This is a genomic window from Enterobacter sp. RHBSTW-00994, assembly GCF_013782625.1.
Taxonomy (GTDB): domain Bacteria; phylum Pseudomonadota; class Gammaproteobacteria; order Enterobacterales; family Enterobacteriaceae; genus Enterobacter.
The window spans coordinates 2,177,362-2,408,047 of record NZ_CP056199.1; the positions used below are offsets into that span (position 1 = coordinate 2,177,362).

Genomic DNA, 230,686 nt, shown 5'->3' on the forward strand with positions numbered 1-230,686 from the left:
TGGTCACCGCGCGCAACATTTCGGCTGATTTGCAGGGCAATTACCCCTGGAGCGATGAAAATCCGCTGCTGTTGACCAATGTCAGCGTTGATGCGCTTGGCGGCAAAATCACCATGCAGCAATTGCGGATGCCACAGCACGATCCCGCGCTCTTGCGGGTTCAGAATATCTCGACCAGCGAACTTATCAGCGCAGTAAATCCGAAACAGTTTGCGATGTCAGGCCCGGTCAGCGGTGCACTGCCATTCTGGCTGGATAACGAAAAATGGATCATCAAAGATGGCTGGTTAACCAACCCTGGCCCCATGACGCTGCGTATCGACAAAGATACGGCGGATGCGGTGGTAAAAGACAATATGGTGGCCGGAGCCGCAATTAACTGGCTTCGTTACATGGAAATTTCTCGCTCGTGGACGAAAATCAATTTAGATAATCTGGGTGTATTAACCATGCAAGCCACGATAAGAGGAACCAGCCGTGTAGAGGGGAAAAGCAGTACTGTGCATCTTAATTACACCCATGAAGAAAACGTATTTACCCTCTGGCGCAGCCTGCGTTTTGGGGACAATTTGCAAACATGGTTTGAGCAACACGCGGCGATACCTGATTCCCGCAGTTCGACAGGCAAGGAAAGTGAGGAACAACAATGAAAAAGCTGGCTGGTGCGCTCACCGCAGGCGTCGTGGTATTGCTGACGGGCTGTACGCCGCGCATTGAAGTCGCGGCCCCAAAAGAGCCGATTACGATCAATATGAATGTGAAAATCGAGCACGAAATTCATATTAAAGTCGATAAGGATGTTGAAACCTTGCTTAAATCACGCAGCGATCTGTTCTGAGGATGTCATGAAACGCACACTCGCTCTCATTTTACTGGCTCTGGGGATGAACGTTCAGGCTGCGGCATTGACCTTAAATGATGCCCGCGCACAGGGGCGCGTTGGGGAAACCCTGAGCGGCTATATTGCGCCGTTACGCCAGGATGCGGAAACGTTGGCACTGGTGAATCAAATCAACTCTGCGAGAACAGAAAATTACCAAAAACTGGCCGACAGCAATAACCTGCCGGTAGATGAAGTGGCGAAAATGGCGGGGCAGAAATTGGTTTCCCGCGCGCAGCCAGGAGAATATGTGAAAGGGATCAACGGCAAATGGTTGCGGAAATAGCTACCGGGAACGCTTGCGATACTCTCCCGGTGACATACCAAAGCGGTGCTTAAACGCGGTTGAAAAATGGCTATGGTCGGCAAACCCCCAGCTGTAACCAATTCCCGCCAGTTTTTCGTCGTCGCGGGTGGTGCGTAACTCCTGCGCGCACCGGTCAAGACGCCGATTTTTAATGTACTGAGCCACAACCAGTCCTTTCTCAGCAAACATGCGATACAGGCTACGTACCGACATCCCGCTTTCCGAGGCAATCCATTCCGGGCGCAATGCTTCAGACTGGATGTGGTCGTCAATCAGCGACAGCACATTCTGGAACTGACGTTCTTTGCGGGGTTGTGCAGATTCGCGTTGCTGAAAGGCTGGGCGTAGCAGACAAATCATCGCCTCCAGCGCGGCTTCACTTTCCCGCTCGCTCAACGCGGTATTTCCCATACTTTCTTGCAACAGACGATAACTCAGCTGCACAGTCGGCAAATTGCGGGACAGGGCCAATGCACAGCTCACTTCCTGAAAACGGCACTGCTGTTCGATGATCTGACGAGGTACAAGGAGTGAGATCTGCCGCGACTTGTCCTGCCAGGAAATAGAGCAGGGGCGCGAGGCATCGATCAGCGTAATATCACCAGTTTTAAGGACAGAACGCCGATCATCCTGCTCAATTTCAGCGCTCCCTTCAAGCTGAAATACGGTGTAGAACCAGGCATCGTTACTGGTTTTGATCTCCTCACGGGTACGATACAGGGTAACACTGCCAGTGGTAACGGTGCTTAATTTCAGGCTTCTGGCGTAGCTGGTTTCCAGTTCACCGATGAATTCGCCCGACAAGGGACGTGCCGCAAACCGGCCACAGACCTGGTTAATTTGCGCCAGCCATTGCTGATACTTTTCCTGCTCGCTTGCACACGCCATTGTTTATCTCGCTGCACCGTCAATGTTTTCGCATTGTTGCATTTGTGTTGCATTTTGTCAGACCTGTGAGGCTGACTATAGGAAAGAACACTCACCGGGAACAGAGCAATAAGCCGGAATTATCACGATTTGCGGAGCCTGTCACAGGTGGCAAAGCGAATGTCACACAGAGAAAAGCGAGTTCGGGAAAGGCCTCTTAGACTGCACTAACACCCTGCGAATAATAACGAAGGAGTACCCTATGTCCGAATCACAAATCGCAGTTCTTACCCGCGTGCAGCAGTTTTTAGACCGCCATCATGGCCTGTGGATCGAGGGTCGTCAGATGGTATCTGACAGTGAAAAGCGACTCGAGGTGTTCAACCCGGCAACCGGTGAGGTCATTGCATCGACGGCTGATGCCAGTGCTGAAGACGTTGATCGTGCGGTGATGTCAGGCTGGCGCGCCTTTGTTGCCCGACGCTGGGCCGGAAAATTACCGGCTGAGCGCGAACGGATTTTGCTGCATTTTGCCGATCTGGTTGAACAGCACAGTGAAGAGCTGGCGCAGCTTGAAACGCTGGAACAGGGGAAATCCATCAACATTTCCCGCGCGTTTGAAGTGGGCTGTACCCTGAACTGGATGCGTTACACTGCCGGCCTTACCACTAAAATTGCGGGTAAAACACTCGATCTTTCTATTCCGTTACCACAAGGGGCACGCTATCAGGCGTGGACGCGTAAAGAGCCGGTGGGCGTTGTTGCCGGGATTGTTCCGTGGAACTTTCCGTTGATGATTGGCATGTGGAAAGTGATGCCAGCCCTTGCCGCAGGTTGTTCTATCGTTATCAAACCGTCTGAAACCACTCCGCTGACGATGCTCCGCGTGGCTGAGCTGGCAAGCGAAGCCGGTATTCCTGACGGCGTGTTCAACGTTGTGACGGGCAGTGGCGCGGTGTGCGGCGCTGCGCTGACGTCACATTCGCATATTGCCAAAGTGAGCTTTACCGGATCTACGGCCACGGGTAAGCAGATTGCACGCGTCGCGGCAGACACGCTGACGGGCGTGACGCTGGAGTTAGGCGGCAAAAACCCGGCGATTGTGCTGAAGGATGCTGACCCGGCCTGGGTGATCGAAGGGTTAATGATGGGCAGTTTCCTGAACCAGGGGCAGGTATGTGCTGCCAGCTCGCGTGTTTATATTGAAGCACCGCTGTTTGATACCCTGGTGAGCGGGTTCGAACAGGCGGTGAAATCCCTGAGTATCGGCCCAGGTATGTCGCCGCAGGCCTTCATTAACCCTCTGGTTTCCCGCGCTCACTGCGATAAAGTTCAGACCTTCCTCGATGAGGCGAGATCGCACAATGCTGAACTGATTACCGGTAACCATGTACCTGACGGAAAAGGATACTATGTGTCGCCAACGCTGGTGGTTAACCCGGATGCGAATCTGCGACTGACGCGCGAAGAGGTATTCGGCCCGGTTGTTAACCTGGTACGGGTAACCGATGGCGAAGAGGCGTTACAACGGGCAAATGACACCGAATACGGCCTGACGGCCAGCGTCTGGACGCAAAATATCAGTAAGGCGCTGGACTATACCGACAGACTTCAGGCCGGAACCGTTTGGGTCAACAGCCATACCCTGATCGATGCGAATCTGCCGTTTGGCGGCATGAAGCAGTCCGGTACGGGCCGCGATTTTGGCCCCGACTGGCTGGATGGCTGGTGCGAAACCAAATCGGTCTGTGTGCGGTATTAGAGAAAGCAAACGGCAGCCCTCGGTTGCCGTTCGTTTCCGCGCCATCAAACCTTTAGTGGGACGCGCGATTGCGTCCTGCTTCTTTCGCCCGATAAAGCGCTGCATCGGCATGGGCAATAATCTCACTGGCAGTCAAACCGGCCGTCATGCCGGCAATCCCCATACTCACTGTCACATGATCGCTCGCGGTTGAAGCGACATGCGGAATGGCTTCCCGGCGCAGCCCGTCCTGAATCCGCTCCGCAACCCGTTCTGCGCTGTTTTCCGGGCAGTCGAAGAGGATCATGACAAACTCTTCGCCGCCATAGCGCGAAACCACATCGTCAGGTGTGCGCACTGACGCTTTCAGGATCTGTGCCACACGGGTCAAACAATCATCTCCCGCCTGATGTCCGTAGGTGTCGTTGTAGAGTTTGAAACAGTCGACATCCAGCATGATCACTGAAAACGCGGTGCGCTGCGTCACTGCATGTTCCAGCACGCTTTCCATCGCCCGTCGGTTTGCGGTTTCAGTTAAGGGGTCCAGATGTGCCAGTGCATCCAGACGTGAAATTAACAACTGATTTTGCTGGTTGCGCCGCCAGGCTTCTTCAAACCAGCGCAGCAGAATAAAACGACCAAATACCAGGATCAGCGTAAAGACGACCCAGACGACGGCAAAGCGAATGTTGATGCCCTGATTCAGCGCCACGCTGGCGATCGGCAGGGTAAACCAGAGCGGTGAAACAAAGGACAATAACCCCGCTGAATCAAAATAGAGTGCCGTCATCCCGGTCAACAACAGGATCACGCAAAGTGGCCAGGCGTGAGGAAGTTGCCAGTCAGTAATGAACCAGTAACAGGATATTGACCAGATCGAACTGCAGATGAACAAAACCAGGCTTATCCCTGCTATCTGTCGCCAGGCCATGATCATTATCGTGATAGACAGAATAATAATGCCCAGCATTGAGGCGTCGATCATTAACGTTGGATGTGGCCCGGTCTGGAAGGCGTTATCAATATTGTGGAATAGGTGGTTACGCAGCAGAACCATGAGCGCAAAACTCACATTCACAAAGGCCAGCCACGGAAGATTCATTGCCAGACCATGGGCAACCATCGCCCGACGTGTTAACCAGGTTGCAGGTTCAGGCGTCGAAGGGTATCTCTTTTCCATCGATACTAATTTCCCTCATCAAAGGGAACTGGGGGAGAGAAACATGGGCGGGGTCGCCACCCATGTTTCTCTGCGTTACGGTGTCACAATGTTGAACCAGAACTCGAATTTATCCATATAACCCAGCATGGCATCCAGTTTGCTGCCGTCGCCAGTAATTTTCACCTCGCCGTTATCCTGCGCTTGTTTTAGCGTGACTTCCTTCAGGATTATTTTATTCAGCGTATCGCGGTTCAGTGAAATGGTGGCATCGGCATCCTTCGCTTCACTGTTCTCGGTATGGTTAAGCACACCGTTTTCCAGTTCGAGCTTGTATTTGCCTCCGTCACTGCCGAGATCGATATTAAATACCGATTTGGCGTCAGCGGCTTTCTGCCCATTGATATGAACGGCAAGGTAGTCGAAGAACATTTCTGGCGTCATGGCTCGCACTGTATCCGGGCTGGCAGTGTTTGGCGTTGGGCCTTTCACCACGCCATTGCGCAGCTCCTGCGCACCTGTCAGGTAGAAGTTGCGCCACGGTCCGGATTCGGCCTGATAACCCAGTTGCTCCAGCGCATCGGCTTCCAGATTACGGGCGGCCTGATTGTTCGGATCGGCAAACACGACTTTGCTGACGACCTGTGCAACCCAGCGGTAGTTGCCCTGATCAAAGTCGGTTTTTGCTTTGCTCAGAATGGCATCAGCCCCTCCCATGTAGTCGACAAATTTCTTGGCCGCCTCTTCTGGTGGCAGCTCGTCGAGCGTTGCCGGGTTGCCATCAAACCAGCCAAGATAGAGCACGTAGGTCGCTTTCACATCATGGCTTACCGAACCGTAATAACCCCGGTTGGCCCAGGTATGCGCCAGCGAATCCGGTAGCGTGAAATTAGCGGCAATTTCGTCGCGGGTCTGGCCTTCATTCGCCATTCGCAGGGTCTGGTCGTTGATATAGCGGTAGAGATCGCGCTGACTTTTCAGCAGTTTTACGACGTTGTCATTACCCCAGGTTGGCCAGTGGTGTTGGGCCATCAGGATGTCGGCTTTATCGCTCCAGCGGACAATTGCTTCGTTAATGTATTTTGACCACGGCAGAGGCTCTCGAATTTTTGCCCCGCGCAGGGAGTAGGTGTTGTGCAGCGTGTGGGTGACATCTTCGGCGGATTCGATGAGTTTTTTCTCTTCGATAAACCACAACATTTCGGAGGGAGCTTCCGATCCAGGGGCTAGCATAAAATCATACGTCAGGCCGTCGATCGTCTCTTTCTGCCCATCCTTTTCAATGATATTGGTGGGGGCAATCAGGGTCACTGTACCGGCAGATGTCGTGGTTCCCAGGCCTGCGCCAACCTGTCCTTTGGCGTCAGGTTTCAGCAGGTTGCCGTACATATAGCTGGCGCGGCGGCTCATGACGTTACCGGCCATAATGTTTTCCGCCACTGCAGCCTCCATAAATCCGGAAGGGGCATACACTTTTACTTTACCGGATTTCACGTCAGCCTCATCCACAACACCACGCACGCCGCCATAGTGGTCAACATGGCTGTGGGTGTAGATAATCGCCACCACTGGTTTTTTACCACGGTTTTTAAAATAGAGATCCATCCCGACTTTAGCGGTCTCAGCTGAAACCAGTGGATCGACAACCGTAACGCCTTCTTTCCCTTCAATAATAGTCATATTTGATAAGTCAAGATTACGGATTTGATATACTCCATCCGTCACTTCAAACAGACCGCTAATATTAATCAGCTGAGATTGACGCCATAAACTTGGGTTAACGGTATCCGGTGATTTATCACCTTCTTTAATAAAAGAATATTGCTGTGGATCCCAGATGACATTTCCTTGTTCCCCTTTGATAATATCCTGGGGAAGTGGCGCAATAAATCCTTTATGGGCATTGGTAAAATCAGTGTTATCAGAAAAAGGCAGTTGATTATAAAGTGCATTATTGGCTTGTTGTGTTGCGGATGTCGCCTCTTTCGGGGCTTCAGCGGCATTAGCGGTACTGACCGAAATGAAAAATCCCGCCAGCGCGAGACTTCTGACAATCAAATTGACATTCATTCTAAAACCTCTCAGTGGATATACAGCGTCGTTTGTGTGAACTCTGTGGCCTGGTTAACTGAAAATGTTTCAAGGAATGAAAACGGGAAGCATGTCTAAATATAATCAGAGAACATCATTCAGCAAGGTGAGAAATAAAAATCAACCAATTGAATTAGAATAAAACTGGTCTACGCTCAATACACTATTGCAGGTAATACTTCGTAGACAGTTGTTAATTATCAGAGACGGTTTGTGCAAGATGAATAATGAAAGTAATAATTTTATAGAGAGGTAGGCTGTTTCGCTTTTGTCGCGTCAGGCGCGTTAGTGACTGCGTGAACGTTATCGTTTTTAAGGCGATAAAAAAGCCGGGCACAGGGCCCGGCCGGAGGGTTACTTGTCGTCTTTCTTCTTGCCAAGCGTAGGCGTCTCGTCAAAGAAGTTCCACGGTTTGAGCAGGGTATGTACCCATTCTGTTGGCATAATCGGCCACTCTTCCGCGCGGGCAACGTGGGTTGTCCCCGTCGTCATCCAGACCACATCATCCTGATTGTCTATCGATTCGTTATCTTTACTGTACTGGCCTAACCCGGTGTCATGCGTGGAACGGTTCGGGAACTTCCCTTCCGGGTACATCTCGTTCGGGTGGTAACGCGTGACCCACAGCTGTTTGTCCATAAAGCTCAGGCGATGGTAAATCCATTCGTCTGGTGCAAATTTCGCCCCAGTTGCCACCGGATGTGTACCGCCAGCATACGGGATGATCTGGTAGGAGACCGGGTTGCCCATGCGGTTTTCTTTACTGGTGTTGCTCAGCAGACGAATTGTACCTGGGTCGAATTTCTGGGCCGCCTGCTGCTCGGTATCGATATTGTACTGATTGATCTGCATGGTACTGGTGCGTGGGCCACCGGCGGTGTTTGGTGTTACCTCCGGGTCCATGGCAACCAGGGTATTGTTCGTGCCATCAACATCCATATCCAGACGGAAGTTATAGATGTGCTGGTGGGTAGTTCCCACGATGTTGTGATCAATCAGCGTGCCGTATTTGGTGTCGTCTTTGGCGCTCGGATCATGCATGGTTTTTGCCAGTACGCCTTTCACCGCTTCAATGCCCGTTGCGCCAGCATCAATGCCAATTGTACCGTTTTCGTGGAAGATCCAGTCAAAGATATAGTCATAGTTCCCGACGGTACTGACCCAGCGCACAACCAGTTCACGACGTTCGGTACTGACGTTTGGCTGTCCCATTTCCTGGTGTTTATACTCTGGCCCGGCGTAACGTTCGAAAATGGCGATAGCGCGTGGGATGGTCATTGGCGCCCCGGTGTAATCCGGAATGGTTTCATCCAGCATCACGGCGTTGGACGGAACATCTTTGCCCCGCACAAGCGAAGAGGTCAGCGTGCCCATACCGTAATCGCCAGAATCCAGATACGCCTTGAAATACCAGCCTACGTCCGGGTCGCCGTAAGGCACAATCATCCCGCCCAGCGATCCTTCATACATTACCTGGCGTTTTTTGCCGTTGTCGTTGTAGGTGACGGTAGAGATAATCGGGCCGACACGGGAGTCGAGGCTCAGATGGAAATCCCAGTTCTGCCAGTGCACCATGTCGCCGGTGATGGTGTAGTTTTTACCTTCCGGCTCGATAATTTCCAGCGGTTTTTTAACAGGCGCAACGCGGTCGCGTCCGTCATAAGGGCGTGCGGCCAGCGGTACGGGAACGACTGCACCTTCCTCAATCTTCTGGATTTTTTTCTGCTCAAGATCCACCACGGCGACCAGGTTTTCGATAGGGTGCGCCCAGTAGTTCCCGTCACCAACGTCCAGATAGCTCACGACTTTCAGTAGACGGTCATCCTGTTTCAGACCATCTTTGCCATCGAAATAGCCCACGGTCAGAGGCGTGGTGATCACCTTCTTCGGGTCGGTGACGCCGTGTTTTTTCAGCGCTTCAGCATATTCCGGGCTGTCATTAATGATCTGCTGGACGGTAGAGAAATCATCCAGCAGCACCATGCCGTGTGCATCTTTAACCGGCTCCCAGCGCAACACCTTTTTCTCTTTTAGATCCACCAGGCTCTCGATGACGTGCTTACCGTCCAGCATGATGACGTTGGCCTGACGAGGGGAGTCCACCGCCGTGCCCTTCAGCACAAAGTCCCAGACTTTGGCTTTTTCCGGCTCAGCAAGGGCAATCTGGGTGAAGCGGGTATTCGGTTTAAAATCCGCAGAGGCTTTGACGATCTCTACGGCTTGCTTAATTTCGTCGGCGGTCAGTGCGTTCAGCGGATGAGGACGCTTTTCAACCTGGAACGTCTGGTCGAGCCCAGACTGGAACACATCGTTGATGAAGGTATCGGAGATGAAGGCTTTTTTGTTTTTCATCACGACCGGCACTTGCAGCTTCAGTGTCTTACCGTTGACGATCGCGGTTTTCGCACCCGGTTTGACCTTCACAAACGCGCCGTCTTTGGCAATGGTAAACATCTGGGCATAGTCGTCCCACTGTACGTCCGCGCCAAAGTCCTGAAGCGTTTTGTCCATTGGAACCATATGCGCTTCACCGCCGTGGGCGAAAACAGGGGATTGCCAGGCGCAAAAAAGAGCAACTGCCATGGCCAGTGCCGTTTTACGGGCAGAAAAAGAAGAATGGCTTCCCATCATTGACCTCATTTGTTGTGTTTTTAGTGTGGTGACAGCCTTATCCTGGCAGGCACTGGCCAGAAGCGTTTGCCTGCATCTGCCAGGTTGTTTGTCAGTTTTGCCAGGTTAAAAAAAGAGCGGGGGTACATCACACCCCCGGAAAGTGCGTCGCGGTTTATTCGATGATGTCCGCGTGCTGGCGCGCGACCAGCGTCAAAATGGAGTAGAGGGCGACGGGGTGTTGGTGCTGGTTGGCGATCTCGACAGCCCACTCCACCACACCGGTCGGTTTTTCATCGGCAGTGCGTTGTTTCTTCAGCGTTTTGCGTTTACAGGTCAGGCGCACCTGAATGGTATCACCCGGTTTAACAGGCTCAATAAAACGCAGGTTCTCCATGCCGTAGTTCGCAATAACAGGCCCGACACCCGCATCCACGAACAGCCCTGCCGCCGCAGAAATCAGGAAGTAACCATGCACCACGCGCTCGCCAAAGAGGGATTCTGCCGCGCCAATTTTGTCCATATGCGCGTAAAAATGATCGCCACTCAGGCAGGCAAAATTGACGATATCGGTTTCCGTCAACGTACGGCGTGGAGTAAGCAGGCTATCGCCAGGCTGGAGTTCTTCGAAATATTTGCGGAAGGGGTGAACGCGATCTTCCTGCACCTCTGCGCCACGTACCCATTGCTTACCGATGGCAGCCAGCATTGTCGGGCTGCCCTGGATCGCAGTGCGTTGCAAATAGTGTTTCACCGCCCGCAATCCCCCCAACTCTTCGCCTCCGCCAGCGCGACCCGGGCCACCGTGAACCAGTTGCGGCAGTGGGGAACCATGCCCGGTAGATTCTATGGCTGACTCTGCATTGAGGATCTGAATACGACCGTGTGCGCGGGCTGCACCCGCAATGAACTGGCGAGCAATCGTGAGGCTCGCGGTAACCAGCGTACCAGCCAGGCTACCTTCACCTGCGCGAGCCAGGTGCATGGCATGATCTGCATTGCGATACGGCATCAGCGTGGCGACAGGCCCGAAGGCTTCTGTGGCATGAACCGCTGGTGTTTCATCGGGCTGTGGGCAGAACAACAGGGTTGGCGGGAAAAATGCCCCTGCAGCCTGCATATCCGCTTTTCCGCCCAGACGGATCTCACAACCCGCCGCGACCAACTGGTCGACCTTTTCCTGAACATCGCTGCGTTGCTCACTGCTGACCAGCGAGCCCATTTTCACTCCGTCTTGCGCCGGATCGCCCACAACCACGCTGCCAAGACGGGCAATCAGGGCCTGGCTCACGGCATCAATCTGCTGTTGCGGCACGATAATACGGCGGATAGCCGTACATTTTTGGCCCGCTTTGGCTGTCATCTCGCGCACAACTTCGCGGATAAAGAGGGCGAATTCGGGCTGCTCAGGCGTGACATCCTCGCCCAGTACGCAGCAGTTAAGTGAGTCGGCCTCCATGGTGAAAGGAATCGAACGGGCAACAATATTGGGATGAACCCGCAAAGACTGCCCGGTGCTGGCGGAGCCGGTAAAGGTCACGACATCCTGGAAGTCGAGGTGATTCAGGAGATCGCCTGCACCGCCGCAGATCAGGCTAATTGCGCCATTCGGAACCAGACCGCTTTCGACAATCGCTTTCACCATCGCCTGGGTGACCTGCGCAGTAGCGGTAGCCGGTTTGATAATGGCAGGCATCCCCGCAAGCCAGGTCGGGGCAAGTTTTTCCAGCATTCCCCAGCAGGGGAAGTTAAACGCATTGATGTGTACGGCGACGCCGGACTTTGCGGTCAGGACGTGGCGTGCGGCAAACCCCCCATCTTTCGACAGCGGGATCAGCTCATCTTCCGGCCAGAGTGTGTCGTCCGGTAACTCGCGGCTGCCCATACTGGCGTAGGCGAAAAGCGTGCCGATCCCACCTTCGATATCCACCCAACTGTCTGCCCGCGTCGCCCCCGTTTCTGCCGACAGGGCATAGAAATGCGCTTTCAGGCTGAGCAGATGTTTTGCCACCGCTTTCAGCATGGCGGCACGTTCGATAAAGGTCATCGCGCGAAGGGCTTCACTGCCGTGCTCAATGGCGTAACGGCGTGCGGCCGCCATGTCCAGGCCCTCGCTGGTCACGCTCCATAGCGCTTCGCCACTGATGGCGTGATGAATGTTGCGTTCACGGCCCCGGCCAGACTGCCAGACGCCGGATAAGAAGCTGGCTAACTGCTGCATCGCTTATCTCCAAGTGTTACGTAATTTCACTATAGATAGTTTGATCGCGAATCATAAAAATCAAGCGATGTTTTAATGATTTGTTAACGTTGTGATCTTGGGGGATGAAATTACCTCCCCGGGATACCTTCCGGAAAGCCAGTTAGCAAAAGCCTTGCGAGCGACATCACAAAATAAATAAACACTTCTTGGGGTTATATTTAACCTTTGTGTAACTTTTAAGAAAAGAAGTGATTCGCAATTTTGCATTAATCAGTAGTTTAACGAATCATAAAGGTGATGGTGTGAACCCGGAACAACGCTTTGAGCAATGCATAGCACAAGAGACGGCCATTGAGCCGCAGGACTGGATGCCTGACGCCTACCGCAAAACGCTGATTCGCCAGATTGGTCAGCATGCGCATTCGGAAATCGTCGGCATGCTCCCGGAAGGGAACTGGATCACGCGCGCACCGTCCTTGCGCCGCAAGGCCATTTTGCTGGCAAAAGTTCAGGATGAAGCCGGACACGGTTTGTATCTCTACAGTGCCGCAGAAACCCTGGGCTGTGCCCGCGAAGACATCTACCAAAAGATGCTCGATGGCAAGATGAAATACTCCTCCATCTTTAATTATCCGACGCTGAGCTGGGCCGATATCGGTGTGATTGGCTGGCTGGTGGACGGCGCGGCGATCGTCAACCAGGTTGCGCTGTGCCGTACCTCATACGGCCCTTATGCCCGCGCTATGGTGAAAATCTGTAAAGAAGAGAGTTTTCACCAGCGTCAGGGGTTTGAAGCCTGTATGGCGCTTGCGCAGGGCTGCGAATCTCAACGCCAGATGTTGCAGGATGCCATCAACCGCTTCTGGTGGCCGGCACTGATGATGTTCGGCCCGAACGATGACAACTCGCCGAACAGCGCCCGCAGCCTGGCCTGGAAAATCAAACGCTTTGGTAATGATGAACTGCGCCAGCGCTTCGTGGACAACACCGTCCCGCAGGTTGAGATGCTGGGCATGACTGTCCCGGATGCCGATCTGCATTTCGATGAACAGAGTGGGCATTATCGCTTCGGCGAAATTGACTGGCGTGAATTTGACGACGTGATCAACGGGCGAGGCATCTGTAATCACGAGCGCCTGGCCGCAAAACGAAAAGCCTGGGAAGACGGGGCGTGGGTGCGTGAAGCTGCACTGGCGCACGCAGAAAAACAACATGCCCGCAACGTGGCTTAAGGGGAAGCAAGATGAGCAATGTCTACTGGCCGTTATATGAAGTTTTCGTCCGATCCCGACAGGGTCTGTCTCATCGTCATGTGGGCAGTCTGCATGCCGCAGACGATCGCATGGCGCTGGAAAATGCGCGCGATGCCTACACCCGTCGTAGTGAAGGATGTTCGATTTGGGTGGTGAAAGCGAGTGAGATTGTGGCTTCACAGCCGGAAGAGAGCGGGGAGTTCTTTGACCCGGCGGAGAGCAAAATCTACCGCCATCCGACGTTCTACACCCTCCCTGATGGTATTGAGCACATGTGAGGCCTGGAATGAAAACAACAACTGCATATGCCCTGCGTCTGGGCGACAACGGTCTGGTTCTTTCTCAGCGTCTTGGCGCGTGGTGTGGTCATGCCCCTGAACTGGAAATTGATCTGGCGCTCGCCAACATCGGCCTCGATCTGCTGGGGCAGGCGCGTAATTTCCTCACCTACGCCGCTGAACTGGAAGGGACGGGAGATGAAGACACGCTGGCCTTTGGTCGTGATGAGCGCCAGTTCTGCAATCTCCTGCTGGTGGAACAACCCAATGGCAACTTCGCCGACACCCTGGTGCGTCAGTACTTTATGGATGCCTGGCATCTTGAATTGTATAGCCGCCTGACCCGAAGCCGCGATAGCCAACTGGCTGCGATTGCTGCCAAAGCCCTTAAAGAGGTGCGCTACCACCTGCGCTTTAGCCGTGGCTGGCTGGTACGCCTGGGCAACGGTACGGCTCTCTCAACGCAAAAAATGCAGCAGGCGGTGGATGCCTTGTGGCGTTTCACTGCCGAATTCTTCGATGTCGATGACATTGAACGGGCGCTGATTGAAGAGGGGATCGCCGTCGACCCGCGTGAACTGCGTTCGGGCTGGGAAACGGAAGTGTTTGCCGGTTTACAGGAAGCATCCCTGACTGTGCCAGATGAAGTGGCCTACCGCACTGGCGGCAAGAAAGGGCTACACACCGAACATCTGGGACCGATGCTGGCAGAGATGCAATATCTCCAGCGCATGTACCCAGGGCAGCAGTGGTAAGGGGGAGGTCGTCATGCAACGCGTTGTCGAGATAGCACCAGCGGAAATTCCGCAAATCTGGTCACTGTTAAGCCAGATCCCGGACCCGGAAGTGCCTGTCCTCACCATCACCGATCTGGGGATGGTGCGCAATGTGACCGCGCAGGGCGAAGGCTGGGTGATTGGCTTCACGCCAACCTATTCAGGCTGCCCGGCAACCGGGCATTTACTGGGTGCTATCCGTGACACGATGACGGCGCATGGTTTTACGCCTGTGCATATCGTGTTGCAGCTGGAGCCCGCCTGGACGACCGACTGGATGACCAATGAGGCCCGTGAGCGTCTGCGCGAATACGGTATCAGTCCGCCCGTCGGCCACAGCTGCCACGCGCATGTTCCGGCAGACGTGACCTGCCCACGGTGCGCGAGTGCCGACACCTCGCTTATCAGTGAATTTGGCTCGACGGCCTGCAAAGCGCTCTACCGCTGCAATACCTGCCGCGAGCCTTTCGATTATTTCAAATGTATTTGAGGTTGCCATGACAACGTTTCATTCCTTAACTGTGGCAAAAGTGGAACCCGAAACCCGCGATGCGGTGACCATTACTTTCGCTGTTCCACAGCCATTACAGGATGCGTACCGCTTTCGTCCCGGCCAGCACCTGACGCTCAAAGCGACGCTGGCCGGGGTCGAATTACGCCGTTGCTATTCCATCTGTAAAAGCGCGACGCCGGGTGAAATCAGCGTGGCGGTAAAGGCTATTGAGGGCGGGCGTTTTTCTCGCTATGCCCGCGATGAGATCAAACAAGGTATGGCGCTGGAGGTGATGGTCCCTCAGGGGCATTTTGGCTACCAGCCACAGGCTGAGCGGAAAGGTCACTATCTGGCGATTGCCGCGGGTTCAGGGATCACGCCGATGTTGGCGATCATCTCCTCCACGCTTGCCACTGAAACGGGCAGCCATTTCACCCTGATTTACGGCAACCGCAGCAGCCAGAGCATGATGTTCCGTCAGGCGCTGGCTGACCTGAAAGATAAATATCCGCAGCGTCTGCAACTGCTCTCTGTTTTCAGCCAGGAGCGCCTGGACAGCGATTTACTGCAAGGCCGTATTGATGGCGAAAAACTCCACGCCCTGGCAAAAACGTTGATCAATTTCCGTCAGTATGACGATGCCTTTATTTGTGGACCGTCATCAATGATGGACGATGCCGAAGCGGCGTTAAAAGCATTGGGAATGCCGGGAAAAGCCATCCATCTTGAGCGCTTCAATACACCAGGTTCTGCCGTTAAACGCAGCGTAAGCGTGCAGGCTCAGGGGCAAAAAGTCACCGTCCGTCAGGACGGCCGCGATCGCGAAATCACACTGACGGCAGAAGATGAAAGCATTCTCGATGCGGCGCTGCGCCAGGGGGCAGATCTTCCGTATGCCTGCAAAGGTGGAGTTTGTGCCACCTGCAAATGCAAAGTGGTGCGCGGGAAAGTGGATATGGTCACCAATTACAGCCTGGAGCCAGATGAACTGGCAGCAGGCTATGTGTTGAGCTGCCAGGCGCTGCCATTGACCGCTGATGTCGTCGTGGATTTTGATGCGAAGGGGATGGCATGAGTGAACTGATCATTACCCGTCATGGATGCGTGCTGCAACTCACGCTGAACCGCCCGGCAGCACGTAATGCCCTCAACAATGCGCTGTTAGCACAGATTGCTGACGCACTGGAGGCTGCCGCAGTCGACAGTAACATCTCCGTCTGTGTGATTTACGGCAATGCGCACTGCTTTGCGGCCGGTGCGGATCTGAATGAAATGGCGGAAAAAGATCTGCCTGCCACCCTAAATGACATCCGCCCGCAGTTGTGGGCCAGGATCAACGCCTTCACCAAACCGTTGATTGCAGCAGTGAATGGCTTTGCACTGGGGGCGGGTTGCGAACTTGCACTGCTGTGTGATGTGGTGATCGCCGGTGAAAACGCCCGCTTCGGCCTGCCTGAAATCACGCTGGGCATCATGCCCGGTGCAGGGGGAACACAAAGGCTGATCCGCTGCGTGGGGAAATCACTCGCCAGCAAAATGATATTAACGGGAGAGAGCATCACCGCTCAGCACGCGCAGGCCGTCGGGCTGGTCAGTGATGTGTTCCCGGCAATGCTCACACTGGAATACGCCCTTAAGCAGGCCGCCGTGATGGCGCGCCATTCGCCGCTGGCGCTTCAGGCGGCGAAACAGGCGCTGCGTCAGTCTCAGGAAGTGTCATTACAGGCCGGTCTGGCTCAGGAGAGACAGCTTTTTACGCTGCTCTCAGCAACGGACGATCGTCGTGAAGGCATTGAAGCCTTCTTACAAAAACGCACCCCCGACTTTAAAGGACGCTAATTGTGGAATTTATTCTGAGTCATGTAGAGCAAGGTGTAATGACCCTGACGCTGAATCGTCCGGAGCGTCTGAACAGCTTTAACGACGTGATGCACCAGCAGCTCGCTGACTGCCTGAAGCAGGCCGAGCGGGATGAGACCATCCGCTGCCTGTTGATTACCGGTGCGGGGCGTGGGTTCTGCGCCGGGCAAGATCTGAACGACCGTAACGTCGATCCGACCGGTCCGGCGCCCGACCTGGGGATGTCCGTTGAGACGTTTTACAACCCGCTGGTTCGCCGTCTGGCAAAGCTGCCGAAACCGGTGATTGCCGCGGTAAATGGTGTCGCGGCGGGGGCTGGCGCGACACTGGCGCTGGGCTGCGACATGGTGATTGCCGCCCGTTCAGCCAGCTTTGTGATGGCATTCAGTAAGCTTGGTCTGGTCCCGGATTGCGGCGGAACCTGGCTGCTGCCGCGTGTCGCTGGTCGTGCCCGGGCAATGGGGCTGGCGCTGCTGGGCGATAAGCTGAGTGCAGAACAGGCACAGTCCTGGGGAATGATCTGGCAGGTGGTGGACGATGAACAACTGGCGACCACGGCGCAGCAGATGGCGCTGCACATTGCCTCACAACCGACGTTTGGTCTGGGGTTGATCAAGCAGGCGATGCATGCTGCTGAAACGAACACCCTGGATGCGCAGCTCGATCTGGAGCGTGATTACCAGCGTCTTGCCGGACGCAGCGACGACTACCGTGAAGGTGTCAGCGCATTTATGGCGAAACGCACGCCGCACTTTACGGGGAAATAAGATGGTGATGAATATTCGCACTGTTGCCGTCATCGGAAGCGGCACGATGGGCGCCGGGATCGCGGAAGTCGCGGCAAGTCATGGTCATCAGGTCCTGATTTACGATATTGCAGGACAGGCGGTTTCACAGGCGATTGAGAGCATCGGTCAGCGTCTTGATTCCCGCGTTGCTCGAGGAAAACTGTCCGGTGAGGCCCGCGAACAGATTCTTGCACGGTTCATCCCCGTGACCGACATCGATGCGCTGGCGGCGGCGGACCTGGTGATTGAAGCCGCGTCTGAACGCCTCGACGTAAAAAAAGCGTTGTTCGCAAAACTGGCTGAGATTTGCCAGCCACAAACCGTACTGACCAGCAATACCTCGTCCATCTCCGTTACCGCGATTGCGGCGGATGTCCGTCACCCTGAACGCGTGGCCGGGCTGCACTTCTTCAACCCTGCGCCCGTGATGAAACTGGTGGAAGTGGTCAGCGGTCTGGCGACATCTCCCGAAGTGGCCGACGGGCTCTGTGAGCTGGCCGTGAACTGGGGAAAACAGCCTGTGCGCTGCCAGTCCACGCCGGGGTTTATCGTCAACCGCGTGGCGCGTCCATTCTATTCAGAAGCCTGGCGTGCGCTGGAGGAACAGGTGGCATCCCCGGAAGTGATCGATGCGGCGCTGCGGGACGGCGGAGGATTTCCGATGGGACCGCTGGAACTGACCGACATGATTGGTCAGGACGTTAACTTTGCGGTGACCTGCTCGGTGTTTAACGCGTTCTGGCAGGAACGCCGTTTTCTGCCCTCGCTGGTACAGCAGGAGCTGGTACTGGCGGGACGTCTGGGCAAAAAAAGCGGAAAGGGCGTGTATGACTGGGGCGGTGAAAAACCGGCAGTGCAGTGGCTTGACACCGTGAGTGACAGCTATAGCCCAATGTGCGTGCAGAAAAAACGTGACGGTGTCACTGAGGTCGACGATGTGCTGCTGGTCGAAACACAAGGGGAAACGGCGCAGTCGTTGGCGCGCAGTCTGCACAGCCCCGTGGTGGTGGTGGATCGTATGGACGGTGATGTTGCCGTGATTGCCGCAGCGGCCAGTAATCCTCATTCCGCGACGCAAAAAGCCATTTTTTATCTGCAACAACAGGGCCAACGAGTGGTGCAGATTGCCGATTATCCCGGCCTGCTGATCTGGCGCACAGTGGCGATGATTATCAATGAAGCGCTGGATGCCCTGCAAAAAGGGGTTGCCAGTGAGAAGGATATCGATACTGCGATGCGTCTTGGCGTGAACTATCCGTGTGGCCCCGTTGCCTGGGGTGAACGTCTGGGCTGGCAGCGTCTGCTCCTGCTGCTGGAAAACCTGCAACGTCATTACGGCGAAGAACGCTATCGCCCTTGTTCACTCTTGCGCCAGCGTGCGCTTCTGGAGAGTAGCTATGAGTCATAACGCCTGGCACAACGCCCGTGCCATGTACGAGCACGATGCCTGTGCGCAGGCTCTGGGGATCGACATTGTTGAAATGGATGAGGGGGTTGCGGTGGTGACGATGACCATCACCCCGCAGATGCTGAATGGCCATAAAACCTGCCACGGCGGGCAGCTTTTTTCGCTGGCGGACACGGCATTTGCTTACGCCTGTAACAGCCAGGGGCTGGCGGCTGTGGCATCGGCCTGTTCGATCGACTTTCTCCGTCCGGGATTTGCCGGGGACAGGCTTACCGCCACTGCGCGGGTTCTGCACCAGGGGAAACTGACCGGTGTCTACGACATTGAAATTCAGAATCAACAACACAAAACAGTCGCACTCTTTCGCGGGAAATCTCACCGCATTGGCGGCAGTGTGACAGGAGAAGCCTGATGCGTGACGCATTTATTTGTGACGGTGTTCGTACCCCGGTTGGTCGGTATGGGGGTGTTTTCTCAGGCATTCGCGCGGACGATCTCGGCGCTGTGCCGTTGCGTGCGCTGCTGGCACGTTACCCGCAACTGGATGCGGAGCGCATTGATGATCTCATCTTCGGCTGCGCTAACCAGGCAGGGGAAGACAACCGTAACGTGGCGCGTATGGCCTCCCTTCTGGCCGGGCTGCCGCAGTCGGTTTCCGGGACTACCATTAACCGCCTCTGTGGTTCAGGCCTGGATGCCATCGGTTTTGCGGCACGAACCATCAAAGCCGGTGAGGGTGATTTATTGATTGCTGGTGGCGTGGAGTCGATGTCCCGTGCGCCGTTTGTGATGGGAAAAGCCACGGCGGCCTTTCAGCGTCAGGCGGAGATCTTCGATACCACCATCGGCTGGCGATTTGTGAATCCGCTCATGCATCAGCAATGTGGTACTGACAGCATGCCGGAAACGGCAGAGAATGTAGCTGAATTGTTAAATATCAGTCGAGCGGATCAAGATGCTTTCGCACTGCGCAGCCAGCAGCGTACTGCCCAGGCGCAACAGAATGGCATTCTGGCGCAGGAAATTGTCCCGGTGAGCGTGACAGGGAAAAAGGGGGGAGTCACCGAGGTGTCTGTTGATGAACATCCGCGTGCCGACACCACGCTGGAACAACTTGCCTCGCTGAAGACACCTTTTCGCAAGAATGGCGTCGTGACGGCGGGTAATGCCTCCGGCGTAAACGATGGGGCAGCGGCGCTGATCATTGCCAGCGAACAGATGGCGCTTGCACAAGGGTTAGTGCCTCGCACGCGCATCGTGGCAATGGCGACGGCAGGCGTGGAACCGCGTCTGATGGGGTTAGGCCCCGTCCCCGCGACCCGTAAAGTGCTGGAGCGTGCCGGACTCAGTATTACCGATATGGATGTTATCGAGCTTAACGAGGCTTTTGCGTCGCAGGCGCTGGCTGTGTTGCGTCAACTGGGATTGCCGGACGATGGTGCACACGTCAACCCGAACGGCGGCGCGATTGCATTGGGACATCCACTGGGGATGAGCGGCGCAAGACTGGCGTTGGCAGCCAGTAACGAATTGCACCGACGAAACGGGCGCTATGCGCTGTGTACGATGTGTATCGGTGTGGGTCAGGGTATTGCCATGATCCTTGAGCGAGTTTGAGCGAAAAACAATGTGAGTACCCTACAATGACAACGACAACAACACAGCTTGACCCGATCGAAACCGCGTCCCTTGATGAACTGCAGGCCCTGCAAACCCAGCGCCTTAAGTGGACGCTGAAGCACGCCTACGACAATGTGCCGATGTACAAACGCAAGTTCGATGCAGCGGGCGTTCACCCTGATGATTTCAACGAGTTGGCAGATATTCGCAAATTCCCATGTACCACTAAACAGGACCTGCGCGATAACTACCCGTTCGATACCTTTGCCGTTCCGATGGAGAAGGTGGTGCGTATTCACGCCTCGTCCGGTACAACCGGGAAGCCGACCGTCGTGGGATATACCCAAAATGACATCGACACCTGGGCAAACATCGTCGCCCGGTCGCTGCGCGCTGCCGGCGGCAGTGCAAAAGACAAAATCCATGTGGCTTACGGGTACGGATTGTTTACCGGCGGGCTGGGCGCGCACTACGGCGCTGAACGTCTGGGGGCCACCGTGATCCCGATGTCCGGCGGCCAGACCGAGAAGCAGGCGCAACTGATCCGCGATTTTCAGCCTGATATGATCATGGTCACGCCGTCGTATTGCCTCAATTTGATTGAAGAGCTGGAGCGACAGATGGGCGGAGATGCCAGTAAATGCTCTCTGCGTGTCGGTGTGTTTGGGGCAGAGCCCTGGACACTGGCAATGCGCCGCGAAATCGAGAAGCGTCTGGGGATCACCGCGCTGGACATTTACGGGCTGTCAGAAGTGATGGGGCCAGGCGTGGCGATGGAGTGTATCGAAACCGCCGACGGCCCGACCATCTGGGAAGATCATTTCTATCCGGAAATCGTCAATCCGAAAGACGGAACTCCGCTGGACGATGGCGAGCAAGGGGAACTGCTCTTCACCACGCTCACCAAAGAAGCGTTACCGGTGATTCGTTACCGCACGCGTGACCTGACACGCCTGTTGCCAGGTACGGCGCGCACCATGCGCAGGATGGATCGCATCAGCGGACGCAGCGACGATATGCTGATCATCCGGGGGGTAAACGTCTTCCCGTCGCAGCTTGAGGAAGAGATCGTCAAGTTTGAACATCTTTCGCCCCATTATCAGCTGGAGGTAAACCGTCGCGGTCATCTTGATTCGCTTTCTGTCAAAGTGGAGCTGAAAGAGAGTAGTTTAACGTTGAGCCATGAGCAGCGCTGTCAGGTATGCCATGAGTTGCGCCACCGTATTAAATCGATGGTGGGGATTTCAACGGATGTCACCATCGTGAACTGCGGCAGTATTCCACGTTCAGAAGGTAAAGCCTGCCGCGTCTTTGATATGCGTAAAGCGATTGTGAATACCTGAGCCTGAATCTGGCCCTCTCTTTTTTGGGAGAGGGCCGGTAAAAATGGCTGTGCTATGATTCATTATCGACAATAAAGACAACAGAATGAATCACATGAATAAACTTGATGCCTTTATCCAGCATGCCGTGAGTTCTGTTCCCATTAGCGGAACATCGCTGATTTCGTCACTGTATGGTGATGCGCTTTCCCATCGTGGAGGCGAAATTTGGCTGGGGAGCCTGGCTGCGCTGTTTGAAGGAATGGGATTCGGTGAACGCTTTGTGCGTACCGCGTTGTTTCGCCTGAACAAAGAAGGTTGGCTGGACGTATCGCGGCTTGGGCGTCGCAGTTTTTACCGCCTGAGCGATAAAGGGTTGCGCCTGACGCGTCGTGCGGAGAACAAAATCTATCGCGCGGAACTGCCCGCCTGGGATGGCAAGTGGTTGCTGCTGCTGTCTGAAGGGCTGGATAAAGTCACGCTTGCCGATGTAAAAAAACAGCTGATCTGGCAGGGGTTTGGCACGCTTGCGCCAAGCCTGATGGCCTCGCCTTCGCAACATCTGGCGGATGTGCAATCTCTGCTGCATGAAGCGGGTGTGGCGGAAAACGTGATCTTTTTTGAAGCACATTCCCCGCTGGCGCTTTCCCGTGCGGCACTGCGTGCGCGGGTGGAAGAGTGCTGGCAACTCACCGAACAAAATACGATGTACGAAACCTTTATTGACTCCTTCCGGCCTCTGTTGCCGCTATTGAAGGAGGCCGAGCCGGAGGAACTTACGCCTGAGCGTTGCTTCCAGATCCAGCTGTTACTGATCCATTTTTATCGCCGTGTGGTGCTCAAAGACCCGCTGTTGCCGGAGGAGTTACTGCCTGCGCACTGGGCAGGACAGAGTGCCAGACAGCTGTGCATTAATATCTACCAACGCGTAGCCTCAGGCGCGCTGGCTTTTGTCAGTGAAAAAGGTGAAACCTCTGTGGGTGAATTGCCTGTGCCTGGGTCGCTCTTTTTTCAGCGCTTTGGTGGCCTGAATATCGCATAAGGAGAGGGTATGCCTGTTTATCAAATTGACGGTCTGACGCCGGTTGTCCCTGATGAGAGTTATGTCCATCCCACTGCCGTTTTGATTGGCGATGTGATTCTGGGCAAAGGGGTGTACATCGGCCCGAATGCTAGCCTGCGTGGCGATTTTGGCCGTATCGTGGTGAAAGATGGGGCGAACATCCAGGATAACTGTGTGATGCACGGGTTTCCTGAGCAGGATACCGTCGTGGAGGAAGACGGGCATATTGGTCACAGCGCCATTTTGCATGGCTGCATTATTCGCCGCAACGCGCTGGTTGGGATGAATGCGGTGGTGATGGATGGGGCGGTGATCGGAGAAAACAGCATTGTCGGGGCGGCGGCGTTTGTGAAAGCGAAGGCGGATATGCCCGCCAATCATCTGATTATCGGCAGTCCGGCGAAAGCCATCCGCGAACTGAGCGAGCAAGAACTCGTCTGGAAAAAACAGGGGACACGTGAATATCAGGTGCTGGTGGAACGCTGCAAAAAAACGATGCACCAGGTTGAGCCGTTGCGGGATGTTGAACCCGGACGTAAACGACTGGAATTTGATGAAAATTTACGCCCTAAATCGGCAGGGTAAAGGCTGTAGCGTAGCGTGTTACCCGTCAAAATTCGCCAGTTCAGGTCGCCCGATTAAGCGTGACACAAAATTCTGAACACAGCCTTACGTCGTCAATAAGAAGAGGCGCCAGAAGGCGCTTCCTGATATCACTTATTTTGGTATAAATCCCAGCGATTTCCGTAGAGATCCTCAAATACGACGACGGTTCCATACTCTTCCTCGCGCGGCGTTTCACAAAACTGAACGCCAGCCGTCTTCATGGCATTATAGTCACGCCAGAAATCGTCGGTCTGGAGGAAAAGAAAAACGCGCCCACCGCACTGATTACCAATAAACGCTTCCTGCGTGTCATTGGAGGCCCGTGCCAGCAGAAGATGGCAGTCGCTTTCCGGGTTCGGTGTCACGACAACCCAGCGTTTCCCAGGCTGGGGTGTGTCTTCGACCAGCTTAAAACCCAGTTTCTTGGTGTAGTATTCAATGGCGCGATCGTAATCATCAACAACGATGGCCACATGGCCCATGCATCTTTTTTGTGTTCTCAAAAGCCACTCCTTCCTTTGCAATGAAACCGGTATTTTGCGGCCAGACTATATCACCCGGATGTGCGTTTACGCAGGTATTCCTGTTTTGCGCAAGGGAACAATCGGGCGAGAGTGTGGTGATAAATGGATGTTCACGAAGGGGAAAACGGGAAGGAGAAAAAGAAAAACCCTCCCACCAGGCGGTGAGAGGGGGAAATCTTATGCAGCCACCAGGCTGTCGATTGCTGCTTTCGCGTCAGACTGTGCTTTGGTCGCGACTTCAGGTCCGTAAGCAATACCTTCTGCGAACACAAAGTTCACATCGGTGATACCGATGAAGCCCAGGAAAATGGTCAGATACGGTGCAACCAGGTCAGTTGCGGTATCTTTGTGAATACCGCCACGGCTGGTCAGAACCACCGCACGTTTACCTTTCACCAGGCCTTCTGGGCCGTTTTCGGTGTAACGGAAGGTTACGCCAGCACGTGCAACCAGGTCGAAGTAGTTCTTCAACTGAGTCGGGATGTTGAAGTTGTACATTGGGGCGTTGATCACGATAACGTCGTGAGCCTGCAGCTCAGCAATCAGTTCATCGGACAGCGCCAGCGCTTCCTGCTGACGCGGAGTCAGTGGGGCATCGCTCGGACGCAGGGCGCCAACCAGTTCGCCATCCAGCACAGGAATCGGGTTTGCGGCCAGATCACGGACGGTGATTTCATCAGCGCTATGCTGTTCACGCCACTGTTCAACGAAATAATCGGACAGCTGACCGGACTGAGAGTACCCTGCCAGAATACTGGATTTAAGAACTAATACTTTGCTCATGGGTGATTCCTATATTGTATTTGATTGAAGGGGGTTGCCCCGTTGCTTGTTGACACTCTATTCACAATCCTGCCGCAGGGATAGCGCAATATATCGAATCCTATGTTCGATTTTTTTGAATAAGGCGTAGAAAGCGCCGATGTGGTACTCTATCCCAATCATTAAAATGAGATTTTACCCGGCAGAGCACTGCCCGTTAACGCTATGACAGAACAACAAAAATTAACCTTCCCGATGCTCATGCAGCAGCTTGATACGCTGATGCTGCGCGATAAACAGCGTTTTGCCCGCCGTCTGCATGGTGTGAAGAAGGTTAAAAATCCTGATGCACAACAGGCCATTTACCAGGAGATGGCTAAAGAGATTGAACAAGCCGCAGGGAAAGTTTCGCTGCGCGAAGCGGCGCGTCCGGTGATTGACTACCCGGAAAACCTGCCCGTTAGCCAGAAAAAGCAGGAAATTCTGGAAGCGGTGCGCGATCACCAGGTGGTGATTGTGGCGGGGGAAACCGGGTCGGGAAAAACGACCCAGTTGCCGAAAATCTGTATGGAGCTGGGGCGCGGTATTAAAGGTCTGATCGGCCATACCCAACCGCGTCGCCTGGCGGCGCGTACCGTGGCAAACCGTATTGCCGAAGAGTTGAAGACGGAGCCGGGCGGTTGCATTGGCTACAAGGTGCGTTTCAGCGATCACGTCAGCGATAACACCATGGTCAAACTGATGACCGACGGTATTCTGCTGGCGGAAATTCAGCAGGACCGTCTGTTGATGCAGTATGACACTATCATCATCGATGAAGCGCATGAGCGCAGTCTGAACATTGATTTCCTCCTGGGTTATCTGCGTGAGTTGCTGCCGCGTCGCCCGGATCTCAAAATCATTATTACCTCGGCGACCATCGATCCTGAACGTTTCTCGCGCCACTTTAACAATGCGCCGATCATTGAAGTCTCTGGCCGTACCTATCCGGTTGAGGTGCGTTATCGTCCTGTCGTGGAAGAGGCGGAAGATACAGAACGCGACCAGTTGCAGGCGATCTTTGATGCGGTGGATGAACTGGGGCGCGAAAGTCCGGGCGATATCCTGATCTTCATGAGCGGTGAGCGGGAAATCCGTGACACCGCTGATGCGCTAAGCAAGCGCGACCTGCGCCATACCGAGATCCTGCCGCTTTATGCGCGCTTATCAAACAGTGAACAGAATCGGGTATTCCAGGCACATAACGGGCGTCGCATTGTGCTGGCCACTAACGTGGCGGAAACCTCGCTGACTGTACCGGGTATTAAATACGTTATCGACCCCGGTACGGCGCGTATCAGCCGCTACAGCTACCGCACTAAAGTACAGCGCCTGCCGATTGAGCCGGTTTCGCAGGCCTCGGCTAACCAGCGTAAAGGGCGCTGTGGCCGTGTGTCGGAAGGGATCTGTATTCGCCTTTATTCGGAAGATGATTTCCTGTCGCGTCCGGAATTTACCGACCCGGAAATTCTGCGTACCAACCTGGCATCGGTTATTTTGCAGATGACCGCGTTGGGCCTGGGCGATATTGCCGCGTTCCCGTTTGTTGAAGCGCCGGATAAACGCAATATCCAGGATGGCGTACGTCTGCTGGAAGAGTTAGGTGCAATCACCACTGATGAGCAGGCAACGGCGTATAAACTGACGCCGATGGGCCGTCAGCTCAGCCAGTTGCCGGTTGACCCACGTTTAGCGCGCATGGTGCTGGAGGCGCAAAAACACGGCTGTGTGCGTGAAGCGATGATTATCACGTCTGCACTTTCCATTCAGGACCCGCGTGAGCGCCCGATGGACAAACAGCAGGCATCTGACGAGAAACACCGTCGATTCCATGATAAAGAGTCCGATTTCCTCGCTTTCGTGAACCTGTGGAACTACCTGGGTGAGCAGCAAAAAGCGCTGTCGTCAAATCAGTTCCGCCGCCAGTGTCGTGTGGATTTCCTCAACTATTTGCGCGTCCGCGAATGGCAGGATATCTACACACAGCTGCGCCAGGTAGTGAAAGAACTGGGTATTCCGGTCAACAGTGAACCGGCAGAATACCGCGAGATCCATATCGCGTTGCTGACCGGATTGCTGTCGCATATCGGGATGAAAGATACCGATAAACAGGAATTTACCGGCGCACGTAACGCACGCTTCTCCATTTTCCCAGGTTCCGGCTTATTCAAGAAGCCACCGAAGTGGGCTATGGTGGCGGAACTGGTGGAAACCAGCCGTTTGTGGGGGCGTATCGCCGCGCGAATCGACCCGGAATGGGTGGAGCCGGTTGCTCAGCATCTGCTGAAACGCGCATACAGTGAACCACACTGGGAGCGCGCGCAGGGCGCGGTGATGGCGACCGAAAAAGTGACCGTTTACGGTCTGCCTGTGGTTGCAGCCCGTAAAGTGAACTACAGCCAGATCGACCCGGCGCTGTGCCGCGAGCTGTTTATTCGCCATGCGCTGGTGGAAGGTGACTGGCAGACGCGTCATGCCTTTTTCCGGGAAAACCTCAAACTGCGTGCTGAAGTGGAAGAGCTGGAGCACAAGTCACGTCGCCGCGATATCCTCGTGGACGACGAGGCGCTGTTTGAGTTTTACGATCAGCGTATCAGCCACGATGTGATTTCTGCTCGCCATTTCGACAACTGGTGGAAGAAAGCCAGTAAAGACGCGCCAGATCTGCTCAACTTTGAAAAGAGCATGCTGATTAAAGAAGGGGCGGAACAGGTCAGCAAGCTCGACTATCCGAACTTCTGGCATCAGGGCAACCTCAAACTGCGTTTGACCTACCAGTTTGAACCGGGCGCAGACGCGGACGGTGTGACGGTGCATATTCCTCTGCCGTTACTCAATCAGGTTGAGGAGAGTGGATTTGAGTGGCAGATCCCAGGGCTTCGCCGCGAATTGGTGATTGCGCTGATCAAGTCTTTGCCAAAACCGGTACGTCGTAATTTTGTGCCAGCACCTAACTATGCCGAGGCCTTTTTGGGCCGGGTGACGCCGCTGGAACTGCCATTGCTGGATGCGCTGGAGCGCGAACTGCGCCGAATGACAGGGGTAACGATTGACCGGGATTCCTGGCACTGGGATCAGGTTCCCGATCACCTGAAAATCACGTTCCGCGTCGTGGATGACAAAAACAAAAAGCTCCAGGAAGGACGCTCGCTGACTGAACTGAAAGAGGTGCTCAAAGGCAAAGTTCAGGAAACGCTGTCCTCCGTGGCGGACGATGGTATTGAACAGAGCGGGTTGCATATCTGGAGCTTTGGTCAGTTGCCGGAAAGCTACGAGCAGAAACGCGGTAACTACAAGGTGAAAGCCTGGCCTGCGCTGGTGGATGAGCGTGACAGCGTGGCGATCAAGCTATTCGATAACCAACAGGAACAGCAACAGATGATGTGGCGCGGCCTGCGCCGTTTACTGCTGCTGAACATTCCGTCGCCCATTAAGTACTTGCACGAGAAGTTACCGAACAAAGCCAAACTGGGGCTCTATTTTAACCCGTATGGCAAAGTGCTGGATCTGATTGATGACTGCATCTCCTGCGGTGTGGACAAACTGATCAACGAAGCCGGTGGCCCGGTCTGGACGGAAGATGCATTCGCCAGATTGCACGACAAGGTGCGCGCTGAACTCAACGATACCGTCGTTGAAATTGCCAAACAGGTGGAGCAGATCCTGACCGCGGTCTTTAATATCAATAAGCGTCTGAAAGGGCGGGTTGATATGACCATGGCGCTGGGATTATCCGATGTGAAAGCGCAAATGACGGGGCTGGTTTACCGTGGGTTTGTGACCGGCAATGGCTTTAAACGTCTGGGCGATACGCTGCGTTATCTCCACGCCATTGAAAAACGGCTGGAAAAAATGGCCATCGATCCCCACCGGGATCGTGCGCAGATGCTGAAAGTGGAAAGCGTCCAACAGGCCTGGCAGCAGTGGCTTAACAAACTGCCGCCAGCACGCCGTGAGGATGACGATGTGCAGGAGATCCGCTGGATGATTGAAGAGCTGCGCGTCAGTTTCTTTGCTCAGCAGTTGGGGACGCCATATCCGATTTCAGATAAGCGTATTTTGCAGGCAATGGAGCAGATTTCCGGTTAACGGCATTGATTCCCTCTCCCCCAAGGGGGAGGGAATCAGGCCACACCATTCTTCACCCGTTTACAATCGCCAGCGTAAACCCATCCCAGCCCTTAATCCCTACCTATGATTTTTGATCATTAATCAAATGTTAATGAGATCAGGAGGGAGGAAAGGGCGACCAGGCTCATTGGCCACCAGAGGATTAAAGCTCGCCGGGTTTGGCCTGTATGGCAGGGATGCGTTTCATCCGGCTGGCGAAGAAAATCGCGATCAGTGAAATTGTCACCGTGACTGCCAGATACCAGGCAACCGGAACCCAGTCTCCGTCATATTTTGCCAGCAATCCTGTGGCGATCAGTGGCGCAGTGCCCCCAGCCAGGGCTGCACCAAGCTGATAGCCCAGCGTGATGCCAGTGTAGCGAACGTTGGCGCTGAAGATTTCTGAGCAGAGGGTTCCCAGCACCGCGGTAACAGGCGCCCACAGCACACCGAAGGCAATCACCGTTGCGAGCACGATCGCCCAGGTTGTTCCGGTATTGAGCAACATAAACCACGGTACGATAAACAACCCCAGCACAAAGACGCTCACGGCATACATTTTCTGGCGGCCAACTTTATCGGACAACAGTCCCATGAGCGGGATCATGATAGTGGCCACCAGTGCGCCGAGGGTTACTGCCTCAAGTGCCTGTGATTTTTGGTATGTCAGTGTGGTCGTGGCATAGCTGACCACAAAGGTGGAGAAAATATAGAAGGGAGCGGTTTCCACGACCTTCAGTCCGGCGGCGATCAGCACTTCACGCCAGTGATACTTCAGCGTCTCACGCAGCGGTGCTTTGGCCACCTGGCCAGATTTTTTCACTTTCTTGAAATCGGGTGTTTCGTCGATGTCTTTGCGGATCCACAAACCAATCAGCACCAGCACCGAGCTTAACAGGAACGGAATACGCCAGCCCCAGGAAAGGAAATCTTCTTCGCTGAACAATGTCATTAGCGATACGATAAAGGTTGCCATCAGCATACCGATGGTTACACCCGCCTGTGGAATACTGCCAAAGAAGCCTTTTCGTTTTTCAGGGGCATATTCATACGCCAGAAGCAGTGCGCCACCCCATTCCCCACCAATTCCCATCCCCTGGATGATTCGCATCAGGATCAGCAGGGCTGGCGCCCACATCCCGATCATGTCATAGGTCGGGAGCAAGCCGATTGCCACGGTTGCACCCCCCATAAGCGAAAGGGTTAACACCAGCGTTTTTTTACGTCCAATACGGTCCCCGATGTGGGCGAAAAGTACCCCGCCAATGGGGCGGATGAAGAAGGTTAATGAGAAAGAGAGATACGAGAGAATCAACCCAATGACCGGGTCCACCATGGGAAAGAAGATCTTGTTAAACACCAGCGCCGCAGCTGTGCCATAGAGAAAATAGTCAAACCATTCAATGGAGCTGCCCGTCAGGCTGGCAATCAACACCTTTTTGTTTTTTCGTAATACCGTTGCCGTGCTTTCATGTTCTGTCATGATCCCTAACCTCGTCACGTAGAGAAGAAAAGAGGTGTCACCCGACGCGCTTCAGGTGCAACCTGGAGAAGTAAGTGTTGTTAAATTGTTAAGCAACTTAGAATTGGGTGTTAATTTTGGCAAGCGGAGAGGGGAGTAAACTGGTCAGATCACGGTGTATTTATCAGCAATTGGTGCTTTTATATTTGTGTTTAACGGTGTGATGTTTTGTTTGATTGAGCATTGTGAGAATAAAATGCAGGTGCAACCTGTCTGTTTTTGGATGTTTCTGGTTATTTCAGAAAAATGACACACGGCGCGATAACAGAGGGCCGCTTTGAGAGGACGCCGCTGTTTAATCAGGTGAAAACCGTTACCCTGAATGGAAATGAGAACAGGAGAATACAATGATTCAGGCAGGCTTTCCCTGCCTGCCAGAGGCTACGTTGGCAGCCGTCAACACAGTAGGTCGCTGGCTGGCGCAGGAGGATTTACGCAGCGAGACTTCCCAGGATATCGATGCCGTGATACTGGCGGGGAATGCGGTGATCCCGTCCATTGATGCTGCATGCCGGCTTGCTGCTGAGCATCAGGTTCCGCTACTGATTAGCGGCGGTATTGGCCATTCGACGACATTTTTATACGGTGCGATTGCCGCTCATCCGCGCTACCACACGCTTCCTGTAGCCGATCGGGCAGAAGCCAGCATCCTGGCTGACATCGCACGCCAGTTCTGGCACATCCCGCAAGATCGTGTCTGGGTGGAGGATCGCTCAACCAACTGCGGTGAAAATGCGCGCTTTAGCTGGCATATGATGCAAACGCATCAGTGGCGCGCTGAACGTGTGCTGGTGGTGCAGGATCCCACCATGCAACGGCGTACTATTGCGACGCTTGCCCGGGTTTGTCGCGATGAGCCTTCCTCACCACGCTGGGTGAGCCACCCAGGCGTCAGTCCGCAGTTGCAAAACGGCGAAAATAGCGTGGTGTTCAGCGGTGGAGGCGAGGGGTTGTGGAGCGTTGAACGCTATCTGTCGCTGGTACTGGGGGAACTTCCTCGTCTGTATGATGATGCAAGCGGCTATGGTCCGGCCGGGCGTGATTTTATCGTCCATGTTGATTTTCCCGCTGCGGTGAGCGCTGCATGGGAGGTATTACGTCACGATGTGATTCTGACCGAAGCCCTGACCCGGCGTGCTCTCAGTAAGTGATTGCCCGTTTGCGCTGGGTTTATCGCAAACGGGCATTTTATGTTGCCCGTTTGTAATTTTAAAAATCAGCTGATCCAGTTCTTTTATGAGATGTCTCACAAAAACGGTGTGACAGAACAGGAATAGCGCCCTGTGATTGTAATTTTTAACAATAATTTTACGTGTTAAGAACAGCATAATTACAGGAGCAGGTCATGACAGTACCCGTACAACATCCTATGTATATTGATGGACAGTTTGTCGCCTGGCAGGGGGATGCCTGGATTGATGTGATTAATCCGGCAACGGAGGCGGTCATTTCCCGCATCCCCGACGGGCGTGCCGACGATGCCCGTAAAGCGATTGACGCGGCTGAACGGGCACAGGCTGGCTGGGAAGCGCTTCCTGCCATTGAGCGAGCAAACTGGCTGCGTAAAATTTCTGCCGGGATCCGCGAACGTGCCAGCGAGATCAGCGCTTTAATTGTCGCGGAAGGTGGAAAAATCCAGCAACTGGCAGAGGTCGAAGTGGCTTTTACTGCCGACTATATTGACTACATGGCCGAGTGGGCGCGTCGCTATGAAGGTGAAATTATCCAGAGCGATCGACCAGGTGAAAACATTCTCGTCTTCAGGCGCGCTCTGGGAGTCACCACCGGGATCCTGCCGTGGAATTTCCCGTTTTTCCTGATTGCCCGAAAACTGGCGCCAGCCTTGCTGACCGGGAATACCATTGTTATTAAACCCAGCGAATTCACCCCGAACAATGCCATTGCGTTTGCCAAAATTGTCGACGAAATCGGCTTGCCAAAAGGGGTCTTTAACCTGGTGTTGGGGAGAGGCGAAACCGTGGGCCAGGAGCTGGCGGGTAACCCAAAAGTGGCGATGGTCAGCATGACGGGCAGCGTGGTGGCGGGTGAGAAGATCATGGCCGCCGCAGCAAAAAACATCACCAAAGTCGGTCTGGAATTAGGCGGAAAAGCGCCAGCCATCGTGATGGATGATGCCAATCTTGAGCTGGCCGTTAAAGCGATTGTCGATTCGCGGGTGATCAATACCGGGCAGGTGTGTAACTGTGCAGAACGGGTGTATGTCCAGAAAGGGATTTATGACCGCTTTGTGAACCGTCTGGGGGAGGCCATGAAAGCCGTACAGTTTGGCAACCCGGCAGAACGCAACGACATTGCCATGGGACCGCTGATTAATGCCGCTGCGCTGGCGCGCGTGGAGCAGAAAGTGGCTCGTGCGGTAGAGCAAGGGGCGAAAGTGGTGCTTGGCGGTAAGGCGGTTGAAGGTAAAGGGTTCTATTATCCGCCAACATTGCTGCTGGATGTCCGCCAGGAGATGGCGATCATGCATGAAGAAACTTTTGGTCCGGTGTTGCCCGTGGTGGTCTTTGACACGCTGGAAGAGGCACTGAAAATGGCAAACGACAGCGAGTATGGCCTGACCTCCTCTGTTTATACACAAGATCTGAATGTGGCGATGAAAGCCATTAAAGGGTTGAAGTTTGGCGAAACCTACATCAACCGCGAGAATTTTGAAGCCATGCAAGGATTCCATGCAGGCTGGCGTAAGTCGGGCATTGGTGGTGCTGACGGCAAGCATGGTTTGAATGAATATCTGCAAACGCAGGTTGTGTATTTACAGTCATAACGCGAGTTCCCCCTCCCGAAAAGAGAGGGGGACGTTGAACTAGAGTGCGGCGTATTTATCCAGCGTCCGCACCAGTTGAGTTACAAACCCGTATTCGTTGTCGTACCAGGCCACGGTTTTGACCAACTGGACTTCACCCGCCTCAGAGACTTCTGTCTGAGTGGCATCAAATACCGAGCCAAAATGTGAGCCGATGACATCGGAAGAGACGATTTCGTCGTCGGTGTATCCGAAGGATTCGTTATTCTCAGTAGCCTTTTTCAGTGCCTGGTGGATCTCTTCCACGGTGACTTTTTTATCCAGAATCGACACCAGTTCGGTGACCGAGCCCGTTTTCACCGGGACGCGCTGCGCATGGCCTTTCAACTTCCCGCTAAGCGCCGGAATAACCAGACCGATAGCTTTTGCCGCTCCGGTGGTATGCGGAATGATGTTTTCCGCTGCCGCACGTGAGGCGCGGAGATCCTTCCCGCGCGGGCCATCAACCAGCGCCTGTGTGCCGGTATAGGCGTGAATGGTGGTCATTGTGCCGACTTTAATGCCAAAAGCATCATTCAGAACTTTCGCCAGTGGCGCCAGACAGTTGGTGGTACAAGAGGCAACGGAAATGATGGTATCGCTGCTGGCGAGCGTATCGTCATTAACGTTAAAGACGATCGTTTTCATCTCGCCCGCCGGGGCAGAGATCAGCACTTTTTTAGCCCCCGCATCCAGATGTGCTCTGGACTTCTCTTCAGAGGTATAAAAACCGGTGCACTCCACGACGAGATCCACTCCGGCCGCCTTCCAGGGGATGTGTTTCGCCTCTTTCTCGGCATACACCGAGATGGACTTGCCATCCACAATCAGTGAGTCTTCCGTAAAATCAACGCTCCACGGAAACTCACCATAGTTCGAATCATGCCTGAGCAGGTATGCCAGTACTTTTGGAGAGGTAAGGTCATTGATCGCGACTACGGTATTGCTGTCCTGCGTTTCGAGAAGGCGACGAAGAACCAGACGTCCAATACGACCAAATCCGTTAATGCCAATTTTGCTCATGAGCGACTCCTGATGGTTTTATGAAGCGACAGTTTGAACTCATCCAGGCTTAGACCATGTCGGGCCGGGCGGCAATTGAAGATGCTTCATGCCTGAGGAAGTATTTGAAAAACCATACAGAAAAGTTAATGAATTTTTAAGGAAAGGTGGTTATGTTGGCGCTGTATTTGTCATTTATCAGGAAATCACATGCGTACTAAATATACAGGGCTGCAAATCGGCATTCACTGGCTGGTGTTTCTGTTAGTCATCGTGGCCTATTGTGCCATGGAGTTCAGAGGCTTCTTTCCACGTACCGCTCGCCCTCTGATTAACATGATTCATGTCTCCTGTGGCATCTCCATTCTGGTGTTAATGGTGGCGCGCTTGTTGGTACGACTGAAATTCCCCGCACCGCCGATTCAGCCTAAACCGAAGCCGATGATCACCGGTATGTCGCATCTGGGGCATTTGCTGGTCTACTTGCTGTTTATTGCGTTACCGCTGATTGGCCTGACTATGATGTTCTATCGGGGCAATGACTGGTACGCCTTCGGCCTTACCATGCCGCATGCTGCCGAAGCCAATTTTGATCGCGTTGATCTGTTAAAAGAGTGGCACTCTATTCTGGCGAATACAGGGTATTTCCTGATTGGCGTGCATGCGCTGGCGGCGCTGGCTCACCACTATTACTGGAAGGACAATACGCTGCTGCGCATGATGCCGAAGAAACGTCAGTAAACCTCATCGGCCATTGGGCATGTGAAACGAGAGTGTTGCCGTGAGAACAATGCGCAAAGTCGTGCTCGCCACCGGTATTGGTCATTTTGTTGAGTGGTTCGACTTTGGTCTTTACGGCACGCTTGCTGCGATGATTGGCATGCAATTTTTCCATGCAGAAAGCCAGGCCGTCGCGCTTCTCTCTTCGTTTGCCGTTTTTGGCGCAGGGTTCATTATGCGCCCGCTTGGTGGCCTCTGTTTTGGCTCTCGTGGGGATCGGGTCGGCAGAAAAAAAGTGCTGGTCACCGTCATTTTGCTCACCTCCGGTGCGACCTTTGTGATGGGGCTTCTTCCGACATACTCGCAACTGGGTGTCAGCGCCACGGTGTTACTGGTCATCACCCGGCTGGTGCAGGGATTTGCGGCCGGGGGCGAAAGTGCTGGCGCAACCACTTTTCTTGCTGAATATGCACCTTCCCGGCGTCGCGGCTATTTCACCAGTTGGATAGATAATTTTGGTTTTATGGCCTTTGTTGCCGGTTCTGGTCTGGTATTCCTGCTGACAGCAGGACTGGGCGAACAGGCAATGAATGCGTGGGGCTGGCGTATTCCCTTTCTGCTTGCCGGGCCGCTGGGGCTGGTTGGCCTGTATCTGCGAAAACACCTGGAAGACACTCCTGAATTTTTGGCAACGGTTAAAAATGGTCTGGCGGAGGCTTCGCCCGTCCGTACAGCAATGGTGCATTCAAGAGGGGCGCTCTTATTCTGTGTTGGTTTTGTGGTCATCAAAGCGGTGGGCCACTGGACGTTGCAAACCTTTATCCCCAACTACCTTACCAGCGAAATGCCGCACTCAACGCTGGATGCCTATGCGATCACTACGATTGGATTATTTGTGATTGCCGTTATCGTGCCGGTAATGGGGGCATTATCCGATCGCGTGGGGCGTAAACCTCTGATGCTGGCAGGGTGTGTGGGTTTCATCCTCTTTACAGGGCCCGCGATGATGCTGATGGCACGAGGCGATATGTTCTCTGCCGTTCTGGCCATGCTCATTCTTGGATTGTGTATTGCGGCGGTTGATGGGGCGAGTAATGCCGCAATGGCGGAGTTATTCCCGACACGCATCCGCGTTGGTGGCATGGCCATTGCCTACAATGTGACGGTGGCGGTGTGTGGCGGGATCACTCCCTGGTTCTCGGCCTGGTTGATGTCGATGACGGGTAATCCTTTTTCACCGGCCTGGGTGGTGATGGGCGCCGCCTTTGTGACCTTCCTGACGGTGCTGTGTGCCAGAGAGACGGCAGGGCAGCGGCTACCGCGTTAAGAGGGTGGCCTGCGGATAACCGCAGACCCTGCACATTCTTTATTGCAGATGAACCCGCTCTGCCGCCGTTAATCCCAGCGTCTGCGTTGTGCCTGTATCCGATGATTTTACTGCCGCTTCCAGTACGGCCATTACGGCTAATGCTTCCACAGGGTGGACAGGGTTGTCGATTTTACCGAGCAGTGCATCACGTACGTTGATGTAGTACTGACGCTGATCGCCCTTCGGCGTGTTCACGCGCTGCGGTTCGCCACTGGCGTCGAACAACACCATGCTGTCGCGGTCTTCTCCCCAGTGTTCAGTGCCCGGGATCACGCCTGCCAGTAACTGTGCTTCCTGCTGATCGATGCTGGCTTTCACCACGCTCGCCTTGTCTCCGTGAACGGTAAAGCGAGACACGCCGCCCGCAACCAGCATGCTGCAATGCAGAACAACTTTATGTTCCGGGTAGTTTAAAACCACATGCGCCCAGTCGTTTATTTCAGCGCCGTTGCGCAGGGTGGCAATATTGCCCTGCACGGACTGAGGCAGGCCAAACAGCTCCAGCGTCTGGTCTATCAGATGTGGCCCTAAATCAAACCATAAACCACTGCCCGGAACATTCTGCTCTCTCCAGCGCACACGCACTTCGGGGCGGAAGCGGTCAATATGCGACTCGAAATGTTTAACTTTACCGATAAGCCCTTGTTCAATGACCTGCTTAATGCCGAGAAAATCACTGTCCCAGCGGCGGTTGTGGAAGACGGAAAGCAGCAGCTGTTTTTCTTCCGCCAGAGCAATCAGATTACGCGCTTCCTGCATATCAAGCGTGAAGGGTTTATCAACCACTACATGCTTCCCCGAATGTAAGGCCAGTGTCGCCAACGGTGCATGGGTGGCATTAGGAGAAGCAATGACCACCAGATCAACATCAGGATGCTGTATGGCCTCTTCTGGCGAGGCGACAACGATAACGTCCGGGATATCTCGTTTAACTTTTTCTTCATCGCGGGAAGAGACTACCGCCAGCTTAAGTCCGTCAACGGACTGGATCAGCGGGGCATGGAAGGTTTTACCCACAAATCCATAACCGATCAGCGCAACATTTATTGTCTTACTGTTAACTTTGTTCATGATCCTCTCCACGTTATTTCGCATCAACAATTGTGACGTGCAATGCGCTATTGTCCCCAAGCTCGTCCCAGGGACAGTCTAAAAACAGTTGATGAATTTCAGATAACCCGGCGACCAGGTATGGCTCGCAGTGGTTCAGTTTCAGATGGTCGGCAACGATCCAGTGTTGCTGACTTGCGTCCAGCATCGCCCGTTTGACTTCGGCATCGGCTTCCTGGCTGGCGCTTAAACCCAGGGTGGCGTGAATGGCGCATGCTCCCAGAATGGCGATATCGGCCCGGTATCGGGACAACAGGGAGAGCGTTGCACTCCCGGCGAATAAACGTTGCCGCTGATCCCACTTACCGCCCAGGAGAATCAATTCGATATCACTGCGATCGCTAAAGTGGTGGGCAATATCGAGGGAGGGCGTGATGACCGTCAGCGGCCCCTGAAGAAAGGTCGCGACGGCCAGTACCGTGCTTCCGGCATCCAGAAACAGCGTAGAGCCTGGCGGAACGCTTTCTGCGACCCGCTTACCCAGGCGCTGTTTGGTGTGGGGGAGCAAGGTGTTTCTGCCCTGACGATGCATGGCGGAGAGATCGAGAGCGATTGCGCCCCCGTGGTTTTTCTGCGCCAGGCCTTGTTTTTCAAGATCGCTGAGATCGCGCCGGATGGTATCCGCAGAAACATGCAATGTCTCCACGAGGTCGCTAATGCTGGCTTGACCATTTTCACTAATAATATCAATAATATATTTTTGTCTGGCGGTCTTATGCATTATTTTCTGAACCCGCAAAATGTCGCAATAACTTGCATATTACAGCATTTGACGGAAAGAGGAACGCCATTTCCTGGGCAAGCGTTTTTGCGCTGAACTTTCATGTTTACAATGTTCACCAGGATCATATACCATACCCCACTATAGTATGTAGGAGAGCATATGCCACATTCACCCGCAGATAAAAAACGCATCCTTACCCGCGTCCGTCGCATTCGGGGGCAGGTTGATGCCCTCGAAAGGGCGCTGGAATCTGGCGAACCCTGTCTTGCCATCCTTCAGCAAATCGCCGCGGTACGCGGTGCTGCGAATGGCCTGATGGGCGAAATGGTTGAAATTCACCTCAAAGATGAGCTGGTCGCGGGGGAGACAACGCCGGATCAGCGAGCTGTTCGCATGGCAGAAGTCGGCCATTTGCTGCGCTCTTATCTAAAATAAACCCACAGACCTCACAACAAGGGAAGAGACATTATGAAATCTCGCGCAGCTGTCGCATTTGGCCCAGGCCAGCCACTGAAAATCGTTGAAATTGACGTTGCACCGCCAAAAAAAGGCGAAGTGCTGATCAAAATTACCCACACCGGCGTATGCCACACCGATGCATTTACCCTGTCTGGCGATGATCCTGAAGGTGTGTTCCCGGCCGTTCTGGGCCATGAAGGGGGCGGTATCGTAGTGGAAGTGGGCGAGGGTGTGACTAGCCTGAAAGCAGGCGATCACGTAATCCCGCTCTACACCGCTGAATGTGGCGAGTGTAAGTTCTGTAAATCCGGTAAAACCAACCTCTGCCAGGCGGTTCGCGCTACGCAGGGTAAAGGGCTGATGCCAGACGGAACCACGCGTTTCTCCTATAACGGCGAGCCGATTTACCACTACATGGGAACCAGTACCTTCAGCGAATACACCGTGTGTGCGGAAATCTCACTTGCAAAAGTGAACCCACAAGCGCCCCTGGACAAAGTGTGTTTGCTGGGTTGTGGCGTGACTACCGGTATTGGCGCCGTCCACAACACGGCTAAAGTGAAAGAAGGCGATACCGTTGCGGTATTCGGCCTTGGCGGGATTGGTCTTGCGGTTATCCAGGGCGCAGTACAGGCCAAAGCGGGTCGAATCATCGCGGTGGATACCAACCCTGAGAAGTTCACCCTGGCAGGCGAAATGGGTGCGACCGATTTTGTGAACCCGAAAGATTATGACAAACCCGTTCAGGATGTGATCGTTGAGCTGACGGATGGCGGCGTGGATTACAGTTTCGAATGCATTGGCAACGTTAACGTAATGCGATCGGCGCTGGAATGCTGCCATAAAGGCTGGGGCGAAAGCATTATCATCGGTGTAGCGGGGGCAGGACAGGAAATTCGCACTCGTCCATTCCAGTTGGTGACGGGGCGCGTATGGCGCGGTTCTGCGTTTGGTGGTGTGAAAGGGCGCACGCAGTTGCCGGGTATGGTTGAGGACGCAATGACCGGGAAAATTCAGCTCGATCCGTTCATTACGCACCGCCTGCCGCTGGATCAGATCAACGAAGCATTTGACCTGATGCACGAAGGGAAATCTATCCGTACGGTTATCCACTTCGGGGATCACTAATCCTCTCGCCAGCGGAGCCTTCCGCTGGCGTTTTTTACTTATTATTCAAAGTGTGACGTAGCTAGCGCTTTTCTCTGTAATCAAATTCCCTGCCGTGCCGATGACTCTTTTACAGGCGTGTTTTTACGCATCTTACCTATAAGAGAGTCGACGGTCATGGACAACACAACATCGATGCAGGCGCAGCAAAAGCTGAGCTTCTTGCATCATATCAGGCTGGTTCCGCTGTTTTCCTCCATTCTCGGTGGCATTATTCTTCTGTTTGCCTTGAGCTCCGCCCTTGCGGGATATTTCCTGTTAAAAGCGGATACCGATCAGCAGGATGTCACGTCAGAAATTCAGGTCCGTATGGGGCTATCGAATAGCTCCAACCATCTGCGGACCGCCCGAATCAACATGATCCACGCAGGTGCGGCGAGCCGTATTGCCGAAATGGATGCGATGAAGCAAAACATCAGCGAGGCGGAAACGCGCATTAAGCAATCGCAAGAGAGCTTTAACGCCTATTTGCACCGTTCGGTACGGACTCCAGCAGATGAAGCCCTGGATACCGATCTGAAAGCCAAATACGAAGCCTACATTGCCGGCCTGCAGCCAATGCTCAAATACGCTAAAAACGGCATGTTTGAGGCCATCATTAACCATGAAAATGAAACGGCGCGTCCTCTGGATGATGCCTACAACGGCGTGCTGTTAAAAGCGATTAAGATCCGTACTGACCGCGCCAACGAACTGACTGCCCTTGCACATACCCGTACACAGTTAGGATTGATGTTTATGGTGGGGGCATTCGCCCTGGCTCTGGTACTGACCGCCATGACATTCGTGGTGCTGCGCCGGACGGTTATCAACCCGTTACAACGCGCCGCGACTCGCATTGAGAACATCGCGAAGGGCGACCTGACGATGCCAGATGATGCAGCGGGGCGCAGTGAAATTGGTCGTCTGACGCGTGACCTGCAAACCATGCAGCACTCGCTGGTAGATACCGTAGGAACGGTGCGTCAGGGTGCAGAAGAGATTTATCGTGGGACGAGCGAGATCTCCGCGGGTAACACCGATCTCTCTTCCCGTACCGAGCAGCAGGCGGCAGCCATTGAGCAGACCGCTGCCAGTATGGAACAGTTGACGGCAACGGTGAAACAGAACGCCGATAACGCTCACCATGCCAGCAAGCTGGCGGAAGATGCTTCCGGCAAAGCCAGCCGCGGTGGTCAGATGGTTTCGGGTGTGGTCAAAACGATGGGCAACATCTCCAGTAGTTCGAAGAAAATCTCTGAAATTACCGCGGTGATTAACAGCATCGCTTTCCAGACGAACATTCTGGCCCTGAACGCTGCGGTAGAAGCTGCGCGTGCGGGTGAACAAGGCCGTGGTTTTGCGGTGGTGGCCAGCGAGGTCCGAACGCTTGCCAGTCGTAGTGCAAACGCGGCAAAAGAGATCGAAAGCCTGATCAATGAATCCGTATCGTTGATTGACCAGGGATCTGGTGAAGTAGTGGCGGCGGGCAATACCATGAGTGAGATTGTTGATGCCGTAAGACGTGTCACCGATATCATGCTGGAAATTGCAGCAGCCTCTGATGAGCAGAGTCGCGGTATTGTGCAGGTAAGCCAGGCGATATCTGAAATGGATAAAGTGACGCAGCAGAACGCCTCACTGGTCGAAGAGGCCTCGGCAGCAGCGGCGTCGCTGGAAGAACAAGGTGCACGTCTGACGGAAGCTGTAGGCGCATTCCGTTTAAACGGCGCGACGCAGAGCCGTGTGCCGCGTGCTCAGCCAACGGTAAAACCGACGGCGTTGCGCCCGGTATCGGCCAGCAGTGGCGATAACTGGGAAACCTTCTGATAAAAAAGGGGCCGCAAGGCCTGAAGGCTCCCCATAAATAAAGACAGGCATAGAAGGTTGTGATCTACTTAGTGTTCCACCAAAAAGTAAGGTCACTCCTCTATGCCTGCTTCACAAGTTTGCCATAAATTTTTCAGCCAGCCCCTGAACTCCATTCATCAGTACCGTAAAAACGCCCTGCTCGATATGACCGTGGCCCTGACACGTGGTGCTTCGCTTTCTCTTACCAGCATCGGCAGATACCTGCCAGGCCCCGCACGTGTTAAGCACAAGATTATCAGAGATGAAAAAAGCGAGCGCTATGGGCTGGGACTGCGGGCAAGTAAAAGTCGGGGAGAAAAAAGACTATCCGTGCTTTGCCTGGTTGCAGTTCTCTACAGCATCATCCTATGGCTGACGGGATATTACCTTGAAAGTAAGGGAATAAATCGATGGTTCCAGGCGAACAGTGAGAAATCACGCAGGGTGCTGTCGTATCTGACATTGAGTGAAAATGTCATCCGGCAGTCACCGGGGCTCCTGTCGGGGATGAACCCCGACAGGGTATATGCAGATATGGCAAGGGCCTATCGAAACATCATCATGGTGTATTGATGATGTTTCTGGGGATCCCTCAGGCCGCAAGGCCCCTTGTTGTTTCTGTTGTTACTGTTTGTCCGGCAGCGCATACGCGATGATGTAATCACCACGATCCGGCGACTGACGAGCACCGCCTGCGTTGATGATGATGTACTGTTTACCGGTTTTCGGTGAAACATAGGTCATCGGGCCGGACTGGCTACCCACAGGCAGGCGGTCTTTCCAGATCTCTTTACCTGTTGCGGTATCAAATGCGCGCAGGTAGAAGTCCTGAGTACCGGCAAAGAACAGCAGACCGGACTGGGTTGACAGTGACGCACCCAGTGTTGGCATCCCGATTGGGATAGGCATATGCATGCGGATCCCCAGTGGGCCGGTATCCTCAACGGTTCCAACCGGAACCTGCCAGACCAGTTTGCCGGTTTTCAGGTCAACGGCTGACATCGTACCAAACGGCGGTTTCTGACATGGAATGCCCAGCGGTGACAGGAAACGCTCACGCATTGCGCCAAATGGCGTACCGTCCATCGGGACGATACCCATCTCGATACCGCTGGCATTTTTGGCGACGTTTGCGCGTGGAACCATGTAGTTTGCCAGCCCCAGACGCATATCATTCACAAACATCAGGCTGTTATTAGGGTCAACAGAGACGCTGCCCCAGTTCATGCCGCCAAGGGATCCAGGGAACTGCAGCGAACGGTCAAGACCCGGAGGCGTAAAGACACCCTGATGACGCATCTCTTTAAACTGAATACGGCACAGCAGCAGGTCAACCGGCGTTGCGCCCCACATGTCTGATTCGGTCAGCGTCTGGTTGCCAATCATTGGCATGCCAACGGAGTAAGGCTGAGTAGGGGAATAACGTTCACCCTCGACGTTTCCGGCCGGAACCGGACGTTCTTCTACTTTCGCGACCGGTTTGCCCGTCTCACGGTTGAGCATGAAGATCATGCCCTGTTTACTGGTCTGCACCAGTACAGGCGTTGTACCGCCTTTACCGTCAGGCAGGTCGTACAGGAGTGGCTGTGAAGGCAGGTCAAAGTCCCACAGGTCGTGGTGGGTAGTCTGGAAATGCCAGCGTACCTGACCGGTCGTCGCATCCACGGCCACTATCGATGAACTGTATTTATCATCCAGCGCGGTACGTTCACCGGCCCAGAAGTCTGGTGTGGCGTTACCGGTTGGCAGATAGATCAGGTTCAGTCTGGCGTCATACGACATGGCAGACCAGACGTTCGGCGTCCCGCGCGTATAGGTCTGGCCTTCCGGCGGCAGACCGGTCAGGTTCGGATTACCGGGGTCCCACGCCCATGCCAGTTTCCCGGTGTGAACGTCATAAGCGCGTACCACTCCCGGCGGCTCACCTGTGGAGAAGTTGTCTGCAACGCGTCCACCGACCACCACCACGTTGCCCGCAACCAGCGGCGTTGAGGTTTGCTGATAATAACCTGGTTTGATTTCACCCATGCCGACGCTGAGATCGACAATACCGTGATCGCCAAAGTCTTCACAAACCTTGCCGGTGTCGGCATTGATGGCGATAAGACGGGCATCGGTGGTTGGCAGGAACAGGCGACGTGGACAGGCGGCAGGCTGCACAGTGGGTTGTGACGTTGTCACGCTGCTGTGATCTTCAAAATATCCAAGACCACGGCAACGCTGCCAGTTAGGGGCGGTGGCTTTAGAATCGTAACGCCATTTCTCTTTCCCGGAATCAACATCCAGCGCCAGCACTTTGCTGTATGGAGTACAGACATAGAGCGTGTCGCCAACCTGAAGCGGGGTGTTTTGATCTTCTGCGCCCGAACCGTTGCTCTGCGGAATATCTCCCGTATGGGCAACCCAGGCAACCTTCAGGTCGTTGATGTTCTGTTTGTTGATCTGATCAAGCGCGGCAAAGCGGTCACCGTGCGTGGTATTCCCCCAGTGCTCCCAGTTTTTTTGTTGCTCGCCAGGGGCGACAGGTTTAACCGGAACCGGCTCACTGGCGCTCACCAGAGTCTGGGGTTTAAACATCCAGCCCACGCTTACCAGCATCAGAACCGCAAGTACGGCCGCAAGGCCAAACGACGGGGCTTTGTTGACCGGTGCATTGCTGTTTGCTGCTCGCAGGAAAGGCCAGACGATGGTGCAGAGGAATGCCAGAACCGCGAAGGTGAAGAGGCGAGAGAAGAGTGGCCAGAAATCCCAGCCTGCATCGCCCACCGCCCAGAAAATCGAGGCGATAAAGGCGATGGCATACAGCACAATGCCGCTGATGCGGTTGGTGAGGATCAGGATGGCAGAAATCACCATCACCACACCCATTATCATGAAGTACCAACTTCCGCCGACGGTGGCGAGCTTAAGGCCCAACCCGCCAACAGCCAGACCGATGATTGTCATCAGCCCGACAAGGAGCCACTGCAGGATACGAGGTATCCCGCGCGGTGCGCTGCCAAATGCCATTTCTGTCTCCTTAAATACTCCCGTCTTTTCAGGTCTGTGCTGTGCGGCATCTGTACCAAATGGGTAATAAAAGACGAGGATATGATAGTTTCTTACGGTTATTACCGTGTTAATTGCGCTTTGAACCACTATCCAAATATTCAAATGAACCATTTGGTGAATTCGTGGCTATGATAAAACTGTTAAAATGTTTTACGCAATTGTTAATAAATGATTTCGCATTATTTGATCAGAAGAGGTAAAAAACCCGTCTTCAGACGGGTTCTGTCCGTGCGAATGAAGGGCGTGTCAGGCAGGCATGGATTTCCGTATCGCACTGAGCAGCGCTTGCGCGCCTGGCGATAATGGCGTGTCGACGCGGGTTAAAATACCGATGGGTTCACCCGCGCCAGGGATGGTGACCGGCAGGGCAACGAGTGTTCCGTGGCGCAGGTCGTCTTTAACCGCACCTGAGGGGACAAACCAGACGTAGTCAAAGTCCACTGTCAGTTGACGCGACAGTGATGCCGACAGGGTTTCAATGCAGCCACCTGGCAGCGTGCAGCCCTGAAGTTGTAGCAGGGCTTCGGCATTTTGCCGCGGCACTGTACCTTTTGGGGAAACCACAACGGGCCACTCCATGACCCGACTCAGGGTAACGGTATCCTGTAACAGGGGATGATTGGTGCGTACCACCAGCTTCAGTGATTCCAGGAAAAGGAGTTCATAGTTGAGGCCTGTCATCAACTCCGGGTCGGACATCCGACCAATCCCCAAATCAAGCTCACCTGATTTCAGCCCCGCGAGCAACATGGTGTTATTCATGGTCGCGACCTGGATCGTGGTGTGTTTTTGCTGTTTATGAAATTGACCAATGACGGCGGGAAGGATACCCATTGCGGCCGTCGGTAAGGCTCCCACACGAACAATCTCGTTGCTGTGTTCGTCTTTACGGTTCAGTGCCTGGCCTGCGGTATTGAGTGCATCCAGGACTTTTACCGCGTGGGTCAGGAACTGTTCGCCCACCAGCGTGAGTTGTGCGCCCAAACGTCCACGATCGAACAGGCGGGTTCCGGTAAGTTGTTCCAGCTCGTTCAGCGTTTTTGAGAGTGCAGGCTGACTCAGGTTAAGGGTTTCAGCCGCTCGCCCCAGCGTTCCCTGTTGAGCGACGGCTACAAATGTATGCAAATGGCGCAAGCGTATGCGCTGACTGAACAAACCATTTTTTTCCATAGGCGATGTTAAAAACAGAGCGGTGCGGGTGACAAGTTAAGTTGTTTAATTTTGATAACCTGATAGCAAAATATTTTTAACATTTGATCTGTTTGAGTTACAAGATTTTTTTCAACGGCAGGGATTTTTCTCTCTTCGGGCAATATCCTGCGCTTTTCCTGTAAAGCACAGGCTTTAACCACTCGCCTGTCCAGATCACAAATCGTAAATTCTTCCCGCCGACCAGAACGGCCTTTTCTACACTCCAGGTAATATTCACTGGAGGCATGACATCATGGCGAACACCATCACGGCTGATGATATTCGGGAACACTTTTCGCAGGCAATGTCGACGATGTACCAGCAGGAAGTTCCGCAGTACGGCACATTGCTGGAGCTGGTTGCGGACGTAAACCTGGCGGTTCTTGAACATAATCCGCTGTTACATGAACAGTTGGCGAACGCAGATGAACTGGCTCGCCTGAATGTCGAACGTCATGGCGCAATCCGTGTAGGAACTGCACAGGAGTTGTCCACGCTGCGACGGATGTTCGCCATTATGGGGATGTACCCGGTCAGCTATTATGACCTGTCCCAGGCGGGCGTGCCGGTTCACTCGACAGCGTTTCGTCCCATAGAGGATGGGGCGCTTTGTCGTAACCCGTTTCGCATTTTTACCTCGTTGTTGCGCCTGGAATTGATCGACAACGTGGTCCTGCGTAAACGGGCGGCAGAGATCTTATCCCGCCGAAATATCTTTACACCGCGCTGTCTGGCGTTAATCGACCTGTTCGAGTCAGAAGGACACTTTACTGACGCGCAGGCGCGTGAATTTGTCCAGGAAGCGCTTGAAACCTTCCGTTGGCATCGCCATGCCACGGTCGATCAGGAAACTTACCTCGCATTGCATAATGAACACCGGTTGATTGCCGATGTGGTGTGCTTCCCCGGCTGTCATATCAACCATCTCACGCCGCGCACGCTGGATATTGACCGGGCACAGGAGCTCATGCCTAAGTACGGTATCGAGCCGAAAATTCTGATTGAAGGGCCGCCGCGCCGTGATGTGCCGATCCTGCTTCGTCAGACCAGTTTTAAAGCTCTGGAAGAGCCAGTGCTGTTTTCGGGGGAACATTTGGGTACACACACGGCACGATTTGGTGAAATTGAGCAGCGTGGAGTGGCGTTGACGCCGAAAGGACGTGAACTGTACGACCGTTTGTTGGGACAAGCTGGAACGGGCAAAGACAACATGACGCACCAGTTGCACCTGCATGAAGTGTTTAGCACCTTCCCGGACAGTGAAATGTTCCTGCGTCGTCAGGGACTGGCCTATTTCCGCTATCGTCTGACGCCGGCAGGCGAAGCTCACCGCAAGGCATTTCGTCCCGGTGACGATCCACAACCGCTGATCGAGCGCGGATGGGTTGTGGCTCAGCCCATCACCTATGAAGATTTTCTGCCTGTCAGTGCGGCGGGGATTTTCCAGTCAAACCTGGGGAACGAAACGCAGTCGCGCAGCCACGGTAATGCCAGCCGGGAGGCGTTTGAAACGGCGCTGGGATGCCCGGTGTATGACGAGTTTGCGCTGTATGAAGAGGCGGAAGCGCGCAGTAAACAGCGTTGCGGTTTGCTCTGAAATCGTTACTCTGCACGGGTGTGATGGAAAAAGAAGGTTGTTATGCAAAATCCCTCCGCCCCTGTGGTTGCAACGCGCCAGGGCGCACTGATTGGTTTTACTGATAAGGATGTTCATGTGTGGTGCGGTATCCCTTATGCTGCACCGCCTGTCGGATCATTACGCTGGCGTGCTCCGCAGCCACCCGTTTCGTGGGAGGGTCTGCGTCAGGCGACGACGTTTTCGGCGTCAAGCTGGCAAAACAGCGAGTATTGCCAGGCGCTGGGAGGCGGCGATCCGGGGCAATTTTCCGAAGACTGCCTCTATCTTAACGTCTGGTCGCCGGCCACGCGTTCAACCCCGCTTCCGGTGATGGTCTGGCTGCATGGTGGTGGGTTCACCATCGGTGCAGGCGGGCTTCCCCCTTATAGCGGCCGGGCGCTGGCGCAGCGTGACGTCGTCGTTGTGACGATCAATTATCGGTTGGGTCATCTTGGCTTTTTTGCCCATCCGGCGCTTGAAGGGGAAGAAGAGCGTGTGGTGCATAATTTTGCACTGCTCGACCAACTCGCGGCGCTGAACTGGGTGCGCGACAATATCGCGGTATTTGGCGGTGACCCGCACAATATCACGCTGTTTGGCGAGTCGGCGGGGGCACGCAGCGTCTTGTCGTTGCTGGCATCGCCTCTGGCTGAAGGACTGTTCCATAAAGCGATTGTGCAAAGCGGTTATACCTTGCCGGATACCCCGCGCGAGCAGGCACTGGAGAAAGGCGTTGCACTGGCGGCGCATTTGGGTCTTGAAAATGCGACAGCAGATCAGCTACGGGCGCTTCCGCCAGAGGTTTTCTGGCCTCTGATTGCGCCGCACAATATCACCCCGACGCCGATTGCGGGCGACTGTGTATTGCCTGAGCCGATGCTCGATGTTTTCTTTGCCGCCCGTCAGCATCCCGTCCCGGTCATGATTGGCTCGAACAGCGATGAAGCCAGCGTTATGGCAGTATTTGGGATTGATCTGGCAGGACAAATTCAAAAATTACGCTGTGAACGCCGTTTTGGCCTGGGGCTGATTAAGCTACTGTATCCCGGTGTAAAAGGTGATGAAGAGCTTGGGCGGCAGGTTTGCCGGGATATGGCGTTTACCACGCTGGGCTATGTGGTCATGCAGGCTCAGCAACGTATAGGTGCGCCGTGCTGGCGTTACTGGTTTGATTATGTTGCTGAAGCCGAACATGCCACCTACATCAATGGTGCGTGGCACGGCAACGAAGTGCCTTATGTGTTTGATTCGCTGGGGAGCGTCGAACCGTCCCGGCAGTATGTTACTGCGCGTGATCTGCAGTTTTCTGCACAGGTTGCTGACTACTGGGTTAGCTTTGCCCGCCATGCCAGCCACATCCACGACGTCCTCCACGGGCCGACAAACTGGCCAGCCTGTCGTAAAAGGCGGGACGTGTTATTGCGTATAGGTGTGAATAAACATGCAGGATTCAGGCTTGAAAACCGCTTTATGCGCGCAAGAATGAGCCTCTTCAAGCGCGTCATGAAGCACCACGTTAGCCTCGACTGAGCAGACAAGCGCGAAAGGCGGCGAGCCCGTTATCTTTGCTGCCGGACTCGCGCAGTACCAGCCGGTAGCTTGCGTCTGTTCTGATACTGGTCGTGTAAGGCCGCGCCAGACGCCCAGCGCGGATATCTTCTTCCACCAGCGTTTCATCCGCTATCGCGATCCCCAACCCCTGGATCGCGGCAGTGATCGCCAGATCCATCGTATCGAAGTGTTGATTTTTGAGCATGGCTTGCGGCGAAAGGGCCTGTTTTGCCAGCCATAACGACCAGTCTGTTTTATCTCGCGTAGGGTGGAGAAAGGTGAGTGATGCCAGTTCTGAACCCAGTCTCGCCGGGCTCATCACCGGTGTTAGCGCCTCTTCAAACAGCAGATCGCCCGCACTCATGTGTGTCCCAAATACGATGGCTGCATCATAGGATTCTGTTTTGAAATTGACGTTGTGATCGGTTGTCGTGGTCAGCGCGATTTGCAGATCGGGTTGTTCCCGCTCTACCTGCAACAGGCGCGGGATCAGCCAGCGCATTGCGCAGGTAGGCGCCTTCAGCCGTACCACGGTTTGCTGGGAACGCGCCTGGTCAGCCACGGTCAGCAGATGTTCAAACGCGGATTGCAGTTCAGGAAGCAGGGCGCTGCCTTGTGGTGAAAGGCGCAAGCCGCGCGCATGGCGTTCAAACAGCGGAAAACCGAACCACTCTTCCAGTGTGGCAATTTTACGGCTCACGGCCCCCTGAGTCAGGCACAGCTCTTTTGCTGCATGGGTGAGGTTAAGGTGACGCGCGGTTTTTAAAAATGCGTCAATGGCATTGAGCGGGAAGGAGCGACGCGACATAAAACACCTCAGGTATGCGTTTTTCTCATGGCTATTATGACAACAATTCGTTTGTCGCCACAACCGACTTATTGTTTGAATAGTTATGCAATCACCACGAGAAAGGAATAACGATGACTTTGAGAACCCCGGTGCAAACCCGTTCAAAATTGCCTGATGTCGGTACAACAATTTTTACCGTCATTGGCCAGCTATCTGCACAGCATAACGCCATTAATCTTTCTCAGGGTGCACCCAATTTCTCTTGTGATCCGAAACTGATCGCCAGTGTGGCGCGGGCCATGGAAGCGGGGCATAACCAGTACGCAGCAATGACGGGGCTGCACCCGCTGAAAGAGCGCATCGCCGAAAAGATTGCATCGCTGTACGGCACAGAGTACGACCCTGGCAGCGAAGTGCTGGTCACCGCCAGCGCCAGCGAAGGCCTTTACTCTGCCATCAGCGGGTTAGTGCATGCTGGCGATGAGGTGATCTATTTTGAACCGTCTTTCGACAGCTACGCACCGATCGTGCGTCTCCAGGGGGCAACTCCGGTCGCCATTAAACTGACCGTCCCGGACTTCGCGGTGAACTGGGATGAAGTTCGGGCAGCAATCACGCCGCGTACGCGGATGATCATTGTGAATACGCCGCATAACCCCAGCGGACAGGTTTTCTCTGCCCAGGACCTCCAGCAACTGGCGGCGCTGACCCGCAATACCGATATCATTATTTTGTCTGACGAAGTCTACGAACACGTGGTTTTTGATGGTGAACCGCACCACGGAATGGCTACTCATCCGCAACTGGCGGAGCGTAGCGTCATTATTTCATCGTTTGGAAAAACCTATCACGTTACCGGATGGCGCGTAGGATACTGTGTTGCCCCGGCGGTATTGATGGAGGAGATCTGTAAGGTCCATCAGTTTTTGATGTTTTCTGCCGATACCCCTATGCAGTACGCCTTTGCGGAACACATGGCGGATCCGCAAACCTGGTTGTCGCTGGCGGCGTTTTATCAGCGTAAACGCGACCTGCTGCAGACCCTGCTGGCCGAGTCGCCGTTCCGGCTGCTGCCAAGCGCAGGTTCGTTCTTCCTGCTGGCCGATTACAGCCATTTCAGCGATGAACGCGATAGCGATATGGTGAAGCGGTTGATCACCGAATGCGGTGTTGCCACGATCCCGCTGTCAGCGTTTTATGCTGACGGTACAGATAATAAATTGATTCGTCTCTCTTTCGCGAAAGATGAGACTACGTTACGGGCAGGTGCTCAGGCCCTGTGTCGGGTTAAACCACGCTAAGGAGTTTTACATGAAATTACGCGCGTTAGTTGTTGGCCTGGGAGTGCTGTGTTCGTTCTCTTCGTTTGCCGCAACGGAGCTTCGCTACGGTCTGGAAGCGGAGTATCCACCGTTTGAAAGCCGTAATGCCTCGGGTGAACTGGAAGGATTTGATGTTGAACTGGGTAATGCTATTTGCAAAGCCGCTGCGCTGAAATGCAACTGGGTGGAAACCTCTTTCGATGCCTTGATCCCAGGGCTGGTGGCGAAGAAATTCGACGCCATTAACTCGGCAATGAACATTACTGAACAGCGCCGCAAGAGCATTGATTTTACCCAGCCGATTTACCGTATTCCGTCACAACTGGTGGGGAAAGCGGGAAGTGCGGTCGATGCGACGCCGGAAGGCCTGAAGGGTAAAACCATCGGTGTGTTGCAAGGGTCCATTCAGGAAACCTATGCGAAAGAGCACTGGGAAAAGCACGGTGTCACCGTGGTGTCTTATAAAGATCAGAACATGGCGTGGGGAGATTTGCTGAATGGCCGCATTGACGCCTCGCTGGTGATGTCTGCTGCCGGGCAGGCGGGTTTCCTTAGCAAGCCACAGGGTAAAGGGTTTGGTTTTATTGGCAAACCGGTGTCCGACGACACGATTCTGGGCAGTGGTATCGGCTTCGGGTTGCGTAAGGGGGATGAGGCCACCAAAAAGCAACTTGATGCCGCAATTGATAAAGTACGTGCCGATGGCACGATCGCCAAACTCGCTGATAAGTACTTCCCGGGTATCGATGTCAGCGTAAAATAAACCGCCTCGTTTTGCCCCGTCTGTCGATGTCCAGCCGGGGCATTTTTAATACACATCATTCTTCAGCCTGCCTCTGCGTTGGCTACGTCTGTTCACCCCATTCACCCCATTCACTTACTTCAGTAAGCTCCAGGGGATTCTCATACTCGCGGCCTTGATCCAGCATGAATGATTTTGCGTATTTACTCTTATTTACACCACTTTCAGGCCGTTCTGGTCGACAGAAAATATTTCTCACTTTGTTCATATAATCGCCTGCCAACAATTGGATTCTTAACCGTTTTTGTTTAGGCTGTGCGTTCTTTCTTGCCGTCATTTCGCCGACCGCGAAACTCATTCACACGACCATAAGGACGTTTTCTCAGGCATGAATCGCAGACGTTTTTTAAAAGGCTCGCTGGCTATGGCTGCCTTGAGCAGTACTTCCGGCCTGGCCACGCTGTTCTCCCGTGCAGCGAATGCTGCCGAGTCTGACATTGCTGATGGTCAGAGCCGTCGTTTTGACTTCTCCGTGCTGCAATCCATGGCGCATGATCTGGCGAAAACCCCGTGGGGCGGCGCTCCGCGCCCATTGCCGGAAACGCTGGCAACCATGACGCCTCAGGCGTACAACGCCATTCGCTACGACGAAAAACAGTCGCTGTGGAATAACATCGAAAACCGTCAGCTTGACGTGCAGTTCTTCCATATGGGAATGGGCTTCCGTCGCCGTGTGAGGATGTTCTCGCTTGATCCGGCAACATCTCAGGCTCGCGAGATCCATTTCCGTCCGGAACTCTTTAGCTATAACGATACGGGTGTTGACACGAAACAACTGGAAGGGCAAAGCGATCTCGGTTTTGCCGGTTTTCGGGCGTTTAAAGCGCCAGAACTGGCGCGTCGCGATATCGTCTCCTTCCTGGGCGCGAGTTACTTCCGCGCTGTTGATGATACGTATCAGTACGGGCTCTCCGCGCGGGGTCTGGCGGTCGATACCTTCACCGATACACCGGAAGAGTTCCCTGATTTCACCTCGTTCTGGTTTGAAACGGTTAAACCGGGTGATACCTCCTTCACGGTCTACACGTTGCTCGACAGCCCGAGTATCACCGGCGCGTATAAGTTCGTGATCCACTGCGAGAAGAGCCAGGTGATCATGGAGGTGGACAACCATCTCTTCGCCCGTAAAGACATCAAGCAACTCGGCATCGCGCCGATGACCAGCATGTTCAGCTGCGGCAATAACGAACGTCGTATGTGCGACACGATCCACCCGCAAATTCATGACTCAGACCGTCTGGCGATGTGGCGTGGTAATGGCGAGTGGATTTGCCGTCCGCTGAATAACCCGCAAAAGCTGCAATTCAATGCCTATATGGATAAGAATCCAAAAGGTTTTGGTCTGTTACAGCTTGATCGCGATTTCTCCCATTATCAGGACATTATGGGCTGGTATAACAAACGCCCAAGCCTGTGGGTTGAACCGCGTAATAACTGGGGCAAAGGTGCTGTTGGCCTGATGGAAATCCCGACGACGGGTGAAACGCTGGATAACGTGGTGTGCTTCTGGCAACCCGAGAAAGCGGTGGAAGCGGGTGATGAACTGGAGTTCAAATATCGCCTGTACTGGAGCGCGCAACCTCCTGTGCGTTCCCCCCTGGCGAACGTGTACGCCACCCGTACCGGTATGGGTGGTTTCCCGGAAGGCTGGGCACCTGGCGAAAACTACCCGAAAGTGTGGGCCCGGCGTTTTGCCATTGATTTCGTGGGGGGCGATCTGAAAGCCGCCGCGCCGAAAGGTATCGAGCCGGTGATTACGCTCTCCAGCGGTGAAGCGAAGCAGGTCGAAATTCTCTACGTTGAGCCGTTTGACGGTTATCGCATCCTGTTTGACTGGTATCCCACTTCTGACTCAACAGAGCCGGTGGATATGCGCATGTTCCTGCGCTGTCAGGGAGAGGCAATCAGTGAAACCTGGCTGTATCAGTACTTCCCGCCCGCGCCGGATAAACGCAATTACGTAGACGACCGCATTATGCGGTAATGTCGGGCAAGGACTGCATTATTCGTTACTGTCCTGTTCCTTCTCCCTTTGGGAGAAGGAACAGGGATGAGGAGGGACAATGACCGCAACGCAAGCCGAAACCATCGCGGTTACCGATCGCATCACACTCCGCGCGGTTGAAGAGCGCTACACCGCAGAACTGCACAATCTGGTTACGAAAAACAGAGCCTGGCTGCGAACCGCCTTCGACTGGGCGCAGTATGTTGGTACTGAAGATGACACCCGGCGTAATGTGCAGAGCAATCAAATGTTGCACCAGCGCGGGTACGCCAAAATGTACCTGATCTTTCAGGATGATGTGCTGGCTGGCGTGCTTTCGTTCAACGCCATCGAACCGACCAATAAAACCGGGTATATCGGTTACTGGCTGGATGAGGCGCATCAGGGGAAGGGCATCCTTTCACATGCGCTCCAGGCGTTTATGCGTTATTACGCAGAGCGAGGCGAAATTCGCCGTTTTGTCATTAAATGTCGGGTGGATAACGTCAGAAGTAATAAGGTGGCACTGCGCAACGGCTTTGTTCTGGAAGGTTGCCTGCGTGAGGCAGAGTTTCTCAACGGCCACTTTGACGATGTGAACTCGTACGCGAAGATCGTTTCGCTATAATGCCCCCAGCAGCGGGGTACGGGTAATGCGCTGATTGCCGTTGATCACCTTTTCACCGCGCAGGTGGATGTTTTCTCCGAAAGCCTCGATCACCACATCGTCGGTGATCTCAATCCGGTGTTCGATCAACACATCGCCACTGATACGCACTCGCCCCTGAATCACAACCCGGTCATCAATCAGAATCGGGCCACCTCTCAGCCATGCCTGACCGCTGATCAACACGTGGTGTTTAATGACACAGTTGCCTTCTATCACTGCATTCTCTGCAACCTGCGAACTGTAGCGCAGGGTGGGGATTGCATCGTCGTCAACCCCTGCAATCAAACGAGCGTTGCCATACACTTTGGCGCAGTCGCAGACCCAGACATTATTGAGATCGTTACCCTCAATCAGGGCGTGGTCGTACACTTCGGCACGGTGCTCAATAAAAGCAAAATTCACCACCGCATCACCATAGATCTGCGCCTGATGAACAACGCGAGACTGACTCACGGTCGCATTGCCGTAGATTTTCAGGATTTGCTCATGGTCAGCAGTCAGCCCTTTTGCCGCGATTACCACGCTGTGGTTCAGTATCCGGGCATTGCCGAAGATATGACATTCGCCACGGATCTCTGAATGTTGAACGGTGACGTTGTCACTTATTAGCGCGCTGTGGCTGATTTGTGCCGCCTCTATCAGGCTGTTACCCGTTATTTTGGCGTGATGGCTAATGACACAGGACTGGGTGATACGGGCGTTGTCCGCGATTCGGGCATGACCAAAAACCACGCTGTTTTCATCGTAAACCCAGCAGTTCCCGTTCTGGGAGAGGGAATGTTCGTCCTCAACCCAACCCCCTTTTGTCCCGCTGATGATGTCGTTAAAATCCGACATTGCGATAATTTGACGCAGAGTTGTCGTGGCTTGTTCCTCGCCGTTTTTCCAGTGCCACTGGCGGGTTTCATCGCTAAGCCGATACTTTGTCATCATCATCTCTCTGATAAGTGCCTTAACTAAACGTAGCAAACTTTGGCTTTTTCGAAGTACTGGCATACGCAGGGGAAACCCCTTAAAATGGCATTTAAAATACAGTTTAATATTTAAAATAAATGCATAAAGATAATCACACCCAACAGGCCCTCAACTTACCCTCCGGCTACTTTGGCATGGTGCTGGGGACAATGGGCATGGGCTTTGCCTGGCGCTATGCCGGCACGCTCTGGCCCGTGACTCGCTGGCCTGGCGACATTCTGGTTGCTCTGGCGGTGTGTATCTGGTGTTTACTGACGGTGGCATTCATCACCCGGGCTGTCCGTTTTCCTCACAGTGTACTGGCTGAAATGCGCCATCCGGTGATGAGCAGTTTTGTCAGCCTGTTTCCGGCAACCACAATGCTGGTGGCCATTGGTGTTGTTCCCTGGTTTCGGCCCCTTTCACTGGTCTTGTTCAGCATCGGCGTCGTGATACAACTCAGCTATTCTGCCTGGCAGAGTGCCGGGTTGTGGCGAGGGCAACACCCACAGGAGGCCACCACGCCGGGGTTATACTTACCTACCGTCGCGAATAATTTCATCAGCGCAATGGCTTGCGGCGCACTAGGGTTTCATGATGCGGGTCTGGTATTCCTGGGCGCGGGGATTTTCTCCTGGCTCAGCCTCGAACCGGTCATTTTGCAACGTCTGCGTAGCGCCGGAGAACTACCTTCACCTTTGCGCACATCGCTCGGCATTCAACTCGCGCCAGCTCTGGTGGCCTGTAGCGCCTGGTTCAGTGTGAATGGTGGTGAAGCCGATACCTTTGCCAAAATGCTGTTTGGCTATGGACTGTTACAGCTCCTGTTTATGCTGCGCCTGATGCCGTGGTATCTCTCACAGCCGTTTAATGCCTCTTTCTGGAGCTTCTCGTTCGGTGTCTCTGCGCTTGCGACCACTGGTTTGCATTTGGGGCAGGGCAGCCCAGCGGGTTTCTTCCATGCCATCGCCATTCCCCTGTTCATTTTCACGAATGGCATCATTGCGATGCTGTTAATACGTACTTTTATCTTGCTGATGCAGGGCAAACTTCTTGTTCGCACTGACAAAGCACGGCTTATGCTTCCTGAGGAAAAACAATGACTGTTGATGAAAACTATTTCACCGAGAAATATGGTCTGACGCGTACACACTCAGAGGTGTTGTACAGCGCAGGCATCGTTAAACCGGGTAAAACGCTCGATCTGGGCTGTGGAAATGGCCGTAACAGCCTGTATCTGGCGGCTAACGGCTACGATGTGACCGCGTGGGATAAAAACCCAATGAGCATCGACAATATTGAGCGTATTAAAGCGGCGGAAGGGATCACCAACCTGCACGCGGCGATCAACGATCTGAACACCCTGAGCTTTGACGGGGAATACGATTTTATTCTCTCCACCGTGGTGATGATGTTCCTGGACGCAAAAACGATCCCGGGTCTTATCGCCAATATGCAGCGTTGCACCACACCCGGTGGTTACAACCTGATTGTTGCCGCCATGGATACGCCAGATTATCCGTGTACGGTTGGCTTCCCGTTTGCCTTCAAAGCCGGTGAACTGAGCAACTACTATGAAGGCTGGGAACTGCTGAAATACAACGAAGAGGTCGGTGAGTTGCATCGCACCGACGAAAACGGTCATCGCATCAAGCTGCGCTTTGCCACGATGCTGGCACGTAAAGCGCGTTAACGCGCGGCCAGCAGACAGATTTGCAGGGCTGTATGGTAAGACGCCTCGAACGACGACAGCGGCAAAAACTCAAATTTCGAGTGGAAGTTATGAGCGCCCGTGAAGAAGTTCGGGGTAAGTAACCCTTTTGCCGATAATGCTGCGCCGTCCGTGCCACCCCGCATGGGTGTCGGTTTCGGCGTGATGCCCAGAGACGCCATAGCTTCAAACATCAGGTCAATGGCGCGGCGGTCTTCGCCGATGGCGTTACTGATATTGCTGTAAGTATCCTCAATGCGGTATTCCACGCTGGCCGTAGGGTGTTGTGCCGCAATGAGACCCGCCACATCGGCGATCTGCTGCTTACGGGCCGCAAAGTGAGTTTTATCAAAATCGCGGATGTTGGCTTTCAACACCGCCTCGTTTTGCCCGGCCTGAATACCGTTAAACCAGATATACCCTTCACGGCCTTCTGTGCATTCCGGTGTTTGCTGGCGATCGAAATGGCTGATGAAGTCGGTTGCCATTAGCAGGGGATTGACCAGTACGCCTTTGGCTGACATCGGGTGGGCTGTTACGCCGGTGAAGCGGATCTCGGCGGCGGCAGCGTTAAAGTTCTCATACACAATCTCCCCCAGCTCACAGCAGTCAATGGTCCAGGCAAAATCCACATCGAAACGCTTCAGATCCAGCGCTTTTGCCCCGTTAAGCCCAATCTCTTCATCGGGTACAAAGGCCACCACAATATCGCCATGTTGATGCCTGGCCGTCAGGTTTTCCAGCACGGTCATGACCACTGTAACCGCCGATTTATTATCTGCGCCTAATACACTGGTTCCATCGCTGAAAATAATCTCTTCATTGGGGTAAGCCAGTATTTCAGGGTGCTCATCAACGCGTAGCCAGATGTCTTGCTCTTTATTCAGGCAGAGGTCTTCACTGGTGAAAGTTAATATTTGCGGATGAATATCCGGTGATAAACCGACGTCGACGGTATCAATATGGGTAATAAAACCGATACGCGGTGCTCCGGCTACATTGCCTTTTTTCACGGCGGTGACAGTGGCGAATTCGTCAATCACAATCTCGTCTAAACCCAGACGGGTAAGCTCGTCAGCCAGTTCCCGCGCCATATCATGCTGGCCTGACGTGGAGGGCAGTGTTTTCACTTTGGGATCGCTCTGGCTGGTAATGGCAAGATAACGAAAAAAGCGTTGGGTTAATTGTCTGGAGAGTGCTGAAGCCATAGTGATTCCCTCTTTTTTTGTTTTATCAGGTGTTTGCAATATCACTTTAATGTTATTTATGAAATGGCAAAAGAATTAATTAGCCGTCGAATTAAAAAGACAGGAATAAAAGATGAAAAGCAAACTCACAGTTTTAACTCTGGCGATTGCGGCACTGACGGTCAGTTCCACCGTTGCGGCGAAAACGCTGGTGTATTGCTCCGAGGGATCACCGGAGAACTTTAATCCTCAGTTATATACCTCGGGAACCAGCGTCGATGCCAGCGCCGTGCCGGTTTACAATCGACTGGTTGATTTTAAACCCGGAACCACGGAGCTGGTTCCGAGCCTCGCTGAACGTTGGGATGTCAGCGACGATGGCAAGGTTTATACCTTCCACCTGCGAAAAGGGGTGAAGTTTCAGAGCAATAAAACCTTTACGCCAACACGAGACTTTAATGCTGATGATGTGATTTTCTCCTTCATGCGCCAGAAGGATGCGAATCACCCGTATCACAATGTCTCCAACGGCAGCTACTCCAACTTCGAAAGCCTGGAGTTTGGCACGCTGATCACCGCGATTGATAAAGTGGATGATCACACCGTGCGCTTCACGCTGGCGCACCCTGAAGCGCCATTTGTCGCCGATCTGGCATGGTATTTTGCCTCGATCCTCTCAGCTGAGTATGCCGACGCGATGCTCAAGGCCGGTACGCCAGAAAAAGTGGATATGGATCCGATTGGCACTGGCCCCTTCAGGCTGGCGCAATATCAAAAAGATTCACGCATCCTCTACACGGCTTTCCCGGATTACTGGCAGGGCAAGTCAAAACTCGACAGGCTGGTGTTTAGCATTACCCCTGATGCCGCCGTGCGTTACGCGAAGGTCGAAAAAAATGAGTGTCAGGTGATGCCGTTCCCTAATCCGGCCGATTTAACCCGTATGAAGGCTAACCCCGATATCAACCTGATGAGCAAATCCGGGCTGAATACCGGTTTCCTCGCGTTTAATACCCAAAAACCGCCGCTGGATAACGTTAAGGTGCGCCAGGCGCTGGCTATTGCCATCAACAAACCCGCAATTATTGATGCCGTGTTCCAGGGGACAGGAACCGCAGCGAAGAACCTGTTACCGCCCGGTGTCTGGAGCGCGAACAGCGAACTGAAAGATTATGAATACGATCCTGAGAAGGCGAAAGCGTTGCTGAAAGAGGCGGGGTTTGCTAACGGACTTAGCATTGATTTATGGGCTATGCCCGTTCAACGCCCCTATAACCCGAATGCCAAACGCATGGCGGAAATGATTCAGGCTGACTGGGCGAAAATTGGCGTGCAGACCAAAATCGTGACCTATGAGTGGGGTGAGTACCTGAAACGGGTGAAGAGCGGTGAGCATCAGGCGGCGCTGATGGGATGGACGACAGCAACAGGCGACCCCGATAACTTCTTCGGCCCACTGTTTACCTGTACTTCAGCCAATGGCGGTTCGAACTCGGCTAAATGGTGCTACAAACCTTTTGACAACATCATTGCAGAAGCAAAATCGATAACCGATCACGAAAAACGTGTCGCGCTTTATAAGCAGGCGCAGCAGATAATGCACGATCAAATGCCTGCCGTCATGATTGCCCATTCGACGATTTTTGAGCCAGTGCGAAAAGAAGTGACGGGCTATGAAATTGATCCCTTTGGGAAACACCTTTTCTGGCAGGTTGACATTAAAGAGTAACAAGGAACTGCCCGAATTGATTTCGGGCAGTGATTTATCAATTTGTGCTGCTAACCTCATTTTTTGCCACAACAAACCCGCCCACCTTTTGCTATAACTTCAAGTGCATACTTGCAAATAACATGGAATACCATCATGCGTACTCAAACTTTTTTTAAAGTTGCAGTGCTTTCTGGACTGTTGGCGTTGGCGGGCTGTGCTTCAAAAGTCACGTCACCCGAGCAGTATTCAGGTTTTTTAAAAGATTATTCTGGCTTGCAGCAAACCACTTCTGCGACAGGTAAACCGGTTCTGCGTTGGGTCGACCCGGCATACAGTGATGCGAAATATGACAATATTGTCTGGAATCCTATTACGTATTATCCAGCGCCTAAACCGACAACGCAGATTGGCCAAAAAACGCTTGATGAATTGCGGACGTATACGGACAACAAAATGAAAACGGCGATTGGCCAGCGTAAGCCTATTGTCGCAACACCAGGACCACGCAGTTTGATCTTCCGTGGTGCTATCACCGGTGTTAGCTCTAAACAGGAAGGGTTACAGTTCTACGAAGTTGTTCCTGTCGCACTGGTTCTGGCGGGTACGCAAATGGCAACCGGTCATCGCACTATGGATACCCACCTCTATTTTGAAGGTGAGTTGATTGATGCCGCGACAGGAAAACCGGTTATCAAAGTCGTCCGTAAAGGCGAAGGTAAAGAGCTGGCGAATGAAAATACGCCACTTGGCTTTGCTACGCTGAAACAGGTTGTTGATGATATGGCGACGGATGCCACCATGTTTGACGTGAAGAAGCCGGCGAAATAAGTCTCCAGGCCGGCCTGATGGAGTGCAGGCCGGCTTATTTTCAGGCAGTACGAAGCCGTCTGAACCAGGTTTCAGGTTTCGTAAACATCACCATATTCCCGCCCAGAATCAACAGCAAACCCACGATCCCATTGATGTGCCAGACATAACCTTCGTACACCGTTGAGATAGATAAAGCCACAAGCGGAAACAGTAAGGTGCTGTAAGCGGCTTTGCCCGCTCCAATGCGCCCGACCAGTGTGAAATATGCGCCAAACGCAATGACCGAGCCAAAGAGGGCAAGATAGAACAGCGCGCCAATATAACTCACCGTCCATTCCGGCATGAAGTTATCACCGCGGATCAGCGCAATGCCGCCCATCACCAGCGTGCCGTAGAGCATAGCCCACGCGTTGGTTGTCATTGTCTCCAGACCGTTGCGCTGATGGCGCATGCTGATCATATTTCCCAGTGAAAAGCCATATGTGCCAAGTGCGGACAGGCCAATCCCCGTGAGCAGTGACGCGCTCCAGCCACTCGCCAGCAAGTCATCCCAGAAGAGGGTGACGATACCAATCAACCCCAGAAAAGCCGCTGTCCAGAAGCGGGCAGGCGGGCGTTGCCCGAAGAAAATAAAGCTATTGATGGCGTTATACAGCACGGCCATGGAGAAAATGACGGACTCCAGCCCCGTATTGATGTGAGCGGCGGCGGTGTAAAAGCACCAGAAGTTAAAGCAGAAGACACAACAGCCCTGAAGCAGGCAAAAGAGGTGATCTTTGAGCGCAAGTTTGCGCAGGCGACGCAGCGCGATAAGCACAATCATCATGATGGCGCAGGCGACGGCAAAGCGCCAGAAAATAGAGACGGGAGCCGCGACAGGCCCTTGTTGCAGGAAAATTGCAATCCAGGTGGTTCCCCAGATAATCACCACCAGCCCATACAGTAATGCGTTCATGTGTCTCTCTTCTCACAGCCGAAAACGACATTGTGCTGGCAACGGCGATCGTATGCTGTCACCGTTTTGCGCCGGGCTTGCAAATTCTTGCGCTTTTTTCTGTCGCCGCTACTGGAATCAGGGCGCGACAGTTCATAGACTGGGGATCTGTTTAATCACGTGTTAACGGTTATGTCTCGCGCTTACGATACTTTTGAAACGCTACGCCAGCAGAACGCAGTGCTCCGGGAAACCGTTGCGCTCAATTCGGGTATCCAGTTGGCGGCGTGGTACAACAAGCACGACACCATTACGGTTAAAAGCGATCACCACACCCTGAGCCTTTACGTGGCTGACGGCTACGAGAGCTACCAAAAGACACCGGCTGGCTGGAAGAATGGCGGTGGTCCGGATCGTTTCTGCCTGATGCCTAAAGACAGCGAATCCACCTGGGATATTCGTGATGATCTGTCATTTGTCCATCTCTATTGCACCGATGACCATTTGCGGGATATTGGGGAAAAAATCTGGGATAAACGCCCACTGACGTTGACGCTGGATGAAAAAATCTTTGGCAGCGACCCTAAAATTACTGCGCTTTATCGTCAGTTTTTACTGGGTTGCGACTGGCAGCAGAAAGCCAACCAGCTCACTCTGAGCACGGCGTCCACACTGCTGCTGACGCATCTGTTGCAGAATTATACCAACGTGCAATGGAAGTTACCGGTGGTGACTGGCGGGTTGTCACCCTTTATTTTGCGTAATGTACTGGCCTTTATTGAAGAGAATCTCGCGCAGCCACTGACCCTGGCCGAGCTGGCAGCGCAGGCCGCACTGAGTGAGTACCATTTTGCCCGTATGTTCCGCCAGTCGATGCAGCAAGCCCCTCATCAGTATGTGATGCACCGGCGGATGGAAAAGGCAAAAGTGCTGGTGAAATACACCGAAAGCCCGCTCACGGATATTGCACTCGCGTGCGGGTTTAACTCTGCCAGCCATTTCAGCAACCGCTTTCGCAGCATGATGGGGATGACGCCTTCGCAGCTACGCGCGGCGAGCGCGTGAAAATACAGCGTAACAGACTCCGCCAAGTACCAGTCCCCAGAAGGCTGACCCCATTCCAAGAATTGTGACGCCGCTAGCCGTCATGAGGAAAGTGACAATTGCCGCATCACGTTCCGCTTCATTGTTCAGCGCCTGATATAAGCTTCCACTTATTGTTCCCAGCAACGCCAGCCCGGCCAGCGTCTGGATCCAGCTCAGTGGAAGAGCGGCCAGTAATCCGGTAATGGAGCCGCCAAACACGCCAGCCAGCAGATAAAAGACACCTGCTGCCGCTGCCGCCATCCAGCGTTTACTGGCATCAGGATGGGCATCCGGGCTTTGGCAAATGGCGGCGGTAATGGCAGCAATACAGATGGAATAGACCCCGAAAGGCGAAAACAGCAGTGCCAGCGCGCCGGTAAAAATAATCAACGGTGAAACGGCAAGCGGATAACCGGATGCTTTCATGGTGGCGAAGCCTGGGGCATTCTGCGACGCCATTGTGACGAGGAAGAAGGGCAATCCAACGCTGATCAGGCTGGAAACGGTAAATACGGGTGCGATAAATTGCGGCATGACGACGGATAAGGTGATCTTGTCCGTGACAACGTCACCGCCAGCCCAGGCGACAAAACCCCCAACCAACAGGGTCGCGACAATGGCGTAGCGTGGCGCAAGGGCTTTCGCTGCCAGCCACGCCGCCAGCATGCTACCACACAGCAAAACGTGGCCATTCAGGTGTGTAAAGGCCTGGAGACCAAAACGCAGCAACACGCCAGCCAGCATCGCGGCGGCAAGTGAATGAGGTATCAGCTTCATCAGGCGCGCAAAAAGCCCCGTCACTCCGCAGAGCAGAATCAGCGCATTGGCAAAAATAAAAATTCCAATGGTTTCGGCAAGCGTCACGCCCTGCAAACTGGTGGCAAGCAGGGCGGCGCCTGGTGTTGACCATGCGGTAAGTACCGGCGCTTTATACCACCAGGAGAGCGCAAGGGTGCTGACGCCCATCCCCAGCCCGAGAGCGGTCATCCAGCCTGCAATCTGGTGCGCATCCGCACCAGCAGCAGCAGCGGCTTGCCAGATGATGGCAGCAGAACTGGCATATCCCACCAGCACGGCGACAAACCCAGCCAGTACGGCAGGAAAGAGATGAGAGGAACTGCGCATAGGAACTCCGTTGTGCGTTATAACGTCCGGTGCAATGTAACACTGTGCGTTATAGCGTACAAGTGATAGACTTCGCCCTAACAGGAGAGGTTATGGATATTACTCAACATCTTGCATCTACACTGAAAACACTGCGACAGGCACGCGGGTGGAGCCTGTCAAAATTGTCTGAAGAGACCGGGGTATCGAAAGCGATGCTTGGGCAAATCGAGCGCAATGAATCTAGCCCGACGGTTTCTACGCTCTGGAAGATTGCCACCGGACTGAACGTGCCGTTTTCGGCATTTATCACACCCGGTGCAAGCCCGCAGGCGATCTTTGATCCGCAACAGCAAGCGATGGTGGTAAAACCGTTGTTCCCCTGGGATGACGCGCTCAAATACGACCATTTTTCCATTACGCTTGCACCCGGCACGTTGAGCGAGTCAACGCCGCACGAAGCGGGGGTGATCGAACATGTTGTGGTCATAAGCGGTGAACTGGAGATGAACATTGAAGGGGTCTGGCAGACGATTCAGGCTGATTCCGGCGTAAAATTTGCGGGCGATAAACCCCACGCTTATCGCAATAGTACGGCTCAGACCGTGCACTTCCACTCACTGATACATTATCCCCGCTGAAGGTACGCAAAACGGTTTCGCTGTCGCATACTTCTGACTACAATAGCCGCCATTTTGACCATAACGGATAACGACGACGTATGCGCCTGCAATCCCATCATCTCGAACTCTTAAGCCCGGCGCGTGACGCCTCCATCGCCCGTGAGGCTATCCTTCACGGCGCGGATGCCGTCTACATTGGCGGGCCTGGCTTTGGTGCTCGCCATAATGCCAGCAACAGCCTGAGCGATATCGCCGCTCTCGTGCCTTTTGCCCATCGCTATGGGGCGAAAGTGTTCGTGACGCTGAACACCATACTGCATGATGATGAACTGGAACCTGCGCAGCGACTGATTACCGATTTGTACCAGACCGGTGTTGATGCGCTGATCGTTCAGGATATGGGCGTGCTGGAGCTGGATATTCCCCCGATTGAACTGCACGCCAGCACTCAGTGTGATATCCGTACGGTCGAAAAAGCGAAATTTCTCTCCGATGTCGGCTTCTCCCAGATTGTGCTGGCCCGTGAACTGAACCTGAATCAGATCCGCGATATTCACCAGGCAACGGATGCGACTATCGAGTTCTTTATCCATGGCGCGTTGTGTGTGGCGTATTCCGGTCAGTGTAATATTTCACATGCGCAGACCGGTCGCAGTGCTAACCGGGGGGACTGCTCTCAGGCATGTCGCCTGCCGTATACCCTGAAAGACGATCAGGGCCGGGTGGTTGCCTTTGAAAAACACCTGTTGTCGATGAAAGATAATGATCAGACTGCCAACCTGGCTGCGCTGATTGACGCAGGCGTTCGTTCCTTCAAGATTGAAGGGCGCTACAAAGACATGAGCTACGTGAAGAACATCACCGCGCATTATCGTCAGATGCTGGATGCCATCATTGACGATCGTGGCGACCTGGCGCGTGCGTCAGCCGGACGTACCGAGCATTTCTTTATCCCGTCGACAGACAAAACGTTCCACCGTGGCAGCACCGATTACTTTGTTAATGCGCGTAAAGGGGATATCGGTGCGTTCGATTCGCCGAAATTTATCGGCTTACCGGTCGGTGAAGTGCTGAAAGTGGCGAAAGATCATCTGGATGTTCAGGTTACGGAGCCACTGGCAAATGGCGATGGTCTGAACGTGATGATCAAGCGTGAAGTGGTCGGATTCCGCGCGAATACGGTGGAAAAAACCGGTGAAAATCGCTACCGCGTCTGGCCAAATGAAATGCCTGCTGACTTATACAAAGCACGCCCCAATGCCGCCCTCAACCGCAACCTTGATCACAACTGGCAACAGGCATTACTAAAGACCTCCAGCGAGCGTCGTGTTGCCGTGGATATCGAACTGGGAGGCTGGAAGGAACAGCTAATCCTGACCATGACTAGTGAAGAGGGCGTCAGCGTAACGCATACCCTTGACGGTCAGTTCGACGTGGCTAATCATGCCGAAAAAGCACTGAACAGCCTGAAGGATGGCGTGGCGAAACTCGGTCAGACGATCTATTACGCGCGCAATATCGACGTCAATTTACCGGACGCGTTGTTTGTGCCGAATAGCCTCCTGAACCAGTTCCGTCGCGAAACGACGGAGAGGCTGGATGAGGCACGTCTGGCTCAGTATCCGCGTGGTAGCCGTAAGGCCGTTTCCGTACCTGCGCCGGTCTATCCCGATACGCATTTATCCTTCCTCGCAAACGTATACAACCATAAAGCGCGTGCGTTTTATCATCGCTATGGCGTGCAGTTGATTGATGCCGCTTATGAAGCACATGAAGAGAAGGGCGACGTGCCGGTAATGATCACCAAACACTGTCTGCGTTTCGCCTTTAATCTGTGTCCGAAACAGGCAAAAGGCAACATTAAGAGCTGGAAGGCAACGCCTATGCAGCTGGTGAATGGTGACGAGGTGTTGACGCTGAAATTTGACTGCCGGCCGTGTGAAATGCATGTGATTGGCAAGATGAAGAATCACATCTTTAAAATGCCACAACCGGGAAGTGTGGTGGCATCCGTCAGTCCGGAAGATCTGATGAAGACGCTGCCGAAACGTAAAGGCAGTTAATTAGCGAAAGTGAGTCTCGGGTTTGCGTGATTTCTGCCAGTGGTGGTGTTCGCGCAAACCGTCTGCTGAATCTTCGGCAACGCTGCGTAACTCATCGCTGTCGGCTTCATGACGAAGCTGGTGGTCGACATTCTTGACCCACAAAAATTCATGCCCTTTATGCCCCGCCATCAGTTGACCTGAGAATAATGCGCAGATCAACAACATGATTGAAAACCCTTTTTTAAACATTATCTCACCGCTGAATGATATTTCACGGCTATCATGAGGGTAATTTCATAGAGTTATTATTCAATAATTCAAATTAGCGCAAAGGGATTGTCAATTACTGTGGTGGCTAAAATAAAACAGGGGCGTTGTGCCCCTGCATTTTATCGGCGGTCGTCTTTCGGTGGCAGCGGTTTTTTACCCTCTTTTGGCGGCCGTTTACCGTCATTATGCTGCGGGCGTTTGCCATCATGTTGCGATTTATTATTGTGATGCTGAGTCTTATCGCCGTTCAGATGCTGCTGCGGTGCTTTGCCCTGATGCTGTGGTTGTTTGCCATCTCGTGGTGGTTGCTTTTCGTTATGCTGAATGGGGGGCTTCTCAGGCTGGACGGGCGGTTTGTTGTCTGCAAATACATGAGAAGAGAGCCCCAGCGCAATGACCGCGGTAAGTGTGGCAAATTTTTTCATGTCGATAATTCCTTTCTCGTTTATTTAACGGCGGTGATTTCAGCACCGAAAAATGGAGAAAATGTGGATGACCTGGGATATTCAGATTCGGCCTGGATTTGCAGCGGAAAGAGAGAAATATGCAGACTGAAATCGCGAAATTTCAGCATGGTTAAAACGTTTGTTTAGCCTTCATTGAATTTTCCAGTGTTAGGGTTACATCAGATCCAACCCGGCAGGGAATGTCGGGAACCCAGAGAAGAAATACAGATCTATCCATGCAAGCATTTACCGCCAGTTTCTGGCGGTTTTTTTTGCCTGTACTTCGGTGGTTAGCGGAATTAACGGAGAAATTGTTTACGATATTCTCCTGGGGAGATCGCATAAAGCTGACGGAAGTGGTGTCGCAATGTGGCTGATTGACCAAAGCCGGTCTGTTCCGCAATGCTATCGATGCTTAATCGACTATTTTCCAGGTAATCTTTTGCCCGTAACAGACGTTCATTGAGCAGCCAGCGTGAGGGAGTTGTTCCGGTTGCATCCTGAAAACGGCGCAGGAACGTGCGTTGACTCATCCCGACACGCCGCGCCAGCGAGTCAATACTGTGCTGAAGCGCAAGGTGCTGATGCAGAAAGTCGAACAGTTGTCCAATACGCTGGCTTTCCCGCAGTTGTGCCACTGGGCGGCTAAGCTGCTGTGTTTGCGAGCCATCCCGGTGCGGTGGGATCACCAGGCGACGCGCAACATGGTTGGCTGCTTCCATACCGTAGTCCCGACGGACCACATGCAGGCACAAATCAATCCCTGCCGCGCTACCCGCTGAAGTCAGAATGTCGCCTTCATCCTGATAGAGGACATCTTCCACGACGGTGACGGCCGGAAAACGCGTTTTGAGTTGCTCAAGGTAACGCCAGTGTGTGGTAGCTTTTCGCCCGTCGAGCAGGCCAGATGCGGCAAGAACGAAGACGCCGGAACAGATTGACATTATCTGGCAGCCCCGGGCACTGGCCTCCCTCAGTGCTTCACTCAGCGCAGCAGGAACAGGTGAATCCACGCCACGCCAGCCAGGGATCACCACCAAATCGGCCTCTTCAAGAAGGCTGAGATCACCGTCAGCAAGCATCCTGATCCCACCTGTTGCGCGAAGCTCACCGCGATCAACTCCGACAACAGCAAAACGATACCAGTCATCGCCCATCTCCGGGCGCGGCAGGCCGAAGATCTCAACGGCGACGCCAAACTCAAAGGTACAGAGTCCGTCATAGGCCAGGACGACCACGCGCGGGCGAAAAACCGGTCTTAACGTTGTCATCTTTTTGCTGTTTTCTGGCATGAGTGGATACATTCGCCGGATGAATTTTTGGATAGAGTAGTGTTAACACAAACGCCAAAGAGGAGGAAGGGTCATGAGTTATGTTACTGAATTTCCAACTGCTGAACCGCAGGAAGCCGTCGCACATTTTCTGCGTCGTCTGAGTGTTGAGACGGATTGCGCGGATGTGCATCATGCGCTGGCAAACCATGAGCAGGATTTCGTGTTGCTGCATGTCGTGGGTAAACCGGAACAGTTTGCACGCCGCCACCTTCCTGGGGCCATCCATCTGCCGTGGTCACAGATGACGGCTGAACGTATGGCGGAATGGCCAGTAGAGACGATTTTTGTGGTTTATTGTGCCGGTCCGCACTGCAACGGCGCGGACAGAGCGGCATTAAAGCTCGCGCGTCTGGGGTTGCCGGTCAAAATCATGATTGGTGGCATCACCGGCTGGGAGGACGAGAACCTGGCATTCGCCAGTGATATTTCATGATCCTCCTGCCGAACATGAATTTTTTTCAATACAGGTGAAATTTTCTCGTTTGTCGTGAAGCAGCAGATATGACATCTTTTTTGGACATTTAGACATCCAGAAGTCTAAAGGTTCAAATAATGAATTATCACTGTTGGCAATTATCGCCAGCAGACAAAGGAGATTTCCATGCAGCGACAACACGCCCCATACCGCGCCGATGTAGTCGGCAGTTTTTTACGTCCCGATGCCATCAAACAGGCCCGTCTGCAGTTTGCCAGCGGTGAGATTGATGCCGGGCAACTGCGTGCTGTTGAGGATGAGGCGATCCGTCATGTTGTCGAACAACAATGCGCCTGTGGGTTGCATGTGGTGACCGACGGTGAATTTCGTCGTGCATGGTGGCATTTCGATTTCTTTGATGGGTTGCAGGGTGTTGAACGCTACGATTCGCAGCAGGGCATCCAGTTCAATGGCGTGCAGACTAAAGCCCATGGCGTACGCGTAACGGGGAAACTGGGTTTTGGTGATCATCCAATGCTGGAGGATTTCCGTTACCTGAAAAGTATCAGCGGTAATGCGCAGCCGAAAATGACCATTCCAAGCCCGAGCGTGCTGCATTTCCGTGGCGGTCGTAAAGATATTGATGCCACGGTTTACCCGGATCTGGACGCCTATTTTGACGATCTGGCGACCACCTGGCGCGATGCAATTCAGGCGTTTTACGCGGCGGGCTGCCGTTACCTGCAACTGGATGACACCGTCTGGGCTTATCTTTGCTCCGACGATCAGCGCCGCCAAATCCGCGAGCGTGGCGATGATGCCGATGAACTGGCGCGCATTTATGCCCGCGTGTTGAACAAAGCGCTGGAAGGCAAACCGGACGATCTGACCATCGGCCTGCATGTTTGTCGCGGTAACTTCCGTTCAACCTGGATATCTGAAGGTGGCTATGAGCCTGTGGCAGAAATCCTGTTCGGTACGGTAAACGTGGATGCCTTCTTCCTGGAATATGACAATGACCGTAGCGGTGATTTTGCACCATTGCGTTTTGTCCGTCCGGGCAAACAGCAGGTAGTGCTGGGGCTTATCACTACCAAAAATGGCGAGCTGGAAAACCCACAGGGCGTGAAGGCGCGGCTGGAAGAGGCGGCAAAGTACGTGGCAAAAGATCAGATTTGCCTCAGCCCACAGTGTGGTTTTGCGTCCACCGAAGAGGGGAACGCCCTGAGCGAATCGCAACAGTGGGATAAAGTGCGTCTGGTGACGCAGATCGCCAGCGACGTCTGGTAATGCCTCTGGTACAACGCTGCATTATAAAAGTGCAGCGTTGTACCATCCTGAGTCGTTTTCTCCGAATTCTCTTTTCTCATCCCTGAAAATCCGCATCTTCCACCCTGGCATCTTTTTTGCTCTCCTCAAGCTGACGTTTTTATTTTCTGCGTCCATGCCGTAATGGACGTTTAGCGCAGCTTTCTTTTCAGGAGTGAAAATATGCACCGTCGTACCTTGTTAAAAGCTTTTGCACTGTCGGCCTCTGTGGTCGCCATGGGAATGAGTTTTGGCGTCCAGGCTGCCGATACCATCAAAGTTGGGATCATGCACTCGTTGTCCGGCACGATGGCCATTTCTGAAACGCCCTTGAAAGATGTCGCGCTGATGACGATCGATGAGATCAACGCCAAAGGCGGTGTGCTGGGTAAAAAGCTGGAACCGGTGGTGGTGGACCCGGCATCTAACTGGCCGTTATTTGCGGAAAAAGCCCGGCAACTCCTGAGCCAGGACAAGGTCGCGGTGGTGTTTGGCTGCTGGACGTCGGTTTCACGTAAATCGGTATTGCCGGTCTTTGAAGAGCTGAACGGGCTGCTGTTCTATCCGGTGCAATACGAAGGTGAAGAGATGTCTCCGAACGTCTTCTATACCGGTGCAGCACCGAACCAGCAGGCGATCCCGGCGGTAGAGTACCTGATGAGTGAAGATGGGGGCAGTGCGAAACGCTTCTTCCTGCTGGGAACCGATTACGTTTATCCGCGCACCACCAACAAGATCCTCCGGGCATTCCTCCACTCCAAAGGCGTTCAGGATAAAGATATCGAAGAGGTATATACCCCGTTCGGTCATAGCGACTATCAAACCATTGTCGCCAATATCAAAAAATTCTCTGCGGGTGGCAAAACGGCAGTCGTGTCGACTATTAACGGCGACTCCAACGTTCCATTCTACAAAGAGCTGGCGAACCAGGGGTTGAAGGCGACCGATGTTCCGGTCGTGGCATTCTCCGTGGGGGAAGAGGAGTTGCGCGGCATTGATACCAAACCGCTGGTGGGTAACCTCGCGGCGTGGAACTACTTCGAGTCCGTTGATAACCCGACTAACCAGGCCTTTGTGGCGGATTATAAAGCCTATGCCAAAGCCCATAAGCTGCCTAATGCCGATACCGTCGTGACCAACGACCCGATGGAAGCGACTTACGTGGGCATCCACATGTGGGCCCAGGCGGTGGAAAAAGCCGGGACGACGGACGTGGACAAAGTGCGCGCCGCGATGGCAGGGCAATCCTTTAAAGCGCCGTCCGGTTTTACGCTGACGATGGACGCAACCAATCATCATCTGCATAAGCCGGTCATGATCGGGGAAATCGAAGGCAACGGGCAGTTTAACGTGGTCTGGCAAACGGATAAGCCGGTGCGTGCTCAACCGTGGAGTCCCTACATTGCCGGGAACGATAAAAAGCCTGACCAGCCGATGAAAACCGCCAGCAATTAAGCTGATGCCATAAGGGAGAAAAGCCATGAACGCCATGCGCATTCTTGTCGCCATAGTGTGGCTTGCCGGACTGCTGCCAGGGATGGTGCAGGCAGCGGATGCCGATGTTTTTGTTGCCGCAAATCGCAGCCAGCAGGCTGCGATGCTGGAGCAGTGGGCAGCCGCGCCCGATCCGACGCGGCTGCCGTTGCTTCAGGCGCTGCAAAAGGAAAATCTGTACGTCGACAGTCAGAAGCATGCGTTTGCTCGCCACAACGACGCGATGATCGCCCTGGGGGAGTCGACGGCGGCTGAGGGGCAGACCAAAGCCGTTCGCCTGACGAACCGCCTGCGGGTGCTGGCCGCGACGGCGCTGGCAACGCATCAGCTTGTCAGTGACAACGTAACGGAAAGGCGAGTTGCCGCACGGCAACTTCAGCGTGATGCCCAGCCAGATATGCTCGATTTTCTGCAAAAACGCGTGAGCGGTGAGACGGATAGCGTGGCGCGTCAGGCGCTTATGCTGGCGCTTGCCAACCTGCAGTTAACCAGTCCGCAGGCGGATATTCGTCGTAAGGCTGTCGGGCTGCTGGGGCAGTCTGATGATCCGGATGTTCAGGCGAAACTCACACCGTTTACGCAGGCCCAGACCGAGCCGGATGCCACCGTTCGGGAGGCTGCCACAGAGAGCCTGCGTCACATCCAGCATCGCCTGATGTGGGGCGACATACTCGGACAAGCCTTTATGGGGCTTTCTCTTGGGTCGGTCTTACTTCTGGCTGCACTGGGGCTGGCGATCACCTATGGCCTGCTGGGTGTTATCAACATGGCTCACGGCGAAATGCTGATGTTGGGCGCATATGCCACCTGGATGGTTCAGCAAGGGATGGCGCAGTTTACCCCGCAGTGGCTGACGCTTTATCCGGTCGTCGCTTTGCCGGTTGCGTTTATGCTCACGGCATCCGTGGGAATGATACTTGAGCGGACGATCATCCGTCATTTGTATGGCCGACCGCTGGAAACCCTGCTCGCCACCTGGGGCATCAGCTTGATGATCATTCAGCTGGTGCGCATGACATTCGGTGCGCAAAACCTTGAGGTCGCCAACCCGGCCTGGCTCTCCGGCGGGGTGCAGGTTTTTGCCAACCTGACGCTGCCGTGGAATCGGATTGTGGTGCTGGGTTTTGTCCTGCTGGTGCTGTTCTTTACCTGGCTTATCCTGAATAAAACCCGTCTGGGTCTGAACGTGCGTGCCGTGACGCAAAACCGCAGTATGGCGGCCTGTTGCGGCGTACCGACTGGTCGCGTTGACATGATGGCATTTGGTCTTGGGTCAGGTATTGCAGGTCTGGGCGGTGTGGCACTTTCGCAGCTCGGTAACGTCGGGCCGGAGCTGGGCCAGGGCTATATCATCGACTCCTTCCTGGTGGTGGTGTTGGGGGGTGTTGGTCAACTGGCCGGCAGCGTCGCGGCGGCCTTTGGTCTGGGCATTTTCAACAAAATCCTTGAACCACAGATGGGCGCGGTGCTGGGTAAAATCCTGATTCTGGTGGCGATCATACTGTTTATTCAGAAACGTCCGCAGGGATTGTTTGCCCTGAAAGGGAGGGTTACAGACTAATGAGCCAGCCACTTACCTTAACGCTGGCGCGCAAAGCGCCACGGACGACGCAAATTGTCGGCTGTTTGCTGGTCGCACTCTTGCTGATTATGCCATTTTTCGCCTTATTGCCTGCCAGCCATCCGCTGGCCTTATCGACCTGGATGCTGACCTTAACCGGCAAAATTCTCTGTTATGCCATTGTGGCGGTCGCGCTTGATCTGGTGTGGGGGTATGCCGGGATGTTATCGCTGGGGCACGGTATTTTCTTCGCGCTTGGAGGGTATGCCATGGGGATGTACCTGATGCGCCAGGCGTCTGGTGAAGGGCTTCCCGCATTTATGTCATTTCTCTCCTGGAGTGAGCTGCCCTGGTTCTGGTGGGGAACGCAGCATTTTGCCTGGGCGCTGGTGCTGATTGTGATGGTTCCTGGTCTGCTGGCGCTGGTCTTCGGCTGGTTTGCATTCCGTTCAAGAATCAAAGGCGTCTATTTTTCGATCATGACCCAGGCGCTGACCTATGCAGGAATGTTGCTGTTCTTTCGCAATGAAACGGGCTTTGGCGGCAATAACGGCTTTACCGGTTTCACGACACTGCTGGGCTTTTCCGTCACCGCCACCTCAACGCGTATCGCGCTTTTTCTGGCGACCGTCGTGTTACTGCTCCTGGCTCTGGGGGTTGGGTTTGCGCTGGCAAAAAGCAAGTTTGGCCGGATTTTAACGGCCGTGCGCGATGCTGAAAACCGGCTGACATTTTGTGGCTACGACCCGCGCGGATTCAAGCTACTGGTATGGACGCTTTCCGCCGTGTTGTGCGGCCTGGCGGGGGCGCTGTATGTCCCGCAGGTTGGCATTATCAATCCCGGTGAAATGTCGCCCACTAACTCGATAGAAGCCGCCATCTGGGTGGCTTTGGGCGGGCGTGGCACACTGGTTGGTCCCGTTATTGGCGCGGCACTGGTAAACGGTGCGAAAAGTATTTTTACCGTTGCGATGCCGGAATACTGGCAACTGTTTCTGGGGCTGATTTTTATCGCCGTCACGCTGTTTTTACCGCGCGGCGTCTACGGACTGTTTCGTAAGGGAGAGAAATAATGCAGCCAGCCGAAGGATTGTTTACCCGTCAGTTGCCGGGTGATCGGTTTCGTGACCAGACCGATCCCGTGCTACAGCTTGAGGCGATAAACGTTAATTTCGATGGATTTCAGGCGCTGACGGATCTTTCTCTGAATATTGGTGTTGGCGAACTGCGCTGTGTGATTGGACCAAATGGTGCGGGCAAAACCACGCTGATGGACGTCATCACCGGCAAAACCCGGCCTCAGAGCGGGCGGGCGATTTATGATCAATCGGTTGATCTGACGGCCCTTGATTCTGCCGCCATCGCCCGCCAGGGCATCGGGCGGAAATTCCAGAAGCCGACGGTGTTTGAAGCGCTGACGGTATCAGAAAATCTTGAACTGGCGATGAAGAGTGACAAATCTGTCTGGGCAAGTTTGTGGGCAAAACTGAATAGCGAACAGATTGATCGCATCGATGAGATGCTGGTGCTGTTGCGTTTGAGCAGTGAACGGGACAGGCGCGCCGGGTTGCTCTCTCATGGACAAAAGCAGTTTCTTGAAATCGGAATGCTGCTGGTGCAGGACCCGCATCTGTTGCTCCTGGATGAACCCGCAGCAGGAATGACCGATGCCGAAACCGAGTACACGGCAGAGCTGTTTCGTACGCTGGCGGGAAAACATTCCCTGATGGTGGTGGAGCACGATATGGGCTTTGTGGAAACCATTGCCGATCATGTGACGGTCCTGCATCAGGGGCGGGTGCTGGCAGAAGGCTCGCTTCGCGACGTGCAGGCCAACGAGCAGGTAATAGACGTTTATCTGGGACGCTAAGGAGCCATGATGTTACAGGTTAACGAACTGAATCAGTATTACGGTGGGAGCCATATCCTGCGGGGTGTAAGTTTTGAGGCGGTGACTGGCGAAGTTACGTGTCTGCTGGGGCGTAATGGGGTTGGAAAAACCACGCTGCTTAAATGTCTGATGGGGTTGATCCCGGCACGTACCGGAGAGGTGATGTGGCAGGGGAAACCCATCACGCACAGTAAACCGCACCAGCGGGTGCAGTCGGGGGTGGCGTATGTGCCTCAGGGGCGCGAAATCTTCCCGCGCTTAACCGTTGAAGAGAACCTTCTGCTGGGGTTGTCCCGGTTTTCGGCGCGGGAAGCGAAAAACGTACCGGAGGAGATCTGGCAGCTGTTCCCCATTTTAAAAGAGATGAAGCATCGCCGAGGGGGCGATCTTTCCGGGGGGCAGCAGCAACAGCTGGCGATTGGACGTGCGCTGGCGAGTCGTCCTCAACTGCTTATTCTGGATGAACCCACGGAAGGCATTCAGCCTTCAGTAATCAAAGAGATTGGCCTGGTGATCCGTAAACTTGCTGACCGGGGCGATATGGCGATTCTGCTGGTGGAGCAGTTTTACGATTTTGCAGCAGAGCTGGCCGATAGCTACTTGCTCATGTCCCGAGGGACGATCATTCAGCGTGGCCGGGGTGAAAATATGGAGCAGGAAGGTGTGCGCGGACGGGTTGCGATCTAAAATGTTATAATATAACATTCTCGCTCTTATAAAACGGAGTGAGGGTTTTGTTTTGGCTGCACATATTGGGAAATTTGCAATGACTCTGGGGGCGCTGCTGGTCAGCGGCCAGCTGTTTGCCCATTCACACGGTCACCAGATGACCGAAGCGGAACAGAAAGCGGCGAACGGCGTGTTTGAAGATAAAGACGTTAAAGACCGGAAGCTGTCTGACTGGGACGGTGTCTGGCAGTCCGTTTATCCTTACTTAGTTGACGGTGCGCTGGACCCGGTGTTTAAGAAGAAAGCGGAAAAGGATAAAAGCAAATCCTTTGATGAGGTTAAAGCCTATTACCGCAAAGGGTATGCGACCGACGTGGAAACCATTGGTATTGAAAACAATGTCATGGAGTTCCACAAAGGCAAAGAGGTGAGCAGCTGTCATTACGATTACAGCGGCTACAAAATCCTGACCTATACCTCAGGGAAGAAAGGCGTTCGTTATTTGTTCGAATGTAAGGATTCCACCAGTAAAGCACCGAAGTTTGTCCAGTTCAGCGATCATATCATTGGGCCGAAAGCGTCCAGCCATTTCCATATCTTTATGGGCAACACATCCCATGAAGCGTTGTTAAAAGAGATGGATAACTGGCCGACGTACTACCCGAACGAGATGTACAAAGAGCAGGTTGTGGACGAGATGCTCCACCACTAATCCACGCATGCGGGGTGGTAACCGCGCCACCCCGCATGCCGTTCAGGCTGTTTTTACCTCTTCGCGCCACGCCTTCACGCTCATTCCGCGTAAAATCATCAGCCAGGCAATCACAATCGCCGCCATCATAATCACAAATAGCGACCAGTGCGGCAGATGGGTCAGAATGATACCGGTAATCATCGGGTTTGCCGCCGCACCCAGCCACCCCAGCGCTTGTGCGGAGAAGTAACTCGCTTTCATACCGGGAGGGGCGATGTTGTCGATCAACATGTATTCACCCGGAGCATAAATAATCTCCCCGAGCGTAAAGACCGCCGCCGCGACGCCCCAGTAAATGAGGTTACTGCCAGAGAACATAAACCCGCCCAGCCCAAGCACAAAGAACAGCGTGCCGATGGCCATCAACGGGCGAATATTACGGTCGGAAATTTTGCGGCCAATGATGTATTGAAGCGTCACCACAACTGCTGCGTTAACCGGAAGCACGACGGCCACCACGTTTTGCGCAAAATCACTGTCATCGTTGGCGACGAGAACATACTGGGAAATACAGGTTGCAAAAGAACCGCCTACGTATGACGCGAGCAGGCCAGAGAGTGTGTACCAGAACAGGGCGCGGTCGCGCAGTAACACCGAAGGCTGCCACGGCGTTGTCTCCTGAACCGTATCTGCTGCAATACTCTGCACATACCGCTGGATAAAGACCAGGGGCAGCGCGGCGCAAAATGCCGCCAGCCAGAATGGCAGTTGCAGGCTGTACATCACCAGTAACGTGCCAATCGGCGGCCCGACCGTCCAGCCGATATTTAAAAAACTGTAGTTGAGTGAAAAGACGCGCGCTTTTTCACTCGGTGTGAGCACGTCGGCAAACCAGGCCTTCAGTACGGTAGAAAAGACGGAATAAGCGCAGTTAATCAGGGAGAAAAACATCACCACCAGCGTGACGTTATCTACCAGCGGAATCGCTACAAACCCGGCAATAAAGGCCGCAATGGAGATCAACATGTAGCGTTTCTTATCGAACTTATCTGCCAGGATGCCAAAGCCCATGCTAAACACCACACCGATGGTCAGTGCGATGGTCAGTGCATAACCAATATTCTCAACGCTCATGTTGTAAACACGGGTGAGATAGATGGTCATAAACGGCAATGTCGCGCCACGACCAATGGTTAATAACAATGAGGATGCCAACAACGCTGCGGTTGAGCGCCTGAGAGATGTTTTCATATTCCTGTCCGACATGTGCTTATGATTTTTTGTTGTGTCTTATCAGGAGTAACACGCCATAAGGGGCTTGTATAGCACCTAATTTATCCGTAAGTGCTTCGCCTGACTGCCAGAATTAATGATCTTTTCCTTCGCGCTTTTTTTCGTTACCTTGAATCTGTTTACAAAAATTTAATAATCAGGGGCAGGGTATGACGCGTAAAGACGGGCTGCTGGCGTTGCTGGTGGTCGTGGTATGGGGGCTTAATTTCGTCGTAATCAAAGTCGGTTTACACAATATGCCGCCATTAATGCTGGCGGGGTTACGTTTTCTTCTGGTGGCCTTCCCGGCGCTGTTTTTTGTTGCCCGCCCTAAAATTCCATTTCGTCTGCTGTTGGGTTATGGCCTGACAATTAGCTTTGGCCAGTTTGCCTTTCTGTTTTGCGCGATTAAGTTTGGTATGCCTGCGGGGCTTGCTTCCCTGGTGTTACAGGCCCAGGCTTTCTTTACCATCATTCTCGGGGCGTTTTTCTTTGGTGAGCGTTTACAGGGCAAGCAACTGGCAGGGATCACGCTGGCGGTTTTTGGTGTGCTGGTGCTGGTAGAAGCAAGCCTGAACGGCCAGCATGTGGCGTTGCTCGGTTTTATGCTGACGCTGGCGGCGGGCCTGAGCTGGGCGTGCGGGAATATTTTCAACAAACTGATCATGCAGCATGAAGCGCGTCCTCCCGTCATGTCACTCGTGGTCTGGAGTGCACTGATCCCGATTGTACCGTTCATGGTAGCCTCTTTTGTGTTTGATGGCCCGACGTTGATGATCAACAGCCTGGTGAATATTGACCTGACCACCATTTTGTCGCTGATCTATCTGGCGTTTATCGCCACGATTGTGGGTTACGGTATCTGGGGCTCGCTGCTCGGGCGCTATGAAACCTGGCGCGTGGCCCCGCTGTCATTGCTGGTTCCGGTGGTGGGGATTGCCAGTGCGGCGTTACTGTTGGGAGAGCAGCTCAGTGCGTTGCAGTTGCTGGGGGCGGCGCTGATTATGGCCGGTCTGTACATTAACGTTTTTGGATTGCGCGTGCGTCGGGCGACGCAGGTGAGACATTAAGGCATAAAAAAGCCCCGCATCAGCGGGGCAAAAACGAATCAGAGGTCGTGCTGATTGTAATATGGCACGCCTAATTCGTCGGATTTGTCGCTGCCAGCACCCATATGATTGAAATCAAAAGGTGACTGGTCATGTGCAGAGGGCAGGATCATCGCATCACGATTGTTCTGCTGTGCTACACGGGGTGTTTGCTCCGCGAAGGTCTGGCCGGAGACCAGCACCAGCAAGGTGAGGGCGGCGGAGGCGATAACTTTCATGATTTCCTCGGTTACGTCTTTACAGGCGATGATTAGCTACAGTGTTTTAACGGATACAGGTATCGGGATTCACCCGGCATACTGGTGATGCGATACTTATGAGGCGGCACGTCAAAGTAGTTCTTAAACGTCCGCGTCAGAGTTTGTTGCGATTCAAACCCATAACGCTCCGCCAGATACAGGATCGGTTCATTGCTTTCTTTCAGCTTCTGGGCAATTTCTGTCAGCTTGCGGCTGCGAATGTATTGACCCAATGAATGCCCGGTCTCTTTTTTGAACATCCGTTGCAGGTGCCATTTTGAGTAACCTGAACGCTCTGACACTTTCTCAAGGGAGAGCGGCGATTCCAGGTTATCTTCGATCCAGTCCAAAATGCTATGAATAGTAATAGCGTCAGTATTGCGTCTGGACATCGTCATACCTCTTTCTGTTTACGGCAGGATTTTCTTAAGCAAGTGCTCAAGCGTTGCCACTTCATCCGCCGTTAAGTTTTTTGTTAGTTCCTGGTGCAGTGTTTGTCCTACTAACTGATGACATTGCTCACACATTGCTGCGCCGTCGCGGGTGAGTTTCACCAACACGCCACGTTTGTCATTCGGGTTAGGGCTTCGTTCTATCCATCCTTTGCAGACGAGACGATCCAGCATGCGGGTTAATGCACCCAGATCGACAGAGAGCACCTTTTTCAGCTCAACCGGTGTGATACACACTTCGCAGCGAATGGAGCACAGCACTTTGAACTGTGTCGCTGTGATATCAAGCGGTGACAAATAGTCATTGAGCAGGCGATCTTTTTTCTGGTTTACCATGTGAATAAGACGTCCCAGTGGAATAATTTCGTTAAAGAGATCACTGGTGCTTTTCACAATGGTTGCCCTGGCAAGTAGTTTAATCACGGCAGATATTATTGCTCAGGCAAGTATAAGTCAACTGAATGAATTGGCCGATGCCACGATTTGCTAAAACGTTTCATGAACTTTTCTTGAGTGCTTTCAAATCAGAAACATAACGAAGAGTTATCGTACGGAGTGTAAATAATCCTTACCTTGTGCTGATGGCTCAAACCTACAGTTTCCCCCTATAATTGCGAAGTTGATTATGGATAAGGACAGCGACGCACTATGTTGGATTTGATTAAAGCAATTGGTCTTGGGCTGGTGGTGTTACTGCCTTTGGCAAACCCGTTAACGACAGTGGCGTTATTTCTGGGGCTGGCGGGAAACATGAACAGCGCGGAGCGTAATCATCAGTCGATGATGGCTTCTGTGTACGTGTTCGCCATCATGATGGTCGCGTATTACGCTGGACAACTGGTCATGAATACCTTCGGGATCTCTATTCCCGGCTTGCGTATTGCGGGTGGGCTGATTGTGGCGTTTATCGGTTTCAGAATGTTGTTCCCGGCGCAAAAAGCACATGAGTCACCTGAGGCGAAAAGTAAATCAGAAGAGCTGGAAACAGAACCGAGCGCCAATATCGCTTTTGTACCATTAGCCATGCCAAGTACGGCGGGGCCGGGGACAATAGCGATGATTATCAGCTCGGCCTCCACGGTACGTGACGGGACGACATTCCCGGACTGGGTAGTGACCGTCGCGCCGCCCGTCATTTTTGCACTTATTGGCATTATTGTGTGGGGTTCGCTGCGCAGTTCAGGTGCAATTATGCGCTGGGTGGGCAAGGGCGGTATCGAGGCCATTTCCCGTTTGATGGGTTTCCTGCTGGTGTGTATGGGCGTGCAGTTTATTATTAATGGCGTGCTGGAAATTATTAAGACTTACCACTGAGTTTATTGCCGGGTGGCGCTTCGCTTACCCGGCCTGGAAGACGTACAGGCCCGTGCTAACAAAGCGCCGTCGGGCAAAAAATTCACCCGTGATGTGCCTGTTCTTCCAGTTTCACAGGCCATTTACGGAAGATAAGCACTGACCAGATAAGCGCGGCGAGTGCCGGGATCGCCCCCAGGTAGCCAATCGCTGACATCGAAATATGCAGGCTTATCTGATTCCCCACCAGCGCACCTGCGCCAATTCCCAGATTGAAAATCCCTGAAAACAGCGACATCGCCACATCCGTTGCATCTGGTGCAAGCGCAAGTACTTTTACCTGCATACCCAGCCCGATGATCATGATCGCCACGCCCCAGAATATACTCAGTACCGCCAGATGCATCTCACTCTCTGCAGCTGGCATGAGCAGAACCAGACATACCGTCAGCAACGCAATGGCACTGCTCACCAGAGCAGAGGCATGGTGATTGCCAAGCTTCCCGAACAACAGGCTGCCGATGATGCCTGCGCCGCCAAGAAGCAGCAACAGGAGAGTGGCAAAGCTGGCGCTGAATCCGGCGACCGTCTGAACAAAGGGTTCAATATAGCTGTAGGCGGTGTAGTGCGCGGTAACCACTACCACGGTAAGCAGATAAATGCTCATCAGGGCAGGACGGCGAAACAGCAGCGGCAGGCTTTTCAGCGAGCCGGAATGTTCGCTTGGCAGTTTCGGCAACAATTTAATCAGGCACAGAAGCGTGATTAATGCCCCGACACCGATAGCGAAGAAGGTCGTACGCCAGCCAAAATACTGCCCGACAACGCGGCCAATCGGCAAACCTAATACCATCGCCAGTGCTGTACCTGTCGCGATCAAGCTCAGCGCCTGGGCGCGTTTGCCGGCCGGCGCGAGACGAATAGCCAGCGAGGCAGTAATAGACCAGAACACAGCGTGCGCAAAAGCGATCCCGATACGGCTTATCACCAGAACGGTAAAGTTCCATGCCATGAACGACAGGACGTGGCTGGCAATAAACAACACAAACAGGCCAATCAGGAGTTTGCGCCGCTCCATCTTGCTGGTCAGTAACATAAACGGTAGCGACATCAGTGCCACCACCCATGCGTAGATGGTCAGCATGATGCCAACCTGAGCGGTTTCCATCTGGAAACTCGCAGCGATGTCAGACAGCAGTCCGACGGGAACGAATTCCGTGGTGTTGAAGATAAATGCGGCAATGGCAAGCGTGACCACACGTAGCCACGCGACCTTGCGGGAAACAGTGTTCGTTGTCATAGAGATATCTGGGGGTCGTTGTTTAAATGAGGAGAAGGCGATCTTAAAGCTTTAAACGGTTAAAACTCAATCATTATGTGATTTAGATCTCAAAATTTACCTTATGACAGCGGTAGCGGAGGATGTTGTTTTCATTGAATATAAAGAACAACACAGCAAAAACGAAAGGTAAGGCAATGCAGGAGATTGATTTTTATCTGGTTGATGCGTTTAGTGATGCTTCGTTTGGGGGGAATCCGGCGGCGGTATGCCCGCTCAAGGCATGGCTGCCGGATGAGACATTGCTCAGAATGGCACAGCAGCATAACCAGTCCGAAACGGCGTTTTTTGTCTGCCATAAAGGCGGGATTGAGCTTCGCTGGTTCACCACCTTAACGGAAGTTAATTTGTGTGGTCATGCCACTCTTGCGGCCGCATATGTGTTATTCAATGAACTGGGTTATCCTGATTCGCGGATCCATTTTGACACGGCCTCCGGCAGGCTTACCGTCAGCCGGGAGGGAGAATGGATGACGCTGAATTTTCCGGCGTGTCCGACACAAGCGCAAACACCGCCGCCTGAGCTGTTGTCAGCGCTTGGGATCGGCGAATATGTTGATGCACGCAAAGGTCGCGCCTGGGTTCTGGTGCTGGAAAACCGCCAGCAGGTTGAGGCTGTGACGCCGAATATCTCGGCAATGACACCGGGAGAACATAAGGTTGCGGTTACGGCACGTGGTGATGCGGAATATGATTTTGTCAGCCGCTTTTTCTCGCCGGGTGTCGGCGTTTGGGAAGATCCGGTGACCGGATCGTCGCACACCATGCTGATTCCCTACTGGAGTCACACGTTGGGTAAAACGCGGATGCTGGCGCGCCAGGTTTCATCCAGAGGGGGCGATCTCCGCTGTGAACTGAGCGGGGATCGCGTGCTCATGAGCGGTAAAGCCTCGCTCTATCTCAAAGGCACAGTATTTTTGCGCGAATGTTGAATCAAAACACAATAACAACCAGGGGTAAGGCTATGCAGGAAATTGATTTTTATCTGGTAGATGCGTTTAGTGACAGGGCGTTTGGTGGGAATGCCGCAGCGGTCTGCCCGCTTGAAGAATGGTTGCCGGATGAGACATTACTCAGGATGGCCCAGCAGCATAATCAGTCTGAGACGGCGTTTTTTGTGCGAACGGATGATGGATTCGAACTGCGCTGGTTCACGACACAATACGAAATCAACCTGTGCGGTCATGCAACGCTTGCCGCATCACACGTCATCTTTGAATATCTTGATTACCCACACACGGAAATCACTTTCTCCACACGTTTTGTCGGCAACCTGACGGTCAAACGCAACGGTGACTGGTTAACGCTGAATTTCCCGGCGTGGTCAGCGGAAGCGGTCGACAACCCACCTGCGTTGCTTTTCAGTGCGTTAGGCGTGAGTGAGGCAAAAGAGGTTCGTGTCGGACGGGATTATCTGGTGGTGCTGGAGAGTCAGCAGCAGGTTGAGTCGTTAACACCGGATATCGCCGCCATGATCCCACTGGGGAAAATGGTCTGTGTCACAGCTCCCGGTGAGCAGTACGATTTTGTCAGCCGTTTCTTCTGTCCTGGGGAAGGCGTACCGGAAGATCCCGTGACTGGCTCAGCGCACAGTATGTTGATTCCGTACTGGAGTGAAAAACTGGGGAAAACGCGGATGAATGCCCGCCAGGTTTCTGCCCGTGGCGGGGATCTGCGTTGTGAATTACAGGGCGACCGCGTACTGATTGGCGGTCAGGCAACGTTATACCTGAAAGGCAAAATTTTCCTGCGACCGGAGTGACATCAGGGTAAACGAGCGATATTGCTTTTAATCACCTCAACAGAATGGCGGAATTTGACCTGTTCATCTTCCGCCAGTTGCAGCTCAATAATCTGCTGAACACCACTTTGCGCCAGAACGGCCGGAACTCCCGTTGCAACCCCTTCCACACCGTATTCACCGTCCAGAATGCAGGAGATCGCCAGAGCACGATGGCTGCCGGTGAAGATATTGCGACAGATCTCGGCGATGGTTCCGGCAATACCGTATTCCGTACAGCCTTTGCGGTTATATATCTCAAAGCCTTGTTTACGTACACTTTCGGCCAGTTGTTCCCGGTCCAGGGCATGTCCTGTATGACGCTGGTACACTTCAGCAATGGGCGAACCGTACACCGATGAATGCGACCATACCGGGAACTGGGTGTCACCATGCTCACCCAGAATAAAGGCATCAATGCTTTGCGCGCCAATATCCAGAGCCTGCGCCAGCGTGCGGCGCAGGCGGGTTGTATCCAGCCAGACGCCCGTCCCGATGACCTGACTGCGCGGCAGCCCGGAGAGTTGCCATACCTGCCAGGTAATAATGTCGCACGGGTTAGTGGCAATCAGAAAAATGCCTTTAAAACCGTTCTCCATCATCTGCGGGACAATGCTTTTTACAATTCGCGCGGTGCTGTTCAGTTCATCCAGCCGTGTTTGCCCGGGCTTCAGTGCACCGCCCGAGACGGTAATGACAGCGATATCCACATCTGCACAGTCACGGGCTTCACGCGTTGAGATGGTCATCATGCCTGGCATATAGGCGGCGGCGTCACTCAGGTCCTGCGCATGGCCTTCGGCACGCTCACGGTTCAAATCGACCAGGATCAGCTCTTCACAAATGTTCTGGTTAAGCAGGGCATAGGCTGCTGATGCGCCAACGTTGCCAGCGCCAATGATCATCACTTTACGGGCTTTGGTGTTCATTTTGTTTCCATTCTGATTAAACGCGGACTTTGGACAAAAATACTGCCGGGGCAGGCGTCGTGCAACAGGCGAAAGGAAGCATAAGTTAATACTATGATGCACCCTTAAGTGGGCGAGGCTATGTTGAAATAAAAACGACAAGGAGCCTGCCATGTATTCCATTACCTCTGAATCTGCACACCATCCTGATATCCTGAACCTGATCGCGGCGCTCGATCGCTATCAGAGTGACCTCTATCCCGCTGAGAGCAATCATCTTATTGATTTGGCTGAGCTTGATGAGGCTTCGCTGATACTGATGATCATTCGCGACCACCACCTCACCGCGGTAGGGTGTGGCGCGGTGGTGCTGAATGGCGACGGCACGGGCGAAATGAAGCGTGTTTATATTGACCCGACGCACCGTGGGCAACATTTAGGTGAAAAACTACTTGCGGCCCTGGAAGATGAGGCTCTGAGCCGTCATTGCCATACAGTACGTCTGGAAACCGGGATCAAACAGCCTGCCGCTATTCGTCTGTATGAGCGGGGCGGCTACGCGTTACGCCCGGCATTTGCTCCCTATGTTGACGATCCGCTCAGCCTGTTTATGGAGAAGGCGCTGGTGGCTGACGTTCGTTTAGCTGTGCTATAAATGCCTCTAACTGACGGGTCAGTGCGCCGCGTCGCCATACCAGCCAGGTCGTGAGCCAGCGCCAGTTTTCTGCCAGTGGCCAGGCTTCCACCTGATGATGTCCCGGCATACTTTCCAGCATGGAACGCGGCATCAGCGCAATGCCTGCGCCAGCAATGACGCAGGCCAGCATGCCGTGATACGACTCCATCTCATGAATACGCCCAGGCGTTGCTCGGTCTGCATGGAACCAGCTCTCCAGATGCCTGCGATAGGAGCAGTTTGCACGAAACGCGTACACATCGCTTCCACTTACATCAGTTGCGCGAGATACCGTCGGGTGTCCCGCTGCGGCAACCAGCATCATCTCTTCCCGATAGACCGGCATACCTTCCAGCTCAGGGTGCGATAAAGGACCGTCGACAAAGGCCGCACTGAGCGTTCCTTCCAGCACGCCATCAATCATGGTTCCGGAAGGCCCCGTAGAGAGAGCAAACTGAATACGGGGATAACGCTGGTTGAACTGTGCCAGCGTTTCAGGAATGCGCACCGCGGCGGTACTTTCCAGCGCCCCAAGGGCAAACAGCCCCTGAGGCTCATCACCGGCAACGACCATTCTCGCCTCATCAACCAGGGCCAGTATCTGCTTGCTGTAGCGCAGGAAGTTGTGCCCGGCGGGGGATAAACGCAGACGCTGGTTCTCGCGAATAAATAATTCCACGCCAAGATCGGCTTCAAGCTGGCGGATGCGGGTGGTCAGATTCGACGGGACACGATGCACTTTCTGTGCCGCCTGGGTGATGCTGCCGGTTTGTGCGACGGCGTTAAACATTTCAAGCTGAGTTAAGTCCATAGCATTCTCGATTCGTGAATAAGGTGGTTAGTATTATTCATTTTTAAGAAATAGCAGAGTGGGTCACAATGAATCAACTGTTATCGCAAGGAGACCATCATGACTCATTCACCTGCTACACATGCACTGTCTGTGAACCCGGCCAATGGCGAGACGCTGGCCGCTTATCCGTGGGCAACCCAGGAACAGGTTGATCGTGCCATCGCCCTGGCGGATGCCGGTTTTCGTCAGTGGCGCGGGACGACTGTCGCGCACCGGGCACAGAAACTGCGTGACTTAGGCGCTGCGCTGCGTCATCGCGCTGAAGAGATGGCACAAATGATGTCCCGTGAAATGGGTAAACCCATCTTGCAGGCACGTGCTGAAGTGACGAAATCAGCCAGCCTGTGCGACTGGTATGCGGAACATGGCCCGGAGATGCTGAAGGCTGAATCCACCCAGGTCGACAATAATAAGGCAGTCATTGAGTATCGTCCGATGGGACCTGTTCTGGCCGTCATGCCGTGGAACTTCCCGCTGTGGCAAGTGCTGCGCGGGGCCGTTCCTATTCTGCTGGCCGGAAACAGCTATTTGCTCAAACATGCGCCAAACGTTCTGGGTTCGGCTTCGCTTATCGCGCAGATTTTTGCCGATGCTGATTTCCCTCAGGGGGTATTTGGCTGGGTGAATGCCACGAACGACGGTGTAAGCCAGGCGATTAACGATCGTCGTATTGCGGCCATTACCGTGACGGGCAGTGTGAGAGCGGGGGTGTCCATCGGTGCGCAGGCAGGAGCCGCATTGAAAAAATGCGTGCTGGAGCTGGGCGGCTCCGATCCCTTTATTGTACTGAATGATGCCGACCTGGATCTGGCTGTGAAAGCCGCTGTCACCGGACGTTATCAAAATACCGGACAGGTGTGTGCCGCAGCGAAACGCTTCATTGTCGAGGAGGGGATTGCCGACCGCTTTACGCAACGTTTCGTTGAGGCGGTAGCTGCCCTGAAGATGGGCGCTCCGGACCAGGAGGATAACTATGTCGGGCCGATGGCACGCTTTGATCTGCGAGATGAACTGCATCAACAAGTACAGGCAACGCTTGCGGAAGGTGCGACACTTCTGATCGGAGGCGAGAAGATCCCCGGGGAAGGCAATTACTATGCACCAACCGTACTGGCTAACGTGACTCCTGCCATGACGGCGTTCCGTCAGGAGCTGTTTGGTCCGGTCGCCGCTGTTAGCGTGGCAAAGGATGCGGAACATGCCCTGCAACTGGCGAATGACAGCGATTTTGGTCTGTCGGCTACGGTCTTTACTGCCAGCGACGCTCTGGCTGATCGGTTCTCCCGTGAGCTGGAGTGTGGCGGGGTGTTTATTAATGGCTACAGTGCCAGCGATGCCCGCGTTGCGTTTGGCGGCGTGAAGAAGAGCGGTTTTGGGCGAGAGCTTTCACACTTCGGTTTGCATGAATTCTGCAATGTGCAGACAGTATGGAAAGATCGCGTTTGATAAAACCAATGGCCTCCCGTGGAGGCCATTGGCGTACAACAGACTATATCCGTGTCAGTAGCAGCCAAAGAAATAACAGGTAAGTTGCCAGTGCGAACCCTGTTGTCTGTGCTTCAATGGATTGTGGGACTAAAGCTGTAATAATACAGGCAAGTAGCATCCATCCTCCCCAGGCGATGAGTGCAATCATTGCCCAAACAATGGGCGGGAACAGACCAATCAAAACCAGTAATATGACGCGAGAGCGGCTGAGTTTATTGTTTTGGCCTAATGCAACAGTCCCCTTATCGATAAAGCTGGCAATACACTCCCAAAGTGGCTCCTCAATAGCCGCACTATGGCCCCCGGGAATGTAAGTCACCTGGTGTGCATTTGATTGTGGGGACAGAGTAAACCCATCATGACCAGCGCTTCCGAGATCCTGAAACCCCATAAACTGAAAGAATTTTGGAAAACAAGCGACGACCCAATCTCTTGTGGCAACAAAATTGAGTACGGCTTTAACTCTGGGGGGGGAGCTATTCAGGTAGCGATCCCAGTTATAGTTTCGATGAACCACACTGCCCGCGAAGACGACATTTTCGAAAAAACAGCATGGATAAAGTTCAAGCGCTTTGGCCAGCATATAGGTACCGTTACTGTGCCCGACATAGCAAAATGTTGCATTAGGATATCTCGCTAACGCCTGCGTGTATTGGTCCATCAACCATTCAACTTTTTGCCGACGATACCAGGGGAAAAGGAAGGGCAACATAGGGAAATAGCCATAAGTGGATGTCTCAGTTGCCCATATATTGGGGCTGTTTTTGTTGCGTTGCTTAATATGACGGGCAATTTTTTGCGTCCAGTAACCTTTGTCTCTGATGCCGTGAATGACAAATGCGACCCGTGTGACCAACGGATTAGGGCTGGCAAAGGGATCATCCGCAGGGAGAATGCTGCTTTGTTTTAACTGTGGTATGGGATCCGTTAGCGCATCAATAAAAACATTTTTCCGGCCTGCCCCATATTGGGGGTCATCAAAATTCACGACATCAGCATGACCAGAATATGGAACATCCAGATAGATAAATTCACCGCCTGAGACCAGATCAATATTATCGTCCGGACCGACAATGTCATCACGTGACCCCAGCAACTGGATCGTTGTTGCATTGCCAGTTGGCGTCTGAGAAATCACGCTGTTGCGGCGCATTCTAATCCATTGAATACGCAGTTGGGTGATAAATTCTGCTCCCTGACGGATGGAGCAAATCGTGAAGGTTCGTCCTGTCACGGCTCTCATGGCATTGCCCAGCGCTATACCCAACAGCCATCCTGCTGCTCTGAAAAGGTGTAAATGATGGTTAATACGCCAGCCTCTGTTCATGCCTGCCATCAGAATTAACCGGGAGACGTTTGTTGCCCAAGGCCTGCTGGCAAGTCGTCCGTCGGATAAGTGCTCACCGCGGGCATGAAAAGGAGATTCAAAAGGTGCTTCAGCCGTTTCGCCGCATGCTACAACATAGATTTTCCGGGCCAGTAATGCACCAAAGCTGTGGCCAACAAAGACAATATTCGTGATGGGGTGTCCTGCATTATTAATTTCATTCTCAAGGGAGAGCAATACATCTGCCGCGATTTGGTTAGGATCGGCCGTTGAGCTAAGTTCCAGAGGCAAATCAGGAGAGTAGATTAATGCGTGCGGCCATTGTTTTTTGACGGCTTGTTTCAGGGATGAAAGTGACAATGCGTTTTTGGTATAAGCGTGAAGAAGAAGGACTAAGGTCCCATTCCCCTCTATTACAGGACTATCGTTCCTGGCAGACATATCTGACCCCCGGCACTATGTGAGTTAATGATCATATATAGCCGGAAGGCCTCTCTTTTCCATCATACCGGAGTCTTGAGTGCAGTTTTCTGTCTGGAATAGACCTGCGATGAGAAGGTCTTTGTCATTTTTCTGCAATGGTTCTGTCATTTTCATTTCGTAGACTCCCTTGCGTCTAACGCATTGTTACAGAAGAATATTATGAACCTAACGCAAATTTTCCGCCGTATTGCGCAGCGCCTCATTCCGCGTCAGTTTGGTCTGCTGGCAGGCATCTTTTGTATTATTGGGCTGTTCTCCGCACTGCAACTTTCCTCTTCAGTCCTGCTTACCGCCTCCTTACGGGAAGCCCAGCGTAATGAACAACATAATCAGCTCGCCTATCAGCAGCAGGGGAAACTGGATTTAGCGCGCGTTTCACTTCTGGCGGCGAGCGATCTGCTCAACCGCTCCGGTGTCTACTTCATGCAGGATAAAGAGACGGGTTCCGACGGGAGTTGGCACAGCCTGATGGATGAAGCGCAAAAGGCACTGGCGGTTTCTCAGCAGGCGTGGAATGCGTGGCTGGCACTTAACCCGCCAAAGGATGATGCTCTGGTCAATAGCTATCAGCTTTTTTACGGGGCCATTAAAGAGCAGGCGGAAGGTCTGGTCAAAACCAATTCGATTGATGCTTTTTTTGCTGTGCCGGCTCAGGCGTTTCAGACCGATTTCAACGACAACTATGCGCGCTTTCAGCAGATGAGTGAGCAACAGGCGATGCAGGGCAGACAATCCCTGATGGAACAACTCTCTGGGCTGCAAACGCTTTTTTTATTCGCGCCGCTGGTGTTGCTGGCCATTGCGGTTGCAGTCTGGTTTGGGATGGCAAAATGGGTGATTACGCCGCTTCGGAAACTGATTGCGCATATCGATCAACTTGCGGCAGGTGATTTGTCTGGACATCCTCCGGGCGTGATGCGATTTAACCGTGAAATGGGACAGCTTAGCGACAGCGTGATGACCATGCAGCAGGGGCTTCAGCAACTGGTTACCCAGGTGAGCGATGCGACCACCTCGATGGTCGATAATATCGGTTCGCTGGCGCAAGGGAACCAGAAGCTTTATCAACAGTCGGCTCGCCAGGCGAAAGAGCTTGATGATGTGACGGCCCATATCGCGGCCCTGGAAACGCACGTAGAAGGCAATACCGGTTATGCGAAACTCGCCAGTTCACGTGCAGATGAAGCGCGTCAGGCTGCGGCGGGTGGCGACATGATGATGTCGACCGTCAATGCCTCCATGCAGGCGATTGTGGATCGATCCTCTGAGATGCGCGGCATCGTCGCGATGATCGATAGCGTTGCGTTTCAGACCAATATTCTGGCCCTCAATGCAGCGATTGAAGCCGCGCATGCCGGCAATCAGGGACGCGGTTTTGCGGTGGTTGCCAGAGAAGTTGGGCTGCTGGCCCGAAAAAGCAGTCACTCAACGCAGACGATTCAGGAGCTGATTAACCACTCGTTGCAGGGCATTGAAGACGGGTCGAAAGCCGTGACTCGTCTTGAGGATAATCTGCAGCAGGTCACTGGACTGGTGGGGAATCTGAGCAGTTTGCTGAATGATATCTCGGCCGCCACCCTGAGCCAGGGGGAAAGTATTCATCAGATGACGCGTCAGCTTCAGGCGCTAAATCAGGTGTCACGACAAACGGATGCGCTGGTATCTGGCGCTTCACAGGCTTCCGATCGCCTGCATCTCGAGTCGGATCTATTGCTGCAGGCTGTTTCGCGTTTTCGCCTTCCGGCCTGACGTGACATATTCGCCTCTGTTATACTCGCAGCCCGATTTAGCCTGAGGGCAAGGAGTAACGAGTGGCTGCGGTCATCCATAATGAGATGCTGGACGAGATTCTGGCGCAGGTGCGTCCATTACTGGGACAAGGGAAGGTTGCGGATTATATTCCGGCTCTGGCGTCGGTCAGTGGCAACAAACTGGGTATCGCCATTTGTACGGTTGATGGGCAACGTTATCAGGCCGGAGATGCAACGGAGCGCTTCTCCATTCAGTCAATTTCAAAAGTACTGAGTCTGGTGGCGGCCATGCGCCAGTACCCGGAAGAGGAAATCTGGCAGCGTGTCGGGAAAGACCCGTCCGGCCAGCCGTTTAACTCTCTGCTACAGCTTGAGATTGAGCAGGGAAAACCACGCAATCCCTTTATCAACGCCGGAGCGCTGGTGGTGTGTGACATGCTGCAAAGCCGTCTTAGTGCGCCTCGCCAGAGGATGCTGGAAATTGTACGCCTGCTGTGTGGTGTTCAGGATATTGCCTATGATGCAGTGGTGGCGCGCTCTGAGTTTGAACACTCAGCCCGTAATGCGGCGATTGCCTGGCTGATGAAGTCCTTTGGCAATTTTCATAATGATGTGGCCACCGTCCTGCAAAACTATTTTCACTACTGTGCGCTGAAAATGAATTGTGTCGAACTGGCAAAGACATTTCTGTTTCTGGCCCATCAGGGTTATGCGCCGCATCTCTCCCAGGAAGTGGTTTCCCCGTTACAGGCTCGCCAGATCAACGCGCTTATGGCGACCAGCGGGATGTATCAGAATGCCGGGGAGTTTGCCTGGCGTGTCGGCCTCCCTGCAAAATCAGGTGTCGGCGGGGGTGTAGTGGCAATTGTGCCACATGAGATGGCGATTGCCGTCTGGAGTCCTGAACTGGACAATACCGGAAATTCGCTTGCGGGCGTCGCGGTACTAGAACAACTGACCCAACGTCTGGGGCGGTCTGTTTACTGATGTCCGGCTTCGATCTTTTATTCGCAAGGCTTGCACGTTCGACGTTTCGTTCACGTTTTCGCTTAGGGGCGAAAGAGCGGCAATATTGTTGGGACAAAGGGGCTGAGACTATCGATCAGCATGCCGCTGATTTCGTCGCCCAGCGCCTTGCGCCAGCGCATCCCGCAAACGACGGCAAACAGACGCCCATGCGCGGGCATCCCGTATTTATCGCTCAACACGCGACGGCAACCTGCTGTCGGGGGTGTCTGGAAAAATGGCACGGGCTCCCAAAAGACGTGCCGCTCAGTGCGCAACAGCAGCACTATATTGTCAGCGTTATCCATCACTGGCTGGTGCTCCAAATGAACGCCTAAAATTGACGAGTTATGATCCTGTCGTATATGTGTTATAGATGCATGTTAGATTATTCTTATTCATCCTGACGACCGCAAATAATTGCGATAAGCAATTATATGGATTGATATTTAATGCGTTCTTCTCTCTCTGCGTTCACACTTTTTCGACCAGAAAGCCCGCTGCGAAATGCTGCGGGGATATTTCTCCTGACCACGCTGTTTTATTTTATCGGTGCGGAGTTACGTCTGGTAGAAGCGTTATCCCTTTTCTGGCCCCTTAATGGTGTCATGGCGGGGGTATTTGCCCGCTACGCTTTCCTGAACCGCCTGCATTATTATGCTGTATCGTATGTGGCTATGCTCGTGTATGACGCGGTAACGACCAGTTGGGGAGTGGCGTCGCTTGTCATCAATCTGTCGAATATGGTGTTTATTATCACGGTGGCCTTGCTGGTACTGCGTGATAAGCAACTGATGAGGAAAACGCCCGATCCTATTAATGCGTTGCGGTTGTTTAACTACTGCCTGATTGCAGCGTTACTCTGTGCGCTATTGGGGGCGGTGGGTTCCGTAGGGATTGACAGTCAAACCTTCTGGCCACTTTTTGCAGACTGGTTCAGCGAACAGTTCTCGACAGGTGTGTTGATCCTGCCGTGTATGTTGACGGTGCGAATGCCTGAACGTATGAGACCGCTGGAGCCGCGTCTGGAGCATCTGTTCCCGGTTCTGGCATTGATTGTCTCTGTGATGGCATCGGTAGTGATTGGCGGAGCGGGGAGCCTGGCATTTCCATTGCCGGCGCTGATCTGGTGTGCAGTTCGCTACTCACTCCCCGTCACTTGCCTGCTGACGTTTGTCACGGGCGCGGTCGAGATTATTCTGGTAGCAAACTCGATTATTAATATTGCAGTTGCGGCACCGCTCTCGACTCCGATGATGTTCTCGGCTCGTCTGGGTATTGCGACGATGGCGATTTGTCCGGTGATGGTTTCCGTGAGTGTGGCGGCGATCAACTCGTTGATTCAACAAGTGTCGCTGCGGGCCGATTATGACTTCCTGACTCATGTCTATTCACGATCAGGGTTGTATGAGGCGCTCAAACGGGAAGAGACCCATCGACATACGCGCTTTCTGACGGTAATGCTGCTGGATATCGATTACTTCAAAAATATCAATGATAACTACGGGCATGAGTGTGGTGACAGAGTGTTGTCGAGCTTCGCCAGGCAGGTTCAGGAGGTTGTCGGAGAAGAAGGGCTGGTGGCGCGGATGGGCGGCGAAGAGTTTGCGGTAGTGGTGAATTCCGGCGATGCGCAAAAGGGCTTTGAACTGGCAGAACGTATAAGAATATCGATTGCAAATCATCCGTTTACCTGGCAACAGCAAACGCTATTTATCACGGTCAGTATTGGGTTGGGTAGTGGAAAGTCAGAGTCATGGCAACTGACAGACGTGTTTAATAAGCTGATGGCTGAAGCGGATGAGTATCTCTATCGTTCGAAAAAAGAGGGGCGAAACCGTACGCGCGCACGTTTGCCCGACAACCTGAAAATGGCCGAATCTCAGGACGGGGCATCCCAGGTGTAAACGTAACCACATTAGGCAGAATGCGGCGTGGATGTTATCACTTTGCTGATAAATCGCTTGCTACGTATTTTTAAGCTCAATAAGATACCGGGAGAAATATATCGGAATATTCGCAGCATGAACGGAACTGACAAACTCAGTAAAAAAACTCGCTTACCAGGAAGTCGGTTTGTCAAACGTATGTATCTGATGCGTATTCTCGGTACGTTGCTGGTCTTTTTCCCTGTACTTTCCGTTTTGATCGAACATCAACGTTCAGTCTGGCTAATGATTTTGCTGGCTATGAACGCTTTTGTCTGGCCTACGCTAGCCTGGCTACGCGCCCGTAACTCACCTTCACCTCTGATGGCCGAGCACCAAAACCTGGTGCTGGATGCTGGCGCGGGTGGTTTCTGGATCGCGATGATGGCGGTTAATCCGTTGGCGTCGGTCGTCATTGCCACTATTTTGCTTGCAGACAGGCTTTCCGCTGGTGGCGTTGCGTTGATGAAAAAAGCGGCTGCGGTGATGCTGGGCGTTTTCCTCGTGACCTGGCTGACGCAGGGCATGGCGGTTGATCTCTTTGTCTCGCAACGAACCATGTTTGCCACGTTACCGCTGATTGCCATTTATCTCATGGCCCTGAGTATTTTGACTGACAGTATTGCGCTGCGTCTGCGGATCAAAAGTCGGGAGCTGGAGCGGATCGCGATGATGGATCCTCTCCTGGATATCGCCAATCGACGGCTTCTTGAAAAGCGGATTGATCACGAGTTGAAAAAACTCCAGTTGTCGTGCCGTGAATCTGCATTGATGTTCATCGATATCGATAACTTCAAAGATGTTAACGACCGCTTCGGTCATAAAGTTGGCGACACAATGCTTGCTGCCGTGTCACAAATTTTGCATATCGCCACACGCCCCACGGATACACCTGCTCGTCTGGGTGGGGATGAGTTCGTTATTTTGCTCCCCAATACCACGCTTGATGAGGCTCATATTGTTGCAACGCGTATTATGGAGGCGGCTGCAGTGATGAAAGATGTTGCTCAGGAGGCCGTGCATTGTACGCTCAGTATCGGTATTGCATGTGCCACCCGCGACATGGCGAGCGTAACGGACTGGCTACAGGCTGCGGATAACGCACTGTACCGGGCCAAACGAGAGGGTAAAAACCGAATTTTCGCACACTGACAATACGGTTGTTTAGGCTACGCTTTTAAGAAAGCGAAGCGCCAGGAGATGTTATGAAAGCACCTGTAATTCCCGCTAATGAACCGGAACGTCTGCACTCTTTGCAAGAGTCCGGATTGCTTGAACTTGACACTTCTCCGGCATTTGATCGACTGACACGGCTTGCAAAACGTTTTTTTAACGTCCCGCTGGCGATGGTCAATATCATTGACGATCAACAGCTCATTGCTAAATCTGTAGATGGCGAGGCGGTGACGCCATATCCGCGTAATGTTTCGTTTTGCGGTTATACCATTTTGAGCACAACTGCGCTGGTGGTTGTCGATACGCTTCGGGATGCGCGTTTTGCGGATAACCCATTCGTCATCGGACAGCCAGGCTTCCGGTTTTATGCCGGATTTCCACTGCGATTACGTGACGGGGCAAGCGTTGGTACGTTATGCATTTTCGATTATGCCCCCCGCGAATTTACGGACACCGATCTGTCGGTACTGTGTGACCTTGGCGCGCTGGCAGAAGATGAGTTTGCGGCAGTGAGCGCAGCCACGACAGATGAACTAACGGGGTTGTTCAATCGCCGTGGGTTTAATCAGTTTGTCCGCTTTACTCTTTCTGTTGCCAGGCGGCGGGCAGAACCTCTCACTCTGGGGTGGATGGATCTGGATCATTTCAAGCAGATCAATGACCAGTATGGTCATGAAGAGGGGGATAAAGCACTTAAGGTGATGGCTGGTCTTTTGCGTGCATCTTTCCGTGAAGCCGATCTTCTGGTCCGCTTTGGTGGAGATGAATTTGCGGTGCTGTTCGCGGATACGGATGAGCAGGGGGCATGGATAGCGATGCACTATCTTACCGAGCAGGTGGCTCATTATAACGAACGGAAACTTCACCCCTGGACATTGCAATTTTCGTGGGGCGTCAGTGAGTTCGATCATAACCGTAATGACCAGCAACAGTGGCTGAAAAAAGCCGATGAGAACATGTTCACCATGAAGCAGCATCGTGGGCTTGTCCGGTGACATAACAAAAACCTATGCTTACCAGGATTGCGTTAAATAAATGTTAACTGCAAAGTGAGGGGATTCACTACAAGGAAACCGAATGAATACCCCACTGCACACCGAAACCCTCTCGCGGGAAGCAATTCTCACCCACATTGATGTGTTGGCCGATATCCTCGAAAACTGTGTGAACGGCGGCGCATCTGTCAGTTTTATGTCGCCGTTTACGCGCGAGAAAGCACGCGCTTTCTGGACTGGTATTGCGCAAAGCGTTGGTCGTAATGAGCGCACCGTCCTGGCCTGCATTGATAAGCACGACGGGATCATCGGCACGGTACAGCTGGTTACCGACCAGCCTGAAAATCAGCCGCATCGTGCCGATGTGGCTAAACTGTTGGTGCATGAGAAAGCACGCCGTAAAGGCGCCGCACTGACGTTGATGGCGTCACTTGAAACTCACGCCAGAGCGTGCGGGATTACGGTTCTGGTGCTCGATACCGCTACTGGTAGCGGCGCTGAGACGTTCTATCAGCGTGCCGGCTGGCAGAAAGTAGGGGAAATCCCTCGTTATGCGTTAATGCCAGACGGTGCGATGACAGCGACTTCAGTTTTCTATAAGTTTTTATAACTATTTTCACAATTGCATCATGAATTGATCAAAACAGGGGTCTTGGTCGAAAAGTTTTGGTAAGTTATCACACCAATCTTATCAGGCTGTATGACTAATCAAAAAAAGGACCCCATTGTGAACACACTCAACCGTCGTGATTTCCCCGGTGCTCTCTACCCAGAACGTATCATTCAGTTTGGTGAAGGCAACTTTTTGCGTGCTTTTATTGACTGGCAAATCGACCTGTTGAATGAAAACACCGATCTTAACTCTGGTGTGGTGATTGTTCGTCCTATTCAGAGCGATTTCCCGCCGTCACTGAGCACGCAGGATGGTCTCTACACCACCATCATTCGCGGCCTTAACGAGAAGGGCGAAGCGGTCAGCGATGCGCGTCTTATCCGTTCTGTTAACCGTGAAATCAGCGTTTACGGTCAATACGATGAGTTTCTGAAACTGGCGCATAATCCTGACATGCGTTTTGTTTTCTCCAATACCACGGAAGCGGGCATCAGTTACCATGCCGGCGATAAATTTGAGGACGCGCCAGCGGTGAGTTATCCCGCTAAACTGACGCGCCTTCTGTTCGAGCGTTTTAGCCACTTTAATGGTGCGGCGGATAAGGGTTGGGTCATTATTCCGTGCGAACTGATTGATTATAATGGTGATGCCCTGCGTGAGCTGGTGCTGCGCTATGCGCAGGAATGGGCACTGCCTGCGGCATTTACTCAGTGGCTGAATGATGCAAACAGCTTCTGTTCGACGCTGGTTGACCGTATTGTGACGGGCTATCCGCGTGATGAAGTGGCTGCACTGGAAACCGAGCTGGGCTACCACGATGGATTCCTTGATACCGCCGAACATTTCTATCTGTTTGTTATTCAGGGTCCTAAATCACTTGCCAGTGAGTTGCGTCTGGATAAATTCCCGCTGAACGTCCTGATTGTCGATGACATCAAACCGTACAAAGAGCGCAAAGTGGCGATCCTGAATGGCGCGCATACAGCACTGGTTCCGGTTGCATTCCAGGCAGGGCTGGACACCGTTGGCGAAGCGATGAACGACGCTGAAATTTGCGCGTTTGTTGAGAAAGCTATCTACCAGGAAATTATTCCTGTGCTGGATTTGCCGCGCGATGAGCTTGAATCCTTCGCCAGTGCGGTAACAGGGCGTTTCCGCAACCCGTATATCAAACATCAGCTGCTGTCGATTGCCCTCAACGGGATGACCAAATATCGCACGCGTATTCTTCCGCAACTGCTGGCAGGGCAGAAGACGAACGGTAAATTGCCTGCGCGTCTGACTTTTGCTCTGGCGGCATTGATTGCGTTCTATCGCGCAGAACGTAATGGCGAAAGCTATCCGGTTCAGGATGATGCTCACTGGCTTGAGCGTTTCCAGCAACTGTGGGCGAAACACCATGATAAACAGATCAGCACCAGTGAACTGGTGAAAGCAGTACTGGCTGTAAGCGAGCACTGGGAGCAAGATCTCACTCAGGTTAATGGATTGGTAGAACAAGTTACGCTTGATCTGGATGCGATTTTGCTTCAGGGCATGCGCGCAGCGGTTAAACCACTCTGCTAATTTTCCAGCCCGGCTTCGGCCGGGTTTTTATCGGTGATCTATTAGTTACAACATACTATCGCGCTCTGTTTTAAAAATACGGAGAAGCACCGTGCGCGTTTCGCTTTGCAGAACAGAAAATGCAATGTTCTATTAACATGCTTGCAACTGTGAAGGCGATCACGTTTAATAGTCACGCTCTTTATTTTCCTGAAGCTGACTATGATTGTTCGTCCTCAACAGCACTGGCTACGTCTGATTTTTGTCTGGCACGGCTCGGTTCTACCCAAAATCTATACCCGGTTGTTTCTTAACTTCCTGTTGTCAATCGCCGTTATCCTGATGCTGCCGTGGTACTCATCCCTCGGTATCAAACTGACCGTTGCGCCGTTCAGTATTCTCGGCGTTGCGATCGCCATTTTCCTTGGTTTCAGGAATAACGCCTGCTATTCGCGTTACGTTGAGGCGCGGCTTTTATGGGGGCAACTGATGATAGCGGCGCGGTCACTCTTTCGCGAGGTAAAAAACACATTACCGGACGACCCACATTTGGGGGAATTTGTTCGCCTGCAAATCGCTTTTGCCCATTGTCTGCGCATGGCACTGCGCCGTCAGCCGCAGGCTGAGCAGCTTTCACGTTACCTCTCCGCGCACAATCTCCGCCTGGCGATGGACTCTTGCTCTCCGTCGAACCGGATAGTGTTGATCATGGGTGAATGGCTGGCAGTAAGACGCCGGGAAGGGCAGTTATCTGACATTCTGTTCCATAGCCTCAATAACCGGCTAAACGATATGTCGGTCGTCCTTGCGGGCTGCGAGCGTATTGCCAGTACGCCCGTACCCTTTGCCTATACATTGATTCTTCACCGTACGGTGTATCTCTTCTGCATTATGTTGCCGTTTGCGTTAGTGGTCGATCTGCACTACATGACGCCGTTTGTGTCAGCGCTGATCTCTTATACCTTCATCTCGCTGGATACGCTGGCAGAAGAGCTGGAAGATCCCTTCGGTACAGAAGATAACGATTTGCCGCTGGATGCCATCTGTAACGCGATGGAGAGAGACCTGTTACAGATGAACGATGAAGAGGTATTGCCGGATCGCGTGTTACCAGACAAGCACTATCAACTGACGTGACGGGCATTCCATTCATCGCGGGTTATTTCCCACAGTTCTGAGTCCAGCAATCCGCTGACATATTCTTTCTTCTCTGTCCGGACAAGCCGCATGCCGCTACTGGCTGAAATGCGCTGGGAGCGGCTATTGAGTGCCGCTTTAGGGGCACGTAACACCGATTTATTTAGCGTATTAAACCAGAAATCCGTTGCGGCAATACTGGCTTCGCGCATGTAGCCCTGGCCTTGCCATTCCGGTGCTAACCAGAATCCACGGTTATTGTCCTCGACATCGTATAAACAGATCAGGCCCATCAGTTCATCCGGCGCTTCCCGACGGCGAATGGTCCAGAACCAGGCGATTCCTTTTTCCATATCCGGCAACGCTACATTGTTCACGTAGTGTTCTGCCCCGTTGTCCGGATAAGGCCAGGGAACGGTTGCCACCATATACCGGACAATTTCCCAGCGAGGATAGAGTTGTTGAATCTGCCTGGCATCTTCGGCAACCAGAGGGGTGAGTAACAGTCGCCCGGTTGTTAACGTCGGGATTGGCATCGCACAGATCTCCTTTTTTTGGCGTTATGCTTTTGTTTGTCTTCTGCTATTTTCATGATTACCACATACGCCGAAGATTGGCTGTAAGTTTTGACTACCAAAAATAGCAGAGGGTTTATGAGCGTAAGACTCGCCGTGCCGGAGGAAGCTGAAAGGCTTTGGCTGATTCGCAATTTAGCCATCCGGGCTGGGTGTCAAACCAGTTACGATGAGGCTGTTATTCGGCGCTGGACGCCCGAAAATATGCCAGAACACTACCGGAAAATGATACAAATCAACCCTTTTTATGTCGTCGAAGATGAAAACGGCGAGGCTGTGGCCACGGGATATCTGGATCTGGAAACCTGTTGTGTTGAAGCGGTGTTTACCCTGCCAGACGCAGCGGGAAAAGGGCTGGCAACGCAGATCCTCGATGCCATTAAGCAGGAGGCGAAAGCGAGAGGTATGACGCGGTTGACGCTCTCTTCGACACCCAATGCCCACTCTTTTTATCAAAAACATGGGTTTGTAACCTTAGGTGAAAATCGCTATCCCTCCAGGCTGGCAGAAGCTGAACTACGTTGTTTTGACATGGCAATAGACCTGTAGGATGAGGAAAATATGGCTGTAATCGTGAGAGAGTTATGTGCAGAAGATTACCTACAGTGGCGTCCATTATGGGATGGTTACACGCATTTTTATGAGTGTGAACTGGATGAATCTGTGACTGCATTTACGTGGGAAAGGGCGCTTAACCCTCATTCCTCGCTTTTTTGCCGTGTGGCGGAGAATGATGGAAAGGTTATAGGATTCGCCATGTGTCTGCTGCATGAAGGTACGTGGTCAACGGCCCCAATATGCTATCTGGAAGATCTCTTTGTGGATGAGAATTTCCGAGGGGCTGGGGCGGGGCATGCATTAATCGACGCGCTTCTGGCTGAAGGTAAGCGGGAAGGTTGGTCAAAACTGTACTGGGTTACGCGAGAAAATAACCCGGCTCGTAAGTTATATGACAAATTCGGCGAAGCCGACGATTACGTCCGTTATCGTATTTCACTCTGACACCCGGTATTTTCCTGTGCATGTATCGCAGTGTATTTGTACCTGAGATACATACACAGAAAAGTAGCCCTGATATTTTCGGCTGTCCATTTGCAATATACTGAAATAAGAACATTTATTATCTTGTTTCTGGTGTCTTTAACGTTTACGGTGGCACGGGTGAAGAGCGGAGGGCTTCTTATGCCAGTGATACTTCATATGCTGATGAATGGCGTAGTTACCGGTACACAGTATGCAGCTTACATATTTTTAGCCTCTCAACGTTAACAGTCCTGACCCTGGAAGGAGGCGCGTTCTTGCATGTCCTGCGGGTACATGATGAGCTTGAGCAGCCCCACAGAATATCATTCCCGAGATAGACAGCAATACTATAGAATGCGCCAGAGTAACTAAATTCTAATATCTTTTTTTGAGTTAAATTACGTTCGCAATATGTGCTTTTAAAAATTGAATTTGGTTACATGATAAATTAACGATTTGTGCGCTAATGATTTAAATGTTTTACTTGTTTTTACATCGATGATAACTATATTGCCCTGCAACTCTTTTTAGGGTTGTAAAAATAATAAGTGGCATATAACAGGGTATAAAAATGAAAATTAATCAACTGAGCATGTTGGTGAGTGCCGCATTGCTCTGCACAACCGCACACGCAGCAGAAATTTATAATAAAGATGGTAATAAACTTGATCTGTATGGTCTGGTTTCTGCCGAGCATTATTTTTCTGATAATGACAGTAGCGACTGGAATGGCGATCAGACCTATATGCGTCTTGGGTTCCGTGGTGAAACACAAATTAACGATAAAGTCACAGGTTACGGTCAATGGCAGATGCATATTAATGCCAATGGCGCGGAGTCTGAGAGCAATAACCCGCGCACTCGTTATGCTTTTGCCGGTCTGAAAGTGAGCGATTTTGGTTCTGTCGATTACGGGCGTAATAAAGGTGTGCTGTATGATTCCCTGGGCTATACGGATATGCAGCCAGAGTTCGACGGTATGACCTATGGCTCAGACCAGTTCATGTTTAGCCGTGCTAATGGCTTACTGACTTACCGAAATACCGATTTCTTCGGCGCCGTAGAAGGTCTTGATTTTGCCCTGCAATACCAGGGTAAAAATGATGGTGGTGGCGAACCCGGTGTGCGTGACGTTTTACGTCAAAATGGCGACGGTTTTGGCGCATCTGTCACCTATGATATTGGTGCGGGCTTCAGTGTTGCAGGTTCATTGATGAGCGCCGATCGCTCTAATGAGCAAAATAACACCGTTGGTATTATGGGGCAGGGTAAACGCGCAGAGGCATATTCTGGCGCAATTAAATATGATGCCAATAATATCTATCTGGCCGCGATGTTCACGCAGGCGTATAACGCTTCACGCTTTGGCTCTCATTCAAGTGATAGCGCCTACGGATATGCCAATAAGTCCCAAATCATGGAATTCTATGCCGGATACCAATTTGATTTCGGTCTGCAACCTTTTGTCGCGTATGACGTACTGAAAGGCAAAAACCTGGGCAAAGCCGCCACAGGAAATACCTATGGCGATGAAGATTTAATAAAATATGTCGACTTTGGTGCAACCTATAATTTCAACAAAAACATCAATGTGTTTGTTGATTATATGGTTAACCTCGTCGATGAGGATAAATTTACCCGCGAAGCGGGGATTAACACTGACGATGTTGTCGCCGTAGGCGTCGTTTATCAATTCTGATAATCGGCTCATGGCTCACGTTTCGCGACGATAAAAAGCCGTGGAAATGCCAGCAGTATCTGCCCGTTTTCCTGGAGCGGATACTGCTCTTCCAGTAACTGATGATACCGCTTCAGGAAGTTCTTCTGTTCACTCTCGTTCAGCTCCTGTAACCAGGGACGCAACCCCGTGGCACTGACCCAGTCAATAATCGCCTGATGTGAACGCATTTTGTGATAATAGGTGGTTCGCCAGATATCTACGTCACATCCGGCTTCAGTCAAAATATCGTAATAGGCATGTACGCCAGGCAACGGTTCACGTCCGCGATCGGGATAACCTTGTTCATACGCCACTTCCCGCATCGACACGTGCGTGGGCTCCAGCCAGTTATCGGGCATTTGAATGGCCAGCACACCGTTTAATTTGAGCTGAGAGACAAGATGAGGCAGAAGCTCATAGTGGTTCGGTATCCATTGCAGGGAGGCGTTGGCGTAAATGAGGCTCAGCGGCTGATGAGGCTTATATTGCTGAATATCGGCCTCAACGAAGTGGCAATCTGGCAACGCGTTGCGAGCCTCTTCCAGCATAGCGGGGGAATTATCCACCCCAGTAATCTGTGCCGACGGCCAACGGTGTCTTAACAGAGCCGTACTGTTCCCTGGCCCGCAACCGAGATCGGCAATGGAAGTGATGTTTTCGACAGAGACTCTGGCGAGCAGTTCAGCCGCGGGACGGGTACGCTCTGCCCCGAATTGCAGGTAAAGAGAAGGATTCCAGTCGGACATTGACACATCTCCAGTTTGGCTATTCCAGCAAGAATAGCACACGCCGATACCCGCATTGTGGCGGGTATCGAGGGTTCTGACGCTTATAAAATGCCTTTCAGTGCAACATGGTAAAGCAGCATGATGGTTTTCCCGTCGACGATCAGCCCTTTCGCGATGCCCTCTAGTGCCTCATTCAGTGAGAGTTCAAGCACTTCGATGTCTTCTCCCTCTGATTTTAACCCACCACCAGCGCTGGTTTTATCGTGTGGGTGATACTCCGCCAGATAAAAGAACAGCTTCTCGGTCACTGAGCCGGGGCTCATGTATGCCTCGAACACCTTTTCAACGCGGGACACCCGAAAACCGGTCTCTTCTTCCGCCTCGGCCTTGATTCGGCTTTCAGGATCCATGTTATCGAGCAATCCCGCAGCGGATTCAATAAGATAGCCATCATGCCCATTGATAAACACCGGGAAGCGGAACTGACGAGTGAGGATCACCGTTTTTTTGTCACGGTTATAGAGCAGGATCGTTGCACCATTCCCCCGGTCGTAGACTTCACGTTCTTGCCGCTGCCATTCGCCATCGCGACGCTGCTGATCAAAGGTGTATTTCTTCAGGACGTACCAGTTATCGGACAGCGTCTGGCTCTCGATAATGCGTATTTCTGCACGTTTTGATTGCACGATACTTTCTCCTTACGTAGAGTAAGTATCATAATCAGCAATATCGTGCATATTCAAGATAAAACGTGCATTAACAGGAAAAGAGAGATGCTTACCAGTCAGCGCAAGCAGTTAATCCTTGAAAAACTTGAAGCCGAAGGCCAGGTTCTTTCCGGCGCACTCAGTATCCAGTTTGACGTTTCCGAAGATACCATTCGTCGCGATTTACGCGAGCTGGCAACCGAAGGGCGTTTGCAGCGCGTGCATGGCGGTGCATTACCCGCCTCATCCGCTACCGCCCCCTTTTCTGAGCGCAAATCACTGAAAATAGAGGCTAAAAAAAGCGTGGCTCAGAGAGGGGCACAGCTGATCTCATCAGGTCAGGTCGTGATTATTGACGGCGGAACAACCACTTCAGAACTGATCACATTTTTACCACGCCACCTCGCCATTACCGTCATCACTCACAGTCCCGGCATCGCGCTGGGCCTGGTCGATCATCCCTCCATTGAGGTTATTTTAATTGGCGGTCGTCTGTATAAACATTCGATTGTGACGGTAGGTGCGGCGGCCATCGAAGGGATCAACACCGTCCATGCCGACCTGTTTTTCATGGGGGTTACCGGTATTCATCCTGAGGCGGGGCTTACCACTGGCGATTATGAAGAAGCGTGCATCAAACGTGCATTTTCCGGCAGAGCTGCAGAAACCATCGTGCTGGCCTCTCCAGAGAAAATTAACACAGCATCGTCATTTGTGATTGGTGACGTGTCGTTGGTTAATACCGTTGTCGTAGAAAATGGTACAGATGCTGACTGGATCAACGCGGTCAGCGAGAAGGGCGTTTCGGTTATCATGACCGCCGATCATGATAATGAATCACGTTGATCCCATCATGAATTCAAAACTAACCTGAGACTGTTATATAATGCGCGCCTCTTTTCACCTGGAACGTGAATCATCCATGTCGGCCCCTGACAATGAAAATTAACGCGCCGTTTTCTCTCCTTCCTGTTGTGATACTGACGGGGTGTAGCACCAGTACACTTTCACAAATGGAAATTCCGGAGCAAAACAATACCCCCATTGTGGTGGGGTACTATGGCCGTGGCATTGACCCGATGATCCAGCAATATATGCAGGACAAACAGGTGACAGGTCTTATCGTGGCCATTATTCAGCATAATGGGGCGGCTGAATTTCATTCCTACGGTATTACTGACGATAAACATCGTTATGCCATTACTCCTGATACTCTGTTCGCGCTAGGTTCGCTGAGTAAAGGCGTGACGGCTGAAATCACGACGATGCTGGTTAACGAGGGAAAATTCCGCTGGACGGATACGCTGGAAACGTTGTTGCCAGAATCGACAACACTCAGCCCGGATGCGAAGAAGATAACGTTACTGCAGTTGGTAACTCATACCTCTGGGTTACCTCGTCAGCCAATGGACTTGCTGACGCTGGAACATCTGGTCGGTTATTTCAGTACCGGCGAGAATTTTTACACCCAACTGGACAGCGATAATGTGCTGACTTACCTCAGTGACTTTACCGCCCCTGAACCCCGTGTCCCACAATATTCTAATCTCGGCTATGCCATCCTGGGTTATATTCTGCGACAACACACGGGCGAGTCCATCGAAAGCCTGGCTCAGCGCACGTTGTTTACACCTTTAATGATGCAAAACAGCAGCTATACCCCAATGCAGCTCAGGCGTTATTCTTATCGCGCGCTGGGCCATGCAGGCGATCAACCTAAGTTGATATCGCGCGGTGAACTGACGCCTGACTGGGTATTCCAGCAGAATATGGCGGGCGCGGCAAGCTTATACAGCAGCGCGCGAGATCTTGCGATATATGCCCGGGCGCATTTTTCCACCACAAGATCCCCAGAGCTTGATCGCGCGTTTAGGGATGTTACCCAAACCTATTTCTATCGCCAGAAAGAGGCCGCCAATATTGCGTGGGTAAGCGACTCATCTCCGGATCGCAAAATTACCTATCAGGTGGGCTATATTGGCGGATATTCCAGTTACATTGGCTTTGACCAAAAAAACCAAAATGCGGTAATCGTTCTACAAAATAGCTTTAACTGGAGTAATTATCTGGGCCAAACGATCCTGATGCATTTACCGCCGAAAGATTAAGGCCTTAATTCGCCATATTTATATACAGGATGGATCGCATGAGCACGGCGAATCGTATCAGCCCCTGCTTCAGAGAGACCGTAATGACGTATTTTCCCTTCTTTAATAAGGTCCTGGAGTGTGCCTGCCACCTCTTCAATGGGAACACAGGGATCGACGCGGTGCTGGTAAAACAGATCAATATAGTCCGTCTTTAGGCTCTTCAATGATGCTTCAGCCACCGCACGAATATTCTCTGGCCGGCTATCCAGGCCCGTAGTCACGCCATCTTCCAGTTTGAAGCCAAATTTAGTCGCAATAACGACCTTATCCCGGTAGGGCTGAAGGGCTTTGCCAACCAGTTTTTCATTTATATAGGGGCCGTAGGCCTGAGCAGTATCGAAAAATGTAATCCCACGATCAACCGCCGCATGCAGCACGTTTATACCGGTATTATCGTCAACCGCTTTCCCTGTACCGAAACTCAAATTCATGGCTCCCATCCCCAAAGCAGAGACGGTTAATCCACTGCGTCCTAACGTTCGATATTTCATATTGCACCTTTTTTAAATGAATATATTGCTTAACGTAAGGAGAGTGTAAGGGCTCTTATTGTTCCTGTATGTGGATTTGTTTTGCTTTCAGAATTCATGATTATGGAATAATTAACGCGAACACAAACGAGGCGATTTTCACCCCGCGTGTGCCTGATATTGCAGGTTAGACGTCGAGTTTACGACCGGTCAACCATTCCACCATGGCCGGATCGCGGTGAGAGAAAAATGCGCTGGTCGCCGTATCAATGGCTGTGATGTTGAGTATGTCATCCTGGCTAAGCTCAAAGTCGAGGATGTTGATATTCTCTTGCATCCGCGCTTTGCGTACCGATTTTGCCAGGGATACAATGCCGCGCTGGTAGAGCCAGCGCAGAATGACCTGTCCGACGCTTTTACCATATTGTTGGCCGATGGCGGTTAATACCGGGTGCTGGAAGAGGGCATTTTTCCCTTCGGCAAAAGGAGCCCACGCTTCAGGTTGAATGCCACGGCTCTTCATCCAGGACGCAGCATGTAACTGCTGGTTAAACGGATTGACTTCGATCTGGTTGACCGCTGGTATCACATGGTTATATGCCATGAGATCGGCGAGCCTGTCTGGATGAAAATTACTGACACCAATGGCCCGAATTTTACCAGCCTGGTGTAATTCTTCCATGGCCCGCCATGCGCCATGGACATCGCCATAAGGCTGATGAATCAGATACATGTCAACATAATCCATCTGCAGGCGGTTCAGCGAACGCTCAAATTGCGCCTTTGCCCCTTCGTAACAGGTGTCCTGTAACCAGAGTTTGGTGGTGACAAACAATTCATTACGCGCAATACCACTTTGTTTCAGCGCGTTCCCAACCTGAGTTTCATTCAGATAGGAGGCTGCCGTATCAATCAGGCGATAGCCCGTTTCGACCGCCTCGATAACCGCACGCTCGCATTCTGCGGTGTCTGTCATTTGAAAAACACCAAAGCCCAGCAGGGGCATTTCTACACCGTTGTTCAGTTTTACTGTGTGCATGACGTTATCCTTTAGCTGTTGTAGTGGAAAAGCATAACGCAGAACGATTTATTTGATTAGGGAGGGTAATTTTCTAGGGTTTATTAGCTGAGTTCATAAAAGTGGCGGCCACCTGTTAGAGCACCATACTGGAAAAATTGCCCCTCTTGTGCCATGCAACTTGCCAGTTTAGCCACATCAGGCCCGCCAACAGGATCAAAAACCACGTTAACCCCGTTATCTTGCGTGATTGCGTTCAGCTCTTGCGTCACATCTTGTTCGGTTGTGGCAATGACCGCTGCCGCACCTGCTTGCATTAACACTTTGTTTTTACGGCTGGTACGGGAAAGAGCGATGGGATGAGCCCCAACCATGTTGGCAATCTGTATTGCGGCAATTCCGACATATCCCCTAAAGGGGATAAATCAGTCTTTATCCGCTGAAAGGGATATTCCTGCTACACAGGTTGACAATATCCCCTTGCGGGGATAATACTTGCAATATCCCCGCAAGGGGATAAATTCCTGTGGAGATGAGCGCATGAAACCACCGATGATTTATAGCCCGGTTCAACTGGCAAACACGATGAAGCTGATTCGTCAAAAAAATAACTGGACTCAAAGCGAGTTGGCGAAAAAAATCGGGATCAAGCAAGCCACGATATCGAACTTTGAAAACTCGCCCGACAACACAACGCTGACCACTTTTTTTAAGATTTTACAGTCACTTGAAATGAAAATGGCGTTGTACGAAAGTGACGAGATGTCAACGCAATCTGAAAAAGATGAACAACAGGATCTGGACTGGTAATGCCTAAATTAGTGACGTGGATGAACAACGAACGGGTAGGCGAGCTGACCAAGTTGCCGAATGGGGCGCATACCTTTAAGTATGAAAAAGAGTGGCTGTTCAATCGCCATGCCAGGCCGTTGTCCTTATCATTGCCGTTACAGGTTGGCAATATCACCTCTGATGCTGTGTTTAATTTCTTTGATAACCTGCTGCCTGATAGCCCGATTGTTCGGGATCGTATCGTAAAGCGCTATCATGCCCGTTCTAAGCAACCCTTTGATTTATTGTCAGAAGTAGGGCGAGACAGTGTTGGTGCAGTGACATTATTGCCCCCTGATGAAACGGTAAGCACCCAGGAAATGACCTGGGAAACCTTGAGTGAGAAGAAACTTGAGCGTGTCCTGTCGGCATACCAATCTGATATTCCTCTCGGCATGATCGCTGAGGAGGATAACTTTCGTATTTCTGTTGCCGGAGCTCAGGAAAAAACAGCGCTTCTCAGGTCAGACGAAGGCTGGTGTATACCCACAGGAATTACACCGACAACGCACATTATCAAACTGCCTATCGGGGAAATTAAGCAGCCAAATGCAACACTGGATCTTAGTGATAGTGTTGATAATGAATACTTTTGCCTGTCGCTGGCCAAGGCGCTGGGTTTTGATGTCCCAAATGTGGAGATAATCAAGGCCGGTGCAATTCGGGCACTTGCCGTCGAACGTTTTGACAGGCGATGGAACACAACCCATTCAATGTTACTTCGGCTACCGCAAGAGGATATGTGCCAGACATTCGGACTTCCGTCATCAGTGAAATATGAGTCGGATGGTGGGCCGGGGATTTCTCATATCATGACGTTTTTACTCGGTTCCAGCGAAGCGCTTAAAGATCGCCACAATTTTATGAAATTCCAGGTGTTCCAGTGGTTACTTGGTGCTACAGACGGACATGCGAAGAATTTTTCTGTTTTTATTCAGGCTGGAGGGAGTTACAAGCTAACGCCATTTTATGACATCATTTCGGCGTTTCCCGTACTTGGCGGAGCTGGAATGCACATCAGCGATCTAAAACTGGCGATGAGTCTTAGCGCATCAAAAGGCCGAAAAACGGCTATCGACAAAATCTATCCGCGACATTTTTTGGCAACGGCAAAAGCACTGAAATTTCCTGAGCAGCAGATGCAGGAGATCATGCAGACGCTGGCTGAACATATTCCTCTGGCACTTGATACAGTCATCAGTTCGTTGCCCAACGATTTCTCAACGAAAGTGGTCACGTCAATCCGCTCAAATGTTCTGAGACTGCATGCTCGTCTGTGTAAGTAAAACATAGAGGAAGAGATGATGGAGATGCCAAAAAATGGCTTCAGAAGACTTTTAGCGACCAGCATAATCATAACCACAAAATACTGGATTGTTGCGTAGTCTACTTTGGTGCGCATAATGTATATTATGTTAAATGACATTGAATGTTAACTGACTTCATGAACCTGAATGGCTTACATAAAATCATAGGGTTACGTCCCCTCCACATCTTTCGTTTGCTGACATTATGTTAATGCGATATCAGAACCGCACCAGCCATAATGCAATCCATCCTTATTAACCTGTTCTGTCATCCCCGCCCTCAATATTTCCCATTCAGCATAAAACCTTGAGCAACGTCTCCAGCCATTGCGTAAACACGCGAACCTTCGGTGAGATATGGCGATGTGGATACAGTACGGATAATGTCCTGGCTGGAACAGGATTGTTCGGCAAGACCTCCACCAGACGTCCGGTTGCGATGTGTGGTCGTAAAAAGAAATCCATGCCCTGTAATAACCCTAGCCCCGCCAGACCCGCTGATACATAAACTTCTGAATTATCCAGCACCAGCTTGCCAGGAAGATGAATCTCTTCGATGCCTGATGAGGACTGAAATACCCACGGCATAATTTGACGGCTGCTGATGTTGAACCAGTTAACTCCCTGGTGATGCTGCAAGTCATCCAGCGTTTCAGGTGTACCGTACTCCGCCAGATATGCCGGGCTGGCGCAGGTCACCAGTCTGACGTTCATCATTTTCCTCGCAACATAATCACCGTCTTCCAGCGCTCCGACACGCAAGACACAGTCCAGACCATCGCGCAGCATATCTCTGCGGCGATCGGAACTGCTGAGGATAATCTCTACCCCCGGATACGACCGATAGAAATCCGGTAAATTGGGAACAACCAGTAAAGATGCGATAGCTACCGGCATGTCCACCCGTAGCTGGCCACATAATGCTCTGTCTGTGGAAAATGATCCCAGTAAATCATCCGTTTGTTCCAGCAAAGGCTTGCTGTTGCGGTAGAACTCCTCGCCTTCAGGCGTCAGATTAATACGCCGCGTCGTCCTGTGTAATAAGCGAACGCCACAATGCTGTTCCAGTTGTTGCAAGGCTTTTGTCACGGCTGGCCGATGGATCTGCAGATTTTCCGCTGCCTGGGAAAAACTGCCGGCTTCAACGATCTCAATAAAGATCCGCATTAACTCATAGATATTGATTTGTAGGGTTCGCATGTTGGCAGAGAAGAAAATCCAGCTAATATTGTTACGTTTATTGTAATAGTGATGAATCATATTGGCTATTTTTAAGAACAAAAAGGACGCTTAGACTGGTGTTATTCCGGGTAATAACCTGCCTGATCCTAAGGAAAATACACCATGCTAAATCACACTGTCCGCACGATCCTCGGTATAGAAAAAAACGTTATTCAGGGGCCGCTTTCATGGTTAACCGATGCTCGCCTGGTGGCAGCCGTCAGTAATGCCGGTGGGCTGGGTGTTCTGGGCCCCAATGCTGGGTTAACGGCCGAAACGGCGGTTTCAACGCCGGAAGAGACCGCTGAAAAAATGCGGGAAGAAATACGCAAAACTAAAAAACTCACCGAGAAACCTTTCGGCGTCAACCTGATCCCGGCGGTTGAAAATGATATCTGGACAGCACCAATCGTGCAGGTAATAAAAGAAGAAGGCGTACAGGCCGTGGTGTATACCGGTTATGGTAAAGGTACGATACTCCCTGCCCTGTTTGATGAACTGAAAGATTCGGGCATTAAGATCATCTACCGGGATATTAATCCGACGCCAGAGAATACCCGTCAGGCGGAAGCCGCAGGCGCAGATATTATTGTCGCTACCGGATTTGATGAAGGCGGCACATTGCCGGGTACAGCATTAGGTACATTCTCGATTGTTCCGCTGATTGCTGACGCCGTAAAAAATATCCCCGTTCTGGCTGCTGGCGGTATTACCGATCCTCGCACCGCCAGAGCAGCGCATGCACTCGGCGCTCAGGGGGTATTTGCCGGTTCGGTGTTTATCAGTACGATAGAAAGCCGCGTTCCGCAATCTGTGAAAGATAAAATCATTGCCGCAAATGGGCTGGATATGCGACTTTTCCGCACAATACCTGACTATTATCGTTCACTTCCGGGTAAGCTGGCCGAAACACTGGTGTCGATGGACAAGTCCGGGGCCAGTAATGAGGAGCTGGCAAAAGTCATGGGTGGAGTAAGTGGCCTGCGTATCGGTATGCTTGAAGGTAATACTGATGAAGGATATATCTCTCTTGGGACCGGCATTGGCAGTATTCATCAGATAAAAAGTGTTGCTGATGTGGTAAATGAGCTTAACGTTTAAGGCCCGTCCGAGAAACGGAAAGCCTGCGTCAGGCCGTCACGTATTGCAGGTTTTCCGCACCGGCCTCCCGTAAGTTTCGTCGCTTGAGTTGACAGAGGCAAAAAATTACCGTTTTCCCTGGCATTCTGGTCGCGTTACTGGTGCTGATCATGCGTAAGTACAGCCTTAATGATAATGCCATTGCCCAATCGCCCTGTCGCGATTGGGCAATATTCTTATGATTAACGTGCTGCTTGCGCACTCAACTGGAAGAAGCGCACTGAATCACGCAGTATTTCGCTTTGTTCCGTCATGGACTGTGCCGCGACGGCGGCTTGCTCCACTAATGCGGCGTTCTGTTGAGTCACCTGGTCCATCTGCTCGATTGCGACACTGATCTCTTTGATCCCCTGATGCTGTTCCGTCGAAGCGGTTGAAATATCCGCCACAATGTCCGTAACCTGATTAACCGAGGTGACGATCTCTTTCATTGCCCGACTGGCAGTATCAGCAAAACGCGAGCCATCAGTAATTTTCTCAACCGTGCCTTCAATAAGCGATTTGATCTGTTTGGCGGCATCGGCACTTTTTTGTGCCAGATTACGGACTTCACCAGCCACAACCGCGAAACCTTTACCCTGCTCTCCGGCGCGAGCTGCCTCAACAGCGGCATTAAGCGCCAGAATGTTGGTCTGGAAGGCAATCCCCTCAATCACCGAAATAATATCGACGATTTTCTGCGAGCTATCGGAAATCTCCTGCATCCGCGAAAGCATGTCGTGGACTTCTTTCCCGCCCTTCACCGCGGTTTGTGAGGTCAAACGCGCCAGTTCACTCGCTTTATGCGCGTTTTCAGCATTGCTTTTTACGTTCTCCGTAATCTGCTGCATGTTCGCTGAGGTTTGCACTAATGATGCCGCTTGTTCTTCGGTGCGTTGAGACAAGTCGCTGTTACCCTGTGCAATCTCGTTGGCTGCCAGCGAAATGGATTCACTGCCGTGGGTAATGCCGTTCATGATCTCCGCCAGTTTCGCGTTCATAAACTTGACGGTTGCCAGCAGGCTTTGGGTATCGCGCTCACGAATAGCCACCTCTGCGGCCAGATTACCGGCAGCAATCTCTTTCATGATCGATACCGCATAGGCGGGTTCTCCGCCCAGTTGGCGTGAAAGGTTGCGGGAAATAAGCAGGGCAATAACGCCGGTGGCAATCAGTGCCAACAGCAACAAACCGCTTAACAGGTATAACGCCTGAATATAACCAGACTGTGACTCTTCCCCTGCACTCTCACCATTGGCCACCTCCATGTCCACCAGCGTGGCCAGATCTTTCATCAATTGCGTACGGTATTTAGACGATACTGCACCGCTAATTTTGGAAGCTTCTTCGGTATTTCCGTTGTTTACGGCTTCAATCACTTTGGCATTCACATCCACAAAGTTTTTAAAGTTGTCGACAACGGTTGCAAAAAGGTCACGCATCTCCCTGGGCGCATCTGCAGACGTTTTCGCATATTGCTGCTGTGCATTGAGAAAAATGGCCTGGTTTTGCAACAGTTCCCCACGGTGTTTTTCACGTTCCTCTGGCGTTGGCGAAGAAATATACTGGATCTGTTGCAGACGCATTTCGGACAAAACACCACGCATTTCAAGTGAGTAGCGAATGTCTGGCATGCGGGTTTTCAGAAATTCATCAATATGGTGTTTGCTGCTATTGAGTTGGTAGATGGAAACACCGCCTAACAGCAACATCATGGCGATGAGGATGGAGAAGCCGATCAGCAATTTGGTCAGGACGGTGGTTTGTGCAAGTCTGTTCATCATTATCACTATATAAGGAATGGTTATAGTAATAACGGCAATAACTCGGAAAACATTGAGTTCCATTTATGATCTCAATCACAAGTTATCACTATCTTATGCCTACTTTTTTCGTCAGTTTTTCCATAAGCAAAATTACAGCAGGAAAAACGCATCCCATTGCCGCACTCCCCCGTTTCTTGTACCCTTTCAGGGCTACACCACCCCTGAATATGAGATAACCGGACGCCACATGACTGCACACATTTCTAAAGATCCTTTGCACGGCGTAACGCTTGAGATGCAAGTCAACGCGCTGGTTGCACGATATGGCTGGAGTGAGCTGGGCAAACTGATCAGTATCAACTGTTTTAAGAACGATCCAAGTGTCAAATCGAGTTTGAAATTTCTGCGTCGCACCCCATGGGCGCGTGCAGAAGTTGAAGCACTGTATCTTGATTCTCTCAGTGATGATGCCACCGAAGAACCGGATGTTCTCGCCTTTAACCCTTGGGCAAATAGTCGGATTACTAAGAGCTAAAACGTCAATGTCGCTACACGTAAAACGGACAGGTGCGCTTATTGGCTGCGCACTTTTACTTGTTAGTTGCTCCTCAAAACCACCCAAATCCCTTATCACTCCGCGTCCTCCAGCGGAGAAACCAACCCAACAGGCAAACGAGCCGATGCGTGGCATCTGGCTGGCAACGGTTTCCCGCCTGGATTGGCCGCCGGTGACCTCAATCAATGCCAGTAGCGCTGAAACACGAATTCGCCAGCAGAAACAGGCCCTGCAAGACAAGCTGGACAGGCTCAAAAGCCTGGGCATTAATACCGTGTTTTTCCAGGTCAAACCCGATGGCACGGCACTGTGGTCATCCAAAATACTGCCCTGGTCCGATATGTTAACGGGCAACATAGGTGAATATCCGGGTTATGACCCGCTGCAGTTTATGCTGGATGAAGCGCATAAACGCGGAATGAAAGTCCACGCCTGGCTGAATCCATATCGGGTTTCTGTAAACACGAAACCCTCCACCATTGCAGAGCTTAACCGGACGTCATCGCAACTCCCTTCCAGCGTATTTGTGCAACATCCTGACTGGATACGCACCGCTGGCGATCGTTTTGTTCTCGACCCTGGAATTCCGGCGGTACGCGACTGGATCACACAGGTTGTGACAGAAGTGGTGGCGCAATATGCGATTGATGGCGTGCAGTTTGATGATTACTTCTATGCCGAAACGCCGGGTTCAGCCCTGAATGACAGCCTGACATATAAACAGTACGGACAGGGATTTGTATCGAAAGCAGACTGGCGGCGGCATAACACCCAGCAGTTAATCGAGCAGGTTTCACGGGCCATCAAGCAGCAAAAACCACAGGTCGAGTTTGGTGTCAGCCCGGCAGGCGTATGGCGTAACCTCTCCTTCGACCCGGCCGGCTCTGACACACGCGGCGCAGCAGCATACGATGAATCCTATGCTGACACCCGTCGTTGGGTACAACAAGGATTGTTGGATTACATCGCCCCGCAGATCTACTGGCCTTTCTCCCGCAGTGCGGCCCGGTATGACGTGCTGGCAAAATGGTGGGCTGATGTGGTGAAACCAACACATACACGCCTCTACATCGGCGTGGCATTGTACAAAGTGGGTGAGCCATCGAAAAACGAGCCTGACTGGACGGTCAATGGCGGCGTACCGGAGCTGAAAAAACAGCTCGATTTAAACGATTCGCTGCCCAGCATTAGCGGCACGATCCTGTTCCGCGAGGATTACCTCAATCAGCCTCAGACGCAGGATGCGGTCAGTTATCTCAAAAGTCGCTGGGGAAGTTAACGTGTCAGGCAGAAACGCGTTGTTTCTGCCTGATGACATTGAGGCTTATGGTTTCGGACCAAACATCTCCTGCAATTGCTTTTCGTCAGGCATTCCAACGACCTGCTGAAGTTCGTTTTGGTTATTCATATAATAAATGGCCGGGGTGGCATTCGCCCCCAGTTCGTCCATTAACTTCTGGTGCTGCTGCAGAAGTGTAAAGGTCGACCGGGAGGCGTTTGTCTCACCCTGAGGCAATGTTTTCCCGCCAGAAAGCTCGTATTCTCGCCAGGCGCTTACCGGATCTTTCGCGTTCAATATTGCCGTGGCATTGCGTCCACTGTTGGGGTTCAGAAACGCCACCAGAAGCGTGTTTAACTGGACTTTACCTGCCTTCACCCACGGTTGAGCCTCAGACCAAAAGGTTTTGCAATAAGGGCAAAATGGATCGGCAAAAACAAACACTTTACGCGGTGCGGTATCCGCCCCTTCTTTCAGGGGATGTGTTGCATTCAATTGCTTCCACATCTCTCTGCCAAGAGGCACGTAGATCTCTTTTTTAAAATAGTCCTCGCTGAGGTTTTTACCTTTTTCATCATAAAGATAGCCTGAAACCACATGCTTTCCGTCTGGCAGCAGAAAAATGGTAACGCCCATGTCCTGATACTGACCAAGCCAGGTTGGCGCTCCGCCGGGAGCATTGATTTTTTTGATGATCTTAATCCCTTGCTGTTCACTGAAACGCTTCACCGCGTCAGGAACGGCCTCTGCCGCCATTGCCAGTCCGGGTATCATCAGCACAGACGCTAACAATATATTCTTCATCTATACCTCAACTTATTGTGTTTTTGCGTCACGAGTCGGTCAGGTCATCATAAACGTCCCGCAGTCGAGTTCGAAGGAAAAGCACTGCTTTATGTTTACGGGATAACAGTGCCTGTACGCTGACCCCGCTTTCCTCCGCCAGTGACTTCATGCTGTAACCCTGAAGTTCCGTTTTTTCGAAGACCTCCCGTTGCGTTTGCGGCAATTCTGACAGCGCCAGTCCCAACTCTTCCCACAACAGCATTTTCAGGTACTCTTCCTCTGGTGTTTGCGGCACGCCAAACAAGGTTTCAGCTAATTCATCTTCCGGGTCATGCCCTTCATCCTCTTCGGTGAAATATCCGGAAAGCGAAACTTCACGCTTCTTGCGCGAACGATCGGTCATCTCATTACGCGCCGCGCGAAACAGCCAGGCCGCGACATTCTCCACGGGCTGTTCCACGGTCATCAGTTGATATGTCACTTCCTGCAAGATATCGTCGGCGTCATCGCGTACGGAAGTTCGTCCGCGAATAAAGGCTTTCAGCCGGGAGCGGCAGGCATTAAGCGCCGACATCAGCAATGATTCCCCCACCATCCCGGCCTTCATTTCACTCACTCTGCTTCCGGCGCTTTCGGTGTACTGTCCTCACGCTTGTCATCACGATGACCGCGCCAATGACAATGTCCGTGACGACCAAACCCATCGCGCCGTTGCTGAATAAAGGCTTCACGCTGCTCGGGTGTCATTTGCATCCAGCGTTCATGCATCCGACGGTGCGCGCCAAACATCCCCGGACGGAAACCCAGTCCACCAAACAGAATGCGGCTCAGCACCAGAATGCCCAGCGCCTGCCAGAACCCGATGGCTTTAACCCCCAGAATGGCCGGTAACAACGCATTCCATAAGCTCATCACCAGAAGGCCGAGCACCACAAACAACACTGCGCCTATGACCAGCGCTTTCCCCATACGATGACGACCAAAACCCCGTCCATGACCACGCATATCAAAATCTCTCATTATATTTACCTCATTACAGTAACTGATTATGGCTTGTGATGAGGTAGACGAATGAGCGGGGGAAATATTGCTAAAAAAGTGACTTTATTTTTATGCAGGGGGACCACTCCCCCTGGAAGAAGGGTTAGGCGTGCGCGGGTAAACTAAAGCTCGAAATGCTCTGTGTCAGATGCTGCGCCTGCTCTTCAAGAGATGCAGCGGCAGCGGCAGACTCCTGAACCAGAGCGGCATTTTGCTGAGTTACCCCGTCCATCTCCGTAACGGCCTGACCCACCTGGCCAATCCCCCGACTTTGTTCTTCTGAGGCAACCGAGATCTGCTCCATCAACGTGTTCACTTTATTGACTGACGTGATAATGGAATCAATCACCTCTCCGGAGCGGTTTACCAGTTGAGCACCGTTTTTCACGCTGGTCACTGACTGGGCAATCAGGTTTTCGATATCCTTCGCCGCAACGGCGCTCTTCTGCGCCAGTGTACGTACTTCGCTTGCCACGACTGCAAATCCGCGCCCTTGCGTTCCGGCACGAGCAGCCTCAACGGCGGCGTTTAAGGCCAGAATATTGGTCTGGAAGGCGATACTGTTAATCACGCTGGTAATATCTTCAATACGCTTAGAGTTTGCGGCAATCGTATTCATGGTTTCAATCACCTCGCGGGTGACTGACTCTCCGGTATGGGCATTTTTCACCGCATCCTGAACCAGTCGGCTGGCCTGATGAACGTTGTCGGTATTATTCGCCACCGTAGCACTCAGCTCTTCCATGCTGGCCGCTGTTTGTGTCAACGCAGAGGCTTGTTGCTCTGTTCGTGACGCCAGATCGATATTCCCGGAGGCAATTTCCTGGGCGGCATAGGTCACCGTATGGCTGGCATCACGCACCTGTGAAATCGTTGAGAGCAGCGCCTGACGCATCTGCTCCATTGACCCCATCAGGTGGTCAATTTCGTTATTGGCACTTCCCTTCACCGGGACAGGGATGTTCAGCTTACCGGCAGCAATCTGACTGCAGTGCTCTTGGGCCAGATTTACCGGGGCAAATACCAGGCGCTTCATCAGCAGACTGACGGCGATAATCACCACCACAAACAGTAAAGCGAATGCGGCGATAATCGCGAGGCCAGAGACAAAATTACTGCTCGCATCTTCATTCAGGCTCCTGGCATATTTCTGGTGTACAGAGAGTACCTGGTCGAGCACAATTTCATATTGACGATCAAGCTGAGAGACAACCGGGATTAACGCGTTGAATTTTGCAGAGTCTTTCGCTTCTGCAGCATTGATTAAAGGTTCAAGACCCTGATCGCGGTAGTTTTTCCAGGCATCGGCGTAGGCATTAACCATTGGCGCTTCATCTGGAAGACGCGGCGAAGCGATAAACGCAGCAAACGCACTGTCTGCTTTGGTCAGCGCCGTTTTGACCGCCATCAGCTTCTCAGAGAGATCCGCTGAATCGCCCGCTTCCACCATCTTCACATACTCCATCGCTCTTACACGTAGCGTACGGCTATGGTTGATAGGGTCAATTATCGACAGGACAACCTGAATTTCTTTATTCACATTATCGAGCGAATTGTTGCTCTTGATGATTAACCCGACACTTGTGATCGTACTGGCAACAAAGAAAAACAGCAGTGTAAACAAAATAATCAGAGACGATTTTTTCAACGACATAGACACCTCAGGGATAAATATTCCTAAAGGTTATCGGCGTAATGGGACTATTATTTAATTAAAGTTACTACATTATTAAATAAAATTAACATGACATTAAAATAATTAATATCAATGGGTTAGGTGAAAGTGCCATAGTGTGAGTGGGATATTTAATGACTGTAGCTTATCTATTTGACGACTAACCATTTATGCTGTTTTTTAGGCTATCAATTAACCCCTGGCTGGGCAATTAATAAACAAAAGGCAGATTTACTCTGCCTTTTTATATCGCCGCTGCAACGTCGCATTCAATTTACGCTGTAATGGCTCCGGGGTTTCCCCTTCGATCAATTTACCAATCAGATCAAAGCAGTGCCATGCCAGTTGCCGGTTATCCTGGCGAACCGTATCAATAGGTATGGTCAGGGAATCATACAGATAGTGATCGTCAAAACTGGCCAGTCGCATCTCGCTTTGCAGCAGATTGTGCTGACCCATATAGCGCAGCACCCCTTCCAGTAATCCGCATGCTGCTGTGAACAGGGCTTTGGGAGGACGGCCTAACCGCGCGCACAGCTCAGCAAACATCTCATAGCCGGAACTTGGGTGATAATTACCGTGAATAATCCATTCCGGCCGTAACTCAACGTTTGCATCGTGCAAGCCTTGCTTAAACCCTTCAAGACGATCGCGTGTAGGGGAAAGACGCGGCTGACCACCAAGGAAATAGACTTCATCAGGATGTTCACGGGCAATCTCTGCCACCAGTTCAGCCGTTGGCCTGATGGAGTCCGTGATGACCAGAGGAAGGGAGCTGTCGTTCATGTGACGGTCAAACAGAACAACCGGCAGTTGTTCGCTCAGCTTTTGATAGTCGGTATCATTGAGCATACTGGATGCGACAATCAGACCATCAACCTGCCGCGCCACCATATTGTTGACCACCACCGTTTCCTGCCCCGGATTTTCATCACTACAGGAGATCAACAACTGAACACCCGCCTCACGGCACAAGGTCTCCAGTTCATGAGAAAAGACGGCAAAACCGTAGTTGGTGATTTCGGGAACGACCAGTCCGATGGTATGGCTGCGGTTATCACGCAAAGAACGTGCATGAATGCTCGGTTGATAGTGGTGCTCTTTCGCAATGGCCAGCACGCGTTCACGGGTGTCTTCCGCTACACGAAGCTCTTTACTGCGTCCGTTCAGGACCAGGCTGGCGGTGGCTTTTGATACCCCCGCCAGTTCTGCGATGTCTTTTATTGTGACGCGTTTTGTTTTTCTCACAACGACTTAGATCCGGCTGCCAAAACCTCTATTCTATCATGCAGCCGCGCAGCGACCAGTACCGTAATGTGATGTCGGACGCACCTTCGAAGTTCACCCGTGCAGGATGGTCAGGAAAATAGCGGCTGCTCATCACACCTTCGCCGTGGTTGATGAAAATTTCAACACTGGAACGGTCACACAGAACCTGTAAATGCTGGACATCACCTCGCCAGTAGCGTGTCAGCGTTTCTCCGTTTTGCAGACTGGCTCGCTCCAGACGCAGCCCGTCACGATCGACCGTTAACCGCAGCGTATGTGCAAAATCCACACTGACCGATGACGACGGCGTTAGCTCAAACTCCAGGCCTGTCGCATCCAGACCCGGAGCATCACACGCGTTGCCCTGCCAGCGTTGTTCCTCCTGACGCAGTTGCTCCAGTTCACGAATCGGGGTTTGCCATAATTTTCCGTCGCGATACCGCAGTTCGCGTGGACAGGTCATCTGGTGGATCCAGCCCTGCGTGCGAGTCGGCTGTAACATCTCTTCCCCGTCAGGAACGCCCATCCAGCCAATCAGAATTCGTCGCCCGTCGGCGGCCAGCGTGGTTTGCGGCGCATAGAACTCAAAGCCCGCGTCCAGCTCGTGCAGTGCGCCGTGATCAAACGTCGCACGATCATAGTCAAACGCTCCACTCATCCAGGTTGCCGGATAGGTATTGAGATAGCGATGTGCTTCGCGCGTCAGCCCTTGCGGACAGCAGATCAGAATGTGTGTGCCGTCGAGTGCAAACAGATCCGGACACTCCCACATATAGCCTGCATCGGAAAGGCCATTCACACCATGACCGGCTATCTCACCGCAGGCATGCCACGTGTTCAAATCCGGTGATTTAAAAAGCAGGACTTTGCCGCGTTTTTGCAGATCCTGTGCGCCCAGCACCATGAACCACTCGCCATTGTGCTGCCACACCTTTGGATCACGCACGTGCCCGGTATACCCTTCCGGCAGGGCCATTACGGGGCCACGTTTCTCAACGCTGCCATCCGCTTTTTGTACAGCCAGGCACTGCCAGGCCGTACGGCTACCGTCGTCAAACTTCACGTTGCCGGTGTAGCACAGAGTCAGTACGCCGTTGTTATCGACGGCGCTGCCGGAATAACATCCGCTGCGGTCGTACTCTTCATCCGGCATCAGCGCCATAGGCTCATGTTGCCAGTGTACCAGGTCGACAGAGCTCCAGTGACCCCAGCACTTATAACGGTGGTCACATCCCAGTGGGTTCCACTGGTAAAACAGATGGTAACGCCCGGCGAACCAGATAAAGCCGTTCGGATCGTTCATCAGCCCTGTGACAGGCGCGGGATGCCATTGTGGGTAATGGCTGTCAGCCAGTGCGCGTGGCTGGCCTTTCATTACGGCCTGCAATACAGCAGGCCAGCGTGAAGGTAATGTCATTATTCAGCGTCCGTTTTGTACTTCAGCAGAAGCGAGAGGATAAACGCCACCCCGAAGGCAATCACCATGCCGATAATATAATTCAGAAGTGAGCTTGCCTGTACAATTGCCATTCCAGGGATTGCCGTCAACCCGACAGCCGTCATGTAAACATGTACGGAAACAACCCATGCCCCGCCTGCTGCACCGCCAATCAGGGCTGCAATGAAAGGCTTCACAAAACGCAGGTTAATACCGAAAATCGCCGCCTCGGTGATCCCAAGCATTGCAGAAAATGCTGACGGTAAGGTAATGGCCTTTATTTTTGCGTCTTTGGTTTTGAACCACACGGCCAGACATGCCCCGCCCTGTGCAACGTTCGCCATCGCCCAGATAGGTAGCAGGAAGTTAACGCCAATGGCCGGGTTACCTAACAAACCTGCTTCAATCGCGTGGAAGCTGTGGTGAATGCCGGTAATCACAATCACCGAATATAAGCCGCCAAACAGCAGCCCGGCCAGCCAGCCCGCGTGTTCAATCAGCGTACTCAGAATGAATGAGATCCCGTCCCCTAACGCACGCCCTGCAGGGCCAATAATCAGTAAGGCAATAAAACCGGAAATAATGACCGTCAGGAACGGAGTCAAAATCAGGTCCAGTGCATCAGGAATAACGCGACGCAACTGTTTCTCGACAATGCTCATAAACCAGACGGCGAGCAGCACAGGGAACACCGTTCCCTGATAACCAATCATGGCGATGTCTAACCCAAAGAAGTTCATGGTGTGGAAACCGGAGGCCACACCCCAGGCGTTGGTCAGCGCCGGGTGAGTCAAAATACCGCCCAGGGTCGCCCCCAGATAAGGGTTACCGCCAAATTCACGGGCGGCGGTAAAACCAATCAGGATCGGCAGAATAATAAACGCGGCCGAGCTGCACATATCCAGCATGATGTAGAGCGCATTATCGGCATTGACCCAGCCGTAGGTTTTCACCATGCCCAGCAGGCCCATCAGTAAACCGGAGGCCACAATCGCCGGAATGATCGGAACAAAGATGTTCGACAGCAGACGCGCGATTCGCTGGAACGGATTCAGTTTACGCGCCGCCATATCGGCCGCTTCCGACTTACTGGATTCACTGATCCCTGCCGCCTGAATAAACGCGGCGTAGACTTTATTGACCACACCCGTACCGAAAATCACCTGCATCTGACCGGCGTTACGAAAACACCCTTTTACCCCTTCCACCTTGCCGATGGCCTGCTGATCGGCAAGCGCATCATCGACCAGTACCAGACGAAGACGCGTAGCACAGTGCGCAGCACTGGCGATGTTCTCTTTGCCACCGAGCAGCGGAATAAGCTCACGGGCGATATTATCAAAATCCATAGACACCTCTGCCTGACCTCATTTTTATGATGTAAGTAACGCCCCCGCAGTGCGGGAGCGTGAAGGGTTAAAACCAGGTTTCCATCTGTACCCCAAAGTTCCATTCCCCGCCGGCGTTGAAACCACTGCTGCCAAAGGCATCATCACTGGCGTAGTTATCCAGTTTGCTGCTCCAGTCCATCCAGGTTGCGAACAGGCGCAGTTCAGGACGGCTGAAGAAATCACCGATCTTGCCCGCTTTCAGCGTCGGGGCGAAGGTGAGTTTGTAGAAGCTACCATTTACGGCGTTACGGTCTTTATACCCTTCCGGGTTTAAATCCATGTACTGATAGCTTCCCTCAAAGGCCAGGGCAAAGTTCTGCGTGACCTCCTTAATCAGGCGTGTGTTAAGCGTGACCCACTCGTAACTGTCACCTTTCACATAACGATCTTTACTGCTTTGCGCCAGCACCGCCGGAGCGATGTGCCAGCCGCCGCCCAGCGGGGTCACACCGTAGCTGGCAAAGCGCCAGGTATCAGCATCCGATAACAGTGCCCCGTCGGAACCGATACTCTTAACTTCCGCCCCTAGCCCATGGCCGTACAGCAGAGCCGTTTTGGCGGAACCTTCACGCATGCCATAGAAGCTGTCGTTATGCAGGCCGACCAGAGCATGAACACCGTTGTTTGCCGCATCTGTTTTGATGAGGTCGCCGTTAGCATCTTTGCGGTCATCGTTATCTTTGGCGCGCAGTCCGCTCACCATCAACTGGAATGGCCCGGCGAAGTGGTTCATGCTCAGAATGTAGTTCTGAACGTTATTGTCGATCTGTTCTTCACTGCCGAAGTTGCGCCCATAAATCGAGAAGTTACTGCGCAGTGTGTCATTCCACTTCACGTCGTACACACCACCACCGGTCCCGGCCAGGAACACCACATCGGAATCCAGCCAGTGGATGTCGAAGTTATCACGGTCAAAACGTTTACCGGCCCAGAACGTACTGCCCTTCAACGCGCCGGTAAAATCGGGCAGATTGCCCAGCTCAGCAAACGCCTGGCGAATATTGAGGTCGCTGGTATCGGCGGACCAGTCGTTATACGTCTTTTGCCCGTCGGCCAGCATGGCTTTAAAGCGGGTCGTCGCGCCATTATCCAGCGTCTGTTTATGCTCAACATTGAGCTCAACGTAGGTGTCCGCTTCATTACCCAGACGCCCAATTGCGCCCCCTGTTTCACCGGCTGGTGTCAGGTATGGACCACTTTTACTGCTGGATGCGGCATCGTTCATCAGCAGACCGGAACGCGCATAGCCGTGGAACTCGAAACCACTGCTCTGGTCGGCTTTTTTCTCCAGCATGGCGGTTCGCTGCGCGACGTCCTGAGTTGTGGTCTGCGCTTTTTGTTGAGCGGCCACCAGCTGCTGTGTTTTTTGTTCTGCTACCGTCGCGCGCTTTTCTGCAACCTGGGCTCGCGTTTCAGCATCCTGAAGACGCTGCTCAAGCGCGGCAAGGCGTGTTTCGATGCTTGTCATATCCGTTTGGGCAAAAACAGAGGTACTACCGGCCAGCATGCCAATCATCACGGCAAGTCTGCGTTTTTTATACATTTTGTCGCATCCCTAAAAAGAAGTCATTGATAGTTGCTAAATTGCTAAACCGGTTTAGGTTGATGATACTAAACCCGCGAATTTTAGATGAGCAATGTTTTTTGCTAAACCGATTTAGTAATTGTGACCAGGGCGACAATTCAGGCCGCCAGAGCGCGGCCTGTGAAGGGAAAACTTACAGTTCGTGATGGTAAGGTAAGGCGGTCATCGCACCTTTTGCCGTGGTAGCCAGCGCTCCACAGCGTTGTGCTAAACCGATGAGGGAAGCGAGGTCCTGGGCCGCAGACAATCCGTTGCTGGCGAGTCCGTAGAGCAGTCCGGCAACAAATGCATCCCCCGCACCGGTTGTATCAACGCTCTCTACAGGTGTTGCCGGATAAAGCACGACATTTCCGTCATGCCAGGCAATCACCCCGTCTTTACCCTGTGTGACCAGGACCAGTCTGGCGGGACAATGCCGCATCAGCTCCACCAGCCCTTCTTCTACGGCCTGATAACCGCTGACAAAGTGAAGTTCCTCGACGGAAAGTTTCACCACGTCCGCTTTGCTCATCGCCTGTTCCAGGCACTGGCGCAGCGTATCGTTATCATTCCAGAGGTCGGGGCGAATGTTGGGGTCAAAACTGACATAGCCGCCCGCGCGTTTTACCGCATCCATCGCCTGAAACGTCGCGCTACGGCTGGGTTCTGCACTTAGGGCGATGGAGCAGACATGAAGCCATTCTCCCGCGTGAAACGCGGGAATATCGGCAGACGCCAGGAACAAATCGGCACTCGGGCGCACCATGAAGGTAAACGAACGCTCGCCCTGCTCGTCGAGGTCGACCACTACCGTTGACGTGCGATGAAGAGGATCGGGCCGCATCCACTTCACATCTACCTTTTCAGCCGCTAATGTCTTTTGCATAAATCGGCCAAAGGGATCGTCGCCAACCCTGCCGATGAACGCACTCTCCCCGCCAAGCCTTGCGATACCTACCGCGACATTTGCCGGTGCCCCTCCTGGGCATTGCAGTAATTTACCCTCTCCATCCGGTAACAAATCCACGACGGCATCGCCAAGTACCCAGACCTTTTTCATGTACACCTCTTAGCTAAACTATAATTAAACCGTTTTAGCTATTTAAGCACAGGCCAGACGAACGGGAAATATACGGGGTATAAATAGCGCGTTGAAACGAAGGGTGTCCCTGTTAACGCGTTACCTGTGGCCAGTGAATATCGCCAACGCCATTAAGCTGAGGACGGGAAAACAAAAAACCCTGAAAACGTCTAATACCGGCAGATTCCAGCCAGCACCACTCCTCTATCTTCTCAATACCTTCCGCCACCAGCGAGATTTCCATATCGGTACAACAACTCACGATAGATCGCACAATGGCCTGTTTGGGGCCACTCAAATGAATGTTACTGACGATCTCGCGGTCGATCTTGATCTTATCCGGCTGGAATTTGGTCAGGAGGGAAAGCCCGGCATAACCCGAACCAAAATCATCAATCGCAAGGCCTATTCCCTCTGCCCGCAGGTGTTTGATCGCACTGTTAAACTGATTAAACCCGGAAATCATCTCGTTTTCCGTCACCTCAATCACCACCTGCTCTGGCTGAAGACCGTGAAGCTTAATTTGATCAACCAGAAACTCCACCGCCCCCGGTACGTTAACCAAAGACATCGGCAGAAGATTCACCGCGATTTTGTGACCCCCAATACCGATTTTTTCGGCCAGCGCAAACGCATAGGCTTTGGTTTGCAAATCTATTTCGTACACTTTGTCCTGATCGATCGCCTGGAAAAATCGTTCCGGGCTACCGCCATCGTTGCCACGGATGAGTGCCTCAAGCGAGGTGATCTTCCCCTCTCCGGGTTCAACAATCGGTTGCAGCGCAAACTGGCAAGACTGATGCGCAATCACACCGTTAATGCACTCACCAAAGGGGGCGTTTTCCCGCGAGAGCGTCCATTTATCCGCATTGTACGTCGTGTCTGGTGGCGACGGATTTTTTTGGGTAATAAACGTCTGGATGAATTTAAACACCCGGTCATCAGAAGCCAGGTAACTTTCGAGTTTGCTGTAGCGCAAAACAGATTCAAGCACCGATTTCGGTGACTTAACCTGGAGATCAAACAGCAGCATACCGACGTTTTCAAAACGTCTGCGCGGGCCGTAGTCGCGCATCAGTTCAACCACGTCGCTGTGCCGTTTATCCTCACGGATTTTATGGAAAAGCTGAATGACGCTTTCTTCCGAGCCTTCCAGCACTTGCAAAATGTCATAGCCGTTAAAAAGCAAAATCCCGGTAATGTTCAGTTTTGCGTTCCGATGCCGGGCTTTCTCAACCAGAGAAGCCAGGTGGATAGATTTACAGGATGAATTCAACTGGCTTCGATAAATGAGTGTAGTCAGCACAAGAACTGTTCCTGAATTGGAGGGTGCACCTATAACGTATTGTTTAGCATAATTTACCATTGTCGACTAATGATATTATCGCTATAGAATATTTAAAGATTTTCCTCATTAAACATAAGTCAAATGAATGCGTTACGGTGCTTTTCTGTTCAGGGATATCGTCCCATTATGCTGATGGATCATCGAAAGCATATCGTCATAAAACGGATTTGATGTCACTCGCATCAGCGCATCTTTGCTAACAATTAATACTGAGGTTTCACCCCTGAGCGAAACCGTTCCAAGACTAACCCCGTAGCGGTTTTTCACCGCAGGGTGACTGCCGTACAAATCATCCTCAGGGGGGAATGGAACGGCGACATGCGAAAGCGAGTAGATCTCCTGTGGATACCGCGTGTCCAGAGAAGAAACCGTCTCCTGTTTGCTACCAGCCAGCGTGGTTTTCGCCACGGTGTTAAAGGTATTCGCTGAGGCATTGGTGATTATAGTGACAGTGTAACGACGCACTGCCGTTGGCAGCAATTCGGACACCGCAGTCCATGATGAGGGTTTGAACAGTGGACGAAAGCTGGCGGCCTGGTTGATATCAAACATTACCAGCTCACTGCCATTTTCAGGCAACTGATTAAAAAGTGACTCCACCACTGCGCGAGTACTTACCGTTGAATCCATCACCGATTGAAAAGCCAACACCGGAGGCAATCCTGTCAGCGTGTTATTACGTGCATCACGACTGAGCTGTTGCTGCAAAACTTGTGTCAGTAGCCAGGACTGCCGCGCGGCGTTAACCGGGAAGGAGTTGTATTTGTAAGGGTTATATTCAGGCGTGATGTTCAGCCAGGCTGCTTTGGCAAAGGCCGGTAACATGGCAGGTAAACCTGCCAGGCCAGCAAAACGGGCAAACGTCGTCACGCCGATCATCGGGGACAACAGCACCAGTTGCTGAGGCTTACGCAGCGCAGGGGTTTCCAGTGTATCGAGCGTATATTTCATTGCCAGCGCGCCGCCATTGGAATAACCCACCAGATGCAGTGGCACATCATTCCCGGCGAGTCGCGTCGCTTCCCGCACCGCAAGACGGGTCACCGCCAGCCACATTTCCCAGTCCACACGCGTCAGCGCGCCGGGCGCAGTCCCGTGACCCGGCAGGCGTGGCACGACGGTCACAAACCCACGGCGCTGATAATCAACGGCCAGATGTTTCATGCTGTAGGGGGAGTCCGTCAGGCCATGAAGCAGTACCACAGCCCCACGCGGTGTCCCTTCTGGCATCAGCACAAACGAACGATTGGTATCAGGCGTAAACCGCCCAGGCCAGACCAGGCTACCCCGGTAATAGCGGTTCAGAGGGGTACGATCATCTCCCGCTGTTTTGTTCGTTACCCTGGTCTGCAAATCGGCAAAAATTTTGCTTTCACGGGCGAGGTACTGCGCAAAGCTGGCTTTATCGATCTCCCGAACGGACATTTCATCCGCCGTCCAGGTGTGCCATAGATGCAGTTCAGGTCCCTGCTGCGAAAGATAAATTCGGACTGCGAGCAACACAACCAGCACAATACCCAGCACCAGCACGATTTTTTTTGTGAGGAGCACCAGCCGCACACTGACACGCCAGGGCAAGTTCGCCATGCCGATTTCCCTTCCTTTTCCATCATGTCTTTATCTTAACAAAAATGTGAAGGCACTGACGTATTCACCAAATACATCGTTACAGAGACCAACGTTGCACCAAAAGTGAACTACGCTGCACAAATGTTGATCATTGGTTAAGTAAATATTGCATTAACTTTGCAGCACAGGCGATTTACAGGCCCATGTGGACATGGCATGCGTCGTGCATTGTTAATCAGATAACAAATATCGGGCATTTGACAGACTGTTAACAGCGAGGCGGTATGACGACAAAACCAGAACTGCTGACCCGGATCGAGGCCACCTTTAGCCAGCTCACGCCCAGTGAAAAACGGGTTGCAAGCTGGATGCTGGCGCATGCTGCGCAAATTCCGTTTGAAACGGCGGAAAGCGTTGCTCTGGCCACAGGAACCAGCGGGATCACCGTAGGCCGATTCCTGCGTAAGCTCGGGTTTCGCAATCTGGACGATGCCAAAAACAGTCTGCGCGATCCTTATCAGCCCTGGGGAATGAACGAGCGCCTCGACTCCTGGCAGCAGCAACGCCCGCTGTCAGACAGGGTTCAGCACTCCCTCTCGCTGGAAGTCGATGCCATATCGCATGTGTACCAGTTGGCGCAAAGCGACGCGTTTAAGCTCGTGGTGCACCAGCTCACGCATGCTGACGCCGTGTTTGTGCTGGGCATTCAGTCCACGCGCGGGATCGCCAACGCCTTCTTCAGCCATCTGGAATATCTGCGTCCACGCGTCAGCTATTCCGAAGGGTTATCCGGGAGCTGGGTCGAGTCGCTGAACTCTGGTTTTTCACATCCCTATGTTGTGCTGACGGATACGCGTGCTTACTCCGCTATCGCGCGTCAGTACTGTCGGGTTGCCACCGACAAAGGGATCGCAATGGCGCTCATCACCGATATCTGGTGTCCGTGGGCGCGGGACTACCCCATTGATTTATTGCAGGTGAAAACGGATACCGGACATTTCTGGGATTCATTAGCCCCTGTGAGTTGTCTGTTTAACCTGCTGTTGTCGGGCGTGGTGGAGGCGCTGGGTAATGCACTTCCTGACCGCCTGGCGGCAAACCGGCAATTACAACAAGAGTTTGGTCAATTCGAACGCTAAGGAGCGGAGCTATGCCCGAAGAGTGTCAACTGGTTGATGTCGCGAAGACTTTTCCTGCGCTGCATATCGATCTGAAATACGCCACCGCCGACAACATTACCGGTCGGCCGATTTACCAGGAACACCTGTGTCTGCTTCACCCTGATGCCATCACTGCACTGACCAAAGCGATCGGCATCGCCACTTTGGCCGGACTCAAACTGGTGGTCTACGACGCCTATCGTCCGCAGCAGGCCCAGGCGCAATTGTGGCAGGCTTGTCCTGATCCGGAATATGTGGTGGATGTGGCGATTGGCTCCAACCACAGTCGGGGAACCGCCATCGATGTGACGCTGATGGATGAACACAACACCGTGCTGGATATGGGCGCGGGGTTTGACGAAATGCACGACCGTTCGCATCCGTATCACCCTTCTGTCCCCCCGCAGGCGCAGCGTCATCGCCTGTTGCTCAACGCCATTATGTTTGGCGGCGGCTTTGTCGGGATCAGCAGTGAATGGTGGCATTTTGAACTGCCTCAGGCGGCCAGTTATCCCCTGTTGGACGACCAATTTGCCTGTTTTTCGACAACACACACCGCCCTTTAATCCCGGAGCTCTGCCATGAAAACATCAAACGCATTTATGTCTCTGTTTCGTCCAGCCCTGATTGCCGCAGCGATGGGCCTGAGCCTTTCTGCTGCCCAGGCGGCAGTGCCAAAAGATATGCTGGTTATCGGGAAAGCGGCCGATCCGCAAACCCTCGATCCCGCCGTCACCATTGATAACAATGACTGGACCGTGACCTATCCGGCTTATCAGCGTCTGGTGCAGTACAAACCAGGAACCACTGAAGTGGAAGGTGATTTATCCACGGGCTGGAAAGCGTCAGACGATCAAAAAGAGTGGACCTTCACACTGAAGGATAACGCGATGTTTGCCGACGGGACGCCAGTGACCGCCGAAGCGGTAAAACTCTCCTTTGAGCGCTTGTTGAAAATTGCTCAGGGTCCTTCGGAAGCCTTCCCCAAAGATTTAAAAATTGATGCACTTGATGACCACACGGTGAAATTCACCCTGAGCCAGCCGTTTGCCCCGTTCCTCTATACGCTGGCTAACGACGGCGCCTCTATCATTAACCCGGCCGTACTGAAAGCGAATGCTGCGGATGATGCGCGCGGGTTCCTGGCACAAAACACGGCAGGTTCTGGGCCGTTCATGCTGAAAAGCTGGCAGAAAGGCCAGCAACTGGTCCTGGTGCCCAACCCACACTGGACAGGAGAAAAGCCACATTTCAAACGCGTCTCGGTGAAAATCATCGGCGAGAGCGCTTCACGTCGCCTGCAACTCTCCCGTGGCGATCTGGATATCGCGGATTCACTACCGGTGGATCAACTCACCGCACTCAAGCAGGAAGGTAACGTTACCGTTGCAGAATATCCGTCACTGCGCGTCACCTATCTGTATCTCAACAACAGCAAAGCGCCAATGAACCAGGTTGACTTGCGTCGCGCTGTCTCCTGGGCGACGGACTACCAGGGCATGGTGAAAGGGATCCTGAGCGGAAATGGCAAACAGATGCGCGGTCCGATTCCGGACGGCATGTGGGGCTTCGATGCCACGGCGATGCAATACAGCTTTGATGAAGCCAAAGCCAAAGACGCGCTCGCCAACGTGAAAGATAAACCGGCCAGCCTGACGTTCCTCTATTCCGACAACGACCCGAACTGGGAGCCTATCGCCCTTTCCACTCAGGCCAGCCTCGGCAAAATCGGGATCAGCGTCAAGCTGGAGAAGCTGGCTAACGCCACCATGCGCGACCGTGTAGGCAAAGGAGACTATGACATCGCGATTGGTAACTGGAGTCCGGACTTTGCCGACCCGTACATGTTCATGAACTACTGGTTTGAGTCAGACAAAAAAGGGCTGCCAGGCAACCGCTCTTATTATGAAAACAAAGAGGTGGATAGTCTGCTGCAAAGCGCCCTGAAAACCACAGACCAGGCCGAACGCACCAAAGACTACCAACAGGCGCAGAAGATTGTGATCGACGAAGCCGCCTACGTTTATCTGTTCCAGAAAAACTACCAACTGGCGATGAACAAAGAGGTTAAGGGTTTCGTCTTTAATCCGATGCTTGAGCAGGTGTTCAACATCTCGACGATGAGCAAGTAACTGACCGAGCCGGGGAGAAAGTGTATGACGTTCTGGAGCATTCTGCGCCAGCGCTTCTGGGGGTTAATCCTGGTGGTGGCAGGTGTTTGTATCATCACGTTTATTATTTCGCACATGATCCCCGGCGATCCGGCCCGTCTGCTGGCCGGTGACCGCGCCAGCGATGACATCGTGCAGAACATTCGCCAGCAGCTTGGGCTGGATCAGCCGCTCTATATCCAGTTTGGGCGCTATGTGGATGCCCTGGCACACGGCGATCTGGGGACATCTATCCGCACCGGTCGCCCGGTGGCGGAAGATTTGAAAGCGTTCTTTCCCGCAACCCTGGAACTGGCGTTTTGTTCTCTGCTCCTGGCGTTAGTGATCGGTGTACCGTTGGGGATTTTGTCTGCGGTTTATCGCAACCGCTGGCTGGATCACCTGGTGCGACTGATGGCGATGACTGGGATCTCGACACCAGCATTCTGGCTCGGGCTGGGGGTGATTGTGCTGTTTTACGGGCATCTGCAAATTCTGCCCGGTGGTGGCCGACTGGATGACTGGCTCGATCCGCCCGCACACGTCACCGGATTCTATCTGGTGGATGCGTTACTGGAAGGAAACGGTGAGGTCTTCTTTAATGCCCTGCAACACCTGATTTTGCCTGCCCTGACTCTGGCGTTTGTCCATTTAGGCATCGTGGCGCGTCAGGTCCGCTCTGCCATGCTGGAGCAGCTTAGCGAAGATTACATTCGTACCGCGCGGGCCAGTGGCTTGCCAGGTTGGTACATCATCCTGCGCTACGCCTTGCCCAACGCGATGATCCCGTCGATTACTGTGCTGGGTCTGGCGCTGGGGGATCTGCTTTATGGCGCAGTCCTGACCGAAACGGTTTTTGCCTGGCCGGGCATGGGTGCCTGGGTAGTGACCTCTATTCAGGCGCTCGATTTCCCTGCCGTGATGGGCTTCGCTGTTGTGGTGTCACTGGCCTATGTGCTGGTTAATCTGGTGGTTGATCTGCTCTATCTGTGGATTGACCCCCGTATCGGGCGCGGAGGTGCCGAATGATGTTAACGCAAGAAACGCCCGTCCCCGTGAAAACCAACAGGCCGCGCATCGACTGGGCAAAACTGTTCTGGCTACTGCGCAAAAGCCCGCTGACACTGGTGGGTGGAGTGATTATGTTCCTGATGCTGGCGCTGATGATCGCCTCGCCGTGGATTGTGCCACACGACCCAAACGCGCTGGATTTAACCGCCCGTTTGCAAGCACCGTCGGCTCAGCACTGGTTTGGCACGGATGAAGTGGGTCGCGATCTGTTCAGCCGTGTGCTGGTGGGGAGCCAGCAATCCATCGCCGCAGGCCTGGCGGTGGTGCTCATTGCCGGAGGCATCGGCTCGCTACTGGGCTGTTTGTCCGGCATCCTGGGTGGGCGCGGCGACGCCATCATTATGCGGATAATGGACATCATGCTCTCCATTCCGTCGCTGGTACTGACGATGGCACTGGCAGCCGCACTGGGCCCCAGTCTGTTTAACGCCATGCTCGCGATTGCCATTGTGCGCATTCCCTTTTACGTCCGTCTGGCTCGCGGGCAAACGCTGGTCGTGCGCCAGTTTACCTATGTACAGGCGGCCCGCACCTTTGGCGCATCACGCTGGCATTTGATCAGCTGGCATATTCTGCGCAATGCCCTGCCGCCGCTGATCGTTCAGGCATCACTGGATATTGGCAGCGCCATTCTGATGGCCGCCACACTCGGTTTTATCGGTTTAGGTGCACAGCAACCGACTGCTGAATGGGGCGCGATGGTCGCCGTCGGTCGTAACTATGTCCTTGACCAGTGGTGGTACTGCGCATTTCCAGGGGCGGCTATCCTGATTACCGCCGTCGGGTTCAATCTGTTTGGTGATGGCATCCGCGACCTGCTTGACCCGAAAGCAGGAGGAAAACAGTCATGAGCGATACGGTCTTATCGATTGAAGATTTACACCTGAGCTTCCCCTTCTATCGTGGAGAAGTCCACGCGCTGAATCGTGTGTCTCTGGAGATAAAACGCGGGGAGATTGTCGGCGTGGTTGGCGAGTCTGGCTCAGGAAAATCCGTTACTGCCATGCTGGCTATGCGCTTATTGCCTGAAGGGAGCTACCGTATTCATCGCGGCCGCGTGACGCTATTGGGCGATGACGTTCTGAACGCCACGGAGAAACAGCTCCGCCAGTGGCGAGGGGCGAAAGTCTCCATGATTTTCCAGGAACCCATGACGGCGCTAAACCCCACACGCCGGATCGGTAAACAGATGGTGGAGGTAATTCGTCAGCACCAGCCACTGACCCGGCGGGACGCACAGCAAAAAGCCATTTCGTTGTTGGAAGAGATGCAAATTCCGGATGCCCGGGAGGTGATGGAGCGCTACCCCTTCGAGCTTTCGGGGGGAATGCGCCAGCGAGTGATGATCGCCCTGGCGTTCTCCTGCGAGCCGGAGCTGATTATTGCCGATGAACCGACCACCGCACTGGACGTCACCGTCCAGTTGCAGGTTCTGCGTTTGCTTAAACACAAAGCGCGCGCCAGCGGAACCTCCGTGTTGTTTATCAGTCATGATATGGCGGTGGTGTCGCAACTGTGCGACCGCATGTATGTGATGTACGCGGGCAGCGTGATAGAAAGTGGAACAACGCAAACGCTCATCCACCATCCCGTGCATCCCTATTCGATTGGTCTGCTGCAGTGTGCGCCTGAAAACGGTGAACCGCGCGAGATGTTACCGGCTATTCCGGGGACAGTTCCCAATCTCACCCACCTGCCCCGGGGTTGTGCCTTCCGTGAGCGTTGTTTCGCGGCCAGCGCGCAATGTGACGAAACGCCCCGCTTAACAGCCCACGGCGCAGCAGGACAACAGGCCGCGTGCTGGTATCCGCAACTGGAGGATCGTCATGTCTGATATTCTGCTCGAACTGGACAGCGTGCATGTGAACTTTCCTGCCCGCAAAAACTGGTTAGGTCGTGTGACGGAGCAGGTTCACGCCCTTAACGGGATGGATCTGCATATCCACCGGGGTGAGACGCTGGGGATTGTCGGGGAGTCAGGTTGCGGAAAAAGCACTCTGGCACAGCTATTAATGGGGATGCTAAAGCCCAGTACCGGAAGCTGTCATCACGCTCACGGCACAGAGGGCATGCAGATGGTGTTTCAGGACCCGCTTTCATCACTCGATCCCCGCCTCCCGGTCTGGCGCATTATTACGGAACCGGTCTGGATCCAGAAACGCAGCCGGGAACATGAACGTCGCCAACTGGCCGAAACCCTGGCCTTACAGGTTGGGATCCGCCCCGAATACCTTGATCGGCTTCCCCATGCCTTTTCAGGCGGTCAACGTCAGCGTATTGCTATCGCCCGGGCATTATCGTCCAATCCGGATATTATCGTGCTGGATGAGCCCACCAGCGCGCTCGATATCTCAGTACAGGCGCAAATCCTCAATCTGCTGGTGACGCTCCAGCAGCAACGTAATCTCACCTATGTGCTGATTTCCCATAACGTCTCAGTGGTCAGACACATGAGCGACCGCGTGGCGGTGATGTATCTCGGGCAAATCGTTGAACTGGGCCGCGCCCAACAGGTGCTGGGCCAACCCCGGCATCCGTACACGCGCTTGCTTCTCGACTCTGTTCCTAAAACCGGCGAGCCGCTGGACGATGGTCTTGCCCTGCGCAAAACAGAGCTGCCGGGTAATCGCCACCTGCCTGCCGGATGTTACTTTCGCGAGCGTTGCCCGTTAGCCGATTCCGGGTGCGGGAAACCGCAGTCGTTGCAACAAACGGCTGACAACCGGGTGGTGCGTTGCTGGCGGGAGGTGGATTGATGCGTCGGGCGATCTGCCTTCTCCTGTTCCCGATAAGCGGGCTTGCCAGCCCGCTCGTCCCGCCGCCCGGATTTACCCGTGAGCTGCCACAGACGGTCAAAGGCAAATGTGTCACTCTACCCGCTCCTTTTACCGGTACGTTGCAGTTTCGCAGTAAATATGAAGGGTCAGGCCCGGCGCGTGCCACGCTCAATCCGCAGGCAGAAGCGGCATACCAGAGTGCGACGAAACCCATTGCCGATTTTGAACGTGGGATCATGACGATGGTCTGGCGCTATAAACAAAGCGGCGATCCGCGAACGCTGGCGTGTATTCTCGCAGGCTACTCCACCTGGGCCAATGCCGGCGCACTCCAGTCGACAGACACCAACCACACCGGGCGATCCATGCGCAAGTGGGCGCTGGCAACGCTTGCGACGGGCTGGCTTGAACTGAAATTTTTACCCGGACATCCCCTGGCAAACCATCACGCGTCGGCCGAAACAGAGCGCTGGCTCGGCCTGCTGGCTGACCAGGTCGTGACCGACTGGGATGGGCTTCCGCTGTCGAAAACCAATAATCACAGTTACTGGGCCGCATGGTCAGTGATGGCTACAAGTGCGGCGCTCAACCGTCGGGATTTATTCGACTGGTCCCTTAAAGAGTACCGTATTGCCGCCAGCCAGATTGATCCTGATGGATCGTTACCTAACGAGAAAAAACGGGGTTCCAGAGCGCTGGCATACCACCACTATGCGCTCGAGCCGCTGGTGATGATGGCCAGTTTTGCCCACGCGAACCGGGTTGACTTGATGCAAGAAAACGAGGGGGCGCTGGCGCGACTGGCGGGTTATGTCCTGAAACGGGATACGGCGGATGCCGAATGGCTGGAGCCGTATTGTTCGCTGACGCAGTGCGCTCGCCCCACCCTGGCGCGGCGAGATGCGCACCGGCCACTGAAAAATCGCCGTCTCGGCGGCGATTTAACGGTGTTGTATGGGCCTTAAATTTGCGCCATACCGCCATCCACAAACAGCTCGGTGGCATTAATAAAGCTGGCGGCATCAGACGCCAGAAACGCCACTGCTTTACCCACCTCTTCAGGCTTGCCGAGGCGGCCAAGAGGAACCTGCGCAGCAAGCGCATCGAACAATCCCTGACGATCCTCCAGGGCAACCAAATCGCCCAACCCCGGTGTTTTAATCGGCCCAGGGCTGACGACGTTTACCCGAATGCCCCGCCCCTGAAGATCCAGTGCCCACGAACGCGCAAAGTTCCTGACGGCAGCCTTACTCGCGCTGTAAACGCTAAAGCTTGCTGTTCCCTTAATCGAAACGGTGGAACCCGTAAGGATAATGGACGCCCCGGCCGCCAGAAGCGGCAGTGCTTTTTGCACAGTAAACAGCACACCGCGAACGTTAGTACCAAAAATCCGGTCAAACTGTTCTTCCGTGATCGCGCCGAGTGGCAGCATATCGCCCCCGCCAGCATTAGCGAACAGAATATCCAGCCGTCCTGTCTCTTTTGCGATCTGCGCGTATACCTGATCAAGATCTGACAGTTTTGAAGCATCCGCACGAATACCGGTCGCGGCAGACCCGATAGATTTGACGGCCGCATCCAGTTCCTCCTGACGACGCCCTGTGATGTAAACCTGTGCGCCCTGAGCCGCCAGCTCCTGAGCCGTCGCCAGACCAATGCCCGTACTGCCACCTGTAACCAGTGCGATTTTTCCTGAGAGAGATGCGTTCATGTTGTTCACCTTCTGTTAGGTAGATTGTGATGCCAGCAAAAGCATTTGAAGGGGCTTTCGCTTGCGTTGAACTTACTGTAGCGTTGGTCTGATTAATGAAAAATAGGCAAAAATGAAAATGACTATTCACACAGGGGAATAATCATTTCACTGAATCAGGAGCACAAGGTGGATCAGTTAATGGCAATGCGCGCGTTTGCCCGCGTCGTTGAAAGTGGCAGTTTTACCCGCGCGGCAGATTCGCTGAATATGCCGAATGCGACGCTCAGCAAGCTGGTTAAATCCCTCGAACAGCATCTCGGTGTTCGCCTCCTGCAGCGCACGACGCGGCGCGTGATGCCAACGCCTGAAGGACTGGAGTATTACGAGAAAGCCTCACGCGTGCTCATTGATATTGAAGACATTGATACCTCTTTTTCTGTCTCACAAACCACGCCCGGAGGGCGTTTGCGCATTGACGTTGGTGGCTCAACGGCGCGGGATGTGCTGATCCCTGCGCTGCCAGATTTCATTCGCCGTTATCCCGATATCAGGATTGATTTAGGCGTCGCTGACCGTCCGGTTGACTTGATCAGCGGCAATGTGGATTGCGTGATCCGTGGCGGCCCGATGGATGATTCATCTCTTATCGCCCGCCATATCGGGAATGCGGTGCTTATCACCTGCGCAACCCCGACATACCTGAAAACCTACGGCATACCTGCTTATCCTGAAGAACTGAAGAACGGGCACAAACTCATCAGTTATCTCTCACCGGTGACGGGCCGGGCCTTTCCGTTTCGTTTTACGCGCAACGGCGAAGTGCAAGAGATCAAGGCTGAGCACCATTTCGGGGTAAATGAGAGTAATGCCCACCTCGCGGCCGCCGTTGCGGGGCTGGGTATCGTGCAGACGTTTAGCTACTCGACGGGGGCATTACTGAAAGAGGGAGCCCTGGTGGAGATTTTGCAGAAATGGCGTCCCGCCGTTTACCCTTTTCATGTTGTTTACCCGCAAAACCGGCATGTCACGCACCGTCTGAGAGTATTCATTGACTGGCTTTCAGAGGTATTTCCTGAGGCCATTAAGGGGAATGCGCCTTAAACAGGCCCGGTCAGCACCACATCCTTAATGTGTTGTGCCGCTGGGGTTAACGTCCTGCGTTTTCCCCAGACCAGATACAGCTCGTTTACCGGAGGGTGCGCCTGAGGGGCAATCAAGTGCCCTTCCGCCAGCTCAGTATGACAATGATAATCTGGTAGCACCGTCCAGCCGTGGGCATTAAGCGCAAGCGTTTTAAGAATTCGCATATCAGGTACAGTGAGCGCCGCTTTTAAATCCGGTGCGGTGTTGAAAAGTGATAGCCAGAGCGCGCGCACCAGGGGTAAATCTTCATCGAAAGCCAGCAGCGGTGTGCGGCTTAATGTCTCCTGGGTGAGCGTCTCCAGATGCCTCATCAATGAAGGGGCATAGACCAGCAGCAATTTTTCGCTCAGTAAACGGGCATAGTGATAGCGGTGGGGGTCGGGAACGGAAGCCGTCACCGCAAGATCAACGGCTTCGTTATCCAGCAGGTCATAAATTCGGCGTTTCTCCCCTGTATGGAATCGCAGGCTGAAGCCATCCTGAATGAGCGGAGCAAGCCGTGGCGCCAGGCAGTAGTGAATAAAATCCGAAGGACCGACAATATGTACCGTTCCACCATTGACACCTCCCGGACGCAGCGTTGCCAGCTTCATTTCCAGACCATCGATATGCGGGGCAATCGAACGGGCAAGCTCATCTGCCGCTTCCGTCGCTGCAACCCCCCGCGCCTGCCGAACAAACAGAGGCTTGCCGGTCAGTGCTTCCAGTGACTGAATGTGCTGGGACGCCGCAGGCTGAGTCATGCCCAGACGTACCGCTGCCTTAGACATTGAACGCAGGCGGTACACTTCAAGAAACGTTCTTAAATGGGTCAGATGGCTCATCCCTTACTCCCGATGCTCTGTTCAGTTTGTCTGTACCGTGGTCTGGCGTTTTGTGCGGGTCTGCACGAACAGCAGTATAAGCCCCAGAATCGACAGTACAGCCCCCGCCAGCCCCGTATAGATTAAGCCTGCGTGGACGATAGTCAGGCTGCCGCTCACCGATCCTAATGCGATCCCGGAGTTGAACCCGGCAATATTCAGCCCCGCAGCGATACCCTGTGCATGGGGCGCTTTATCATGCGCCACATGAATTAATCGTGCCTGCAACGCAGGAACGGCGGCAAAGGTGAACATTCCCAGTAACGCGACCAATACGCCCATCATCAGCGGGTGACGGACAAAGATCCACATACCCAGGGTGACAACAATAATTCCGCCGATAAGCAGCACGCTGGCACGGTTTACCCCGAGTACGTCCGTCAGTTTTCCGCCCAGAACATTACCCACTGCCGCCGCAATCCCGTAGATAAACATGAAGATACCCACGCTTGCAACACTCAGGCCGGTGAGGGACGTGAGCAGAGGTGCAATGTACGTGTACGCGGTAAACGAACCGGCATAGGAGAGTACTGTCACCAGTGCAGCCCCCAGCAAAACAGGATTAAGCAAAGCCGACAGACTGCCTTTAACCGTCACGCTGGTGTTACCAGGAAGCGGATCTTTCATTCCTGGGATCAGCCCGATTACGCCCAACAGACCAAACACACCAAACACACCAATCAATGCCATCATTGGTCGCCAGTTCATCAGCCCGCCAAGCCAGGTTCCCGCCGGGACACCAAACGCCATCGCCAGGGTGAATCCACCGAAAACCACCGCCACCGCTCGCCCTGCTTTACCGGGACCGGCAAGGGCTGCGGCTGTACTGGAGGCAACCGCCAGGAATAAACCGTGCCCCAGACCGGCGACGAAACGGGCAACGATCATCAACTCAAGAGACGGTGCTAGTGCGGCCAGCACGCTACCGACGCTAAAGATAATCATGGTCAGGATCATAACCCGCTTGCGGGCCCATCCCGCGGTCAGTGCGGTAAGGACCGGAGCTGAAAATGTCGCCCCGAGCGCATACGCCGTGACGGTAGCCCCGACATGCTCCACGCTAAGGTGCAGATCGCGAGCAATCACATCGGTCAGTCCAATAGGAATAAATTCAGCCAGGCCTAACGCAAAGGCGCTGATGGTAAAGATATAGATAACAAAAGGCATCTCACGCTACTCAATAAGAATAAAAAGTAGCGCGAGTGTAGGAAGGTGAAGCCCAAAGGAAAAATGATGAAATCTTGGGCTGTCATAAATAATGTTATATCAGGCGTTCAACGTGCTCATGTCGATCACAAAGCGGTATTTCACGTCACTTTTAAGCATGCGCTCAAAGGCCGCGTTGATCTCATCCATCCGGATCACCTCGACATCTGCAGTAATGCCTTTTTCACCGCAGAAATCGAGCATCTCCTGGGTTTCGGCGATGCCGCCAATGCAGGAGCCCGCAACCGATTTACGGCCAAGGATCAGCGGCAATGTGCTCACTGGCGGGTTGTCCCCCAGATAGCCAACAAAGACCAGCGTACCGTCCAGCGTCAGTGTCGACATATACGGATTAATATCGTGAACATACGGTACGGTATCGATAATCAGGTTGAACTGATTAGCCACCGACTGCATCTGTTCGTCATCGGTGGAATAGACAATATGATCGGCCCCCAGACGGCGAGCATCCGCCTCTTTGCCTGGCGAGCGGGTAAAGAGCGTCACCTCCGCGCCCAGTCCGTGAGCCAGCTTAATGGCCATATGACCAAGTCCGCCCAGACCAATCACAGCCACTTTGCTGCCTTTGCCAATATTCCAGTGACGCAATGGCGACCAGGTGGTGATCCCGGCGCAGAGCAAAGGGGCGACACCTTTCAGATCGAGGGTTTGCGGAATATGCAGGACGAAGTCTTCACTGGCGACAATTGTCCGGGAATAACCGCCGTAAGTCCGCTGATGGTCAAAGCGATCATGGCCGTTATAGGTCTGGACATTGCCCTCTTCACAATACTGCTCCAGCCCCTGTTTGCAGGGCTCACATTCGCGGCACGAATCGACCATACAACCAATACCGGCCAGATCGCCGACGCTCAGTTTTGTGACACTGTCACCAACGGATTTCACGCGACCAATAATTTCATGACCCGGAACAACAGGATATTCACTGAATCCCCAGTCATTACGCGCCTGATGCAAATCGGAATGGCAGACGCCGCAATACAGGATTTCGATCACCACATCGTCGGGGCGGGGTTCGCGACGTTCAAAGGTGAACGGTGCGAGCGGCGCGGTGGGAGTTTTTGCTGCATAGCCCAGAACTTTCATCTCTTTACCTCACTAGTGGTCTCGCGCAAAAGGAACCGTCCAAAGCTACTGTACCCCTGGCGCGCTGACTATGGATAAAAGTGGAATAGCGTAATGAGCGTAGCTCATGAATTACCCCAGGCTACCGGCAATTTCATCAAGGAACAGGCGCAAGGCCGCGGGTTGATACTCTCTCGACTGATAAATGCCATAGATAGCAAGCGGTTTGGGTGTGAGCGATGACAACACGGGCACTAATGTCCCTTGTTCAAGTGCCGTTTGCGCCTCGCGTTCTGGCAGCATCGCAATACCGCAATGGCGAATAGCGGCCTCCATCAGCAGCGCGGAGATACTGGCGCTCAGGTTACCGCTAACGGCCACACTGACACCCTCGCCCTCCGGAGAGAGGAAATGCCACGACTGCCCGGCGAAAAAGCTGTAATGCAAACAGTTGTGCAGGGCTAAATCCTCAGGATGTTGAGGAACCCCCTTCTGCGCGAGATACTCTGGCGACGCGCACAACACCGAGCGACACTCCCCCAGACGGCGTGCAATCATACCGGGTTCCGGGTTATCAGTGATGCGGATCGCCACATCAATGCGTTCCCCCACCAGGCTCACAGGATGGTTGTTCACATCCAGTTCTACCCGCAGTTGCGGATAGCGTAAGAGAATATCGGGAAGCACAGGAGCCACCATGTGCATCGCCGTGAAATGCGCGCAGGCCACACGCAATGTGCCGGATGGCCTGTCTTTCGCCGACTGATCTTCAATTTCCTGAGATAACTGCGTCAGCGTGCGCGTTTTCTGTAGCACCTTTTCGCCTGCCGTTGTCAGCGTCAGCTTCCGCGTCGAGCGGTGTACCAGCCGTGTCCCGGCCCACTTTTCCATCTGCTCAAGATAACGGCTCACCATTGGCCGGGAAATCCCCAGCGCACGAGCCGCCGCACTCAAACTGCCCAGCTCACATATCCGGTTATAGACCTGAGCGGCAATAACGCGATCCATTCCAGCACTCCATCTGATCGATTTATGAAACAAAGCATGTCTTGTTTCAGGAATTCTGGCAAATGCAGAAATCCTTACAATGGATGCTTTCCACCTGATAAGAGAAATGATGATGACGCTTAACCGCCTTGCACTGCTGTGCGCCCTGTTCACGCCAGCGGTATTTGCCGCACCGCTCACGCTGGACACCTATAACCCACAAGAGAACGCTATTTTTGCGGTCTCCTCCACGCTGGTTTCCGGGCCGAAAGAGGCTGTTCTGTTTGACGCACAATTCAGCGTAAAAGATGGCGAAGCTCTGGTTGAGAAAATTCGTCGCAGCGGAAAGACTCTGAATAAGATCGTGATTACCTCCGGCGACCCGGATTTCTACTTTGGTCTGCAACCACTGGTGAAAGCGTTCCCGAACGCCAAAGTCGTGGCAACCCAAAATGTGGTGGATCACATTAAAGCGACCAAAGATGCCAAACTGGCATTCTGGGGTCCGCAGATGAAAGATGGCGCGCCGACAACACTTGTCGTTCCACAGGTTATCGCTTCCACCACCTTTATGATCGATGGTGAAACCGTCAGCATTGAACAGCCGGATAGCTATGCGGCCTATGTCTGGATCCCTTCGGCAAAAGCCATTTTAGGCGGGACGGGCGTTTCATGGGGGATTCACGTCTGGACAGCCGATACCCAAACCAAAGAGAGCCGCCAACAGTGGTTGCACACACTGGAGGCGATGGCGGCACATAAGCCTGAGCGCGTGATCCCAGGGCACTATCTTGGTACACCTCCGACAGGCACTGGCGCTATCACCTTCACCAGCAACTATCTCCAGCAGTTCGAAAAGGCTCTGGCAGACCAGAAAGGCTCGGCAGCCGTGATTAGCACGATGAAAAAACAGTATCCCGATCTCGCAGAAGCGAGTTCGCTGGAGCTGAGTGCCAAAGTGAATACCGGCGAAATGAAGTGGTAAGCTGAAAACCTGCTAAGCTGGATGGGCAACCTAAGGGGTTACATTTCGTCCGCACATGCGGAGTGGTCCTTAAAACTATCAACAGGATTGAGGAGTAAGCATGAAATCGAACCGTAAGGCACGTCATATTCTGGGACTTAACTATAAGATTTCTAACCACAAAAAAGTGGTTATTGAAGACAACCACGAAACGGTTGTCCACCAGGCTTCAGGCAGAAGACGCCACGTAGAGAAGTAAGTTTCGCGTTATGACGCACAACACCATCGGCAAAACCGATGGTGTTTTTGCTTATGTGTTGCGGTAATTAACATTCAGCTCCTTTATAATACCAGCCGACCGAAACCCGTAGCACCGGCCAGAAAGATGACAAACGACAGTGCCAGGGACGGATCTTCAAAAAAAGAGTGAGTGACATGGACAACAAACCGAAACAACATCGTTCCTTATATATTCCTTATGCAGGCCCGGTTCTGCTTGAGTTTCCCCTGCTCAATAAAGGCAGCGCCTTTAGCGCCGAAGAGCGCAGCAGCTTCAACCTGCTCGGCCTGCTGCCTGAAGTGGTCGAAACCATCGAAGAACAGGCAGAACGCGCCTGGATCCAGTACCAGGGATTCAAGACGGAGATCGATAAACACATCTATCTGCGTAACATCCAGGATACCAACGAAACCTTGTTCTATCGCCTGGTACAAAATCATCTCGAAGAGATGATGCCGGTGATTTATACCCCGACTGTGGGCGCCGCCTGCGAACGCTTCTCCGAGATTTACCGCCGTTCCCGCGGGGTGTTTATCTCATACCAGAACCGTCACAACATGGACGACATTCTGCAAAACGTGCCCAACCACAATATCAAAGTGATTGTGGTCACCGACGGCGAACGTATTCTGGGCCTGGGCGACCAGGGGATCGGCGGGATGGGTATCCCTATCGGTAAATTATCCCTCTATACCGCCTGTGGTGGGATCAGCCCGGCGTACACCTTGCCGGTTGTGCTGGATGTCGGCACAAATAATCAGCAACTGCTCAATGACCCGCTTTATATGGGCTGGCGTCACCCGCGTATCACTGATGATGAGTACTACCAGTTCGTGGATGATTTTATCCAGGCGGTTAAACACCGCTGGCCGGATGTTCTGTTGCAGTTTGAAGATTTTGCGCAGAAGAACGCCATGCCATTACTGAACCGTTATCGCGATGAAATTTGTTCGTTCAACGATGATATTCAGGGCACAGCAGCCGTCACCGTCGGTACGCTGATTGCCGCCAGCCGTGCGGCTGGCAGCCAGTTGAGCTACCAGAAAATCGTCTTCCTCGGCGCAGGGTCTGCTGGTTGCGGGATCGCCGAACAAATTATTGCCCAGACCCAGCGTGAAGGGTTAAGCGAAGAGCTCGCTCGCTCGCGCGTCTTTATGGTCGATCGCTTCGGCCTGCTGACCGATGCGATGCCAAACCTGCTGCCGTTCCAGACGAAGCTGGTGCAGAAGCGCGACAACCTGAAAAACTGGGACACCGACAACGAAGTGCTCTCTCTGCTGGACGTGGTACGCAACGTGAAACCGGACATCCTGATCGGTGTTTCCGGGCAGACCGGGTTGTTCACTGAAGAGATCATCCGCGAGATGCACAAACATTGCGAACGCCCTATCGTGATGCCGCTCTCCAACCCAACGTCGCGCGTGGAAGCAACGCCGCAGGACATCATTGCCTGGACTGAAGGTAACGCACTTGTCGCCACCGGTAGCCCGTTTGATCCTGTCGTCTGGAAGGAGAAAACCTACCCGATCGCCCAATGTAACAACTCCTATATCTTCCCTGGAATTGGCCTGGGTGTGATTGCCTCCGGCGCGTCACGCATTACCGATGAAATGCTGATGTCGGCAAGCGAAACGCTGGCGAAATACTCGCCTCTGGTGAATAACGGCGAAGGACTGGTACTACCGGAGCTGAAAGATATTCACAAAGTTTCGCGTGCTATCGCTTTTGCCGTGGGCAAAATGGCGCAGCAACAGGGCGTGGCGGTGAAAACCTCTGCCGATGCTCTGCAGCAAGCCATTGATGAGAACTTCTGGATGCCGGAATACCGCAGCTACCGTCGAACGTCGATTTAAGCGCGAAAAAGGCAACGTAAGTTGCCTTTTTTATTGTTTGCACTCTCGCATCCTTCCGCTACACTCCTTTCATTCATTAACCTACTGAATATATAAGGAGGCCAACTATGCTGTATTGTGAAATTTTCCATTTTTCACATACATTTGGTAATCGTACCCGCTCAAGCGTTATCGGTATCGTGCTGCGATAACTTCGGCTTGAGCGAAGACACCAATCCCTGAAATCCCTTCTCTCGGGCTTACTGAGTTATCGTCAGCGATGTTTGACGAGGCATTAACCTGCCTGTAACTCTTGGGTAAGCAACAAATGAGCACTTTACTCACTGCACATTCTTTACGTGTTGATACGGCGTTTGGCACGCTCTTCGACGACCTCTCCTTTACGCTGAAAAAAGGCGACCGCATTGGCCTGCTGGGCGATAACGGCTGCGGAAAAAGTACACTTCTGAAAGTCCTGGACGGCACAGATTCGCCTGCAAGCGGAACGGTGGCGCTGGCCGGACATTGCCTGATGTCCCGCGTTGAACAGCATCTGCCGGAGGCCATTTACCCGCTGACTATGCTCGATGCTGTACTGGCGCAAGTCCCCCGCACAGAGCATGACAGTTTGCGCTGGAAGGCAGAAGCATTGCTGGCGAGCATGGGGTTCACCGCACAGGATATGGCTCTGCAATCGGCAACGCTCAGCGGCGGTCAGCACACCCGTCTGCTGCTGGCGAGGGCGTTAATCAGCGAGCCGGATCTGCTGCTGCTTGATGAACCCAGCAACCACCTTGATCTGCCAACCATGCTCTGGCTGGAACAGTTTTTACAGAACTGGTCCGGCAGCTTTGTGTTGGTTTCGCATGACAGGCAATTGCTGGATGCTGTCACTAACGGAAGCTGGATCTTGCGTGACAAAACGCTGCACTACTTTGCGCTCCCCTGCTCGGCGGCACGCAAGGCACTGGTTGCAAAGGATGAAAGTGATGCACAGCGCCACAAGGCGGAACAAAAGGAGATCGATCGCGTCGCCGCCAGCGCTAAACGGCTGGCCACCTGGGGCAAGGTCTACGATAACGAAGATCTGGCCCGTAAGGCCAAGCAGATGGAAAAACAGGTTGAGCGGCTAAAGGAGAGCCAGACAGAAGTCACTACGGGCAGTCAGTGGACATTAACCCTGCGGGGCGATGCGCTACGAGCCGATCGGCTGCTGGAGATAAGCAATCTCGCTGTACCTCCGGCTCCGGGGCTGCTCCCGCTGTTTGATGTCGATATCGCTCGACTGAAAAGCGGTGATCGGGTGGCGATTGTCGGACGCAACGGATGTGGTAAATCGTCACTGATGAAACTTATCTGGCGACAGTTCGCCCATGGAGGCTGTGCCGAAGGGCTGATCATTCATCCGCGTGTAACCCTGGGTTATTACGACCAGACACTGCACCAGTTACCGGACGACGCTTCGCTGCTGGATGCGCTGGAGCCGTTTGCACCTCATCAACAGGATCGCAAAATGGCGCTTATAAGTTCCGGTTTCCCCTGGGCGCGTCACGGGCAAAAGGTCAGTACGCTCAGTGGCGGCGAGCGCTCTCGCCTGCTGTTTGTCGGTCTTACGCTTGCCCGCTATAGCCTGTTGATGCTGGATGAACCGACCAACCACCTGGACATGGAAGGCAAAGAGGCGCTGGGTGAAACGCTGCAGCAGTTCGAGGGTGGCGTTTTGCTGGTCAGTCACGACCGACAACTGATCCACCATAGCTGCAATCGTTTCTGGCTGATTGAAGACGGGAAGCTGAGCGAATGGCACGATGCCGACGCCGTGTTTGAACGTCTGCGTGAAAGTTCGGGTCTGGCTCAACCGGTAGATGATGCGTTGCCACGGGACGAAATCCCGTCAGCGTATGACGATCTGCTGGAAAGGCTGGTTGCGCTGGAAACACTGTTGGCAGAGGATGTAGCGCGAAAACCTAAGCATCAAAAGCCACAACTTCAGGCGCAATGGCGTAAAGAAATTGAGGCACTGGAGGCGCAACTGTAAGTCTGTGCCCGGCGGAAAATCCGCCGGGCCAGTTTGCTACTGAGGGTTTTTCTCTTTCCAGGCATCCCATGCCTGTTTGATCTCCTGCTTCGCCGTCGCGGCATCATTAAAGCCACTCAGCTCCACTTTTTTGCGTCCTTCCGGAAGTTGTTTGTAGACGCGGAAGAACGACTCCAGGCGCTGGACTTCAATCTTCGGCAGGTCTTTCAACTCTTTGATATCGTCGTATGTCGGGTCGATTTTACTCGTCGGAACTGCCACAATTTTGTCGTCTTTCTCACCACCATCCACCATCTTCAGTACACCAATCGCACGCAGTTTAATGAGTGTACCTGGCGCCATTGGCGCACGGGTGTAGAAAATCACGTCCAGTGGGTCGCCATCACCGGCCAGCGACTGGGTCAACGAGCCGTAGTTTGCGGGATAAGCCACCGGCATCGACTGGAAACGGTCAGCAATAATAAAACCGGTTTTCGCGTCGGTCTCATATTTGATAATGCCGCCCGCCGGGATCTCCGTGACGGCGTAGAACTCTTCCGGGTTGTTTTCCGGCTGAGGGAATTCAAGGATGTTTTGCGCCTGAACGGAAGCGGACAGAAGAACGCTGATTGCGATAAGTTTTTTCACCAGATGCATTGTCTTTTAACTCTTCGGTTATTAGGAAGACAACACAGTACGTTTGACAGATGACAGACCCATGACGCTTTTTTGTCAGTTTTTATCACCCCCATTTATTAAGAGTATTAATGATTTTTTGCTGACTTATTAATCAGAAGCTAATGAAATTATTACATTTTGTTGCGCCGCCCTTGCAACACGCCGTCAAAGGATTAATCCTAAAGAAGTAAGACGTATTCTCATCCGTCTTGTTTGCTATGCAGATGCTGACCATGAATAAGGAGAAACATATGAAGGCTGCTGTTGTAACCAAAGATCACCACGTTGATGTTACCGAGAAAACCTTGCGGGCGCTCAAACACGGTGAAGCACTCCTGACGATGGAATGCTGTGGGGTTTGCCATACCGATCTTCACGTTAAAAATGGTGATTTTGGCGATAAGACTGGGGTGATCCTGGGCCACGAAGGGATTGGCATCGTGAAAGAAATTGGGCCGGGTGTGACCTCACTGAAAGTGGGCGATCGTACCAGCGTAGCCTGGTTCTTCGAAGGCTGTGGCCACTGCGAATACTGTAACACCGGAAATGAAACACTCTGCCGCGATGTTAAAAATGCGGGTTATACCGTTGACGGCGGCATGGCGCAAGAGTGCATCGTGACGGCGGATTATGCAGTGAAAGTGCCTGACGGTCTGGATTCCGCCGCCGCCAGTAGCATCACCTGCGCGGGTGTTACCACCTACAAAGCCGTGAAAATTTCCTATATCAAACCCGGACAATGGATTGCCATTTATGGTCTGGGCGGTCTGGGTAACCTGGCGCTGCAGTACGCCAAAAACGTCTTTAACGCGAAAGTGATTGCTGTTGATGTGAATGATGAACAGCTGAAACTGGCCGCCAGCATGGGTGCTGATTTAACCGTAAATTCCCGCAGCGAAGATGCCGCGAAAGTCATTCAGGAGAAAACCGGTGGCGCGCATGCCGCAGTGGTCACTGCGGTGGCAAAAGCGGCGTTTAACTCAGCCGTCGATGCTGTGCGTGCAGGTGGCCGTGTGGTGGCCGTCGGTCTGCCGCCAGAAGCGATGAGCCTGGATATTCCACGTCTGGTTCTGGATGGTATCCAGGTTGTGGGTTCCCTGGTGGGTACGCGTCAGGATCTGCTGGAAGCCTTCCAGTTCGCAGCTGAAGGTAAGGTTGTACCGAAAGTCACGCTGCGACCGCTGGAAGATATCAACGCCATTTTCAAAGAGATGGAACAGGGCCAGATCCGTGGCCGTATGGTGATTGATTTACGCTCGTAAGCCATCGCCACGCCCTCTCCCTGGCTGAGAGGGCGTGAGTTAAAGAATCAGGACGCATTTCGTCGGTCTGAAATCCACTCCTGAACTTCAATCTGAAAGGTATCAGGCGCTTTGCGATACATTTTGCGTGCCAGATCGAGGATCGTGTGTCGGGCCAGCTCCTCTTCCATACGTTGCTGCGCACTATCCATTACGGAGCGAACTCCGCACGGACCGTCGCATACCCAACCCGGAGGGGTTTCATCAAACACCGCCAGACGCTGACGCACTTCTCGGCACTCAAACATATTTTTCTCGCCATCAATCGCGTGCGCTACATCCAGCACGGAGATCAGCTCGGCAGGACGCGCCAGCTTAAATCCCCCCCCCTTGCCTTCCGTACTGGTAACCAGCCCGGCACGTGACAAACGCGTGAAAATTTTCCCCAGGTAGTCATAAGGTACGCCCTGTAAGGCCGCCATCTCCCGGACACTCATCTCACGTTCGTTGCCTTTCGCATCCACCATACACATCAGGCTATGAATGCCATATTCCACGCCGGAACTGTAAAAAGCCATGTTTAACTCCGAGGTTAATAATCCAGGTCATTATAGCCTTGAGGATGAGCATAAAACAGCCCGGAGTTCATGATTCCAGTAACTACCTGCTTTTCGACGCTTTAATTTTTAACTCAGAAAAAAGTTGTCGCAGTTAACTGCGACAAGTATAGTTGCAGTTATGTCAGGCACGCAGTCTGATGACCAAAAGGATCGAAAATGAAGAAGCAGATTTTAATTGTAGGCAGCGGTTTCTCTGGTATGTGGGCAGCCGTCAGCGCTGCGCGTCTGGCCGATCGGGAAAAATGTCATGACCTGGCCATTACGGTTCTGGCTCCCCGGGCTGAGCTGCGCGTCCGTCCGCGTTTTTATGAGGAGCAGGTGTCCGCATTTGTAGCGCCACTGGACGATTTGTTTGCCGAGCTGAATGTAACGCATCTCTCCGGAAGTGCCGAGCGCATTGATACAAAAGGAAAAATGGTGTGGTATCGCGATGCCAATGGCCAGACTGTATCCGCGACCTACGATCGACTGGTGCTGGCAACGGGTAGCCAGACCCGTCGTCCACCGATTGCCGGGCTTGCCGAATATGCTTTTGATATCGACCAGTTAGAATCTGCTCAGGTTTTCGAAAAACACCTCGACTCACTCATCGATCGCCCTTCCACACCCGAGCGCAATACGGTAGTGGTGTGCGGCGGTGGGTTTACTGGCATTGAACTGGCAACCGAATTGCCAGCACGCCTTCGTGCCCGTTTCGGTCCCGAAACAGAGACTAAAGTTATCGTAGTTGAGCGAGGTGCTGTGATTGGCGGTCGTTACAGTGAGGCACTACGTGAGACGATTGAAGCGGCAAGCCTTGAGCTTGGCGTGGAGTGGCGCTTAAACAGTGAAATTGAAGCGATTGATGCCAGCGGCGTCACGCTAAAAAATGGGGAGCGCATTGGCGTCTCAACCGTTGTCTGGACTGCTGGTGTTGAAGCGCATGCGCTCAGCCAGCAGATCGACGGTGAGCGCGACAACCAGGGACGCCTGAAGGTCAACGAAAGCCTGCAACTTCCGGCTCACCCAGATGTTTTCGCCACCGGGGATATGGCGCACGCGAAAACTGATGACCTGGGCAACACCGCGCTGATGACCTGCCAGCACGCGATTCAGTTAGGTAAATTTGCCGGACACAACGCGGCGGCCAGCCTGTTAGGCGTTGCTCCCTGTCCTTATCGTCAGGTGAACTATGTAACCTGCCTCGATTTAGGCGCATGGGGCGCAGTCTATACCGAAGGCTGGGAGCAAACGGTCAAGTCTGTACGCGAGGAGGCGAAGAAGATCAAAATGGCCATTACTCACGAGCTAATCTATCCACCCGCAGCCGACCGCGCAGTTGCTTTTGCGGCAGCCGACCCGCTGGCAAAATTTGTGTAGTCCTGTATTACCGCCCCTTCCCCGGGGCGTTTTTATTTTCACTTTCCGGCAATCCTTATCTTAATTCCTTTGTTCCCTTGTTTTCTGCCGCGCCCGATGATGAATCCGACGCTAACAAGAAGATAACAAAGGAATTCACCATGCAACCCCCCTTTCGCCTGCCGCTGCTAACGGCGCTCATCCTTGTGGCAACGTCAGCATATGCCGCAGATGCCCCTGTTAAAGGTGGCACGCTTGTCTACCTGGAGCAACAGGCCCACACCAACCTCTATCCCCCTGCCGGTGGGTTTTATCCCAACGGCGGTATCCTTAATCAGATCACCGATAAACTGACCTGGCAGAACCCGAAAACACTCCAGGTTGAACCCTGGGTGGCTGAAAGCTGGAGCAGTAACATCGATAAAACGGAATACACCTTTAAAATCCGCCCAGGTATTACCTTCTCCGACGGTACACCACTGGATGCCAGCGCCGTAGCGAAAAACTTCGACACTTACGGATTAGGCAACAAAGCACAACGCCTGCCGGTCTCCGAGGTGATCAATAACTACGATCACAGTGAAGTGGTCGATCCTTTGACTGTGAAGTTCTTCTTTAAAAAACCTTCGCCGGGTTTCTTACAAGGTACAGCGACTATCGGCTCCGGTCTGGTGTCGTTGAGCACGCTGAAACGTAACTTTGAAGAGCTGGGCGATGCCCGCCATATCATTGGATCAGGCCCGTTTGTGGTGAAAGACGAAAAACTGGGTCGGGAAGTAACGCTGGATGCCCGCAAAGACTACCAGTGGGGGCCGAAAAACCTCGCGCAGCAAGGGCCCGCAAATCTGGATGGCATTAAATTTATTGTTACCCAGGAAGACAGCGTCCGCGTGGGTGCGCTACTGGCAGGCCAGGCTGATTTTATTCGTCAGGTACAGGCTTATGACGAGAAACAGGCTACCGATCAGGGATACACCATTTACGCGGCCCCCACGCGCGGGGTAAACGACAGCATCAGCTTCCGCCCGGATAACCCGCTGGTTTCAGATATCCGCGTCCGCCAGGCGTTACTGCATGCCACCAATGCTAAACAGGTGGTAGAGACCCTCTTCTCCCCCAATTATCCGCAGGCAAAATCGGTGATTGCCGACTCCGCCGCCGGTTTTGTTGACCTGAGCGACAAACTGACGTTTGACCCGACAAAAGCCAACACCCTGCTGGATGAAGCCGGATGGAAAGCGGGCAGCGACGGCATCCGGGCCAAAGATGGACAACGCCTGGCGCTAACCATTTATGAATCCCTGCCGCAGCCGCAAAACAAAGAAGTTCTCCAGTTGGTCGCCCAGCAATGGCGACAAGTTGGTGTAGCGCTGAGCGTTAAAGCGGGTGATGCGGGAAGCCGCACGCTGGATAACCTCGATCCGTTGAAAACACCGCTAACGGTATCCGAAGTGGGACGTGCAGACCCGGACGTTGTGAAGAGCATGTTCTACCCGGCGAACCGAGACGCACTTCTGCAAAAAGGCGGCTCCAGCGACAAAGTGAAAGACTTCCGCGACGACAAGCTCAATGCACTGCTGGTGAATATCTCTGCCGAAACCGATCCGCAAAAACGTCTCCAGCTTACGGGGGATGCACAGCATTACCTTCTGGATAACGCCTATGTGATCCCTATCTTCGAAGAGCCTCAGGTATTTGCGGGTGCGCCATGGTTAAAAGGCGTGAGTTTTGAAGCGGTTGGCCGTCCGTCGTTCTACGGCGCATGGCTCGAAAAACATTAAGGAGCCGATCATGAGCCACGCACTTCTGCAACGATTCGGCCACGGATTGCTGGTGCTATGGGCAGCATTTACCCTCTCGTTTGTGCTGCTTCAGGTGCTGCCGGGTGATGCTGTACTGATCAAATTTCAGAATCCGGATTTAGGGTTAAGCCCGGCACAAATCGAGGAGATGCGCGTGGCGTATGGCGCAGACAGTCCGTTGTGGCAGCAATATGCCCACACGCTGTTTGCCATGCTCCACGGGGATTTTGGCTACTCATTACAGGCAGGGGTTCCGGTGAGCGAATTGATTGCCACAAATCTGCCGGACACTTTAAGCCTGGCATTACCCGCCTTCGCCCTGGCCGTGATTTTGGCGTTCGCCCTGGCCTTTGCCGCGCGTTTGCCCGGCTTACGCTGGCTCAGCAACGCGATACAGTCTCTGCCTGTGCTGTTTATCTCCTTGCCCACTTTCTGGCTGGGAATCGCCCTGATTCAGCTCTTTTCCTTCCAGTTCCGGCTGATTCCGGTCATTAACCCTGGTCCGCTACAGGGGTTGATCCTGCCGATCGTCACCGTCGCTATTCCGATCTCCGCGCCGCTGGCGCAGATTCTGATGCGCAGTCTGGATCAAGTGGCCTCTCAGCCATTCGTCGCTGTGGCGCGGGCCAAAGGGCTGAGTGAAACCGCCGTATTGTGGCGGCACGTCACCGGGAACGCGCTGCTGCCGGTACTGAATATTGCGGGATTGCTGCTCGGGGAACTGATTGCCGGGGCACTGATCACTGAAACCGTCTTTGGCCGCAGCGGCCTGGGACAGCTCACACAGCAGGCCGTTAACAACCAGGATATCGCGGTGCTTCAGGCAGTGGTCATGATTTCAGCCCTCGGTTTTGTCCTGATCAATCTGCTGGTGGATCTGCTGATGCCGCTGTTCGATCCTCGCCTGCAAACCGTTACCGGAGGTGCATCATGAGCCTGGTTGATTACGCAGCGGCGGCGCGAAAACACGTCCCTTCCTGGCAGGCATTGCCGTGGCAGCCAGGATTATGGCTGGCCTGGGCCGTGATGTTCCTGGCCGCATTCGCGGCATTCGCACCGGGCATTTTTACCCACTACAGCCCGATTGAAGGCATCGCAGGAGCACAGCGTCTCGCGCCTCAGTCCGGACACTGGCTGGGTACTGACCAGCTTGGTCGCGATGTGTATACCCGGATTGTCTATGGCGCATCGCATTCCCTGAGTGCCGCACTGGCCGCCGTCAGCCTCGGGCTGGTCGTCGGTACAGGTCTGGGTGTTATCGCCGGTGCTGTTGCCGGGCGCGTCGAGTCATTGCTGATGCGTTTTGTTGACGTACTGCTCGCAATCCCATCCCTGCTGCTCTCTCTGACGGTGATCATCCTGCTTGGTTTTGGCACGGTCAATGCCGCTATCGCTGTCGGGGTTGCATCAATCGCCAGCTTCGCACGTCTGGCGCGGGGGGAAGTGGTCCGCATTCGCCATGCTGACTACGTTGAAGCGGCGTTCGGCAGCGGCGGAACCTTTTGGGCCGTGCTGTGGCGACATATTCTGCCCAATGCCTTCACCGCGGTGCTGGCCTTCGCCACGTTGCAGTTCGGGCAGGCCATTCTGGCCCTTTCCACACTGAGTTTTCTGGGATATGGCACACCGCCTCCCGTACCAGAATGGGGGTTATTGATCGCTGAAGGGCGCAATTATCTCTCAACCGCCTGGTGGCTCACCACCTTCCCCGGGATTGTCGTCATTGCCGTAGTGTTGGCCACTAACCGAATCAGTCAACAGTTCAGCGGAGGTCGCGTATGACGGTACTCACGGTTGAAAATCTTACCCTCAGCTACCGGACGGGCCGCCAGTGGCGTGAAGTGGTGCATAACGTCAGCTTTAGCCTTGGTCGCGGTGAAATGCTGGCCTTTGTCGGTGAATCCGGTTCAGGCAAAACCACGACGGCTCAGGCCATCATTGGCCTGTTGGCAGAAAATGCCCGTCGCGACAGCGGCAGCATCCGTCTGAATGGCGAGGAGATAAGCCAGTGGTCATCCCGGCGGCTGGATAGCCTGCGTGGAGCACGTATCAGTCTCGTACCACAAGACCCTGGTAACTCGCTTAACCCGGTGAAGACAATAGGCGCGCAGGTGGGCGAAATCGTTCAGCTTCACCAGAAAATGACGGCGGCTCAACGTGATGAACAGGTGCTGACACTGTTAACCAAAGTGGGGCTCAGCCATCCGGCACAGCGGATGAAACAGTACCCGCACCAGCTCTCCGGCGGCATGAAACAGCGAGTGCTGATCGCCATCGCTATCGCACTGCGCCCGGATGTGATCATTGCCGATGAGCCAACCAGCGCGCTGGATGTGACCGTACAAAAGCGCATTCTTGATTTGCTGGATCTGCTGCGCCGCGAGTCCGGTACGGCGGTGCTGTTCGTCACCCACGATCTGGCACTGGCCGCGCAACGTGCTGACAGACTGCTGGTATTCCGTCACGGCGAAATTCAGGAACAGGGCGCGACAGCAGACATTGTCCGCGCTCCCCGGCATGCTTACACCCGCCAGCTATTAAGCGACCTGCAAGGACAGCGGCTGACGATTGCTCCGGTATCCGGACGTCCGCTGGCGTCGCCTGCGATTCGCGCAGAGGCCATCAGCAAACAATTTTCGCTGGGAAAAGGTCATCAGCTACAGGCGCTTGATACCGTCAGTTTTGACGTTACGCGCGGCAGCACGCATGCGCTGGTGGGTGAGTCAGGGTCAGGCAAAACCACCCTCGCCCGTATTCTATTGGGGTTTGAACAGGCAGACAGTGGCCGTGTGGTGATTGACGACATTAACGCCACTGAACTAAGCCGTGAGGCGCGCAGGCAGTTACGGCAAAAAATCCAGTTTGTCTACCAGAACCCTTTTGCGTCGCTCGACCCGCGCCAGACGCTCTTTGAAATCATCGAAGAGCCACTGAAAAACTTTGCCCGCTTTAATAAAGGGGAACGAAAAACGCGTGTTGAAACGGTGGCCCAGCGGGTAGCCCTGCCTGTCGAGTTACTGAACCGGACGGCGCGTGAACTTTCAGGCGGGCAGCGTCAGCGTGTCGCCATCGCACGTGCCCTGATTCTGAACCCGACGATTCTGGTGCTTGATGAGGCCACTTCCGCCCTGGATGTCACAGTACAGGCGCAGATCCTGGCACTGCTTCAGCAGCTCCAGCAACAGCTGGGGTTGACCTATCTCTTTATCACCCACGACCTGGCGACCGTTCGCCGTATCGCACATAGCGTGACGGTGCTGCGCAATGGTCAGGTTGTTGAACATGGCGCCGTCGAGACCCTGTTTGCCTCGCCACAGAACAGTTATACCCGCGAACTGATTGACGCCATTCCCCATTTTTCACCTGTTACGGAGGAGTTTGCATGACGCGAAAACGCCTGGGTTTTTTCACCCGCCTGCTGGATGATGCCACACCAAAAGAACGCTACCGGCTGGCGACAGAACAGATCCGCCACGCTGAACGCCACGGTTTCGACAGTGCGTGGATTGCACAACACCACTTTCACGAACATGAAGGCGGCCTGCCTTCTCCGCTGCTGTTCCTGGTACACGTTGCCGCTCATACAGAACATATTCGTCTGGGAACCGCCATCATTACCCTGCCGATGGAAAACCCACTGCGCGTGGCGGAAGACGCCGCAGTACTGGATCTGCTGGCCGACGGGAGGCTGGAGGTCGGTTTTGGTTCGGGCGGTACGCCCACGTCGTTTCTGCCGTTCGGCCTGACATTCGAGGAGCGCGGTGCAGCCTTCGCCGAATATTTACATCTGATCCAAAGTGCCTGGCGCGGCGATTCGCTGACGCATCCGGATAATCATCTTTACCCGCCAGCTCCGCAACTTGCCGACCGAATCTGGATCGCAACCTTCTCCATTGACGGCGCAGTAAGAGCTGCACAGGCAGGACATGGGCTGATGCTGTCCCGCACTCAGCCCCGCCCGGCAGATCGGCTCGATTTAACGCTGGATGAGATCCAAAACCCTATAGTGGATGCCTATCTTGACGCCCTGCCAGCGGGCATTGCGCCGAGAATTCTGGCCTCCCGCACCGCGTTTGTCGCTGACAGCGATGACTACGCACTGAAGGTGGCTGCCCCCGGTTTAACCAGACAAGCACAGCAGCATCGTGCGGCCGGACATCAGGTTACAGGTGACACTGTCACAGATTATCGTCGTCAGTTCGACGCCCATATCGGCGCACCGCAAACGGTACTGGCGTCACTTCAAGGGGATTCTGTTCTGGCGCGAGCTACCGACATCTCATTCCAGGTACACTCGGTCGAACCTTCCCACCGGGATACCTTGCGCTCTATTGAGCTGATTGCAGACCACATTGCCCCCCACATTCTTTGAGGAGACACGCATGGCATTAAGTCAGGATATTCTCGCCGAGCTGGCGGAGATCGTACCCGGTTCACCTCTGGCACAAGCACGCGCCACCCGTGATGCCGCCACACGTCACGCCCAGGGCAGTTACGAAACCCTGTTTAGCCAACAGGATCCTGCTTTCGCGCTGGATGAGCGTTTTGCCGTGGCAGCGAAAGTGGCCAAATGGCACAACGCACCGTCGCTGGCCGCCCACTACGCCGGGTTTGGCCTGGCTAACCCGATATCATCCCGGTTAACACCTGCGCTGAATTTTGCCCGTTTGCTGACCTTCTCCCCTGTGGAAGCGACACCTGGCGCCCTGAACACCCTGACACAGGCCGGCTGGAGCAAAGAGGCCATCGTCACGCTGGCACAAGTCATCGCGTTTGTCAGCTTCCAGAGTCGGTTGATCGCCGGATTGCGGTTGTTGAATGACAAACCGGTCCCCGCCAGTGACGCACCGGTTGTGGCTGGCGTCTGGCACACCACCGCGACGACGTTGACGGGCAAAGCGGCGCCTGTGGCTTTCACGCAGCAAGAGCTGGGCTGGGAACCCTGGGTCGCCGCAAAACCGCTGGCAGACTTTAACGCCGATGAGGTTGCCGTCCTGGCGAAATTTGGCCATACCGATTCGGATTATTTCCGCCTGCTGGGACGCAACCTGCCGGTGCTGGAGCAGCGCACGTTAACGGATAAAGGAATTTTTTACACGCCGGGAGGATTACCGCGTGCAGAGCGTGAACTGGCTGCGACGGTCGTCAGTAAAATCAACGGCTGCATTTACTGCGCATCTGTCCATGCGCGTAAAGCCAGTCAGTTGTCAAAGGATGACACCGCCGTAGAGGCGCTGCTGGCAGTACGTCCTGGCCAGTCGCTGAGTGAGGGACAGTCGCCCCGCTGGCAGGCGGAAATTCATTTTGCTGCAGCGCTGTCGGTTACGCCGCCTGCCATCACGCCAGCCCATCTGGCGGCGCTCGAAAAACAGGAACTGGATACGTTACAGCAGCTTGATCTGGTTCAGTCTGCCGCCTTCTTCGCCTGGGCCAACCGCCTGATGTTGACCCTGGGCGAGCCCTGGCTTTCCTGAGAAGAATCAGGCTAACGCATGCGCGTTAGCCTGATTACGTTTGGCCTTCAGATAACCATAAAGCAGCAGGGATGACATTGCCGAGAAGGAGAGAATGGCCGCTGGCAGCGTGACATAGCTCCAGCTAAAACCGAGTGTAATCATCATTCCACCGAAATATGCCCCAATCGCACTTCCCAGATTAAATGCCACCTGACCTCCGGCAGCACCCAGTAATTCTCCCCCTTTTGCATTTTGCAGGAGCATTATTTGCAGAGGGGCAGAGAGTGCAAACAACCCGGCACAGCAGATAAAACCGGTTATCAGCGAGGCCATTTTGTGCTCACCAAAGGCAAACAGTAGCAGCAAGGCGACGACGATCACCAGATCGGTTGTCGCCGCAATGCGCAATGGGCTAAAGCGGGCGGACAACTTGCCGCTGAGCAGATTTCCCAGCACCATTCCCAGCCCCATCAGCATCATGATAACGGTCATTACCCCTTCGGAGAAACCCGACACGTTGACCATAAAGGGCTTAACAAAGCTGAACCAGGCAAAAACACCGGCATTACCAAACATGGTTGCCGCAAAAATCAGCCACGGCTCCGGCTTTTTGAGGAAGTGGAACTGTTCGGTAAGGCGCGTTTCGGTCTTATCGTAGAGCTTAGGAACCCACAGCAGCACCGACAGGATCACCAGCGCATCAAAAACCGCGATCAGGAAAAAGGTGTAGCGCCAGTTATATTCATGGCCCAACCAGGTGCCAAGTGGCACACCCACCAGGTTCGCCACCGTCATTCCCGCGATCATCCCCGCGACCGCAACCGTCACTTTCCCCGGAGGCGCAATTTTCGACAGAATTATCGCGCCAACACCGAAAATCGCCCCATGGGGGAAACCGGAAATCAAACGCCCCGTCGCCAGCCAGAGATACGATGTGGAAAAGGTAAAGATGGCATTCCCGATGGCACACATAACCATCAGGAACAGCAGCGTTGATTTAAGCGAGAACCTGCAGGAAAAGAGTGCCACGATGGGAGCGCCGATCACCACGCCAAACGCGTAAAATGAGATCATATTGCCGGCGGAGGGAATCGAAATCCCGGTGTCATGAGCCAGTTCCGTTAACACCCCCATAATGCCGAATTCAGCCATTCCCAGACCGAATGTACCAAGTGCCAACGAAAAAATTGTTTTTTTCATACCACAACCACTTGTTAAAAATTTGCAACATGCATTATTGAACAATCATGTAGGGCGAACCAGTTCAAAACGTCTTTCTGGCACGTTAATCCATCATTTCGGGTAGGGTTGTGAATATGATTAACCGATAATGACGATCCCAAGGCGTTCCATAAGCTGAGACACCTGGTAACTGTCCAGTTTGACCCCCTGCAAATCAACGCCGCGCACGTCGAGTTCGCCCAGTTCAGCGTTCGTCAGATCGCAGTGCGTAAAGTTGGCCGCGCGCCAGTCAAATGAAGAAAACTCGCCACCGGAAAGATCGGAGCCGCTGAAGGTTGCACCAGGCGTTTGCGCTCCATTCCAGCGGTTTTCCCACAGCTCACATTTCTCAAGGATCACGTTCGAAAAGTTGGCGTAGCTGAGGTTACTTTTGGTGATATAAGCGCTGCAAAACCAGGTGCGTGGGGTAATCATATTCATAAAACTGGTTCCACGAAAATCGGCCCCTTGCGCCCTGCACTCACGAATCTCAATCCCCAACGCACTGGCATTTCTGAAATCTGCCATCGATAAATCACAGCTTTTGAAGATGGCATCCTTCAACTGCGCCCGGCTGAAATTGCCCCCTGTCTGGCTTTCACGATCATAAAACTGGCAGCCGATAAACTCCGTACCCGTCAGATCCGTACCGGAAAAATCACAGTGGCGAAAGAGTGCATTTTCGATTTTCTCGCCGGTAAACCGGCTACGGCCTATCTTTTCACCTTCCAGAATCAATGCCATGATACACGCCTGTTTATTTATACAGTATATGCGTAAAAGTGTAACCCGGACCTCGCCGCAGAGGAACTGATTTGTGCAAATAATTCCCGCGAAGCGTTGCAGCCAGGATTACACTTCAAAGTGTTAGCGCCTTCAACGTTCATGATCTGTACTGAAAAAGAGGAATGTTATGGGAAAGACCAGGCAAGACAAAACCGAAGCAAAAGCCGCGCCCAAAGCCTCTCCAGACAAGGCCATTAAGGTTTCCCTTAAGACGAAGGACTATGAGAAAGAGCTTCGTCGGCTGCATGTGGAGCTGGTTAAACTCCAGCAGTGGGTGGTCAGCAAAGGGCTTAAAGTCTGCATCGTGTTTGAAGGCCGTGACGGCGCAGGTAAAGGCGGGACGATTAAAGCCATCACCGAGCGCGTCAGCCCTCGCGTCTTCCGTGTTGTTGCGCTCCCCGCCCCCACAGATAAAGAAAAGAGCCAGCTCTACTTCCAGCGTTATATTCCCCACCTGCCTTCCGCAGGTGAAATCGTTATCTTTGATCGAAGCTGGTACAACCGCGCGGGCGTTGAACGGGTCATGGGATTCTGCACTCAGGAACAAGTGGATAAGTTTCTCGATGGCACACCGGTGATGGAAAAAGCCATGGTCGATGCCGGGATCATTCTGCTGAAGTACTGGCTTGAGGTCACGCCGAAAGAGCAAGAGCGCCGCCTGCGCGATCGCATTAATGATGGCCGCAAAACCTGGAAACTCTCTCCCATGGATATCAAATCTTTCAATATGTGGGATGACTACACCGTGGCACGTGATGCCATGTTTGCCGCCACCGATACTGCCTGGGCTCCGTGGTTTGTTGCCCGCTCCGAAGACAAGAAACGCGTGCGGTTAAATATTATTTCGCATCTCCTTTCGCAGATCCCCTATAAAGATTTGCATACAGAAGCGGTGAATTTACCGAAACGAAAAGTGGGAAAAATGAAACCAACCACTTATCCGTTCCGGTATGTTGCAGAGCGGTTCTAATCAACACCCGCCCTTTTATGCAAATAAATAAAAGGGCGAATACCCTTTATTACTCATGAGAATGCGGCTCGCTATATTTGCAGTAACACGCCGCCGGGCAATGCCGGCGACGCATCCGCTTACTTCATCCCTTCGGTACTGTCTTTTTTTGCTTCAATTCGTTCCACATCGCGATACCAGCGTGGATGGTGTTTCTGCGCCCAGCGACGACTCACCTTCCCTTCAATCATGCCTTTAATCGATCCCTTCACCCAGAAGGCCATGTACATATGGATCAGGATGGCATGGATCAAAATAATGGCCGAGGTGGCGTGGATCAGCAGACTGTAACGAATCACTTGAATGGGGAAATACGGCGCAAACCAGGGACGCCAGATGATTACCCCCGTGACCAGAAGGACAAAAATCATACTCATAATGGTCCAGAACATCATCTTTTGCCCGGCGTTGTATTTCCCGACACGCGCCACTTTGTGCTCGTTCCCCTTCAGAACCTCAACAATCCCTTTTACCCACGGAATATCCTGCTTGTCCGGGATATTGTGGTGAACGAAGCGCACGAACATAAACATCAGCACCACGAAAATCAGCACGCCGAAGAACGGATGAAGAATGCGTCCCATCTGCGGTGTACCGAAGGTTTCGGTCAGCCATTGTAGCGTTGGGAAAAAAAACGAAATCCCGGAGACCGCCACGAGGAAAAAGCAGATCACCACCGTCCAGTGACAGGCGCGGTCAATAAATTTGGTGCGCACAATCATCTTTGACTTACTCATGGTGTTCCTCCTTGTCGTCATCCACCTCTTTGTTAGGCCCGATACCAATGTAGTGATAAATCAACCCGGCAAACGTGGCGATAAAACCTGCCGCTGAGAGCGGTTTTAGCGCCCCCTTCCACAGATTGATAGAGGTGTCGATTGCCGGATTTTTTGGCAGATTGTGATACAACTCCGGCTGATCGTTGTGATGCAGGACGTACATCACATGCGTGCCGCCTACCCCCTGAGGGTTGTAAATACCGGCATTGGTGTAACCACGAGCCTTGAGTTTATCGACGCGTACCTGCGCCACATCCAGCATCTCTCTCTTTGTACCAAAGTGAATCGCACCGGTTGGACAGGTTTTCACGCAAGCGGGCTCTTGCCCAACGCTTACGCGGTCTACGCACAGGGTACATTTGTAGACCCGGTTATCCTCTTTGTTGAGACGCGGAATATTGAACGGACACCCGGCGATGCAGTAACCACAGCCGATGCAGTTATCCTGCTGAAAATCGACGATGCCGTTAGCGTACTGAATAATCGCCCCGGCAGACGGGCATGCCTTGAGGCAGCCCGGGTCGTCGCAGTGCATACAGCCATCTTTACGGATCAGCCACTCCAGCCGGCCGTTCTGTTCGGTTTCACTAAAACGCATCACCGTCCAGGATTTGGCGCTCAGGTCGGCCGGGTTATCGTAAACCCCGACACAATGCCCTACCTCATCACGGATATCGTTCCACTCCGAACAGGCCACCTGGCAGGCTTTACAGCCCACACAGGATGAGACATCAATCAGCTTTGCCACTTCCGCCTTATAATCCCGCACGCGAGGCGCGGGGGTTATCGGGTTTGTCGCGGAGCGTTTGATAACGTCTTGTGTTTCCATCGCCATGTAATCGCTCCTTACGCTTTCTCGATGTTGACCAGAAACGCCTTATACTCCGGCGTTTGCGAGTTTGAATCGCCGACGTTTGGCGTCAGGGTATTGGCGATATAGCCTTTCTGCGCCACCCCTTCAAAGCCCCAGTGCAGTGGGATGCCCACCGTCTCAACCTGCTGGCCGTTAACGTGCAGGGTTTGCAGACGACGGGTTACCACCGCTACCGCGCGAATAAACCCGCGTTTGCTGCTCACCGTCACACGGTCGCCATTCGCAATCCCTTTTGCTTTCGCCAGCGTTTCGCTTATCTCCACAAACTGTTCCGGCTGGGCAATCGCGTTAAGCCGCGCATGCTTAGTCCAGGTATGGAAATGCTCGGTCAGGCGGTAAGTCGTTCCGACATACGGGAACGCGTCCTTTTTGCCTAAACGCAGCACATCCTCTTCGTAGATGCGTACTACCGGACTTGAGATCACGTTCGGGTGCAGCGGGTTGGTTCCCAGTGGCGTCTCCATCGGCTCGTAATGTTCCGGGAAAGGCCCCTCTGCCAGCTTGTCGAGCGCAAACAGGCGTCCCACCCCCTCTGGTTGCATAATGAATGGTCCGGTGGCGCTTCCTGGTGCTGCGGTGTTGAAGTCCGGGATATCGTTCCCCACCCACTTCGTACCGTTCCACTGGATCAGCATCCGCTTCGGATCCCACGGTTTGCCGTTGATATCCGCCGAAGCGCGGTTGTACAAAACGCGACGGTTCAGCGGCCAGGCCCAGGCCCACCCCAGCGTATTGCCCAATCCTGACGGATCAGCGTTATCGCGGTTCGCCATCTGGTTGCCCTGCTCCGTCCAGCTTCCGGCGTAGATCCAGCAAGACGAGGCCGTCGTGCCATCATCGCGTAGCAGCGCAAAGCTGTTCAGCAGTTGGCCTTTTTTTGCCACCAGATTACCGCTGATGTCATAGAGATCGGCCAGTGCCACGCCGTTATTCTCTTTTGCCACCTCTTCCGATTCCGGATGGTCCGGCTGACTGTAGTTCCACTGCATTCTCAGCAGCGGCTCAACGCCTTTACCCCCTTCGGTTCGGTACTTCTCGCGCAAGCGATGGTATATCCCGGCCAGGATCTCACCGTCGTTTCGCGCGTCACCCGGCGCATCCTGTCCTTTCCAGTGCCACTGCAGCCAGCGACCGGAGTTAGCAATCGAGCCATCTTCTTCTGCAAAGCAGGTGGAAGGCAGACGGAACACTTCAGTCTGAATGGATGCCGGATCGACCTCGTTCATCTCGCCGTGGTTTTGCCAGAAGTTAGAGGTTTCGGTCACCAGAGGATCGATCACCACCATATACTTCAGCTTGCTTAAGCTGCGAACCACCTTGTTTTTATCCGGGAAGGACGCAACCGGATTGAACCCCTGACAGATATAGCCCGTTACGTCGCCCTTATCCATCATGTTGAAATACTTGATGACATCCCAGGACTGATCCCATTTAGGCAACCAGTCAAACCCCCAGTTGTTCTCCTTCTGCGCGGCATCACCATAGAACGACTTCATCAGGCTGACGAAGAACGTCGGATAATTACGCCAGTAGTTCACCTGGTCGGGCAGCGTTGCTTTAGGTGTATTTGCCGCAAGGTACGTTTGTAGATCCGGCTGTTTTTCCGATGGCAGCGTCAGATACCCCGGCAGACTGGTAGAGAGCAGGCCGAGATCCGTTAACCCCTGAATATTCGAGTGACCTCGCAGGGCGTTTACGCCACCTCCGGCCATCCCCATGTTGCCCAGGAGCAACTGGATCATCGCCATAGTGCGGATGTTCTGTGCCCCCACCGTGTGTTGCGTCCAGCCCAGCGCATACAGGAAGGTGGTGGTTCGATCTGCTGCACTGGTGGACGCCAGCACTTCGCATACCTTCAGGAAGTCCGCTTTCGGCGTGCCGCAGATGTTTTCCACGACATCCGGCGTATAACGGGAAACATGCTGTTTCAGCAGATTCCACACACAGCGCGGGTCGGTCAGGGTTTCATCACGTTTCGCATAACCGTTTTCATCAAACTGATAATTCCAGGATGATTTGTCGTATTGCCGTTTTTCGGCGTCATACCCGCTGAACAGACCGTCATCAAAGGCAAAATCTTCCCGCACCAGCAGATTAGCGTTGGTGTAGTGTTTAACGTATTCCGCGTTAATTTTGCCGTTTTCAATCAGGTACAGTAGTACGCCGGACAGGAACGTAATGTCCGTACCGGAGCGGATTGGCGCATAGATATCAGCCACCGATGCCGTTCGCGTAAAGCGCGGGTCGACCACGATAAGCGTCGCATCATTATTGTTTTTCGCTTCCATCGCCCAGCGGAATCCCACCGGGTGGGCTTCTGCGGCGTTACCGCCCATCACCACCACGACATTGGCATTTTTGATATCAACCCAGTGGTTGGTCATCGCACCGCGACCAAATGTTGGAGCAAGACTTGCTACCGTTGGTCCGTGTCAGACACGCGCCTGATTGTCTACCGCCAGCATGCCGAGTGAGCGCACAAACTTCTGCGTCAGCATGCCGGTTTCATTACTGGCCGCAGATGCACAGAGCATCCCGGTGGAAAGCCAACGATTGACAGTGACGCCCTGCTCATTCTTTTCAACAAAGTTGGCGTCGCGGTCGGCTTTCATCAGGGTTGCTATGCGGCTAAAGGCCTCATCCCAGGAGATTCGTTGCCACGTGTCGGAGCCAGGCGCTCGATACTCCGGGTAACGTAGCCGGTTTTCACTGTGGACATAATCCAGCAGGCCAGCCCCTTTCGGGCAGAGTGCTCCACGGCTGACCGGATGATCCGGGTCACCTTCAATATGATAAATCGCTTCTTTGGCGTTCTTCGCGCCATCGCCCAGGCTATACATCAATAGCCCACATCCTACGGAGCAGTATGTGCAGGTGTTACGGATCTCTTTGGCACGCAGCAGTTTATAGTTGCGCGCCTGAGCCAGTGCCATTTTGGGCGCAAATCCCAACATGGCAGCTGTTGTTCCGGCCATACCGCCCGCGCAGATTTTAAAAAATTGTCTGCGGCTGACGTCCATTGCTGTCCTCGTTATCTGATAAGACTTCGCGCCGCAAACTAACAGCAAAGTCCCTGATTTTTTTGCGTCAAATCAATGTCACTCAGCTTCGCCCCCTTAATAGTCGCCCCTGGCGGGTTTGTTTAATCCTTTGGAGTTACCCGCTAAAGAGAATAATTCGCGAGCAATAGCAGATTAGTGCTATAAATTTTCCCTTTGTATTTTATGGCGATGGCAAGGTGATGGATAAAAAAAGAGCAACGCTCATTGGACTGGCGGCAATCCTGCTGTGGAGCACGATGGTCGGACTTATTCGTAGCGTGAGCGAAGGATTAGGTCCTGTTGGGGGAGCGGCAATGATCTATACCGTCAGCGGATTACTTTGTCTGGTGACGGTTGGCTTGCCAAATATTAGACGTTTCTCTCCACGTTACCTTATTGCCGGGAGCGTCTTATTTGTCAGCTACGAAATTTGCCTGGCGCTCTCACTGGGATATGCGGCAACACGTCCCCAGGCGATCGAAGTCGGCATGGTCAATTATCTTTGGCCTAGCCTCACTATTGTATTTGCGATTTTGTTTAACGGCCAAAAATCAACCCTGTGGGTCATCCCCGGATTAGCCATCTCACTCATGGGGGTATGCTGGGTATTGGGTGGTGAACACGGCCTGCATATAGACGAGATCACGCGTAATATTGTCTCCAGTCCACTCAGTTACGCACTGGCTTTTGCCGGGGCATTTATCTGGGCGGCCTACTGCACCGTCACCAGTAAATTTGCCAACGGACAGAACGGCATTACCCTTTTTGTTTTGCTCACAGCGCTCAGTTTATGGCTGAAATATGCCTTTAGCGAGCAACCGGAAATGGTGTTTAGCGTTCCTGTTGTCGTGAAGCTATTAATGTGTGGCGTGGCACTCGGGTTCGGCTATGCCTCCTGGAATATTGGTATCCTGTACGGCAATGTTACCGTCCTTGCCGCGGTCTCCTATTTTACCCCTGTGTTATCGGCTGCACTGGCTGCAGTCTTGCTGAGCGCTCCGCTGTCGTTCTCATTCTGGCAAGGCGCGGTGATGGTGTGCGCCGGTTCTCTGCTGTGCTGGTATGCGACACGCAAATAGCGTTCAAAACCCTGTGTCGGGCAGATGAAGTGCCCGCCGCAACAGGTTCAAAATATCAGTGTGATTTAGTTTAAGAATATTCTCTTCATCTATAGCATCCTTGTTCAGCGCTTGTTTATATTACCTTCCCTTCGTAAATCCCCACCGCCATTAATTGACATAAATTGACACCGGCACGTGATTAATCCTCTGCGTATATTCACTGTTTAAATAGCACTTATTGCAATAGTTTATTTCTGGATATGTCGGCACTTATAACATTATCAAAATGCGAAAATACTCATAACACCCTGTTTTAATATGAGCAAATGTCTTTATTGTTAATCAATTGTTATGCGTGAGATAAAAATTTCAAGTGGCAACAAAAACACATTAAAACTATTTCAACGGGAATTGTGATACACAGAAAATAATGCATCGCTGTCTGTTAATTAGCCAGAAAACGCTGTTTCGAGTCACTTTTTCCGATCACGATCACACTAATTGAAATTAAAATTAATAAATTGAAACTTATTATTGAAAGGAGACCACAAGATTTTTAAGAATAGCATGTCATTGACAAGCGGCTTCGTTTAGAAATTGTTTAGCAATGACGCAGGAAATGCGTAAAGAAAATTATAAGGATTATTAAAAATGAAACTTAAATTAGTTGCAGTGGCAGTGACTTCCATGTTGGCAGCAGGCGTTGTAAACGCGGCTGAAGTATATAACAAAGACGGTAACAAACTGGATCTGTACGGAAAAGTAACAGGTCTGCACTATTTCTCTGATGAAACCAAAAACGACGGCGATAAAACTTACGTGCGTTTGGGTTTCAAAGGTGAAACTCAGATTAACGACCAGATGACCGGCTATGGTCAGTGGGAATATGAGTTCAAAGGTAACCGTTCAGAATCCGAAGGTGCTGACGGCAACAAAACCCGTCTGGCATTTGCAGGTCTGAAATTTAACGAATTCGGTTCTTTCGACTACGGTCGTAACTACGGTGTTGCTTATGACATCGGCGCATGGACCGATGTTCTGCCAGAATTCGGCGGCGACACCTGGACTCAGACTGATGGCTTTATGACTGGCCGTACGACTGGCGTTGCAACCTACCGTAACACCGACTTCTTCGGTCTGGTTGACGGTCTGAACTTTGCTGCTCAGTACCAGGGTAAAAACGACGACCGCGACATCACTGAAGCGAACGGCGACGGTTGGGGCCTGTCTTCTACCTACGAAATGAACGGTTTCGGCGTGGGGGCTACCTATGCGAAATCTGACCGTACCGATCTGCAGGTTCGTTCTGCAAGCAACCTGAATGCAGGTGGCGAGAACGCAGAAGTATGGGCTGCTGGTCTGAAGTACGATGCGAACAACATCTACCTGGCAACCACCTATTCTGAAACCCGCAACATGACCAACTTCGGTAGCGGTTATATTGCGAACAAAGCTCAGAACTTCGAAGCTGTTGCTCAGTACCAGTTTGATTTCGGTCTGCGTCCATCCATCGCTTACCTGAAATCCAAAGGTAAAGACATTGGTTCTTACGGCGACCAGGATCTGGTTGAGTACATCGATGTCGGCGCGAGCTACTACTTCAACAAAAACATGTCCACCTATGTTGATTACAAAATCAACCTGGTTGACGACAGCCAGTTCACTAAAGACGCGAAAGTGTCTACCGACAACATCGTAGCTGTAGGTCTGACCTACCAGTTCTAAGATTTTGTTAGTGTAAAAAAGCCAGCCCTCGTGGCTGGCTTTTTTTATCCGGATGACCTGGCGTGATAAAGGAGTACGCCATGCACATATTCAAAGGACGCTGTCTGTGTGGGATGAGCCATTTCAGCGTCAGTCTCAACAACTTCGATGTCTACGCCTGCCATTGCACACTGTGCCAGAAATGGTCAGGTGGTATTGCCATGTACCTGGAAGCTGAAGGACAACCGCTCGTTGAGCAAGACTCCATCGCCCCTTCCCATTTTTCCTCCTCCACGCGCGGTGAGCGCTGGTTTTGCCCTGGCTGTGGCTGCCCCCTGTGGTTTGAGTTGACGACATCCGAACGTTATTTTATCCCCTGGACCTTGCTTGAGATGAGTGAGGATGAACGGCGTCGCCTGGTACTGGCTGCCGAAATCTACACCGAGACGCAGCCAGCGTTCTGGCGGCTCACAGGACAATACGCGCGGCTGAGTGGAACCGAGATTGAGGCGATGGATAAGAGTTGCGTGCTTACCCCGTAGACTGTTCATTGCCTGCCACTCGACGTAGCCAGTGTTGCAGAAGTTTACCGTCTTCGGTCATTTCCGTATCTGAGCGTACGCACAGGTAGTAATCGCGCCCATCTTCTATAGGGGAGTCGAAGATTTTCACCAGCTCACCGCTCTCCAGATAAGGTGCAATAAGCGGTTCGCGCATCAGCGCGCAGCCCAGGCCAGCCTGAACACCCGCCAGCGTCAGCAGACCATCTTCAAACATCGGCCCGCTTCGACGCGGCGGACGTTTTACCCCCTGCAACATAAACCACTGTTGCCATGTAGTCCGTTCTTCATCATGCAACAGTGGCATTTGAAGAAGTTGTTCAGGCGTGTCGATATGCCCGTGAATACGCAAAAATGCGCGACTGCATACCGGAACCATCTGCCCCGAGATCAGCTTTTCGCTTTGATATCCTGCCCACTGTCCGTTGCCAAAACGGATAGACATATCCGACGCATCGCTCAGGTAGTTACGGTGGTTGGCATACACCACATTGATTTCCGTTTTCGGGTTGGCACGCATGAACGCAGGCAGACGAGGGATAAACCAGCCCATGCCAAACAGCGGGATCAAGCTGATGGTCACTTGACGGGTTTGCGCCTGCTCCACCAGATGCTCCGTCGCCTGGCGCAGCACGTTAAATGCCGCACGGATCGAGCGGTAGTAATCACGCCCCTGCTGGCTCAACGCAAGCCTGCGCCCCTGGCGCTCCGTCAGCGGCATTTGCAAATACCCTTCGAGCACTTTGAGTTGATGGCTCACCGCTGAAGGTGAAATAGCCAGTTCTTGTGCAGCAAGCGTCACACTGCCGAGCCGCGCAATCGCTTCAAACGCGCGGACCGCCCTCAGTGGCGGATCGTTGGCCAGACGGCTTTCTGCGAAAGCAGGCACGCCCTGCAACTGTTCTGTTTTATTCATATATTGATTTCTTTAGGTCATTTGGCCGTATGAGTCATTTCATTATTTTCATATAAATCATTAAGATAAAACAATACCGGTTTATCATAAGAAATAATATATGTGTATTTTACAATTTAATTCAATTATTGGATGGTAGCCGCTGAAAGAGCAATTTGTCGGGTACGAACGTTGGATACACTCATACAACAACTGATCAATGGGGTGATGCTGGGAAGCATCTACGCGTTGATCGCGCTGGGCTATACCATGGTGTATGGCATTTTGCGCATTATTAACTTTGCCCACGGCGATATTCTGATGGTTGGCGCACTCACGACGCTGTCGGCCATTAACGCCCTGAACAACACCTTCCCGCACATGCCGCTGCTGTTGCAGTTGGGTTTTGCGCTGGCGATCGCGATGGTCGTCTGTGCTCTGCTTGCGATGGCCGTTGAACGCTTTGCCTACCGCCGCCTGCGTAATGCCCCACGTCTGGCGCCGCTGATCTCGGGGATTGGCGTTTCCGTATTGTTGCAAACCGTTGCGATGATCATCTGGACCCGCAATCCACTGATGTTCCCGCAGATCCTGCCGATGGACCCAATCGCCGTGACAGCCGGCAGCGAGATGCATCCGCCCGCAATTATCACCGTGACTGGCATCGTCACCGTTGTGCTGGCGCTAGTGGTCATGACCGGGTTATGGCTGCTGGTTGAATACACCCGTCTGGGTCGCGGCATGCGCGCGGTGGCAGAAAATCCGCGTGTCGCAACCCTGATGGGCGTGAACCCTAACGCCATCATTACCCTGACATTTGCCATCGGTGGTGTGTTTGCCGCACTCGCGGGCGTCATGATGGCAAGCAATTACGGTAACGCCAGCTTCTCAATGGGCTTTTTGCCCGGTATCAAGGCCTTCACTGCCGCCGTTCTGGGTGGCATCGGTAATATTCGTGGCGCGATGGTCGGCGGTATTTTGCTTGGCATCATTGAAGCACTGGGCGCGGGTTATCTTGGCGAACTGACCAACGGCGTATTTGGCAGCAACTATCAGGACGTCTTCGCATTCATCGTGCTGATTCTGGTTCTGGTCTTCCGTCCGGCAGGTTTGCTGGGCGAGCGCGTGGCAAACAGAGCCTAAGGGAAATGATGACAACCGTACAATTACAGACTCCTGCTACAACGCGTAAATTCTGGCCCGGCATGACCTTATTCTGTCTCGCGCTGCTGATTGCGCCCGTCGTGGCCAGCCAGCTCGGCGGAAACTACTGGGTGCGGGTGATCGACTTCGCCCTGCTTTACATCATGCTGGCACTGGGGCTTAACATCGTCGTCGGCTATACCGGCTTGCTGGATATGGGTTTCATCGCATTTTACGCCGTCGGCGCGTATCTGGCGGCACTGCTGGCCTCTCCGCATCTGCCTGAGGACTTCCCGATCCTCAGTGTCTGGTTCCCGAATGGGCTTCACACCTCATATCTGGTGATCATTCCCGTCGCGGCCCTGGTTGCCGCAGTATGCGGTATTTTGCTTGGTGCCCCCACACTGAAGCTGCGGGGTGATTACCTGGCGATAGTGACACTCGGCTTTGGCGAAATCATCCGCATCCTCATGCGAAATCTCGATCGTCCGGTCAATATCACCAACGGGGCGAAAGGCATTACCGGTGTTGATACGCTGAACCTCTTTGGCCTCAAGTTTAGTGGCGTTTATCACTGGTTTGGCTTCAAGGTTCCCGCCCTGTGGCTTTGGTACTACCTGCTGATGCTGGTGATTGTGGCGATCATTTTTGTCTGCCTGCGCCTGCAACACTCGCGTATCGGTCGCGCCTGGCACGCCATTCGTGAAGATGAAGACGTGGCCCGCGCGATGGGGATCAACGTGCGGAACTATAAGCTGCTGGCCTTTGCAATGGGCGCATCCTTTGGCGGCGTGGCGGGAGCACTGTTTGGCGCGTTCCAGGGTTTTGTTTCACCGGAATCCTTCACTTTGCAGGAATCCATCGCAGTGCTGGCGATGGTGGTGCTGGGGGGAATGGGACACATTCCCGGGGTGATCCTCGGTGCGGCACTGTTGACCGCCCTGCCGGAGTTGCTCCGCAGCCAGGCGGCCCCGGTTCAGCAGGCACTGTTCGGCACAGTCCTGATTGACCCGGAAATCCTCCGTCAGCTGTTTTACGGCCTGGCACTGGTGTTGGTCATGCTGGTTCGCCCTTCCGGGATATGGCCAGTGCGTCACAAGGAGATTAGCGTATGAGCCTGTTAACCGTTCGTAATATGACCAAACGCTTTGGCGGCCTGACCGCTGTGGATAACGTCTCCCTGTCCATTAACAAAGGGGAAATCTACGGTCTGATTGGCCCTAACGGCGCGGGTAAAACCACCTGTTTTAACCTGATAACCGGGCTTTATCCTGCTGACAGCGGCGAATTTTCGATTGCAGATACCCCCTATTTCCCAAAGCAGATCGAGAAAGTCACGGCGGCCGGGATCGCCCGTACCTTCCAGAACGTGCGCCTGTTCAATGAGATGTCGGTACTGGAAAACGTGATGGTGGGCCGCCATGTGCGCACCCGAAACGGACTGTGGGCGGCGCTCACTCGCCATAAACGCGCCAGAGCCGAAGAGGCGAACACCTGTGAACAGGCCTGGCACTGGCTGGACTACACCGGCATTGCGAAATTCGCCCATTACCGCGCCTGCGACCTGGCCTACGGGCATCAGCGTCGCCTTGAAATTGCCCGCGCACTGGCAACCGACCCGCTGCTGCTGGCGCTCGATGAACCAGCCGCCGGGATGAATGCCGCTGAAAAAGTGGCGCTGGGTGAACTACTGGTTCGCATTCGGGATGACGGGAAAACCCTGTTAATAATTGAACACGACGTGAAGCTGGTGATGGGGATTTGTGACCGCCTGACCGTGCTCGATTATGGCAAAACACTCGCCAGTGGCACGCCGGACAATGTGCGACGCGACCCGGCGGTCATTGCCGCGTGGCTGGGAGGCAATGCACATGACTGAATTACTAAAGGTTGAGCGTCTGGACGTACATTACGGCGGTATTCAGGCGGTACGGGATGTCTCCTTCTCGTTGCAGGAAGGTGAGCAGGCTACGCTGATTGGCGCAAACGGTGCAGGAAAAAGCTCCACCGTCAGGGCTATCACCGGGCTGGAAAGCTTTAGCGGCAACATTATCTACAACGGTAAAAATGTGCGTAAGCATAAGGCCGAGGCGTTACTGCGCGACGGGCTGGTTATGGTCCCGGAAGGACGCGGGATCTTCGCACGCATGACGGTCCTGGAAAACCTGCAAATGGGCGCATGGCTCCGGCGTGACACTGTCACCGTAAAACATGAAATGGCAGAGATTTTTGTGCGTTTTCCGCGTCTGGGTGAGCGACAGCATCAGCTTGCCGGATTGCTTTCCGGCGGTGAGCAACAGTTACTGGCGCTCAACCGCGCGCTGCTCAGCCGCCCCCGCCTGCTGATTCTGGATGAACCGTCAATGGGGCTTGCCCCGAAGATGGTGGAGAATATTTTCACCGTGATTGCCGGGCTTCGTGAACGCGGCGTTGCCCTGCTGCTCATTGAACAAAATGCACGTCTGGCGCTGAACGTCACCGATACCGCATGGGTGATGGACAGCGGCAGTATTGTGCATCACGGTCAGTCAAAAGCGATGCTTGATGACGACCAGATAGCACACATTTATTTGGGCGAAATGCCCGTTTAACACACCAGCCAACATCAGGGAAAAACAATGAAAACAGTAAAAATCAGTGCGCTTAGCGCCGCGCTTCTGCTCAGTGGTTTTGCCTCAACGGGCGCATGGTCAGCAGACAGTGAAACGGTGCTTATCGGCCTTGCAGGCCCGTTAACCGGTCCATCTGCCCGTATCGGTAAAGACCTGGAAAACGGTGCGCAACTGGCGATCGACGATATCAACAAACAGCACCCGACCATCGGCGGCAAAGCCGTAACCTTTAAGCTGCAATCCGAAGACGATCAGTCTGACCCGCGTACGGCGGTTGCTGTGGCACAACGTCTGGTGGACAACGGTGTGGCAGGTGTTGTGGGCCACTGGAATACCGGGACCAGCATTCCCGCAGCACGTGTCTATCACGATGCCGGTATCGCTCAGGTCGCTCCGGTTGCCACGGGTCACGCCTATACCAAACAGGGTTTTGACACCAGTTTCCGTGTGATGGGCCACGACGATGACGGCGGTCAGTTCGCCGGTCAATACGCCGTGAATACGCTCAAGGCAAAACGTATTGCGGTAATCGACGATCGTACTGCATTTGGTCAGGGGCTGGCCGACGAGTTTATTAAATCGCTGAAAGCACAGGGCGTAAACATTGTTGACCGTCAATATGTTGACGACAAAACCGTCGATTTCAGCGCAGTGCTGACCGCCATTCGCAGTAAAAACGCCGACCTGATCTTCTTCGGTGGCGTGGACAGCCAGGCTGCCCCGCTGGCCCGTCGAATCAAACAACTGGGTATGAACGCCACGCTGATGGGCGCAGGCGGCTTCGTGAGCCAGACGTTCCTGCAACTGGCGCAAAAAGAAGGTAATGGAGTGGTGGCGCTAGAGCCAGGTCTGCCAGTTGAGCAAATGCCAGGCGGTAAAGCCTTTGAACAGGCGTACCAGTCGCGTTATCACACCCACATCGAACTGCATGCGCCGTTCGCCTATGACGCCACACGCGTTCTGGTTGCCGCAATGGAAAAAGCAAACTCTGTCGATCCGGCTGAGTATTTGCCTGCCCTGCGTGCAATCAGCTATTCCGGCGTTACCGGGCAGATTGCGTTTGATAACGAAGGCAACCTGAAAGCCCCATCATTTACCGTTTACAAAGTGGTGGATGGTAAATGGCAGCCACAAACCGTTCTGGGTGGCGCAAAAGCGAAGTAACGCAGTGAGGCAATGTGATGAGTGATAATAATGAGCTGGGTATTCTTGCCCGCCGCAAAATTGAAGCAGAAATTATTAAGCCAATTTACGAAATCCTGGTGCGCGAGATAGGAAAAACACGCGCTCAGGCCGTGATTGGCGAGGCCATTGAGCAGGCCGCAATCGACGCCGGGCAGCACTTTGCCCGACAGGAACCCAAGGGTACGGATGTGAAGAGTTTTATCGCGCTCCAGTATCTGTGGGAGAAGGATAACGCCCTCGACGTTAAGGTCATTGACGCCGACGAACAGCAGTACAACTACAACGTTACGCGCTGCCGTTATGCCGAGATGTATCATGAAATGGGGCTGGCCGAGATTGGGCATCTGCTCTCCTGCGCCCGCGATGAGAAGTTCATTGTCGGTTACGCGCCAGATGTCGAACTGACCCGCACCAGCACCATTATGCAGGGTGGTTCGTGTTGCGATTTCCGTTACCGCAGTAAAAAGGACAAAGCATGATCCGCGTGAATGCAGAGCGCCTGTGGTCAACGCTTGAAATGATGGCGCAAATTGGTGGAACGCCTGCCGGTGGCGTGACCCGTCTGGCGCTGAGTGAAGAGGACAGGATCGCCCGAAACCTGCTTCGGGACTGGGCGCTGGAAGCAGGCCTGAGCTGTGAGGTCGACAGCATGGGCAACATGTTTATTCGCCGCGCGGGCAAAAACCCGGCGCTTGCTCCGGTAATGACGGGGTCGCATGTGGATTCGCAACCGCTCGGTGGAAACTATGACGGGATCTACGGTGTGATGGCTGGCCTGGAACTGCTACGCACCCTGAACGATAACGACGTTGAAACCGAACGCGATATCGTGCTGGTGAACTGGACCAACGAAGAAGGCGCACGCTTTGCGCCTGCCATGCTGTCGTCGGGCGTATGGAGCGGCCAGTTCACTCAGGATTTCGCCTGGAGCCGCGCAGATAACCAGGGGATCACCGTCAGTGAAGCATTGGGCAATATCGGCTATCGCGGTGAAACCCCTGCCCGTGCGTTTCCACTCCACGCCTGTTACGAACTGCATATTGAGCAAGGCCCTATTCTCGAAGATGACGCCATTGATATCGGACTGGTTCGCGCCGCCATGGGACAACGCTGGTTTACGATAACCCTGGACGGCTTCGCCGCACATGCCGGAACGACCCCGATGCACAGCCGTCGGGATGCTTTAACCGCATTCGCCGAGCTGGCGCTGAAGGTTGAAAAGATCGGCTATCAGCATGAGCCAGACGGCCGCGCGACTATCGGTATGGCGCAGATCACGCCCAATTCGCGCAACGTTGTCCCTTCCAGGGTGGTGTGCAGTGTAGAGTTCCGCCATCCCGCGCAGTCGGTCCTGGAAGCAATGGAATCCGCACTTCACACTGCCGCAGAGCACCTCGCTGCACGCGGTGTAACGGCAACCGTTGAGCGTATTTTTGATTACGCCCCGATCGCATTTGACGCTGGGTGTCTGGCTCGCAGCGAAAATGCAGTAGCAGCACTGGGGTATTCATCAAAACCGATGGTGTCCGGAGCAGGACATGACACCTGTTACATCAGCAAGATCGCCCCGGCCAGCATGATCTTTATTCCGTGTGTGAAAGGCATCAGTCATAACGAAGCCGAATGCATTTACCCTGAATGGTCGGAGAAAGGGGCTAACGTTTTACTGCACAGCGTGTTAGCCGCCGCTCAGGATGTATAAGGCTCCCGTCAGATAGAGTGGAAGCGGGAAATATTTCGCTTTCACTCTGATTCATATCGCCACTCGCCGACTGATTTCCACCACCCGGTCGCTCGGAAGATGGTAATGATTAATCACATGCGTGCAATTACGTTGCATAAAGGCAAAAGCGCTACGCTGCCAGGACGCCATTCCGGTAGCACTTTCACGCGCCACAATCGTCTCATGGCCGACGTAGTAAGTCACATCGTCACTGGCAAACAGATCCTTCATTTCTCCCATCCCTTGCAGCAGATGAGGCACATTCGGATGTTCCATAAAGCCGTACTGCGCGACACCGTGCCAGTAATTCGGTGCTCGCGGAGTAATCACCATCCGCTGACGAGGGTCAACATAAGGCACATTAAGAATATCTATCGTCAGGGAGAACACATTGCGTTGCAGCGCGCGGTTTCGCGCAACATGCCAGTGCATCACCGGCGGGGTATTATGCTGCGTTCGGGTCAGAAAAACGGCGGAACCCGGAACTCTTGGGATGTCATCTGCCTTCAACTGAGCAAAAAACTGGTCAATGCCGATCCCCTTTTCGCCGACCGCTCGTGATACCGCTTTTATTCCCCGGTTCCAGATCACCATCACCGTACAAATAACAGCAGCCAGCAACAACGGAATATATCCCCCTTCCAGAACCTTGATCATATTGGCCACTAAGAAGCTGGTATCAATGATGAGAAACACAAGGGCAATCAAGGCGCTACTGAGCAGACTCCAGCGCCATACCTCGCGCATGGCGACGAATAATAATCCGGATGTCATCAGCATCGTCAGCGACACGGCGATACCATACGCGGCGGCGAGTTTATCGGAGGATTTAAAGAAGATAACCAGCCCGATCGTTACCACCATCAATAACCCGTTGATGACTCCTATGTAAATCTGCCCGTAGCTTTCAGCGGCAGTCTGTTTAATGCGAAGTCGTGGCAGCCAGCCCAGCAGAATAGCCTGACGGGTCATCGAGAAAGCGCCGGTGATGATGGCCTGACTGGCGATAATCGTCGCCAGCGTCGCCAGGAGAATCAGCGGAACCTGCAACACCGGAGGACATAACAGAAAGAAGATATTGTGTTTACTGTCTGCTCCGGCAAGTATCAGAGCAGATTGCCCGGCGTAATTGAGCACCAGCGCCGGGAACACCACACCGTACCAGGCAAACCAGATAGGTTTCTTACCAAAATGGCCCATGTCTGCGTACAGCGCCTCGGCGCCGGTCACACAGAGAAATACGCCCCCTAACACCATAAAGCTGACAAACCCGTTTGAGAGCAAAAAAGTCATGCCATACCAGGGATTCACCGCCAGTAAGACTGCCGGATACTGGATAATCCCCCATATCCCCAACGCGGCGATGACGAAAAACCACAGAGCCATTATCGGGCCAAATACCTTGCCGATTTTCGCTGTGCCAAAAGGCTGAATACAAAAGAGCACCAACAAAATGACGACCGTTAGAGGCAGAATACAGGGATGTGACTCCGGGATGACAATCGTCAGCCCTTCCAGTGCGGAGAGTACAGAGATCGCGGGGGTGATTGCACCGTCACCGTAAATAAGTGCCGCGCCGATCAATGCGGCAAAAATCACCCATCGCCCCCCTTTTCCCTTGCGCACCAGCAACGACATCAGAGCCATAATGCCGCCTTCGCCATGGTTATCAATTCGCATGGCAAACGCGGCATATTTAAGAGAGGTCACCAGGATCAGGGTCCAGATAATCAGGGACAACAACCCCAAAACCACTGAAGGGGTTGGATCGTGCCCTGATAAAGACAGTACCGTTTTAAAGGTATAGAGAGGGCTGGTTCCGATATCACCAAACACTACCCCCAACGCACTGCCCGCCAGTACGGCTATCCGGGGGGATTTTGCGGGCGTTTCACTGCATTGATGCAGGCTCATATTTTCCAGCGTGGGTAAGATAATCCTTTTAAAAACATAGCCCAGAGACCCGGTTCCCGCCATCCACGGTGCGATCACATAGCGTTATTGCTCATCTGCTCCGGTGATCCTCACAAGATGTACCGTCAGCCACAGCAGTTCGTTCCCGCCGAGGGGGATATCCAGTTGCGACTTAACATAGTCACGTATCAGCAACGAACAGCGGTAAACATGGGGAAACTCTTTAATAATTTGCACCAGCAGAAAACTGTCGCGGGATGTCTCCCGTTCACCTTCCTGCAAACGTTGCAAAAAGAACTGCATATGAATGAGAAAACGTGAGTAGTTGATAGACTCAGTATCGATCTCCCGTTTGAAGTGATACTGCACAAGGTTAAAAATATCCTTGAGCATTTTTACCGACTGCATGGTCTGTGCCACATCATCGCCCTGCGTCTGGCCGTTCACCAGATGAAACGCGATGTTACCCGCCTCTTCATCCGGAAGAGGCAGACCATACTGTTGATTGATTGCCACCACCGCGTCGCTGGCAACGCGATACTGCTGCGGGTAGAACCGCCTGACTTCTGAGAGCAAGCGGTTCTGGATGGCAATACCTTTGTTGCAGCGCTCAATAGCAAACACCAGATGATCGGGAATGGAGGATAGCGCCTCCAGATACCCTTTACGGTTTGAGTGTTCCTGGGGGCCGCTTGGAAAACGGAAAATATCCTACGTTAAGCCTGTTTTTTGTACATACTGCTATCTACTGAGCGTAACCTGAATTTTGTCTCAACGGGAGCGAAGCCGAAAAATGCGACATTTTACAAAACGAGCGGGGTGCGGAAGTTGTTAAAGGTGTAAAAAAGGATCTCAAGAAGATCCTTTTTTACATCAGGCAGCACCACTCTATGTGGTCAAATATCAATCACCTGAACATCCTTGATTATCCTCAAACATTTTAGAAAATTGGTTATTTTTCAAAATGTAGTAGGTCGTCTTACATGGATAAGTTATCGGGATACCATTTTCATCATACTCAATTTTTTGTGGGATCGCTTGACCGGTTAATATCATTAGAAAGCTGTTTTTCTGTGTATCGATCCTAAAATCTTCACCAACAGGAGTACCGTTATCAGCAACTTGCTGATAAACATTAGTTCCAGCAACAGCAGGAAGTTGTGAAACAACCTTCCCTGATAACTTATCTATAACCCAACCACACACACCACCTTGATGATCGAGACATTCATTTCCACTGCTCTTATCATCAGTGTATATGCGATAATGCCCTCCGAAATTTACTGGTTCTTTTAATTCACTGCTTGTTATTTTCTTCCAGTGACTGGAGTATTTCACCTGTTCACTAGAAAGATCTAACCTAGTAGCAAATGGGCCTTTGTTTATATCAGCCGGATAATCTTTAAATTCAGGTATGCCTTTGACATGTAGCTCAGCTGCATGAACAAAGGGGAGCATCAAACATGCAACGCCACTAAGTAAGTAGGGGAAAATTCTGCTAGTTCGTGCCATTTTTAGACTCTCTCAATATATTAACCATCTGATTAGGTGACAGATGTGCATGATTAAGTCCATCACCAGAGTAATAAGAAACACCTTCTTCTTGCGCAATCCGCCCTTTACTAATCGTGTTCCCCTTGCGAACCCCAGCAGAAGCAAACTCTTTAGCCCAGTCATATATTGCGTCTTCAACACTCCCATTACCTTCCAAATAGGCAATAATCGCAGGCCGTTTAACCTTAATAAGGTACTCTTCAAAAATCCGATCCTGAGTGGCCTCGTCATACAAGGAATTAACATCAAAATTGAGTGATTTCACCGCATCTATTAACGTTCCCGGGATGATCTGAAAACGACCAGTAGCAAACATCACATTCGTATGCAGCTGACTTTCCATAACTTGTTTAATAGTCATAGATAGTAGCGTAAATCCCCCCAGTACCACGGCACGCTGAGGTAATCCCGGTTAATCCGGTACGCCACCACCTCGCCGTCTGCCATACAGCGCACGGCCTGCTCTCCCTTAAACGGCACCGAAAAATCCACGGCCTCATTCATCGCCTGACCGCTGAGCGCACACCATGGCGTGGTGGTATCACTGATGTGAATGCCGCCGTGCCACATACCATTGCGACCGATAAGCCAGTGCCCGGTGGCCTCGCCCTCCAGATGCGCCAGCATCTCCTCCAGGTTACTGAACTCCCCGCCCCGGTTATTTTTCGGCACCGGCCAGCGGATGTCCGGGACCTGCGGGCCATTTTCCGGCTTCGACATAGCAAATCCTTTTTGTTTATCGGGTTAAATGCGGGGCTATCATACACCGTCGGACATTTTATCGCCGTTTCCGGAACGGAACACAAAAGTAAAATTTTGTAAGATATAACACTCTAACTCTCTGAACCGGCTGCTTTTACCCTGAGAATAGTCTGTCGCGTGGTATTGAATTCACGAGCCACAGCACTCACCGTCAGACCATGCTGAGTCGTTCCAGGACTGACTGCTTCTGTTCATCATTCAGTGCGGAGGGGCGTCCAAAGCGTTTCCCTGATGCCTTTGCACGTGCAATACACAGAGTGTGTGCGCTCAATGAGCAGATCGCGCAGGTTATCAGGGCATGGACAATGTTCATCGGATCTTCACCGATAAACGCTGGAAGTGCCGCCAGTCCTGGCGAGACAAAGGCATAACGAACCAGCCCGCTTAATCCAGCATACATTCCGGCGCAGCCCCCGCCGATCATTGCAGCAATCAATACGCGGCGGAATTTGAGCAGTACCCCGTACAGCGCAGGCTCGGTGATCCCCAGCAGTGCAGTAAAACCAGACGATGACGCCAGTTGGCGAAGGTTGCTGTTTTTGGTTTTCATGGCAACGCACAGGGTTGCAGCCCCCATTGCGATGTTTGACGCCAGCATGCCGGGTCCGTTAATCATTTCGAAACCGTTTTTGCTGAGCTGTCCCGTAGCAATCGGTGTCATAGCCCAGGCCGTACCGGTGATGATCAGGAACGGCTGCAACGTTCCCATCAGCATCGGGATTAACCAACTGGCGTGGCGGTCAATAGAGGCTGCACCTGCGGCGACGAGATCGTTGAGTAGAATACCTGCGGGACCAACAACCACCAGCGCCAGCGGCGCGGTGATCAGCAAAATCAGCATCGGCTTGATAAAGAATTTGATGATCGATGGTGAGACTTTTTCCGCAAAGCGCTCAACCCACGACATCAGCCAGACCGTCAGAATAATCGGCAATACTGACCCGGCGTAGTCGGAGAGAAGAACAGTGATGCCCATAAAATCGACCGGTTTCCCGGCTGCCATCATCTGACCGATGCCAGGATGCAGCAGCACGCCTGCAATGGTCATCGCCAGAATAGGGTTACACTCAAATTTCATCGATGCGCCGTAGGCCAGCAACACCGGCAGGAAGAAGAAGGCCGCGTCGGCGATCACGTTCAGCAACTGATAGGTTGGACTGATGGCACTGATCAACCCTGTCAGTTTGAGGATCGCCAGCAGCGCTTTGATCATCCCCGCGCCGGTAATCGCCGGGATCACGGGGGTAAACGTGGTAGAAATCACACTAATAACACGCGCTACCACCCCATTTCGTTTACCGTCTTTACCTTCTTCGCTGCGCCCTTTTTTCTCAGGCAACGCTTTGTTAAGCAGACGGAAAACCTGCTGAACTTCATTCCCGATCACCACCTGGAACTGGCCGCCTTTCTCCACCACGCTGATCACGCCCGGAATGACGCTGACCGCCTCATCCTGCACTTTTGCACGATCGTTAAACTCCATGCGCAATCGGGTCGCGCAATGCGTCAGCGTGCGGATGTTCTCTGCCCCTCCTACGTGCCGGAGGATTTTTTCTGCTATTTCGTTATAGTTCATGGTGTTTCCCTGGTGTTGAAGCAAAAAAAAAGACCAAAACAGAGACGCTCCCCTTAACGGGAGAGCATTTCTATTTTGGTCTTGCCTGCTTGCGCAGTAACATGCCGTAATAAAAATGGGCAATTTCGGCGGATTATCTGGACTTCATTTCTGTTGTTCAATCACCGCTTGTTAAAAATGTGATCTGTATTGAGTTAATTCTTATCGTCCGTCTGTGCCAGGCTGAACCAAATCCCGGTAGCCAGAATCAGCAACATCGCACCAGCACTGCCCAGAGCCACGCTGTGGGAGGTTGTAAATGCCGCTCTTGCCGCCTGAATGGTGGCTTCCGCCAGCGACGGCGCAAGATCTTGCGCCACCTTCACGGCTTCTCCAATCGACGATGCCGCTTTTTCAGCAAGCGTTGCATCCAGTTCAGACGGTAACGTAATGGTTGCCGAGAAGCTACGCGTGAGCAGCAAACCAAAGATGGCAATCCCCAGCCCCGCGCCAAGTTCATAGGACATGGTTTCAATCGCGCCTGCGGCAGCGGCTTTTTCTTTTGGCGCAGCCGCCATGATCGCCGCCGTTGAGGCCAGTAAGGCACTTGCTGCGCTAAAGCCGAGGAGGACCATCAACGCCCACGCCGCATATTGCTGAGTACTGAAATCAAGCTGAGACAGGCCCAGGAAACTCAACGCACTCAGCGCCATACCCCCCGTCGCCACAATGCGCAATCCCAGGCGTCCGACGAGCACACCGGCAATCGGACCACTGAAACCACTGGCAACCATCAACGGCAGCATAAACATTCCAGCATCAAAGGGAGTGAAGCCGTGAACGAACTGCAGTTCCTGCGCCATCAACAGTTCAAAACCGACCAGCGCAATCATTGCCGTCATCGCCATCACCACACCACTCAGAATAATCGGGTGGCAGAACAGGCGCATATCGATCATCGGCGTTTTCGCGGCAAGCTGAATGCGCACAAACGTGAAGAGCAGTATTGCCCCGGTCAGTAGCGTGACGGCCACCAGCCACGGAGACAACGTCCCTTTCAGCGCGGTTTTAGCACTGAAGACCAGCAGTAAAATGGCCACGATCAGCATCAGTGCATGGCTGATGTTCAGCGGTTGCTCTGGTCGCCCTTGCTGTACAGGGACAAAGCGAGCCGCAAGCGTCACCACCAGCAGCACGATCGGCACGTTGATCAAAAACACCGATCCCCAGTAGAAATGCTCCAGCAGCAGGCCGCCAATCAGCGGGCCAAACGCCGCGCCACCGGAGCCGACCGCAGCCCACACGCCAAGCGCGATATTGCGATGACGCGCCTCAACAAACAGTGTTCGGATCCCGGCCAGCGTCGCCGGAATGATCATCGCCGCGCCAATAGCCAGTGAGGCGCGAGCGGCAATCAACCACCCTGCCGTTGGCGCGAAGGCGGCAGCCAGAGATGACAGGCCAAACAGGATACTGCCCAGCATTAACAGCCGTTTAAATCCGATCCGGTCGCCAAGCGCTCCCATCGGCAACACCATACCGGCCATCACCAGCGAATAAATATCGATGATCCACAGTAATTCGTTACCGCTTGCGCCCAACGTCATGCTCAATGTCGGCGCGGCCACATGCAGCACCGTTGCGTCAATCGCAACCGGAATATAGACCAGCACGATAATCACTAACGCTAACCACTGACGAAACATAAATTTCCTTTTCACCCTAAAAACCTGGACACATGTCCAAAACGCGATCCTACGTAAAGTTGAACACTTGTCCAGCTCTTTGTTACACTCGTTTCGCCGCCATTGAGAGTGAGATGAAATGAGTTATTTGAGCAAGGAAGAGCGTCGGGAAGCGATCCTTCAGGCCGCCATGTGCGTCGCGTTAACCGAAGGACTGGCCGCTATGACGGTCAGACGCATCGCTGCACAGGCAGGTGTTGCCGCCGGACAAGTCCACCACCATTTTGCCTCAGGTGGAGAGCTCAAATCGCTGGCGTTTGTCCGGCTGATCCGCGAACTGCTGGATGCCGACGTCGTCCCACAAAATGCCAGTTGGCGTGAACGCCTGCATGCGATGCTCGGCAGCAATGACGGCGGCTTTGAACCCTACATTCGCCTGTGGCGGGAGGCACAAATTCTGGCCACCCGCGATCCTGAAATCAAAAGTGCCTATGTGATGACAATGGAAATGTGGCATCAGGAAACGGTTAACATTATTCACGCGGGTACAGAGGCAAAAGAATTTACCCTCAACGACAAAGCAGAAAATATTGCCTGGCGTTTTATTGGCTTAGTGTGCGGACTCGACGGTATTTATGTATTAAATATGCCGGAGATGGATGACTCAGCATTTAATAAGCACATTGATAAACTCATCAGCCTTGAATTGTTTTAATACTCCCTTGTGAGTATTAAAAACCGCTAAAAGTTACAATTAGTAACACATAATGCGAGCCCGTATTCCCTTTCTAAACTCAGGGGTTCGCTTTTTTATCTATCCTTTCAATTGCATCCCAAAAACGCCGATCACCTTAACGATACAACGCCAGGCATCTATCTGTTTTCATTTCACTTTTCTGTTTTTACGGGCAAGAAAGAGGGCGATATGTCACAACGAAATGAGAAAAACAATCATTATCTATTAAGTAACTGGAAACCTGAGAATGCAGCATTCTGGGAGAATAAAGGCAAACATATCGCACGAAGAAACCTTTTAATTTCTGTTGCTTGTCTGTTATTGGCTTTCTGTGTATGGATGTTATTTAGCGCTGTCACGGTTAATCTCAACAAAGTCGGATTTAATTTCACCACCGACCAACTTTTCATGTTAACCGCATTACCTTCGCTCTCTGGTGCGATATTACGCGTCCCCTACTCCTTTATGGTTCCAATATTCGGCGGGCGTTACTGGACGGTATTAAGCACAGTTATTTTGATTATTCCCTGCGTATGGCTCGGTATTGCCGTGCAGGATACCGCAACCCCCTACGGAATATTTATTGTTATTGCCCTGCTGTGCGGTTTTGCGGGCGCAAACTTCGCGTCAAGCATGGGAAATATCAGCTTTTTCTTTCCAAAAGCAAAGCAAGGTAGCGCCCTGGGCATCAACGGCGGGCTGGGCAATCTCGGCGTTAGCGTCATGCAGATGGTCGCGCCTCTCGTTATCTTTCTGCCAATGTTTACCTTCCTGGGCGTACGCGGCGTACCACAGGACGACGGTTCAACCCTGTGGCTGGCAAATGCCGCCTGGATCTGGGCCCCACTCCTGCTCCTGGCAACCGTAGCCGCGTTTTTTGGGATGAACGATATTGCCAGTTCTAAAGCCTCCATCGCCAGCCAGCTCCCGGTGCTAAAGCGCTTTCACCTCTGGCTTATGAGCCTGCTCTATCTCGCCACCTTCGGCTCATTTATCGGTTTCTCGGCAGGCTTTGCCATGCTCTCAAAAACGCAATTTCCTGAAGTGAATATTCTGCACCTTGCCTTTTTTGGCCCTTTGATTGGGGCGCTGGCACGTTCGGCGGGTGGCATGATCTCGGACAAACTCGGCGGTGTTCAGGTAACGCTGGTCAATTTTATCTTTATGGCTCTGTTTAGCGCCCTGCTTTTTCTGACATTACCCGGCTCAGGCTCCGGGAACTTCGTCGCTTTCTATCTCGTCTTTATGGGGCTGTTTCTCACCGCCGGTCTGGGCAGCGGGTCCACCTTCCAGATGATTGCCATTATTTTCCGCCAGATCACCCTTGCCAGAGTGAAGCAACAAGGCGGTACGGATGAACAGGCGCAGCAGGAAGCGGTCACCGAAACCGCCGCCGCGCTTGGTTTTATCTCCGCTATTGGTGCGGTCGGTGGTTTTTTCATTCCTAAAGCCTTCGGCACATCACTGGCGATGACGGGTTCACCGGTGGGCGCAATGAAAGTCTTCCTGGTGTTTTACGTCATCTGCGTGTTTGTGACCTGGCTGGTGTATGGCCGCAAATCGCACATCAAACAATAACCTTCCGTTCGGCATTTTGTGAGCAGTGTAACCCCGGGGTGAGTCTTTCACCTCGTCAGGAGAAACGTCATGAGTAAACTGTTGGATCGCTTCCGCTATTTTAAACAAAAAGGCGAAACCTTCGCCGACGGCCACGGACAGGTGTACCACACCAACCGCGACTGGGAAGACAGCTATCGCCAGCGCTGGCAGTTCGACAAAATTGTGCGTTCCACTCACGGTGTAAACTGTACAGGCTCCTGTAGCTGGAAAATTTATGTCAAAAATGGGCTGGTGACGTGGGAGACACAGCAAACCGACTACCCGCGTACACGCCCCGACCTGCCAAACCATGAACCTCGCGGCTGCCCGCGTGGCGCCAGTTACTCCTGGTATCTGTACAGTGCAAACCGGCTCAAATATCCGCTGGTACGCCGCCGGTTGATTGAGCTATGGCGAGAGGCGCTGGCTCAGCATAGCGATCCGGTGCTGGCCTGGAATGCCATTCAGAGCGATCCGCAAAAAAGCCAGAGCTACAAGCAAGTTCGTGGACACGGCGGATTTATCCGCTCAAGCTGGAAAGAGCTGAATCAACTGATTGCGGCAGCGAATGTCTGGACCATCAAACAGTTCGGGCCGGATCGTGTGGCGGGTTTTTCTCCCATTCCAGCAATGTCGATGGTTTCTTATGCCGCAGGCACGCGTTACCTGTCTCTTCTCGGGGGAACGTGCCTGAGTTTTTATGACTGGTATTGTGACTTGCCCCCCGCCTCACCAATGACCTGGGGCGAGCAAACCGACGTTCCTGAATCCGCCGACTGGTATAACTCCAGTTACATCATTGCCTGGGGCTCAAACGTGCCGCAGACCCGTACACCTGATGCCCACTTTTTTACTGAAGTCCGCTATAAGGGCACAAAAACTGTTGCCATCACGCCAGATTTCTCAGAAGTGGCCAAACTCAGCGATCAGTGGCTTGCACCGAAGCAAGGAACCGACAGCGCCCTGGCAATGGCGATGGGCCATGTGATCCTCAGGGAATTTCACCTCAACAATCCGAGCGAGTATTTCCTCAACTACTGCCGCCGTTATACCGATATGCCGATGCTGGTTCTGCTTGATGAACTGCCCGATGGCCGGGTTGTACCGGGGCGAATGCTGCGTGCCGCCGATCTGGCAGACGGGCTTGGCGAGGTGAATAACCCAGAGTGGAAAACAATCGCCTTTAATATTGCCGGCAACCTGGTTGTGCCCAATGGTTCAATTGGTTTTCGCTGGGGTGAAAAAGGCAAATGGAATCTCGAATCCGTATCAGCGGGCCAGGAAACCGAGCTAACACTCTCACTGCTGATCACCCACGATAGCATCGCCGACGTCGCTTTCCCCTATTTTGGCGGCAATGAAAACCCGCATTTTCGCAGCGTGAAACAAGAGCCGGTGTTGATTCGCCGCGTGCCCAGCAAGACGCTGACGCTGGCAGACGGCAGCCAAAAACGCGTCGTCAGCGTCTACGATCTGGTGCTGGCAAACTATGGTCTGGATCGGGGGCTTGAGGATAGCAACGCGGCAACAGATTACGCCGCCATCACAGCCTACACCCCTGCCTGGGCAGAGCAGATCACGGGCGTTCCTCGTCATCAGATAGAACAAATCGCCCGTGAATTTGCCGATACCGCCAATAAAACCCACGGTCGTTCAATGATCATCCTCGGCGCGGGGGTGAACCACTGGTATCACATGGATATGAACTACCGGGGAATGATCAACATGCTGGTCTTCTGCGGTTGTGTCGGGCAAAGCGGAGGCGGATGGTCGCACTATGTCGGCCAGGAAAAACTCCGCCCACAGACAGGCTGGCTGCCGCTCGCCTTTGCCCTGGACTGGAACCGTCCGCCGCGTCAGATGAACAGCACGTCTTATTTTTACAACCATGCCAGCCAGTGGCGTTATGAAAAACTGACCGCGCAGGAACTGCTTTCACCGCTGGCCGATGCATCGAAATTTACTGGCCACCTGATCGACTTTAACGTTCGTGCAGAGCGTATGGGCTGGCTGCCCTCGGCCCCACAGCTTAACCTCAACCCGTTACACATCAAAGCTCGCGCCGACGCCGCCGGAATGACGCCCCAGGAATACACCGTCCAGGCGTTAACGTCGGGGGATATTCGCTTTGCCTGCGAGCAGCCAGATAGCGGCAAAAACCATCCGCGAAATTTGTTTGTCTGGCGCTCTAACCTGCTCGGCTCCTCCGGAAAAGGCCACGAGTACATGCTTAAGTACCTGCTCGGGACAGAAAGTGGTATTCAGGGTGATGCGTTAGGTTCCACTGACGACGTCAAACCCGAAGAGGTGGAGTGGCAGACCACCGCCATTGAGGGCAAGCTGGATCTGCTGGTGACCCTTGATTTTCGCATGTCGAGCACCTGCCTGTTCTCCGATATCGTTCTGCCAACGGCGACCTGGTACGAGAAAGACGACATGAATACCTCGGATATGCATCCGTTTATTCACCCTCTTTCAGCCGCCGTTGATCCTGCATGGGAATCCCGCAGCGACTGGGATATTTACAAAGGCCTGGCTCAGGTTTTCTCTGAGGTGTGCGTCGGCCATCTGGGAACCGAAACCGATGTGGTACTCCAGCCGTTACAGCATGACTCCCCGGCGGAACTCTCCCAGCCGTTTGATATCCAGGACTGGCGCAAAGGCGAATGCGATTTAGTCCCGGGAAAAACCGCCCCCTCTATTGCCGTAGTCGAACGTCATTACCCGGACACTTACGAACGCTTTACCGCCCTTGGCCCGCTGATGGATAAGCTCGGTAATGGCGGTAAAGGCATTTCATGGAATACCCAACACGAGGTCGATTTTCTCGGGAAGCTGAATTACGTCAAGCCCGATGGCCCGGCGAAAGGCCGTCCGCGCATCGACACCGCGATTGACGCCTCAGAGGTGATCCTCGCCCTTGCTCCGGAAACCAACGGCCAGGTGGCCGTCAGAGCCTGGCAAGCGCTCGGGCAACTGACGGGGCGGGAACACACGCACCTGGCGCTTAACAAAGAAGACGAGAAGATCCGCTTTCGCGATATCCAGGCTCAGCCACGCAAAATCATCTCCAGCCCAACCTGGTCTGGTCTTGAAAGCGAACATGTCTCCTACAACGCAGGTTATACCAACGTACATGAGCTGATCCCGTGGCGCACGCTCTCCGGTCGTCAGCAGTTGTACCAGGATCATCAGTGGATGCGGGCCTTTGGCGAGAGCCTGGTGGCCTACCGTCCACCGATTGATACCCGAAGTCTCACCCACATGCGCGAGATCCCGCCAAACGGCTTCCCGGAAAAAGCGTTGAACTTCCTGACGCCTCACCAGAAATGGGGCATTCACTCCACCTACAGTGAAAACCTGCTGATGCAAACCTTGTCGCGCGGCGGGCCGATTGTCTGGATCAGCGAAACCGACGCCAAAGCGCTTGGGATTGAAGATAACGACTGGATTGAAGCCTTCAATGCCAACGGCGCACTCACCGCCAGGGCGGTGGTCAGCCAGCGAGTCCCGCCAGGGATGACCATGATGTACCACGCTCAGGAACGCATTCTGAATATTCCGGGTTCCGAAGTCACAGGACGCCGTGGTGGGATCCATAATTCGGTCACGCGCGTCTGCCCGAAACCGACTCACATGATTGGCGGCTATGCCCAGCTGGCCTACAGCTTCAACTATTACGGAACCGTCGGCTCGAACCGCGACGAGTTCATCATGATCCGCAAAATGAAAAACATTAACTGGCTGGATGGTGAAGGTCGGGATCAGGTACAGGAGGCGAAAAAATGAAGATACGCTCACAGGTTGGAATGGTACTGAATCTCGATAAGTGCATTGGCTGCCATACCTGCTCGGTGACGTGCAAAAACGTCTGGACCGGACGCGAAGGTATGGAATATGCGTGGTTTAACAACGTCGAAACCAAACCGGGGATCGGTTACCCGAAAAACTGGGAAGATCAGGAAGAGTGGCAAGGCGGCTGGGTTCGTAGCATTACAGGCAAACTCACGCCGCGTCTTGGCGGGCGCGTGGGCGTGCTGTCAAAAATCTTCGCGAACCCCTCCCTGCCGGGCATTGACGACTATTACGAGCCCTTCACTTTCGATTATCAGGACCTGCACCGTGCGCCAGAAGGCGACCACCTGCCAACCGCCCGCCCACGCTCGCTGATTAGCGGTAAACGCATGGATAAAATCACCGGCGGCCCTAACTGGGAAGAGTTGCTCGGCGGCGAATTTGAAAAACGCGCCCGTGACCGTAACTTCAATACGATCCAGAAGGAGATGTACGGGCAGTTTGAAAACACCTTCATGATGTATCTGCCACGCCTGTGCGAACACTGTCTGAACCCAAGCTGTGTGGCAACCTGCCCAAGTGGCGCCATTTATAAACGTGAAGAAGACGGTATCGTGTTGATCGACCAGGACAAATGCCGTGGCTGGAGGATGTGCATCAGCGGCTGTCCCTACAAAAAAATCTACTTCAACTGGAAAAGTGGAAAATCAGAAAAATGCATTTTCTGCTATCCGCGCATTGAATCCGGCCAGCCGACCGTCTGCTCGGAAACCTGTGTCGGACGCATTCGCTACCTCGGTGTGTTGCTGTACGACGCAGATCGTATTGAGGAGGCCGCCAGCACCGAACACGAAACTGACCTCTATGAACGCCAGTGCGATGTGTTCCTGAACCCACACGACCCGGCAGTCATCGAAGAGGCATTCAAGCAAGGCATTCCGCAAAACGTCATTGAGGCTGCACAACGTTCGCCGGTCTACAAAATGGCAATGGACTGGAAACTCGCCCTGCCGCTGCACCCGGAGTACCGCACCTTGCCGATGGTCTGGTATGTACCGCCGCTGTCTCCAATTCAGTCTTATGCCGATGCAGGTGGCTTGCCTAAGAGTGATGGCGTTCTGCCTGCGGTGGAAAGTCTGCGCATTCCGGTGCAATACCTGGCAAATATGCTCAGCGCAGGCGATACCGGTCCGGTTCTGCGTGCCCTGAAACGCATGATGGCGATGCGCCACTATAAACGCTCGCAAACCGTGGAAGGCGTGACCGACACCCGCGCCATCGAAGAGGTTGGTCTGAGCGTGGAGCAGGTCGAAGAGATGTATCGTTACCTCGCTATTGCCAACTACGAGGACCGGTTTGTGATCCCGACCAGCCACCGCGAAATGGCGCGCGATGCCTTCCCGGAGAAAAACGGCTGCGGCTTTACCTTTGGGGACGGTTGCCACGGGTCCGATACAAAATTCAACCTCTTCAACAGTCACCGCATTGATGCCATCAACATTGCCGAAGTGCGTGAACATGGGGAGGGAGAATAATGCAGATCCTCAAAATCATCGCCCTGCTGATTGAATACCCTGACGAGGTGCTCTGGGAAAGCCGTGATGAAGCGCTATCCCTGATAGCGCGGGACCTCCCCCGGCTACAGCCCTTTGCACAGCAACACCTGGACGCCCCCTTGCTGGATAAACAGGCACAGTGGTGCGAAGTCTTTGAGCGGGGACGTGCGACGTCATTACTGCTGTTTGAGCATGTACATGCCGAGTCCCGCGATCGCGGCCAGGCGATGGTGGATCTGATGGGCCAATACGAGAAAGCCGGGCTACAGCTGGACTGCCGCGAGTTACCGGACTACCTGCCGCTCTACCTGGAATACCTGAGTATCGTCACCGATAACGAGGCGCGGGAAGGGCTACAAAATATCGCGCCGATCCTGGCCCTGATTGGCGGACGCTTAAAGCAGCGTGATGTGGCGCATTATCAGCTATTTGATACGCTTCTTTCTCTTGCGGGAAGCCCGTTAACCAGTGACAGCGTCAACAGACAGGTCGCAACGGAAGCGCGCGATGATACACGACAGGCGCTGGATGCGGTCTGGGAAGAGGAACAGGTGAAGTTTATCGAAGACAACGCCACATCGTGTGACAGTTCACCGATGCAGCAATATCAACGACGCTTTAGCCAGGACGTTGCACCGCAGTACGTGGACGTCAGTGCCGGAGGCCCAAAATGATCCAATACCTCAACGTCTTTTTTTACGATATCTACCCTTACCTGTGCGGTACGGTGTTTTTTCTGGGAAGCTGGCTACGTTACGACTACGGGCAATACACCTGGCGGGCTTCATCAAGTCAGATGCTGGACAAACGCGGGATGGTGCTGTGGTCGAACCTGTTCCACATCGGAATTCTGGGGATCTTCTTCGGGCATCTCTTCGGAATGTTGACCCCGCACTGGGTCTACTCCTGGTTTCTGCCGATGTCGCAGAAACAGCTGATGGCGATGATCGCGGGTGGCATATGCGGCGTACTCACGCTGGTGGGAGGCGCTGGATTACTGATTCGCCGCCTGACCAATCCCCGTATTCGCGCAACCTCCTCCACCGCCGATATTTTGATCCTCTGCGTGCTGCTGGTGCAGTGCATCCTGGGACTCACCACAATCCCCTTTTCTGCGCAACACCCCGACGGCAGTGAAATGCTGAAACTGGTGGACTGGGCGCAGGCGGTGGTAACGTTTCACGGCGGAGCCTCGGCCTATCTTGATGGCGTGGCCTTTATCTTCCGTGTGCATCTGGTTCTGGGGATGACTATCTTTCTGTTGTTTCCGTTCACCCGCCTGGTACATGTGTGGAGTGCGCCAGTGGAATATTTAACCCGCAGGTATCAGGTGGTACGGTCGCGGAGATAAGTGTTTCCATATAGCGGTCAAAAGGTCTGTTTTTACGGGTAATAGCAGCAGACCTTTTATTTTCCGCGAATAACAAACACCACACTCCTTATATTCACGCCGCAAATATGTTCATTTAAAATATTAAAAAAAATGAGATCGCCATCATCCTGTAAAAATAAAAAACATCACTCACCCTGCAACCAGCTAATATAAAAACAAATCTGACGTTATTTAAAGCGCTACGGCGTTTTAAATGCCTGTCACTTTAAGTCCTGCCTAATCTGTATATAAGACACCATACATTATTGTCTAATCGTGGGAGATAATCATGCCATCCTATGTCATGTCTGTTCGTAAAGTATCCAGAGGAAAATTTACCGCTGATGTCGGCGATACCCATTATCTGATCGTCCCTGATGGACAGGACCCAAGTCCGGGCCATGCCGTCCCGGCAGAAGTGTGGTTTAACAAGATCACTCAGGGCGCACAATGGCAAAACGAAAAAGGCGAAAAGCGCGGTGACCTGCTGTTTTCTGCCCATGGATACAATATGAGCGAAAGCGAAGTGGTTGAGCGCCATCGGCTTCTGGCAAACGGATTATCTGAATTTGGTTTCAAGGGCATTGTGGTCTCATTTGACTGGCCTTGCGACGATAAAGCCCTCGCGTATTTGCCCGATCGCCACAAGGCAAAACTCACCGCGATGCGGCTTATGTCGGAGGGCATTGCCTATGTCTCCGCCAGGCAAAAACCAGACTGTCCAATTAACATTCATGTTTTAGGCCATTCAACAGGAGCTTATGTCTTAACGGAAGCCTTTGATGATGCGGATGATACCAACCTGCCTAACAGTGCCTGGAAAGTCAGCCAGATTATTTTTGTTGCCGGAGATGTTTCCAGCGGAACAATGTCAACCCCGGACCCAAGAAGTGACTCCATTTATCGCCACTGCATTCGTCTGACCAACTATTCAAGCCGACGCGACCAGGCGCTGGATATATCTAACGTGAAACGTGCAGGGGTTGCCCCTCGTGTGGGGCGGGTGGGTCTTCCGGATGACGCCCCGGCAAATGCGATTAATGTCGATTGCACTGACTATTTTAAACTGCTGGAAGACGATTCAACGATTCGCGAACAGGATGAACCCAATGGAATAAAAGGAATGCCGACCCACTCATGGTATTTTGGAAATAAAATTTTTACGCATGATCTCTTTTGTACATTAATTGGTATAGATCGCTTTACTATTCCAACGAGATCGATTGACCGGGAGGGGAAAACAATACTGGTACGTTAACCCCTGTGCCAACATCCCTCTCCTTTCGGAGAGGGAATTACAGCTATTTCCCCGCCTGCGGATGGGTATCAAACCCGGCCATGACCGCCGTCAGTTCTGCCAGCGAAAAACCGTGTTTAGGATCGTCAACGCCCAAACCAAAGCGCTCCTGCATCAACTGGTAAAGAGCCTCAGCATCCGGTAAGTGGATTTGCTCTTCCGCATGCGCACCCTGCCAGTGGGTAAAATGGAAGTTGGTCAGCGTCAGTTTGCCACCGTCGGGGAGATGACGGCACATCAACAGATGGTGGCGGAAATGCGATTGCGGCCAGTGGGCCGACCAGAAATTGCCCATCACATAATCGCTAAAATATTGCGTCGTCAGATCAAAATGGTACATCGATTGCCAGTGTTCATGATGGCGGAACTGTAAAACCCAGTCGTTGCCTTCACTCAGCAGACGGTACAGACCGTGCGGCGTGGCCTGCTCCTCATTAGCGAGTAAACGGATTGGCCCGGTCAGCGTCTGCCCGCCAAACCCGACATCGGCGATCCAGCGTTCGCCATTCACTTCGACCAGCAGCAACCGGTGGGTGCGCGGCGGCATCTGAGGCGGAGCAGACAGCACCACGCGCCCCAGAACGCTGCGAACGTTAAAACCGGTTTCACGTAAAACGCGCTCAAAAAGACCATTTTGCTCAAAGCAGTATCCGCCACGCCGGGCTGTAACCAGTTTGTCAGCGATACTTTGGTCATCGAGGTGAATCTCTCGCGGCAAAACGACGTCAATATTCTCGAAGGGAAACGCGCCGTTGTGCTGCAAATGCAAGGCGCGAAGGGTATCAAGATCGACCGAAACGGGCTTCTGCCAGCCCGTACGGGCGAAATACGCGTTCAGAAATGGAGACATATTTGAGCTTCCTTGTTTAGATATTCCCTGTTTATAAACTATTTTTATCCGCTCACTGGTGCAAAAGTGCTTTTTTATCCGCGCGCGCTACGCTGCATGATCCCGAGTGCACTCAGCATCAAAACCAGCCCGGTCAAAAGCGTCAACGTCGCCATGGCCATACCTTGTCCGACGGAACCTTGCTCAAACTGACGCCAGATAAACACCGACACCGTCTGCGTTCCTGCCGGAGCCAGTAACAGAGATGTCACCAGCTCGCGTGAAGCAATGGCAAACACCATCAGCATCGCGGCCAGCAGTGCAGGCGAAACCAGCGGCATGACAATAAAGCGCAACGCCTGAAACGCAGAAGCACCGTGAACGCGGGCGGCAGGCTCCAGATTCCCCCCCAACTGTCGCAACGCACTGCTGACGTAACGTACCGGCCACGGAAGCAACAAACAACAATAGGACAGCAACAGAATGACCCAGGTATTGTAAGGCGACACGGGCAAGCCGGGGCGGTTCCAGAGCAGGATCAACCCGACACCGACAACAATTCCGGGGAGTGCGGCAGGCATCAGCGATAGCGCATCAAGCGCGCCGCGCCCTTTTATCTTCTGAACAACGACCAGCCAGGAGGCCAATAACCCTAACCCTCCCGTGAGACACGCTGCGCCAAGAGCCAGCGACAGGCTGGTTCCTAACGCCGCAAGCGCATCCCCTTGCTGGCTAAAGAGCGCCACGTAATGTGACATTGTCACATTTGACAGTGTCACACCGCCGGATAATGTGCCCAGCACTCCAGAAAGTGCCATGGAGAGTCCCGGCAAAATCACCGCGATGATCCCGACGCTGCCCATGATTATCACCATCGGCAGCGCATACACCCCGGCATGTGCCCCCGTGTTTTCCGTCGGCTTACCGGTGATGCTGGTAACATCATGCTGACCTGTCAGTTTTTTCTGTACACCCCATGCACAAAGCGCAATGACCACGAGGACCACCGACAACATCGAGGCCCCGGAAAGATCAACCGGCCAGTCCGCCAGTTTTTTCTCGATATCGGTGGTGAGCATCACCACTCCGGCTCGCGTACCCAACGCTGCGGGTACGCCGAACTCCTCAATCGCCAGCGTAAACGCCAGTAACATCCCCGCCGCCAGTGACGGAGAAAGCATCGGCAATGTGATATGCCAGAATGCCCTTCCGGCACTTGCACCATGCACGCGGGCGACCAGTGCCAGTCGCTGGCCGCTCGCCAGCAAACTGCGCGAGACGGCAAAATAGATCACCGGAAAAATATTCAGCGCCATCACCAGAACAATACCGGTTTTGCTGAACAGTAAATCATTCAGGTTTAGGCCGGTTAACTGCTGGAGATAGCCGTTGGTTTGCAGAACCAGCATCCACGACAACGCAGAAATATAGGGCGGCGTTAAAAAAGGAATAAGGAACAGGAGATCCCACATGCGTGGCAGTGGCAGCGCAAACAATCCACGAGCCACACCTAGCGGGAAACCTATCAGGGCACTCACCAGCGCGACGCCCAGCGCTATCTGCAACGTACCGCCCAGCATGGCCGGTAATTGCGGCTCCGCCAGTAACACGGTTACACCGCTAAACGCCCCCTGAAGTGAGCCTGCACTGAACTGGGGAAATACGGCCTGAAACACGATAAATGAGAGCGGAAGCGCGACCAGGATCACCAGCAGTGCCAGCGTCATCATCGACAAAATTCGTTGATTCACGAGACGTTCCTGAATACGGGGGTTGCCCCCCGTCGGGTAATTTAGAGGGCGAAAAGGGTGTTAAAACGCTTAAGGATCTCGCTGCGCACGCTTGAACCATCGCTCCTGGTCGGCAGGATTTTCAGCTCATTCAACAGCGGGCGTTTGGCCTTCACGTCTTCACGCGCAGGCATCAGCCAGGCGTCGGCCACCATGGCCTGACCTTCCGGCGACAGAACATAGTCGACAAAGGCTTTTGCATCATCTGCGTGTTGCGAGGATTTGAGGATCATCATCGGGCGTGGCGCAATCACTGTCCCGCTGGCCGGGAAGATTACTTTCAGGGATTCGCCCTGGCTAATGTTGCCATACGAGACATAATCCACCGCACCAAATACAGCGGCTTTCGCCCCCTGCATGACCGGTGTTACTGCCTGGGCATTTGGGCCGCTGACGACCATGCCATTTTTCTTCAGCTCATCAAATAGCGCCCAGGCTTTGTCCCCCATGCCGTTTTGCAGACCGATCAGCAAATCAAGTGAGGCGCCTGATAACGCCGGGTCTGGCGTAGTCACTTTGTCTTTAAAGGCCCCGGAGGTGAGGTCCTGCCACTCTTTTGGCTCCGGCGTACCGCTTTTGGTATTCCAGACGATCCCCAGTGCTGATACCCCCTGAGCTACATAGTCAGTGGTTTTAAGCTCAGCCGGAACCTTCTCTGCATTCGCACTTTGGTACGGCAACAACCAGCCGCGCGTATGTAAATCTTCCGCCGTGTCCCAGGAGGCAGAGATCAGAATATCGGCCTGCGGGTTAGCCTGCTCGGCTTCAAGACGGGCCATCACTTTTCCGGTGGTCGCCTGGAAGATATCGACCTTCACGCCGGTTTTCTTTTCAAACCCGGTCGCCAGATTCTTTGCCAGTGACCCTGGCCCTGCTGTGTATACCGTCAGCGCATGGGCGCTGGACATCATGACGGACGATAACGCCATTGCGAGCAAAACTCCTTTTTTCACGGACATGGTGGTTTTCATGCGAACTCCCCTGAGGTTGAAATCAAACGATCGGCAGCGATGCTGCCAGCAGATAAATGCACGATGCGGTCGGCCAGGATTTCAGCCTCCCGGCGATCATGGGTAACATACACGGCAGTGGTCCCGAGCTGGCGCAACAACGACGACATCTCCAGGCACAGCGATTCACGCAGTTCGCTGTCAAGGTTGGAGAGCGGTTCGTCAAACAGCAGCACCCTGGGTTCAGCGACAATCGCCCTCGCCAGCGCCACGCGCTGTTGTTGTCCGCCCGATAAGCCAGCAGGTTTTCGTGCAGCAAACTCTCCCAGCCCGACACGCGCTAAAGCCTGCATGACGCGGCTTTCGCGTTCCTGACGAGGGATATTGCGCATCCTGAGGGGAAAGGCCACGTTCTGCCCGACCGTCATATGCGGCCACAGAGCGTAGTCCTGGAAGACCATACCGATATCGCGAGCCTCTGGAGGCAGGGACCAGCCTGCTTTCGCCACCTGACGTTCAGCAAAATGGATTTCACCCTGTGCGGGGTGTGATAGCCCGGCCAGCAGCCGTAAGAGCGTACTTTTCCCGCAGCCTGATGGACCCAGCAGCGCAACCACGCTGCCCGCCTCAATGTGCAGATCGATCTGATTCAAAACAGTGTTCGCACCAAAAGCGTACGAGACGCCTTTAAGCGTTATTGACGTGAGCATATTGTTATCCTCTTTGGGATTTACTGCCCGCCACTGTAGGCAGCCAGTGTGACGAATACATGACGCTAATGTTGCGTCTTGATTTCCTCTGCACTTCAGTCGTTTAATGCCAGCAAGCACATATAAGAGGAATAACGATGAGCCACTTCCGCCCTGTCGATTTAAAACATGCCAGCCGCTTGCTTAATCATGGCCCGACGGTGCTGATCACCAGCCGGGATGAAACCATTAACCGTCGCAACGTGATGGCGGCAGCCTGGTCGATGCCCGTCGAATTTGAGCCGCCTCGTATAGCAATCGTGGTCGACAAAAGCGCCTGGTCACGCGAACTGATTGAGCGCAGTGGCAAGTTTGGCATTGTGATCCCAGGCGTTGCCGCCGCTAACTGGACCTACGCAGTGGGCAGTGTCAGTGGTCGTGACGAAGATAAATTCAACTGCTACGGGATCCCGGTGGTGAATGGCCCGGAACTGGGTCTGCCGGTTATTGAAGAGAAATGTCTGGCGTGGATGGAGTGCCGTTTATTGCCAGTCACTTCAGCCGCAGAGAAATATGACACCCTGTTTGGCGAAGTGGTGTCTGCCGCAGCGGATGAGCGTGCATTTGTCGCAGGTCGTTGGCAATTTGATGATGACAAACTGAACACGCTGCACCATCTGGGCGCCGGAACCTTTGTAACCAGTGGGAAAATGGTGAAAGCACCGGATTGATTAAGTCAATCATATCCAGCTGAAATATAATGGTTTTCCATAACATCTCATGCTTATCGTTATGACAGGAATCGGTGGATGTTTTCGAAGCTGCATTCGCTACTTCTCTTTAATAGAAATGACACGGCAGCCTTATGGCCACCGTGTCAGACTGATTAACTCTTCACTCGCCGCGCTATAATCTCATCCGCCACATTGCGTGGTGCTTCCGCGTAATGGTGGAACTCCATGCTGTAAGTCGCACGCCCTTGTGACATGGAGCGCAGCGTGGTGGCATAGCCAAACATCTCGGCCAGCGGGACATCGGCGCGAATAATTTGGCTGCCATACCGCTCTTCCATCCCCTGCACCATACCGCGACGGGAAGAGAGATCGCCCATGATATTCCCGGCGTACTCTTCCGGTGTTTCCACCTCCACATGCATGATCGGTTCGAGGATCGCCGGGTCAGCTTTACGCGCCCCCTCTTTAAAGCCAAAGATCGCCGCCATGCGGAAGGCCATTTCAGACGAGTCGACATCATGATACGAACCAAATGTCAGCGTCGCTTTCACATCAACAACCGGATAACCCGCCAGCACACCTGTGTTCATCGCTTCGCGTAGCCCTTTTTCCACAGATGGAATGTACTCACGCGGAACCACACCGCCTTTGGTGGCATCTTCGAAAACAAAGCCACTCCCCGCCGCAAGCGGTTCAAGACTGAGGACAACGTGTCCGTATTGCCCTTTCCCGCCGGACTGACGAACAAATTTCCCTTCAATGTCTTTCACGGCTTTGCGCAAGGTTTCACGGTAAGTCACCTGCGGACGTCCGATATTCGCCTCAACGCCAAACTCACGTTTCATGCGGTCAACAATGATTTCCAGGTGCAGTTCGCCCATACCGGAAATAATCGTCTGGCCAGACTCTTCGTCAGTATGCAGACGGAATGACGGATCTTCCGCCGCCAGGCGCTGCAACGCGATGCCCATTTTTTCCTGATCGGCCTTGGTTTTCGGCTCGATCGCCAGTGAAATAACCGGGTCCGGGAATTCCATTCTTTCGAGCGTAATCACGGCATCCGGGTCGCAGAGCGTGTCACCCGTGGTGACATCTTTTAATCCTACACAGGCCGCGATATCGCCCGCCCGCAACTCGTCCACTTCATGACGATCGTTCGCGTGCATTTGCACAATACGGCCAATGCGCTCTTTCTTGCCCTTCACCGGGTTATAAACCGCATCGCCTTTTTTCAGCACGCCGGAATAGACGCGGATAAAGGTCAACTGGCCGACATACGGGTCAGTCATCAGTTTGAACGCCAGCGCGGAGAACGGCTCGTCATCAGAGGGATGTCGTTCTGCATGCTGGCCTTTTTCATCCAGGCCATCAATCGCAGGCACGTCCAGTGGCGACGGCATCAGCTCGACAACAGCATCGAGCATGCGCTGTACCCCTTTGTTTTTAAAGGCACTGCCGCACAACATCGGCTGGATCTCCCCCGCAATAGTACGGATACGTAACCCCTTGATGATTTCAGCTTCATCAAGTTCGCCCGTTTCCAGATACTTATCCATTAGCTCGTCACTGGCTTCAGCGGCGGCTGACACCATTTTCTCGCGCCAGGTTTGCGCCGTCCTCAGCAGGTCATCCGGAACGGGACCGTAACTGAAGGTCATCCCCTGGGTTGCGTCGTCCCACAAAATGGCGCGCATTTTAATGAGATCAACCACACCGGTGAAATGTTCTTCTGCACCGACCGGGATCACAATCGGAACCGGGTTCGCTTTCAGACGGTCCTGCATCATCTGCACTACACGGAAGAAATCAGCCCCCGGGCGGTCCATTTTGTTGACGAAAGCCAGACGTGGCACATGGTATTTGTTGGCCTGCCGCCACACAGTTTCCGATTGCGGCTGTACGCCACCAACCGAGTCATACACCATCACTGCGCCGTCAAGCACACGCATGGAACGTTCCACTTCAATGGTGAAATCCACGTGCCCTGGGGTGTCGATGATATTGATCCGGTGCGGTTCAAAACCTCTGTCCATACCCGGCCAGAAACAGCTCACGGCAGCAGACGTGATAGTGATCCCGCGCTCCTGCTCCTGCGCCATCCAGTCCGTTGTTGCCGCGCCATCGTGGACTTCACCCAGTTTGTGGCTCATACCGGTGTAAAACAGGATGCGCTCAGTGGTGGTCGTTTTACCGGCATCGATATGCGCGGAGATACCGATGTTGCGATAACGTTCGAGAGGGATGGGTCGGGGCATGATAGATCCTTAGTCAGTTTGACATGCAATGAAAGGCCAGGATGGCCTGATGTTCGTTCGTTTGCTATAATAGTCCTATTGTACGAGTATAATCGAACTATTTTTTACTGATTGACCTATTGTTGATATAGCTCAATCTGATATCAGACGCAGGAAAACTATGATCCCAAACCATCCAGAACCCGAACAAATACAGCTTGAAAACGTGCTTTTCGCCCTTGGAAACCCGCTCCGATTGGCGATTATCCGTAAGCTTGCCGACGGGAGTGAACTGAGTTGCAACGCCTTGCGTCCGGAAGATGTGGTGAAATCCACGATGACACACCACTGGCGGGTGCTGCGTGACAGCGGCGTGATCTGGCAACGACCTCAGGGGCGGGAAAATATGATTTCACTGCGCAGAGACGATCTTGACGCCCGCTTTCCGGGCCTGATGGACACATTGCTGCAGGTGATGTAAGCCAGGTTGATGGATAAACAGCATCGACCCGAAATCGTCGATGCTGTTGGTATAAATCAGGCAGATTCAGGATCCAGAAGCGACGTTCCATAAGAATTGTCGACGGTACAGCGCCAGCGGTTGTCATGTTCTTGTCGAAAGACGTAGGTTGCCCGGCGCGTTGTCTCTGCCATCCCACCCTGACCATCAGGAAAACGCAGCAACGTTTCCATAATCACCAGCGCATTCCCTCCACCTTCGATAATCTGCATTTCGCCCTGCTCAACAACCAACTGCCCCTGAAAATAATCAGAAATGGCCATAAAAGCGTTGCGAATATTCTCTTTTCCGGTCGCAATCATGCCGGGCTTAATCACCAGCGCGGCATCTTCAGCATAGTGATCCATCAGCGCATCATAATCTTTTGCTGAGATCGCCCGGTCACATGATTCAATAATGTGTCGTATCGGATGCAACGGCATCTGCGTTTCTCCTGTTAAGTACCCAACCCGCGCCAAAGACCGCTGGAGAGATCATTCGCGAAGCGCTTCACGTGCAGCAACGTGAACACATTCACTAAGACGTTCTAACAAGGTCAATTTTAAACTCCATCGATGCCAATATAACCGGGTATCGACAGGATTACCCTCTGCTATTTCGACCAGTATTCCCTTATCCCGAAAAGGTTCAGAAAGGTGTTCGGGAAGCATCCCCCACCCCAGTCCGCGCAAAACTGCGTGAAGATAGGCCGATGTTGAGGGTATATATTGTGACGGTGGCTCAATATCACACGATATAACCTTCCGGATGAATTTATTCTGAAGATCATCCTTGTGATTAAACATAATTACCGGTGCATTTTTCAGCGTTTTTTCAGAAATACCGTCGCGGAAATATTCCGCATAATAATCAACAGAAGCGTAGGCTTTATATCGCATGGTCCCCAGGTACTCAACTTTGCATCCCTGAACAAGGGTGGGATCGGCACTTACGGCAGCCATAACTTCGCCTTTTTGCAGCAAGGTTGCACTGTAATCCTGGTCTTCGATTCGCACATCAAAAACAATGTTTTGCTCCCTGAATGCCGTATTTATTGCAGACAAGAACCAGCCATCGACTGAGTCCGCATTAACCGCAACTACCGCTTTTCCCTGATATTTTTTCTCCTGAACGGCGAAAAAATCTTTTTCCAGTAATTCTATTTTTTCAGCATATTGATACAGCTCCATGCCCGCCTGGCTGGGTTGACAGGGACTGCCCCTGATAATTAATACCTGCCCAACCTCTTCTTCCAGCACCCGGATCCTCTGACTCACCGCTGAAGGCGTGATATGCAATTTTCGGGAGGCCAGTTCAAAACTCCCACTCCGGATAATCGCCATAAACGTCTCTAAAAAAGAGTAATTGAGTTTCATCTTAAGTTTTTCTTACGCATCTGAATTTTAATTAATTTGCCTTAACCCATTATTTTCATCAACCTGTATTCAATCAATAAACGTGGCTAAAGGGTAAATTCATGACAACAACACTCACATATTTCCAGGGACGGGCTGGCGATCATAATGACCTCGCCATTCCCGGAGCCCTGGCGCTGGCAAAATGGCTGTCAGACATCACCGGGTTAAATCCTGTTTCCGTTGGGGAACCGGCTCCCGCGTTGAATACAGGCTGGTCAAGTGAATTAACCGCTGCGATGCCGGATTTAAAAAAGATGAAGGCGCATATGGAGAGCGTTTTTACGCATGGCGGGCGTTCTCTTGCCGCCACCAGTCGCTGCGCTGTTTCGCTGGCAACACTACCCGCCCTTGCGAAATACCGTCCTGATGCCTGTATTGTCTGGTTTGATTCGCATGCCGATCTCAATACGCCGTCATCAACCGAGAGCGGTTATTTAGGGGGGCTGGCGCTTTCAGGTCCCACAGGACTTTGGGATTCAGGGCTCGGTAGCGGTTTCTCCCTTGCATCCGTTATCCTCGTGGGGCAACGGGATCTGGATGCATTCGAGAAAAAATGTATTGCTGAAAACAGCGTGGCGTATATTCCATTAGGTGACAATTATCTTGAACAATTACGTCAAAACATAAACGGACGCCCTGTCTATATTCATCTTGATTGCGATGTCATGGAGCCGGGAATTGTCCCCACAGACTACGTTCATCCGCAGGGAATGACGCTTAATGATCTGGAACAGGCTTGTTCCCTGCTGGCGGAATCAACCATCATTGGTCTGGAAATCGCAGAGTTCCAGAATGCATGGACGCCCGATTCAGACCCTGTTTCACCCTCGGAATTAATTAACGCACTGCTGCCTGTTATCAATAAAATCGTGAAACCGAATTAAATACGCTGCAATGAACGCAAAAAAAAGACGACAGTGAGGGTGTCGTCTAAAAGTTGAACATCACAGGTCCTTGAGGGTTAGTCAGGACTTCTCGTTATAAAAACTTAATAAGCCATCAGGCGCAGGGCTAAATCCTCCGGGTAAGGGGAAAAATAGTTCTGCGTCTGCAAATACCGATCAGGATATTCCGCCAGATAATGTTTCAGCAGTGTCAACGGGGCAAGTATCGGTAACACCCCGGCGCGATAGTGGAGGATCACCTCACGCAGTTCGCCGCGCTGACGGGTATTTAGCTGGTCACGAAAGTAGCCCTGAATGTGCATCAGCACGTTCGTGTGGTTTTTCCGTGAGGCATTTTTTTTCAGGATCGTCATCAGCTTCTCGCGGTACGCCACGAAGAAAGCGTCCAGATCGTCCCATTCATGTAACGAGGCGACAAAGGGGCCAATTTCACGGTAGCCAGCCTGGTGATGCGCCAGAAGCTGAAGCTTGTAACGGCTGTGGAAATCCAGCAACGCACGACGAGTCAGGCCGTTAGCCCGCAGCGAATTGAGTTCATGCAGGGCGAACACGCGTTCGACAAAGTTCTCCCGCAGTGCCGGATCGTTCAGGCGTCCATCCTCTTCAACAGGCAGCCACGGGTATTTCTCCAGTAATGACGCGGTAAAAATACCCACGCCCTCTTTTGGCCCACGATTGCCCTGCTCGTCGTACAGTCTCACGCGCTCCATGCCACAGCTAGGGGATTTGGCGCAGACGATAAAACCGGACAGACCGCCCAGTTGAGGAAGACAGGTGTCGATGAAAGTAGCCATCTTTTCGGTCATATCGTCGTTGGGCGTTTTACTAAAACGTATCCGGGTCTCCCCTTCGGGGGTTTGCACAAGGCGCAGTGCGGGCCGGGGAACAGGCAGACCAATGGACATCTCCGGACAAACCGGTTTGAACATCACCCATTGTGCCAGCCGGTCCATCACAAAGCTCATCCGTTTATGTCCACCGTCAAACCGCACAGCCGAACCAGTTAAACATCCGCTGATCCCAATAACAGGTTGAGTGTTCATGGCGCTATCCTCTTTACTGCTCTTTTCGGGTGAAGAAAAGCGTGACCGTTCCAACGGTAACCTCAAATTTCTTCATCTCGGTTTTATTAAAAAGATGCGTGCCGTCTTGCAGATACATCCAGTCATCAAAATGCAAAAGCAAGGTGCTGCCGCTGGTGTTAATGTTCATGCTGTAGCGCCAGTTGAAGGCATTGCCCGCGGCCTGACCTGTCGCTACCCCCTCAATATCACTCGCCGTACCTTCGTAGCGATCGGCGCTGATACGGCGGATGTACCACGTCCGCTGTTGTTTCTCGCCATCGTCATAGAGGAAGCGTTCGTTCAACGTCAGCGTATCGCCTACGACGTCGCCATTAATCTCGACATGGAAGCGACGCAGTTGTTTGCCGCTGCGACCCTGGACCATGCCCCACGCTTCCGTTTTCCCCTGGAAAAAATGGAAGATATCGAGTGTGGGCTGTTGGGGTCGGTAATCATTTATTTCCGCGCTACAGCCCACCAGCAACATCATGAGCGTCAGACCGAGTATCAGGATGCGTTTCATTTCCTGCCTCCCATTAACTGCTGACGCAGATCAGGGTATGTAGTGCGTGGGCTAAGCCAGATCGCCAGAAATTGCGTGCTGAACGCTTCTGACTGACGAGGTCCCAGGCGGATAAAGTTTTTTTGCGCCGCAGATGCGCGATACCAGAACTGGCCTTGCTTATTTTCGAACACGAAGGCCAGTTGCGTGCCTGATGCCACATCAGGCCAAAGTGACAGCAGCATGCGAAGCCACTGCTCGCTCTGCGGCTCACGCGCCAGAATGCCCTGCGCCTGCCACTGTTCACGGGTGGCATCGACCAGTGCCTCACGGTCGATATTGCGTTGATAGCGAATGATCAGTGCCTGATCCTGCGAGGGACCGGTATATCGGCCATCTGGCGTACAAAGCTCAGAGGTGTAGAGGGTAAACGGCCCCCAGGTCAGCGTTGCATCGCCCACCTTTTGCCAGGTTAGCCAATCGTCGGCATGTACCGTCGCGATACCTGTGAGCCACAGCATCAGCAGTAATGAGGTTCTCATTGCCGTTTCCCCATCAACATATGGAAAAACAGCATCAGAACCAGCCAGCCAGGGGACATCACGCTGACGACAATGACGCTCGGTTCCAGAAAGGTGATAGCGCCAAGATGGTGACCAATGACATACGCCACCGGTCCACCAACCGTTGCCAGCAGAGCCAGTATCCACCCAGGGATCGTCGCCGTGCAGGTCAGACCTGTCCAGACAGTGGCAAACATTAACCACAAGGCCACCATCCACAATGGCAACAGCCCGTCGCCGTTGAAATCGATAAGCCCGGTCAGCACCCAGAATGCATCCAGTGTGCAGCCAGCAACGGCCAGCAATACTGCGTAAAGACGGTGTGCAGGTGACAGCATGATGCAGGCGAGGATAGCCAGGCCAAGCCATAAAAACAGGCCACGTTCACGAAACAACACCACCAGCGTCCAGTAGAGATCGAACGCAACCGCCATCAGAAAAACCTGTACATAGCGCTTCATACACGTTCCGCCGTAAGCTGTACCACGCTGATGGTACGTGCGTTAAATCCGGCCTCGCAGTAACCAAAGTAGTAGAGCCACATTCTGCGGAAGCGGTCATCAAAGCCCAGTTTTTCAATATCCTGCCAGGCGTGAACAAAACGCTGCCGCCAGTGCGACAGTGTGCGGGCATAATCAGGTCCCATGTCAAACACGTTGCGAACGACAAAATCTGTATGACGGGTCATCAGATTGTTCATCGCTGTAATACTCGGCAAAAAACCGCCGGGGAAAATGTAGCGCTGGATAAAATCGACGCTCTTGCTGTAATCCCGGTAGCGCTGATCCTGGATGGTAATGGCCTGGATCGTCATTTTTCCACCTGAGCGAAGACGAGCCTGACAGGTACGGAAGAAAGCGGGTAAGTAACGTTTCCCAACGGCTTCAATCATCTCAACCGAAACCAGCTTGTCATACTCGCCCGTCAGATCACGGTAATCACATAACAGAACCTGCACCCTGTCCTGCAACCCCGACCGGGCGATCCGCTCGGTTGCCCACTGGTACTGCTCCTGCGACAACGTGGTGGTGGTAACACGACAGCCATAGTGACGGGCGGCGTACTCCGCCATCGCCCCCCAGCCCGTACCGATTTCCAGCAGATGATCGCTGGGTTTCAGTTCCAGTTGTTCGCACAGGCGAGACATTTTGGCCTGCTGAGCCAGACCAAGATCCTGTTCACCGTTGGAAAACAACGCGCTGGAATAGAGCAACTCTTCATCCAGAAAGTGCGAGTAAAACGCATTGCCCAGGTCATAGTGTGCGGCGATATTTTCCCGCGCCTGTACTCGGTGGTTTCGCCGCATCCAGTGACGTAAACGTTCAGCGGGATTCCCCAGCAAGCGAAAGCCACACTCCAGACGTCCCAGTACCGATGAGTTTAACGCCACCATCTGCAACAGCGACGTAAGTTGATGTGTCTCCCACTCGCCGTCCATCCAGGCTTCGGCAGCAGCGAGGCTTCCGCCAGTGAGCAGACGCCAGTAAACCCCCGGCGAGACAATGCGAACCTCCGCACGCAGCTCGGCTGAGGTATCGCCAAAATGAAACACCTGCGCCCCATCACGAATGGTGAGTGAGCCTTCCTGAAGGCCGCTCAGCAGACGAAAAAGCAACCAGCGTGCAATACGAACGTTACGCGGAATATCGGGTTCAAGCGCAAAGGCAGGATCGGTCATGATCATTCACTCCTGCTAACGGTGTGGTTGTAAACAGGAACACGCTTGAGCCACAGTCGCAGCGCCTGCCAGTAAATGGCAAGCAGGGTTTTCAGTGTCATAAACGGAAGGCGACACAACAGCGACGTCAGTGATTTACGTGTCAGCGGCTCTCGCTTCAACGCCAGAGTGGCATCGAAAACTTTTGTGGTCTGGTGGTTTTCAATGTGCATATGCAGCGTTTTATCCGGGTTGTTAAAACGCCAGTGGTACACCATGTCCATCGGGTTAAAGGGGGATACATGTAAGGCTTTTTCCAGCGGATGCGCGGCCTGGCCGTCTACGGCATAGTAATGACGTTCATTCCACGGCGTATTCCTCACTTCCGCAAGCACCCAACGCAGAGTCTGGGTACGGTCATAGCAGTAGTAAAAATTGACCGGATTAAAATGGAACCCAAAGTAGCGCAACTGCGTCAGGAGCATGACGCGGCCATCAGGACGCTCACCGGTCAACGACATAAGTTGATTGAGCACGGTGTCTTTAAGCGGTGTGCCCAACGGGTAATCTGCATCATAGAAAGCAGCGGCAGCAAAGCGGTTACGCCGGATACCCACCGAAGGTAATGCCTCCAGCTCATCCAGATCGAGCCAGGCCATAAAAACGCTGTAGCGGAAAGTATGCGTTTTCGGCAACAGACGGCGGTGGCGTAGCACGCCATGGTAAAGGCAGCTATTCATTTGCGTGACCCTCTCCGGCGGCGATCCCCTTCACCACATCCAGCGCGCTCCGCACCCCATCCTCATGAAAGCCGTTGTACCAGTAAGCGCCGCAGTACCAGCTTCGATGAAAACCGTTGATCTCGCTACGACGCGTCTGCGCCCGCCAGCTTTTAGGATTAAACAGCGGATGTTCATAGACAAAGCGCTGCCAGACATAGCGTTCATCGACGGCGGTTTCCGGATTCAGGGTTACACAGAACAAGGGCGCATCGTGGGGTAACCCTTGTAAAATATTCATGTTGTAGGTCACACAGGCGCTGGCCTGATCCTGCTCGCTCAGGCGATAGTTCCAGCTTGCCCAGGCACGTTCACGCACCGGGAGCCAGCGTCGGTCGCCGTGTAAAACCACCTCATTACGCTGCCAGCCGATATCCCCCAGCACGTCGCGTTCGGCCTGGGTTGGCTCGTCAAGCAAAGCCAGAGCCTGCGCGGAGTGACAGGCGAAGATCACCTGGTCGAAAGTCTGCCCGGATGTTTCAAGCTGAACCTTTACGCCACCGTCATAGCGGATAACCTGCTGAACGGGTGTATTCAGGTGTAAGGTCAGACGATCGCCAAGCTGGGCCAGTATGGCGCGGATATACTCCCGCGAGCCGCCCGGCACGACGTACCACTGCGGGCGATGGGTAACATCCAGCAGACCATGATGCTCAAAAAAGCGTAAAAAAAGCGGCAGTGGAAAACGGCGCATCTCCCGTAGCGACGATGACCAGATAGCCGCGCCCATCGGTAGAATGTAATGGCGTGCGAAGAACGGGCCGAAGCGGTGCTGTTCAAGGAAGGATTGCAGCGTGGCACTTGGGTCAATGTCGCCCCGCAGCGCCCTCTTCGCCACGCGATTAAAGCGGACAATCTCTTTCAGTAGACACCAGAATTTAGGGTTCACCAGATTACGACGCTGCGCAAACAATGAGCCCAGGGTATGTCCGTTGTACTCAAGACCGCTTTGCGGGTTATGCACTGAGAAACTCATCTGCGTTTTTTGCCCGCTGATGCCCAGTTCGCTTAACAAGCCCATAAAGCGCGGATAGGTGCGGTCGTTATAGACGATAAACCCAGTATCAATGGCATACGTTCCATCTGGCGTGGCAACATCCACCGTCGCGGTGTGTCCGCCTGCCGTGGCGCCGGCCTCGAAAAGCGTCACCTGATGGTGTCCGGCAAGCCGCCAGGCACAGGTCAGGCCGGCAATGCCGCTCCCGATAATCGCGATATTCATGAGCGCACCATCCTGCGCAGTAAAATGTGTTGAACACTTGCCGGAAGTCCCGCCAGCAGGCGCATAACCACACTGAATCCGGTCGGGAACGCAATATGGTTTTTCCCTTTCGCTACACCACGGCGGATCGCCTTAACCGCATCCTCCACACTGACCTGACCGGGCATGGCAAAATCGTTTTTACGGGTCAACGGGGTATCCACAAAGCCCGGCGAGACAACGGTGACAGCAATGCCTTTCGGCTCCCAGTCCAGCCGCAGGCAGTTGGCAAACCAGGTCAGCGCGGCCTTCGACGCACCATAAGCTTCAGCGCGCGGAAAATGCAGCCAGTGCGCCATCGAGCTGATCAGCACCACACGATTACCTGATACCAGCTGTGGCTGAAGTGCAGCCAGGCAGTTCACCGGCCCGAGGAAATTGGTGGTCATCACCCTCTCCACCAGTGACGCGTCCACCCTGCCGTGATCCAGATATTCACAGGTTCCCGCGCACAGGATCACGAGATCGGCGCAGCAATCCTCCAGCGCCTGGCGACAGACGTCCCTGTCAGTCATATCGAACAGGCGAACCGTGATGTTTGGGCTGTACTGGTGGAGTGCCTCCAGCCGGGCCGGGTCTCGCCCGCAGGCGATGACGTGACAACCGTCATCGGCCCAGGATTTCGCGAGCCCGGCCCCAATGCCGGAGCTTGCGCCAGTGATGAGGACAGTCATCATGCGCGCACCCTCCGTTTCACACCGCGAACCGCCCACCCCAACAGCGGAAGGTGTTCGTAGATCATCTCCCCGGCATCGTAGTAATCGCGCTGGCGAACAATCAGGTTATTTTCAACCTCCACCATGGAACACCCCGGTAGCGTGAGCATCTCACCTGCGGCAATGCGTGGGTGCGACCAGTGCATGGTCCAGTTCACGGCAAAACGGTGTCCCTCACTCAGGGGAGAATCAATGGAAAAACGACACTGTTCCACGTTGGTCAGCAGGTGGGTGAAGTAGCGCTGGATCGCAAAAAGACCTTTGTGTTCGCCAAAAGGATCAATAAGCGACGCGTCCGCATCATAGAGCGCGACTAATGCCGACGGAGGCTGGTTATCCAGCCCGGCGTAGTAATCAACAAACCGATCAATGACGGATGACATTGTGCTCATGAGTCTCACCTGGCTGTGAACAACGTGGCGTAATTGCATAATTAAAACTTACACAATTACATAAGTTTGTCCAAGTTTATGGCGAACTATTTTTTATAGTTATTAGTTTTCAACTTGTTATGTATTTATTTTTGGCGCGATCATTTTTGAAAATTAGACAGCACATCGCTGGCCTGCATACGCTGGCGGCGATGTGTCTACGGCGAGTCTGATGGAAAGAAACGAAGTTACAGGGAGATAACGTCGAGGGAAATAACCTGCTGTTGCCAGAGATCTATCTGCTTTTTACGGGCTGCCGTCAGTTTGCCCGTTGTGACCAGCAACCATTTCCGTTCCGGGAAGATCTCCGGGGCCAGGGTGGCCGGTGGTACGGGCAATACATCGATACGGTGGCCCTGACCAGTACGCTTAAGGGCTTCAAGCCAGATTTCACACGGATCGGTCAAATGCCAGCCGGTAATCAGGCAATTATCGCCAGGCGCTCTTTTGTCGCCTTCGAGACAAAACGAGGTGTAGGAGATGATGATCCCATCAAGAATTTCACGCAGGGTCATCATTGCCGGAACATTAGCTGAGACAAGACTGCGCAGAGGGCGCAACACCTCCGTCACCAGTTCAGGACGCGGATATTCACGACCAGAGTCATAAATGAGCTGCCGCAGGGATTCGATTTTCCCCTCTTTCAACCGCTGTAACATGCTCTCTTGCAAGGAGAGCCAGTTGTTAGTCCGTCGTGCACCAGGGCGAGCCAGCAGAGGCTTTACCTGGCTGACAGGAACCCCTTTTTTCACCCAGTCGAGAATTTTAAGCGCCTGCTGGATGTCGTCATCACTGTACAGGCGATGCCCACCATCGGTGCGCAGCGGTTTTAGCAGGCCGTAACGACGCTGCCAGGCGCGAAGTGTGGTCGCATTTATGCCGCAAAGCCGGGAAAATTCGCCGATGGAGTAAGACATGAAGGACACCCGATGACAAAGAATATACTCAATATACTATGAATCATGTCAGGTTGGATGCCGTGGGGCATCTTTGCGCACGACTTTCGCCTCGAAACCGGGAGACAAAAGGTGTTGTCCACGATTATTTAAACAGCGCGGAAGACAACCCGATAACCATAACGACGCTCATAATCAACTGGATTAAAATGATAAAAAACGCAAGCGTACCGAGAACGGTGATTTTTCGTCGAAGAATGAAGGTAATACCGGAGAGAACGCCCCCAAACAGAACGGTTTTCATCAGGAACGTCAACGGTAAAAATGCGACATAGCCTGTATAAACACCTGCCAAACCGATGAGGCCGATCAATAAGCCACCGCAGACACCCCACACCCAGAACGTCATCGACAAACTTAGCTGCCCCGTTACCAGCGTTTTCAACACAACTGCATCCCTTCTGTAATAGTAATAATCGCCATTAAGCCGAAAGATTCGCAGACGGCTCAATCAACAGCACTGACTTTAGAATATCGGCATGCGAAACGGATTATTTAGCTTACGTGTGCAATCAGTATGCCAGGGGAAAAAGGTGAGGTCCGGTAAGCCACATATCTCGTGGCTTACCGGAATCGCGGTTACATGATCCAGCCTAACAGCAGCGTCGCGATAATCACGGTAGATGCACCACCAATGCGGGTCGCGATCTGCGCGAAGGGCATCAGCGACATACGATTCGACGCCGATAAAATGGCCACATCGCCTGTCCCACCCAGACCGCTATGGCAGCAGGTGACAATCGCCGCTTCAACAGGGTACATATTCAGCCGTGACGCAATAAAATACCCGCTTAATGCCATAGCAATCACAATTGATCCACATACCACAACATAGCCGACAGAGAAGACAGAAACGACGCTTTCCAGCGGCACATACAGCATGCCAAGGCCGATCATCAACGGCCACACCAGGGCTGCTGAGACGAATTTGTAGCAACTGTGCGCGCCCTGCTCCATTGATGCCGGGATCACGCTAAAGTACTTGCACAGTACGGCAATCAAAATCATCAGGACCGGGCCAGGAATGTGTACCAGTTTTTCGAATAATCCCCCAACAATGAAAAAGGCACAGACCATCAACAGGCCACCGCCCATCAGTTGAAAGTCGGTCTGCTGCACGCTCTGGGCACTGGCAAACAGACTATTGTCTTCTTTGCTACGCGTTAGCATGCCATTGCCGGAAAGTGCAGGTCGTTTTGTCCCCAGGCGAGCCAGTGTGCCTGCACAGATGATCGCAAAGATATTCCCCACCACAGCGGCCGGAGCCAGTTGCGCAACATAGACATCAGGCGTTTGTCCCAATATCGCCGAGTAGGCTAACGACAGGGGCAAAATCCCCTCACCAATACCGCCGCCGATAATCGGAACGATAATGAAGAAAAATGTGTGATACGGGGTATAGCCGAATAAAGAGCCGACCAACAATCCACTCAGTACGGCCATCACCGTCCCCGCCACCAGGGGGACAAACATACGGATCATCCCCTGGATCAGCAGTATTCGGTTCATCCCCAAAATACTTCCCACCACCAGACACGCGATGACGAAATAGAGGAGATTGGCTTCTTTCATCAGCAGATGTACGGTATCCAGCGTATGTTTCTGGAACACCCCGAAATAGACCAGTACCGAAGGCAACATGAGGCACAAGATTGCCGGGCCGCCAATGTCTTTCAGTATCGGGATCTGGCGACCAATTTTGGCAAAGGCAAACCCCAGCGTCATGATGACAGCCAAACCACCGATCATATTTTTAGGCAGCAATCCGGCCCAGGCTGACACCGCAACAATGGTTGCGATCCCGACAAACAGCATCAAAGGTACAGCACCCACTTCGGCATTGCTCAACCCCAGGGCAAAACGCGAAGGTGGCGTTGAAGAAGGAAGTACAGGATTATCTTTCATTTTATCACCTGATTTGTGAGTTCGGATAAACAGAGTTGCAGGAATAAACAGACGTTCATTCCTGAGAGTAAACATGTTCTTAAAAAGAAAATAAAAGTTAAAATGGCCATTTATAAAAACAGGCTCAGTTTGAAAATAGCACGGTGATTTTTAGTGTGAAAGTGACTACCTAACAATGAATGAGCGAAATGTGAACAATGCAGTGATTTTATTTTAAATAACTTAATTCATCATTTTGTAATTAAAGTTATTGACGGCGTTGAAATTTTATTTTTATTTGTGGTTTTATTGTTATTTATCAAAATATGGCGACACAACATCAACACCCTACCTTATCAAACTAAAACAATCATTTTGAAATTAATTAAACCAGAAAGACTGTGACCGTTATCACTCCTGCCCTGTTTTCTAACCGCTAGATTAGCCCATCAACGAAACCCATAAAAAATATACTCTACAGGAAACCCTATGCCCTCATTATTATTACAATCACTGTTTCCACTCGTTTTTATTATGTTACTAGGGTGGTTAAGCGGAAAATTAGGTTATACCCGCCGCGAAGATGCAAACGTCCTGGCGACGGTCGTCATTCGATTTGCACTTCCCTTTCATCTTTTTATTGGAGCACTGAATACTGACCCTAATAAGATAAAAAATCTGACGTTTATGGCCGTTCTGGTTGTCGGTCTGATGGGGTCATATTTACTGACATTATTTATCTCACGCGTGGTGTTTCGCCACGACATCAAGACCAGTGCTATTCAGTCACTTGTGTGTGCTTTCCCGGACATGGCCTATTTTGGTGCGCCGGTCCTCGCCGTATTAATCGGACCTGAGGGTTTTATTGGCGTCCTGATCGGCAATATCATTACCAGTGTCATTATGATTCCACTGACTATCGTCCTGATTCGTATGGGAGACAAAAGCGACGATGCTTCCCTGAATGCGCTTCACCCTGGGGCCATGATTGCACAGAATCTGATCAAAGCCGCACGCAACCCGATTGTCTGGATACCAGTATCAGGTGTGTTGCTCAGTCTGGCCGGAGTACAGATCCCACATATTCTCAGCATGCCTATTGAGATGGTAGGTAAAGTGTCTGGCGGACTTTCTTTGTTTGCTTTAGGTCTGCTGTTTTATGGCGAACGGCCAACACTTAACGTACAGACGTTTACCAATATCAGTATTAAAAATCTGATTCAACCTGCCATGATGGCCGCTGCGGGCCTTGCATTTGGCTTAAGCCACACGTTATTACAGCAAGTTGTTATTATTGGCGCGACACCATCAGCCATTGCGGCAGGGATGTTTGCCTTACGCAGCGACACCTATATTGATACCGCCTCGTCCTCTATTTTAATTGGCACAGCCGTCGGCGTGCTTACAGAGGGCGTGATGATTTATTTAATATCTTAACTCTGTCTCAACTCATTTATTTACTGAAATACATCTATTTCCCAGGAGTAACACATGTCTCGCAAAGAAGTTCTTTACACCCCGTATAACGGAGCTGTTTTGCTGGAAAATCCGCTGTTAAACAAAGGACTGGCGTTTATTAAAGAAGAACGTGACAATTTCAACCTTCACGGTTTATTACCCCATAATGTGGAAACCATTGAGGAACAGACGGAGCGCGCCTGGAAACAGTTTTGCCATTTTAAAAGTGATATTTCCCGTCACGTTTACCTGCGAAATATTCAGGACACTAACGAGACGTTGTTTTACAATCTGTTGCGTTCACATCTGAAAGAGACTCTGCCGATCATCTATACACCAACAGTGGGTGAGGCCTGCGAACATTTCTCCACTATTTACCGTCGGGCACGTGGTCTCTTTATCTCATGGCCCAACCGTCATCGTATTGATGAAATGCTACAAAGCTTCTCGCGCAATGATATTCGCGTCATCGTCGTGACCGATGGTGAACGAATTCTGGGGCTGGGAGATCAAGGTATCGGCGGGATGGGAATTCCGATTGGGAAATTATCGTTATATACCGCATGTGGCGGTATTCACCCGGCGTCTACCCTTCCGATTATGCTGGATGTCGGAACGAATAATAAAGAACACCTGGACGATCCACTGTATATGGGCTGGCGTCATCCGCGCATCAACGACGATCAGTACGCCGAATTTATGGATATGTTTATTAACACCGTCAAAAATCGCTGGCCGAACGTACTGTTGCAATTCGAAGATTTTGCGCAGAAAAACGCCACTAAACTGCTCCAGCGCTACCGCGATCAACTCTGTTGTTTCAACGACGATATTCAGGGAACCGCCGCCGTGACGACCGGTACGCTGATCGCCGCCGCACATACCGCCGGAACCCGCATCCGCGATCAACGTGTAGTCTTCCTGGGCGGCGGCTCCGCAGGTTGTGGTATTGCTGAAAAAATTGTCGCGCTGATGGTCGATGATGGTCTGAGTGAATCAGAGGCTCGCCGTAACATCTTTATGGTGGACCGCTTTGGATTGCTGACGGATGACATGACCAATCTTCTCGACTTCCAAAAGAACCTGTTAACCCGGCGGGACGATATTCGCCACTGGCAGGTGGAATCGACCAATATTTCACTGATGGAAGTGGTACAGAATGCACACCCAACCGTCATGATTGGCGTTTCCGGGCAGCCAGGTTTGTTCAGTGAAGAGATCGTTAAAGAAATGCACCGCCACTGTCCGCGCCCCATCATTATGCCGCTCTCCAATCCGACCTCGCGCGCGGAAGCCCAGCCGCAGGATCTGATCGCGTGGACACAGGGGGCAGCCCTGATCGCAACGGGGAGTCCATTTGCCCCAGTGTTCTACCAGAATGAGGAGTATGAAATTGCCCAGTGCAACAACGCATATATTTTCCCGGGACTGGGATTAGGCATTCTGGCAAGTCACGCCCGGCGGGTCACGGAAGAGATGCTGATGGTGGCCAGCCGCACCCTGGCGGCGCACTCTCCGCTGGTCACAACGGAAAAAGGCGGTTTACTGCCACCGGTCGATCAGATTGAAACCGTCTCTCGCCATATCGCGTTTGCCGTTGCCCGGGCAGCTATCGAAAAAGGGGTTGCCCCTGCTATCAGCGATGAGGCGCTAATGGAAAGGATTGACGCAACATACTGGCAATCCGATTACGCCCCATACCGACGTTCTGCTCTGTAAAACGACGAGGGATAATCGCCAGGGTTAACATAATCCTGGCGATTATCCCTGTGCCCTGCTTGATTGGGGGGCTACTCAGAAGAGAGAAATCGACGTACTCTTATCCTGTAAAAACCAATAAAAACAGGGATAAATATGAAAGCTGTACTGCCGATTTTTATCGCGTTGGCATCAGGACTCGCCTTCAGCCCAGCCCAGGCGAGCGAAACGAAACCCAGCGCACCTACCGTTACCAGTGCGTATGTCAACCCACTCTATTTCTTCCGCCAAAATGATCGCCTGACCTACGTAACAATGGTGAAATTTGACAACGGATCAAGCGTCGAGCGCTGGAATACGGTGGATTGCGAGAATAAGAAATACTACAAACTGTACTGGGATTTACTGGGTAAAGAGGGGGATCACCGCGCCCGTTACTATGGCACAAAGGGTTTCGAACGGTATGCTCCAGCCCAGGAGACGGCCGAGTTAGGTGCAGATATGATCGCGAAAATGTGTGATATCAAAATCCGGAACAGTGACTGGGTTTACAGCGAAAAGAAAAACACCGAAGGCAAAGATATCAAGGAAGCCTCTTCCCTGGTCGATATCGCAAACATCGTGAAAATCAACGATAAACTCGTTGTCAGGCTCGGTTACGGTTATGAAGAGATTGGCTACGATCCGCCCTACGATGCCCCCTTTGATTTAAAGGTCGAATACCATATTTATGACTGCAAAGCCGGTAAGGATACGGTCATTGGCGCCACAGACGTCGATTCTCAGGGCTTTGTCACCGACAGCTTGATCGGTGAAGCAATGAAAAAACGCGCTTCAGGATTCACCAACAGCGAAAAAGTTGTCGCGGCACTCAAGACGCTGTGCAGCATGTCCGATCCTCAGCAGTATCGCGGTGAAGGCAAATACCAGACCCATCAGGGAAAATCCGTTGCAAAATACAGCGGACCGAATATGCCTGACTTCAGTAACAACAATCCCACCTGGATAAACAGATTCCCGCTCAATGCAGGCGTAGAAGAGAAAGGCATCGCATTAATAAAAACCTGGGCCGAACCACGCTTTAAGCAGCTTAAATGGACGGAAACGCAGGCCGGAGACAAAGCAGTCAATATGGTCGCTGACGTGCAAAGCAACGGTCTGGTCCGCCGTTTGGAAGATTACAACATGTTTACCGCTCAGCGAATTCTGGTCGCGAATGACATTCAGCTTAAGGGCGCCATGAGCATCAGCTATTCGCCATCGATCACACAAAAGCTTGATACCACGCTGCGCTTCCCCCTATCGCAAGGTCAGCAATACCATGAGTTAACGGAATCGGCCGGCCAGGACGAAGGCAACGTCTCCCGTATTGAACGTCGCTGCCGCGTCACCGGTTCGGATGAGGCGAGCAAAATTAATAGCGCCTTTACCGGTACTTACTGGCGTGTTGAATGTGATGAATTCAGTAAGGAGGGGCCGGAGAAAACGGTAAAAGCATGGCTCAACGATTTGCGGATTTTCCTGCCGATGGATCGTATTTATAACGGTAAATCACAGCACGTTCAGATCACCGGAGTCCACATCACGCGTTAATGGGTAAGTTCAACGGCATCCACCGGATGCCGTTGACGTGCTAAACGGAAATTGGTCGCTACATCGAATAGCCCGGTTTTTTAATCAGCTCATCCATTTTCGGGCCAATTTCCGTGTCCCAGACCTGCGCTTTCCAGTCATCTGGCTGAACCTGGTTCAGAGCAACAGATACCGAGCGGTCTTTGCTGTCGAGATGACGAATAATCACATCAGCAATATCCGCTGCCAGCGCAGCTTTTTGCTCATCATTCAGGTCGCGGGGGAAACATTTGATATCAACGTGCGGCATGTGCAGGGCTCCTTGTGTTCGAGAGAAATCCACACTAGCAGATTATCGGACCTGCTCTTAACACCTTGTGCAGTTATCAGTAGGTTATCCCCGGCGGATTCACGTCGGATTGCGCCACCGCTTCGCCCTGTTCACCCCACCGCGCCAGCACGCTCTGGTACTCACCTTGCTGAATAGCGCCGTCCAGTGCAGCCTGCAAGGCGTATACCAGTCCGTTGCCTTTTTTGGTGGTGGTCGCCACAAACGCTTTTTTCGGCCCTAAGCCGACCACCCGCGTTTTGCCGGTCAGCGCCGCTTTGTAGGCCGATACCGACTGAGGTCCAAAGAACACATCAGCCCGACCTGACTGAATATATAAATTCCCGGAAGCATCATCGGTCAAATAGACAGGCAACGCAGGTTCGCGTCCGGCGCGTTTATTTTCGTCGTTCCAGCCGAGTAAAATACGTTCCTGATTCGTGCCGGAACCGACAATCACCTTTTTACCGGCGAGATCTTCCGCACTCTTAATCGACTGAATCTCACTGGTGGACTTCACGGAGAATGCCAGGGAATCAACGCGATAGGTTGCAAAATCAAACTTCTCTTTTCGCTGCTCGGTCACCGCAATATTCACCAGCGCCACATCATAACGCCCGGAGGAGATCCCCAGAGGCCAGTCTTCCCATGCGGTTGGAACCAGCTTCAGCTTTAACCCCAGCCGCCCCGCCAGCAAACGTGCGATATCCGGATCGCTGCCAATACGGGTACGGTTGTCGCTGGCTAACAATGCCAGCGGAGGTGAATTGAGTGCCGAGATGGCGACTGTTAACGTGCCCGGCGCGACAAATTTGTAATCCTTCGGGATCTTCTCCACGGCCTGCGGATCGACCGTCACAGGCAGTGGCTGCTCATTGGCTTTCAAATCGATGCTGGCCTGGCTTGCGCTCGCAAAGGCCAGGCATACCAGAAGTCCATATTTCATGTGCGCTCCTTATAGTACTTTCGACAAGAACTGGCGCGTTCGCGCATGCGACGGACGGTTCAGCACCTCATCACTGCTGCCCTGTTCCACAATTTTTCCATCGACCATAAACACCACCTGGTCCGCCACTTCGCGGGCAAAACCAATCTCATGTGTCACGACCACCAGCGTTGTGCCGGACCGCGCCAGCTTTTTGATCACATCCAGCACTTCGCCCACCAGTTCCGGGTCAAGCGCTGAAGTGGGTTCATCAAACAGCATGACACGTGGGCGCAATGCCAGCGCGCGGGCAATCGCGATACGCTGCTGCTGACCACCGGAAAGATGGCGCGACCAGGCATCCGCTTTATCGCGCAGCCCTACCACATCCAGCAGATCATAGGCCCGATCAATCGCCTCTTTTCGGCTCAGTTGCTTGTGCGCAACAGGCGCTTCAATCAGGTTTTCCAGCACCGTGAGATGTGGAAACAGGTTGAAATTCTGGAAGACGTAACCCACGTTAATACGTTGTTTGAGGATCGCTTTCTCTTTCAGCTCGTAGAGTTTGTCCCCCTGACGGCGATAACCGATGTAGTCGCCGTCAATCTGAATAAAGCCTTCATCAACTCGTTCCAGATGGTTAATCGTGCGTAACAGCGTCGATTTACCTGATCCGGATGGCCCCAGGATCACCGTGACGGAACCTGGTGGGATCTCCAGAGAGACATTATCCAGCGCTTTGTGGCGACCAAAGAACTTACTGACGCCAGTAATTGAAATGTGTCCTTCAGGAGAGGCTTGCATGAACGGGCTCCTGTGTCTGTGTGGTGGTAACAGAACGTGTACGGCTGGCCGTGCGGTTCTGGTTCACGGCGGAACGGCGCTCGCTCCGGGCAAGACCGCGCTCCACGACATGCTGAATAACGGACAACACGGTGGTGATCACCAGATACCACACCGCGCCGACCATCAGCAGCGGGATCACTTCCTGCGTGCGGTTGTAGATCATCTGAATGGTGTAGAAGAGTTCCGGCATCGCCAGCACGTAGACCATTGCCGTCCCTTTCGCGAGGCTGATGATCTCGTTAAATCCGGCGGGCAGAATGGTGCGTAGCGCCTGCGGCAGAATGATACGTACCGTACGACGCCAGGCCGGTAAACCGAGTGCCGCCGCAGCTTCATACTGACCGTGGTCGACACCCAGGAACCCGCCACGGATAATCTCAGCGGTATAGGCGCTCTGCACCAGCGTCAGCCCTACCACGGCAGTGGAAAACTGCCCCAGCACATTGATGGTTTCAAAACTGCCCCAGGTGATGCGGGTAAAGGGGACGCCGAGAGAGAGCGTATCGTAGAGATACGAAAAGTTGTACAGGATGATCAGGACCACAATCAGTGGCAGCGACCGAAACAGCCAGATGTATCCCCATGCCAGGCTGCTCAACAGCCAGGAGGATGACAACCGGGCCAGCGCCAGCAGCCCGCCAATCACCACGCTTAATGCCGTACCAATAAGCGTTAGCAACAGCGTTTGCCCTAATCCCTCCAGAATCACCGGGTCAAAGAACCAGCGCGCGAATACCGCCCACTCCCAGCGTGGGTTGAAGGCCACAGACTGTATGACCACCGCCAGTACAAACAGGGCAGCAACTGCGCCAACCGCGCGCAGTGGATAGCGCGCCGGGACCACCTTGATGGTTTCAACGTTGTTCATCGTCGTTCCTCATGCGGTTTTGGTAAACGCTTCGCGTACCAGTGTTTTGGTGAAACGCAGCCGTCCGTCAAACGGCGGCTGGCTGTACTCTTCTGGATCACGGTCAAGATCGAACTGCGGCTGGTAGCCCTGACCGGTATAGAGTCTGACGGCTTCCGGCTGGCGAAACCCTGTCGTGAGGTAAATCTGGCTATAACCCGCCAGCACCGCACGACGTTCCAGCTCTTGCACCACTCGGGCAGCCAGCCCCTGCTGGCGTAATGCTTTGTGCGTCCAGATGCGTTTGATCTCAGCCGTGTGCTCGTCGAAAGGTTTGTACGCTCCGGTAGCGATGATCTCTCCATCGCGCTCCAGCACAATAAACAGCCCCTGCGGCGCTAAATACCACTCGGTGAGTTCCACTTCCGCGTCTTTGGAAAAATAGTCACCGTAACGGGCAGCGTATTCACCGAACAACCCATCAATGATGGGCTGAAGATCGGCATCTTCCGGCGAAACGTCACGAAATTGTTCGCTCATAGCGCCTCCTTAATCACCCAGTCCGGCCGGGTTTACCTCTGAATGTGGAATGCGTTCGACACCTTCACCCCAGCGGTTCAGCACTTTGTCGTAATCGCCGTTTTTAATTACGCCGTTAAGCGCCGTTTGTACCGGCTCCACAAGACCGCTGCCTTTTTTCAGCGTCACCGCAATGTGCGCCGCCTTCGGCCAGCCGCCATCGACACTGCCAACCAGTTTGGTTTTACCGGTTAACGCCGCTTTCCACGCACCAATCACGTTCGGGCCAAAGTACGCATCAGCACGCCCGGACTGGAGCGCCAGGGTTTGCGCGGCATCATCTTTGGTGTAGACCGGGGTAAAAGGCTTCAGGCCTTTCCTGAGGTTTTCCTCGTTCCATGCCAGCAGGATGGCTTCCTGATTGGTTCCCGATCCGACGATAATGCGCAACCCGGCGATATCTTCCGCCTTCTCGATCGACTTAAGTGGGCTGGTCGATTTCACATAGAAGCCCAGGGAGTCTTTGCGGTAAGTTGCAAAGTCAAACTTCTCCTTGCGATCTTTGGTCACAGTGATGTTACTGATGGCTGCATCATATTTCCCGGATGCCACTCCTAACGGCCAGTCCTCCCAGGAAGTTGGCACGACGTTCAGCTCCAGACCCAGGCTGTCGGCGACCAGCCGGGCAACATCGACTTCACTCCCGAGCAGCGTTTTGTTGTCATCGGAAAATACCGTCAGCGGCGGCTGATTCAGACCCGCCACCGCAACGGTGAATTTCCCCGGCACAGCAAAACGGTAATCTTTTGGCAACTGCGCCACCGCGTCGCTATTTTTGGCGGTATTAACAGGCGTTTTATTGGCCTCAATGCTCACGCCGGTTCCGTTAATGTTCACATTCTCTGCCCAGACGGCAGGGGTAAAGGCCAGCGCAAGCGCCAGAATAAGCGATGTTTTCTGCATAGCGGGGTTCTCTTTTATTGTGTTGTGAACTGATTTTTAGGTTCGTCTAAGCCCAGGCTTTCGCGCAGTGTGGTTCCTGGATATTCCGTCCGAAACAGACCACGGGCCTGCAAAACGGGAACAACCTGGTCCACAAAACGCGAGAAGGTGTCCGGCGTACCGCCCTGAATGATGAAACCGTCAGCGCCGAGTTGGTCAAACCACTGCTGCAAACCGTCTGCCACCTGTTCAGGTGTCCCCGAAAAACGGGGACGCGGAGATGCCGCCTCGAGTGCAACCTGACGCAGGGTTAAGTGGCGCTCCCGCGCATTGCGCTTGATCTCGTCCGTCGTGCTGCGAAAGCTGTTTTTCCCCAAATCACCGATATCCGGGAACGGCTCGTCCAGAGAATATTGACTGAAGTCGTGATGCTCGAAATAGCGTCCCAGATAATTCAGCGCATCATGAATGGATACCAGCGCGGCCGTTGCCTGGTATTGCTGTTCTACATCATCAGCATCATTTCCGACAATAACGCTGACACCCTGGAATATATGTAATTCATCGGGACGACGACCGTGTAATTCCAGCTGATGCTTCACGTCCTGATAAAAAGCTTTGGCTTCGTCCAGGGTATCGTGATGAGTAAATATGGCGTCAGCATGTTTCGCTGCCAGTTTTTTCCCGTCATTGGATGCGCCCGCCTGAAATACAATCGGGCGACCCTGCGGGGTACGACCAATATTCAGCGGGCCTGCCACCTGGAAAAAATCACCATGGTGATCCAGCGTATGCAGTTTTTCAGGATCAAAGAATTGCCCACTCTCTTTATTCCGGACAAAAGCATCCTCTTCCCAGGAGTCCCATAAGCCTTTGACCACATCCAGGTATTCATCCGCAATGCGGTAACGCAGCGCATGTTCCGGGTGCTTTTCACGGGAAAAGTTCTTTGCCGAGCCTTCCAGCGGCGACGTTACCACGTTCCAGCCGGCACGCCCATTGCTCAGGTGATCCAGGCTTGCAAACTGACGCGCAACGGTGAACGGTTCGCTATACGACGTGGACAACGTTCCGACCAGCCCCAGACGAGTGGTAATACTTGCCAGCGCGGATAATACTGTAAGCGGTTCGAAACGATTTAAAAAATGCGGGATAGATTTTTCATTAATATAGAGGCCGTCAGCCACAAATAAAAAATCAAGCTTACCCTCTTCCGCTTTTAAGGCTGTCTCTTTGACAAATTGAAAATTAATACTGGCATCTGCGATCGCCGCAGAATGACGCCAGGCAGACATATTTCCGGATGCACCATGCAATATGGTTCCCAGCCGCAATTGTCGGGTTGCAGACATATTCACCTCTTATTCATTAAACGTGTTGCAATGCTTTTTCCGCGAGCTGAGCAAAATAGCGTGCGGCGGGCTCAATTAATGCTTCATCCGGATTAAACGCCGGGTGATGCAAACCATACGGGCTGGCGCTGCCAATGCTGACAAACGCGCCAGGGATATTCTGTAAATAGACCGCAAAATCTTCACCGCCCATATGCAACTCAGCCCGCTGAGTTTCGTACCCCACATCTCTCGCCACCGAAGTGGCAAAGTCGGCCCAGCGTTCATCGTTAATCAGGGCGGTAGGCCCCGCATACCAGGTGATATCAATCTGCGCGCTAAAGGCACTGGCAAACCCGGCGGCAATTTCACCGACACGGGCTTTCACATTCTGCTGCACTTCTGTGCGGTGGGTACGTAACGTCCCTTCCAGCTCAACACTCTCGGGTAAGACGTTCCAGGTGTTACCTCCGGCGATACGCGTGACGCTCAGCACCACGGAATCCAGCGTGTTGACGTTGCGGCTGGCCACACTTTGCAGTGCGGTAACCAGTTGGCTCGCCAGCACAATCGCGTCGTTTCCTTCATGAGGACGAGCGGCATGCGCGCCTTTGCCAGTTATGCGGATCACAAACCGATCGACGTTGGCATAAAACGGACCACCCCGGGTGGCAAATTCCCCGACCGGTAAACCCGGTTCGTTATGCATACCAAAAATCGCGCTGACATCGCGTAATGCTCCGGCGCGCACCATACTTTTCGCGCCGCCAAAGTTTTCTTCAGCGGGCTGAAACAGGATCCGCACACGTCCATTGAGCGAAGTTTCACGCGCCTTGAGCTGTAATGCCGCACCGAGGATCACGCTGGTGTGGATGTCGTGACCACAGGCGTGCATCACCCCTGGACGCTGTGAGCTGAATGACACGCCGCTGCGCTCTTCTATCGGCAGCGCATCAATATCGGCCCGCAGAGCGATCAGTTTCTCCCCTGAACCAATTTCCGCCACCAACCCGGTAGCCAGTTCATAGGGTAACGGCGCGATCCCGGCGTTGGTTAGCCACTGACGCAGGCGAGCCGTGGTTTCCACTTCCTGACCAGACAGTTCGGGGTTCTGGTGCAACTCGCGACGCCAGGCGATAAGCTGTTGACCGAAGCTCATGCAATCACCTCCCTGTTAGCATGAGCCTGAGCAAGCAGACGCAGTGACTGAACGCGGGTTTCGCCATCGGCCACCGGCGTATCGATAATAAATTCATCAATACCCCATTGCTGATGCAGCGTTTGTAGCTGTTGCAGAACGGACTCTGCGGTCCCCGCCAGCAAAGACTGCGCCCGACGGGCAATACGAACCGGCTCGCTCCCGGCCTGACGTGCAAAAGCGTAGGCTTGCTCCTCACTTGCCACCGTAACGCGCTGGCCATTTGCCAGTTCAACGCCCCACACTTCCACATTGCGCGCCAGCGTTTCGGCTTGATCCTGCGTTTCTGCCACAATCGCCTGAACTGCAACAATTACCTCACGGACACTGTTTTTGCGCCAGGTGGCGATAACGTCACGCAGCAAATCGGGATCACCATTCAGATGGGCAGCAAAGACAAAGTGCCAGTCGAGTTTTGCCGCCAGTAATGCGCTCTCAGGGCTTGCACCCAACAGGAATCCCTGGGCTGGAACCTGAGGCAATGGCGTGGCCCGGACAGCCTCCTCTTCCGACTGAGCTTCAGGGCGTAGCCAGCCATCCAGTTGTGTTAGCTGTTCAGCAAAGCTGCCCTTTTCCCGTTGATTCAGCCCCTGCTGCAACGCGCGGGTTGACAGCGGCAGACCACCAGGCGCTTTACCGACGCCCAGATCCACCCGTCCCGGCGCAATTGCCGCCAGCAGGTTAAAGTTTTCAGCGACTTTGTACGGGCTGTAATGCTGAAGCATCACGCCGCCTGATCCCACGCGAATGCGCTTTGTTTGCCCCAGGATCCAGGCGATAAGCAGCTCCGGAGAGGGGCTGGCCAGTTGAGTGGTGTTGTGGTGTTCGGCAATCCAGAAGCGGTGATACCCCAGGTTTTCCGCGTGTTGCGCCAGGCTTAAAGTACGCGCCAGCGCATCGGCGGCCGTTTCGTTTGCTGCGATGGGGCTTTTATCCAGAATGCTGATTCGCCAGGACATGTTGTAATCTCGTTTGACTTAACATGTCGTCATTATTAAAGGCGTATTTCACCAGTGAGAAACAATTAATTTACATTTGGTTTGCCGAAAATCAGATATATAAAACCAGACTAAGAATAAGCCTTTAATTCAGACATCAACAATTCCGCCTCTTTACGACAGGTTATGCGGATGAAACGGATATGGGCATAGTCCGGGTTTTGCATATCGGCAGTATAACGAATGCGGTTACTGCGCCATGTTTTAATCGTCCAGATGATGATCGATTCCCGGCTAAAGAACGAACGACGAAAACTTTCCCGGTTTCCCGTTCCCGGCCATAACTCCTGTTTGTGCCATGCCCGTTTTGCCGCTCTGCTCACCGCCTGCCAGAGCGTGCGGGTAAAACTATAGTCCACCCATATCACCAGATCGACATCGCGCCACTTCACCGGACGTGTGCGATTGTAATTTCCGTCCAGAACCCAGTCCTGTGATGCCGAAAGCGCGTTTTCCAGATTGAGTAAAAACTGTTCGTCTGGTGTCCCCTCCCAGTCAGGAAGCCAGTACAACCGGTCCATTTCGATATAGGGGATGGCAATCTCGCTCGCAATGTGTTGAGCCAGGGTGCTTTTCCCGCTGCCGCTCGTGCCGATTAAATTGATTTTCATGTTCCTACCCGTCGTCCTGTGGCCAAAAGCCGTTAAATCATAGCGTGTTAATTCTGTTAATGAAACGCTATTTCGAAAGCAAAGTTTCTGTGATGAATACACGTCGCACCGTTTATTTGCCTTAAGTCATTTATTTAGTTCGGCGTATAAACATAAAGATAAAGATATTTTCATTTTTATTACATAAAGGGCTTTAAAAGATAAAAAATATTTAATTTAGGTGGTTCCGAATATCATCAGTTTCGTGGAGAATACGCCAGCAGCAAAACAACAGAATAATGTTTATATCTTGCCTGAGTTTTTATCGGGCGGTTTCTCCTTTACTTGCACATCACCATGGAGTTACTCATGAAGCGTAACACGCCAGTTACACAGAACGAGTATTTACTTAACGAAGGGTCGACGTTAATGTCGACAACGGATACGCATAGCCATATTACCTATGCGAACTCAACCTTTATTGAAGCCAGCGGATATAAAGAAGAAAATCTTCTGGGTGAACCTCATAATGTCATTCGTCACCCCGATATGCCCCCCGAAGCATTTGGTGACATGTGGTTTACCCTACAGCAAGGCGAGAGCTGGACAGGCCTGGTCAAGAACCGCCGCCACAACGGCGATCACTACTGGGTTCGCGCCAACGTCACTCCGGTGTATCAGAATGAAATGCTAACCGGATACATCTCAGTCCGTAATATTCCGGCACGCGAAGAGATCGAAACCAGTGAAAAACTTTATGAAAAGGTGAGAAATAACGAATTAAAACATCACCGTTTTTATAAAGGTGTGTTGGTTCGCCGGGGATTACTCTCTTTTCTCTCCCTTTTCAAACGACTGAGTACCACCAAAAGAGTCAATACCGGAATAATCACCACAGCATTGCTCTCCTGTTTGCTTTTATTTTTATTACCCAAAGGGATTACGCTGGCGTGCGGATTAGTCATTCTGTTTATCGCCCAGTCACTGTACCTGAATGCGCAAATATCGCGGCCGATTAAAACCATTGTCCGCCAGATGCAGCACGTCGTTTCCGGGCGTAAAACAACATATTTTCATTTTGACCGTGTTGATGAAATT

At 53.1% G+C, this 230,686-nt stretch carries 212 protein-coding genes and 6 pseudogenes (2 of these 218 running past the window's edge); 119 read left to right on the forward strand and 99 right to left on the reverse strand.

Translation table 11 applies throughout. The features are described 5' to 3' along the window. The 3 genes in view from HV346_RS10465 to HV346_RS10475 are tightly spaced (at most 7 nt apart) and all read left to right on the forward strand, a layout consistent with a single transcriptional unit that may run on beyond the window. Window positions 1-650: the final stretch of a YdbH family protein gene (locus HV346_RS10465; protein ID WP_181623417.1), read on the forward strand. It extends 1,990 nt beyond the left edge of the window; the window shows 650 of its 2,640 coding nt (coding positions 1,991-2,640); the start codon falls outside the window, past its left edge; the stop codon is at window positions 648-650. After that, entirely contained in the window at window positions 647-838 is a 192-nt protein-coding gene (locus HV346_RS10470; RefSeq protein WP_181623418.1) for a YnbE family lipoprotein, read from the forward strand. Before HV346_RS10465 ends, HV346_RS10470 begins: the two co-directional genes overlap by 4 nt. Window positions 839-845: 7 nt before the next feature. Next, window positions 846-1,166: a YdbL family protein gene (locus tag HV346_RS10475; protein WP_181623419.1), complete on the forward strand. Its 321-nt coding sequence runs from the start codon at window positions 846-848 to the stop codon at window positions 1,164-1,166. Here the strand turns inward: HV346_RS10475 and feaR are convergent, their stop codons facing one another. After that, the gene (feaR, locus tag HV346_RS10480) at window positions 1,167-2,075 is read right to left on the reverse strand and encodes a transcriptional regulator FeaR (RefSeq protein WP_181623420.1); all 909 of its coding nucleotides are present in this window, start codon (window positions 2,073-2,075) and stop codon (window positions 1,167-1,169) included. It abuts the gene before it with no gap. A gap of 241 nt (window positions 2,076-2,316) precedes the next feature. Here feaR and HV346_RS10485 point away from each other — a divergent pair, with 241 nt between their 5' ends. Next, on the forward strand, window positions 2,317-3,816 hold the full coding sequence (locus HV346_RS10485) for an aldehyde dehydrogenase family protein (RefSeq protein ID WP_181623421.1): 1,500 nt from the start codon (window positions 2,317-2,319) through the stop codon (window positions 3,814-3,816). A 52-nt stretch (window positions 3,817-3,868) separates the two neighbouring features. Here HV346_RS10485 and HV346_RS10490 read toward each other — a convergent pair whose 3' ends face one another. The 4 genes from HV346_RS10490 to paaZ form a co-directional block, all read right to left on the reverse strand. Beyond that, complete coding sequence (locus HV346_RS10490) at window positions 3,869-4,975, reverse strand: GGDEF domain-containing protein (RefSeq protein WP_181623422.1); 1,107 nt, start codon at window positions 4,973-4,975, stop codon at window positions 3,869-3,871. A 75-nt stretch (window positions 4,976-5,050) separates the two neighbouring features. Then, a complete protein-coding gene (locus HV346_RS10495) occupies window positions 5,051-7,024 on the reverse strand; it encodes an alkyl sulfatase dimerization domain-containing protein (protein ID WP_181623423.1) in 1,974 nt (657 codons plus the stop codon). 375 nt (window positions 7,025-7,399) lie between these two features. Further along, complete coding sequence (gene tynA / locus HV346_RS10500; RefSeq protein WP_181623747.1) at window positions 7,400-9,673, reverse strand: primary-amine oxidase; 2,274 nt, start codon at window positions 9,671-9,673, stop codon at window positions 7,400-7,402. A 157-nt stretch (window positions 9,674-9,830) separates the two neighbouring features. Next, window positions 9,831-11,876 (reverse strand): phenylacetic acid degradation bifunctional protein PaaZ, encoded by a 2,046-nt coding sequence (gene paaZ / locus HV346_RS10505; protein WP_181623424.1) that lies wholly within the window; start codon window positions 11,874-11,876, stop codon window positions 9,831-9,833. Window positions 11,877-12,160: 284 nt separating this feature from the next. Between paaZ and paaA the strand changes: the two genes are divergently transcribed. The 13 genes from paaA (at window position 12,161) to paaY (ending at window position 23,304) form a co-directional block, all read left to right on the forward strand. Continuing rightward, entirely contained in the window at window positions 12,161-13,090 is a 930-nt protein-coding gene (paaA, locus tag HV346_RS10510; protein WP_181623425.1) for a 1,2-phenylacetyl-CoA epoxidase subunit PaaA, read from the forward strand. A gap of 11 nt (window positions 13,091-13,101) precedes the next feature. Then, the gene (gene paaB / locus HV346_RS10515) at window positions 13,102-13,389 is read left to right on the forward strand and encodes a 1,2-phenylacetyl-CoA epoxidase subunit PaaB (RefSeq protein WP_181623426.1); all 288 of its coding nucleotides are present in this window, start codon (window positions 13,102-13,104) and stop codon (window positions 13,387-13,389) included. Window positions 13,390-13,397: 8 nt separating this feature from the next. Next, entirely contained in the window at window positions 13,398-14,144 is a 747-nt protein-coding gene (gene paaC, locus HV346_RS10520) for a 1,2-phenylacetyl-CoA epoxidase subunit PaaC (protein ID WP_181623427.1), read from the forward strand. Window positions 14,145-14,157: 13 nt separating this feature from the next. Further along, window positions 14,158-14,655, forward strand: coding sequence for a 1,2-phenylacetyl-CoA epoxidase subunit PaaD (paaD, locus tag HV346_RS10525; RefSeq protein WP_181623428.1), 498 nt, complete (start codon window positions 14,158-14,160; stop codon window positions 14,653-14,655). Window positions 14,656-14,662: 7 nt separating this feature from the next. Further along, on the forward strand, window positions 14,663-15,733 hold the full coding sequence (paaE, locus tag HV346_RS10530) for a 1,2-phenylacetyl-CoA epoxidase subunit PaaE (protein WP_181623429.1): 1,071 nt from the start codon (window positions 14,663-14,665) through the stop codon (window positions 15,731-15,733). Beyond that, window positions 15,730-16,497: a 2,3-dehydroadipyl-CoA hydratase PaaF gene (paaF, locus tag HV346_RS10535; protein WP_181623430.1), complete on the forward strand. Its 768-nt coding sequence runs from the start codon at window positions 15,730-15,732 to the stop codon at window positions 16,495-16,497. The genes paaE and paaF overlap by 4 nt, the downstream gene beginning before the upstream one ends. After that, on the forward strand, window positions 16,497-17,285 hold the full coding sequence (paaG, locus tag HV346_RS10540) for a 2-(1,2-epoxy-1,2-dihydrophenyl)acetyl-CoA isomerase PaaG (protein ID WP_181623748.1): 789 nt from the start codon (window positions 16,497-16,499) through the stop codon (window positions 17,283-17,285). Before paaF ends, paaG begins: the two co-directional genes overlap by 1 nt. A gap of 1 nt (window position 17,286) precedes the next feature. Then, a complete protein-coding gene (gene paaH, locus HV346_RS10545; protein ID WP_181623431.1) occupies window positions 17,287-18,714 on the forward strand; it encodes a 3-hydroxyacyl-CoA dehydrogenase PaaH in 1,428 nt (475 codons plus the stop codon). Next, window positions 18,704-19,126: a hydroxyphenylacetyl-CoA thioesterase PaaI gene (gene paaI, locus HV346_RS10550; protein ID WP_181623432.1), complete on the forward strand. Its 423-nt coding sequence runs from the start codon at window positions 18,704-18,706 to the stop codon at window positions 19,124-19,126. The genes paaH and paaI overlap by 11 nt, the downstream gene beginning before the upstream one ends. After that, window positions 19,126-20,331, forward strand: coding sequence for a 3-oxoadipyl-CoA thiolase (gene pcaF / locus HV346_RS10555; RefSeq protein WP_181623433.1), 1,206 nt, complete (start codon window positions 19,126-19,128; stop codon window positions 20,329-20,331). The genes paaI and pcaF overlap by 1 nt, the downstream gene beginning before the upstream one ends. Window positions 20,332-20,357: 26 nt before the next feature. Continuing rightward, window positions 20,358-21,677 carry a phenylacetate--CoA ligase PaaK gene (paaK, locus tag HV346_RS10560; RefSeq protein WP_181623434.1) on the forward strand — a complete coding sequence of 440 codons (1,320 nt, stop codon included), beginning with the start codon at window positions 20,358-20,360 and terminating at the stop codon, window positions 21,675-21,677. Between the two features lie 85 nt (window positions 21,678-21,762). Continuing rightward, entirely contained in the window at window positions 21,763-22,698 is a 936-nt protein-coding gene (paaX, locus tag HV346_RS10565) for a phenylacetic acid degradation operon negative regulatory protein PaaX (RefSeq protein WP_181623435.1), read from the forward strand. A gap of 9 nt (window positions 22,699-22,707) precedes the next feature. Beyond that, a complete protein-coding gene (gene paaY, locus HV346_RS10570) occupies window positions 22,708-23,304 on the forward strand; it encodes a phenylacetic acid degradation protein PaaY (RefSeq protein ID WP_181623436.1) in 597 nt (198 codons plus the stop codon). 128 nt (window positions 23,305-23,432) lie between these two features. Here paaY and HV346_RS10575 read toward each other — a convergent pair whose 3' ends face one another. Then, window positions 23,433-23,828, reverse strand: coding sequence for a VOC family protein (locus tag HV346_RS10575; protein ID WP_181623437.1), 396 nt, complete (start codon window positions 23,826-23,828; stop codon window positions 23,433-23,435). A 198-nt stretch (window positions 23,829-24,026) separates the two neighbouring features. After that, a complete protein-coding gene (azoR, locus tag HV346_RS10580; protein WP_181623438.1) occupies window positions 24,027-24,632 on the reverse strand; it encodes an FMN-dependent NADH-azoreductase in 606 nt (201 codons plus the stop codon). Window positions 24,633-24,836: 204 nt separating this feature from the next. On the opposite strand from azoR, the gene hrpA reads away from it, so the two are divergent. Continuing rightward, window positions 24,837-28,739, forward strand: coding sequence for an ATP-dependent RNA helicase HrpA (gene hrpA, locus HV346_RS10585; RefSeq protein WP_181623439.1), 3,903 nt, complete (start codon window positions 24,837-24,839; stop codon window positions 28,737-28,739). A gap of 184 nt (window positions 28,740-28,923) precedes the next feature. Here the strand turns inward: hrpA and HV346_RS10590 are convergent, their stop codons facing one another. Further along, entirely contained in the window at window positions 28,924-30,243 is a 1,320-nt protein-coding gene (locus HV346_RS10590) for an MFS transporter (protein WP_181623440.1), read from the reverse strand. Window positions 30,244-30,629: 386 nt separating this feature from the next. Between HV346_RS10590 and HV346_RS10595 the strand changes: the two genes are divergently transcribed. Continuing rightward, complete coding sequence (locus HV346_RS10595) at window positions 30,630-31,433, forward strand: YdcF family protein (protein ID WP_181623441.1); 804 nt, start codon at window positions 30,630-30,632, stop codon at window positions 31,431-31,433. A 194-nt stretch (window positions 31,434-31,627) separates the two neighbouring features. Beyond that, window positions 31,628-33,067: an aldehyde dehydrogenase gene (gene aldA, locus HV346_RS10600; RefSeq protein WP_181623442.1), complete on the forward strand. Its 1,440-nt coding sequence runs from the start codon at window positions 31,628-31,630 to the stop codon at window positions 33,065-33,067. A gap of 39 nt (window positions 33,068-33,106) precedes the next feature. Here the strand turns inward: aldA and gap are convergent, their stop codons facing one another. Beyond that, a complete protein-coding gene (gene gap / locus HV346_RS10605) occupies window positions 33,107-34,108 on the reverse strand; it encodes a type I glyceraldehyde-3-phosphate dehydrogenase (RefSeq protein WP_181623443.1) in 1,002 nt (333 codons plus the stop codon). Window positions 34,109-34,297: 189 nt separating this feature from the next. Here gap and cybB point away from each other — a divergent pair, with 189 nt between their 5' ends. Continuing rightward, a complete protein-coding gene (gene cybB, locus HV346_RS10610) occupies window positions 34,298-34,828 on the forward strand; it encodes a cytochrome b561 (protein WP_181623444.1) in 531 nt (176 codons plus the stop codon). Between the two features lie 49 nt (window positions 34,829-34,877). Then, window positions 34,878-36,134, forward strand: coding sequence for an MFS transporter (locus tag HV346_RS10615; RefSeq protein ID WP_181623445.1), 1,257 nt, complete (start codon window positions 34,878-34,880; stop codon window positions 36,132-36,134). A 39-nt stretch (window positions 36,135-36,173) separates the two neighbouring features. Here HV346_RS10615 and HV346_RS10620 read toward each other — a convergent pair whose 3' ends face one another. Both HV346_RS10620 and HV346_RS10625 read right to left on the reverse strand, forming a co-directional pair. Continuing rightward, window positions 36,174-37,247, reverse strand: coding sequence for an oxidoreductase (locus tag HV346_RS10620; protein WP_181623446.1), 1,074 nt, complete (start codon window positions 37,245-37,247; stop codon window positions 36,174-36,176). A gap of 13 nt (window positions 37,248-37,260) precedes the next feature. Beyond that, on the reverse strand, window positions 37,261-38,007 hold the full coding sequence (locus HV346_RS10625; RefSeq protein ID WP_181623447.1) for a DeoR/GlpR family DNA-binding transcription regulator: 747 nt from the start codon (window positions 38,005-38,007) through the stop codon (window positions 37,261-37,263). Window positions 38,008-38,169: 162 nt separating this feature from the next. Here HV346_RS10625 and HV346_RS10630 point away from each other — a divergent pair, with 162 nt between their 5' ends. From HV346_RS10630 to HV346_RS10645, 4 genes are all read left to right on the forward strand, one after another. After that, window positions 38,170-38,445, forward strand: a complete 276-nt coding sequence (locus HV346_RS10630; protein WP_134350232.1) for a metal/formaldehyde-sensitive transcriptional repressor — start codon at window positions 38,170-38,172, stop codon at window positions 38,443-38,445. Window positions 38,446-38,478: 33 nt separating this feature from the next. Continuing rightward, a complete protein-coding gene (locus tag HV346_RS10635) occupies window positions 38,479-39,597 on the forward strand; it encodes an S-(hydroxymethyl)glutathione dehydrogenase/class III alcohol dehydrogenase (RefSeq protein ID WP_181623448.1) in 1,119 nt (372 codons plus the stop codon). A gap of 156 nt (window positions 39,598-39,753) precedes the next feature. Beyond that, complete coding sequence (locus HV346_RS10640; protein ID WP_181623449.1) at window positions 39,754-41,445, forward strand: methyl-accepting chemotaxis protein; 1,692 nt, start codon at window positions 39,754-39,756, stop codon at window positions 41,443-41,445. Window positions 41,446-41,547: 102 nt separating this feature from the next. Further along, window positions 41,548-42,039, forward strand: coding sequence for a hypothetical protein (locus tag HV346_RS10645; protein ID WP_181623450.1), 492 nt, complete (start codon window positions 41,548-41,550; stop codon window positions 42,037-42,039). A gap of 51 nt (window positions 42,040-42,090) precedes the next feature. Here HV346_RS10645 and HV346_RS10650 read toward each other — a convergent pair whose 3' ends face one another. Then, the gene (locus tag HV346_RS10650) at window positions 42,091-44,475 is read right to left on the reverse strand and encodes a glucose/quinate/shikimate family membrane-bound PQQ-dependent dehydrogenase (RefSeq protein WP_181623451.1); all 2,385 of its coding nucleotides are present in this window, start codon (window positions 44,473-44,475) and stop codon (window positions 42,091-42,093) included. Between the two features lie 288 nt (window positions 44,476-44,763). Beyond that, complete coding sequence (locus HV346_RS10655) at window positions 44,764-45,687, reverse strand: LysR substrate-binding domain-containing protein (RefSeq protein WP_181623452.1); 924 nt, start codon at window positions 45,685-45,687, stop codon at window positions 44,764-44,766. 274 nt (window positions 45,688-45,961) lie between these two features. Between HV346_RS10655 and HV346_RS10660 the strand changes: the two genes are divergently transcribed. Continuing rightward, window positions 45,962-47,305, forward strand: coding sequence for a VOC family protein (locus HV346_RS10660; protein ID WP_181623453.1), 1,344 nt, complete (start codon window positions 45,962-45,964; stop codon window positions 47,303-47,305). 42 nt (window positions 47,306-47,347) lie between these two features. Further along, window positions 47,348-48,856 carry a carboxylesterase/lipase family protein gene (locus HV346_RS10665; RefSeq protein WP_181623454.1) on the forward strand — a complete coding sequence of 503 codons (1,509 nt, stop codon included), beginning with the start codon at window positions 47,348-47,350 and terminating at the stop codon, window positions 48,854-48,856. On the opposite strand, the gene HV346_RS10670 is transcribed toward HV346_RS10665, so the two are convergent. Further along, window positions 48,843-49,685, reverse strand: a complete 843-nt coding sequence (locus HV346_RS10670; RefSeq protein WP_181623455.1) for a LysR family transcriptional regulator — start codon at window positions 49,683-49,685, stop codon at window positions 48,843-48,845. The genes HV346_RS10665 and HV346_RS10670 overlap by 14 nt on opposite strands. A 113-nt stretch (window positions 49,686-49,798) precedes the next feature. Here HV346_RS10670 and HV346_RS10675 point away from each other — a divergent pair, with 113 nt between their 5' ends. Further along, a complete protein-coding gene (locus HV346_RS10675; protein ID WP_181623456.1) occupies window positions 49,799-50,968 on the forward strand; it encodes a pyridoxal phosphate-dependent aminotransferase in 1,170 nt (389 codons plus the stop codon). 10 nt (window positions 50,969-50,978) lie between these two features. After that, window positions 50,979-51,752 (forward strand): ABC transporter substrate-binding protein, encoded by a 774-nt coding sequence (locus HV346_RS10680; RefSeq protein ID WP_181623457.1) that lies wholly within the window; start codon window positions 50,979-50,981, stop codon window positions 51,750-51,752. Window positions 51,753-51,834: 82 nt separating this feature from the next. On the opposite strand, the gene HV346_RS10685 is transcribed toward HV346_RS10680, so the two are convergent. Then, a complete protein-coding gene (locus HV346_RS10685; RefSeq protein ID WP_181623458.1) occupies window positions 51,835-52,089 on the reverse strand; it encodes a hypothetical protein in 255 nt (84 codons plus the stop codon). A gap of 30 nt (window positions 52,090-52,119) precedes the next feature. On the opposite strand from HV346_RS10685, the gene HV346_RS10690 reads away from it, so the two are divergent. Together HV346_RS10690 and rimL are read left to right on the forward strand one after the other, a co-directional pair. Beyond that, the gene (locus HV346_RS10690; RefSeq protein ID WP_181623459.1) at window positions 52,120-53,775 is read left to right on the forward strand and encodes a glucan biosynthesis protein; all 1,656 of its coding nucleotides are present in this window, start codon (window positions 52,120-52,122) and stop codon (window positions 53,773-53,775) included. A 79-nt stretch (window positions 53,776-53,854) separates the two neighbouring features. After that, window positions 53,855-54,403, forward strand: coding sequence for a 50S ribosomal protein L7/L12-serine acetyltransferase (gene rimL / locus HV346_RS10695; RefSeq protein ID WP_181623460.1), 549 nt, complete (start codon window positions 53,855-53,857; stop codon window positions 54,401-54,403). Here the strand turns inward: rimL and ydcK are convergent. Beyond that, window positions 54,398-55,375 (reverse strand): YdcK family protein, encoded by a 978-nt coding sequence (gene ydcK / locus HV346_RS10700; RefSeq protein WP_181623749.1) that lies wholly within the window; start codon window positions 55,373-55,375, stop codon window positions 54,398-54,400. The two genes, rimL and ydcK, sit on opposite strands and share 6 nt — an antisense overlap. 122 nt (window positions 55,376-55,497) lie before the next feature. On the opposite strand from ydcK, the gene tehA reads away from it, so the two are divergent. Together tehA and tehB are read left to right on the forward strand one after the other, a co-directional pair. Continuing rightward, entirely contained in the window at window positions 55,498-56,502 is a 1,005-nt protein-coding gene (gene tehA / locus HV346_RS10705; RefSeq protein ID WP_181623461.1) for a dicarboxylate transporter/tellurite-resistance protein TehA, read from the forward strand. Continuing rightward, window positions 56,499-57,092, forward strand: a complete 594-nt coding sequence (tehB, locus tag HV346_RS10710) for a tellurite resistance methyltransferase TehB (RefSeq protein ID WP_181623462.1) — start codon at window positions 56,499-56,501, stop codon at window positions 57,090-57,092. Before tehA ends, tehB begins: the two co-directional genes overlap by 4 nt. Here tehB and pepT read toward each other — a convergent pair. Then, window positions 57,089-58,318 carry a peptidase T gene (pepT, locus tag HV346_RS10715; protein ID WP_181623463.1) on the reverse strand — a complete coding sequence of 410 codons (1,230 nt, stop codon included), beginning with the start codon at window positions 58,316-58,318 and terminating at the stop codon, window positions 57,089-57,091. The genes tehB and pepT overlap by 4 nt on opposite strands. Before the next feature lie 112 nt (window positions 58,319-58,430). Between pepT and HV346_RS10720 the strand changes: the two genes are divergently transcribed. Together HV346_RS10720 and HV346_RS10725 are read left to right on the forward strand one after the other, a co-directional pair. Further along, window positions 58,431-60,026: an ABC transporter substrate-binding protein gene (locus HV346_RS10720; RefSeq protein ID WP_181623464.1), complete on the forward strand. Its 1,596-nt coding sequence runs from the start codon at window positions 58,431-58,433 to the stop codon at window positions 60,024-60,026. Window positions 60,027-60,161: 135 nt separating this feature from the next. Then, window positions 60,162-60,836, forward strand: coding sequence for a DUF3313 domain-containing protein (locus HV346_RS10725; protein ID WP_181623465.1), 675 nt, complete (start codon window positions 60,162-60,164; stop codon window positions 60,834-60,836). A gap of 40 nt (window positions 60,837-60,876) precedes the next feature. Here the strand turns inward: HV346_RS10725 and HV346_RS10730 are convergent, their stop codons facing one another. Then, window positions 60,877-61,773, reverse strand: a complete 897-nt coding sequence (locus HV346_RS10730; RefSeq protein WP_181623466.1) for an EamA family transporter — start codon at window positions 61,771-61,773, stop codon at window positions 60,877-60,879. Window positions 61,774-61,944: 171 nt separating this feature from the next. Between HV346_RS10730 and HV346_RS10735 the strand changes: the two genes are divergently transcribed. Continuing rightward, the gene (locus tag HV346_RS10735) at window positions 61,945-62,817 is read left to right on the forward strand and encodes a helix-turn-helix domain-containing protein (protein ID WP_181623467.1); all 873 of its coding nucleotides are present in this window, start codon (window positions 61,945-61,947) and stop codon (window positions 62,815-62,817) included. Here HV346_RS10735 and HV346_RS10740 read toward each other — a convergent pair. Continuing rightward, window positions 62,797-63,963, reverse strand: a complete 1,167-nt coding sequence (locus HV346_RS10740) for a benzoate/H(+) symporter BenE family transporter (RefSeq protein ID WP_181623468.1) — start codon at window positions 63,961-63,963, stop codon at window positions 62,797-62,799. The two genes, HV346_RS10735 and HV346_RS10740, sit on opposite strands and share 21 nt — an antisense overlap. Before the next feature lie 92 nt (window positions 63,964-64,055). Here HV346_RS10740 and HV346_RS10745 point away from each other — a divergent pair, with 92 nt between their 5' ends. Together HV346_RS10745 and HV346_RS10750 are read left to right on the forward strand one after the other, a co-directional pair. Continuing rightward, window positions 64,056-64,583: an XRE family transcriptional regulator gene (locus tag HV346_RS10745; RefSeq protein ID WP_181623469.1), complete on the forward strand. Its 528-nt coding sequence runs from the start codon at window positions 64,056-64,058 to the stop codon at window positions 64,581-64,583. A gap of 80 nt (window positions 64,584-64,663) precedes the next feature. Further along, window positions 64,664-66,628: a U32 family peptidase gene (locus HV346_RS10750; RefSeq protein WP_181623470.1), complete on the forward strand. Its 1,965-nt coding sequence runs from the start codon at window positions 64,664-64,666 to the stop codon at window positions 66,626-66,628. Here the strand turns inward: HV346_RS10750 and HV346_RS10755 are convergent, their stop codons facing one another. The 3 genes from HV346_RS10755 to ftrA form a co-directional block, all read right to left on the reverse strand. Beyond that, window positions 66,629-66,859 carry a DUF2554 family protein gene (locus tag HV346_RS10755; RefSeq protein WP_181623471.1) on the reverse strand — a complete coding sequence of 77 codons (231 nt, stop codon included), beginning with the start codon at window positions 66,857-66,859 and terminating at the stop codon, window positions 66,629-66,631. A gap of 140 nt (window positions 66,860-66,999) precedes the next feature. Then, window positions 67,000-67,305: a hypothetical protein gene (locus HV346_RS10760; RefSeq protein ID WP_181623472.1), complete on the reverse strand. Its 306-nt coding sequence runs from the start codon at window positions 67,303-67,305 to the stop codon at window positions 67,000-67,002. Window positions 67,306-67,625: 320 nt separating this feature from the next. Beyond that, entirely contained in the window at window positions 67,626-68,618 is a 993-nt protein-coding gene (ftrA, locus tag HV346_RS10765) for a transcriptional regulator FtrA (RefSeq protein WP_181623473.1), read from the reverse strand. A gap of 73 nt (window positions 68,619-68,691) precedes the next feature. On the opposite strand from ftrA, the gene HV346_RS10770 reads away from it, so the two are divergent. Then, the gene (locus tag HV346_RS10770) at window positions 68,692-69,093 is read left to right on the forward strand and encodes a rhodanese-like domain-containing protein (protein ID WP_181623474.1); all 402 of its coding nucleotides are present in this window, start codon (window positions 68,692-68,694) and stop codon (window positions 69,091-69,093) included. 168 nt (window positions 69,094-69,261) lie between these two features. Next, complete coding sequence (locus HV346_RS10775) at window positions 69,262-70,365, forward strand: cobalamin-independent methionine synthase II family protein (RefSeq protein WP_181623475.1); 1,104 nt, start codon at window positions 69,262-69,264, stop codon at window positions 70,363-70,365. A gap of 21 nt (window positions 70,366-70,386) precedes the next feature. Here the strand turns inward: HV346_RS10775 and HV346_RS10780 are convergent, their stop codons facing one another. Beyond that, on the reverse strand, window positions 70,387-70,572 hold the full coding sequence (locus tag HV346_RS10780) for a hypothetical protein (RefSeq protein ID WP_181623476.1): 186 nt from the start codon (window positions 70,570-70,572) through the stop codon (window positions 70,387-70,389). On the opposite strand from HV346_RS10780, the gene urtA reads away from it, so the two are divergent. From urtA to zinT, 6 genes are read left to right on the forward strand one after another with little or no spacing between them, the layout of a single operon-like run. Further along, on the forward strand, window positions 70,567-71,838 hold the full coding sequence (gene urtA / locus HV346_RS10785) for an urea ABC transporter substrate-binding protein (protein WP_181623477.1): 1,272 nt from the start codon (window positions 70,567-70,569) through the stop codon (window positions 71,836-71,838). The two genes, HV346_RS10780 and urtA, sit on opposite strands and share 6 nt — an antisense overlap. 25 nt (window positions 71,839-71,863) lie before the next feature. After that, window positions 71,864-73,438, forward strand: a complete 1,575-nt coding sequence (urtB, locus tag HV346_RS10790) for an urea ABC transporter permease subunit UrtB (protein ID WP_181623478.1) — start codon at window positions 71,864-71,866, stop codon at window positions 73,436-73,438. Beyond that, window positions 73,438-74,511: an urea ABC transporter permease subunit UrtC gene (urtC, locus tag HV346_RS10795; protein ID WP_181623479.1), complete on the forward strand. Its 1,074-nt coding sequence runs from the start codon at window positions 73,438-73,440 to the stop codon at window positions 74,509-74,511. The genes urtB and urtC overlap by 1 nt, the downstream gene beginning before the upstream one ends. Beyond that, window positions 74,511-75,308 carry an urea ABC transporter ATP-binding protein UrtD gene (urtD, locus tag HV346_RS10800; protein WP_181623480.1) on the forward strand — a complete coding sequence of 266 codons (798 nt, stop codon included), beginning with the start codon at window positions 74,511-74,513 and terminating at the stop codon, window positions 75,306-75,308. The genes urtC and urtD overlap by 1 nt, the downstream gene beginning before the upstream one ends. A 9-nt stretch (window positions 75,309-75,317) precedes the next feature. Further along, entirely contained in the window at window positions 75,318-76,016 is a 699-nt protein-coding gene (gene urtE / locus HV346_RS10805) for an urea ABC transporter ATP-binding subunit UrtE (protein WP_181623750.1), read from the forward strand. 52 nt (window positions 76,017-76,068) lie between these two features. Then, the gene (gene zinT, locus HV346_RS10810; RefSeq protein WP_181623481.1) at window positions 76,069-76,710 is read left to right on the forward strand and encodes a metal-binding protein ZinT; all 642 of its coding nucleotides are present in this window, start codon (window positions 76,069-76,071) and stop codon (window positions 76,708-76,710) included. Window positions 76,711-76,752: 42 nt separating this feature from the next. Here the strand turns inward: zinT and ydeE are convergent, their stop codons facing one another. Next, a complete protein-coding gene (gene ydeE / locus HV346_RS10815) occupies window positions 76,753-77,943 on the reverse strand; it encodes an efflux MFS transporter YdeE (RefSeq protein WP_181623482.1) in 1,191 nt (396 codons plus the stop codon). Window positions 77,944-78,134: 191 nt separating this feature from the next. On the opposite strand from ydeE, the gene eamA reads away from it, so the two are divergent. Then, window positions 78,135-79,034 (forward strand): O-acetylserine/cysteine exporter, encoded by a 900-nt coding sequence (gene eamA / locus HV346_RS10820; RefSeq protein WP_181623483.1) that lies wholly within the window; start codon window positions 78,135-78,137, stop codon window positions 79,032-79,034. A 38-nt stretch (window positions 79,035-79,072) separates the two neighbouring features. Here the strand turns inward: eamA and marB are convergent, their stop codons facing one another. From marB to marR, 3 genes are read right to left on the reverse strand one after another with little or no spacing between them, the layout of a single operon-like run. Continuing rightward, window positions 79,073-79,291, reverse strand: a complete 219-nt coding sequence (gene marB, locus HV346_RS10825; RefSeq protein ID WP_181623484.1) for a multiple antibiotic resistance protein MarB — start codon at window positions 79,289-79,291, stop codon at window positions 79,073-79,075. 32 nt (window positions 79,292-79,323) lie between these two features. Beyond that, window positions 79,324-79,704 carry an MDR efflux pump AcrAB transcriptional activator MarA gene (gene marA / locus HV346_RS10830; RefSeq protein ID WP_001303241.1) on the reverse strand — a complete coding sequence of 127 codons (381 nt, stop codon included), beginning with the start codon at window positions 79,702-79,704 and terminating at the stop codon, window positions 79,324-79,326. 18 nt (window positions 79,705-79,722) lie between these two features. Beyond that, the gene (gene marR / locus HV346_RS10835) at window positions 79,723-80,157 is read right to left on the reverse strand and encodes a multiple antibiotic resistance transcriptional regulator MarR (protein WP_181623485.1); all 435 of its coding nucleotides are present in this window, start codon (window positions 80,155-80,157) and stop codon (window positions 79,723-79,725) included. Window positions 80,158-80,412: 255 nt separating this feature from the next. Here marR and HV346_RS10840 point away from each other — a divergent pair, with 255 nt between their 5' ends. Next, on the forward strand, window positions 80,413-81,078 hold the full coding sequence (locus HV346_RS10840; RefSeq protein WP_181623486.1) for a MarC family NAAT transporter: 666 nt from the start codon (window positions 80,413-80,415) through the stop codon (window positions 81,076-81,078). 82 nt (window positions 81,079-81,160) lie between these two features. Here the strand turns inward: HV346_RS10840 and HV346_RS10845 are convergent, their stop codons facing one another. Then, complete coding sequence (locus tag HV346_RS10845; protein WP_181623487.1) at window positions 81,161-82,357, reverse strand: sugar transporter; 1,197 nt, start codon at window positions 82,355-82,357, stop codon at window positions 81,161-81,163. Between the two features lie 176 nt (window positions 82,358-82,533). On the opposite strand from HV346_RS10845, the gene HV346_RS10850 reads away from it, so the two are divergent. Both HV346_RS10850 and HV346_RS10855 read left to right on the forward strand, forming a co-directional pair. Continuing rightward, window positions 82,534-83,328 (forward strand): PhzF family phenazine biosynthesis protein, encoded by a 795-nt coding sequence (locus tag HV346_RS10850; RefSeq protein WP_181623488.1) that lies wholly within the window; start codon window positions 82,534-82,536, stop codon window positions 83,326-83,328. A 32-nt stretch (window positions 83,329-83,360) separates the two neighbouring features. Further along, window positions 83,361-84,158: a PhzF family phenazine biosynthesis protein gene (locus HV346_RS10855; protein ID WP_181623489.1), complete on the forward strand. Its 798-nt coding sequence runs from the start codon at window positions 83,361-83,363 to the stop codon at window positions 84,156-84,158. A 2-nt stretch (window positions 84,159-84,160) separates the two neighbouring features. Here the strand turns inward: HV346_RS10855 and HV346_RS10860 are convergent, their stop codons facing one another. Continuing rightward, window positions 84,161-85,105 (reverse strand): L-lactate dehydrogenase, encoded by a 945-nt coding sequence (locus tag HV346_RS10860; protein ID WP_181623490.1) that lies wholly within the window; start codon window positions 85,103-85,105, stop codon window positions 84,161-84,163. Window positions 85,106-85,256: 151 nt separating this feature from the next. Between HV346_RS10860 and HV346_RS10865 the strand changes: the two genes are divergently transcribed. Then, on the forward strand, window positions 85,257-85,739 hold the full coding sequence (locus HV346_RS10865; RefSeq protein ID WP_181623491.1) for a GNAT family N-acetyltransferase: 483 nt from the start codon (window positions 85,257-85,259) through the stop codon (window positions 85,737-85,739). Here HV346_RS10865 and HV346_RS10870 read toward each other — a convergent pair. Next, window positions 85,693-86,571, reverse strand: a complete 879-nt coding sequence (locus HV346_RS10870) for a LysR family transcriptional regulator (RefSeq protein WP_181623492.1) — start codon at window positions 86,569-86,571, stop codon at window positions 85,693-85,695. The genes HV346_RS10865 and HV346_RS10870 overlap by 47 nt on opposite strands. A gap of 99 nt (window positions 86,572-86,670) precedes the next feature. Between HV346_RS10870 and sad the strand changes: the two genes are divergently transcribed. Then, window positions 86,671-88,059, forward strand: a complete 1,389-nt coding sequence (sad, locus tag HV346_RS10875; protein WP_181623493.1) for a succinate-semialdehyde dehydrogenase — start codon at window positions 86,671-86,673, stop codon at window positions 88,057-88,059. Between the two features lie 43 nt (window positions 88,060-88,102). Here sad and HV346_RS10880 read toward each other — a convergent pair whose 3' ends face one another. After that, window positions 88,103-89,869, reverse strand: coding sequence for an alpha/beta hydrolase (locus tag HV346_RS10880; RefSeq protein ID WP_181623494.1), 1,767 nt, complete (start codon window positions 89,867-89,869; stop codon window positions 88,103-88,105). Between the two features lie 201 nt (window positions 89,870-90,070). Here HV346_RS10880 and HV346_RS10885 point away from each other — a divergent pair, with 201 nt between their 5' ends. The 9 genes from HV346_RS10885 (at window position 90,071) to HV346_RS10925 (ending at window position 100,061) form a co-directional block, all read left to right on the forward strand. Then, window positions 90,071-91,660 carry a methyl-accepting chemotaxis protein gene (locus HV346_RS10885; RefSeq protein ID WP_181623495.1) on the forward strand — a complete coding sequence of 530 codons (1,590 nt, stop codon included), beginning with the start codon at window positions 90,071-90,073 and terminating at the stop codon, window positions 91,658-91,660. 62 nt (window positions 91,661-91,722) lie between these two features. Further along, window positions 91,723-92,649 carry a glutaminase B gene (gene glsB, locus HV346_RS10890; protein ID WP_181623496.1) on the forward strand — a complete coding sequence of 309 codons (927 nt, stop codon included), beginning with the start codon at window positions 91,723-91,725 and terminating at the stop codon, window positions 92,647-92,649. Further along, window positions 92,649-93,005 (forward strand): DUF4186 domain-containing protein, encoded by a 357-nt coding sequence (locus tag HV346_RS10895; RefSeq protein ID WP_181623497.1) that lies wholly within the window; start codon window positions 92,649-92,651, stop codon window positions 93,003-93,005. The genes glsB and HV346_RS10895 overlap by 1 nt, the downstream gene beginning before the upstream one ends. 114 nt (window positions 93,006-93,119) lie before the next feature. Beyond that, window positions 93,120-94,574 (forward strand): GGDEF domain-containing protein, encoded by a 1,455-nt coding sequence (locus tag HV346_RS10900; protein ID WP_181623498.1) that lies wholly within the window; start codon window positions 93,120-93,122, stop codon window positions 94,572-94,574. Window positions 94,575-94,754: 180 nt separating this feature from the next. After that, window positions 94,755-95,747 carry a sensor domain-containing diguanylate cyclase gene (locus tag HV346_RS10905; RefSeq protein WP_249415144.1) on the forward strand — a complete coding sequence of 331 codons (993 nt, stop codon included), beginning with the start codon at window positions 94,755-94,757 and terminating at the stop codon, window positions 95,745-95,747. Between the two features lie 53 nt (window positions 95,748-95,800). Continuing rightward, the gene (locus HV346_RS10910) at window positions 95,801-96,766 is read left to right on the forward strand and encodes a sensor domain-containing diguanylate cyclase (RefSeq protein ID WP_181623500.1); all 966 of its coding nucleotides are present in this window, start codon (window positions 95,801-95,803) and stop codon (window positions 96,764-96,766) included. An 82-nt stretch (window positions 96,767-96,848) separates the two neighbouring features. After that, the gene (locus HV346_RS10915; protein WP_181623501.1) at window positions 96,849-97,376 is read left to right on the forward strand and encodes a GNAT family N-acetyltransferase; all 528 of its coding nucleotides are present in this window, start codon (window positions 96,849-96,851) and stop codon (window positions 97,374-97,376) included. 117 nt (window positions 97,377-97,493) lie between these two features. Then, the gene (locus HV346_RS10920) at window positions 97,494-98,945 is read left to right on the forward strand and encodes a tagaturonate reductase (protein WP_181623502.1); all 1,452 of its coding nucleotides are present in this window, start codon (window positions 97,494-97,496) and stop codon (window positions 98,943-98,945) included. 201 nt (window positions 98,946-99,146) lie between these two features. Continuing rightward, window positions 99,147-100,061 carry a bestrophin family protein gene (locus HV346_RS10925; RefSeq protein WP_181623503.1) on the forward strand — a complete coding sequence of 305 codons (915 nt, stop codon included), beginning with the start codon at window positions 99,147-99,149 and terminating at the stop codon, window positions 100,059-100,061. Here HV346_RS10925 and HV346_RS10930 read toward each other — a convergent pair. Next, on the reverse strand, window positions 100,049-100,597 hold the full coding sequence (locus tag HV346_RS10930; RefSeq protein ID WP_181623504.1) for a GNAT family N-acetyltransferase: 549 nt from the start codon (window positions 100,595-100,597) through the stop codon (window positions 100,049-100,051). The genes HV346_RS10925 and HV346_RS10930 overlap by 13 nt on opposite strands. Before the next feature lie 117 nt (window positions 100,598-100,714). Between HV346_RS10930 and HV346_RS10935 the strand changes: the two genes are divergently transcribed. The 4 genes from HV346_RS10935 (at window position 100,715) to ompC (HV346_RS10950) (ending at window position 103,358) form a co-directional block, all read left to right on the forward strand. Then, window positions 100,715-101,185 carry a GNAT family N-acetyltransferase gene (locus HV346_RS10935; RefSeq protein ID WP_181623505.1) on the forward strand — a complete coding sequence of 157 codons (471 nt, stop codon included), beginning with the start codon at window positions 100,715-100,717 and terminating at the stop codon, window positions 101,183-101,185. Window positions 101,186-101,197: 12 nt separating this feature from the next. Beyond that, window positions 101,198-101,638, forward strand: coding sequence for a GNAT family N-acetyltransferase (locus HV346_RS10940; RefSeq protein WP_181623506.1), 441 nt, complete (start codon window positions 101,198-101,200; stop codon window positions 101,636-101,638). Window positions 101,639-101,668: 30 nt separating this feature from the next. After that, complete coding sequence (locus HV346_RS10945; protein ID WP_249415137.1) at window positions 101,669-101,905, forward strand: CPBP family intramembrane glutamic endopeptidase; 237 nt, start codon at window positions 101,669-101,671, stop codon at window positions 101,903-101,905. A gap of 325 nt (window positions 101,906-102,230) precedes the next feature. Further along, the gene (ompC, locus tag HV346_RS10950) at window positions 102,231-103,358 is read left to right on the forward strand and encodes a porin OmpC (protein WP_181623507.1); all 1,128 of its coding nucleotides are present in this window, start codon (window positions 102,231-102,233) and stop codon (window positions 103,356-103,358) included. Between the two features lie 8 nt (window positions 103,359-103,366). Here ompC (HV346_RS10950) and tam read toward each other — a convergent pair whose 3' ends face one another. Then, the gene (tam, locus tag HV346_RS10955; RefSeq protein WP_181623508.1) at window positions 103,367-104,125 is read right to left on the reverse strand and encodes a trans-aconitate 2-methyltransferase; all 759 of its coding nucleotides are present in this window, start codon (window positions 104,123-104,125) and stop codon (window positions 103,367-103,369) included. A gap of 83 nt (window positions 104,126-104,208) precedes the next feature. Beyond that, a complete protein-coding gene (locus HV346_RS10960; RefSeq protein WP_181623509.1) occupies window positions 104,209-104,793 on the reverse strand; it encodes a GDP-mannose pyrophosphatase in 585 nt (194 codons plus the stop codon). Between the two features lie 87 nt (window positions 104,794-104,880). On the opposite strand from HV346_RS10960, the gene HV346_RS10965 reads away from it, so the two are divergent. Continuing rightward, on the forward strand, window positions 104,881-105,660 hold the full coding sequence (locus HV346_RS10965) for a DeoR/GlpR family DNA-binding transcription regulator (protein WP_181623510.1): 780 nt from the start codon (window positions 104,881-104,883) through the stop codon (window positions 105,658-105,660). A gap of 92 nt (window positions 105,661-105,752) precedes the next feature. Further along, a complete protein-coding gene (locus HV346_RS10970; protein ID WP_181623511.1) occupies window positions 105,753-106,922 on the forward strand; it encodes a serine hydrolase domain-containing protein in 1,170 nt (389 codons plus the stop codon). A gap of 23 nt (window positions 106,923-106,945) precedes the next feature. Here HV346_RS10970 and HV346_RS10975 read toward each other — a convergent pair. The 3 genes and pseudogenes from HV346_RS10975 to HV346_RS10985 all read right to left on the reverse strand — a co-directional run. Beyond that, window positions 106,946-107,455 (reverse strand): annotated as a pseudogene (locus HV346_RS10975) (aldo/keto reductase); the annotation flags it as partial. A gap of 166 nt (window positions 107,456-107,621) precedes the next feature. Beyond that, window positions 107,622-108,473, reverse strand: coding sequence for an aldo/keto reductase (locus tag HV346_RS10980; protein ID WP_181623513.1), 852 nt, complete (start codon window positions 108,471-108,473; stop codon window positions 107,622-107,624). 116 nt (window positions 108,474-108,589) lie between these two features. Further along, a pseudogene (locus HV346_RS10985) lies at window positions 108,590-108,856 on the reverse strand (zinc-binding dehydrogenase); the annotation flags it as partial. A 136-nt stretch (window positions 108,857-108,992) separates the two neighbouring features. Here HV346_RS10985 and hipB point away from each other — a divergent pair. Beyond that, window positions 108,993-109,262 carry a type II toxin-antitoxin system antitoxin HipB gene (gene hipB, locus HV346_RS10990; protein ID WP_181623515.1) on the forward strand — a complete coding sequence of 90 codons (270 nt, stop codon included), beginning with the start codon at window positions 108,993-108,995 and terminating at the stop codon, window positions 109,260-109,262. Further along, entirely contained in the window at window positions 109,262-110,569 is a 1,308-nt protein-coding gene (locus HV346_RS10995) for a type II toxin-antitoxin system HipA family toxin (RefSeq protein WP_181623516.1), read from the forward strand. Before hipB ends, HV346_RS10995 begins: the two co-directional genes overlap by 1 nt. 315 nt (window positions 110,570-110,884) lie before the next feature. Here the strand turns inward: HV346_RS10995 and HV346_RS11000 are convergent, their stop codons facing one another. Beyond that, a complete protein-coding gene (locus tag HV346_RS11000; protein ID WP_249415145.1) occupies window positions 110,885-111,775 on the reverse strand; it encodes a LysR family transcriptional regulator in 891 nt (296 codons plus the stop codon). A gap of 159 nt (window positions 111,776-111,934) precedes the next feature. Between HV346_RS11000 and HV346_RS11005 the strand changes: the two genes are divergently transcribed. After that, window positions 111,935-112,912 carry a nitronate monooxygenase gene (locus HV346_RS11005; protein WP_181623518.1) on the forward strand — a complete coding sequence of 326 codons (978 nt, stop codon included), beginning with the start codon at window positions 111,935-111,937 and terminating at the stop codon, window positions 112,910-112,912. 221 nt (window positions 112,913-113,133) lie between these two features. On the opposite strand, the gene HV346_RS11010 is transcribed toward HV346_RS11005, so the two are convergent. Continuing rightward, window positions 113,134-114,711, reverse strand: coding sequence for a methyl-accepting chemotaxis protein (locus HV346_RS11010; RefSeq protein ID WP_181623752.1), 1,578 nt, complete (start codon window positions 114,709-114,711; stop codon window positions 113,134-113,136). A gap of 232 nt (window positions 114,712-114,943) precedes the next feature. On the opposite strand from HV346_RS11010, the gene HV346_RS11015 reads away from it, so the two are divergent. After that, a complete protein-coding gene (locus HV346_RS11015; RefSeq protein ID WP_181623519.1) occupies window positions 114,944-115,231 on the forward strand; it encodes a VF530 family protein in 288 nt (95 codons plus the stop codon). A 7-nt stretch (window positions 115,232-115,238) separates the two neighbouring features. After that, the gene (locus tag HV346_RS11020) at window positions 115,239-116,531 is read left to right on the forward strand and encodes a glycoside hydrolase family 10 protein (RefSeq protein WP_181623520.1); all 1,293 of its coding nucleotides are present in this window, start codon (window positions 115,239-115,241) and stop codon (window positions 116,529-116,531) included. 45 nt (window positions 116,532-116,576) lie between these two features. Here the strand turns inward: HV346_RS11020 and dsbG are convergent, their stop codons facing one another. From dsbG to HV346_RS11075, 11 genes are all read right to left on the reverse strand, one after another. Beyond that, on the reverse strand, window positions 116,577-117,335 hold the full coding sequence (gene dsbG, locus HV346_RS11025) for a thiol:disulfide interchange protein DsbG (protein ID WP_181623521.1): 759 nt from the start codon (window positions 117,333-117,335) through the stop codon (window positions 116,577-116,579). A 28-nt stretch (window positions 117,336-117,363) separates the two neighbouring features. Then, entirely contained in the window at window positions 117,364-117,924 is a 561-nt protein-coding gene (locus HV346_RS11030; RefSeq protein ID WP_181623753.1) for a sigma-70 family RNA polymerase sigma factor, read from the reverse strand. A 5-nt stretch (window positions 117,925-117,929) separates the two neighbouring features. Continuing rightward, window positions 117,930-118,337: a hypothetical protein gene (locus HV346_RS11035; protein WP_181623522.1), complete on the reverse strand. Its 408-nt coding sequence runs from the start codon at window positions 118,335-118,337 to the stop codon at window positions 117,930-117,932. Window positions 118,338-118,461: 124 nt separating this feature from the next. Then, entirely contained in the window at window positions 118,462-120,012 is a 1,551-nt protein-coding gene (locus HV346_RS11040; protein WP_181623523.1) for a methyl-accepting chemotaxis protein, read from the reverse strand. Between the two features lie 252 nt (window positions 120,013-120,264). Beyond that, complete coding sequence (locus tag HV346_RS11045; protein WP_181623524.1) at window positions 120,265-121,281, reverse strand: LacI family DNA-binding transcriptional regulator; 1,017 nt, start codon at window positions 121,279-121,281, stop codon at window positions 120,265-120,267. A 28-nt stretch (window positions 121,282-121,309) separates the two neighbouring features. Beyond that, window positions 121,310-122,719, reverse strand: coding sequence for a sucrose-6-phosphate hydrolase (locus tag HV346_RS11050; protein WP_181623525.1), 1,410 nt, complete (start codon window positions 122,717-122,719; stop codon window positions 121,310-121,312). Continuing rightward, the gene (locus tag HV346_RS11055; protein WP_181623526.1) at window positions 122,719-124,089 is read right to left on the reverse strand and encodes a sucrose-specific PTS transporter subunit IIBC; all 1,371 of its coding nucleotides are present in this window, start codon (window positions 124,087-124,089) and stop codon (window positions 122,719-122,721) included. Before HV346_RS11055 ends, HV346_RS11050 begins: the two co-directional genes overlap by 1 nt. A 67-nt stretch (window positions 124,090-124,156) precedes the next feature. Then, the gene (locus HV346_RS11060) at window positions 124,157-125,674 is read right to left on the reverse strand and encodes a carbohydrate porin (RefSeq protein WP_181623527.1); all 1,518 of its coding nucleotides are present in this window, start codon (window positions 125,672-125,674) and stop codon (window positions 124,157-124,159) included. Window positions 125,675-125,849: 175 nt separating this feature from the next. After that, entirely contained in the window at window positions 125,850-126,755 is a 906-nt protein-coding gene (locus tag HV346_RS11065) for an aminoimidazole riboside kinase (RefSeq protein ID WP_181623528.1), read from the reverse strand. Window positions 126,756-126,867: 112 nt separating this feature from the next. Then, window positions 126,868-128,082: a diguanylate phosphodiesterase gene (locus HV346_RS11070; protein ID WP_181623529.1), complete on the reverse strand. Its 1,215-nt coding sequence runs from the start codon at window positions 128,080-128,082 to the stop codon at window positions 126,868-126,870. A 132-nt stretch (window positions 128,083-128,214) separates the two neighbouring features. Beyond that, window positions 128,215-129,711 (reverse strand): alpha/beta hydrolase, encoded by a 1,497-nt coding sequence (locus HV346_RS11075; protein WP_181623530.1) that lies wholly within the window; start codon window positions 129,709-129,711, stop codon window positions 128,215-128,217. A 266-nt stretch (window positions 129,712-129,977) separates the two neighbouring features. Here HV346_RS11075 and HV346_RS11080 point away from each other — a divergent pair, with 266 nt between their 5' ends. The 8 genes from HV346_RS11080 to HV346_RS11115 are packed head-to-tail and all read left to right on the forward strand — an operon-like array spanning window position 129,978 to window position 137,816. Then, window positions 129,978-130,832 (forward strand): MurR/RpiR family transcriptional regulator, encoded by an 855-nt coding sequence (locus HV346_RS11080; RefSeq protein WP_181623531.1) that lies wholly within the window; start codon window positions 129,978-129,980, stop codon window positions 130,830-130,832. A gap of 11 nt (window positions 130,833-130,843) precedes the next feature. After that, window positions 130,844-131,419, forward strand: coding sequence for a D-alanyl-D-alanine dipeptidase (gene ddpX, locus HV346_RS11085; RefSeq protein WP_181623532.1), 576 nt, complete (start codon window positions 130,844-130,846; stop codon window positions 131,417-131,419). A 15-nt stretch (window positions 131,420-131,434) separates the two neighbouring features. After that, entirely contained in the window at window positions 131,435-132,985 is a 1,551-nt protein-coding gene (locus HV346_RS11090) for an ABC transporter substrate-binding protein (protein ID WP_181623533.1), read from the forward strand. A 24-nt stretch (window positions 132,986-133,009) separates the two neighbouring features. Then, entirely contained in the window at window positions 133,010-134,032 is a 1,023-nt protein-coding gene (locus HV346_RS11095; protein WP_181623534.1) for an ABC transporter permease, read from the forward strand. Further along, window positions 134,029-134,925, forward strand: coding sequence for a D,D-dipeptide ABC transporter permease (gene ddpC / locus HV346_RS11100; RefSeq protein WP_181623535.1), 897 nt, complete (start codon window positions 134,029-134,031; stop codon window positions 134,923-134,925). The genes HV346_RS11095 and ddpC overlap by 4 nt, the downstream gene beginning before the upstream one ends. Next, window positions 134,922-135,908, forward strand: coding sequence for an ABC transporter ATP-binding protein (locus HV346_RS11105; protein ID WP_181623536.1), 987 nt, complete (start codon window positions 134,922-134,924; stop codon window positions 135,906-135,908). Before ddpC ends, HV346_RS11105 begins: the two co-directional genes overlap by 4 nt. Continuing rightward, window positions 135,901-136,830, forward strand: a complete 930-nt coding sequence (locus HV346_RS11110) for an ABC transporter ATP-binding protein (RefSeq protein WP_181623537.1) — start codon at window positions 135,901-135,903, stop codon at window positions 136,828-136,830. The genes HV346_RS11105 and HV346_RS11110 overlap by 8 nt, the downstream gene beginning before the upstream one ends. Then, window positions 136,830-137,816, forward strand: coding sequence for a mannuronate-specific alginate lyase (locus tag HV346_RS11115; protein WP_181623538.1), 987 nt, complete (start codon window positions 136,830-136,832; stop codon window positions 137,814-137,816). Before HV346_RS11110 ends, HV346_RS11115 begins: the two co-directional genes overlap by 1 nt. Here HV346_RS11115 and HV346_RS11120 read toward each other — a convergent pair. Next, on the reverse strand, window positions 137,813-138,562 hold the full coding sequence (locus tag HV346_RS11120) for an SDR family oxidoreductase (protein WP_181623539.1): 750 nt from the start codon (window positions 138,560-138,562) through the stop codon (window positions 137,813-137,815). The two genes, HV346_RS11115 and HV346_RS11120, sit on opposite strands and share 4 nt — an antisense overlap. A 168-nt stretch (window positions 138,563-138,730) precedes the next feature. Here HV346_RS11120 and HV346_RS11125 point away from each other — a divergent pair, with 168 nt between their 5' ends. Further along, a complete protein-coding gene (locus tag HV346_RS11125; RefSeq protein ID WP_181623540.1) occupies window positions 138,731-139,645 on the forward strand; it encodes a LysR family transcriptional regulator in 915 nt (304 codons plus the stop codon). Here the strand turns inward: HV346_RS11125 and HV346_RS11130 are convergent. The 4 genes from HV346_RS11130 to HV346_RS11145 form a co-directional block, all read right to left on the reverse strand. Beyond that, window positions 139,642-140,511, reverse strand: coding sequence for a LysR family transcriptional regulator (locus HV346_RS11130; RefSeq protein ID WP_181623541.1), 870 nt, complete (start codon window positions 140,509-140,511; stop codon window positions 139,642-139,644). The two genes, HV346_RS11125 and HV346_RS11130, sit on opposite strands and share 4 nt — an antisense overlap. Window positions 140,512-140,532: 21 nt before the next feature. Further along, window positions 140,533-141,717 carry an MFS transporter gene (locus HV346_RS11135; RefSeq protein ID WP_181623542.1) on the reverse strand — a complete coding sequence of 395 codons (1,185 nt, stop codon included), beginning with the start codon at window positions 141,715-141,717 and terminating at the stop codon, window positions 140,533-140,535. A gap of 99 nt (window positions 141,718-141,816) precedes the next feature. Beyond that, window positions 141,817-142,863: an NAD(P)-dependent alcohol dehydrogenase gene (locus tag HV346_RS11140; protein WP_181623543.1), complete on the reverse strand. Its 1,047-nt coding sequence runs from the start codon at window positions 142,861-142,863 to the stop codon at window positions 141,817-141,819. Between the two features lie 111 nt (window positions 142,864-142,974). Further along, window positions 142,975-143,850, reverse strand: coding sequence for a LysR family transcriptional regulator (locus HV346_RS11145; RefSeq protein WP_181623544.1), 876 nt, complete (start codon window positions 143,848-143,850; stop codon window positions 142,975-142,977). A 112-nt stretch (window positions 143,851-143,962) separates the two neighbouring features. Here HV346_RS11145 and HV346_RS11150 point away from each other — a divergent pair, with 112 nt between their 5' ends. The 4 genes from HV346_RS11150 to HV346_RS11165 all read left to right on the forward strand — a co-directional run bounded on the left by HV346_RS11150 (window position 143,963) and on the right by HV346_RS11165 (window position 148,943). After that, window positions 143,963-144,814, forward strand: coding sequence for a Vmh family MBL fold metallo-hydrolase (locus tag HV346_RS11150; protein ID WP_181623754.1), 852 nt, complete (start codon window positions 143,963-143,965; stop codon window positions 144,812-144,814). A gap of 100 nt (window positions 144,815-144,914) precedes the next feature. Next, window positions 144,915-145,052, forward strand: a complete 138-nt coding sequence (sra, locus tag HV346_RS11155) for a stationary-phase-induced ribosome-associated protein (protein WP_181623545.1) — start codon at window positions 144,915-144,917, stop codon at window positions 145,050-145,052. 176 nt (window positions 145,053-145,228) lie between these two features. Continuing rightward, complete coding sequence (locus tag HV346_RS11160) at window positions 145,229-146,926, forward strand: NAD-dependent malic enzyme (protein WP_181623546.1); 1,698 nt, start codon at window positions 145,229-145,231, stop codon at window positions 146,924-146,926. 307 nt (window positions 146,927-147,233) lie between these two features. Beyond that, complete coding sequence (locus HV346_RS11165) at window positions 147,234-148,943, forward strand: ABC-F family ATP-binding cassette domain-containing protein (protein ID WP_181623547.1); 1,710 nt, start codon at window positions 147,234-147,236, stop codon at window positions 148,941-148,943. 36 nt (window positions 148,944-148,979) lie between these two features. Here HV346_RS11165 and HV346_RS11170 read toward each other — a convergent pair whose 3' ends face one another. Beyond that, window positions 148,980-149,579 (reverse strand): inorganic diphosphatase, encoded by a 600-nt coding sequence (locus HV346_RS11170; protein WP_181623548.1) that lies wholly within the window; start codon window positions 149,577-149,579, stop codon window positions 148,980-148,982. 272 nt (window positions 149,580-149,851) lie between these two features. Here HV346_RS11170 and adhP point away from each other — a divergent pair, with 272 nt between their 5' ends. Next, the gene (gene adhP / locus HV346_RS11175) at window positions 149,852-150,862 is read left to right on the forward strand and encodes an alcohol dehydrogenase AdhP (protein WP_181623549.1); all 1,011 of its coding nucleotides are present in this window, start codon (window positions 149,852-149,854) and stop codon (window positions 150,860-150,862) included. Window positions 150,863-150,909: 47 nt separating this feature from the next. Here the strand turns inward: adhP and HV346_RS11180 are convergent, their stop codons facing one another. After that, window positions 150,910-151,419: an Rrf2 family transcriptional regulator gene (locus HV346_RS11180; RefSeq protein ID WP_181623550.1), complete on the reverse strand. Its 510-nt coding sequence runs from the start codon at window positions 151,417-151,419 to the stop codon at window positions 150,910-150,912. A 198-nt stretch (window positions 151,420-151,617) separates the two neighbouring features. Between HV346_RS11180 and HV346_RS11185 the strand changes: the two genes are divergently transcribed. From HV346_RS11185 to HV346_RS11215, 7 genes are all read left to right on the forward strand, one after another. Next, entirely contained in the window at window positions 151,618-152,820 is a 1,203-nt protein-coding gene (locus HV346_RS11185) for an NAD(P)/FAD-dependent oxidoreductase (protein ID WP_181623551.1), read from the forward strand. A 140-nt stretch (window positions 152,821-152,960) separates the two neighbouring features. Next, entirely contained in the window at window positions 152,961-154,580 is a 1,620-nt protein-coding gene (locus HV346_RS11190; RefSeq protein WP_181623552.1) for a TIGR04028 family ABC transporter substrate-binding protein, read from the forward strand. Window positions 154,581-154,590: 10 nt separating this feature from the next. Continuing rightward, entirely contained in the window at window positions 154,591-155,535 is a 945-nt protein-coding gene (locus HV346_RS11195; RefSeq protein ID WP_181623553.1) for an ABC transporter permease, read from the forward strand. Next, on the forward strand, window positions 155,532-156,383 hold the full coding sequence (locus tag HV346_RS11200; RefSeq protein ID WP_181623554.1) for an ABC transporter permease: 852 nt from the start codon (window positions 155,532-155,534) through the stop codon (window positions 156,381-156,383). The genes HV346_RS11195 and HV346_RS11200 overlap by 4 nt, the downstream gene beginning before the upstream one ends. Beyond that, entirely contained in the window at window positions 156,380-157,987 is a 1,608-nt protein-coding gene (locus tag HV346_RS11205; protein WP_181623555.1) for an ABC transporter ATP-binding protein, read from the forward strand. Before HV346_RS11200 ends, HV346_RS11205 begins: the two co-directional genes overlap by 4 nt. Beyond that, the gene (locus tag HV346_RS11210) at window positions 157,984-158,973 is read left to right on the forward strand and encodes a putative FMN-dependent luciferase-like monooxygenase (protein ID WP_181623556.1); all 990 of its coding nucleotides are present in this window, start codon (window positions 157,984-157,986) and stop codon (window positions 158,971-158,973) included. The genes HV346_RS11205 and HV346_RS11210 overlap by 4 nt, the downstream gene beginning before the upstream one ends. A gap of 10 nt (window positions 158,974-158,983) precedes the next feature. After that, window positions 158,984-160,075 carry an alkylhydroperoxidase domain protein gene (locus tag HV346_RS11215; protein WP_181623557.1) on the forward strand — a complete coding sequence of 364 codons (1,092 nt, stop codon included), beginning with the start codon at window positions 158,984-158,986 and terminating at the stop codon, window positions 160,073-160,075. A 6-nt stretch (window positions 160,076-160,081) separates the two neighbouring features. On the opposite strand, the gene araJ is transcribed toward HV346_RS11215, so the two are convergent. Beyond that, a complete protein-coding gene (araJ, locus tag HV346_RS11220) occupies window positions 160,082-161,257 on the reverse strand; it encodes an MFS transporter AraJ (protein ID WP_181623558.1) in 1,176 nt (391 codons plus the stop codon). Window positions 161,258-161,377: 120 nt separating this feature from the next. Continuing rightward, the gene (locus HV346_RS11225) at window positions 161,378-162,022 is read right to left on the reverse strand and encodes a Qnr family pentapeptide repeat protein (RefSeq protein WP_181623559.1); all 645 of its coding nucleotides are present in this window, start codon (window positions 162,020-162,022) and stop codon (window positions 161,378-161,380) included. 169 nt (window positions 162,023-162,191) lie between these two features. Here HV346_RS11225 and ppk2 point away from each other — a divergent pair, with 169 nt between their 5' ends. After that, window positions 162,192-163,034 carry a polyphosphate kinase 2 gene (ppk2, locus tag HV346_RS11230; RefSeq protein WP_249415138.1) on the forward strand — a complete coding sequence of 281 codons (843 nt, stop codon included), beginning with the start codon at window positions 162,192-162,194 and terminating at the stop codon, window positions 163,032-163,034. Window positions 163,035-163,153: 119 nt separating this feature from the next. On the opposite strand, the gene fdnI is transcribed toward ppk2, so the two are convergent. From fdnI to fdnG, 3 genes are read right to left on the reverse strand one after another with little or no spacing between them, the layout of a single operon-like run. Then, window positions 163,154-163,810 (reverse strand): formate dehydrogenase-N subunit gamma, encoded by a 657-nt coding sequence (fdnI, locus tag HV346_RS11235; RefSeq protein WP_181623560.1) that lies wholly within the window; start codon window positions 163,808-163,810, stop codon window positions 163,154-163,156. Further along, window positions 163,803-164,687, reverse strand: coding sequence for a formate dehydrogenase subunit beta (gene fdxH / locus HV346_RS11240; protein WP_181623561.1), 885 nt, complete (start codon window positions 164,685-164,687; stop codon window positions 163,803-163,805). Before fdxH ends, fdnI begins: the two co-directional genes overlap by 8 nt. 11 nt (window positions 164,688-164,698) lie before the next feature. Further along, a complete protein-coding gene (gene fdnG, locus HV346_RS11245) occupies window positions 164,699-167,746 on the reverse strand; it encodes a formate dehydrogenase-N subunit alpha (protein WP_181623562.1) in 3,048 nt (1,015 codons plus the stop codon). A gap of 221 nt (window positions 167,747-167,967) precedes the next feature. On the opposite strand from fdnG, the gene yddG reads away from it, so the two are divergent. The 3 genes from yddG (at window position 167,968) to HV346_RS11260 (ending at window position 171,074) form a co-directional block, all read left to right on the forward strand. Then, window positions 167,968-168,846 carry an aromatic amino acid DMT transporter YddG gene (gene yddG, locus HV346_RS11250; protein WP_181623563.1) on the forward strand — a complete coding sequence of 293 codons (879 nt, stop codon included), beginning with the start codon at window positions 167,968-167,970 and terminating at the stop codon, window positions 168,844-168,846. A 633-nt stretch (window positions 168,847-169,479) separates the two neighbouring features. Further along, window positions 169,480-170,553, forward strand: coding sequence for a porin OmpC (gene ompC, locus HV346_RS11255; RefSeq protein ID WP_181623564.1), 1,074 nt, complete (start codon window positions 169,480-169,482; stop codon window positions 170,551-170,553). A gap of 80 nt (window positions 170,554-170,633) precedes the next feature. Next, a complete protein-coding gene (locus HV346_RS11260; RefSeq protein WP_181623565.1) occupies window positions 170,634-171,074 on the forward strand; it encodes a GFA family protein in 441 nt (146 codons plus the stop codon). On the opposite strand, the gene HV346_RS11265 is transcribed toward HV346_RS11260, so the two are convergent. Then, window positions 171,064-172,008 carry a LysR substrate-binding domain-containing protein gene (locus HV346_RS11265; RefSeq protein ID WP_181623566.1) on the reverse strand — a complete coding sequence of 315 codons (945 nt, stop codon included), beginning with the start codon at window positions 172,006-172,008 and terminating at the stop codon, window positions 171,064-171,066. The genes HV346_RS11260 and HV346_RS11265 overlap by 11 nt on opposite strands. A 171-nt stretch (window positions 172,009-172,179) precedes the next feature. Here HV346_RS11265 and HV346_RS11270 point away from each other — a divergent pair, with 171 nt between their 5' ends. From HV346_RS11270 to HV346_RS11300, 7 genes are read left to right on the forward strand one after another with little or no spacing between them, the layout of a single operon-like run. Further along, the gene (locus HV346_RS11270) at window positions 172,180-173,130 is read left to right on the forward strand and encodes a branched-chain amino acid ABC transporter permease (RefSeq protein ID WP_181623567.1); all 951 of its coding nucleotides are present in this window, start codon (window positions 172,180-172,182) and stop codon (window positions 173,128-173,130) included. A gap of 8 nt (window positions 173,131-173,138) precedes the next feature. Continuing rightward, window positions 173,139-174,245 (forward strand): ABC transporter ATP-binding protein, encoded by a 1,107-nt coding sequence (locus tag HV346_RS11275; RefSeq protein WP_181623756.1) that lies wholly within the window; start codon window positions 173,139-173,141, stop codon window positions 174,243-174,245. Next, window positions 174,242-175,009 (forward strand): ABC transporter ATP-binding protein, encoded by a 768-nt coding sequence (locus HV346_RS11280; protein WP_181623568.1) that lies wholly within the window; start codon window positions 174,242-174,244, stop codon window positions 175,007-175,009. The genes HV346_RS11275 and HV346_RS11280 overlap by 4 nt, the downstream gene beginning before the upstream one ends. Further along, window positions 175,002-175,721: an ABC transporter ATP-binding protein gene (locus HV346_RS11285; RefSeq protein ID WP_181623569.1), complete on the forward strand. Its 720-nt coding sequence runs from the start codon at window positions 175,002-175,004 to the stop codon at window positions 175,719-175,721. The genes HV346_RS11280 and HV346_RS11285 overlap by 8 nt, the downstream gene beginning before the upstream one ends. Before the next feature lie 27 nt (window positions 175,722-175,748). After that, the gene (locus HV346_RS11290) at window positions 175,749-176,906 is read left to right on the forward strand and encodes a branched-chain amino acid ABC transporter substrate-binding protein (protein WP_181623570.1); all 1,158 of its coding nucleotides are present in this window, start codon (window positions 175,749-175,751) and stop codon (window positions 176,904-176,906) included. Window positions 176,907-176,923: 17 nt separating this feature from the next. After that, window positions 176,924-177,406: an L-2-amino-thiazoline-4-carboxylic acid hydrolase gene (locus HV346_RS11295; RefSeq protein ID WP_181623571.1), complete on the forward strand. Its 483-nt coding sequence runs from the start codon at window positions 176,924-176,926 to the stop codon at window positions 177,404-177,406. Next, window positions 177,403-178,629, forward strand: a complete 1,227-nt coding sequence (locus HV346_RS11300; protein ID WP_181623572.1) for a Zn-dependent hydrolase — start codon at window positions 177,403-177,405, stop codon at window positions 178,627-178,629. Before HV346_RS11295 ends, HV346_RS11300 begins: the two co-directional genes overlap by 4 nt. Window positions 178,630-178,680: 51 nt before the next feature. Here HV346_RS11300 and HV346_RS11305 read toward each other — a convergent pair whose 3' ends face one another. The 8 genes and pseudogenes from HV346_RS11305 to HV346_RS11340 form a co-directional block, all read right to left on the reverse strand. Further along, window positions 178,681-180,564 (reverse strand): KUP/HAK/KT family potassium transporter, encoded by a 1,884-nt coding sequence (locus HV346_RS11305; RefSeq protein ID WP_181623573.1) that lies wholly within the window; start codon window positions 180,562-180,564, stop codon window positions 178,681-178,683. A gap of 84 nt (window positions 180,565-180,648) precedes the next feature. Then, window positions 180,649-181,197: pseudogene (locus HV346_RS11310) on the reverse strand (PRD domain-containing protein); the annotation flags it as partial. A 270-nt stretch (window positions 181,198-181,467) separates the two neighbouring features. Next, window positions 181,468-182,076, reverse strand: a complete 609-nt coding sequence (locus HV346_RS11315) for a hypothetical protein (RefSeq protein WP_181623574.1) — start codon at window positions 182,074-182,076, stop codon at window positions 181,468-181,470. Further along, a complete protein-coding gene (locus tag HV346_RS11320) occupies window positions 182,063-182,479 on the reverse strand; it encodes a hypothetical protein (RefSeq protein WP_181623575.1) in 417 nt (138 codons plus the stop codon). Before HV346_RS11320 ends, HV346_RS11315 begins: the two co-directional genes overlap by 14 nt. Continuing rightward, window positions 182,476-182,838 carry a hypothetical protein gene (locus HV346_RS11325; protein WP_181623576.1) on the reverse strand — a complete coding sequence of 121 codons (363 nt, stop codon included), beginning with the start codon at window positions 182,836-182,838 and terminating at the stop codon, window positions 182,476-182,478. Before HV346_RS11325 ends, HV346_RS11320 begins: the two co-directional genes overlap by 4 nt. Window positions 182,839-182,951: 113 nt before the next feature. Continuing rightward, a pseudogene (locus HV346_RS11330) lies at window positions 182,952-183,164 on the reverse strand (helix-turn-helix domain-containing protein); the annotation flags it as partial. After that, window positions 183,158-184,456: pseudogene (locus tag HV346_RS11335) on the reverse strand (PTS transporter subunit EIIC); the annotation flags it as partial. The pseudogenes HV346_RS11330 and HV346_RS11335, both read right to left, overlap by 7 nt. Window positions 184,457-184,650: 194 nt before the next feature. Beyond that, window positions 184,651-186,141, reverse strand: coding sequence for an MFS transporter (locus HV346_RS11340; RefSeq protein WP_181623577.1), 1,491 nt, complete (start codon window positions 186,139-186,141; stop codon window positions 184,651-184,653). Window positions 186,142-186,259: 118 nt separating this feature from the next. Here HV346_RS11340 and HV346_RS11345 point away from each other — a divergent pair, with 118 nt between their 5' ends. The 7 genes from HV346_RS11345 (at window position 186,260) to HV346_RS11375 (ending at window position 196,436) form a co-directional block, all read left to right on the forward strand. Next, window positions 186,260-186,835 (forward strand): TetR family transcriptional regulator, encoded by a 576-nt coding sequence (locus HV346_RS11345; RefSeq protein WP_181623578.1) that lies wholly within the window; start codon window positions 186,260-186,262, stop codon window positions 186,833-186,835. Window positions 186,836-187,045: 210 nt separating this feature from the next. Then, window positions 187,046-188,434: a NarK family nitrate/nitrite MFS transporter gene (locus HV346_RS11350; RefSeq protein ID WP_181623579.1), complete on the forward strand. Its 1,389-nt coding sequence runs from the start codon at window positions 187,046-187,048 to the stop codon at window positions 188,432-188,434. A 69-nt stretch (window positions 188,435-188,503) separates the two neighbouring features. After that, window positions 188,504-192,244 (forward strand): nitrate reductase subunit alpha, encoded by a 3,741-nt coding sequence (locus HV346_RS11355; protein ID WP_181623580.1) that lies wholly within the window; start codon window positions 188,504-188,506, stop codon window positions 192,242-192,244. After that, window positions 192,241-193,785 carry a nitrate reductase subunit beta gene (gene narH, locus HV346_RS11360; RefSeq protein WP_181623581.1) on the forward strand — a complete coding sequence of 515 codons (1,545 nt, stop codon included), beginning with the start codon at window positions 192,241-192,243 and terminating at the stop codon, window positions 193,783-193,785. Before HV346_RS11355 ends, narH begins: the two co-directional genes overlap by 4 nt. Further along, window positions 193,785-194,480 (forward strand): nitrate reductase molybdenum cofactor assembly chaperone, encoded by a 696-nt coding sequence (narW, locus tag HV346_RS11365; RefSeq protein ID WP_181623582.1) that lies wholly within the window; start codon window positions 193,785-193,787, stop codon window positions 194,478-194,480. The genes narH and narW overlap by 1 nt, the downstream gene beginning before the upstream one ends. After that, window positions 194,477-195,157 (forward strand): respiratory nitrate reductase subunit gamma, encoded by a 681-nt coding sequence (gene narI, locus HV346_RS11370; RefSeq protein ID WP_181623583.1) that lies wholly within the window; start codon window positions 194,477-194,479, stop codon window positions 195,155-195,157. The genes narW and narI overlap by 4 nt, the downstream gene beginning before the upstream one ends. Before the next feature lie 310 nt (window positions 195,158-195,467). Then, window positions 195,468-196,436 carry an alpha/beta hydrolase gene (locus HV346_RS11375; protein WP_181623584.1) on the forward strand — a complete coding sequence of 323 codons (969 nt, stop codon included), beginning with the start codon at window positions 195,468-195,470 and terminating at the stop codon, window positions 196,434-196,436. A gap of 43 nt (window positions 196,437-196,479) precedes the next feature. Here the strand turns inward: HV346_RS11375 and nhoA are convergent, their stop codons facing one another. The 4 genes from nhoA to HV346_RS11395 form a co-directional block, all read right to left on the reverse strand. Further along, window positions 196,480-197,325, reverse strand: coding sequence for an N-hydroxyarylamine O-acetyltransferase (gene nhoA, locus HV346_RS11380; protein WP_181623585.1), 846 nt, complete (start codon window positions 197,323-197,325; stop codon window positions 196,480-196,482). 74 nt (window positions 197,326-197,399) lie between these two features. After that, on the reverse strand, window positions 197,400-199,055 hold the full coding sequence (locus tag HV346_RS11385; RefSeq protein ID WP_181623586.1) for an iron ABC transporter permease: 1,656 nt from the start codon (window positions 199,053-199,055) through the stop codon (window positions 197,400-197,402). A gap of 41 nt (window positions 199,056-199,096) precedes the next feature. After that, complete coding sequence (locus HV346_RS11390; protein WP_181623587.1) at window positions 199,097-200,065, reverse strand: ABC transporter substrate-binding protein; 969 nt, start codon at window positions 200,063-200,065, stop codon at window positions 199,097-199,099. Further along, window positions 200,062-200,754, reverse strand: coding sequence for an ABC transporter ATP-binding protein (locus tag HV346_RS11395; RefSeq protein ID WP_181623588.1), 693 nt, complete (start codon window positions 200,752-200,754; stop codon window positions 200,062-200,064). Before HV346_RS11395 ends, HV346_RS11390 begins: the two co-directional genes overlap by 4 nt. A gap of 137 nt (window positions 200,755-200,891) precedes the next feature. Here HV346_RS11395 and HV346_RS11400 point away from each other — a divergent pair, with 137 nt between their 5' ends. Further along, on the forward strand, window positions 200,892-201,464 hold the full coding sequence (locus HV346_RS11400) for a flavin reductase family protein (protein ID WP_181623589.1): 573 nt from the start codon (window positions 200,892-200,894) through the stop codon (window positions 201,462-201,464). 155 nt (window positions 201,465-201,619) lie between these two features. Here the strand turns inward: HV346_RS11400 and fusA are convergent, their stop codons facing one another. Beyond that, window positions 201,620-203,722 carry an elongation factor G gene (gene fusA, locus HV346_RS11405; RefSeq protein ID WP_181623590.1) on the reverse strand — a complete coding sequence of 701 codons (2,103 nt, stop codon included), beginning with the start codon at window positions 203,720-203,722 and terminating at the stop codon, window positions 201,620-201,622. Window positions 203,723-203,882: 160 nt separating this feature from the next. On the opposite strand from fusA, the gene HV346_RS11410 reads away from it, so the two are divergent. Further along, window positions 203,883-204,182, forward strand: coding sequence for a helix-turn-helix domain-containing protein (locus tag HV346_RS11410; protein WP_181623591.1), 300 nt, complete (start codon window positions 203,883-203,885; stop codon window positions 204,180-204,182). A 56-nt stretch (window positions 204,183-204,238) separates the two neighbouring features. Here HV346_RS11410 and HV346_RS11415 read toward each other — a convergent pair whose 3' ends face one another. Together HV346_RS11415 and HV346_RS11420 are read right to left on the reverse strand one after the other, a co-directional pair. After that, window positions 204,239-204,643: an SgcJ/EcaC family oxidoreductase gene (locus tag HV346_RS11415; RefSeq protein ID WP_181623592.1), complete on the reverse strand. Its 405-nt coding sequence runs from the start codon at window positions 204,641-204,643 to the stop codon at window positions 204,239-204,241. Between the two features lie 51 nt (window positions 204,644-204,694). After that, on the reverse strand, window positions 204,695-205,576 hold the full coding sequence (locus HV346_RS11420) for an ArgP/LysG family DNA-binding transcriptional regulator (RefSeq protein ID WP_181623593.1): 882 nt from the start codon (window positions 205,574-205,576) through the stop codon (window positions 204,695-204,697). 101 nt (window positions 205,577-205,677) lie between these two features. Here HV346_RS11420 and HV346_RS11425 point away from each other — a divergent pair, with 101 nt between their 5' ends. Continuing rightward, window positions 205,678-206,502, forward strand: coding sequence for an arginase family protein (locus HV346_RS11425; protein ID WP_181623594.1), 825 nt, complete (start codon window positions 205,678-205,680; stop codon window positions 206,500-206,502). Window positions 206,503-206,606: 104 nt separating this feature from the next. Here HV346_RS11425 and HV346_RS11430 read toward each other — a convergent pair whose 3' ends face one another. The 12 genes from HV346_RS11430 to HV346_RS11485 form a co-directional block, all read right to left on the reverse strand. Further along, complete coding sequence (locus HV346_RS11430; RefSeq protein WP_181623595.1) at window positions 206,607-207,566, reverse strand: DUF523 and DUF1722 domain-containing protein; 960 nt, start codon at window positions 207,564-207,566, stop codon at window positions 206,607-206,609. A 13-nt stretch (window positions 207,567-207,579) separates the two neighbouring features. After that, window positions 207,580-208,110: a DUF3833 domain-containing protein gene (locus HV346_RS11435; RefSeq protein WP_181623596.1), complete on the reverse strand. Its 531-nt coding sequence runs from the start codon at window positions 208,108-208,110 to the stop codon at window positions 207,580-207,582. Beyond that, the gene (locus tag HV346_RS11440; protein ID WP_181623597.1) at window positions 208,107-208,631 is read right to left on the reverse strand and encodes a hypothetical protein; all 525 of its coding nucleotides are present in this window, start codon (window positions 208,629-208,631) and stop codon (window positions 208,107-208,109) included. The genes HV346_RS11435 and HV346_RS11440 overlap by 4 nt, the downstream gene beginning before the upstream one ends. Then, window positions 208,628-209,113, reverse strand: coding sequence for a DUF2878 domain-containing protein (locus HV346_RS11445; RefSeq protein ID WP_181623598.1), 486 nt, complete (start codon window positions 209,111-209,113; stop codon window positions 208,628-208,630). The genes HV346_RS11440 and HV346_RS11445 overlap by 4 nt, the downstream gene beginning before the upstream one ends. Further along, window positions 209,110-210,330, reverse strand: coding sequence for a cyclopropane-fatty-acyl-phospholipid synthase family protein (locus HV346_RS11450; RefSeq protein WP_181623599.1), 1,221 nt, complete (start codon window positions 210,328-210,330; stop codon window positions 209,110-209,112). Before HV346_RS11450 ends, HV346_RS11445 begins: the two co-directional genes overlap by 4 nt. A 2-nt stretch (window positions 210,331-210,332) precedes the next feature. Next, window positions 210,333-211,049, reverse strand: a complete 717-nt coding sequence (locus HV346_RS11455; protein ID WP_181623600.1) for a DUF1365 domain-containing protein — start codon at window positions 211,047-211,049, stop codon at window positions 210,333-210,335. Then, window positions 211,042-212,310: an FAD-dependent oxidoreductase gene (locus tag HV346_RS11460; protein WP_181623601.1), complete on the reverse strand. Its 1,269-nt coding sequence runs from the start codon at window positions 212,308-212,310 to the stop codon at window positions 211,042-211,044. Before HV346_RS11460 ends, HV346_RS11455 begins: the two co-directional genes overlap by 8 nt. Next, on the reverse strand, window positions 212,307-213,026 hold the full coding sequence (locus HV346_RS11465; protein ID WP_181623602.1) for an SDR family NAD(P)-dependent oxidoreductase: 720 nt from the start codon (window positions 213,024-213,026) through the stop codon (window positions 212,307-212,309). Before HV346_RS11465 ends, HV346_RS11460 begins: the two co-directional genes overlap by 4 nt. Further along, a complete protein-coding gene (locus HV346_RS11470) occupies window positions 213,023-213,457 on the reverse strand; it encodes a nuclear transport factor 2 family protein (protein WP_181623603.1) in 435 nt (144 codons plus the stop codon). The genes HV346_RS11465 and HV346_RS11470 overlap by 4 nt, the downstream gene beginning before the upstream one ends. 227 nt (window positions 213,458-213,684) lie before the next feature. Further along, window positions 213,685-214,413 (reverse strand): MerR family transcriptional regulator, encoded by a 729-nt coding sequence (locus tag HV346_RS11475; protein WP_181623604.1) that lies wholly within the window; start codon window positions 214,411-214,413, stop codon window positions 213,685-213,687. Between the two features lie 124 nt (window positions 214,414-214,537). Then, entirely contained in the window at window positions 214,538-214,840 is a 303-nt protein-coding gene (locus tag HV346_RS11480) for a hypothetical protein (RefSeq protein WP_181623605.1), read from the reverse strand. A gap of 191 nt (window positions 214,841-215,031) precedes the next feature. Beyond that, window positions 215,032-216,357: a 2-hydroxycarboxylate transporter family protein gene (locus tag HV346_RS11485; protein ID WP_181623606.1), complete on the reverse strand. Its 1,326-nt coding sequence runs from the start codon at window positions 216,355-216,357 to the stop codon at window positions 215,032-215,034. Window positions 216,358-216,825: 468 nt separating this feature from the next. Here HV346_RS11485 and HV346_RS11490 point away from each other — a divergent pair, with 468 nt between their 5' ends. From HV346_RS11490 to HV346_RS11500, 3 genes are all read left to right on the forward strand, one after another. After that, window positions 216,826-217,773, forward strand: a complete 948-nt coding sequence (locus HV346_RS11490; protein ID WP_181623607.1) for an AEC family transporter — start codon at window positions 216,826-216,828, stop codon at window positions 217,771-217,773. A gap of 54 nt (window positions 217,774-217,827) precedes the next feature. Next, the gene (locus HV346_RS11495; protein ID WP_181623608.1) at window positions 217,828-219,513 is read left to right on the forward strand and encodes an NAD-dependent malic enzyme; all 1,686 of its coding nucleotides are present in this window, start codon (window positions 217,828-217,830) and stop codon (window positions 219,511-219,513) included. 135 nt (window positions 219,514-219,648) lie between these two features. After that, window positions 219,649-221,085 (forward strand): hypothetical protein, encoded by a 1,437-nt coding sequence (locus tag HV346_RS11500; RefSeq protein WP_181623609.1) that lies wholly within the window; start codon window positions 219,649-219,651, stop codon window positions 221,083-221,085. 58 nt (window positions 221,086-221,143) lie between these two features. On the opposite strand, the gene pptA is transcribed toward HV346_RS11500, so the two are convergent. From pptA to HV346_RS11550, 9 genes and pseudogenes are all read right to left on the reverse strand, one after another. Then, window positions 221,144-221,374, reverse strand: a complete 231-nt coding sequence (gene pptA / locus HV346_RS11505; protein ID WP_181623610.1) for a tautomerase PptA — start codon at window positions 221,372-221,374, stop codon at window positions 221,144-221,146. Window positions 221,375-221,450: 76 nt separating this feature from the next. Further along, entirely contained in the window at window positions 221,451-222,338 is an 888-nt protein-coding gene (locus tag HV346_RS11510) for a transporter substrate-binding domain-containing protein (RefSeq protein ID WP_181623611.1), read from the reverse strand. A 9-nt stretch (window positions 222,339-222,347) separates the two neighbouring features. Beyond that, entirely contained in the window at window positions 222,348-223,121 is a 774-nt protein-coding gene (locus HV346_RS11515; protein ID WP_181623612.1) for an amino acid ABC transporter ATP-binding protein, read from the reverse strand. Further along, complete coding sequence (locus HV346_RS11520; protein WP_181623613.1) at window positions 223,105-224,031, reverse strand: amino acid ABC transporter permease; 927 nt, start codon at window positions 224,029-224,031, stop codon at window positions 223,105-223,107. Before HV346_RS11520 ends, HV346_RS11515 begins: the two co-directional genes overlap by 17 nt. 9 nt (window positions 224,032-224,040) lie before the next feature. Continuing rightward, window positions 224,041-224,550: a GNAT family N-acetyltransferase gene (locus HV346_RS11525; RefSeq protein ID WP_181623614.1), complete on the reverse strand. Its 510-nt coding sequence runs from the start codon at window positions 224,548-224,550 to the stop codon at window positions 224,041-224,043. Between the two features lie 9 nt (window positions 224,551-224,559). Then, window positions 224,560-226,823: pseudogene (locus HV346_RS23405) on the reverse strand (NtaA/DmoA family FMN-dependent monooxygenase). 16 nt (window positions 226,824-226,839) lie between these two features. Further along, window positions 226,840-227,961, reverse strand: a complete 1,122-nt coding sequence (locus HV346_RS11540) for an amidohydrolase (RefSeq protein ID WP_181623617.1) — start codon at window positions 227,959-227,961, stop codon at window positions 226,840-226,842. Continuing rightward, on the reverse strand, window positions 227,958-228,959 hold the full coding sequence (locus tag HV346_RS11545) for an LLM class flavin-dependent oxidoreductase (protein ID WP_181623618.1): 1,002 nt from the start codon (window positions 228,957-228,959) through the stop codon (window positions 227,958-227,960). The genes HV346_RS11540 and HV346_RS11545 overlap by 4 nt, the downstream gene beginning before the upstream one ends. 110 nt (window positions 228,960-229,069) lie before the next feature. Then, complete coding sequence (locus tag HV346_RS11550) at window positions 229,070-229,609, reverse strand: adenylate kinase (protein WP_181623619.1); 540 nt, start codon at window positions 229,607-229,609, stop codon at window positions 229,070-229,072. 348 nt (window positions 229,610-229,957) lie between these two features. Between HV346_RS11550 and HV346_RS11555 the strand changes: the two genes are divergently transcribed. Further along, a protein-coding gene (locus HV346_RS11555; protein WP_181623620.1) for a methyl-accepting chemotaxis protein crosses the window boundary here: on the forward strand, window positions 229,958-230,686 show its beginning. It continues 807 nt past the right edge of the window; 729 of the gene's 1,536 nt are visible here — the first part of the coding sequence; it begins with the start codon at window positions 229,958-229,960; the stop codon falls past the right edge of the window.

Coding starts and splice junctions, on each gene's coding strand:
- HV346_RS11440 (WP_181623597.1), bottom strand. CDS start 208,631: ATGAGAACCTCATTACTGCTGATGCTGTGGCTCACAGGTATCGCGACG.
- HV346_RS11520 (WP_181623613.1), bottom strand. CDS start 224,031: ATGAACAACGTTGAAACCATCAAGGTGGTCCCGGCGCGCTATCCACTG.
- adhP (WP_181623549.1), top strand. CDS start 149,852: ATGAAGGCTGCTGTTGTAACCAAAGATCACCACGTTGATGTTACCGAG.
- narW (WP_181623582.1), top strand. CDS start 193,785: ATGCAGATCCTCAAAATCATCGCCCTGCTGATTGAATACCCTGACGAG.
- dsbG (WP_181623521.1), bottom strand. CDS start 117,335: ATGAAGAATATATTGTTAGCGTCTGTGCTGATGATACCCGGACTGGCA.
- HV346_RS11180 (WP_181623550.1), bottom strand. CDS start 151,419: ATGGCTTTTTACAGTTCCGGCGTGGAATATGGCATTCATAGCCTGATG.
- tehA (WP_181623461.1), top strand. CDS start 55,498: ATGCATAAAGATAATCACACCCAACAGGCCCTCAACTTACCCTCCGGC.
- HV346_RS10645 (WP_181623450.1), top strand. CDS start 41,548: ATGCCTGCTTCACAAGTTTGCCATAAATTTTTCAGCCAGCCCCTGAAC.
- HV346_RS11150 (WP_181623754.1), top strand. CDS start 143,963: ATGACGCTTAACCGCCTTGCACTGCTGTGCGCCCTGTTCACGCCAGCG.
- paaY (WP_181623436.1), top strand. CDS start 22,708: ATGCCTGTTTATCAAATTGACGGTCTGACGCCGGTTGTCCCTGATGAG.
- HV346_RS11450 (WP_181623599.1), bottom strand. CDS start 210,330: ATGACCGATCCTGCCTTTGCGCTTGAACCCGATATTCCGCGTAACGTT.
- paaK (WP_181623434.1), top strand. CDS start 20,358: ATGACAACGACAACAACACAGCTTGACCCGATCGAAACCGCGTCCCTT.
- urtD (WP_181623480.1), top strand. CDS start 74,511: ATGCAGCCAGCCGAAGGATTGTTTACCCGTCAGTTGCCGGGTGATCGG.
- HV346_RS11390 (WP_181623587.1), bottom strand. CDS start 200,065: ATGAAAACCACCATGTCCGTGAAAAAAGGAGTTTTGCTCGCAATGGCG.
- HV346_RS11355 (WP_181623580.1), top strand. CDS start 188,504: ATGAGTAAACTGTTGGATCGCTTCCGCTATTTTAAACAAAAAGGCGAA.
- paaC (WP_181623427.1), top strand. CDS start 13,398: ATGAAAACAACAACTGCATATGCCCTGCGTCTGGGCGACAACGGTCTG.
- araJ (WP_181623558.1), bottom strand. CDS start 161,257: ATGAAAAAAACAATTTTTTCGTTGGCACTTGGTACATTCGGTCTGGGA.
- HV346_RS11265 (WP_181623566.1), bottom strand. CDS start 172,008: ATGAATAAAACAGAACAGTTGCAGGGCGTGCCTGCTTTCGCAGAAAGC.
- HV346_RS11040 (WP_181623523.1), bottom strand. CDS start 120,012: ATGTCGTTGAAAAAATCGTCTCTGATTATTTTGTTTACACTGCTGTTT.
- HV346_RS11015 (WP_181623519.1), top strand. CDS start 114,944: ATGACTGCACACATTTCTAAAGATCCTTTGCACGGCGTAACGCTTGAG.
- HV346_RS10735 (WP_181623467.1), top strand. CDS start 61,945: ATGTCTCGCGCTTACGATACTTTTGAAACGCTACGCCAGCAGAACGCA.
- HV346_RS11275 (WP_181623756.1), top strand. CDS start 173,139: ATGACAACCGTACAATTACAGACTCCTGCTACAACGCGTAAATTCTGG.
- HV346_RS10720 (WP_181623464.1), top strand. CDS start 58,431: ATGAAAAGCAAACTCACAGTTTTAACTCTGGCGATTGCGGCACTGACG.
- pptA (WP_181623610.1), bottom strand. CDS start 221,374: ATGCCGCACGTTGATATCAAATGTTTCCCCCGCGACCTGAATGATGAG.
- HV346_RS11035 (WP_181623522.1), bottom strand. CDS start 118,337: ATGAGAGATTTTGATATGCGTGGTCATGGACGGGGTTTTGGTCGTCAT.
- HV346_RS10670 (WP_181623455.1), bottom strand. CDS start 49,685: ATGTCGCGTCGCTCCTTCCCGCTCAATGCCATTGACGCATTTTTAAAA.
- HV346_RS10940 (WP_181623506.1), top strand. CDS start 101,198: ATGGCTGTAATCGTGAGAGAGTTATGTGCAGAAGATTACCTACAGTGG.
- HV346_RS10470 (WP_181623418.1), top strand. CDS start 647: ATGAAAAAGCTGGCTGGTGCGCTCACCGCAGGCGTCGTGGTATTGCTG.
- HV346_RS10630 (WP_134350232.1), top strand. CDS start 38,170: ATGCCACATTCACCCGCAGATAAAAAACGCATCCTTACCCGCGTCCGT.
- HV346_RS11445 (WP_181623598.1), bottom strand. CDS start 209,113: ATGAAGCGCTATGTACAGGTTTTTCTGATGGCGGTTGCGTTCGATCTC.
- HV346_RS11055 (WP_181623526.1), bottom strand. CDS start 124,089: ATGGATTTTGATAATATCGCCCGTGAGCTTATTCCGCTGCTCGGTGGC.
- HV346_RS11030 (WP_181623753.1), bottom strand. CDS start 117,924: ATGAAGGCCGGGATGGTGGGGGAATCATTGCTGATGTCGGCGCTTAAT.
- eamA (WP_181623483.1), top strand. CDS start 78,135: ATGACGCGTAAAGACGGGCTGCTGGCGTTGCTGGTGGTCGTGGTATGG.
- ftrA (WP_181623473.1), bottom strand. CDS start 68,618: ATGCCAGAAAACAGCAAAAAGATGACAACGTTAAGACCGGTTTTTCGC.
- narI (WP_181623583.1), top strand. CDS start 194,477: ATGATCCAATACCTCAACGTCTTTTTTTACGATATCTACCCTTACCTG.
- HV346_RS10690 (WP_181623459.1), top strand. CDS start 52,120: ATGAATCGCAGACGTTTTTTAAAAGGCTCGCTGGCTATGGCTGCCTTG.
- fdnI (WP_181623560.1), bottom strand. CDS start 163,810: ATGAGTAAGTCAAAGATGATTGTGCGCACCAAATTTATTGACCGCGCC.
- fusA (WP_181623590.1), bottom strand. CDS start 203,722: ATGCCCCGACCCATCCCTCTCGAACGTTATCGCAACATCGGTATCTCC.
- HV346_RS11425 (WP_181623594.1), top strand. CDS start 205,678: ATGACAACAACACTCACATATTTCCAGGGACGGGCTGGCGATCATAAT.
- HV346_RS10980 (WP_181623513.1), bottom strand. CDS start 108,473: ATGCACACAGTAAAACTGAACAACGGTGTAGAAATGCCCCTGCTGGGC.
- paaH (WP_181623431.1), top strand. CDS start 17,287: ATGGTGATGAATATTCGCACTGTTGCCGTCATCGGAAGCGGCACGATG.
- paaI (WP_181623432.1), top strand. CDS start 18,704: ATGAGTCATAACGCCTGGCACAACGCCCGTGCCATGTACGAGCACGAT.
- HV346_RS10495 (WP_181623423.1), bottom strand. CDS start 7,024: ATGAATGTCAATTTGATTGTCAGAAGTCTCGCGCTGGCGGGATTTTTC.
- HV346_RS10650 (WP_181623451.1), bottom strand. CDS start 44,475: ATGGCATTTGGCAGCGCACCGCGCGGGATACCTCGTATCCTGCAGTGG.
- HV346_RS11160 (WP_181623546.1), top strand. CDS start 145,229: ATGGACAACAAACCGAAACAACATCGTTCCTTATATATTCCTTATGCA.
- HV346_RS10485 (WP_181623421.1), top strand. CDS start 2,317: ATGTCCGAATCACAAATCGCAGTTCTTACCCGCGTGCAGCAGTTTTTA.
- hrpA (WP_181623439.1), top strand. CDS start 24,837: ATGACAGAACAACAAAAATTAACCTTCCCGATGCTCATGCAGCAGCTT.
- ddpX (WP_181623532.1), top strand. CDS start 130,844: ATGCCCGAAGAGTGTCAACTGGTTGATGTCGCGAAGACTTTTCCTGCG.
- HV346_RS11410 (WP_181623591.1), top strand. CDS start 203,883: ATGATCCCAAACCATCCAGAACCCGAACAAATACAGCTTGAAAACGTG.
- HV346_RS10970 (WP_181623511.1), top strand. CDS start 105,753: ATGAAAATTAACGCGCCGTTTTCTCTCCTTCCTGTTGTGATACTGACG.
- HV346_RS10750 (WP_181623470.1), top strand. CDS start 64,664: ATGCGCCTGCAATCCCATCATCTCGAACTCTTAAGCCCGGCGCGTGAC.
- HV346_RS11075 (WP_181623530.1), bottom strand. CDS start 129,711: ATGGCGAACTTGCCCTGGCGTGTCAGTGTGCGGCTGGTGCTCCTCACA.
- cybB (WP_181623444.1), top strand. CDS start 34,298: ATGCGTACTAAATATACAGGGCTGCAAATCGGCATTCACTGGCTGGTG.
- pcaF (WP_181623433.1), top strand. CDS start 19,126: ATGCGTGACGCATTTATTTGTGACGGTGTTCGTACCCCGGTTGGTCGG.
- ddpC (WP_181623535.1), top strand. CDS start 134,029: ATGATGTTAACGCAAGAAACGCCCGTCCCCGTGAAAACCAACAGGCCG.
- azoR (WP_181623438.1), bottom strand. CDS start 24,632: ATGAGCAAAGTATTAGTTCTTAAATCCAGTATTCTGGCAGGGTACTCT.
- sra (WP_181623545.1), top strand. CDS start 144,915: ATGAAATCGAACCGTAAGGCACGTCATATTCTGGGACTTAACTATAAG.
- HV346_RS10895 (WP_181623497.1), top strand. CDS start 92,649: ATGTCCGGCTTCGATCTTTTATTCGCAAGGCTTGCACGTTCGACGTTT.
- HV346_RS11005 (WP_181623518.1), top strand. CDS start 111,935: ATGCTAAATCACACTGTCCGCACGATCCTCGGTATAGAAAAAAACGTT.
- ompC (WP_181623507.1), top strand. CDS start 102,231: ATGAAAATTAATCAACTGAGCATGTTGGTGAGTGCCGCATTGCTCTGC.
- HV346_RS10755 (WP_181623471.1), bottom strand. CDS start 66,859: ATGTTTAAAAAAGGGTTTTCAATCATGTTGTTGATCTGCGCATTATTC.
- HV346_RS11340 (WP_181623577.1), bottom strand. CDS start 186,141: ATGTTTCGTCAGTGGTTAGCGTTAGTGATTATCGTGCTGGTCTATATT.
- HV346_RS10625 (WP_181623447.1), bottom strand. CDS start 38,007: ATGCATAAGACCGCCAGACAAAAATATATTATTGATATTATTAGTGAA.
- HV346_RS11225 (WP_181623559.1), bottom strand. CDS start 162,022: ATGGCATTGATTCTGGAAGGTGAAAAGATAGGCCGTAGCCGGTTTACC.
- HV346_RS11375 (WP_181623584.1), top strand. CDS start 195,468: ATGCCATCCTATGTCATGTCTGTTCGTAAAGTATCCAGAGGAAAATTT.
- HV346_RS10910 (WP_181623500.1), top strand. CDS start 95,801: ATGAAAGCACCTGTAATTCCCGCTAATGAACCGGAACGTCTGCACTCT.
- HV346_RS11145 (WP_181623544.1), bottom strand. CDS start 143,850: ATGGATCGCGTTATTGCCGCTCAGGTCTATAACCGGATATGTGAGCTG.
- HV346_RS10730 (WP_181623466.1), bottom strand. CDS start 61,773: ATGAACGCATTACTGTATGGGCTGGTGGTGATTATCTGGGGAACCACC.
- HV346_RS11300 (WP_181623572.1), top strand. CDS start 177,403: ATGATCCGCGTGAATGCAGAGCGCCTGTGGTCAACGCTTGAAATGATG.
- HV346_RS10595 (WP_181623441.1), top strand. CDS start 30,630: ATGATTCAGGCAGGCTTTCCCTGCCTGCCAGAGGCTACGTTGGCAGCC.
- HV346_RS11010 (WP_181623752.1), bottom strand. CDS start 114,711: ATGAACAGACTTGCACAAACCACCGTCCTGACCAAATTGCTGATCGGC.
- HV346_RS11060 (WP_181623527.1), bottom strand. CDS start 125,674: ATGTATAAAAAACGCAGACTTGCCGTGATGATTGGCATGCTGGCCGGT.
- HV346_RS11185 (WP_181623551.1), top strand. CDS start 151,618: ATGAAGAAGCAGATTTTAATTGTAGGCAGCGGTTTCTCTGGTATGTGG.
- HV346_RS10880 (WP_181623494.1), bottom strand. CDS start 89,869: ATGTCTGCCAGGAACGATAGTCCTGTAATAGAGGGGAATGGGACCTTA.
- urtE (WP_181623750.1), top strand. CDS start 75,318: ATGTTACAGGTTAACGAACTGAATCAGTATTACGGTGGGAGCCATATC.
- gap (WP_181623443.1), bottom strand. CDS start 34,108: ATGAGCAAAATTGGCATTAACGGATTTGGTCGTATTGGACGTCTGGTT.
- paaE (WP_181623429.1), top strand. CDS start 14,663: ATGACAACGTTTCATTCCTTAACTGTGGCAAAAGTGGAACCCGAAACC.
- HV346_RS11195 (WP_181623553.1), top strand. CDS start 154,591: ATGAGCCACGCACTTCTGCAACGATTCGGCCACGGATTGCTGGTGCTA.
- HV346_RS10915 (WP_181623501.1), top strand. CDS start 96,849: ATGAATACCCCACTGCACACCGAAACCCTCTCGCGGGAAGCAATTCTC.
- HV346_RS10490 (WP_181623422.1), bottom strand. CDS start 4,975: ATGGAAAAGAGATACCCTTCGACGCCTGAACCTGCAACCTGGTTAACA.
- HV346_RS10635 (WP_181623448.1), top strand. CDS start 38,479: ATGAAATCTCGCGCAGCTGTCGCATTTGGCCCAGGCCAGCCACTGAAA.
- HV346_RS11105 (WP_181623536.1), top strand. CDS start 134,922: ATGAGCGATACGGTCTTATCGATTGAAGATTTACACCTGAGCTTCCCC.
- HV346_RS11510 (WP_181623611.1), bottom strand. CDS start 222,338: ATGAAATATGGACTTCTGGTATGCCTGGCCTTTGCGAGCGCAAGCCAG.
- HV346_RS10845 (WP_181623487.1), bottom strand. CDS start 82,357: ATGACAACGAACACTGTTTCCCGCAAGGTCGCGTGGCTACGTGTGGTC.
- aldA (WP_181623442.1), top strand. CDS start 31,628: ATGACAGTACCCGTACAACATCCTATGTATATTGATGGACAGTTTGTC.
- ppk2 (WP_249415138.1), top strand. CDS start 162,192: ATGGGAAAGACCAGGCAAGACAAAACCGAAGCAAAAGCCGCGCCCAAA.
- HV346_RS11135 (WP_181623542.1), bottom strand. CDS start 141,717: ATGCCTTTTGTTATCTATATCTTTACCATCAGCGCCTTTGCGTTAGGC.
- HV346_RS11485 (WP_181623606.1), bottom strand. CDS start 216,357: ATGAAAGATAATCCTGTACTTCCTTCTTCAACGCCACCTTCGCGTTTT.
- ydeE (WP_181623482.1), bottom strand. CDS start 77,943: ATGAAAACATCTCTCAGGCGCTCAACCGCAGCGTTGTTGGCATCCTCA.
- HV346_RS10615 (WP_181623445.1), top strand. CDS start 34,878: ATGCGCAAAGTCGTGCTCGCCACCGGTATTGGTCATTTTGTTGAGTGG.
- HV346_RS10685 (WP_181623458.1), bottom strand. CDS start 52,089: ATGAGTTTCGCGGTCGGCGAAATGACGGCAAGAAAGAACGCACAGCCT.
- HV346_RS11490 (WP_181623607.1), top strand. CDS start 216,826: ATGCCCTCATTATTATTACAATCACTGTTTCCACTCGTTTTTATTATG.
- HV346_RS10740 (WP_181623468.1), bottom strand. CDS start 63,963: ATGCGCAGTTCCTCTCATCTCTTTCCTGCCGTACTGGCTGGGTTTGTC.
- HV346_RS10900 (WP_181623498.1), top strand. CDS start 93,120: ATGCGTTCTTCTCTCTCTGCGTTCACACTTTTTCGACCAGAAAGCCCG.
- sad (WP_181623493.1), top strand. CDS start 86,671: ATGACTCATTCACCTGCTACACATGCACTGTCTGTGAACCCGGCCAAT.
- HV346_RS11110 (WP_181623537.1), top strand. CDS start 135,901: ATGTCTGATATTCTGCTCGAACTGGACAGCGTGCATGTGAACTTTCCT.
- ompC (WP_181623564.1), top strand. CDS start 169,480: ATGAAACTTAAATTAGTTGCAGTGGCAGTGACTTCCATGTTGGCAGCA.
- HV346_RS10885 (WP_181623495.1), top strand. CDS start 90,071: ATGAACCTAACGCAAATTTTCCGCCGTATTGCGCAGCGCCTCATTCCG.
- HV346_RS10675 (WP_181623456.1), top strand. CDS start 49,799: ATGACTTTGAGAACCCCGGTGCAAACCCGTTCAAAATTGCCTGATGTC.
- HV346_RS11200 (WP_181623554.1), top strand. CDS start 155,532: ATGAGCCTGGTTGATTACGCAGCGGCGGCGCGAAAACACGTCCCTTCC.
- HV346_RS11515 (WP_181623612.1), bottom strand. CDS start 223,121: ATGCAAGCCTCTCCTGAAGGACACATTTCAATTACTGGCGTCAGTAAG.
- HV346_RS11090 (WP_181623533.1), top strand. CDS start 131,435: ATGAAAACATCAAACGCATTTATGTCTCTGTTTCGTCCAGCCCTGATT.
- HV346_RS10850 (WP_181623488.1), top strand. CDS start 82,534: ATGCAGGAGATTGATTTTTATCTGGTTGATGCGTTTAGTGATGCTTCG.
- HV346_RS11280 (WP_181623568.1), top strand. CDS start 174,242: ATGAGCCTGTTAACCGTTCGTAATATGACCAAACGCTTTGGCGGCCTG.
- HV346_RS11290 (WP_181623570.1), top strand. CDS start 175,749: ATGAAAACAGTAAAAATCAGTGCGCTTAGCGCCGCGCTTCTGCTCAGT.
- nhoA (WP_181623585.1), bottom strand. CDS start 197,325: ATGTCTCCATTTCTGAACGCGTATTTCGCCCGTACGGGCTGGCAGAAG.
- HV346_RS11420 (WP_181623593.1), bottom strand. CDS start 205,576: ATGAAACTCAATTACTCTTTTTTAGAGACGTTTATGGCGATTATCCGG.
- HV346_RS11550 (WP_181623619.1), bottom strand. CDS start 229,609: ATGAAAATCAATTTAATCGGCACGAGCGGCAGCGGGAAAAGCACCCTG.
- marB (WP_181623484.1), bottom strand. CDS start 79,291: ATGAAAGTTATCGCCTCCGCCGCCCTCACCTTGCTGGTGCTGGTCTCC.
- HV346_RS11400 (WP_181623589.1), top strand. CDS start 200,892: ATGAGCCACTTCCGCCCTGTCGATTTAAAACATGCCAGCCGCTTGCTT.
- HV346_RS11130 (WP_181623541.1), bottom strand. CDS start 140,511: ATGAGCCATCTGACCCATTTAAGAACGTTTCTTGAAGTGTACCGCCTG.
- HV346_RS11065 (WP_181623528.1), bottom strand. CDS start 126,755: ATGAAAAAGGTCTGGGTACTTGGCGATGCCGTCGTGGATTTGTTACCG.
- HV346_RS11430 (WP_181623595.1), bottom strand. CDS start 207,566: ATGAACACTCAACCTGTTATTGGGATCAGCGGATGTTTAACTGGTTCG.
- fdxH (WP_181623561.1), bottom strand. CDS start 164,687: ATGGCGATGGAAACACAAGACGTTATCAAACGCTCCGCGACAAACCCG.
- paaZ (WP_181623424.1), bottom strand. CDS start 11,876: ATGCAGCAGTTAGCCAGCTTCTTATCCGGCGTCTGGCAGTCTGGCCGG.
- HV346_RS11020 (WP_181623520.1), top strand. CDS start 115,239: ATGTCGCTACACGTAAAACGGACAGGTGCGCTTATTGGCTGCGCACTT.
- paaF (WP_181623430.1), top strand. CDS start 15,730: ATGAGTGAACTGATCATTACCCGTCATGGATGCGTGCTGCAACTCACG.
- HV346_RS10935 (WP_181623505.1), top strand. CDS start 100,715: ATGAGCGTAAGACTCGCCGTGCCGGAGGAAGCTGAAAGGCTTTGGCTG.
- paaB (WP_181623426.1), top strand. CDS start 13,102: ATGAGCAATGTCTACTGGCCGTTATATGAAGTTTTCGTCCGATCCCGA.
- HV346_RS10860 (WP_181623490.1), bottom strand. CDS start 85,105: ATGAACACCAAAGCCCGTAAAGTGATGATCATTGGCGCTGGCAACGTT.
- HV346_RS10620 (WP_181623446.1), bottom strand. CDS start 37,247: ATGAACAAAGTTAACAGTAAGACAATAAATGTTGCGCTGATCGGTTAT.
- HV346_RS10995 (WP_181623516.1), top strand. CDS start 109,262: ATGCCTAAATTAGTGACGTGGATGAACAACGAACGGGTAGGCGAGCTG.
- HV346_RS10660 (WP_181623453.1), top strand. CDS start 45,962: ATGGCGAACACCATCACGGCTGATGATATTCGGGAACACTTTTCGCAG.
- HV346_RS10665 (WP_181623454.1), top strand. CDS start 47,348: ATGCAAAATCCCTCCGCCCCTGTGGTTGCAACGCGCCAGGGCGCACTG.
- urtB (WP_181623478.1), top strand. CDS start 71,864: ATGAACGCCATGCGCATTCTTGTCGCCATAGTGTGGCTTGCCGGACTG.
- rimL (WP_181623460.1), top strand. CDS start 53,855: ATGACCGCAACGCAAGCCGAAACCATCGCGGTTACCGATCGCATCACA.
- HV346_RS11285 (WP_181623569.1), top strand. CDS start 175,002: ATGACTGAATTACTAAAGGTTGAGCGTCTGGACGTACATTACGGCGGT.
- tam (WP_181623508.1), bottom strand. CDS start 104,125: ATGTCCGACTGGAATCCTTCTCTTTACCTGCAATTCGGGGCAGAGCGT.
- HV346_RS11050 (WP_181623525.1), bottom strand. CDS start 122,719: ATGACATTACCTTCACGCTGGCCTGCTGTATTGCAGGCCGTAATGAAA.
- urtC (WP_181623479.1), top strand. CDS start 73,438: ATGAGCCAGCCACTTACCTTAACGCTGGCGCGCAAAGCGCCACGGACG.
- HV346_RS11345 (WP_181623578.1), top strand. CDS start 186,260: ATGAGTTATTTGAGCAAGGAAGAGCGTCGGGAAGCGATCCTTCAGGCC.
- HV346_RS11415 (WP_181623592.1), bottom strand. CDS start 204,643: ATGCCGTTGCATCCGATACGACACATTATTGAATCATGTGACCGGGCG.
- HV346_RS11545 (WP_181623618.1), bottom strand. CDS start 228,959: ATGTCCTGGCGAATCAGCATTCTGGATAAAAGCCCCATCGCAGCAAAC.
- HV346_RS10775 (WP_181623475.1), top strand. CDS start 69,262: ATGCAGCGACAACACGCCCCATACCGCGCCGATGTAGTCGGCAGTTTT.
- HV346_RS10870 (WP_181623492.1), bottom strand. CDS start 86,571: ATGGACTTAACTCAGCTTGAAATGTTTAACGCCGTCGCACAAACCGGC.
- HV346_RS10865 (WP_181623491.1), top strand. CDS start 85,257: ATGTATTCCATTACCTCTGAATCTGCACACCATCCTGATATCCTGAAC.
- HV346_RS10770 (WP_181623474.1), top strand. CDS start 68,692: ATGAGTTATGTTACTGAATTTCCAACTGCTGAACCGCAGGAAGCCGTC.
- feaR (WP_181623420.1), bottom strand. CDS start 2,075: ATGGCGTGTGCAAGCGAGCAGGAAAAGTATCAGCAATGGCTGGCGCAA.
- HV346_RS10965 (WP_181623510.1), top strand. CDS start 104,881: ATGCTTACCAGTCAGCGCAAGCAGTTAATCCTTGAAAAACTTGAAGCC.
- HV346_RS11140 (WP_181623543.1), bottom strand. CDS start 142,863: ATGAAAGTTCTGGGCTATGCAGCAAAAACTCCCACCGCGCCGCTCGCA.
- narH (WP_181623581.1), top strand. CDS start 192,241: ATGAAGATACGCTCACAGGTTGGAATGGTACTGAATCTCGATAAGTGC.
- HV346_RS10655 (WP_181623452.1), bottom strand. CDS start 45,687: ATGGAAAAAAATGGTTTGTTCAGTCAGCGCATACGCTTGCGCCATTTG.
- HV346_RS11500 (WP_181623609.1), top strand. CDS start 219,649: ATGAAAGCTGTACTGCCGATTTTTATCGCGTTGGCATCAGGACTCGCC.
- HV346_RS11475 (WP_181623604.1), bottom strand. CDS start 214,413: ATGTCTTACTCCATCGGCGAATTTTCCCGGCTTTGCGGCATAAATGCG.
- HV346_RS11260 (WP_181623565.1), top strand. CDS start 170,634: ATGCACATATTCAAAGGACGCTGTCTGTGTGGGATGAGCCATTTCAGC.
- HV346_RS11540 (WP_181623617.1), bottom strand. CDS start 227,961: ATGAGCTTCGGTCAACAGCTTATCGCCTGGCGTCGCGAGTTGCACCAG.
- HV346_RS11295 (WP_181623571.1), top strand. CDS start 176,924: ATGAGTGATAATAATGAGCTGGGTATTCTTGCCCGCCGCAAAATTGAA.
- HV346_RS11320 (WP_181623575.1), bottom strand. CDS start 182,479: ATGACTATTAAACAAGTTATGGAAAGTCAGCTGCATACGAATGTGATG.
- HV346_RS10930 (WP_181623504.1), bottom strand. CDS start 100,597: ATGCCAATCCCGACGTTAACAACCGGGCGACTGTTACTCACCCCTCTG.
- HV346_RS11455 (WP_181623600.1), bottom strand. CDS start 211,049: ATGAATAGCTGCCTTTACCATGGCGTGCTACGCCACCGCCGTCTGTTG.
- urtA (WP_181623477.1), top strand. CDS start 70,567: ATGCACCGTCGTACCTTGTTAAAAGCTTTTGCACTGTCGGCCTCTGTG.
- HV346_RS11095 (WP_181623534.1), top strand. CDS start 133,010: ATGACGTTCTGGAGCATTCTGCGCCAGCGCTTCTGGGGGTTAATCCTG.
- HV346_RS10840 (WP_181623486.1), top strand. CDS start 80,413: ATGTTGGATTTGATTAAAGCAATTGGTCTTGGGCTGGTGGTGTTACTG.
- HV346_RS10475 (WP_181623419.1), top strand. CDS start 846: ATGAAACGCACACTCGCTCTCATTTTACTGGCTCTGGGGATGAACGTT.
- HV346_RS11120 (WP_181623539.1), bottom strand. CDS start 138,562: ATGAACGCATCTCTCTCAGGAAAAATCGCACTGGTTACAGGTGGCAGT.
- HV346_RS11470 (WP_181623603.1), bottom strand. CDS start 213,457: ATGAGCACAATGTCATCCGTCATTGATCGGTTTGTTGATTACTACGCC.
- HV346_RS11205 (WP_181623555.1), top strand. CDS start 156,380: ATGACGGTACTCACGGTTGAAAATCTTACCCTCAGCTACCGGACGGGC.
- HV346_RS10745 (WP_181623469.1), top strand. CDS start 64,056: ATGGATATTACTCAACATCTTGCATCTACACTGAAAACACTGCGACAG.
- HV346_RS11525 (WP_181623614.1), bottom strand. CDS start 224,550: ATGAGCGAACAATTTCGTGACGTTTCGCCGGAAGATGCCGATCTTCAG.
- HV346_RS11305 (WP_181623573.1), bottom strand. CDS start 180,564: ATGAGCCTGCATCAATGCAGTGAAACGCCCGCAAAATCCCCCCGGATA.
- hipB (WP_181623515.1), top strand. CDS start 108,993: ATGAAACCACCGATGATTTATAGCCCGGTTCAACTGGCAAACACGATG.
- HV346_RS11080 (WP_181623531.1), top strand. CDS start 129,978: ATGACGACAAAACCAGAACTGCTGACCCGGATCGAGGCCACCTTTAGC.
- marA (WP_001303241.1), bottom strand. CDS start 79,704: ATGTCCAGACGCAATACTGACGCTATTACTATTCATAGCATTTTGGAC.
- HV346_RS11165 (WP_181623547.1), top strand. CDS start 147,234: ATGAGCACTTTACTCACTGCACATTCTTTACGTGTTGATACGGCGTTT.
- HV346_RS11465 (WP_181623602.1), bottom strand. CDS start 213,026: ATGATGACTGTCCTCATCACTGGCGCAAGCTCCGGCATTGGGGCCGGG.
- HV346_RS10640 (WP_181623449.1), top strand. CDS start 39,754: ATGGACAACACAACATCGATGCAGGCGCAGCAAAAGCTGAGCTTCTTG.
- pepT (WP_181623463.1), bottom strand. CDS start 58,318: ATGGCTTCAGCACTCTCCAGACAATTAACCCAACGCTTTTTTCGTTAT.
- HV346_RS10760 (WP_181623472.1), bottom strand. CDS start 67,305: ATGAAAAAATTTGCCACACTTACCGCGGTCATTGCGCTGGGGCTCTCT.
- paaD (WP_181623428.1), top strand. CDS start 14,158: ATGCAACGCGTTGTCGAGATAGCACCAGCGGAAATTCCGCAAATCTGG.
- HV346_RS11435 (WP_181623596.1), bottom strand. CDS start 208,110: ATGAAACGCATCCTGATACTCGGTCTGACGCTCATGATGTTGCTGGTG.
- tynA (WP_181623747.1), bottom strand. CDS start 9,673: ATGGGAAGCCATTCTTCTTTTTCTGCCCGTAAAACGGCACTGGCCATG.
- HV346_RS11350 (WP_181623579.1), top strand. CDS start 187,046: ATGTCACAACGAAATGAGAAAAACAATCATTATCTATTAAGTAACTGG.
- paaX (WP_181623435.1), top strand. CDS start 21,763: ATGAATCACATGAATAAACTTGATGCCTTTATCCAGCATGCCGTGAGT.
- HV346_RS10925 (WP_181623503.1), top strand. CDS start 99,147: ATGATTGTTCGTCCTCAACAGCACTGGCTACGTCTGATTTTTGTCTGG.
- HV346_RS11315 (WP_181623574.1), bottom strand. CDS start 182,076: ATGGCACGAACTAGCAGAATTTTCCCCTACTTACTTAGTGGCGTTGCA.
- HV346_RS11210 (WP_181623556.1), top strand. CDS start 157,984: ATGACGCGAAAACGCCTGGGTTTTTTCACCCGCCTGCTGGATGATGCC.
- tehB (WP_181623462.1), top strand. CDS start 56,499: ATGACTGTTGATGAAAACTATTTCACCGAGAAATATGGTCTGACGCGT.
- HV346_RS11495 (WP_181623608.1), top strand. CDS start 217,828: ATGTCTCGCAAAGAAGTTCTTTACACCCCGTATAACGGAGCTGTTTTG.
- HV346_RS11215 (WP_181623557.1), top strand. CDS start 158,984: ATGGCATTAAGTCAGGATATTCTCGCCGAGCTGGCGGAGATCGTACCC.
- HV346_RS11395 (WP_181623588.1), bottom strand. CDS start 200,754: ATGCTCACGTCAATAACGCTTAAAGGCGTCTCGTACGCTTTTGGTGCG.
- HV346_RS11460 (WP_181623601.1), bottom strand. CDS start 212,310: ATGAATATCGCGATTATCGGGAGCGGCATTGCCGGCCTGACCTGTGCC.
- HV346_RS10680 (WP_181623457.1), top strand. CDS start 50,979: ATGAAATTACGCGCGTTAGTTGTTGGCCTGGGAGTGCTGTGTTCGTTC.
- HV346_RS10590 (WP_181623440.1), bottom strand. CDS start 30,243: ATGACAGAACATGAAAGCACGGCAACGGTATTACGAAAAAACAAAAAG.
- HV346_RS10905 (WP_249415144.1), top strand. CDS start 94,755: ATGTATCTGATGCGTATTCTCGGTACGTTGCTGGTCTTTTTCCCTGTA.
- HV346_RS10725 (WP_181623465.1), top strand. CDS start 60,162: ATGCGTACTCAAACTTTTTTTAAAGTTGCAGTGCTTTCTGGACTGTTG.
- HV346_RS11170 (WP_181623548.1), bottom strand. CDS start 149,579: ATGCATCTGGTGAAAAAACTTATCGCAATCAGCGTTCTTCTGTCCGCT.
- yddG (WP_181623563.1), top strand. CDS start 167,968: ATGGATAAAAAAAGAGCAACGCTCATTGGACTGGCGGCAATCCTGCTG.
- HV346_RS11115 (WP_181623538.1), top strand. CDS start 136,830: ATGCGTCGGGCGATCTGCCTTCTCCTGTTCCCGATAAGCGGGCTTGCC.
- HV346_RS11325 (WP_181623576.1), bottom strand. CDS start 182,838: ATGTCGAAGCCGGAAAATGGCCCGCAGGTCCCGGACATCCGCTGGCCG.
- ydcK (WP_181623749.1), bottom strand. CDS start 55,375: ATGACAAAGTATCGGCTTAGCGATGAAACCCGCCAGTGGCACTGGAAA.
- HV346_RS11190 (WP_181623552.1), top strand. CDS start 152,961: ATGCAACCCCCCTTTCGCCTGCCGCTGCTAACGGCGCTCATCCTTGTG.
- HV346_RS10855 (WP_181623489.1), top strand. CDS start 83,361: ATGCAGGAAATTGATTTTTATCTGGTAGATGCGTTTAGTGACAGGGCG.